Origin of the sequence: Nocardia sp. 2TAF39, assembly GCF_052114905.1 — a bacterium.
Classification (GTDB): Bacteria; Actinomycetota; Actinomycetes; order Mycobacteriales; family Mycobacteriaceae; genus Nocardia.
In genome coordinates this window covers 1-230686 of the sequence record NZ_JBFRFQ010000001.1, presented here as the reverse complement: position 1 = coordinate 230686, position 230686 = coordinate 1, and the positions used below count along the sequence as shown (strand labels likewise).

The following is a 230686-nucleotide window of genomic DNA, read 5'->3' as shown; positions in this document are numbered from 1 at the left end:
GGCCGCGGGACGCTGCACCCCCGCATCGCCGAGCACCTGACCGGAGAAGCTGTCGCCGCCCTGAATCCGGTTGGTATCGGCAGTGAATCGAATGACCGAGGCCTGGGTCTGGCCCGCGGCGATCGTGGTGCCGGTGTCACGCGCCTCGGTGCGGTAATCCCGCAGCGCGGTCTCGGCGGCGTCAGTGCGCCCCAAACCCGCTGCGAGCGCCATGAATTCAGCCTGCCAGCCGTGGTCCGCGCCGACCAGCACGGTAGGGGCGATGGTGCGCAGCGCGTCGAAACTGGCCGCGCCGGTGGGGATGTCACCCAGAATCAGGTCGGGGCGCAGATCGGCGATCCTGGCCGGATCGGGCTGGGCGGCCGATCCGACGCCGGGAATCTTCAGCACCCCGGTACCCAGATAGGCCGGCTGTGGGCTCGGCCCGTCGATGGTGACCGCGCCGACCACCCGCTCCCACAGTCCGAGCGCGCAGACTGCGTCCAGTGCGGACGTGCTGAGCACGACGATGCGCTGCGGGTCGGCGGGCACCTCCGAGACGCCCGCGGCGTGCGTGACGGTACGGGTGCTGCCGCTCGCCGGGTCCGGCGCGCTCGGAAGCGCGCACGCCCGAGTGGTGTCGCGCTCCAGCCCGACCACGCCCGCACCCGCGATGTTGGTTGTGGTGCGCACGATGGACGCGTCGTCATCGCTTTTGCCGCCGCATCCCGCCACTAGAACGGTCGCGCACACGGCCGCGACGGCGACCACCCGGTGGCCCGCCGTGGCGAGTCCGGAAAAGGCTGTGCGGTTTCGGAGGCGAACGAAGGCGCTCAGCGACATGCGGGTGAGGGTACCGTGTCCGATTTGCAGCGCCTGCGGCTGTGTTTGATTTGCAGCGCCTGCGGCACTGCGTGTTCGCGGCCCCCTCTTGGCTCGCGTCCGAGTGGGCGAGACTCGCGACTGCGTCGCATGCGCTTCGCCCACTCGGACGCGAGCCGGGCCGCGAACGGTGCTCGTAAGACTCGCACCCGACGGGGTTGGGAGTGCGTTGATAGGCGGTTCGGTATTCGGCCCATGACTCCAGCCGGGCCGCGAACACGCCGCGGCGCAGCCACGGCCAAACAACACAGGCGCTGCGAATTGAACTCAGCCGCCGATGCTGAACCGGGCGCCGGTGGGGTCGGCGATCGAGGCCATCCGGCCGTACGGGGTGTCCTGGGCTGGGGACAGCACCGAACCGCCCAGATCGACGACCCGCTCGACGGTCTTGTCCACGTCGTCGGCACCGAAGTAGATGGTCCACCCTCCGGGCGAGCCCTCGGGCAGGAACGCCGTGGCGTCCATGACGCCGCCGAGCATCGGGCTCTGTGCGTGGATCGTGGTGTAGCGGAATTCTGGAGCGTCGGAGATGGTGAAGGTGTCCGACCAGCCGAATACGTCGCGGTAGAACGCCAGCGCGGTGTGGTAGGCGCGGGTGTGCAGCTCGAACCAGGACGGCGCGCCCGCATGGTCGCGCCATTGCCCGCCGGAGACGAGGCCGATCGTCTCGAACCCGCTGAACGTGCCGGCCTGCCAGATACCGATGCCCGCGCCGCCGACGTCGCCGAGGACGGCCATGGTGCCCAGCTCACCGACCGGCATCGGAGGCACGACCACCGTTGCGCCGGCGGCGACGGCCGCGTCGGTGGTGGCCTGCGCGTCGGGGCTGGCGAGGTATACCGTCCACTGTTCCGGACTGTCGGTGTCGCCCTCCATCCGCCCCATGGCGCCCGCCACCGCGTGCCCATCTTTGCGGAAGGTGACGTACCCGCCGAATTCCGCGCCCGCGCGCTCGGCGGTCCAGCCGAACAGCTCGCGGTAGAACGCGATGCTGCGGTCGAGGTCGGAGGTGTAGAGATCGACCCAGCAGGGATCGCCGGGCTGGGTGCTGTGCGGATTGGTCATTGAGAGTCTCCTGGCCTGTGCTGAACGTTTGTCACCGGTAGAGACGGTCGTCGCGCGGAGAACTAATCGGTACGAGGACACCGCACGACGGACGCCCGCTCTCTTGGGCGTACGAGCGCCGTTCGCCGCAAAGCACTGCCGAAAGAACATGCGTGTACCGCCCAAAGCGACCGCATCAATCCCGCTTTCGCCTCCCGAAGCGACCGCATCGGCCCCACTCCCGTTTCCGAGCGCAGCGAGATCGAGCATTGCCTGTTCGCGGCCCGGCTCGCGTCCGAGTGGCCGACGCGTCCGCGACGAAGTCGCCAGCGGCGGTCGCTCGGACGCGAGCCATCGAGGGGCCGCGAACACGCCGCGGCGCAGCCGCGGCCAAACAAACACAGCCGCGGCCAACAAATACGACAGAGAGTAGGACCCGTTCGATCCGCTGTCGCGGCACGGTTTACGATTCGAAGAGCGCAAGCGAACTGTCGTCTGTTCCGGCACCGGGATGGATGCGAGCAGCGGAGCCTGCGGAGCGACCTAAAGGCACCTTTCAGGAGGATCAGTGACTGCCGTAGAGCCCCAGCCAGTCCCTCAGTTGGAAGCGACTCGGCCGTATCCGGCTCGGACCGGGCCGAAGGGCTCGTTCATCTACAAGATGGTCACCACCACGGACCCGAAGGTCCTGGGTGTCATGTACTTGACGACGTCGATGGCCTTCTTCCTCATCGGCGGTCTCATGGCCCTGATGATGCGTGGTGAGCTCGCGCGTCCCGGCCTGCAGTTCCTCTCGCCCGAGCAGTTCAACCAGCTGTTCACCATGCACGGCACGATCATGCTGCTGTTCTATGCGACCGCGATCGTGTTCGGCTTCGCCAACATCGTCCTGCCGCTGCAGATCGGCGCCCCAGATGTCGCGTTCCCGCGCCTGAACGCGTTCAGCTATTGGCTGTACGCCTTCGGTGCCACCATGGCGACCGCGGGCTTCATCACCCCGGGTGGCGCCGCGGACTTCGGCTGGACGGCGTACGTGCCGCTGACCGACATCTTGCACTCGCCGGGCGTCGGCACCGACCTGTGGATTCTCGGTCTCGCAGTCTCCGGTCTCGGCACCATCCTCGGTGGCGTCAACATGCTGACCACTGTCGTCTGCCTGCGCGCTCCGGGCATGACCATGTTCCGGATGCCGATCTTCACCTGGAATATCGCCGTCACCAGTGTGCTCGTGCTGCTCGCCTTCCCGCTGCTGACCGCGGCGCTGTTCGGCTTGGCCTACGACCGCCACCTCGGTGGCCACATCTACGACCCGGCGACCGGCGGCATTCTGCTCTACCAGCACCTGTTCTGGTTCTTCGGCCACCCAGAGGTGTACATCATCGCGCTGCCGTTCTTCGGCATCGTGTCGGAGATCTTCCCCGTCTTCTCGCGTAAGCCGATCTTCGGTTACACCACGCTGGTCTACGCGACCCTGGGTATCGCTGCCTTGTCCATCGCGGTGTGGGCACACCACATGTACGCCACCGGCGCGGTGCTGCTGCCGTACTTCTCGTTCATGACCTTCCTCATCGCGGTCCCGACCGGCGTGAAGTTCTTCAACTGGATCGGCACCATGTGGCGCGGTCAGCTGACCTTCGAGTCGCCGATGCTGTTCTCGATCGGCTTCATCGTCACGTTCCTCTTCGGTGGTCTGTCGGGTGTCATCCTGGCCAGCCCGCCGCTGGATTTCCACGTCACCGACTCGTACTTCGTCGTTGCGCACTTCCACTACGTGCTGTTCGGCACCATCGTGTTCGCGACCTACGCTGGCATCTACTTCTGGTTCCCGAAGATGACCGGACGGATGCTGGACGAGCGCCTGGCCAAGTGGCACTTCTGGACGACCTTCCTCGGCTTCCACGCGACCTTCCTGGTTCAGCACTGGCTCGGTGCCGAGGGCATGCCGCGCCGTTACGCCGACTATCTGCCCAGCGACGGCTTCACCACGCTGAACACGATCTCGACGATCGGTGCGTTCATCCTCGGCGCCTCGATGCTGCCGTTCCTGTGGAACGTCTTCAAGAGCTACCGTTACGGTGAGGTGGTCACCGTGGACGATCCGTGGGGTTACGGCAATTCGCTGGAGTGGGCTACGACCTGCCCGCCACCACGGCACAACTTCTATGAGTTGCCGCGGATTCGCTCCGAGCGTCCCGCCTTCGAGCTGCACTACCCGCACATGGTCGACCGCATGCGCGCCGAAGCCCACGTGGGTTGGGGTTCGGGCAAGCACGCCACCGAGCTCCACGAAGGCGCCGTGGCAACGAAGTAGGCGGCTGCCTCGCCTGCGCTCGGCCCGGTGCGAGGCTATGGACGGACTTCGTCCGGCTGTGCTGAAGGTGCGCCTGCGCCGTAGGATTCACCGTGGTGAGTGTGCACCTGCTGGTCACCAGCGGGTGCACACTCGTTTTGTGCAGAACGCAGTACGCACCGTGGCATTACGACAACGAGGTCCCCGCAGCGGCGGCAATACCGAACTTGGAGCGCATCAGTTGGCCGACACCACAGTCCTCGTCACCGTCACCGGGCCCGACCGGCCTGGTGTGACGTCCGTGCTGCTCGCGGCGATGTCGCGACACCAGGTGAGCCTGCTGGACGTGGAGCAGGTCGTGATCCGGGGCAGGCTGACCCTGGGCGTCCTGGTCACCTGTCCGCATGATCCCGAGGCGTTGCAGGACGAACTCGAAGAGGCCATGAACACCGTCGGCATGCACGTCGACGTCGAGGTCGGCGCCGAGATCGGCAGACATCCGATGTCCACCCACGCGGTGGTAATCCTCGGCAGCCCGGTCACCGCGCGCGCTTTCAGCGCGGTGTCGCGGCAGCTGGCCACGCTCGGCGCCAATATCGACACCATCCGCGGTATCGCGGACTATCCGGTGACCGGCATGGAGCTGCTGGTCACCGCGACCGACCCGAGCACGGACACCGACTCGCGTCTGCGCACGGCGCTGGCGGAGGTCGCGGTGGCCGAGCAGGTCGACGTCGCGGTGGAGCGCGCCGGGCTGGCCCGCCGCGGCAAGCGGCTCATCGTGTTCGACGTCGACTCGACGCTGATCCAGGGCGAGGTCATCGAGATGCTCGCCGCGCACGCGGGCGTGGAGGAGGAGGTCGCCGAGGTCACCGAAGCCGCCATGCGCGGCGAGATCGACTTCGCCGAATCGCTGCGGCAGCGGGTCGCGACGCTCGACGGCCTCGATGAGTCGGTGATCGAGGCGGTGGCCGATCGGATCGAGCTGACGCCCGGCGCCCGCACCACCATCCGCACGCTGCGCAGGATCGGGTTCCGCTGTGGTGTGGTGTCCGGCGGTTTCCGTCAGGTGATCGAGCCGCTGGCGCATGAGCTGGAGCTGGACTTCGTTCAAGCGAACACCCTGGAGATCCGGGACGGAAAGCTCACCGGACGCGTTGTCGGTGAGATCGTGGACCGGGCGGCCAAGGCGACAGCGCTGCGGAAGTTCGCGGCCGAGGCCGGAGTGCCGATGGAGCAGACCGTCGCGGTCGGCGACGGCGCCAACGACATCGACATGCTCAACGCTGCTGGGCTCGGCGTGGCATTCAACGCCAAGCCCGCGTTGCGCGAGGTCGCCGACGCCGCCCTTTCGCATCCGTACCTGGACGCGGTGCTGTTCATCCTCGGCGTCACTCGGGACGAGGTGGAGGCGGCTGACGCCAGGGACGGCCTGCTGCGCCGAGTGCCTTTGGCCTGACGGCTTTTTCGGACGAGGCGATCGGAGGGCTTGGTGAAGCAGGACGGTATGGCGGACTTCGAACCGGATTCGACGGTGCCCGTGGTGCCCGGCTCCGGCGGCAGCGCCGTGCTGACCTTCGTCGGTGCCGGGACGGGCGTCACCCAGCTGACGATGGACTACGCACGGCCGTGGGAGCCAGACATGGAGCCCGCCGAGAGGTTTTCGTCGACGATCGAGGTGGAGCGATGACGAGCATGCCGGAATGTGGTGCCGAAGTTCGCGGCAGCGGGGAGACCGCGAGGGCCGCAACGGTGTCGGACGCCGCAGGATTTCTGGCCAGGCATGCGGAGCTGGGCGCGGGCTATGGTCATGCGGGCGATCCGGACGATCCGGCCATGGTGCAGGCGATGCAGATGGTGCTGCACCTTCCCAAGATCGATCCACCACCCCGCAGCTCGCTGCTCGCGGCGGCGGCGGCCGCCGCGGTGGCGCTGTGTCTGGACGAGCGGGTATCGCCGGGCGGCGAATGGGAAGAGCGCTATCTGGCGTGGAAGCGGTCGCGGATCCGCAAGGTGGCCAGGCGTGCCCGCGGCGCTCAGTGGAGCGCGACCTGCGCGGTGGACGGCGTCACCATCGACATCGACGGCGCGCAGGCGCGGGCGCTGGTGCCTGGACCGATGAGCCAGGTCGACCCGCGGATCAAGCGCCTGCAGATCGGCGGCACTGATCTCGACCACGACGATCCCGGCCCGCCCGACCCCAAGCTGCCTGCGCTGTGGGTGAACACATCGCTCGGCATGACCCTGGGCAAGGCCGCCGCGCAGGTCGGCCACGCGAGCATGCTGCTGGCTGGTGCGCTCACCGCCGAGCACGCGTGGCGCTGGTCCGAGCGTGGATTCCATTGCTCGGTACGCGAAGCCGACGCCGAGCGGTGGAGGACCCTCGTCGGCCAGGTGGCCGACGGCACCGCGGTCGCCGTGCGAGACGCGGGGTTCACCGAGGTGGCGCCCGGCTCGATGACCGTCATCGCGGTTCCTGCCCTGGCCTGGTGAACCGGCCGCAGCGACTGTTCGGCAATCGGTGCGGGCGAGTCGGGCCGCGGCTGCGCTGCCTGTTCCGACCAGACAGGACCGCAGCTGTGCCGCGCTGATCCGACCGACCCGGCCCGGCCATCCCTCCCTGCGCTGGCAAATGCCCCCACGGGTGGTCCAAGATGGAGCGCGTGCCGCAACCGGATCCCGATCTGCTCATCGATTTCACCGACGTGACCATCCGCCGTTCGGGCCACACGCTCGTCGGGCCGGTCACCTGGCAGGTCGAGCTCGACGAACGCTGGGTCGTCCTCGGCCCCAACGGCGCGGGCAAGACCTCGTTGCTGCGGATGGCCGCCGCCGAGACGCATCCCACCTCGGGCATCGCCCATCTGCTCGGGGAGCGGATCGGCAAGGTGGACGTCGGCGAACTCCGCCCGCGCATCGGCCTGTCCTCGGCCGCGGTGGCCAGCCGGGTTCCGCTCGACGAGAAGGTCAGCGACCTGGTGGTGTCCGCCGGGTACGCGGTGCTGGGCCGGTGGCGGGAGCGCTACGACGACGTCGACACCGACCGCGCCATCGACATGCTGGAAAGCCTGGGTGCCGAACATCTTTCGGACCGCACCTACGGGACGCTGTCGGAGGGCGAGCGCAAGCGGGTGCTCATCGCTCGCGCACTGATGCCCGATCCCGAGTTGCTGCTGCTGGACGAGCCCGCGGCCGGCCTGGACCTCGGTGGTCGGGAGGAACTGGTGGAGCGGCTCGGCGATCTCGCCGCCGATCCGGACTCGCCCGCTATCGTGCTCGTCACCCACCACGTGGAGGAGATCCCGCCCGGATTCACCCACGGCCTGCTGCTCAACGAGGGTGAGGTGGTCGCGCAGGGTCTGCTCGGCGACGTGCTCACCGCGGCCAACCTGAGCGATGCGTTCCGCCAGTCGATCGCGTTGAGTCGGGTGGGCGGTCGATACTTCGCGCGGCGCGCGCGCCGCGCGGGTAAGCATCGCACCCGCTGACCAGCACGCGGTGACCGCGCCCACCAAGCGCGCGTTAGGCGTACCTCCGCCTTCGCTCCGGCCGTGCGCGGGCTGAGGACGGACTACGTCCGGCTGCGCGCGTTAGGCGTACCTCCGCTTTCGCTCCGGCCGTGCGCGGGCTGAGGACGGACTACGTCCGGCTGCGCGCGTTAGGCGTACCTCCGCTTTCGCTCCGGCCGTGCGCGGGCTGAGGACGGACTACGTCCGGCTGCGCGCGTTAGGGTGCAGAGGTGAGTGAGACAAAATCGGAGGCCGACTCTCGAGCAGGGATACCGTCGCTCAAGGACGCGTCGACGGTGATGCTGGTGCGCGACGGCGCCGACGGCCCCGAGATCTTCCTACAGCGCAGGGTCGGGGCCATGGCATTCGCCGCGGGAATGACCGTATTCCCCGGCGGCGGCGTCGACCCGTCCGACGCGACCGCGGACATCACCTGGGCCGGCCCCGAACCAGCCTGGTGGGCCGAGCGGTTCGCGACGACCGAGCCGAGGGCGAAGGCGCTGGTGTGCGCAGCGGTACGCGAGACGTTCGAGGAATGTGGCGTGCTGCTGGCCGGTCCGACCGCCGACAGCGTCGTCTCCGACACGACCCGGTATCGGGCCGCCCGCGGAAGGCTGGAGCGCAGGGAACTGTCGCTGGCGGCATTCCTCGCCGAGGAGAAGCTCGTGCTGCGCGCGGACCTGCTGCGGCCGTGGGCGAATTGGATCACCCCGGTGATCGAGCCGCGCCGCTACGACACCCGGTTCTTCGTCGCGGTGCTGCCGGAGGGGCAGCACGCCGACGGCGCCACCTCGGAGGCGGCCGAGGTGCAATGGCGCACCCCGGAGGAGGCGCTGGCACGCTGGCGGGCCGGCACCGACATCCTTTTGCCGCCGACTTGGGCGCAGCTGGTCGCGCTGGGCGAATTCGGCTCCACCGCCGACATTCTGGTCGCGTTGCCCCTGATCGATCCGATCATGCCGGTGCTCGTCGACGTCGGCGGGAAGCAGGTGCTGTCCTTCCCGGACAACCAACGCTACTTCGCCGATCTTCCGGATGCCGGTCGGCTCAGGGGATCTGTGCGCAAGTGAGTGACCGCGCGGGCACCCGGTAGCGTGGCCTCCCATGGCCGAATTCGTGACCTTGGATCAGCCCGAGGGTGATGCCGCGCGCCGCGTGGCCGTCCTCCGGATCGTCCACCCTCCGCTGAACCTGCTGAACGTTCAGCTGGCGCGCGAGCTGGCCGAGGCCACCGACACGGTTGCCGCGGACGCGGGCGTCGCGGCCGTGGTCGTGTACGGCGACGAGCGGGTGTTCTCGGCGGGTGACGACATGGCCGAGCTGTCTCGGCTGAGCGCGGACCAGGCGAGCGCCATGGTGGGCGATCTGCAGCGCGCCCTCGGCTGCCTGGCCCGGCTCCCGCAGCCTACCGTCGCGGCGATCAGTGGCTACTGCCTCGGTGGCGGGCTGGAGCTGGCGCTCGGCGCCGACCGTCGCGTCATCGGTGACAACGTCAAGCTGGGTCTGCCGCAGATCAAGGCCGGCCTGATCCCGCTCGCCGGAATCCGGCGGCTCGCGCTGCTCATCGGGCCAGGCCCGGCCAAGGACCTGGTCTACACGGGCCGGTTCGTCGAGCCGGATGAGGCGAAGGCGCTCGGCCTGGTCGACGAGGTCGTCGCGCCGGACGACGTATTCACCGCCGCGATGCGATGGGCGCGGCAGTTCGTGAACGGACCGGCACGCGCACTGGCCGCCGCGAAAGTCGTCTTCGAAGCCGGACCGCACGGCCTGGACCGCGCACGGACGGAGTGGTCGGATCTGTTCACGTCCGAAGATCGCCTGATAGGAACAGGTTCCTATCTCGCGGACGGCCCGGGGTCTGCCGAATTCGTGGGCCGATAGCGGGCGTCAACTGCGGATTTGGGTAGGCTTGCCGACCATGACGGTACGTCCCGACGACCCCGCGCCGAACCCGCACGCCACGGAGGCGGAGGTCGCAGCAGCGCTCGAGGATACGAAGCTGGCCCAGGTGCTCTACCACGACTGGGAAGCCGAGACCTACGATGACAAATGGTCCATCTCGTACGACGAGCGCTGTATCGAATACGCCCGCGGCCGGTTCGACGCCGCGGTAGGCCCGGCGCCGCTGCCCTACGGCAAGGCGCTCGAACTCGGCTGCGGTACCGGCTTTTTCCTGCTCAACCTGATGCAAGCGGGTGTGGCGAAATCCGGCTCGGTCACCGATCTGTCGCCGGGGATGGTCAAGGTCGCGCTGCGCAACGCACAGAACCTCGGGCTGGACGTGGACGGCCGGGTCGCCGACGCGGAGACCATCCCCTACGAGGACGACACCTTCGACCTGGTGGTCGGCCACGCGGTGCTGCACCACATCCCCGACGTCGAGCTGGCGCTGAAGGAGTGCCTGCGCGTGCTCAAGCCGGGTGGCCGTTTCGTCTTCGCGGGCGAGCCCACCACGGCAGGCAACTTCTACGCACGCTGGCTGGGCCGGATCACCTGGAAGGTCACCACCACGGTCACCAAGCTGCCGATCCTGAGCGGCTGGCGGCGTCCACAGGAGGAGCTGGACGAGTCCTCGCGTGCGGCGGCCCTGGAAGCGGTGGTCGATCTGCACACCTTCGATCCGCGTGACCTGGAGGCCATGGCGCGTTCGGCAGGCGCCGTCGACGTGGCCGCCACCACCGAGGAATTCGCGGCCGCGCTGTGGGGCTGGCCGGTGCGAACGTTCGAGGCCGCGGTGCCCGCCGAGAAGCTCACCTGGCGCTACCGGGTGGCGATGTACCGCGCCTGGACCGGGCTGAGCTGGGTGGACGAGAAAGTCATGCGTCGGGTGGTGCCGCGCCAATTCTTCTACAACGCCATGATCACCGGCGTGAAGTCCAGCGCTTCCGCCAAGTAGTGGGGTACGGCTTCCGCCGCGCGGACGTCGCCTTTCTCGGTAGCGCGGCGGGCGCCGCCGCGCTGGCCGAGGTGGACCGGCTGGAGCTGACCTCGGCGACGCACCTGCGCGACCTCGAGCGGGTGCGTCGCGACCACGGCGCGTGGGCGGCGGCCCTCGTCGAGACGGTGCGATTGCGCCGCAGGGCGGCCGCCAAGCTGGCCGACGCCGTGGAGTGGCTGTTCACCGACGATGCGCTGCAGCAGGCGACTCCGACGATGGTGGCACGGCAGCGGGCCGCCCGGTTGGCGGGTCGGGCCGTGCACGACGTGACGTGCTCGATCGGCGCGGAACTTGTCGAGCTGGCCCGCGTCTGCCCTTCGGTGATCGGGAGCGATCTGGACGACGTACGGCTGTCGATGGCCGCACACAATCTGTCCGGAAACCGAAACTTGTTGCTGGCCAAGGCGGACGCGCTCGTCCCGGTCAGCACGGGCACGGTCGTGATCGCCGACCCGGCTCGCCGCGCCGACGGCCGCCGCACCCATGATCCAGCGAAACTCCAACCGCCCCTTCCGGATCTGCTCGCCGCGTACGCGGGCCGCGATCTGGTCGTGAAGTGCGCTCCCGGACTGGACTTCGACCGTATGGACTGGCCCGGGGAAATCGAGGTGGTCTCGCTCGACGGCGCGGTCCGGGAGGCATGCCTGTGGTCGCCGGGTCTCGCCGAGGCGGGCATCACCCGCAGAGCGACCGTGCTGACGGCCAGCGGAACGGCCCGCACCTGTACCGGCGCTGATCCGGACGACATCCCGGAGCGGGACCCGGGCGAGTGGATCATCGACCCGGACGGCGCGGTGGTCCGCGCGGGTCTGGTCCGCCACTACGCCGCGAAACATGGTCTCTGGCAACTCGATCCGCGGATCGCCTACCTGACCGGTGACCGCGTCCCCGACGGCGTACGTGGCTTCCGCGTCATCGAACGTCTCGACTATCGGGAGAAGACGCTGCGCGCAGCCCTGCGCCGCCGTGATTGCGGTCCGCTGGAAATCCTGGCCCGTGGCATCGAGGTCGATCCGGATAGACTTCGCCGCACGCTGAAACCGTCAGGCTCCCAGCCTTATACGCTGGTGATCACCAGGATCGGCCGTACCCCCGCGGTGTTCCTGTGCGCGGCGGTTTCCGCGACTACTCCGGTTTGAAGGCGAAGATCTCGCCGATGCGGGTGGCGACCACGACCTCGCCCTTGGCGCCGACCGAGGTGCCGGTGGTGGTGCCCTGGGCGTTCGGAAGCACGTCGGAATCGACGGTGGCGCCGGTCCCGGTGTCGAACGTGATCAGGTTGAGGCCGTCGGCGATGGCCGCCGCGGTGTAGCCGATGTTGTCCGCCGTCTGTACCGGCGTGCCACGCAGCGCGATATCCTTACGCTCCCAGACGGTTTCGACGGCATCGCCCTTGTCACGCAGCGCGAGCAGGTAGCCGTCGTCGCCGGAGGGGATGATCAGTCCGGCACCCGATACCGAGATGCCGCCGCGCGGCGCCCAAGCCAGCTGCTGGACCCACTTGGTGCGCCCGTCCACGGTGTCGAGCGCGATCAAGCGGTTGCTGTTGTCGCCGACGTAGACGGTCCTGCCGTCGGCGGACAGGGCCGGGCTGGTCGCACTGCCGCGCTCCAGCAATCCGGCGCTCCATTCCCGCTGGATCGTGCCGTCCGCGTAGCGGAGGGCGACCAGCGCGGCGGTCGGCTCGCCCGGCTTCCACAGCGTCACATAGAAGCGGCCGCTCGAGGTGTCGATCGGGGAGATGTTCGCGACCGGGCACTGCGGCCCTCCGGTGGCGCAGTCGTCCAGCCCCTGGCCCGCGGCAGGCCAGGTGAGGTCGGGGTGCTCGAGGAAATCGGGCTCGCCGAGCAGTTGCACTGTCGGCACGACGCGGTCGCCGGTCTGCCGGGACAGCACGTCGACCTGGCCGGATTGGGTGACGGTCAACAGATTTCCGTCTCCGGTGAATTGCGTCGACACCGGAGTTCCCGCCACCGGAGTGCGCCAGCGCGGCTGCCCGAGATAGTTGAAGGCGTTTACGCCGCTGTCGTCGCCGACGTAGACATTGGTCATGCCGTCGACCACGGACGGCGCGGAGATCGCGCTCGGGCCGAGCGCGTTGCAGAACCGCTTGCGCCCGGTGGCCATCTGGAACGAGAAGATCGCGCAGTTCGGTAGGCGCGTGGTGACGAACAGTTGACCGTCGGGACCGAGCGTGACCGCCTCGGCGATCGGCCCGCCCACCGGACGTGTCCAGCTCAGTGCGATCTTCTTGGCGCCGGTGACGGGGCTGGTGGCACCGTTGCGGCCGTCGTGGTACGCGGCGGGCCAGCCCTTGCCCGGACCGACGGTGATGTCGTCGACATCGGTGCCGCAGCCCGCCAAGGCCAGCGCACCGACCGCGGCCAGCACGGCCGCAGCACGTATCCGGGACGGTCGCCACATGGAAGTAGCCAGTACGCCGCCGCTTCGCACCTGCCGCACTCCTGTCGTCGATGGCTCGCACGAGACTAAGGGTGTCGAACCACGGTCCCGGTTCGGTCTTTTCGCCCGCGGTTCGGGGGCGCCGTCGCCGGCGCACGAGTCACTGTACGGGAGCGCTGTGCGGGGGTGCACGAGTCCCGTCGTTGTCGTTGCGGGCACTCGTCGCCGTCCTCGCCCCGGGCGATAGGCTCTAACCGTCGCCGCCGAGGTGGGCGACAGCCCGTAGGACCACGACAGGAGAACCGTTCGTGACGAGCATGTGGGGCGCACCGTTGCGTTCGCGCTGGCGCGGATCGCGCCGTCGGGATCCGCAGCAGGCGCGCTTTCTGACGCCGGCTTCGCTGCGCTGGGTGCTCGCGAACCGGGCGTACACGCCCTGGTATCTGGTGCGTTACTACCGGCTGTTCAAGTTCCGCCTGGCGAACCCGCACATCGTGCTGCGCGGCATGGTGTTCCTCGGTCGTCGCGTCGAGATCCACGCGACGCCGGAATTGAGCCGGATGGAGATCGGCCGCTGGGTGCACATCGGTGACGGCAACGCGATCCGCTGCCACGAGGGTTCGCTGCGCATCGGCGACAAGGTGGTGTTCGGCAAGGACAACGTCGTCAACACCTACCTCGACATCGAGATCGGCGAATCGACCCTGGTCGCGGACTGGTGCTACATCTGCGACTTCGACCACAAGATGGACGACATCACGATGCCGATCAAGGATCAGGGCATCGTGAAGAGCCCGGTCCGCATCGGCCCCGACACCTGGATCGCCGCCAAGGTCACCGTGCTGCGCGAGACCCGCGTGGGCCGTGGCTGCGTGCTCGGCGCGCACGCGGTGGTCAAGGGCGAGATCCCGGACTACAGCATCGCCGTCGGCGCACCGGCCAAGGTGGTCAAGAATCGCAAGGAAGTTTGGGAGGCGGGCGCCGAGGAGCGCGCGAAATACTTTGCGGCCCTGGAGGATATCGCGCGAAAAAAGAACGGTGCCACCCAGACGGCCTAGCCGCCCCCGCGGGTCCGACCGATCTGTCGGGGCAAGCGAGTAGGTTCCCCGGCATGAACAGGTACGTCGCACTGCTGCGCGGGATCATGCCGAGCAATCCGAACATGAGCAACGCGAAATTGCGGGCGGTGTTCGAGTCGCTCGGATTCGAGGGGGTCGCGTCGGTGCTCACCAGTGGCAACATCGTGTTCCGCAGCCAGGACACCGATGTTCCCGCGCTGGAGGACCACATCCAGCAGGCGTTGAACCGGGAACTCGGGATCGGCGGCGGCACGATCATCCGCAGCTATGCAGAACTGCGCGCGCTGCTGGACACGGACCCGTTCCCCGGACTCACGCACGGGCGCGGAACATATCTGACCGCGACGTTTCTCAAAGGCACCGTCGAGGCGGCGGGAACGCTGCCCACTCAACCCGATCCGCTCACCAGGATCGTCGGCTATGACGGGGCGGCTCGCGCCTTCCTCGCGGTCATCGACAACAGCGAGCCGGGCAAGACGCCGGACTTCATGGCCTGGCTGGACAAAACCTACGGCAAGGACATCACGACCCGCACCTGGCTCACCGTCGAACGCATCGTGAAGAAGCTCGCGGCATGAGCGGTCAAGCCCGGAGGCGGCAGCGAAGCGTAACCACGGAGGGCTCCGCTCATGCGAGAGGGGATACAGCCTGAGCCGGGCGCCGATCGCGGCTGTGCACTACTTCGGATCGCGTTCCGGCAGCGGGCGGTCGACGATAGCCGGGCGGCCCAGCGGATTGCGCACCCGGCGTTTGGCCGACTGGTACACCTGGGCGGTTTCCGCGGCCACCATGTCCCATGCGAAATCGGCGGTGAGCCGTTCGCGGGCGGCGTAGGCCCGCTGCTGCGCTGCGGCGGGGTCGTCGAGGGTGGCGCGGACCGCCTCGACCAGGCCGTCGACGTCAGCCGGCGGGAAAGACGCGCCGGTCACCCCGTCGATCACGGCCTCGCCGAGGCCGCCCGCCGTCGAGGTGATCAGCGGAGTGCCCGCCGCCGCCGCCTCCAGGGCGACGATGCCGAAGGGCTCGTATCGGCTGGGCAGCACGATCGCGTCGGCGCCGTGCAGCCAGCCGAGCAACTCCTTGTGGTGGAGCTGCCCGGCGAAGATCACCGCGCGGGCGACCCGATGCACGCGGGCGCGCTCGCGCAGCCACTCGAACTGGGTGCCGACACCGGCGATGGTCAGGGTCGTACCGGGGTGGGCGCGGCGGATGCGGGGCAGCGCCGCGATCGCGTCCTGCACGCCTTTCTCGTACTCCAGCCTGCCCACATACAGCAGCCGGGGCGGACCGGTGCGCGGCGAACGCGGACGGAAGGTCCAGGCGCCCACGTCGATTCCATTGCGGATCACCGTCATCGGGATCCGCTCCGGCCCGTACAGCCGTTCCACCTCGTCCTGCATCGACGACGAGCAGGTGATCAGGGCGTCGGACTCGTTGGCGAGCCACCATTCGACCGAATGCACCTGCTTGTTGACTTTGCCCGCGACCCAGCCGCTGTGCCGTCCGGCTTCGGTGGCGTGAATGGTCGACACCAGCGGCACGTCGTAGTACTCGGCCAGCGCTATGCCGGGGTGGGCGACCAGCCAGTCGTGCGCGTGCACCACATCCGGGATCCAGCCGTCACCGATGCCGGGCTTCCCGAGGCCGACGCCCGCGCGCACCATGGCATGCCCCATGGCCAACGTCCAGGCGAGCATGTCCTCGCCGAAGTCGAACACCGGCGGATCCTCCGCGACCGCGACGACCAGCACCCCGTCGGCGATGAAGGAGTGCGTGGGGTGGGTGGAGGAGTCGGTGCCCGAAGGACGTCGAGACAGGACGACCACCTCGTGGCCCGCCGCGGCCAGTTCGGTGGCGAGGTGATGCACGTGCATGCCGAGCCCACCGACCACGACCGGTGGGTACTCCCACGACACCATCAAAATCTTCATGCATGTCCTTCTGCGGCGGAGCCGGTGGCGAGGCCCGATCCTGGCGCGGCGGTGGGCGCTGCTCCGGTGGTGCTGGGTACGGACCCCGCGGAGCCGAGTCGCCGCGCGTCCACACCGGGGAAGAGCCCGTCAGCCGCCCCCCATCCTGCCGCCAACTGCCGTGCTTTGGCGACTTGGCCCGCTCCGACGGCCGCGGCGATTTCTCGCACGGCGTGCGCGTGCTTGTACGCGCGGTCGCGTGCGTAGCCTGCGGCGGAGTCCTTGCTGACCATGAATGCCCAATCGCTGGACACGGTCAGGATCGCTTCGCGTAGCAACTGGTCGGCCACGTGATCGCGCAGGCCGGGCGCACCGCCCTGGGCCGCGCGCATCTTGTCGATCGTGTCCAGTGTCAGCCGCACGATGTCGTCGTCGAGCTCGACCAGGTCGCGCACCTGGTCGCCGGCCCACACCCGCCAGTCCTTGCCCGAGCCCCAGGACGAGTCGGCCAGCGGCACCGGTTCGCCCAGGTAGCCGCGGTCGCGCGCGTCGGCCAACGTGCCGACGGTGACGCCTGCTTCCGGCAGCGCGCGCAGCACCTGGGCCAGCCACTGCGGACCCTCGTGCCACCAGTGTCCGAACAGTTCGGTGTCGAACGCGGCGACGACCAGCGCGGGGCGTCCGATCCGGGCGGACTCGGCGATCAACCGCTCGCGCACGGTTCGCACGAAATCGTCCACGTCGCGGGCGACTGCCGCGGTGGCCAGCTCCGGGTCGTAGGGGGCCTTGTCCGGTCCGGCGACCGTCTTGCCGGTGACCCGGGCGGGCTTGAGACCCGTCGCGTGGTCGTAGTGATGGAAGTCACGGTAGGCGCCGTGGCCGGGGTAGCCGGACTTCGGTGACCAGACCCGGTAGCTCACCTGCAGGTCACGCCCGAACGCGACCACGTCGGACTCGCGCACCGGCCGTCCGAGGGTGGTATCGCCGCGTAGTGCGGGCCCGTCGACCATGAAATGCGTCACACCGGCATCGGCGTATCCGACCTCCATGCCCGGCGTGTACCCGCATTCGGGGGCCCAGATCCCGGTGGGCGTGTGGCCCCAGCGGTGCCGCGCGTCTGCCAGTCCTTCGGTGAGCTGGAACTGCCGCAGCCTCGGATCGAGCAGCGGCTGGAACGGGTGGGCGAGTGGCCCGCCGAGCAGCTCGATGGTTTCGGCGTCGACCAGTTCGCGCCAGACCGGCGCCGTGCCGTGCCGCCAGCGCTGCTCGAATTCGGCCAGTGCCGCGGCGGCCAGGCGGTGTTCGTGCCTGCCGAGCGTGACGTTGCCCGCCATCGCGGCCTCGTCGGCGCGCAGCTGCCAGTTGCCCAGCCAGTGGTGCATGCCGGCCAGGCAATGCGGGTCGTCTAGCTGGGCCGCGAGCACCGGCGTGATGCCGAGGCTGAGTAGATGCGAACGGCCCTCGGCTGCAAGGGTTCTCAGTACCTCGACGACGGGAAGATAGGACGCCGCCCAGGACTGGTAGAGCCATTCCTCGCCGACCGGCCAGCGGCCGTGATGGGCCAGCCAGGGCAGGTGGGAGTGCAGGACCAAGGTGAATTGGCCCGGTACCGGGCTTGCGGAGTGCCCACCGGGCACGGTATTGCGGTCGGTCAAGGCTTCACCGCGATGGCGACCAGGTCGAGGCTCGCGTCGATCTCCTCGGCGATGAGCACGAAGTCCTCGACCGTGACGCCCGCGACGTCCGCGGTCAGTTCCGCGGGCCACGGCTCACCGGCCAGTGCCCGTTCGATCTGTGCGTCGATGAACGATCCACCGTGCTTGGCGTCCAACATCTTCAGGCTCGGGCCGTGGTGCACGCCGACCATCTGTGCGACCTCGAATCCGGTGTCGACCAGCAGCTCGGTCAGCTCGGCGGCGTTCAGCTCCCTGGTGTGGAAGGGATTGAGCGGGGTATCGCGGCCCGGGGAGAAGGTGATCCGGTTGGGCGTGCTGATCAGGAGCTCGCCGCCGGGGCGAAGCACGCGCAGGCACTCCAGCAGGAACTGCGACTGGTCCCAGAGATGTTCGATCACTTGGAAGTTCACCACGACGTCGACCGAGGCGTCCTCCAGTGGCAGAGCGGCGAGGTTGCCATGCAGCATTTCGACGCGTGGATAGCGCGCGCGCACATGCTCGACGGCACTGGTGTCGTAGTCGAGGCCGATCACCCTGGTGGCCACGTCGGCGATCATGTCGGCGCCGTAGCCCTCGCCGGAACCGGCTTCCAGAACGGTCTTTCCCGCGCAGCGATTCAGCAGGCGGGCGTAGGCGATCTCGTGTCTGCGGAACCAGTAGTTCTCCTCGGCGATGCCGGGGACGGTGCGCTCGCCGGTCAGCGGCAGCGGTTCGGCGGCGCCGGTGGTCGTCTCGGCTTCCGCGGTAATGTCCGCCGGGTCGCTCACTGCGGCAGGGATCACAGCCTCGCTCATCACTCCGACGTTACTGGCTCTTCGGGGGAAACCCGCACCCGGTCGGGCTCGATCTGCGGACACCTCGCCTGCTGCTCGGCCCGGCGCGGGGCTGTGGGCGGACTTCGTCCGGCCGTCTGTAATAGCGGCTTCGCCATGGCTCCCATCAGGCCTCCGATCCGGCGCGTCATATCGCCCGGTATGGGGCTATGAGAGAGAAGCCACTAAGTTACCCATGGGTAACTTAACGTAGGGTAATGTCACGGCCTGAGCCACTCAGACGGACGTACGGCCATGCTCGTGCGACCACCACATCCGTGTACCTAGAACAGGAGGTCGACGAAGACCGATGCCGAACATCGTCGTACTCATCAAGCAGGTTCCCGACACCTGGTCCGAGCGCAAGCTGACCGACGGTGACTTCACCCTCGACCGCGAAGCCGCCGACGCCGTGCTCGACGAGATCAACGAGCGCGCCGTCGAAGAGGCGCTGCTGCTCAAGGAGGCCCAGGGCGGCGAGGTCACGGTGCTGGCCGCCGGCCCCGCCCGCGCCACCGAGGCCATTCGCAAGGCGCTGTCCATGGGCGCCGACAAGGCCATCCACGTCAACGACCCTGCCATCCACGGCTCCGACGCCGTGCAGACCGCCTGGGTGCTGGCAAGCGCGCTCGGCCAGGTCGAGGGTGTCGAGCTGGTCATCGCGGGCAATGAGGCGACCGACGGCCGCGCCGGTGCCGTGCCCGCGATCATCGCCGAGTACCTCGGCCTGCCGCAGCTGACGCACCTGCGCAAGTTGACCGTCGACGGCGACAAGATCACCGGCGAGCGCGAGACCGACGACGGCGTGTTCAAGCTCGAGGCCACCCTCCCCGCCATCGTGAGCGTCACCGAGAAGATCAACGAGCCACGCTTCCCGTCCTTCAAGGGCATCATGGCCGCGAAGAAGAAGGAAGTGCAGACCTTCACGCTGGCCGACCTCGGCATCGACCCGTCGACCGTGGGTGTCGCGAACGCCGGCACCGCCGTCACCGCCGCCACCCCGAAGCCCCCGCGCACCGCTGGTGAGAAGGTGGCCGATGAGGGCGACGGCGGCACCAAGGTCGCCCAGTATCTGATCGGCCAGAAGATCATCTGATCTCGGCAGTGCTAGTGCGGGTCACCGCACCCGGTCGGGCGGGGCGAGCCGCTTCGCGATCATCGCTCGTTTCGTCCTCCAGATCTGAGACTTCTTAGGAGAGAACACAAATGGCAGAAGTACTCGTGCTCGTCGAGCACGCCGACGGTGCGATCAAGAAGGTCAGCACCGAACTGCTCACCGCCGCTCGCGCCCTGGGCGAGCCGGCCGCCGTCGTGCTCGGCGCGGCGGGCACCGGCGAGAAGCTGGCCGACGCGCTGGCCGCCGCGGGCGCCGAGAAGATCTACATCGCCGAGTCCGACGATGTAGAGAACTTCCTGGTGACCCCGAAGGTCGACGTGCTGGCCGGGCTGACCGAGTCGGCCTCCCCCGCCGCGGTCATCGTCGCCGCCACCGCCGAGGGCAAGGAGGTGTCGGGTCGCCTCGCCGCCCGCATCGGCTCCGGTCTGCTGATCGACGTCATCGATGTGAGGTCGGACGGCAGCGCGGTGCATTCCATCTTCGGTGGCGCGTTCACCGTCGAAGCCAAGGCCACCGGCGATGTGCCGGTGATTTCGGTCCGCCCGGGCGCTGTCGAGGCGTCGGCGCAGGCGGGCGCGGGCGAGAAGGTGACCGTCGAGGTGCCCGCACAGGAAGAGGGCGTCGTCAAGGTGACCTCGCGCGAGCCGGTCGTCGCCGGTGACCGTCCGGAACTCACCGAGGCCACCATCGTGGTTTCCGGTGGCCGTGGCGTCGGTTCCGCCGACAACTTCGCCGTCGTCGAGGCGCTCGCCGACTCGCTCGGCGCGGCAGTCGGTGCCTCGCGTGCCGCGGTCGACTCGGGCTACTACCCCGGCCAGTTCCAGGTCGGCCAGACCGGAAAGACCGTCTCGCCGCAGCTGTACATCGCCCTCGGCATCTCCGGCGCGATCCAGCACCGCGCGGGCATGCAGACCTCGAAGACCATCGTCGCGGTCAACAAGGACGAAGAGGCCCCGATCTTCGAGATCGCGGACTACGGCATCGTTGGCGACCTGTTCAAGGTCGCCCCGCAGCTGACCGAAGCGGTCAAGGCGCACAAGGGCTGATTCCGCTCGCGTCGATCTGAGCCGGTGGCCCTGACTGGAAACGGTCCGGGCCACCGTCTTCGCTTGCCGGGTTCGGCTACAGCATGTGTCGGCGCTGGAAAAACATCGACCAGTGAGCTGTTGCCTGTCGAGCGACCCTATCTGGCCATGCGGTCAAGCCATCCGTGTTTGTCGTTGGCGCCGTGGATCCGGCAGGTACCTGCACCGATTGCTCTTCTCCCTGCTTCCTCATACAGGCCATTTCTGCGCTGACAGTAGGGGTTGCTCAAAGGTGGCGCAGTCATCACGCGGTGACGCCATAGGCGCCCTTACTCACTTATTCCCGCCATGCCTGGTGTCTCGCTCCTACGCGGAGGCAGACGACCGTTACTGAATTCCTGGCTCTAGACGGCGATCTGAGGTATGCACCACGCGAGCGGGGACGAGTAGCGTGAATGTATGACTGCCGACCTCGGCGAACGGCTGAAGTCGCTGCGCAAGCGGCGCGGCCTGACCCAACGCGAACTCGCGGACAGCGCAGGCGTCTCGCTGTCGCTGATTCGGAAGCTCGAACAGGGCGACCGTGCAGCCGCCCGCCTGGAAACGTTGCGGAAGCTCGCAATTGCCCTGCGCACACGCACGTCGACCCTGCAAGCCGGACATAGCGACGTCGAACACGCCGACGCCGGAACCACTGATATGTGGGAGCCGGTACGTCGCGCGCTTGCCGGTCAAGACGCACCGGACACGATCGACGAGCAACCGACGGTCGCAGGCGTCCACGCGGCCTATGAGGCGCTGATGCCCAAGATCGACGCCCACCGGTACACGGAAATCTCAGTAGTGCTACCCGCGCTGTTGCGCGACGCCGAGTTGCTCACCGACCACGAGGGGCGCGCAATCCGCGCCCGCCTGCTCAGCATGACCGGCTGGATGCTGACCCAGAACAGGCAATTCGACATCGCAGCAATGACGCTGGACAGGGCCGTCGACGCCGCCCCCGAACGCGGGATAGCAGTCGGTGCGGTCAATGTCGCGGTCTGGTCGCACCTCCGGCAGGGCAACCTCGACGCAGCCCGCGAACTCGCGGTCAAATGGGCCGACGATATCGAACCGCGCTTCTCTCGCGCGACCGCGTCGCAACTCGCGCTGTGGGGCCGACTGTGGCTGTACGTAGCAAACGTTGGTGTGCGCGACAACTCGCCCGGCGCGACCGAGGATGCGCTCAGCCTGGCCCGCGCCGCCGCGGTCCGAATCGGGCGCGAGGTGCTGTACGACCCGAATCCGAATCGGCTTTTCGGGCCAGTGACCGTCGCTCAGATCACCGGCGAGTGCGCCGTGATCGCGGAGCAGCCGAGCAAGACATTGGCTATCGCTGAGAGCCTGCCGACGGCGGTCCTATCGCCGACCGCGGCCGGTCGACTGCGTCACCGGCTCGACGTGGCCAACGCACACACACAGTTGCGCCAGTACGGCGAGGCGATGCACACCTTGCAACAGGTTCGCTCTATCGCGCCCGAATGGCTTGCCCAGCAACGCTATGCGCGTGACGTGCTCAGCAAAATCGTGAAAGAGCGTCGCACCCTCACCGACGAAATGCGCGAGCTGGCAACACTCATCCGGCTCGAGTACTGACCTCACTGGTCAGCCCTACCTTTGTGGCACTTTCGGCAAACCGGTTCCGGAAGTGACACGGACAATCCTCCTTGTCCGGCGCGACGCTGTCCCCTGGCCCCGACGCCGGGTTGAACTCTTCTCCGCAGCATGTTCCCCGGCGTCGGGTGCTTACCAGCCCAAAGGGACGAAGGGGATACCGATGCCGTGGTTTCAGGAGTGGTGGGCGCTGACGATTCCCGTCGCGCTCTGCATAGTCGTGGTCGCATGGGCGGTCGCAGACAATCGGCGGCTCATGTCCCCCAAACACGCTCCTGCGCCGAGTGATTCGATCCCCATCGCGGGTAGGGAATCACTTCAGAACGGACGGTTCTGCTTACCGGCCGATGCCGGACCCGGCGGGGCCACCGGACGGGGAGGTAGCGAGCGGCCGAAGCCGACAGCAGTGATCTTCCTCGACCGGCGTGCTCCGAGCCCGAGCAAAGATCCTGCCCTCGACCTGCAACATGCGCTCAACCTCGCAGATCAGGTCCGCTTTGATGTACTGCGGTGCTATGTGGCCGGTCCCATGCGTCCGCGGGCGTTCATCGAAATGATTAATTATGTTCTACACCAAAGGGTTTCGGTAGTTCTTACACCGCGCATCGAGCAGGTCCGTCTCGATGACCTCAGCACGCTGTGCAACGTGATGGCCGTGGACACAGGGATCGTCTATCCCCGGCAGATTCAGCCACCTCGACCAGTCGAGGCTCCTCGGCTGTGGGCGGGGCACGCGTGAGTTGCGCGGCCATACAGGTGTGGGGCTGGAGACATCGTGACCATCGCGCGTGCCCGTACGAAGAGCCATTGCGGGCCTTCAGCGACATCGTGCAGCGGTTCGCCTTCGATCACCGCAACTGCACACCCGGCGACGGCGATACGGAGGACTGCTGCGGCATGCTTGCTCAGCTACTGCGCATCCGCGCCGAGGAAGGCTGGGATTGGCCCGTGCCGAGGCCGGTTGATTCGGAGGCAGGTTCGTGACCCGCTGGTGGTTCGAACATGACGGCTGTACAGGACACGACTGCGTCAAAGGTCATGCCGCCTCCAGGTTCGAGAGTTCCTTGCGGCTGTTCCGCTCGGCCACACAAGCATGGGGCCTGAGACATGGCGACTGCGCGCCTGGTGATGGCGAAACGCAGGAATCGTGCAGCGCCCTGGCTCAAGTCCTATGCCTGTGTGAGGAACAGGGATGGGACTGGCCCGATGGTCTCCGACCGGGCCGCAAGCAACAAGAAGTACCTGAACAGTCACGGTTCTGCCGCCTGTCGGGGCCACGCCGGACCAGCCGCTGCCGGATGCCGGACCATTCCGGCGGGTCCGCAGGAATCCGCAAGTTCCACACAAAGCGCCAACGCTGACCCAACCTGGGCAGCACAAACATGATTGGGTGATCGAGAATGCAATCTATTGGATCCAAAATCATCACCAGCTCGCGCACCGGGAATGTGGTTATGGCGGCGCTACATCCACATTGGCCGCCGATCGTGTACGCAAGCGGCGCGCATTTCACCGTCGCCGACGGTCGTCGGTTCATTGACTTGTCTGCGCAGACGCTGAACCTCGCGCTGGGACACTGTCATCCGCGAGTAGCCGAGGCTGTTGCTACGCAGGCCAAGCAGGTATCGTTTGCCTCTTCGCGGTTCGCGAGCCTGCCGTTCATTCTGTTGGCCCGCCGCATCGCCGACCTTGCCCCCGAAGGGCTCGACGCTGTCGCGCTCAAGCTCGCTGATGGGTCCGACGCGGTCGAGACCGCGGTCAAACTGGCGATGTTGCACACCCGTCGCCAGCACATCGCCTGCCTGCCCGGCGCCTGGCACGGCGAAACCCATCTGACTCTCGGCCTGGCGAGCACCCACGCCGGGCGCCTGGTCGCCAATGACTCCGTCGCAATATGGGCCGCCGAACCCAGTATTCGCGCGTTGGTGCGGTTGGTGCGGTCCCGTCGAGACCTCGCTGCCGCCATCCTGGATCCGGCGATGGTCTCCAACGGCCTGCCGGCTGCGCCGACTGCTGGCGACCTCGTTGAGCTCAGGCAGGCTTGCGACGACACTGGCACCCTGCTGATCTTCGACGAGATCCAAACCTTCGGCTGGCTCGGGCCGGATCTGTTCACCACCGAACGCACCGGCGTGCATCCGGACATGATCTGCTTGGGCAAGGCGTTCTCCTCGGGCTTCCCGCTGGCTGCGGTACTGGCGCGCCGTGAACTTGCCTCGGTACTGCAATACAACGACGGCGAGTTCACCTACGGCGGGCACCCAGTTGTGCGGCGGCGCTGGCGGGATTGGAGGTGCTGTGCGAGCTGCGCGACCAACTCGCCGAACGAGAAGACGTCTTCGCCGCCATGCTGGGTGAGGTGTTCGACGACCGGTTCGAGGTCCGTCGTCACGGCCTCATCGCCACCGTCACCATCGCCAGCGATCGCATGCGCGAAGCGTGGGCAGCACACGCCGTACCCGCCTGCTCGGCTGCTGGACTGCTGGTACGGCCCAACGACCACGGTCGGAGACTGCTGATCAAACCGCCTCTGGTTCTGCCCGAGAGCGAGCTCCGCGCCTGCCTGGCCACCATGGCGCACTTGTGTGAGCAGGCCATCGACGAAATTGCCACCGTGCGCCCGGCCGAGTCCGCGCGTACGGGCGTCGCCTTCCCGGCGGGCACCGTGCTGCGGAAACCGTTGCAGCCGAACCCGAACGAAGGCTATGTCGCGGCCCTCCTGCGCGCGGCGCCAGTGCACTTGCGCATCGCCAGCCGTGACGCAGCGGCGCAGCAGGACCTCACCCGCAGGCTCGCCGAGATCGGCGTGCCGACCGCGGCGATCTATGCAACCCCGGACGGCGAGGCGATCGACTACGGGTTCGTACCGGGCCGTTCCTTGCGTCAGGTGCTCACCGACCCCTCGACCGACGCTGCCGCCATCAACGGCCTCGCGCTGCGCCACCACGAATTGATTTGCCGCGCACACGATAACGGCATCATCCTCGGTGACCGCTGGCCGGGCAATGCCATCGCTTCGGGTGCCGATGTGATCCTGATCGACTTCGATCTCGGATACGACGGACCCGCCCACGAACTGATGCTGTTCGAGGAAGCGTTCGCGGTACTGCAAACCCTCGTGGCCATCCCCGCCGACTACATCGGCCGCGAAGACCTCGAGGGACGGCTGGTCGATGCCGTCGCGGCACGGCACGGCACTGCACGCACTGAATCAGAGTTCGCACGCTTGGCCGAGTGGTACTTGGATCCGGCGCGCCCTGTGCATCCCAGCTCCGACCCCACCAACACCTACCGGGCCATCGTGACTCCCGCCTTGGCCAGGCTCAGTGGCATCCGCCACTAACCGATGCCGAGCTTGCGCTCGTTTCGTTCACGCCGGTCGCCGGATAGTGTGACCGCACAGCTAGGCGACCGGTACCACGACCAGGAGGACCGCCCCCCATATGTGCGGAATCGTAGGATTGACCACCCGCGACCAGGACACTGCCCGCCGAACCGCTCGTCATGTCGGCACCCTCGAATACCGCGGTTACGACTCCTGGGGCGTCGCGTGGCTGGGGGAGGCCGGCATCGGCGTAGTCAAGGACACCGGCTCGATCGGTGAAGCGTTGACCAGCGGCCGATTCGACGAGCTGCCCGCCGTGCAGGTGGCGATCGGACACACCCGATGGGCCACCCACGGCGGTGTCGAGCAGCGTAACGCGCACCCGCACCTGTCCTTCGACGGCCGCGTCGCCGTCGTACACAACGGAGTCATCGAAAACCACGCCGCGCTGCGCCGCGAACTCGAAGCAACCGGCATCGCATTCGCCTCCGACACCGATTCCGAAGTCGCCGCGCACCTGATCGCCCGCTGCCTCGAGGCCGGGGACACCATCCTGGAAGCGATCACCGCCACAACCGCTGCCCTCGACGGCGAATACGCACTCGGCGTCATCTGCCGCGACGAGCCGACCACCGTGTGGGGCGCCAAGCGCAAGAGCCCGCTGGTCGTCGCCCACAACGGACAGCACGGTGTCCTCGCCAGCGACCAGATGGCTCTCGATGGGATCACCAACACAGTCGTGTTCCTCGACGACGGCGACATCACCGCCGTTCGCCCGGACGGCATCGAGGTCTACGCCCTCGGAGCCGAGGGAGCGCACCGCGTCGACCGCACACCGGTCACGATCGACAACCGGCACATCAAGCCTGAACGTGGCGACTTCTCCCACTGGATGATCAAGGAGATCCACGACGTACCCGCGGCCGTGGCCACCGCATTGAGCGTGCCCGCCGACCGATTCACCGACATCATCCCGGTCGACGGCACGCCGATCACCCTCGTCGGTGCTGGGAGCGCCTACTACGTGGCCCAGATGGGCACCTACCTGCTCGCCGGGCTCGCACGGGTCCGTTCGGTTGCGCTGCCCTCCGACGAAGCGCCCTACGTTGCGTTCCCCCGCGCAGGTGAATCGGTGATCGCGATCTCGCAGTCCGGCGAAACGTTCGACACCCTCGAAATTTGCCGCGCCGCCGCCGAAGCCGGAGCACTGCTCACCTCGATCTGCAACGTTCCCAACTCGACCCAGGAACGGTTGGCAACCCACCGCCTGCAGCAGGGCTCAGGACCGGAAATCTGCGTGCTGTCGACCAAGAGCATCATCAGCCAGGTGACCCTGCTGGCCCGGCTGGCAATCGAAGCAGGCCGCCAGAACGGCACCCTCGACACCAACGCCTACACCGCCCACATGGATGCTTTGCAGGCATTGCCCGATACCGTCCGGGATTTCATCGCTGACTCGGCTCTCACCGTGCAGGCTCTGGCCAGCAAATACAGCCACGTGGATGATTGGTTCTTCATCGGCCGCGGCTTGTCCTACCCGGCAGCGTGCGAATCGGCCTTGAAATTCAAGGAAGTCAGCTACACACACGCCGAAGGCATGGCGGCAGGGTTCTTCAAGCACGGCACCATCTCGCTGATCCACCCGACGTTCTTCACCGTCGCGTTCGTGCCGTCCCGGAAATCCTCACCCGGCGAGTACGCCGCCACTATGGCCGCGGTCAGCGAGATCACCGCCCGCAGCGGCCCGGTCATCGGAATCGGGCCTGCCGATATCGACCACGACGACCACGCAGTATTTACCGAGTACCTGCCCCTCCCGCTGCATGGTGACCCTGCCGCAGACCTGATGTTGCACCTGATCGCAGGCCAGCTGCTGGCCTACTTCAGCGCGCTGGACCTGGGTCGTGAAATCGACAAGCCTCGGGCCCTGGCGAAGTCGGTGACAGTGCGTTAGGTCGTCGGCAGAGGGCCCCGGTCCGATGGGATGGATTCGGGGCCCGCGCACGGCCGACACCGCCGCTACTCGCGGGGTGGACTCCCGTCGGGCCGAACTGCTGGAGGTCCGCTGGGCTGTGCAGGCTTCAATGCGTGCACGAGTCGCGTGAAGGTCGGCAACAGGCTATCCAACCGGAAGCCGCTCGGAGCCACAGCGAGGAGCGCGGCGCCGCTGGCAAGGACCGGCACCGCATACTCCGACATCGCCGCGAAACCGAGCGACGACCACATTGCCACGGCGAAGACCGACAACACCACTGCCGCGGTGATTGCCGAAAGGCGCAGCGCCACACCGAGAATGAGCGTAGCAGCGAGCACGATCTCCATGACGGTCGCCAGCAAGCCGAGGGCTGGTACGAATCGGTCCACATACGCCGGCGTCAGCTGCTGGGTGTAGTCGAGGAAGTTCGAGTAGCTGCCCCACGACACCCCGGCCGCGCCGGGTTGCCCGAGCCACCCGAGCCTGTCCGCTACCGAGCCCGCGAACGTCAGGCCGAGGACGATCCGCGCCGCGGTGTTCACCGTGCGGATTCGCCCGACCGTAACAATCATCAGGGCAACGATTCCCACCGTTCCGATCGTGATGTACCCCAGCGATCCGCCGCCGACCCCGAGCCAGGCCAGTTCGATTGCGAGCGCGATCCCGGCTTGTCCGAGCGCCGGGATCCGAAACCGCGATGCTGCGTGCTCGGTCTCCATCCGCCCCACCTCCTTCAGTTAGTAAACTTCCTGACTAACTCTAGAAAGGAAGTAGTCAAATGGTCAAGCGCCTTACCAATCCTCTTGCGGATCGTCCTCCCGCCCTCGGCAGTCTGCTGACCGCCGCCTCACGCACCCTCGCCACCGAACTGGATGCGGGCCTCTCCGCGGCAGGATTCGCTGATCTCCGCGCTGCACACGCCCCCGTATTTCAGGTGATCGACCCCGAAGGAACACGCCTCACCGAGCTGGCGTCGCGTGCCGGAATGACCAAACAAGCCATGGGCGAACTGGTCCGTCACCTCGAAGCTCACGGCTACGTCGTCCTCACCCGCGATCCGGCCGATGGCAGAGCGAGGCTTGTGACGTTGACGGCACTGGGCTGGCAAGTAGTCGATGTCGGCATGGATGTGGTGGCACGGTTCGACGCACTGCTCGACGAGGCGATCGGCCGGACCGAGGTGGCACGACTACGGGACACGTTGATGAAGATCATCAGTGGTGCTGGGGCGACCTATTCGGAAAACAGCAGCGACCCGGCCACTTCCGACGCGGCTTCCGGGATGCGCCGAACCGCGCAGCGACACACCAGCTCCCGCCGTTGACACTCGTCGTCACTCCAGAAGGGCTCGCCAGCCGCCGCCCGCACCTGACCGAGCCCGGTTTCGCTACCGCCATTGTGCGTGACGGGTATGGCGGCCGGGTTGCGGTGCGGTCGGGGCCGGCCGCTACGCCGCTGAAATAGTCTTCCTGTCGGGGCACCGGACAACTTCGTCGCGCCGTTGCGAAAGATCGTCCTCAGGTGCGGTGCATCGAGCTGAGCAGTGTGGTCAGGATGGGTGAGCGCCGGGCGTCGGCGCGCAGCACCGCCGACACCGGGATGCGCAGCTTGGGTTCGGCCAGCTGCAGCACCACCAGCCCCTCGGTCATGCTTTCCGCGTAGAGGACTGTCCACGCGTCGGGTCGATTGATCAGCTCCAGTGTCGCGGTGTGGTCCGGCGGGATCGGTGGTCCGAAGGTGGGTCCGGTGGGCAGCTCGGCGAACGCGTTGCGAATCACGGTGTGCAGCAGCACCTGTTCTTGCTCCGGTGGCAGCAGCAGTGGATACGAGCTCAGATCTGCCAGCGTCACCACATCTTCGGTGGCCAGCGGGTGGGCGCTGGAGGTGGCGATCACCAGGTCCTCGACCCAGAGTTGTTCCACCACGAGACCCGGCTGGTCGACGCGGCCGCGGATCAGCGCGAGATCGCAGTCCCCGTCGGCGACCGCGGTGATGCGCTGGCGGAACGGTTTGATGACGAACTCGATCTCCGCCTCCGGATGCGCCGCACGGGCGCCCGCGATCGCCGACAGCGAGCGGGTGGCGAAGGACATGTTCGCGGCGAGCCGGATTCGTGGCCCCACCGTGCGCACCGCGGCGCGGATCGCCGACTCCAAGCTCAGCATCTGTTTCGCAAGGGGAAGTAGCCGCGCGGTGGCGTCGGTGGGCACGACCGACCGGGTGGAGCGCTCGAACAGTTGCACGCCGAGGTCGCGTTCGAGCCGCGAGATCTGGTGACTGATCGCGGACTGTGAGATGAAACACCGCGCGGCGGCGCCGCTGAAGCTGAGCTCCTCGCACACCGCCACGAAGTAGGTGAGCTGCCGAAGTTCCACAGCACCTCCTATTGATTAGGAATCGAGATAAGAGTCATCTGAAGTATGGGCCCTAACACCTGAAATATCTGCGCTTTGGATGACGGTTCGTAATGAGAGAAGGAGGCTGTCATGGAGTACGTGGACGCGGGGATCGAAACCGCGGGTGTTGTCATTGTCGGATCGGGGTTCGGTGGGCTTGCCGCCGCTAAACAGCTTGCCAAGTCGGGGGTGGATTATGTGCTGATCTCCAGCACGCCCGAGCACCTGTTCCAACCGCTGTTGTACCAGGTAGCGACCGGTGTGCTGGCATCGGAGGAGATCGCACCGCCGATCGCGGGCATCCTGCGCCGCCACCGCGAGGCCGATGTGCGCCTCGGCACGGTGGTCGCCCTCGATCCCGACAAGGCCATCGTCACCTACGAGAACGAGGGCGGGCGGCACCGGATCCGGTACGGCTCGCTGATCGCGGCCACCGGAGCCAGTCAATCCTATTTCGGCCGCGACGATTTCGCCGAGAAGACCTTCTCGCTCAAGACCATCGATGACGCGCGGCGGCTGCGCGCGCAGATCGAACGGGTCTTCGCCGAGGCCGCGAACGCCGACGAGCAGACAAGCCGCAAGCTGCTGAGCTTCGTCGTGGTCGGCGCGGGCGCCACCGGCGTCGAGGTAGCGGGCCAGCTGAAGGAACTGGCGAAACGGCATTACCACCAGCAGGTTTCGGTCACCCTCGTGGAAGGTGCGGGCGAGGTGCTGCCGCCGTTCGGCGGAGGGCTGTCGGAGTACGCGAAAAAGTCGTTGACCCGCAGCGGCGTCGACGTGCTGCTCGGCACCTTCGTCACCGACATCGAGGAGGGCAAGGTCACCGTCAAGGGCCCCGACGGCGTCGAGCAGAGCATCGCGGCCGAGACCGTGGTCTGGTCGGCGGGAGTGCAGGCGGGCGGGTTCGCGAAGATCCTGGCCGACGCCACCGGCGTCGAGACCGACCGGGCCGGGCGGCTGCTGATCAACCAGGACCTCACCGTCGGCGGTTACGCCGACATCTACGCCATCGGCGACATGACCTCGCTCAACGGTTACCCCGGCCAGTCGCCAGTGGCCATGCAGGAGGGCAGGCACGCCGCCGACATCATCCGTCGCAAGAAGCAGCCCGGCACCGCGTTCAAGTACTGGGACAAAGGCAGCATGGCGGTGATCAGCCGGTTCAGCGCGGTGACGAAACTCAACGAGCACATCACCTTCCGCGGCCTGATCGCCTGGTTCATGTGGCTCGCGGTGCACCTGTTCTACCTGGTCGGCTTCCGCAACCGCTTCGCCGCGGTCGCCTCGTGGTTGGTCGCGTTCGTCGGCACCGGGCGCCCCGGCTTCGCCGAGGAGCAGACGACCCCGACGAGGGTACGAGCTCCGGAGCAGCGCGCGGCGTGATTTGCGCGGCGAGCGCGGATTCTTTGTGGCACATGCGCTTGCGGATGGACGAACGCGTCGGAACCGTTCGGTGAACGCTTGGTGTGACCGCCGTCTCGTTCACCGAACCGGCATCGTCGCGACACTTCGAGGTTGCTCCTACGCAGTGTCGAGCTGGCTTCATCACCGATATGACTATTTCGTCCGTGTTGACAGCCCCGGCTCGACCGACGGACTCCGGCGAGGAACGGTCGCGCTATTCGCTGGTGGTGTCCTCCGACGTCGAGCATCGCGTGGCCGCGCAGCGCCTGCGTTATGGCGTGTTCGCCAACGAGCCGGGCTTCCGGATCCCGGACACCGGCACCCGGCTCGACGCAGACCGGTTCGACGAGCACTGCGACCACCTGCTCGTCCGTGACGACGTCGGCGGCGAGTTCGTCGGCTGTTATCGGATGCTGCCGCCGGACAAGGTGGCGGCAGCGGGCGGGTACTACACGGCGACGGAATTCGATCTCGCCCAGCTGGATCCGGAGGGCATGCGGATCGTGGAGATGGGCCGCGCGTGTGTGGTGCCCGACCACCGCAACGGTTCGGTGCTGACGCTCATGTGGGCGGGCATCCTGCACTACATCCAGCTCACCGGCTACGACTGGGTGATGGGCTGTGTGTCGGTACCGATGCAGGACACCCCGGCCGAACCGCCTGGCGTGAACGTGCGCGGCGTGCGCGACACGCTGCTCGGCAGACACGCCTCCGCCTCGGAGCGACGGGTGCACCCGTATCGCCCTGTGATCGTCGACGGCAAGACCCTGGACGAACTGGAACCGCGGTCGCGCCCGAACCTGCCTCCGCTGGTGCGTGGCTACCTACGTCTCGGCGCCGAGATCTGCGGTGAACCCGCGCACGATCCCGATTTCGCGGTCGCCGACTTCGTCGCGCTACTCGGCCTGGACACCATCAACACGCGCTACCTCAACCGGTTACGCGACGCCGCCGCCACCTTCGACGGGGGACGGTGAGGACCGTGGTCTTCGACGCGCCGCCCGCGCAGGCCGCCGCGCACGCGTGGATGCCGTCGAGCCCCTGCGGGCCCGGCTGCCTCGAGCCGACCGATCAGGTCGGCATCGGCCGGGTAGCCGTGAGGCTGGCCGGAGTCGCCGGACTGCTGGTCAGCTTCCCGGTCGCGCACGTCCTGACTCCGCGCGGCAAGCGCGAACTGTTGCAGCGCGGATATGCACGGATGCTACTGGGCTGCCTCGGCATGCGATTGCGAATCGTCGATAACCGGGCGGCCGGGGACGACCACGGTGTCGTCGACGAGGGCGGTGCCGCGCTGCCGCGTGAACGTTTCGGTGTGCCCGGCCGCGGTGTCCTCGTCGTCACCGGACACATCGGTTGGACCGACATTGTCGCGCTGGCGTCGGTACAGCCGCTCGGGTTCGTGGCGCGCGCGGACATGGTGGACTGGCCGCTGCTCGGCGGGCTCGCGAAGCTCATGCGGGTGGTCCCGATCGAGCGCGAACGCCTACGGGCGCTTCCCAAAGTGGTGGCCGCGATCGGCGCGCGGCTGGCCGCCGGCGAACGGATCGGCGTGTTCCCCGAGGGCACCACGTGGTGTGGCCGCGCCTACGGAACCATGCGCCCCGCGTTGTTCCAGGCGGCGGTGGACACCGGCACTGCGGTGCAACCGGTGCGATTGCGGTATCTGGACCGGCACGGCGCGCAGTGCACGGTGCCCGGGTTCGTCGGCGTCGACACCTTCGCCTCGTCCGCACGTCGGGTGTTGCGTTCGCGGGGGATGATCGCCGAGGTGGTGCTCCAGCCGACGCAGCAGTCGGGCACGGATCGGCGCGACCTCGCCCGCCGCTGCGAGGCCGCCGTGCGCGGTACGGAGCGGTCGCGGCACGACGCGCTGGACGCCGGGGTATGGATCGAGGCGGCGAACACCCGAGTACAGGACCCGTCGGTTTCGGCGGATGCGCCGGAGGTGCGCAGGCCGCGTCTTCGCCCCACGCTGCGCGGTCGTCGGACCTCGGCCGTCGGTCGATAGACGGTCGGTCGATCCAGCGGATGTGGCTCGGCGGCCGGCGTGCTGCGCGGCGGTAGCGATTCGCCATCGAATCCGAGCTCTCCGGCAGCCGGTGGGCGCTCACCGCTTCGGACACGCGGACTGATCTCACCCGGGATCTGGACCGCGTGGCCTGCGGCAGACTCTGGACGCGGCTGCACCGTCCCTGGGTGCGGTGATAGCGGGTGGCCGTAGTAGATCCGGATCAAGCACTCATCGCGCACACGGTCGAAGAAGGCTCACCCTCGCACACCGCCTTGCGGCTGCTCGCGAGCTGGGCTGAGGAGACGCGGCCGGTCGGCGGACACCGCCGAGGCCACCGATGACGCCGGCGGATCACCGCCTTCGTTGGATTTTCGGCGATTACTACTTCTGCCGCCAATTGCATCGGATGCGAACTGGCGACAGTGTGTGCACATCGACCGGTTCGCGGGTGGCGAATCCAGTCTCTACCAGAAGGATTCGGCTGTCTCGGCACCGATGAGGATATACGGCTGAAGACCCCAAAGCGGTCTGTCTGACGCAACTGCGGTCAGGAGAGCGTGGTGGCGGTGCGACCGCCGGTGACGCGGAGGAGGTCGAGTTTTCCCGCGTCGTTGCTTCCAGCGGCTGCGGTGTAGGTGACCATGCGCAGGTCCGCGCCCGGGACGATGAGGACGTCGCAGTCGAGCAGGATGTCGCCGATCTCGGGATGCTGGATTGTTTTGCGGTCGGTGGTGTGCTGGGCCGCCGTGCTAATGGTCCAGTGCCGGGCGAAGGCTTCGGATACTTGTCGGAGGTCTCGCACGAGACGATCGAGTTGGGCGTCCGCGGGGTAGCGGGAGGCAGCGTCTTTGAGATCCGCGACGATCGACGCCGCGAAGGCGTCCGGTGCGCGCTCGGAGTGGAAGGGGCGTATCGCGGCATGCGCGGCGCCGTTTCCGAACAGGGCGCGGGCGAGATTGCGCTCGGTGGCCGGAAGCACGGCGGGGTCGCCGAGCAGGGCGCTCCACATGGCGTTCCACCACACGAGGGTCCAGTCGGCGGTGAACACCCCGATCGGGACATCGCCCAGGCGTGCGGCGAGCCGTTGGATGCTCGGGGGCACGTGCGTGGCGATAGTTCCGTCTTGTGGTGGCAGGAGCCCGGCGCTTCGGTAGAGCTGGTCTCGTTCGGCCCGGGAGAGCTGCAGGGCCCTGGCGAGGGCGCTGACGACTTGCGCCGAGGGGTTCTTCGCACGTTCCTGCTCCAAGCGCAGGACGTAGTCGACCGACAGCCCGGCCAGCTGAGCGAGCTCTTCGCGGCGCAGTCCCAGGGCACGGCGGCCGGGCATCACGGTGATGCCGGCGTCTGTCGGGGAGAGGCGGTCGCGCCAGGTACGCAGGAGTGCGCCGAAGCCGGAGTGGGAGGCAGCCATGACCTTATTGTCGCCGTCCGGCAGCGGACGAGCCTGGGTACTGCTGGTCCTAGTGATGGGCACGGCACTGGTTGACGGTGGCGAGGCCGACGAACGTGGGTGGTGCGCAGCCCAAGCCGCACCGCCCGACCAGCCCGAAGGAGTTCACCATGCCGTACACCATCGTCATGACCGGCGCGAGCCGCGGGATCGGCCGTATCGCCGCCGAGCGCATCGTGCACGAGTCGCCGGACGTGCATCTGCTCGTCGTAGCTCGCGGGGCCTCCGGTGCGGGGCTGCCCGCAGAGCTCGGGAAGGGTAGGTACGCCGTCTCGCACGTCGAGGCGGACCTCGGCTCGCTCGTGAGCGTCCGGTCGGCCGCCATGGAGATCCGGGACCGGCTCAGCCGCGGTGACCTGCCGCCGCTGCGCGGCTTCGTGGGCAACGCCGGCATGCAGTACACGAACGCGCGCACCGAGGGACCCGATGGGTTCGAGTCCACGTTCACCGTCAACGTGCTCGCCAATCACCTGTTCATCCGTCTGCTCGAGGACCGCTTCGCGGCTCCTGCCCGGATCGCGATCACGGTCAGCGACACCCATTTCGGCGACTTCAAGCACAACATGGGCATGGTGCCCGGACCGGCCTGGCGCTCGCCGGACGCTCTCGCCCACACCGGCGCCTTCCCTGAGCCCGACACCACGGCCGGCGGCCGCACCGCGTACTCCACGAGCAAGCTGGCCGCCATCTACCTCGTGCACGAGTACGCGCGCCGCCTGCCTGCCGGGATCGACATCGCCGCCTACAACCCGGGATTCGTCCCCGGTACCGACCTCGCCCGCAACGCCGACCCGGTCTCCCGATTCGCGATGCGGCGAATCCTTCCGGTGCTGACCTTCACACCATTCGCAACCAGCCGCAGCGCGGCGGGACGATACCTCGCCGATCTCGTACTCGGCACGACCAAGGCGCCGACCGGCTCCTACGTCGACCGCGGCCGGGTGGCCCGGTCATCCGAGGAGTCCTACGACCCGCACCGCGAACGCGAGCTCTGGGACGCCGTCGAACGGTTCACCGCGGCCACCGTCGACCGGCCGCGGACCTGAACCCGTCCGTCACTACGCAACCGGCCGGCCGATCAATGGGCCAGCCGGTTCAGCGCGCTCCAGGGGAGCAGCCGAAGCCTGAGCCAGTAAGCAGAATCCGATCAGAAGTCGTGGCGAGTGGGCCGGCCTCGAAAACGTAGACGATCGCGCCCATGCCGAACCGCTGCCCGCCTCGGCCGTCGAACCCGGGATCGGGTGCCGGTGCGCACGGTCGATCGATCCTGGCAGCCGCTCAGAACGCGCTTCCGGTGAACGGCAGGGGGAACAACCCATTCCACCCGTTGCCGCCTCGATACCAGTTGTCGTTGTCGTTGCGTCCGCGGTTCCAGTCGTCGTTGCGTCCGCGGTGCCAGTCGTCGTGCCCGTGCCGTCCGCGGTTCCAGTCGTCCCGTCCGCGGTTCCAGTCGTCGTGACCGTGCCGACCGTGGCCAGGGCGATCATGGACCAGGTCGATCTGATCGGCGGGCTCGAGCACCACCGCGTCGGCGAGCGCGGGCACCGCGATGGCGGTGATCGGCATCAGGGCAAGCGCGGAGGTGATGGCAACGCGTGCGACCGCTCGCCGGGTACGTCCGTGGTGGTGCGTGTCTGGGCTCATCGGGAACTTCCTCACTCGATAACGTCGTCCGGTCGGTGACCGGCCGGTAGTCCGGCCCGATATCTGTTCCACTCACGCGCCGGAGGGATTCAATACGTCCGCCAGCGTACCGTTAGATAACGGCTCATTCAATAGGTAACTAAAGTCGGCTGCCGTAGCCGCTCTGGTGGATGGGCATTTCCGCACGGCCTAGGGGGTCGAACGCCGCGGTTGCGAACTCATGAGCAGGGGGGAATAACCCGCTCCCCGCGACAGCTATCCTTTACTGGTCATGAAGTCGGCTTTTTCGGGTCCGGTCAACGGTGCGGCGCCCCAGACGGTCTACCTCGATCATGCGGCGACCACACCGATGCTGCCCGCCGCCATCGAGGCGATGACGGCTGTCTTGAGCATGGCGGGTAACGCGTCCTCGCTGCACGGATCGGGGCGCGCCGCTCGACGGTTGTTGGAGGAGGCGCGCGAGTCGATCGCCGCCGACCTCGGCGCCCGTCCCTCGGAGGTCGTGTTCACCTCCGGCGGCACCGAGAGCGACAACCTGGCGATCAAGGGCATCTTCTGGGCGCGCCGCGACGCCGAGCCACGCAGGAACCGGATCATCGTCGGCTCGGTCGAGCATCACGCGGTGCTCGACGCGGTGGAGTGGCTGCAGCAGCACGAGGGCGCCGAGGTGACCTGGCTGCCGGTGGACGCCGAGGGCGTGGTGGCGCCGGGTACGCTGCGCGCCGCGCTGGCCGAGGACCCGGATGACGTCGCGCTTGTCACCGTCATGTGGGCGAACAACGAGGTCGGCACCATCCAGCCGATCGGTGAACTCGCCGCTGTGGCACAGGAATTCGGCGTGCCGATGCATAGCGACGCGGTGCAGGCCGCGGCGCAGCTGCCGATCGATTTCGGCGCCAGTGGTCTTTCCGCGGCGAGCTTCGCCGGACACAAGGTCGGGGGTCCGCACGGTATCGGCGTGCTGCTGCTCGGCAGGCAGGTGCCGTGTGTGCCACTGCTGCACGGTGGCGGACACGAGCGCGACCTGCGGTCCGGTACGGCGGACACGGCGGCCGCCGTCGGACTCGCCACCGCGCTGCACCAGACCGCGACTGAATTGCCAGCGCGCACAGCCGAATTGACCGCGCTGCGAGACGCGCTGATCGAGGGCATCCGCGCGACGGTGCCGGATCCGGTGCTCAACGGACCGGTCGGCGACCGGCGCCTGCCCGGCAACGCGCACTTCACGTTCCCTGGCTGCGAAGGCGATTCGCTGCTGATGCTGCTGGACGCGGCCGGTATCGAGTGCTCGACCGGTTCTGCGTGCACCGCAGGGGTCGCCACGCCGAGCCATGTGCTCATCGCTATGGGTGTCGAACCGCGGCAGGCGCGCGGATCACTGCGATTCTCGTTGGGGCATACCTCGACCAGTGCCGACGTGGACGCGTTACTGGAAGTGCTGCCGCAGGTGGTGGAGCGGGCCAAGGCCGCGGGCCTGGCCGGTGCGAAGGGAGGTGTTTGATGCGGGTACTCGCCGCGATGAGCGGTGGTGTGGATTCGGCCGTGGCGGCGGCACGTGCCGTCGACGCCGGTCACGAGGTGGTCGGCGTGCATCTCGCGCTGTCCGCCACACCGGGCACGCTGCGCACCGGGTCGCGCGGCTGCTGCTCGAAGGAGGACGCCGGTGACGCCAGGCGTGCCGCCGACGTGCTCGGAATCCCCTTCTATGTCTGGGATTTCGCCGACCGCTTCAAGGAAGACGTGATCGACGATTTCGTCGCCGCCTACGCGGCGGGCGAGACGCCCAACCCGTGCCTACGCTGCAACGAGAAGATCAAGTTCTCCGCGCTGGCCGATCGCGCGGTCGCGCTCGGCTTCGACGCGGTGGTCACCGGTCACTACGCGCGGCTCGCGGACGGCGTGCTGCGCCGCGCCGTCGACGCGGACAAGGACCAGTCCTACGTGCTCGCGGTGCTGACCGCGCAGCAGCTTTCACGTGCGATGTTCCCGGTGGGGGACACCCCCAAGCCGCGCATTCGCGAAGAGGCCGCCGAGCGCGGGCTCGCCGTAGCGAACAAGCCGGACAGCCACGACATCTGCTTCATTCCCTCCGGCGACACCCGCGCCTTCCTCGGCGCGAAGATCGGCATCCGGCCCGGTGCGGTCGTCGACGCCGACGGCCAGGAGCTGGCGAGGCACGACGGCGTGCACGGGTTCACCATCGGCCAGCGCAAGGGCCTCGGGTTGCCGGGTCCCGCCGCCGACGGCAAGCCCAGGTATGTGACCGCCATCGATCCCGACTCCGGCACGGTCCGCGTCGGTTCGGCCGAGGACCTGCGGGTATGGGCGGTCGAGGCGGATCGCGCGATCTGGACGTCGGATACCGCGCCGGACGGGCCGATCGAATGCGTCGCGCAGGTCCGCGCACACGGCGGCACGGCGCCCGCGGTCGCCGAAGCGGTGGGCGACGGGCTGGTGGTGCGGCTGCGCGAGCCGCTGACCGGCGTCGCGCGCGGCCAGGCCGTGGTGCTCTACCGTCCGGATCCGCAAGGTGACGAGGTGATCGGCAGCGGAACCATCGCCGGCACCGCGCGTGCGGCCGTGACGAGCGATGCGGGGTCAGAAGCGGCGCGGTAGTGGGGCCGGGCTGCCGGTGCGGGGATGAGGAATGGAATCGCCGGTGCGCCCATCTGCTCGACGCTGGGGTCCGGCAACTGAGGATCGAACGGACGGGAGTGACGGTGTTCGAGACCGGTACGGATGACGTGGCACGCGACGGCGAGACGGACGTGGTGACCGAGCCCGCGCGCATTCGGGGCGGAATCGCGACCGGGGTCGGCTCCTGGCCCGGTGTCGATCCGCGCGAGGCCGCCGCGACGATCGTCGGCGAACTCGGCGATCTGCCACACCTGGTGGAGCTACCGAATCGCGGCGCAGGCGCGGACTTGATCGGCCGTGCCTCCGCACTCCTGGTCGACTTGCGATTCGACACCACGACCAGGGGCTACCGGCTCGCGGCCCGCCCGGGAGCGGTCTCCCGGCGGGCCCACGATCTGTTGCGCACGGACCTGGACGCGCTCGAAGAAGCGTGGGAGAGCGCCGGTCTGTCCGGCAGCGGCCGGGTGATCAAGGTGCAGGCGGCGGGTCCGCTGACCTTGGCCGCGCAGGTGGAGTTGCCTGGAGGGCATCGCGTGCTCACCGATTCCGGTGCGGTGCGCGACCTTTCGGAATCCTTGGTCGAAGGGCTGGTCCAGCATGTCGCCGAGGTGCGAAAACGGCTCGGTGCGGGCGTCGTACTGCAACTGGACGAACCGTCGCTGACCGCAGTGCTGGACGGCTCGCTGCGCGGTGTGAGCGTACTGAACACCGTGCGTGCCCTGCCCGAGCCCGAGGCGCTCGCCATCCTGGACTCGGTGATCACCGGCCAGCCGGCGCCGGTGCTGGTGCACAGCTGCGCCGAGCTGCCCGCGTTGGCTCTACTGCGTCGCAGCGCCGCCGCCGCGGTCGGCTTCGATCTGGCCACGATCGGTACCCGCGAGCTCGACGAGATCGGTGAAATCCTGGAAGCGGGAAAGCAACTGGTGCTCGGCGCCGTCCCGACCGGCGCACCGGCCACGTCGGTCACCTGGCGCGACGTCGCCGAGCCGGGCGTCCGGCTGGTCGACCGGCTCGGCTTCGGCCGCAGGACGTTGGCGGAACGGGTCGTGGTCAGTCCCGCCTGCGGTTTGGCGGGTGCCGGGCTGGAGTGGAGTCGCCGAGCCCTGCGTCTGGCCGATGAGGTCGCGCGGGCGTATGCCGAAGAACCGGAAGAGCTTTCGTTCTCTTGACCTCCGACGGCCGATTCGCGGCTGGGAGTAGTGCGCAAGGACGCGGTCTGGTGGGCGGCATTCTTGCGCGTGGACGGCCGAGTGACCGGCCGCCGGGTGGCAGGGATGATGCCGGGCCGATCGAACAACAAGCCGCGTCCGCGGACGTTGCCATTCGGCACCACGTTGCGAGGCATCCGGGCTCGGTTGCCGGATGGCAGCCGCCGTGCGCCATGGGGAAACCGACTGGCCGGAATCCATGCTGTCGAGTGCGGCGACGTGCGCGAACACGGCGGTGTGCTGTCGGTGGCCTCCGCTAATGTGCGATGCGTGAGTGACAGCGACAGCGCGGCGCCCCCGGCGACGGCAGAGCAGCGGGTGGCGTGGCAGCAGCTCGCGGACGAGGTGCGCGAGCACCAGTTCCGCTACTACGTGCGTGATGCGCCGATCATCTCCGATGGCGAGTTCGACGCGTTGTTGCGGCGGTTGCAGGCCATGGAGGAGGAGCATCCCGACCTGCTCACGCCGGATTCACCGACCCAGCTCGTCGGCGGCGGGTTCGCGACCGATTTCACCGCGGTCGACCACCTCGAGCGGATGCTGTCGCTGGACAATGTTTTCGATGTCGACGAGCTGCGCGCCTGGGCGAGCCGGGTGGAGGCGGAGACCGGGCCGGACCTGCACTATCTGTGCGAGGTGAAGATCGACGGTGTCGCGCTGAACCTCGTCTACCAGAACGGGCGCCTGGTCCGCGGCGCCACCCGCGGTGACGGGCGCACCGGCGAGGACGTCACGCTCAATGCCCGCACCATCGACGACATCCCCGGCGAGCTGGCGCCCAGCGACGAGTTTCCGATCCCGGACCTGCTCGAGGTCCGCGGCGAGGTCTACTTCCGGCTGGAGGACTTCGAGACCCTCAACGCCGCCATAGTGGCCGAGGGCAAGCCGCCATACGCCAATCCGCGCAACACCGCGGCCGGTTCACTGCGGCAGAAGGACCCGTCGGTTACCGCGCGGCGCAGGCTACGAATGATCTGTCACGGCTTCGGCCGCATCGAGGGCTACACCCCCTCCTCGCAATACGAGGCGTACCGTGCGCTCGCGGCATGGGGTCTGCCGGTGTCCGAGCACACCAGGCGGGTGCAGGGCATCGACGCGGTGATCGAGCGGATCGCCTACTGGGGCGAGCACCGGCACGACATCGAGCACGAGATCGACGGTCAGGTGATCAAGGTCGATGAGACAGCGCTGCAGCGGCGCCTCGGCTCCACCTCGCGCGCGCCGCGTTGGGCGATCGCCTACAAGTACCCGCCGGAGGAGGCGACAACCAAGCTGCTGAAGATCGAGGTGAACGTCGGCCGCACCGGCCGGGTCACCCCGTTCGCGGTGATGGAGCCGGTGTCCATCGCTGGATCCACGGTCGCGATGGCGACCCTGCACAACGCCGCCGAGGTGAAGCGCAAGGGCGTGCTGATCGGCGATACGGTCACCATCCGCAAGGCGGGCGACGTGATTCCCGAGGTGCTCGGCCCCGTGGTGGACGCGCGCCCCGACGACGCGCGCGAGTTCGTCATGCCGACGCATTGCCCCGAGTGCGGCACCGAACTGCGGCCGGAGAAGGAGGGCGACGCCGACATCCGCTGCCCGAACCAGCAGTTCTGTCCGGCGCAGTTGCGTGAGCGCGTGTTCCACGTGGCCGGTCGCGGCGCCTTCGACATCGAGTCGCTCGGTTACGAAGGCGCGATCGATCTGCTGAAGTCCGGCGCGATCGCCGACGAGGGCGACCTGTTCGATCTCGACGCGGCGGCGCTGCTGACCACCTCGCTGTATGCCAACAAGAACGGCAGCCTCTCCGCCAACGGAAAACGGCTGCTGGACAACCTGGAAGCCGCGAAGGACCGGCCGCTGTGGCGAGTGCTGGTCGGGCTGTCCATCCGGCACGTCGGTCCCACCGCTGCGCGTGCGCTCGCCGCCGAGTTCGGCAGTCTGGACCGCATCCAGGGGGCGTCGGTCGAGGAGCTGGCTGCCGCCGACGGCGTTGGCCCGACCATAGCGGCCGCCGTGGCGGAATGGTTCACCGTCGACTGGCACCGCGCGGTGGTGGCGAAGTGGCGGGCTGCCGGTGTGCGGATGGAGGACGAGCGTGACGAGTCCATCGAGCGCACCCTGGAGGGCCTGTCCATCGTGGTGACCGGCTCGCTGCAGGGATTCACCCGTGACGGTGCCAAGGAAGCGATCTTGGTGCGCGGTGGCAAGGCCGCGAGTTCGGTGTCGAAGAAGACCGCGTTCGTGGTGATCGGTGATTCGCCGGGATCCAAGGCCGCCAAGGCGGAGGAACTCGGGGTGCCGATCCTCGACGAGGAAGGCTTTCGGCTGTTGTTGGCAGGCGGACCCGACGCGGTGTCGCCGGCAACCGCCGCGGAGGACGCCGACGCCGAGGAGTGAGCGCACCCGGCCGAGCATGAGCGGCGCCGTAGTGCCGCGTGTCCGCTGCCGGCGAGCGGTGCTTCGGCCGGATTCGGGTCGGCGCTCGCGCGGGCACTGGTCGGGCGGGGCTGGCGGGTGATCGGGACCGCCCGCCGCCCCGACCGGTTGGAGCGGATCGCCATCGAGCTCGGGTCGGCGTTCCTCGCGGTTCCCGGCGATGTCACCAACCCGGCCCATCGCGCACTGCTGCGCGAAACGGCGACGAGTGCCGGGGAACTCGCGCTGGTCGTGAATAACGCGAGCAGGCTCGGTCCGAGCCCGCTTCCGCGTCTCGCCGAGTATCCGCTCGACGAACTGGAGCAGGTGCTGCGCACGAATGTCGTTGCACCGCTTGCGGTCCTGCAGTTCACGCTGCCGCTGCTACGGCCCGGCGGCGCCGTCGTGAACATCAGCTCCGACGCCGCCCTCGAGCCGTATCCCGAATGGGGCGGCTACGGGTCGTCGAAGGCCGCGCTCGATCAACTCACCGCGATCCTCGCTGCGGAGCATCCGGAATTGTCGATCTACGCGTTCGATCCCGGCGACATGCGCACCGAGATGCATCAGGCGGCATTCCCCGACGCCGACATCTCCGATCGGCCCGAGCCGGGGACGGTAGTGCCCGCGCTGTTGCGGCTGCTGGTGGAGAAACCCAAGAGCGGGCGGTATGCCGCGGCGGATTTCGCGGTCGGGCGCGCGTCATGACGGTGGTGCTGGATCGGCCGTCCTTCGTCCTGCCGCCGGAGCGCAACGCTACCGCCCCACCTGAGGCGCGCGGGTTGGCGCGCGACGAGGTCCGTCTGCTCGTCGCCGAAACGGCCTCGATCCATGCGAGGTTCCGGGAGCTGCCGCGGCATGTGAATCCGGGCGATCTTGTGGTGGTGAACAATTCGGCGACGATGTCGGCAGCGGTCGACGCCGTGCTGGACGGCGAGCCGGTGGTGCTGCATTTCTCCACCTGGCTGGACGACGGCCGTTGGGTGGTGGAGGTCCGCACCACCGACCGAACACCCTGTGCGGCGGATCGGCTGGCGGCCGGGACCGTGCTCGAGCTACCTGGCGCCGCGGCCACGCTGCGCGTGCCGTGGTTGCCCGGCGGGCGACGACTCTGGATCGCCGACATCACCACCGATGTCCGTGCTCTGCTGGACGCGCACGGCCACCCGATCACGTATTCCTACGTGCCGCAATGTTGGTCCGCGTCTTACTATGCGACGGTATTCGGCCGTATCCCGGGCAGCGCGGAAATGCCCAGTGCCGCACGCCCGTTCACCGAGCATCTGGTGCTGGACCTGATCGCCGCGGGCATCGCCGTCACGCCGATCACCCTGCACACCGGGGTGTCCTCGCCGGAGGCCGGGGAGCCGCCGAGTCCGGAACGGTTCGCCGTTTCCGCCTCGACGGCGCGACTGGTGAACGACACGAAAGCGGCCGGTGGTCGCGTGGTGGCGGTGGGTACGACGGTGACGCGGGCGCTGGAGACCGCCGCGGACCCGTCCGGTCTGGTGCGCGCGGCGCACGGCTGGACCGATCTCGTGCTCGGCGCCGACCGACCGGCGCGTGTGGTGGACGGTCTGATCACCGGCTGGCACGCGCCCGGCGCGTCACACCTGGATCTCCTGATCGCAGTGGCGGGTGCGGAGACGGTTGCCGCGGCCTATTCCGCCGCGCTGGACACCGGCTATCTGTGGCACGAGTTCGGCGACAGCGCCTTGCTGTTCGGCCCCGATCGACACGGCCTCAGTTGACCGTCACGCTCGCGCTCAACTGTCCTGGGATGTCGAACCGTCCACAGCGACCGTCGCTCAGGTCGAGTTTCTGGGTCACCAGTTTGCCGCGGGAGTTCTTGTACGTCGCCTCGGCGGTCACGTCCGCGGTCGGCGTGGAGCACACCTTCGATACCGGCGCCGACGGGTCGTAGCCGACCGTCCCTCCGCCCTGGCACGTGTTCGTGCTGTTGGCGAGAAACACCCGGGCGGTGCCGTCCGGACATGGCGCGTCGGCGACCGCCTCGGGTGCCACCGCCAACGACCCGAGCGCGAGCGCGGCGACAACGGAGCTTCGGACTACCAGACGACGAACCGGCAGTTTCATCGTTACCTATCCCATCGAGCAGCTACAGCGAATCCCGCCGCGAATCCTCACGGCGTCCCGGCATGCTAACCCGCTATCACCACACTTGTCTTGGTGGTCGGTGCGGGGGCTACTCGGGAAACAGCAGATCATCCACAGCGAGCGTGGTATCGGCGTAGTGCACGTCATGATCAGGTGCTGGTGTCGAGGGACGGTTCGCGCGTCGGCGAGTCGGTGTGAGTGGTCGAAGTGCGCGCTGGAGCGGACGTCCGATCGCACGGCGGGTTCGGGTACTACGGGCTGGTGTCGCCGGGCTGTGGTGGAGACGGAAGTATGGCGGGCATGCTGCGCAGTTTTCGTGTGACCAATCACAGATCGCTGGCCGAGGGGCAGGAGCTGCGGCTGACCAAGGGAAGCGGGCCGGTGGCCGTGCCGGTAACCGCGATCCACGGCGGCGCCGCGGCGGGCAAGACGAACCTGATCGATGCGCTCTCGCAGATGCGCGATGCGGTGTTGCACTCGGTTACCGGGTGGGATCCGTATGCCGGGCCGGTGCGGGCACCTCATCTCGGATTCCCCGATCGGCCTTCGGAATTCGTGGCGGCGTTCGTCGCCGAGGGGGTGCCGTACACCTACGGGTTCCGGCTGGACAATGCCGACGTGGCGGCTGAATGGCTGCACACGCATCCGCGCTCGCGCAAGCGAATCGTGTTCGAGCGCACCGGGGAGCAGATCAAGATCGGACCGATGTTCGAGGCCGCGCGGTACGGAATCGCCGCGCTGGTGCCGCTGGTCCGTCCGAACGCCTTGCTGCTCGGCCTCGCCGGGCAGATGTACTCCGACGCGCTCGTGCCCGCGTACCGCTGGTTCCAGTCGATGCTCGAAGTACAGCGCGGGCCCGCCGACCCGGACGCCATCGCACATCGGTTGGGCAGCCACGTCTCACGCTCACCGGAGAACGCGGCACGCCTGCTGATACTGCTGCGCACCGCTGAACTGGGCATCACCGACCTGCTCATCGCCGAGAACGACCCGATGTACGCCGACTACCTGCGCGATCTGGACGCCGACATCGCGGGAATCGGCAAGCAGATCGACCTGTGCGCCACCTCGCCCGGTTACGCCGACCAGCTCCTGCAGGACAACGGCCTGACCGCCGTGCTGCTGGAGCGGGAGCTGACCAACCTGAAAGCCGCCCGCGACGCCCTGTACGCGCGGATGGTCGCCCGGCGCGGCGTCGGCCTCGGCCTGGCGCACGACGGCATCGCCAACCCGTTCGACATCCACGACGAATCCTCCGCGACGCTGTCGCTACTGCGGCTGCTGCCGACCATGCTCGACGCGCTGGACGCGGGCCGCGTGCTCGCCGTGGACGACATCGGCGCGCGTCTGCCCGCGGAGGAGACCGATCGGCTGATCCAGCTGTTCCAGAACCCGGAAACCAATTCCCGTGGCGCCCAGCTGATCTTCACCACAGACAACCGTGCACTGATCGACCGGGGCAACGGGCGGTCGCAGCGCACCCGCACCGCGGTCTGGCAGATCCGCCGCACCGGCCAGGGGACCAGCGAGCTCGCGGCGGTGTAGCGCGCCTCTAGCATGGTGGACATGCTGGAGTTCGCCTCGCTGGTGATCTTGACCGCCGTGCTGGTCTGGCTGATCGTGTTCGCCATCCGTGGCCGCCATGGTTTCCGACTGGCGAACCCGGAGAGCGGGACACTGCACGTCACCGGCGTGAGCCCACGGCCCGACGCACCGGGCGAACAGTATGTGACGATCACCGGCGACCTCACCGGTCCTTCGGTTCCCGGCACTGTCGTCTACGGCCGTTTCGCCTGCGATACGAAATCCTGGCCGGAGATCGGCGATCTCCTTTCCGTGGTCTATCCGGCGGGCAAACCCGATCGCTGGCAGATCTCCCAAGCGGGTTGACGAGTTCGCTCGGGCGCAATTGTCATAGCAATGGACGGAGCGCTTCCGACTCGGTCGAATGGCCGTGCCGCCGTGGCTGAGCGTTCCGGTGAGCGGATCGACCGGGTTGTGTGATGTAGCCGGTGTTATGGCTGATGGCATCATGCCGGGTATGGATGTGATGGACACCGGTGTAGTCGTGCGGACGGCGCGACCGGACGAGTACGACGCGGTCGGCGAATTGACCGTGGAGGTCTATGTCGGTGCGGGCTATGTACAGGCGGGCAGTTGGTATGCGGGCGAGTTGGCCGACACCGCCCGCCGCGCGGCGTCGGCCGAGATCCTCGTCGCCACCCACGACGAGCGGGTCGTCGGCTCGCTCACCGTCGCACGTCCCGGCACTCCCTACGCGGAGATCGCGCAGCAAGGTGAGTTGGAGTTCCGCATGCTGGCCGTCGCGAAGTCGGCGCGCGGTCTCGGCGCGGGAACGGCGTTGGTGCGCACCGTGATCGACCTGGCCCGCGCGGGGGGCTTCACCGCCGTCGTCCTCACTACCGCGTCCGCCATGGTCGATGCCCGCCGGATCTACGACCGCTTCGGCTTCCTTCCCGTCCCGGCCCGGGACTGGCGCACCAGCCAGGGTGAACTCCTGAACGTCCTCCGGCTACCTCTCTGAGTTCTGCTGGGCGAGCATCCGGAGTGTGGCAGCGCGGTCAGTGGCGACGAGGCCGTACACAGCGCTCGGCTAGCCGAGGACGGTCGCGACGATTCCCGCGAGATAGCCGAGCCGGGCCACTTCGGAGGGCCGGAAGTCGGGGCCGCCCGGGCGGCCGAGCAGAAGCACCTTGCCGGTGTTGCCGAGCGGCGCGGCGGCGAGTTTGGTGTCCATATCGCGCCAGATCTCCGGGACCCAGTCTGCCTCGGGGTCGAGGACGGTGGGCTTCTCCAGCGGCATCCACGGCGTCGAAGCCGCCTGTGTGTGCGGCGCACTCGGGCTTCCGACCACTCGGTACCCGCCCTGCGGCCCGATGTCGACGATCGTGCTCCAGCCGACCCGCAGCACGCGGGGAACGCCGTCGACCAGCACCTGCATCCGGTCGTCGTGGGCGCTGGCCACCTGATCGATGAGCTCGAGTTCGCGGTGGGTGTCCAGCACGCCGGAGTAGGGGCGAATGGAGTCCACGTGCACGTCGCCGATGGATTCGGCGGCGGTGATGAGAGTGTCGGGCAGTGCGCCCGAGGGCACCTCGACGACCAGATCGTCGACGGCGTAGCCGGCTTCGCGTTCCACCACATCCAGCGAGAGGATGTCGGCGCCGACGGAGCCCAGTGCGAGCGCGAGCGCACCGAGGCTTCCCGGTCGATCCGGAAGTTGCACGCGGAGCAGGTACGACACGCGCGTTCCTTTCCTTCGGCGGCCGAGGTTCTGAACGGATACCCGGGTGAGGCAATATTTACACCCCTGTGGGCGGGTTATCGAGTCGAAGCATGGCCAGTGACGCACGCCACTCCGCAAATTCACGCGGAAACGGCGTGTTGGATTAGTTCCGGGGACCGTGTCGCGGTAGCGGGGCAGATGCGAGGAGTTCGCTCGAAATGGATCGAGCCGCACGACGGACGAAGCACGGGTGCGAGGGTGGAGACGTCGTAACAGGTGGCTAGGCTAGTGCACGTCGACGCCGTCCTCCGCAAGCGGAACCGGTGTGAACTGTTGAAACCGAAGCCGAAAGGGGTCCCGCGGTGCCCGCCATCTCCCGCGACGAGGTCGCACACCTCGCCCGGCTGTCCCGGCTCGCGCTGTCCGATATCGAACTGGATCAGTTCGCAGGCCAGCTGGATTCGATCCTGAGCCACGTGCGGACCATCTCCGAGGTCGCCGCCGCCGACGTTCCGGCCACCGCGTCGCCGGACCCCGCGACCAACGTGACCCGGCCCGACGAGGTCGTGCCGGGTCTGACCCCGGACCAGGCGCTGTCCGGCGCGCCCGCGGTCGACGAGCAGCGGTTCGTGGTTCCGCAGATCCTGGGAGAGGGCGAATGAGCGCAGCATCGCGTGGCGATTCGACGGGGGACGGTGGTCGGGCGACGGGTGGAACCGACCTGACCACGCTGTCGGCGGCCGAGCTGGCCGACAAGATCCACGGTGGCGAGCTGTCCTCGGTGGAGGTCACCCAGGCGCACCTGGACCGGATCGCCGAGGTCGACGGTGAGTATCACGCCTTCCTGCACGTCGCGGGAGAGCAAGCGCTGGCGACCGCGGCCGCGGTGGACTCCGCGATCGGTTCCGGCGCGAAGCCCGCCTCGCCGCTGGCCGGAGTTCCTTTGGCGCTCAAGGACGTATTCACCACCACCGACATGCCGACCACCTGTGCGTCGAAGATCCTCGAGGGCTGGGTGTCGCCGTACGACGCGACGGTCACCGCGCGGTTGCGCGGAGCGGGCATCCCGATCCTCGGCAAGACCAACATGGACGAGTTCGCCATGGGCTCCTCCACCGAGAACTCGGCCTACGGCCCGACCCGCAACCCCTGGGACACCACCAGGATCCCGGGCGGCTCGGGTGGCGGTTCCGCGGCTGCGCTGGCCTCGCATCAGGCGCCGCTGGCCATCGGCACCGACACCGGCGGTTCGATTCGCCAGCCCGCCGCCGTCACCGCGACCGTCGGCACCAAGCCGACCTACGGGACGGTGTCCCGCTTCGGTTTGGTCGCCTGTGCGTCGTCGCTGGACCAGGGCGGTCCGTGCGGTCGTACCGTGCTGGACACCGCACTGCTGCACGAGGTGATCGCGGGATACGACCCGCGCGACTCCACCTCACGCGATGTGCCGGTGCCGCCGGTGGTAGCCGCCGCGCGCGCGGCTGCGCAGGGCGATCTGCGCGGCGTGCGAATCGGTGTGGTGAAGGAGTTGTACTCCGACAGCTACCAGACGGGCGTGCTCGCCTCCTTCGACGCCGCGGTCGCGGTGCTGAAGGAACTCGGCGCCGAGGTGATCGAAGTGTCATGTCCGCACTTCGAATACGCGCTGTCGTCCTACTACCTGGTGATGCCGTCGGAGGTGTCGTCGAATCTCGCGCGGTTCGACGCGATGCGCTACGGCCTGCGCGTCGCCGATGACGGGCAGCACAGCGCCGAGCAGGTCATGGCGGCCACGCGAGCGGCAGGGTTCGGCCCGGAAGTGAAGCGGCGCATCATGATCGGCACCTACGCGCTCTCGGCGGGCTACTACGACGCCTACTACGGCCAGGCGCTCAAGGTGCGCACGCTCATCGCACGTGACTTCGACAACGCCTACGAGCAGGTCGACGTGCTCGTCTCGCCGACAAGCCCGTTCACCCCGTGGAAGCTGGGCGAGAAGGTCGACGACCCGCTCGCCATGTACCTCTCCGACCTGTGCACCCTCCCCACCAACTTGGCCGGTCACCCGGCCATGTCGGTCCCGTCCGGCCTGAGCGAGGACGATGGCATGCCGGTCGGCCTCCAGATCATGGCCCCCGCCCTCGCCGACGACCGCCTCTACCGAGTAGGTGCCGCTTACGAGGCCGCCCGCGGCCCCATCGCCTGACCGCACCGGCGCTTCGCACACGCGCTCCTCGCGCCAGCCATCGCGTGTGCGAAGTACCGGCCGGACTTCGCCCGTTCGGCTGATAGAGGCGCGGCAGGGCCCTTTCGGGTGCGGCTGAACTGAGCGGAAGGCTTTTCCAGCCGGCGTGCGGAAAAGCGCCGGGGTCCGCGGACCTCAATGCCCGCCTGCCATGATTCGTCGCACCACGTCGAGGCTGCGGTCGGCGAGTGTGGGGCCGGATGCTCGGCCAGAGTGCGGGTTTCGTGGAATTGGGTGCGGGGTTCCTATGCGGGCCAGGTGAATTCGGGATCGGTTGTGTAGTCCTGGCGGCGCTGGTCGAGCGCGATCGCCACCATGTCATGTGCGCCTGGGCCGATGATCTTGCGGAGTGGGGGGTTCGGCATGTTCACCAGGGCGATCAGGCCTGCGGCTCCGACTTCCGGGGGCGCTTCGGTCCATTCCGGCTCGGTGTCGGTCGATGTGGCTGCGGTGGGGTCCGTATCGGTGGGAGTGGGCGTCGGGTCGGGCGAATCCGCGGTCGGGTAGTTCGGCATGCCGAGGATTGTGGTGCGCACCTGCTCGTAGGCCGGGATGTCGGTGGCGAACCGCATGCTCGACTTGGCCCAGTCGGTGTCGAAGCCGCCCATCTGGGCGAGGGTGACGGAGACACCGAAGGGACGTAGCTCGTCGGCGAGGGAGGCGCTGAAACCTTCCAGTGCCCATTTACTCGCGTTGTACATGCTGAACAGGGGGAGGCTGCCGACGGCGCCGACCGTCGAGATCTGCACGATGTGCCCGGAACCCTGTGCGCGCAGGTACGGTACAGCTGCTTGGGAAACCCAGAGGGCACCATAGAAATTGGTGTCCATCTGGTCCCGGATCTGGTCTTCGGTGAGTTCCTCGACGGCACCGACCAGTCCGTAGCCCGCGTTGTTCACGATCACCTCGATCGTGCCCATCAGCGCGAAAGCCTTGTCCACGGTGGCGATCACGCTCTCGCGTTCGCGAATATCCAACGGCAGCACGGTCAGTCGGTCGTGGGCGAGCTCCGTCATGGCTTTCGGATCCCTGGCGGTCGCAACGACGCGGTCGCCCTCGGCGAGCGCGGCCGATGTGAACGCGCGGCCGAGTCCGCGGTTGGCGCCGGTGATGAACCAGGTTCTGGTCACAAAAGGTCCTTTCGTCGCGAGACGCTCCGTCTCGTTGACGAGAATGTCAAATCAATGCCGCTGTGTCAAGACGATACGTCTCGTCTCGTGGTCTGGTATGGTCGCGGCATGGCCGACACTCCTGCCGCAACGCGGCGCAGCGAACGGGCCCGCGCGGCGATCCTCGCCGCCGCCACCGAGCTGATCCGCGAGCTCTCCTACGCGAAACTGAGCATCGAGGCGATCGCCGGCCGCGCCGGTGTCGGCAAGCAGACGATCTACCGCTGGTGGCCGTCCAAGGGGGCGGTTGTGTTCGATGCGATGCTCGAATCCGATTCCGGCCCGGCGGGTCCCGTGCTGCCGAATACCGGCGACGTCGCCGCCGACCTGCGCGAATTGCTACGCGGATCGGCCGCTGCCTTGATCGACCCCGGCTTCGAATCCTTCCTCCGTGCCATGTACATCGAGATCCAGCAGGATCCCGAGTTGGCCGCCGCCTATCGCGAACGCTTGCTGATTCCGCAGCGTGTGGCTGTCGCAGACCGCCTCGCCGCCGCCGTCTGCTCGGGCGAACTTCGCGCCGATGTGGATCTCGAACTCGCCATCGACCTGCTGCTCGGCCCGATCCAGATGCGGTGGTCGCTCGGTCTCGGCGGACTCACCGAGGCGTACGCCGACGCGGTTCTCGATGCCGCGCTGGCGTACTTGCGGGCGTGCTGATCAGGAGGCCCGTAGTGACTCGGCTTGCTTCCGGATTCCGTCGGTCATGCCTGCGAAGCCGCGGCGGAGGTTCTTGCCGAGGAGTGCGACGACCACGGGGTGCAGCCAGCCCGCGAGCTCGAAGTGCGACTCGTAGCGGGTGCGGTTGTCGGCGAGCGGCGTGACAGTGTGTGAGCGCAGGCTGTGCAGCGCGCCCGCCGGGACCGGCTTCATCGAGTAGCCGAGCTCGCGGCCGGGTGTGTGTGAACGGATCCATTCGCGCTGCTTGCGCCGGGAGCCCCCGATGTGGACGAGCATGTCGATCGGCTCGCCCGGCACCAGAGAACTGCGGCACTCCGAGACGAAGGGATTCCACTCGCCGTAGCGCGGGAAGTCGGTGATCACCTGCCATACGAGTTCGGCGGGGGCATCGATGTCGACGGCAAGGTCGATGACAAAGGCCATGGAGAATTAGAACATGTTCTATGGAGGGCTGCTCAATGGATGTGAGATGAGCTGCTCAGCACGTCCCCATGGCGGTGCCCTGGTCGGTGCCGTACCGGTGGCCGTGGCCAGGGGGAGCGTTCAGTGCGGCGAGCAGATCCGCGGTGGTCTGCACGAAGGCGACCACCGGAAGCCACTGGGGGACAGGTGCATCCACCCGAGCGCCGCTCAGGTCTGGCGCGCGCCACAGCTGGGCGGGTGACCAGTGGATCACCGGGTCGGAGCTGTTGGCCAGTACAGTCGCGCCGCCGCGGTGCGCGCTGTTCGCCGGAGGTCCGGCCCACAGGGCAGCGCACGTTCGGCGGTCCTGCTCGGCGTCGTCTGCGAAGACCGCATTACCGCCCAGTGCGCCGAGGCTCTGGCCGTAGAGGTACAGCTTCGGCTTGTTCGTCAACCCGCGCAGGTGTTTCTCCACGGCGGTGAACAGGGTGCGCGCGGCGGTCACCGCGTCGTCGCGGCCGAACACGAACGCCGCCCAGCTCGGCAGGTAGGAATACTGCAGCCCGACCAGCGCGACGTCACCGTCGAAGCGCTGATCGAAACCAGCGACGGCGTTCGCGTCGATCCACCCCGACCCGGTCGGCACCGCGACGACCAGATTCGAGCGATCGAATCCGCCGGAGCGCTCCAACTCCCGGATCGCCAACGCGACCCGGCTGTCCAGGTCCGGCGCCGACGCCACCCCGACGTACACTCGCACCGCACGCGCGGGCGCACCGCTGACGAACTTGCGCCCCTCGGCGCCCAGCGACGACCAGCTCACCGCCGATCCGGCGCTCCCCGAGCCGGCATGGGAAACCGGCTGCACCAGAGCGGGATCCAGTGCGGCGTTCGCGCTCGCGTACGCGGCCTCGCGCCAGCCGACCACCGCGGGAACGCCGCCGAGAGACAGCAGCGCCGCCGCCACAAGGGCCGATGACACCCCGCGCGCCCAGCCCAGTTTGCCGAGCGCCCAGGCGATCGAGCGAGTGATACCGGTGAACAGCCCGATGATCAATGCCGCACCGAGCGCGCAACGCACCCAATAGTCCGCTCCGATCTGCGGCTTCCCCATCGCCGCGCGCAGACGGTTCTGCCAGTGCCCTGCGTTTGCCGCCGCGCCCACCACCAACACCGACGTGGCAATCATCAGGGGAAGCCGGGCCCACCAGTGCCGCTGATCGATATCGCAACCCAGGCGGCGCAACATGAATCCGACGATTCCCGCGATGCCGAAGGTGGCGGCGGCGACCAGTCCGGTCACTACGGCTTGGGCACTCGGCGTCCGGGGAAGCAGACCAGGGGTCAACGACGCCGATATCCCGATCCCGAGTCCGAGCGTCGTGCCGATGCGTGGCGGCCGGACCGGCCGCACGGCATATCGCAGTGCGACCGTAGCTCGACGACGAAGAGCTCCGTGCGACGTGAACTTCGCAGTCACAACGCTTCCCACGAATCGGCGGGTCCGGACGTCGGCGCGCCGGTCATCGCTGAATCCCCAGCGCCTCCACGCTATTCGACAACACACCCGTGGAATCCCGCCGCCGGTTCCGCACAACGAGCACGGCGCCGAGCCCCACTACGCCGGTGCCGAGCACCCCGAGCAACTTCCGGCTCACCGCAGGTTTCGAATTCTCCGCACCGAGCAGGGATTCGACCACCGGTGCGCCGTAGGCCTGACGGCGCGAGTTCAGATCGACGGCGGTGTTCGCGATGGTCGCCATGGCATCGCAGCGTGCGCGCGAGAACGATTCGACGCGGGTGGCGCAGGCCTCGTGCATGTGCCGGTCCAGCGTCGCGTCGAGTGCCTGACGCGCCCACGGCCCGAGCGGCTGGCCGCGCCGGTCGGCGTAGCGCAGCAGGTCGTAGCCGAGGTCGTGGGCTTTGCACGCGGTGTCGAACTCGGGGGGCAAGGTCACCGGCGAGGAACAGTCACCCCGCGGATTGACCACAAGTCCGTCCAGGGTGCTCGGTCGGTAACCGAACGCGGCGGCGAAGTCCGGCGGAATAGCGGTGAGCGAGCCGGGTCCGCCCGCGGTCAGATCGGCGACGGCGGTGACGGCCTGCGCACTTTCGACCGCCGCGGACGCCGCCGCGGCATGCGGCGCGGGCGCGAGGAACACGGTGGCCGCCATGGTGGTCAGCGCTGTCGCGGCCAATGCCGCGTAGCGACGCGTGTGCGCGGCGGAAGAGGTTGTGGCGGAACGGTTTCGGGCGCCTGCGGCCGATGCGGACCGGGTCTTGGGTCCTGCGCTGGTCGGTGTGCTCATGGCGTCGACGTTAGGCAACCGGTTCGCGCGGTCGCCTCACGCCCGGGCAGGTTTCGCGCGCCATGCTGCCGGGGGAGCCGCCGCGCCGTCTCGTACCGGGGTACGGGGTGCGAAATCACCCCGGGGTATGAGGGCACGCTGAGCTGGATGTTTCTAGTGTCGTGGGCATGCAGCAGAAGAGTCGTGCCTGGCTGGGGCGGCCGGACGCGCGGACATGGTTCGACCTGTGCACGGTCCTGGTCGCCCTGATCTGCTACGCGGTGGCCTGGCCGACGTTGCACCTGACCCATGCGGTGCCCGCCGCGGCGCAGCCGTTCATCGCGGCGCTGGCCGCCTTCCCGGTGCTGCTCGTACGGATCAACCCGGCGCTGGGCTGGGCCATCTCGGCGGGCTCTGCGCTGGTGATCGCGCTGGCGATCCCGCATCAGCCGAACAACGAGCTGCCATTCGAGGTCGTGCACGTGCTGGGCCTGCTCGTGCTGCTGTTCGCGGTGGCGCTGCGCGCGCAAGGGCAGATCGTCGCGGTCGCCTGGGCTGCGACGGCGTTGCTGTTCGCGACCACCATGCCCGGTGAAGGCGATGCGTTCGCGAATGCCGCCTGGGGTTGGCCGATCGCCTTGGCGGCGCTGGTGCTGTTCGGACTGCTCATCCGATGGCTGGCGCTGTCGCAGCGGCAGTTGGTTCGCCAGGAGGAGGAGAACGAACTCGAGCGCGCCCGCCGCGCGATCCTCGAGGAGAAGGCCCGTATCGCCCGCGACCTGCACGACGTGGTGGCCCACCACATGTCCCTCGTGGTGGTGCAGGCACAGACCGCGCCCTACCGGGTGGAGGGCGTGACGCCGGCCGCGCGCGCCGAGTTCGAGTCGATCGGCGCCACAGCGCGCGAGGCGCTCAACGAGATCCGTGGCATGCTCGGCGTCCTGCGTAGCGACGGGCAGCTGCCCGAACACGCGCCGCAACCGAAGGCAGCCGATGTGATCGGACTGTTCGAGGGCGCTCAGCGCGCGGGCGTACGCATCGCATGGACGGTGGACGGCCCGCTGGACACCATCCCTGAGACCATCGGCCTCGCCCTCTACCGGATCGCTCAGGAGTCGTTGTCCAACGCCTCCCGCCACGCCCCCGACGCACCGGTCCAGGTGTGTATCGCGCGCGGCGCGGAACTGCTGCTCACCGTCACCAACGGCCCAGGAGTGACGGTCGCCCGCACAATCGGCAACGGTGGCCACGGCATCGCGGGCATGCAGGCACGGGCCTTGGCCGTCGGTGGCGACATCTCGGCCGGCCCCCGTGCCGACGGCGGCTTCGAAGTGCGCGCTAGCCTCCCGCTCGCCGCCCCGGGTAACACCGGCGTCGAGATCATCGCAGCATCCGACGCCGCGACGGACCGGTGAGGGTCGAGGCCCGACGGCAACCGGAGAGCGTTCGGCCGCTGTGTCAGGAACTGTGGACGTTCAGCACCGCTTTTGCCTCCCACCGCAACAACATCGGCCCCCCGTTGCCGACCAAGCATTGTTCGTTCGCGGCCCGGCTCGCCTCCGAGCGGTCGCCGCGTCCGCGATGAAGTCGCCAGCGGCGGTCGCTCGAACGCGAACCATAAGGGGGCCGCGAACACGCTGCGGCGCAGCCGCGGCCAAAATCACAACATGGCAATTACGGTGTTGATCGCCGACGACCAGGCGATGGTTCGACAGGGGTTCGGAGCGCTGCTCGCGGCTCAGCCGGACATCAGCGTGGTGGGCGACGCGGCGGATGGGAAGGGCGCGGTGACCGAGGCCAAGCGGCTGCGCCCGGACGTGGTGCTGATGGATGTGCGGATGCCGGAGATGAACGGGCTCGACGCGGCCCGTGCCATCCTGTCCGCCGGTTTCGACCCTCCGGTGCGGGTGCTGATGCTCACCACCTTCGACATCGACGACTACGTCTATGAGGCGCTCAGCCTCGGCGCCAGCGGGTTCCTGCTGAAGGATGCGCCCGCCGAGGAGCTGGTGCGCGCGGTGCGCGTCGTCGCCGATGGTCAGGCGTTGCTCGCGCCGACCGTCACCCGCAGGCTCATCGCCGACGTCACCCGCCGTCGTAGCGCGGCCCGCGCGAAGCCGACGCCTGCGCTCACCTCGCTGACCCCGCGCGAGCGGGAGGTGCTCGAGCTGATCGCCAAGGGCATGTCGAACACCGAGATCGCCGAAAGTCTCTTCGTGGCCGAGCAGACCGTGAAAACCCATGTGTCCAAGGTGTTCTCGAAGCTGAACCTGCGCGACCGCGCGCAGGCGGTGGTGCTGGCCTACGAATCCGGCCTGGTCGTTCCGGGCTGAGCTGGACTCACTGGGGCGTGCACGACCCGCCGTGCAGGTTGGTGACATGACGGCCGATCAGCTGCGCCAACCGGCTCAGGATCGTGGTGGCGTCCTCGAAACTTCCCGAATCGGCCTGCGCCGCGATGGCGACGGCGATCATCCCGGAGTGGACCGGCACCAGTCCGAACTGGCGGGCGGTGTAGATGCCGGTCTCATCGTCCGGCCCCCAGCCGCCTTTGAATGCTGTGCCCTGCAGCACGCCGAGCCCCCACGCCTGCTCGGGCGTGATCGATGACATCAGCTCGGTCACCTTGGACGTCTCGGGCAGGCACGGCAGCCGTGACGCGAACCGGACCTGGTTCGCCAGCGACCACTCGGTGCCGCCGAAGGACTGGTAGTCCAGCGTGGTCCGCGGTCCCGCGACGCCGGTGGTGGCGTCGCCCGCCTCGTCCAGTACGTCTTGCACCGCCTTGGCGGCCTCCAGACCGTCTCCGAGAGACTCCCACAGCATCTCCGCGGCGTAGTTGTCCGACACTGTGATGGCGGCCTGGGCCTCTTCGACGATGCCTTCCTGCGGATCGTGCCGCAGTGCCGCGATCGCGAGCGGGACCTTGATGGTCGACCACGCGATGCCGCTGACCCAGTCGCCGAAGACGGTCATCCGGCCGCCGCCGACGGGCATGATCGCCATGCCGACCTGTCCGGCCAGTTGCGGCTGCAGCTGGGTGAAGTCGGCGGCAAGCGAGTCGGGAATGGACACCGACAAGCCCGGCCGCCACGCTCCTGCGGTGTTGACGACCACGGTCGGCGCCTCGGCGGCGGACTTGTCTCTGGGAAACAAGGAGCATGAGGCGAGGGTGATCAAGACCACCAGTGCGGCCGTGCCCAGCACCGAGCGCCATGCGAAACCGGTTCCCGTCGACCTCACCACCGAGTCCTCCCCACCACCAGTGACGCATGCTCGCTGTTCGTCGGCGGTGCATAGCTCATCGTGCCCGTCCGGTCGGTGACCGGACGAGAGACATCATTGCCGCACAACGGGGACGGTGTCGCGACGAGGATGTCTCGTACATAGTTTTGCGGATCTTCCCAGAGAATTCGAAACCCCGTGGCCACGGCGTCACCCGGTAGGCTCGAGGATCTGTAGGGAGCGCCCGGACGCCCGCGTCCGGCCGTCGCGGTCATCTGAAGGGGGCGTGTTGCTCGACAGCGGTGCGGTGTTCGCCGGGTTCACCATCGAGAAGCTGCTCGGACGGGGTGGCATGGGATCGGTGTACCTGGCCCGCCACCCCAGGCTGCCCCGGCAGACGGCACTCAAGCTGCTCAACCGGGAGTTGTTCACCGACACCGAGGTCAGGGCGCGGTTCGAGCGAGAGGCGGATCTGGCCGCGCAGTTGGACCATCCGAATATCGTCGCGGTCTACGACCGCGGCACCGAGGACGAGCAGCTGTGGATCTCCATGCAGTACATCGACGGCGTCGATGCCGCGACGGTGAACCCGCAGAGCCTGCCGGCGGAGCGGTCCGTGCAGATCGTCGAGGGTGTCGCGGCGGCACTGGATTACGCGCACGGGATGGGCGTTTTGCACCGGGACGTGAAGCCCGCGAACATCATGCTGGCCCGCGCGGTGGGCGGGCACGGCGAACGCGTCTTCCTGACCGACTTCGGAATCGCCCGGCTGCGTGAGGATTCCACGCATCTGACCCAGACCGGCATGTTCACCGCGACCCTCGCCTATGCCTCACCGGAGCAGATGACCGGCGCGCACCTGGATCACCGCTCCGACCAGTATTCGCTGGCGTGCGCGCTGTATTGGTTGCTGACCGGCGTCGCCCCGTTCGATTCCCCCGCACCGGCCGAGATCATCCGCGGCCATCTCCAGCTGCCGCCGCCCTCGGTCGTGGCCAGACGCCCGGGTCTTTCACCCGCACTCGACGCGGTGATCTCGAAGGCGATGGCGAAGCGTCCAGATGAGCGGTACGCGTCCTGCGTCGAATTCGCCACAGCCGCAGGGCAGGCGCTGACCGCGCCCGCTCTGCCCGTGTCGCCGTACCCATCGCCGCCCGCCCCGACCGTGATCGCGCAGCCGGTGCAGGCGAATCCGGTGTACCCCGGGACGGTGTCGAGTCCGCCGTCCTACGTCGCCGCGGCGTCCGGCCCCGCCTACACCGCGCCGCCGCAGTACACACCGAATCCCACGGGCGGACAACAGTTCCCGGCATCCGAGGGATATCCCGCATCGACACCGAACTACCATGCGGCACAGCCTCTTCCATCGAGTGCCCCGCCGCCGAGCGGCTATCCGCCGCACCAGCCACCCGGCTATCGGCCCGAACGGCGCTCGAACACCGGCCTGATTGTGGTCATCGTGCTGACCGTCGTGGTCCTGCTCGCGGCAGCCGGGATCGCCATCGCCAAGATCGGATTGTCGAATCCCTCGTCCCCCCTCGACATCGCCACCAAGGCGCCGCAGGGACCTGCCGATCCCGGCACGCTCGCGAAGGCGTTCCCGAAGCTGTTGCCGCAGGGCGTCGACGTCAGACACAACATCGGCTCCGGCCCGGGTTACCGCGGCAAGACATGCTTCCTCGACACCGCCGACAACGGCGGCAAGGTGTCCAGCGACTCCGACGTGCCCGACTTCCTGAAATGGGCGACGGCGTGGAACTGCTGGGGCACTCCGATCAACGAGCCCGACTACGTCGTCATCGCGTTCGAGTCGCCGCAGGACGCGCAGGCAGCGGTGCATGATCTGCCGTCGAATACCGCGGGAACGGAACAGAACAACGGAAGGTCGTACTCGACCTACCGGTGGCAGCGGACATCCAGCGGGCTCCCGGACGGCTACCTCGTCATCGATTTCCACGACGACCCGGGCCGGTCGAGTTACCTGCTGTATGCCAAGGTCACGCTCACCGACAGCATGCCCAGCTCCGGATTCGGTCTGACCACCCCGAAATTCAAGGCGTGGTTCACCGGCCTGCCGCTGTAGGAGACGGGCGCTATGGTGTGCGTGGCGCCGCTCATGCCGACAGTCGCGGCGACGCGATCATCACGGTCGCCCACACGCGGCGCGGCGCGCGCTCCAGCGTGGTCGCACCCAGCGCACCGGGGGCGCGGAACCAGCGGGTGATGCCTGCCGTGGTCCGGACGATCGGACCTCTCGTCGCGCGCTACCGCGCCATGGCCTCCAACGCGCGGTGGCGGCGACGATACTGTGCGTCGAGCACCGCCCGCAGCACCGGCTGCTCGTCGGCCAGTTCGAGATACGCCTCGACCGCATCCTGGCCTTGGGCCAGCGCCTGGTCCAGTTTGGCGTCGAGATGGATGTTCCACCGGTAGCGCAGCGCGAGCAGCAGCCCCTCTTCGCCACCGAACAGTCGCTCCAGATCCGGTATCCCGGCGAACAGGTCGGGACCGGTCGGGTCGACCGCCGCTCGGCGCAGGACGGTGTGCATGATGTCGGTGCGAGCGTGCTGATCTTCCCAGGTCATGGCCATCGCCTTCCTTCGGTGGACTACAGCTCAACAGCTGACGCTACGGACGTGATGGCCGGGTTTCGTCGTGCCGGGGACCCGAATACTTCTCCGACCCCGGTAGGAGGAGCGGCCCGCTCGCGGAACGATGTACCGGGCCGGACGGGGCAGCTAGCCTTACAGAATGGGTGTGACCGGCGTCTCCGATCCGGCTGTCGGTACGCGGCCGGGGCGCGTGCGGGCCGCACTGCTGCACACCAGGCAGCGGTGTGCCGAATTCGGACGCGATCCGGTGGCCGCGTTCCGGCGCACCGTCGAGCAGTTGCCGTTCGACTACCCGCCGTCGATCATCATCAGCATCGACATCGCCGTGCTCGTCGTCGCGGTCGCGGCGGCGGTGCAGCGACACGATTACTTCCCGACGGTGCTCCCGATCGTCGCGTTACTGCTGACCTGCGCCTTCGGTCCGTTGTACGCGTTCCTCGGCGTGCTGCCGCGGCCGCTGTTGCTCGGACTGCTGGCGATGTCGGCCGCAGCCCTGTTCCTAGCCCAGCCGGTCGCCGGCGACTTCGCGCCGTTCGTGCTGGTCGCGGCCGCGGGTGAGGTCGCGGCGATAGCGCCGAAACGGGTCAGCGTCCCGGTCACGCTCGCGATGATGCTGCAACTGGTGGCGTTCGACGTGATCGGTCACATGCCCGAGGGGCTGCCGACGTATCTGGTCGGTGTGGCGTTCGGCTGGATGGCCGGGCTGATGCTGCAATATCAGCGCCGCTTCCTCTATCAGGAGCGCGGCTATCAGGATATCCGCGCCGCGCAGGCCGCCGACGAGGAGCGCCGCCGGATCGCTCGCGAGGTGCACGATGTGATCGCGCACTCGCTGAGCGTCACCCTCTTGCATCTCACCGCGGCGCGACATGCGCTGCAGACCGACCGCGACGTCGACGAGGCGGTGGAGGCGCTGACCGATGCCGAGCGGCTCGGCAGGCAGGCGATGGCAGATATCCGCCGCACCGTCGGGCTGCTCGACGCGCGGCCGGGGAAAATGGTCCCCGAGCCGGGCGTGGAGGACATCGAGGATCTGGTCGGCGATTTCGTGCGGGCCGGGCTGGATGTGCGCTACGAGTGCGACGGCGACCTCGGCGTCGTGTCGCCTGCGGTCGGACTCGCGCTGTACCGGATCGGGCAGGAGTCGTTGGCGAACGTCGTCAAACACGGTCACGGCGCGTCCGCGGCGGTGCGGCTCGCGGTGGACGCCGCCGAGGTGACGCTGACAGTGGAGAACACGCTGCCGGCCGGGCTGCCCGCGCAGCGCGGCGCGGGCATGGGAGTGACCGGTATGCGGCAGCGCGCCGAACTGCTCGGCGGCCGCATGACGGTCGGCCCGTTCGACGAGGGCTGGGCGGTGCGCGCCGGTATTCCACTGGCGCCCGGCCGGAGCGGATCATCCTGCCCGTTGCTGCCCAGCATCGTGCACGGCGGCTCGACGACAGCACGGGAGGGTTCGTGACCGTGACATCGCCCGCGACCGGTGTGGACGCCGTCGCCGTGCTCGTAGTGGACGACCAGGAGCTCGTGCGCGGCGGACTGCGCCGCATCCTGCGCCGCCGCGACGGATTCGTGGTGACCGAATGCGCCGATGGTGACGAGGTGCCCGCCGCCGTCGCAGAGTCTCGTCCCGATGTGGTGCTGATGGATCTCCGCATGAAACGGGTCGGCGGCATCGACGCCACCCAGGCGCTGCGGACACACGACTCCGCTCCGCCGGTGCTGGTGCTCACCACCTTCGACGACGACCAGCTGCTGTCCGGTGCACTGCGGGCGGGCGCGGCGGGATTCATCCTCAAGGACTCACCCGCCGAGGACCTCATCCGCGCGGTGCGGATGGTCGCGGGCGGCGGCGCCTGGCTGGATCCGTCGGTCACCGGTCGCGTGCTGTCGGCTTACCGAACGGTGCGGCCGGCGCCTACCAGGTCCGACGCTCGTCTTTCCGAACTGACCGCCCGCGAGTACGAGGTGCTCGAGCTGATCGGGCGCGGCAGGGTGAATGCCGAAATCGCCCGCGAACTCGTCATCTCGGAAGTTACCGTGAAAAGCCATGTCGGACATATATTCGGCAAGCTCGAGCTGCGGGATCGAGCCGCGGCGATCGTGTTCGCGTTTGACCACGGGGTGGTGACACCCGGAGAATCCACACTGTGACGGGCAGGCTTCGGTCGCGAATCACGTGATTCCGGTGTGCGATCCCCGCCAGGATGTGGAGGATGACGAGTGCAGGAAGCTGGGCCGAGAACCGGGACCCGGTTCGGGTCGTACGAACTGCGGTCGTTGCTGGGCAAGGGGGGTATGAGCGAGGTCTACGAGGCCTATGACACGGTGAAAGACCGGGTGGTCGCGGTCAAACTGCTGTCGGAAGAGCTCGCCAAGGATCCGATGTACCAGCTGCGTTTCCGGCGTGAGTCGCAGGCTGCCGCGCGGCTGGCCGAACCGCACGTCATCCCGATCCACGACTGGGGTGTGGTCGACGGTGTGCTGTTCATCGACATGCGGCTGGTCCACGGCGTCGACCTCCGCACCATCCTGCGCGGCCACGGGCCGCTGAGTCCCGCTCGCGCCGTCGGCATCATCGAGCAGATCGCCTCCGCGCTGGACGCCGCGCACGCGGCCAACCTGGTGCACCGCGACGTGAAGCCGGCGAACATCCTGGTCACAGACTCGGATTTCGCCTACCTCGCCGATTTCGGTATCGCGCATACCGAGGGCGACAGCGCGGTAACCCTGGTCGGCATGGCCATCGGCTCCTACATCTATATGGCCCCGGAACGTTTCGACGTCGGGCCGGTGACCGGGCGCGCGGACATCTACTCGCTGGCCTGTGTACTGCACGAATGCCTGACCGGAGCAACGCCGTTTCCGGCGGCCAGCATGAATGTGCTGATCAAGTCGCATCTTTCCGATCCCCCGCCGCGACCGAGCGCGCAGGCCAGCGGCATTCCGGCCGCGTTGGACGCGGTGATCAACCGCGGCATGGCCAAAGACCCGGACGACCGCTTTCCGACCGCGACCGCGCTGGCCAGGGCCGCTCGTTCCGCCCTCGGCGAGGCGGCACCGGCCGCGCCGACACTGGTGGTGCGCGCGCCCGCCTCGGCGCAGCGTCCCGGGGATCCGACCGTGCGTGGTGTCGTACCGCCGGAGTCGACGGGGGAGCTGTCGCTTTCGGCGGTGATCCATCCGAGTGGGCCGACGGTGGTGCGGCCAACGGAAACCCAGTTCACGCCGCTTCCGTCGCCGGACGAGCCACCGTCGACACCGTTCAGGGCACCCGCGGCGTACACGCCCGCGGTGGGACTGCCTCCGATGCGACCCTTCCCGGACGCGCACCTGTACCCGGAGACCCAGGCGTACGCGCAGCCGACGGGACACGCTCCGCTACAGGCGTATCCGGGGCAACCGACGCAGGGATATCCGGAGGTCGCACGGCAGGCTTACTCGGGGACGTATTCCGAGTCCTTGTCGCGGCCGTATTCGGAGTCTGGCTCGTCGGAGACGTATTCGGAGTCCTCGTCGGAGACGTATTCCGAGTCCTCGCCGGAGACGTATTCCGAGTCCTCGTCGCAGGCATATTCCGAGACTCCGTCGCTGGCGTATTCGCAGACATCGACCTACTCCGCGTTCTCCGAGACACCACCGCATCCTGGGGCAGAGAACTATCCGGAGACCAGGCAGTATGCGGATCGGGCACTCGCACCGAGCTCGCCCGACCCACGGGGCCCAGCCGCACCGGCCTATTCACCACCGACCGAGTACCTGACGCCGGCGACGCATCCGGTGCGGGATGGTCGTGCCACGCGCACCGACTACCCGCCGCAAGGCGATTATCCGGCGCGTACCGACTACCCGCCCCATCGCGACGATCCGGGGGACGGCTACGACGAGGACGACCAGGACCCTTACTACCCGCCGCGCAGGAGCCGCTCCATCGCGCGGCCCATCATGGTCGCCGTTCTCGCCATCGCTGTGCTCGCCATCAGCGGCGCGATCGGCTGGCAGGTGTTCGGCTCCGGCGGCTCCGTGACGACCTCCGCCGCCCGCGAATCCGAGGCGCTCGTGGTACCGACGGCGAGCACAGGCGGCCGGTCCCCGGTCAGCTCGTCCGCCGCTCCGTCCGTCACGTCCACCTCGGCCAAGCCGACGCCGGTTACGCTGCCCGCGGGCGCCAGTCCGTGCGGCCAGGGCCAGTCGGTCCCCGGTGCGTTCACCCAGTCGGCCACGGGCACCGCTGTGACCAGTTGCGCGTTCGCCGAAGAAGTGCGAAGGGCCTACGCCGAACTCGGACCAGCGCAGAATGCCGCGCGCGACGCGTCGCGCGCAGTGGTGGCGACCAGTCCGGTCACCGGCCAGAGTTACACGATGAATTGCCAGGCCAGAGGCCAGGTCGTCACGTGCAGTGGCGGCGAGAACGCGGTGGTGTACGTCTACTGACACCGCAACCGCAGCGAACACGGAATGAATTCGTGTCCATAGGAGAAAACTTACTGCATTCGATCTCTGTGCGTCCACGCTATCTCGGGGCCAGCGGATGCCGGTGGTCCCGAGCCAGCGGGTGCGGTTCTCCGGTCAGCGCTGAGAGCGCTTCGGCGATCTCGACGATGCTGGGGGCGGCGTAGGTGAACGTGGCACCGGCGCGTGCTGTGCTTCTGCTGGTGTCCGGCGTAGGCATGGGCGATGGCGACGCCGAATTCGCGCTCGATCCATGTCAGGGTGGTGTGGCGCAACCAGTGCACGCTGAACTGGGGTGCGGCGGCCCAGCTCAGGTTGGTGCGGATGCGCAGTGACAGGGATTGCACACCTTCGGCGGCGATTTCGCCGGTGGCGACGATGGCCGCTGAACCTGTGTGGAGATGGCTTCCCTCAGCTCGTCGTACCCCTTTGCCATCACCGCGGCGAGCAGTGCCTCCTTGTGGCGAAGTGTCGGTAGGGCGCCGCTGCAGACACGCCTGCTCGTCCTGCGGCGGCCCGCAGCGTCAGTCCTGCGACTCCGTCCTGTTGGACGAGTGCCCGTCCGGCGTCGATCAGGGCCCGTCGTAAGTCTCCGTGGTGATAGGCCTTGCGTTCCGCTGTTGACGTCATTTGCATTCTCTTCCATCAGATGTGGACAGTGGCAACATTCCTTCGACGAAGACAAACCTATGACCCGCCGTATCTGTGGCCTGCAGGGGTGGGTTCCGTTCTGGGGTGCGGTCCCGGTTTGCGGTCGTCGCTTCGCAACCGCAACGACGTCGGGGCATACGTCGCACGGGGAATGGCGTACGTCACATGGGGAATGATGCCACTGTCGAATAGTTGCGAACATAGTTCGCAGACGTCTATGCTGCGAGCAGCTGCGGACAATGTTCGCAATTAGAAGTAGGGCGGCTTGACGATCGTTGGCGGAGGCGGACCATGAGCGACCGGAACAAGGACCCGAGCGGCGCTGACAAGTGCAACGAAACACCCGACATCGGTTTCAGCATGGCACCGGACGGTTCCGACAGTGCCGCCCAGCCTGGCGCAGAGGGGGATGGGGGCGCTGACGACAGTCGGGACGGGGCGTCGGCGCGGCAGATCGCTGATGCGCTGGGTGAGGCCGGGCCCTCCTGGTGGCGGCAGTTGGATGCGGTGTTCGTGTTGACCACCGCCACCGGGCTGGCCGAGGTCGTCTACACCGACGGGGAACGTTCGATGCGGGCGAAGCCCCCCGCGCTGGTGCTGGAGAAGGTGCGGGAGCAGCGGGCGCTGGTTGCCGAGTTGGTTAGCGAGCCGTGGTGGCGGATGCTGGTGCGCCTGAGCGCCGAGGGGGAGTTCGAGGTCGATTACGACTTCGGTAAAGAGCCGTTCCCGGACGGGCAGTTGCTCGAGCCGGAGGCCTATCTCGCCGACCTGGAAGAGTATCCGCGTGAGACGCTGCCGGTATGGCTGGCGGCACATATCAAGCATGGCGACCGGCAGAGGCGCACTCCACAGGAGGCGGCACGGGATGCCCGGGCCGCGCGGGCCGCGAAGGTGTGGCCGGTGCTGGTGGAGAACGAATTTCCGGACTTCCCGCAGATGTGGGCCCGCTGGGCGTGCATCGCCGCCGCGTCTGCCGCAGCCAGGTCCGACCACGGTCCTTGGGTACTGCCGTCCGTAGGCTTGTTCGAGGCTTCCAGCCGCAATGGTTCGACGCTGTGTGTGCTGCCCGGCGATCGGGCGGTGCTGTCGGGTGGAGTGTGGGAGTCTCCCAACTTGGTCGCAACCTACAACGATGGTGCCGAGATGCCGAAGTTCTATGCGGGGGCGCCGGATTGGGTTTCGGACTCGGTGTTGAACCCGCGTGCGGCGACCGGGTTGATGTCGTTCGTCTACTGGTGGGAGGGTGGCCGCTGGTATCGGGGTGAGTCCCCGTCGGTGCAACAGTGTGCCACTGCCCTGCCTGGAGTGTGGACCGCGAATACCGTGGTCGGCATTGTGGCGGGTTTGGCCGCGCGGCCACCGAGTGCTGAACAGTGTGCCGCCGCAGCGGCTTTGGTGTCGGCTGCCGAGGTGGGGGTAATCACCCGGGAGACGGTGGTGAACTTGTTCGGCGACGACGGGTTCGATGTCGACGGTGCGATGTATCAGCTGACGCTGGCCGGTGTGGTGGCGTCGCTGCCGCAGCAGATGCACGAGGCGGAGGCCGTCTTCCGGGTACGCAGCTAYATCGAGGGYCGTGGTYTGGACACSACMGGKTATCCGYTGGATCARYTGGTYGSCGASCGGTTCAGYTGYGGSTGGATGGTGTATGTGCCGGTGCCGCGSGGSGAGATCGCGATCGGYCGSGCCATTTTCTAYATCGCSGATGACGGKGTGYTGGARCAYTCSTCKTCSTCGATCGCRCCGACCACGTTCGTCGAGAGCTTCGAGCGGCGCTTTCAAGGGCGTCATGGAGCATGGGTATAAAGATGCATATTACAGCGCAGAGAAAGACGAGGATCCGTAATGCCACGAAACGTTGACATTGATTGCGACGACGGTAGCCTGCACTGCGCGGCCAGTTTGCTCGATGAGCTCCACCGCGATTTCGTTCAGATATCCAACAGCACGACGGACATCATGGCGCAGATGACCAAGGCATGTGGCGATGATCACTTCGGCCATAAATTCACCGACGGTGAAAAGGGATTTCGGACGAACTGCGAATCGGCTGAACACGGCACGGGTGCCATATCCGAGTCATTCCGGCAATACGCCGAAAAAATCGGGGGTGAGACCGGCGTCAAAGCACTGTTCAACAGGACCGAGCAGGCATCGGCCGAGAACATCCGTCGAACTGTCTGAATTTATGTCTGCGCAATATTCCGACGCGGCAGCGTCGGCGATAGAGAGTTACCAGCGGCAGATGCAACTTGTCGCTTGGCTGCAACAGCAGCGCGCCCGGTTGACCGGGACCGCATCGGTGCGAGACAAGAAGGTCACCGTGACCGTGAACGCCAACGGTGTGGTCATTGCGACGGTATTCGCCGATGATGTCGACGAACTGAGCTACCGGGAGATCGCAGCGGCGGTGACCGAGGCCGCGCAGAAAGCGTCCGAAGAAGTCGCCTGCCGCGCAGCGGAGTTGGCGCAACCGCTCCTGGCCGAGCGGGCCGATCGGCCGAAACTGTCGGAGGTGCTCGAGGGCGTACCGGAATTCCGGATGCCGGCGGAACCGGAAGTGCCCACCGCTGCACCGGGTTCGGTCGAACGCGCGGCTTTCGACGCGGAGGTGGACGAGTCGGTGATGAAGTTCAGTGACGTCGAGGATGTCGACCACCATCGGGGTTCCCGGGTTACCGAATCCGGGTGGTGACCTTTGCGATCGAGTGCCACGGTCGGTGAACAGTCGTCGAACAGGGAAAACCCGGTTCGACGACACGGGCGTGGTGCGGCACCGGAAAACGTTTGAGCTGACGTGGCTATTCCGTTTCCACCTGCAGATCTCGCCTGGGTGCTCGGCTATGTGGCCGGCTCGGAGATTCCTATCGGCAACGAGGATTTTGCCGATGTGATGAAGACCGGATTCCAAGACCTGCAGAAGCAGATCATGGAACAGGAGCAGCCGAAGATCGCCGCTGTGATCCACAAGGTCGAGACTTCCTATAAAGAAGGCGTCGGCCGTGACGCGATTATCAAGGGTTTGAAGGATCTTCGGGCACAGGCCGAGGAGCTGGCCGAGGGTTACGGTAATCTGGCGGACGGGATTCACAGTTTCGGCGGCCAGATTGTGTCCGCCAAACTGAATGGGGCCATCAGTTTGGCCTGGTTGGCGGGGGAATTGGCGTGGGCTGTGTTGATGGGGCCGGTCGGTCCCAGTATCGAAATCGCGGCGATTTCCTATGCGCAGATGCAGTTCCGGATCATCGCCAGTCGGTTGACATCAGCGATCGAATCGCTGTTGAGCCGAGTGATCGCCAATGCGGTAGTGCGCAATATCACCGCCAAGGTCGTCTACGAGATGATCCAAGAAGGGCTCGTCGAAATCTTCCAGGGCACCACCCAGGAAGCCGTGGTGCAGTTGGCGCTGCAGAAGATGGACTACCAAGACGGCTGGAACTTGGGTGCCCTCTGGCAGAATGCCTGGATCTCTGGGGTCGCCGGAGCGGTGGGTGGTGGCGCCGGGCACGGGCTGCACCACGCGGTGCGGGGGCTGCCGTGGCAACCCAACCGATGGGGTGGGCTGGGCCGCGGTGCGATCGTCGGTGCGGGCGCTGGTTTGGCGGGTGCGCTTGCGGCCTGGGGGGCGACCGGATTGAGCACGGGGAACTGGGAGCTGGACCCGCGCTCGCTCACCGGTGGGATCCTCGGTGGTATCGGGCCCAGCATGTACTACGGCTGGCACGGCGGCGGGGACTACTCCGGTGCACCGATGACCCAGCGAGACTACTTCCTGGTCGGCCGGCAGGGGCCCGAGCCTGAGGCCGGTGACGGCACCGCCCCGGGACCCGGGCCGAGTGCACCGGGGAGCGGTAGCGGGAACGGGACTGCTCCCGGAACCGGAAATGGGGACGGGACGACTGCAGCGACCGCTACAAACGGTGCGGCTGGCACCGCCGATGCCTCGGGAACTGGCAACGGTACAGCGAGGAACCAGGGTTCCGGCGGGGCGCAGGGTGCGGGAAGCGTTGATGCGATGGTGGGGGCCGCGCCGGACGGTCGAGCTGGCGGTTCCGCGGACGCCGGTGCTTCGAACGCTGCCGGAGTCGGTTCCACTACGGCAGGTGCGGGTTCCAGCGACGCGACGTCCACGATGAGCCCGGCTGGGGCGCCCGTGGCGAGCCCCGGCGTGTCCGATGCCCCGGGGGCGTCGACGGCGTCCCCAGGATCAGTCACGCCCGGGACAGCCGCTTCCGGTGTGGCGAGCGACACCGCTTCCGACACATCCCACGCCGGTGCAGCAGGCGGGACAAACGCGACCGCCACCGTCTCGCCGTCGACCGGTAATGCGGCACAGGATAATTCGGGCTGGACCAGTCCGGCAATCCCCGATTCCAGCCCCGCGAGACCTGGCGGGGCGACCCCGGCGGCCGATGGTGCCGGTCCGGCGGGACGACCCAGCGGTGCCTCGAGTGCCCGTGGCACCACCTCGTCACCGGCCCAAGGGCAACGCCACACCGCCGCGAGGTCACCGCACAGCAGGGAAGACCCCCAGACAGCCGGAGTTGCACCGGCTGCCGCGTTGGGCGACGGTGTTGTCGCCGCTTCCGCGGACGCCGAAGCAGAGCGCACAGGCGCCGGGGCGCAGCGTATGGAGATCCCGAACGCGGACAGTGCTGCCGACACGCAACAGGTTGCCGCACCGCAGGATGAAGACGGCCCGGCCCGGTCGCCGATGTCGCCGCAGGCGGACAGCGCCGATCCCACACAGCCGCAGCAGACGCCGGAATCGACTGCACAGGACGGAACCGACGCTCCCGATGCGGCGTCGGCCGACCGGGAGCCTACGCCGCGGCGGGCGGATCACGCCGACACGGACACATCCCGGAACCGAACCACGCTGGATGAGGAAACCGAAACGAACTTCGATGGTGTCCGCAACACCGGAAGCACTCGTTCCGGTGTGGACGATCCGGAAATGCCTGATTCGCAAGCCGATTCGGATATAGCCACGGACGACGACACGCGGTCGAATACGGATGCCGACAACGACCTGGCCGTCGTCGCGGATTCCGACGATGAGCCCGAAACCCTGGAGCCGCAGGGGGGTTCGGACGGTAACGTCGACGAGTTCGACATGACCAACCAGTGCGTTCCGCAGCTGGTGGCCAAGGTCAAAGCTCGGCACCCGGGTGCGAATGTCACCCCGATGGGGCATGTGGGCTTGAGCGGCACTTCCACCCAAGACCTGGAGAACCATATGGGTGGCCACTTGGTGGAGTCCGGTAGCAGGCGGGGGGTTACGCCGCGGCAGGAGTCGATGCGGTTGCGGCTGGAGGCCGACAGGGAGCACGAGCGGCTGTCGGGCATGGGCCACGGGATTGTGAGCGCGGTACGTAAGCGCGCCGAGAAACGCATCGAACGAATGAACAAAGTCCGGCAACGGCTCACGGGACAGGAGCAGCTGCTGTCGCAGCAGGTGCAGGCCACGGATGCGGACCTGTCCGATCTACGGCAGCGACAGGAGGATATGCAGGACCGGTTGCGTTCGCAGCTGTTGGACGTGGAATCGCAACGGCACATGCCGCAGAACCCGCCGTCGCACGCCGATCCGGAAACGCAGACTCCGGTCACTTCGGAGCCGGACGCGGATGCCTTGCGGACATTGGATCAGCGTGAGCAGCAACTGCGGGCGGATGCGGAGCAGCGCGATCTGCAGCTGCAGCAGGATATCGACGGCCTGGCAAATCTGCAGCGGCAGCGGCGAATTCGACTGGGAGATCTACATGAGCGACTCGCCCGGTTGGATCGGGCGGAAAACGAGCGGTTGCAGCGGGAGCAGGAGGTCGCCGCCGAGCACGCGGAGCAGCTGGCCGAGCGGGCGGATTCCGAGCGGGAGCGGTTGCGGGCCTTGGCCGCCACCCGTAGGCAGCAGGAAAAGTCGCAGTGGCGGCAGGTCTCGCCCGAGGAGCATCTCGCCGAACAGGTCGAGGAGCTGGGCGAAGGCGGCACGATGATCACGGTTTACGCCTTTGCCGAAGCGGACGAGCATGGGGTGATCGGCCACGGAGTCGTGTTGTACATGGACAACGGCGTGGTGATGGTCGACGACCCGGCCCAGGAAGGGCCGGAAGTCTTCGATCCCACCAATCCTCCGAACGGCCTGCGACGCAAGAAAAACAGATGGCTCCTGAAGATTCGTCCCGACGGTTCCATGGTGGATCCGCTGGCCGCCGGATCGGGCGCCGACAACGACGACGACGAAGAGAAGAAGCGGGCGCAGCGTTTCCTCGACGACCTGCTGACGCGTGATTTCGAGGCGCAGCGGAGGCGGCCGCTGGACGTGCTGCGCGCCGAACGCATCCGTGCGCTCGACGAATTGGCCGACGCGGCGGATGCGGCACTTCTGACACCGCCGCAGCTCGACGCTCTGCGAGACCCTGCCCGGTTCGCGAACACACTGGGCAACCTGGGCGGGGTGACCGTCGCCGATGACACGTCCGGGGCGGACATACAGCAGATCCTCGACGCCCGGGACCGGTTGCGTGCGGTGGTGCCGCACTACCACGAACTCGACAGCGCATTACAGACATTCGCCGCGCTGCAGCAGGGCGGCTCATCGCAGCAGCAAATGCTGCGCCACGCGCACGCCACCAGGGTGCAGGCGTGGGTCTCGTCGTTGCGGGACCTGGAGACTTTCGCCAGGCAGATCCCGCAGGCACGGTCGCATCAGCTGCTGTCGACGGATTTCGAAGCCGAGCTGACCCGATTGCGCAGCGAGGGTGTGCCCGCTGCACAGCTGCGGCAGCTGGAAGCTGCGGTCAAACGGCACCACGTGCTGACCGAGCGGATGCGGGCAGCCGAGAAACGGGTGTCCCGTATCTCGGATTCGTTCATGCAGTCGACGCGGGACCAGGACGCCGCGCAGATCCGTGCGGAGGCACGCGGATTGACCGAGATGGTGTCCCAGTTGACCGCGCAGCTGCACTCCGCACGCCAGGACATGGAAGCCTTGGGTGTCGACGACGCTACTCGCCCGGCGCTGTCCATGCCGGATTTCGAAGCGGCGCAGCTGCAGGCGGGGCTGGCCAACTTGGTCACCTATCACGCTGCGCGCCGGGCCATGACAGACGTGGCCGGGCGAGTCCGGGACGCTCGTCAGCTGGACGAGGAGAGCTACGAAGACGGCTTGGCGGAGCGCCCCGAAGACGATGGGCCAGGTCCGCGGGAACGGCTGATTCGGAGGGCAGCCCGGTCGGCGGTTGCCCGCTACCGGGCGGCGGAGCGGCGAGTCGGCGCATTCGTTGATCTGTTGGGTGCGGATACGCCGGACGGGATTTCCCCGCAGCAGCGGCAACGGCTGCTGGACTATGGCGCCGCGGTGGCGCAGTGGCAGGCCACCCACGACACCATGCAGACGGCCGTAGATGTGGGCAGCGAGGCAGATGGGGCCGCGTCGACTCAGCGCTTGGACGAAGCCACGCAGCGTCTGCATGTGGCCGTGCTGCGGCTGGCCGGCGATGCTGCGCTCCGCCCGGTCGCCGAGCTGGACGGCGGGTGGGGCCCCATCTCCCTGCCCGAAGACACCATGACCGCCGGCGATTCCACCGATCCGGTCGACCATTTCGACACCGACCTGGGATCGATCTTCGGAGTCAGCGACAAGGGCGCGAACGCGAACAAACAGCACAACCGGGACTGGATGGACTCGGAGGTGGTCGACACCGCGGAGGGCCCGATCCGGATCTCGGTGGTGTGTGACGGGGTGTCGAGGTCGACGGACGGTCATCGTGCCGCGCGGATTGCCGCCCAGACCGTCCGTGCCCACCTGGCCTTTTTCGTGTTCCAAGAGCAGGGGGGTTTCACCGAGGAACAGGCAGATCGGGCAATGCGGCGGGCGATCGACGCCGCGCAGGCCGAAGTGGCGGCGCTGGCTGAAAACGCGGACCACCCCACCCCACCCCAGACCACGATCGCCGCGGTCATGGTCAAGCCCGGACGTGATGGCCGGCCCGGTCAGTACACGGCGGGCTGGGTCGGCGACACCCGGGTCCAGGTGCTGCGGGCCGAGGGTGAGTCCGTGGCGGTGAGCGAAGACCATACGCGGGTGGCGTATCAGATGATGGTCGACGGGATTTCCCAGCGTGAGGCGCTGCGGGACTCCGAAACCCGCGGCGTCCTGCATGCGCTCGGCAAGGGTGTCGGTCCGCCGGAGCCTGACGATGCCGTGAATCCGCGGTATACAAAATCCGGTGAGGTGCTGCCGAGCGACATCGTGTTGGTCAGCACGGACGGGCTGTGGGGTAGCAACCCGGAGCCCGGCGAGATGGATATCGTCCTGGATGGAGGTCACAACAGCGACCTGCGGGATATGGGCACCCGGTTGCTGAACCGGGCACTGCTCAATGGCGGGGACGACAACATCACGCTGGCCCTGGTGTCGTGCGCTGTCTCCGAATCGATGCCACATAGGCGACCGCCGGCCCCACGTACTCAGGTGGGGCTCCAGAGGCTCTACCGTGTTCTGGCCGCCGAGTACGAGCGCGCCCGGGCTGACCTGTGGCGGATGGCCGTGTACTCGGGGGCGAACCCTGAACATCTGGCGGTGCCCGACCGGTTTGCCGCCGAGATGGAGCGTCTCGGTGACGAGCTCCCCGCGGATTTGGAATCCCGGTTGAATGTCGCGTCGCGCTATTTCCATGCGCTCACTGAGCAGCTGAGCGGGTTCTGGTCATGGCTCGATACGGTCGGTAACCGGTCGCCGGCGCAGTGGACCGATTACGACGCGGATTATCTTGCCGCACTGTCGAATTGGTCGGCTTCGCTGCGGGAGGCGACGCAGTCCGGCGTGGACGACGTGTCGCTGGAGCAGCGTTACGAGAAGTTGGCGCTGCTGTTGGATATGCCTCGCACACATGTGATCGAATTCGACCGCAACGGCGACCCGGTGCATCCGATCGCCACCGATCTGGAAGCCACCGACGCAGCGTTGCCGCCCGAGGAACACCGGCTCGGCGATGTCGATATCACCGGCACACCACACGCTTCACCAGACCCTGAAACACCTGATGATGCCGAAGCGATTCAGCCGCCCCGCAATGAGCACGGTGCCGACTGGGAGACTGGTATTCGTCGTGTGCTCGGTGACCGGGTTGCCGACGAGTGTGTGGTGCTCGGGTCCACCGCCGTCGACGCCGCATTCGGCCGCGTCCCCGCGTCCCCGCGTACCGCACTCGACATTTCGGTACCCGAAGCCGCCTACCGGTCCCTGCGTGAGCAGCCGGGGTGGTCGGAGCAGCAGTCGGCGGATGGTGTCGTCCGGTTGGTCAACGGCAACCATTCGCTGGTGATGGGAGTGGCGGAAGGATCGTCGCACCACGAGGTTCTCGGCCGCGCCTGGCGTACACCCGGCGGGTTGCATGTGGCTGGGTTGCCGGATATCTACGCTCAGTTGCAAGAGCGTGATACCGAGCAGGATCGGGTCGATGCTGCCGCGATCCGGCGCCGCCTGCTCGATCCCGACGAACCCCCGCTGTCTGCGGATGTCCTGGTTCACCAGATCGAGGCTGTTGTTCGAAGCGTGTCATCGAGCGTGGCAGTCGATGATTCCGACGTGCAGATCGCGATTCGGTTGGCGGCCAATGGTTTGCACATCGTGTCCACCTTGTACGGCGATGCGAGGATCGGGCGGGCCAACCAGATCATCGGAGATCGCGAGCTAGCCGAATACCGTGTGCCCGCGACCTATCACAACGGGTTCGACCTGCTGCACGATGTCGACCTGCTGCTGACGCATCTGGCCGCCATCGACGCCAGTCCGCAGGAATGTGCGGATGCGGTGGTCGCCGAGACCTACAGCGACTCCGTCTACGGCAACGGCCGCGGTACCGACGAAGCACGCTCGGCCGCACTGGCGCGTGCCCACGGGTTGGCCCTCGGCTGTGACCCGGTCAGGGCCGACCGTATTCACGCCATGATCATCGGCACGACATTCGATGAACAAACCAAAGGCCAACGCGGCGAACGAGATTCGGATCCGCTTGTCCAGGCGATCGCCGGCGTCGATCTGCAGACGCTCGCAAGTCCAGCCTATCTGCTGGACCTTATAGCCCTCGCCCTCGAAGACCTCACATCCGAGCGATACCCTGCGGACCGAGTGCTCGGCAGGGCTCTGGCCGACTCCGACCACAATCTGCGTATTCGTTCTGTTGAAGAGGGCGTTGCGATTATCGATCGGCTGGCCGATTACCGGCCGATGATCGATGGTGAGCCGTCGGAGCATACAGTGATGCAGGCATTTGCTCGAAGGCTTATCGAGAATGCGAAATTCTGCGACCCTGCCCAGGGGCACCAGTATCCCCCGGCATGGACACTCGACAATCCCGAACTCCGCGCCAAAAACGCCGAAATGGCCCGTGAACTCGGCCAGAAACTGCTCAGGCGAGAACGAGAAACAACGGCAACCCAAGCTTACGAGGAAGCCAAAAGCTACGCCGCCGCCACCCGCCAGGTGTTGCTGGGTCGACCATCTGAAGGTGATCCCGTCGGGAATACATGGGCGGAGCTGGTGGTGTGTGCGGAGGGCGGTGCGCGCGGCCGGGACGAGGCAGCCGCGCGTGCGTGGGATTGGCTCAGCGGACAGTTGTCGGATTGGCCCGCGAAGCGAGTCGACGACGCGGGTTTGGTGCTTGTCGAGGTGGTCGGGCATGCACTGATGCAAGGCCGCCAGGTTCGGGTGGCGGTGGATATATCGGGTGCTCGGCACGACCGGGTGCTGCGGGTGACCGTGGAGGGCGCCGACGGTGCGCCTTTGCCCGAGGGTGTGTTCGACGATCCGGTGGTGACAGCGTCCGGTGTCGACCTGGTGGAAGACGGCCCGGACCGGGTGGTCTGGTTCGGGATTCGGGAATTGCCGCAGCTCCCGCGGCAGCTCGGCGCCGCGATCGCTCCGGTGCCCCATGTCCGGTTGTTGACGCCGGACGGGGAGTTGACGATCGCGGTGGAAGCCCGTCGGATCCTCCCGATGGTCGAGGCCCTCGCCCCGTTCAACCACCTTGGTACGCCCGAGGACGTGGCGATCGAAACCATCGGTTGGAGTGTGCGCTACCACGAGCGTGTGAACGGGACACGCCTGCGTGATGGCCAAATCAATGTCGAGGCGGCGTCGCACCAATTCCGGTCCGATGACACGGTCGTGGAACTGGATATCTATCCGTTCTCCGACCGGGACTTCCGCGGCGGAATACGACGGCTGGGCTTGGCCGGGCAAACCGACATCGTCGTTCCCATAGACGAGTTCATCGCCGCGGTTGCCGAAGCGCGACAACAGCGACGAGCCGCCGCCGCGGCGGCGGCTCCACCGCCGGAGGCCGACGCCCCTGCCCCGGCCACGCCGAACGTGCCGCCGGACGCTGGACAGCATGGCCTGACGGCTTCGACGCCCCCGCAACCGCCGTCGCCCGATGCCGCCGGCACCGTCTCCGGTGGTGGTGGCGACAATTCGTCGCCGGGTCGGCAGGTTGGCAACATCGGATTGCGGCCGGCGTTGCCGCAGGCGCCCACTCCTGCGGAACGTGCGCTGGCGCAGGTTCTGTGGGAATTGGCGGGTGAGTTCGGTAGTGTCGCTGAATTTTTCGACGCATTGAACGCCGACCAGCGTTGGGTTCTGGTTCGGGGTGGCCTGGTGGAGGGCGCACCCGATATCGCCGTCCTGCCGGCGCGGTGGCGTAACCGGATCAACCGCAAGGAACTCGCCTGGCGGCGGGTGCAGGGTCGCGACGTCGAGTACGAGCTGAGCTTGGTGGAGGCCGCGGAGCGGCAGGCGGCCCGGTTGCCGGGTCGTCCGCCGGTGCAGCTGTTGCGGCTTGGCGAGCCGGTGATCGCGGTGGGGGATGTCGACATCGCTGATGCGGTCGTGGTGCGTAGCCGGGATCGGCGGTGTTCGGGCGCGGAGGCGGTGGTGCTGCTCGCGCAGGAATTCAGGCACGAGCTGGTCGACGGCGAGGCGGACCAGCCTGCGTTCGTGTTGTTGACTGAGCCTGACGAGTCTGGACAGATGGTGGCCGATGAAACCGGCCGGTGGGCGCAGGTCCGTGAGCGTTACGGGCTCGATCCGGTCCGGCCGGAACTGCCACCTGTGGCCGATCGGAGCGAGGTTCGGGGGCCGTCGACGAGTGTCGCAGATCCGGTTCCGGTCGATGTGGACGGGTTGACGGATTATCGGGGGCCGTACCGGTCTCGGGTGTTGCCGCTGATCGAGCACGCGCTGGAGGGTGAGGCCGCGGACTGCGCCGAGAACGCTCTGCTGGATGCGGGGGTGGATCCGAGCTCGATCCGTAACTCCGTGCTGCCGGGCCTGAGCAGCGACGAACTCAGTTCCGGGTTGCGTGGTATCTGGTTCGAGGGTGGGTTCGATTCGGTGGATCAGGTCGCGACCCGGCTGACCGGGATGCCGGTCGGCACCAAGGCGACGGTGGTCGAGGAGTACGCCGGTCGCGGCGAGGATCCGGATGTGGTGGGTTCGCACCTTTACGAGTTGGAGTACCGAGGTAAAGACGAGTTCGGTCGGCATATCGTCGTTGAGCGTAGTTGGCGTCGTCGTATGGCCGGGGCCGACGCGGTCGACCGGTCGGAGCCGGAGAAGGTCCAGACCCGTTACCGGTGGGGTGTGGAAAAACCCGACGTGTACCGGGAATTCGCGATGTTCCGGGATGTCGACGGTAACCCGATCCGGCCTCGGGGCCCGAAAATGGGGGAGCCGATCGAATACTCCGAAGGGAATGGTGTTGCCGGGGTCGACAAGCCGTTCACCCGGATCGGTCGACAGCGCCCGGAGCGCGGCGAGGGGGCTGCTGACGAACTACCCGCCGCTGCGCGAGGACAAAACCTCATCGATGAGCTCGATTACCCAGCGCTGCTGGATAGTCCCTCCGGGGCGTTCACGGCGATCAAGAACGTCCAAGGCTTCAACGTGCCGCCCGCGGTTTTAAGGAGGGCCGGTTATGAGGATGTCGCCGATGGTCGTGCGGAGTTCTCCCTCGCCGTCCCGAGCTTGGAGCATGCGCACGATTTCCTGTTCGGTACCGCTCATGCCTTTGGGCAAAGCGAACGGGGAACGCGTGGGAGCGGCATACCCGTCGCGAGTGCGGAACAGACGGCGCTGGCGCGCGCGAATCTCAATCCTGAAAACGTCATACGCATGGTGCTGCAGCCTGATGCGCATACGGTCGGTTCTGCCGAGCTGGACGAAGTGCAGGGCAGGGTGCTGGAAGATCTCGATCGCAAAATCGAGGAATTGTCGAACACGATCGACCGGATTGTCGTCCACTCCGACCGATCTTCTGCTCGCGCGGACGGACTGCGGGCAGAAGTCGACGGTCTGCGTAAGAAGCGCGCCGTGCTGGAGGATCCGGGCTGCTTGGCCGCGGCGGCGGGCTACGACGCGTACGGGTGCGTCGTTGATGGTGTCGAGGACATGGTCATTGTCAATCCGTCCGCGGTGGTGGCGCGGGGTGAACCTTCTCCGGCGATAATGGCCTTCTACCACATGCTCACCGCGTTCATCGCGAACGACTACACGGCACGCGATGATGCCTCGGGCGAGTTCGTCACCTGGTGGGGCCGACTGACCAGCGACGAAATCCAGGGTCTGGTGACAGCGGTACCTCGAGTCGTCGCCCTACATCCAAGTGTTCCGGCGCGGTGGCGTTATCTGGCCCGTGAATGGCTCAGGCGGGAATATGCGAGACTCAAGTGGGAAATCGAGAAACTGGTTTTTGCTGCGCGCGACAGCACGTTGACAGCTTCCGATCGCAATCGGTTGCAGCGCTTGCGGGCGGACTACGCGGTCGTATCCGAAAAGCGAGGCACGGTCGAGCATGTAGAGCTTGACGCCGGTGGTGCACAACAGCCTCTGGAAGAAATGCGCGACGGTCAGCCACCTTTGCCCGGTGCCGGTTCCGGCAAATACACTCCCTTGAGCCGCGTCTTCTGGTTCCTGGACAAATTCGATTCTGGCATATTAGTTCCAGCCTTCATGAAGGCGGCGAAAATTGTCCTCACACAGGTTGGTAGGCTCGTTGATCCAGAGCTCTTTGCGCGGCTCGAGATCGGGGAGCTCGAGGAGGGCGAGCTCGATGGGATGCGGCTGCTCATGGTCAAGTCACCCTATGAGCGCAATGAAACAATACCTGGTGGCTTTGTCGACTTCGAGCCCAAAGAAGAAGCACCCGCAGACGCGGCGGGACGAGAGGCTTCGGAAGAGCTCGGTGCCCGGGTAGACCTTGTTTTCATGGCCGTCAGGAACATGAAATCGCCAGAACCGAAAAAGGGCCGTCTGGAGGAAATCGAAGACATCGTCTATCTCGGATTACTGCCCGAAGATGCGGAGCTCGAGCCCGATCCGCAGGAGATCGAGAAGGTCGACGAATACACCGTAGCGGACGCGATTCCTCTTCTCGGTGACAAACGTGCCGATGTCGAGGCCGCGGTCAGGGCGCTGGAGCGCGGAAAAACGCTCTATGTCGTCGACGGCAACACTGTGGCGGAAGCGCCTCTTCAGCGCCCGGATCAGTGGGAGCTGCCGGACGAGTGCGGTTGGTATGGTGCGGCAACGCGCGCAGTACTGTGTGAACTCACCGAAAATGCCGGCAACTCGGGCGCCACCTTTCCTCATCCCGACTTGGGGAAGGGGCTGAACTTCAACCGGCTCGCTGCTCCGTCGAGCGGCGAGGTATTCCAACAGACTTGCAGCGCTCGCGGATCCGGTGAGCCTGCGGCGTTGGTGAACGTCGATCAATTCGCGGAGATCGAGGCCGCTGGCGGACGCATCTTCTACGGAGTCGCTGCGACTGCCGTGCGTGCAGGACAAACTCCGGACATGGAGATCGGTATCGCCGAAACGCCGAGGAGCGGCAGGGATATCGAGAACGGAACCGTGCTGTGGGAGTCCCGGGACGAGGCGTTGCGGCAGGCGGGTGGCCGGCCCGAGCGGATCGTCAAGGTCGCGCTGCCCGCGCGCGCTGCCGAGACCGTTCTCTCCGGAGACGTGCTCGGGGCGAGGCAGAACATCATTCTGGCGGCGTTGCGTGAACGCATCGACACATTGTCGGGCCTGAAGCGCACGCTCGTGTTGGATGAGTTGATTCAGCACCTGAAGCGAGCCGAGCGCGTCCTGGGTGACCTCGACCTTTTTGTTGCCGCAGCCGGATACCCCGCCTCCCCGGCCGGTGATGGGTCCGTCCGGGTTGCGGATCCCGGCAAGTTCGTCGTCGAAGACGAGAACGCCGACCCGACAGCCTCACCAGATCTTCCGACGGACCGCGACGTCGTGGAGCTGCCGGGGCAACACCCCCGCGCCGCTGACTTGGACTTCCAGGTCGGCCGGAGTGTGCACGGGCCGGAGCGGGCGGCGTCGTTAGCTGGTGCGTTGTTCGCCCGGGATGACCTGGGCGACTTCAATAGCCGCGACCGGGACAACCAGAGCGAGCTGCGCGGGCAGCATCCGGGTATTTTCCCGCTTACCCCGCGGCATGCGGAGATCGTCGCGGTGGACCTGTTGTGGCAGCAGGCGCAGGATGCCGGTACCGATCTCGGACCGGTCAGATTGCTGGACTTCGACCGGGCCGGTTGTGAGGGCGACCGGGGGCGGGTTGTGGTCGGATTCGGTGATATCGCACGAGCGGACACCGTGCTCGGCATCGTGGTCGATACCCAGGTCGAACTCACCCGATTGCAGGAACAACCGGAGCTGATCGCCTGGCTGATCGCCGAACGAGGTGGCGATGGTTCGGTGGCGGCAATGGTGATGTTCCGCTTCGACGATGACGAACTTCCCTATGGGCGGGCCGCGCATGACTTGGATTTGGTGGGTGCGGACGCGAATGCCCTGGCCGGTGAGTTGATCCGGGTGTTCCAGGGGCGGAGCACGAGGCGTCAACCGGAGTTCGAACTCATCGGCCTCGGGGACGGTGCCGCCGTGGCCGCTGCCGCGCATGAGCAGCTGGTCGGTGTCGGTATCGCCGCCGTGGCACGGGAACCGGCCGCCGAAGCGGTGGATCGCGATGAGTTCGTGCTCGACCCGGAACTGAGCGCGCGAGCAGCGGAATTGGCCGCACAACTGCGCGGCTTCGAGGACCGGTTCGAGTCTTTGCCGTGGTGGCACAGCCTGGAACCGAACGATAAACGACTGGTCACCGAGCAAGCGCCCGAATTGGTGGCCGACCTCGACGTGCTGGAAATCGCGCGTTCCGAGGCGCTGGTGCACCAGCTGAAGGCATTGCTCGCCGCGCAGCGGCCAGGGGTGGAAGCGGCCCGGCTGAGCGCATTGGCCGAGGCGCCGCGCCGGGCACAGCGCCGCCTGGAAGGCGCCGAAGAATTCGCTGAAACAGTTCCGTTTGGCTATTACGTGTGGCCGGAGGTTCGGCCATTGGGGTTGCCGCTGCAACCGGGTTTCCATGGTCGATCGTTCGTACTTGTGGGTGGTGAACCCGATACCCGCGAGATCACCGTATTCGTCACCAAGACAACGGCGACCCCGGAGGCCTTGCGCGCCGGATTGCACCGAGCGCATGGACATCTCCTCGCGGATCTGCGCGAACAGACCGGGCGGGGTGTTTATCTCCCGCATACCGAAGTGGTGTGGCAGGGCATGGACCGAGACCGATTCATCGGCGACCTGGCGGCTGTGGCGGATCACTACCCGGAGGCGAAGATCCGGTTTGTCGTCGACGGTGACGAGAGCGCCGAGCTGGTAGCCGAGGGTTTGGCCCAGGACCGGTTCGCCGGATATGAGCAGCAGTTCGATGATGGCGGTCCGGCACCGCGGGCACGGGTGCTACCGGAACCGGTGCTCGACTTCGACGTGGTTTCGCGTGCCAAGGCGCTGTGGCGCAGCCTGTTCGGTGACCGAACGGAAATCCAGTCGCAGGAGCTGGCACAGGCATGGGCGGGGCTGAGCCGAGCGCAGCGTTGGTTGTTGGCACAGGGGGTGCCTGAGCGCATCGCGGGAAAGGCCGGCATTCCGGCGCGGTGGCGTAACCGAGCCAACCGGATGATCCTGGCGGTGGACCTGGCCAGCAACGAACAGCTGGCAGCATCGGGGGCTGACAGTGTGGCCGTCGGGCGGGTGAAACTGCTGAAAAAGCAGAAGGCCGATCTCGAGGCTGCCGAGCGGATGGCCGCGAAGTTGCCCGGCCATCCCCCGGTGCATGTGCTCAAACGTGGGCTGGGGCCGAGGTACGGGGCGGATGTCGATCTGATCGATGACGCGGGTCGGGACCACAGCACCGGGGACATGGTTATCGCCTTCGGTGATATCGATCTCGCGCGGCGGACCAAGCTCACCGTCGCCGGCCGGGTCGAGCATACTGACGAAAGCCAACTTATCGACGGATTAACCTATGCCAAAAGCATTTTCGTCGCCGGCGAAGCTTCGATCGTATATCTGACCTCGGTCGACCCGAGCCGGTTCGATTCGAACCAGCAGTCGGCCGATGAACTGATCAGCGCTATCCACGCGATGCTGGAAGTGCCGGGCGGCCATCATGACCTCGAGATCGAAGTGCATGCCCGGCCTGCCGGTCAGGAGATCTACGATGCCGCGCAAAGCAGCAGCGCACAAGCGTATTTGGCGCCGCTCGGTATCACCGTGCATTGGGGAGCGCAGGCCCCGATTGGTTCGGAAGACGGCACCGGCGCCCACCGGCAGCCGGATACCGAAGATTTCGCGCTGTGGGAGCAGGAACTCGAGGGCGGCTCCGCCGACTGCTCCACTTTCGTCATCGGCGATCAGCAGGCGGCCTGGCCGGAACAGGAGCTGGCTGATCCCGAGCCCGCCGGACTTGGAGGCCGGCGGGACGATCAGCTCGCCGGCGCGCTGCAGGCCGGCTTCGACCGGAATGCCTACGGTCCGGAACTGGATGGGCAGGGGTATTCCGCGCATAGTCGGATCGCCGGGCGACTGGACGTCATGGGCCCAGGCGCCTGCGCCGTGATCGTCGACAAGAAACGCCATTTCGACCCGGCCAACCCGGAAGCGATCGGCGCCCACACCTACCTGATGTACGTCGACGACGAGCACAATGTGCGCATCCGCGAGTGGATCCCGGACGACTTCGCCGACAGCGCCGCCCTCGAACCCGCCGCAGCCAGGGTAAACGACGAGCTCTATACTCCGGAAGTCGCTGCCCGCCTGCGCGAAGGCACCCTGGAAACCGCCGTCATCTTCCGCAAGCGCACCGGCGTACCGCAGCGACGGCTCACTGAGGAAACCGCGCACGCCCCGAGCGTCGATGTCACCCGGATGCCGAATATCGGCCGACAGCAGCCGGACTCACCGGTTCCACCACCCCTGGCCGGACTGGGCGCCGTGGGTCCGGCTGCGGAAATCGCGCAGGCACGCGATGTCTCGGGCGAGGGTGCGGCGGAGTATCAGCGGTCGGCCGATCGAAATTCTCCAGCCATGCTCGCGGATATCGCCACCCGAGCCGGGGTCGGCCTTTTGGTGGCCCAGCACATCCTCGCCGAGGACGAACCGGCGGCGGAATACGACATTGTGACCGTGGGACGGGTGCGGGTGGCAGCTCACCACCTCGGCTACCGGCAGAGACCCGAACGCCCGGTCACCTTGAAGCAGGTGGCGGCGCAGGCCGGGGTGTCCTACGCCACCGCCTATAAAGCGACCAACCCGGAGTACGCGGTAAAAGTGCGGCCAGAAAACCGGGAAAGGGTGCGGAAGGCAATCGAGGAACTCGGCTATCAACCGTTGCGTGGTGATGGCGGCAAGCTGAACCGCACCACTCAGCAGGATATCGCCGAACGATCCGGCCACAGCATCACCAATGTGGAAAATGTGCTGCACAACAGATATGTCGCGGAGAAAACCTGGTATCGAGTTGCCCTCGCGGCTCTGGACCTCGGTTTCCCATTCGGCGAACACCTGCGCCCGCAGCAGGCCGCCGAGCGGGTGGATCTGCCGGAAAATATGGCCGAGACAGTGCAGAACCTCCGGGAGCTGCGCCGCTACCTGGCTGCGCTGCAGCAGCGGGAGAGTGCCGATTCCGACCCCTCGGAATTCGATCACCGGAATCCGAATCATCGCAATGACTGTGTTCCGGTGGCGTTCGCCCGGTTGGAGTTGTTGGGGCGCAATCAGTTCGTGGACTGGGCGAAGCTCGGCCCGGTGAGCATTGCCGGGGTGTATGGCGATCAGATTGTCAAGGCGCTGAACGGGGCGACCCCGGAGGCGTTCCAGGGGATGTCCGGTGTGGCCCGGGCGTTGGCGCAGCAGGGGCCGGGAGCTCGGGCAGCGGTGTTCCTGGAGCACAGGGCAGCGATGGGCCATGCGGCGGTGCTGGAGTATCAGGCCGATGGGAAGTTCATCCTGTACGACGGAGCGGACAAAAAGGAGTTCGTGCCCGGTACCAGTACCGAACCGGTGCTGTGGGCGGCGGTGGTTGTGGACGGGGAGGTCGTATCCGGTCTCGGGAATCGGAAGCTGCGGCAGTTCCCGTTGCGCAAGCGGTTCGGGCGCAGTCCGGACGCGGGGGTACCTGGGCAGCCCGATGCGGTTGCGGATCAAGGGAATTTGCCGCCCGGGGGCGGTGGCGGACCGTCGCCGAGTATCGGCGAGCACGTCGGGGGGGTCGTCCGCGCGCAGCTCGGGGAAGATCCCGCTCCTCAGCCGAACGCCGAACCGGTGCCGTCGGACATCGCCGAGATGATGGCGGAACTGCGCGATTTGGGCATCGACTATCCCGATCTACCCATGCCCAAGTCCGATGAACTGTCCGGTCAAGCCTGGCTGGACAGCCCCGAGCACCGTGCCTTCGAACGTGCCTGGCTGGCCCAGCGGAGCGGGCGGCTGTCCGCGCTCGCCGCGCTCACGTGTGCCACGTTGGAAGCCAATGGGCACTCGGGCTCGTCGCTGTTCGTGCATGAGCGGCCCCGGTTGCCCCTGTTGCCCGGTGAGCCCAAGCGCGTCTGGAAATTCCCGACGCTGCCCGATGGGACGCGGGAACAATCCAGCGGCCCCGATATCGCCTTGCTGGCCGGGGTGATCGGCGAGATCTCCCGCGAGCTGTCCCTCGACGAGCTGCCGCAATACGCGACCCATTCGCTGGTGGAGGCGCGACCAATCCTGAGTCTCGATGTCAAAAAGACCAGAGCGGTATTGCGGCCCGAGGAAGTGGCGGACTTCGACTCGATCGTCCGGGACGGGGTGTACGGACTGAACTATCCGGGCTGCCGGAGGCTGGTGAACGGAACACTGGAATACCTGCGCGCGCGGGTGGTCGGCGACCGCCTCCTGCGCCGGATCACCAGTCGAACGGTTGACGAGCACTACCTGAACAACATCGTCGAGCCGTATCAACTCGAACAGGCCCGGGCACTGCGGGACAAATACCGCAGCGACATTACCGTGGAAGGGCGGATCGGCTACTGGTTCGCCTCGATCGTGGTCGACCTGCTGGAAGCGCCATCCGATGCCGCCCCGGACATACTGCACCAAGCTCTGCACTTACCACAGCAGGACCCGGCAGTGCAGGAATTCGTGTCCACAGTGCGGGATCTGCTGGGCGGCCATTATGACTTCGGCGACTACCTGCACAGCCGAGACTTCCCGGAAACGCGGCAATTCGTCCAGGACCTCGGTGATGTAGTACGCGAACGTCACCCAGGTGACACGGTCGCCGAGGTCCCCTTCATCGCGAATATCTTGCGTGTTGAAACCGAAGGGAATACCCGGGCGGAGCTGGTGGTGTGTGCGGAGGGCGCTGCGCAGGCCGAGCACGTGGGCAAGGGCGAGTCCCCGGGCCGGGTCGGCCACGACATGCCGGGCGTTCCGGTCGCCGGGAATCCGGAGCCGGATGATCCCGGGATGTCGGCTGCCCGCCGAGAATTGCTGCAGGCACATGGTGGCGGGCTCTCGGAGCAGGCGACGATCCGGTCGGTCGAGGATTTGACGCTGGCCCCCGCTCAACAAGCGGAACTGGTTGCAGCGGTGCGAGAGGCCGACGATCGTATTGCCAAATGCATTCGGGGGCTGGGGGATCTATGCGCCACGCTGTCACCGCTGATAGATGAGGACGGAAATCTCAACCTCAATCCGGCTTGGGCGGCTCGCGACCGTGTCGAGCAGTTCCTGGACGACCACGTCATGGCCTACCGCGCTACTCGTGAGTCCGAGTTCGACCAGCGGCTGGGTGACATTCGCGCGTTGGTGCGCCGAGAGTATTTGAGTCCCGGTGAGGTGCGGCAGCTCGCCGCACTGTTCCGGAATGAACCGCCGCAAGCCCGAAGTATCGTGCCTGGACGTTCGGAATCGGATGCCGACTACATCGAGCGGCTTCGCGGGGTGGGGAAATGGTATCTCGGGATATGGGACCCCCCTCGTTCATCAGAGACATCCGAGTATGCAGAAAATATCATGCGCAATTTAGGGGAGTGTCTTCGGAAAAATCTACGCCAGGGAGTTGTCGAGCTCCGTCGCGATGTTAGTGTGATGCCGCGCGGGGCTGAGGAACTGAACATGATTATTCGTGAAACGATAGAAAGTGTCGCAAATGATACGATAGCGGAGTGGTTACCCTTCCATTCTTATCTCGGGATGGATACCGATAGAATCAAACACCTGATCAAACAATTGATACGGGGAAGGCGTACCAAGGACGAGATAATCGAGGACCTTGCCGGATATCGGGATCCGGTGAATATCTTGGAGGCAGTGCGCAGTGCCGAGCAGGTGACCACCAGGGTATTCCTGGATGCTGTTGCCGAACCATCGGCGCGGGGTCTTGTCAGCGTCGATGCTCGACGCCGGCAAGCCGAGGAATACCGGTCCGCCATCGTGACTCTGCAATCCACGATGGGAGATGAATACTGGAAGGCTGACCGGGGAGCCGGGATTCGGTCACACAACAAAATATGTGCTGCTATCGATTCCGTTGCCGATCGATTCGCGGCCGGTATACGTCCCGCCGGCACGTTACTTTGGTATCCCACCGATTCGCTGAGGGAGATAATCGCCGCCGAAGGGCTGGTTGCGGAGCCGGACCGAGGTACTACCTTTATCGAACCCGGTGGCTGGGCGGACCTGGACCTGGTGTTGTCCTACTTCGCGGACACCGGGGATACCCGGGTCTCCGGAACCCGCACCCCGGTACCCGATGAGCTCGGCGCATTTGTTGTGCTGCCGATCGCTGATGTGGTCGCGGTGGCGCCGGAGCGTCGGCGAACGGCCGGCGATGCGAGGGCGGCACGGTACCGCTCCCAGGATCCGTCCGCGGTCGTTCGCCACGATCTCGATGTCGCATATATCGTGCCCTTCTTCAGCGGGGGCCAGGTGCTGCCGAACGAGTCGGCGAGCATCGACCCGGTATCCGGGGATTCGATCGAAATCTCGGCTGCCGAGCTGATCAAAGACGCCTTGGCCGGGGCCGGATACAGCCGACAATGGATTGAAAACCATGTGATCGCGCCGGACACACCTTTCGTCTACGACCGTCACGCCGCCGACGGACCTGGGGTTCAGGAGTACCTGCGTGGTGCTCAGGAAATAATCGAAGCCCGCATTGCCGAACGGGGTGGTTACGCGGAGCGGTCGACCATCCCGCTCACCGCAATGCGCGATGATGGGGGCGTCACCACCGAATATCTGATAACTACAGCTGGGAGCCCGGGGCTCCCGGGCCATGACGACCATCGGGCCCGGGTGTCCATTCAGTCGGACCGCCCGATGGTCGCACCGGAGCAACTGCCGCGCACTTCCGAGGATGAAGAAGCCCTGATTGACATACAGGGCATCGATCGGAATGTCGAAGCATTGGCTCGAGAACTGACCCGACTGGGACGAACCCTGTCCTTGCACGATTATTCCAAAGCGGATGACACTGTAGCGATGCGCGGAGCGCTGGAGCCGTTGCGCGGAGAGTTCAACAGGATATTCCAAAGCCATTGGGACCGGTATATGTCCGAAAGTGCAGCCTTGCCTTTATATATGCGCCCCTCCGCAGGTGAGGCTGATTCGATTCAAGGGAGAATATATGATCTGGGAAATAGGCGGAAACTTGAGCCCGAGGAAGTGCGAGAACTCAGCGAACTGATCGGTCTCAAAAGGGAAGGGAATTTTCTTGGTATAAGCTTTTCGGATACGGAAAGGCGGTTGAAATTTTCTCGTCGTCGTTCTGAATCCGAAGCGGAATTCGGGGAGCGGTTGCTGTCTTTTGCCAAATCTATTTCCGCTCCCGGCGGGTACAATAATCAAAACAGAATCTCAGGCGCTGCGCGTGTGATCAAGCGGCTACGGGTTTCGGGGGATCATCATCTCCAGGCCGATCGTCACTGGACCGCCGGTCGATTGAACGAAGAACTGGAAGCGTTTTTCAACGATATCCGACGGGCAACGTTGGACTCATGGCGGCAGGTCGACCACGATTCCTGGACGAAATTGGTCGCGGTGCATCTTCGCCGCTTGCAGTCGATGGAACAATCGTTCGAGGATGTTCAGACATCGTCGCCCCCGCTGAAAATCGATCGCGTACTGGAGGATTCGATATCCGCGACCAACCGCGAGCTGGCGCGGTGCATTGCGGAATCGTCGATCTCCGGACTGCGCAATCCCGATTGGTGGAAGAAGCACATCGCGCCCTACTCGCAGTCCCTCACCGCGCTGCGACGGAAGCTGGGCTATGACCTCGACACCAGTATCGACGATGTCGAGCGGTTACATGCAGAGATAGAGTCCGCTGTCGAAGCCAGGCAAGGTCCCGTCGCCGGGACCGACGAGGTCGCTGACGCTGAGGGTGCCGATAACGGTGTGGCGGGCTATCGGCGCCCTGGCACCGATCATCCGCCGAAGCGACTGTGCGGCGCGAAGGTGCAGGGCGTAGTCGTGGCTGCGGTGGGTCCGGAACGCGCGGTCGGGATGAGTCCGGCGTCGGTCGAGGACAAGACCGTTGCGGAGCAGGGCTTGTCCGGCAAGAAGTTCGCGAAAGGTCTGGCCGCGAATTGGCATCCTGTGCCATTCGGGCAAGGGCGCGTCGGATTGGACGAGCTGGTCTGGCAGGTACGCGATCCCGAGGCCAACGTGGCATTGATCGCCGCTGCGTTGGAAGGCAGCAAGGATTTCGCGCACGCCATCGCCGTAGTCGAAGTGAACCCGGCATTGGTCGAGGAGTTCTCGCAGCTGCAGAACTTCCTTGGCGAGGTGGTGGTGTTCGACGGCGCCTATCCGGGCGCCGATGAAGACGGCTGGATCGTCGGCGATGATGCGGTGAACGAGTGGGTGGATCAGTCGAGCGCGGGACTGGCCGACGTGCACGGCATCGTGTTCGACAAGGGCCTGCGCGCGGCGTCGGTGCTCACCGAGGGTGAGGAGCCGGCGCCGGGCGGCCCGGTGCTGCCGTTGGGTGCGCGGGAAGGTGACGGGCCATCGATCGGATCCGTCGAGTTCCGGGCCGGCGACGATTTGCATGACGTGCTGCGGCGCACCAACGAGTTGGTCGACCGGCTGGCGTCCGGCTGGCCGCCGGGCACGGCGGTGATGGGCGAGCTGTTCGCACGATGGGTGGTCGGTCTCACCCGTGGAGTCGGCACGATTGAGCAGGGGCGAGTGTCGGTGCGGTTGGTCGACCGGGCCGGCCCGTTGTTCGAGGTCGAGCTATGGGACAGTAATTTCCGGCTGGCGCGGTGCATCGGGGAGTCTCTTCGCGAATTCGAGCTGGATGTGGGACGGTTCGCCCATCGACACGGCGAGCTGCGCTCGCTGGTTGGCGACACGCTGGGGAGTGGGCTGGATCACGACCAACGGGCGGTGGTCGCGTCGGTGCTGGAAGCGCTGGCCGCTCGAGTCGACTCGTCCCGCGCTGGCCCTTTGCAGATCATGTTTTCCCGGGGCATCGGCGGCGATGACGAGCTGTCGGCTCGGCTGGGTAGGCGTGGAGCGGAAACGGACTGGACCGACGAGCTGACACTGGAATTATCCGAGGGCGGCGGGTTGGCCGATGCGGCGCTGACCATCGTGCTGGCTATCGATCCGGAGCAGGCTCTGGACACCGTGGTCACTCACGTGCGGGCGGTGGTTCGGGAGCTGGCGGTCGGGTGGCCGACAGGCCAGAGCGATAACGCGATAGATGCGGCCGAGCGTTTGCTGCGGGCCGCGGGCGCTCGGCACGACGGCGCGCCCACGATCCGCGAGATGGAGATCGTGGTTCGCGGGAAGCCGGGTGCCCAGGGCGGCGGGATCGGGCTTGTGAGAGTTGATATTTGCGCGGCGCCGGGGAGGCTGCCTGCCGAGCCTGCACTGGCCGAGGACCATTCGCCCATGCAGGGTGACGGCACGACCGGGTACCAAGTTTCGGGCACCCGACCAGGAGAAATTGCGGCCCCGAATCAATCGATTCCGGCCGGCGACATACTCGAACTTCCCCAGGCCCCCGCCGATCAAACGATAAGCGCGAACAGCATCGGTGACGGTGCCACGGGCTATGTCGCCCCGACACGCGAAGCCGCGAGTGGTGACGCCGTGCCGCCCGGACCCCCGGCAGGGGAGTCGGTCACCACCAACGACCCACCGCCCACGAAACAGCCACGCCGGGGCGGGGGCCTGGCGGGGTCACCGGACGTGCCGGTCGGCTTCGTACCGAGCGTGTATCCGATGGCGATACCACTCCGCGGTATGCGCCGGGATTCTTGCGGGACGCAGCCCGAACCGCGGATCGCGTTCGCCGACACCCCGGGTGGAGAGGGATCGTCATCAGCGTGGTCCGACCGGCCGCGCGCCGACGACGACTTCGCAGTCGGCGTCACCGGGGACCCGGTCGACGACGGGGTCCGGCGGGACGCGGTGCGGCAGGACGGGGCGCGGGAGGTACTGAGCGCGACGTTCTACAAGAACCCGATCGGGGCGCAGGATGCCGATGCGCAACTGGTCGCGTTCGAGCCTGCGGCAATGTCGGATGTGCCCGGCATCATCGAAGTCTGCAGGACGGCGGCGGCGGCGACCTATCGGGAGGCGGGCGCCGATCCGGCCGCGCTGGACGCCTTTTTCGCCGCCGTCGCGGAGATGGACCGGGAAACCGAGCAGTGGAAATCCACGGTTCGTGATCACCGGGACGGTGGGTGCTGGATCGCGCGCGACAACCGCCGGGTCGTCGCTGTCGCCCGGACGCGATACGACGACGACCTGGACATGCTGATCGTCGAGCATCTGTACGTCGATCCCGAATATCAGGGCCGGGGAATCGGTTCCCGTTTGCTCGACGACTTGGTGCACCATCAGGGCGCGGCGGCTATTCGAGCCGAGGTACCATCCAATACCCGAGCCGTGCAGTTCTTCGTGAATCACGGCTTTGTGCCCGCCGGAGCGACGACCACGCTGAACCGGTTGCAAGAGCACGGCATTCACCTCGACCAGGACGTTCTGCTCCGCCGCACGCCACCCCGGAACCCAGAAGCCGACCCGGACCGGTCCCAGCCACCCCCCGCGGTCCCGCGGCATGTCCCCAACGCCGAGATGGGCACAGACGACGTCGGGCCGCGGTCGGGAGTCGGAGCTCCGCCGCTGAACAGTCCACCGGAGGTGACGGGTTCGTTTGTCGTGCAGGAGCTGGACGGGGCTACGGTCGACCGCCAGGCCGACCAGGCCCCGGCGGACACGCCACCTCCGTCGCCCGCAGAAATTCAAGTGGCCGCCTTCGATCCGGGCGACTCCGTTTCGGTCGTGGCGAATCCGCTTCGGGCCACTGATCCGTTGGCCCCGACCAAGACCCAGTTCACGCACGGACGAGACCTGATCGACGACTTCGACTACAGCGTGCTGCTCACTGCCCTGAACAGCAGCAAGCCCGGTGATCAGGCGCTGGCCGAAATCTACCGGCGGCAGGGGTTCGACGGACGTCCGACTTTGGCCGAACCCGACGAGATCGATGCGGTCCTTGCCGCGGGCGGCAATGAATTCTTCCGAGGGGTGTCCGATCCCGAACACGCAGAGCAGTTCAAGACCGGTCAATTTCATTTTCCGGGCGAGGGAACTTCTCTGCAAGTCAACGGCACCTGGGTGACGACATCCAGGTCCGGTGCGGTGTTCTGGTCGGGTAACGACGACCCGCACTGCGTGATCCGCATGGCCCTGCGACCCGGCGCGCGGTGGCTCAACATGGCTGATTTCGATCGAGATCCCGAATATGCAGAATTCCACAAGGAACAAGACGACAGGATCAGCCGCGCGGACCGCGAGTATCGGCAATTGCACGATTCCGGTGATACCTCGCGGTCTGCGGAGGCCCGTAAAAGTGTGCTTTCGGGCCAGAGTTCGGTGTGGGAAAACATCGGGCGATTCGCAGCTATCAAGGGCTATGACGCCATCAAGATCTCCAACTACAGCATGGATGAACGTGACCCAGGTGGGCATTGGGTCATACTGAACCGCGGAGTGCTGGTCGTCGAGCGGACGGTCGCATCGAAAGGCATGGAACTCAACCGTTCCGCAGACATACCCGTGCCGGGCGCGCCGAAGGGCAGCATGGGCGGTTATCCGCACCCGGAGGGGGACTTGGACTTCCGAGTCGGCCGGAGTGTGCCGGGTTCGGATGGGTCTGCGCAGGCGGCGAGCAGAGCGACGATCACAGCCGGGCCCGACCGCGCCGGCGGTGACGAGTTGGGTCGGCGGTTGTTCGCGCGGTACCGCAACGTGGTCTTGGGGCAGGTGGGGCCACGCGCTCGGGGAGACCGTGACCTGTTGAGAGACGTTGTTCAGCAGGCATTTTTGCGGTTGCGAGATGAGGCGGCCGAACTTCCCGAGGACGCGGACCTGAGTGGTCGGGCGGTGGCGTTGGCGTTGGAGGCGTTGGAGTTTCAGCAGCTCCGGCGTAAGTTTCCCGAATTCCGTCGCCGGCTTGTCAAAGCAGCAACGAACGAAGCGGCTGCCACGGCGTTGTCGCTGGCCGGTTTAGAGCAGATCTGGGATGCTCTGGTGTCTCTGACCGCGGCAGAGAAACAGACGTTGTTGCTGCGCTACCTGGCAGGTATGCCGGAGGCTGCGGTTGTCGAGGTGATGGGTGTCGAGTCGTCGGTCGCGGCTTCTCTGCGGCGCAACGGTCTTCGACAAGTAATGGCGAAGATACTGGCCGCGCGGTCGGAGCAGCCGTCGGAGGTGGTGCCGGCGGAAGAGATTCCAGCCGAACCGGTGGTCACGTTGGAAGACATCGCCCGAATTGCCGGGGTGAGTGTCACTACCGCGCAACGGGCCATCTACGACCGTCGGGTGGGATTGGCCGATGAAACCCGGATCCGGGTACGCAGGATTGCCGCGGAAGAGGGTTACCCACTGGCAGATCAACAAATTTCGCGTCCGGACGATGTCCCTCGGCGGCGTACGCTGACCGACCTGTCGGAAAGATCCGGTCTGGGCCTGCGGGATGTCAGCGACATTCTTTCGGGCAAACAGCTACCAAGGGCAGCAACCCTGCGCCGACTACGGCAGGCGGCCGAGGAGATCGGCTTCGATTTGGAAGGCTCGGTCGACAGGCCGCGTGCCACCTTGGCAGATGTGGCCCGGCGAGCGGATGTGAGTGTGGGGCAGGCCGGCCGGGTCATCCGGAACGAGCCAGTGGCTCTGGGACTGGTCGAACGGGTGATGTGGGCCGTGGCAGAACTCGACTACCAGGCCCCCAGCACGTATGTCCGCCGTTCCTCGGCCGCCTCGGTTGGACTTTCCTCGGACGCCCCGAGCAGCACAGTGCGAGCATCCGGTGCCGCCGCCGCGGCATCTGGTTCTCCCGATGGAGTGGCCCAACCGCAATCATGGGAGCACCTGCGGCGTACCACCATTGAGCAACCTCAGAGCCACACTGACGGCCATGCCACTATGAACCATCCTCAGATGGTCGAAGACGAGCGGCAGGATGCTCTCCATCCGGATGTCGAAGCCCGGATTGCCGAACGGCCGACAGCTTTAGGAGTAGAGACGCAGGCCGGGCGCCTGCTCGAGGCCGGGTTGTTCATCCCAGATATCTTTTTGTATTCCGCAATCGTTGCCGGCCATCCGTCGCCGGAACGGATGTTCGGGGACGTTGAATGGCTGCTCTATCTGGTAGCCAGGGACTACTCTCGGCAATACGGAAACCAGCCGTTGACCGTCGGTTTCATCGTGGGCCTGCACCGGATTGTGGCGTCGAATACACGATTCGCCGGCGACTTCACTCTGGGCGTGGTCGCCGGGTTGTCGTCGCCGTTGACGGAATCGCAATTGTCCGCCGTTGCAGAAAATCCAATAGTGGAATTTTCGCAACCGACGTTCGAGGATAAGTTCGGACTATTGAACTATCCTTATCGTCTGTCGACGAATGACGTCTTGGAAAAGCTTGAGTCGCTGTGCCGTTGGTTCAATGAGATTGCGCTCGATCCTGAGGTCGGTGACGTCCAACTCGCTGCGACGTTGCAGCGTGAATTCATAAGCTATCACCCCTTTCATGACAAAAACGGAACCGTATCCAGGTTCTTGATGAATTGGGTGCTGGAAAATCGTGGACAACGCAATGGAAAACTAGGACTGCCGAGCGCCCACTCGAATCACCACGGGCTCCTGATGGGACTCCAGGAATGGGAGCGTGAAATCAGGTTGGGCCGTGAGCGTTATCGCGAGCGAAAATCCCGTTACGAAGAAATCGGAGATTCGATCAGTGCGGTCGAGCTCTACGGGGTCGAGGAAATGCGTCAGCGTTTCTTGCAAATCGGTGGAACGCGTTCCCATCTCCCATCCGAGGCGAAACGAAATCGTCGATACTACCAGACATTGCACAAACGATTGACTCAGCCTGAACGGCACCGGACCACTCGCAAGGCCGGGCCGACTCCTGCGGCGCCGAAAACTCGATCCGGAGACGGTGGGCTTTTGCCGATCTCGGTATCCCGAGTCCATCTGGATGACGCAAGCGAAAAGTTCCTGGTTCCATTCGGTGAGGTCATGGAGACCGCGATGCTGCTGCTGGAGGTGGATGGCGAACTCGTGCGATTGCCGCTCGAAGCAGACAGTTACGGGTGGTGGCGCGTCGCGCCCGACGGATCGGTTGGCATTCGCGAACGGCTGGCGAACCATTTCCGGGATCTGCTGACGGAAAGTTTTGAAGAATTGGTGCAGTTCATTGCGTCCGAACTGCCGACGCCGCCTGTTGTACCAGGGTTTCGCCGCGATCTATCTCAACTATTGGCAATAGCGCAAGCTTCGCCCGGTGGTGCCAGAATGATTTACGGCATCGGTCACGGCAGCTCGTTTCCTGAGGGTCGTCGACGGCCCGGGGACGTGCTCGTCCACAAGCACGGGCTTCTTCTGCCGGATATTCAAGCAGATGTGCGAGACCTCGGGGTAATTCCGGATGAGGTATTCGACGAGATCTTGGCCAGCTACGTCGAAATAGATTTCCTTACGGAACAGTTTTCTCGCACGGCCTCCGAGATCTGCCGAGTATTGAAGCCTGGCGGCAGAGTTCTTATACAGACTTGGGGGGTTCGGCTCGATGACGTGATACTGCAACAGAATATCGAAGGAAACCTGGAAGACGCCGGATTCATACATCGAGAATTCGACCCTCCGCGCTGCGAAATCAGGGCAATCAAGCCCATAGACACCTACGACGACACCATCGGAGTTCGGATCGAGGTCGCTGACGATGGCACGTCTGTATTGCCGTCCGCGATAATTCGAGCGCCACATGCGTCGTCGACTCGCGGGTCCCGCGACGGCGACAGCAACGGGGATCCCGATGAGCGCGGCCAACCATGCGATGAAGGACACAACGCCACAGATAAGCCCGCACCACCGCTGCAGCCTCGAGATATCGCCGACACCGGACAGGCGGAACCGGACGCGGCCGCGACCGAGGAGCAAGTAGCGGCGCCAGCAGAACAGCTCCCCGCCGCACCTCGACGGGCTGCGCGGTTCGCAGCTCCAATCGGGATCGCGGATGTGCCCAACCCGGAACGGCGCTGGGACGGTGACAACGGCAAAGCCTGGGATCGCGGTCCCAAGCCTGCACGGGGACAAAGCTCGGTTGAAAGGCTCTCGCAGCTCAACGCAGACGGCGGTGGTGGTGGACGCCTCCCCAGGGCCGAGCGATCGCCCACCCGCGAGAGCGCGGCGACCAACGAGGAGCAGACGTCGGACGAGGCACGTGTGCAGAACGCGCCGCCCGTGGACGGGGAGGCCTCGACTCCGCGGGTTTTCGGCCTCGCGCCGAGCGAGCCGGTCGCCATCGACTTGGAGCGGGCCGGCATCGCCGTGCTACAGCAACAGATGGCTGATGGCCAGTTCACGTCGGTCGAGTTGGTTGAGGCGTACCAGCACCGGATCCAGATGGTCGACAAACAGGGCCCGCGCCTGAATGCGGTCCGGTGGCTGAACCCAGACGCGGTGAGGGATGCAAGGCGGCTGGACGAGGAGCGTCGACGCGGCTACGTACGCGGGCCGCTGCATGGGATCCCGGTGATGCTCAAAGACGTCTGCGACATAACCGGCGCGCCTACCACAGCCGGCGCCGTGGCGCTGCGCTACTCGGTTCCTGTTCGTGACGCGTTTCTGGTGCAAAAACTGCGGGAGGCAGGTGCGGTAATCCTGGGAAAGACCAACCTGTCCGAGCTTGGAAACTACATCGCGAGCGAGTTGCCGGACGGCCACAGCGGGCTTGGTGGGCCGGTGCACAACGCCTACGGCAAGGACCTCGAACCTGGCGGTTCCAGCACCGGATCTGCGGTAGCGGTCGCCGCGGGGCTGGTCGTGGTGGCAATCGGTGCCGAGACCTCGGGCTCGATTATCAACCCGGCGCAGGAGAACTCGGTGGTTGGAGTGAAGCCGACGCCTGGTTTGGTCAGCCGGACCGGGATCCTGATTCTTTCGCGTACCCAGGACACCGCTGGCCCGATCGCCCGAACGGTGTATGACGCGGCCGTACTGCTCACCGTACTGACCGGGGTGGACCCGGAAGACCCTGCCACCGCGGCCCGTGCTGCCGTGGTCGGCACCGACTACACAGCGGGGCTGTCTACCGACGCACTGCGTGGCAAACGAATCGGAGTAGTCGTCCCAAGGAAGGCCAGTCACAATCTGCGGACTGCATTCACCGAGGCGCAGGCGGTGCTCAGTACACAGGGAGCGACTGTGGTCCCGGTCACGGCGACCTACACGGGTATGCCGCCGCACATCATCGGATACGAGTTCCACAAGGCCTTCAAGGAGTACGCGTCCAGGCTGCCCGCGGATGCACCGATGAAGACGCTCGGAGACTTGGTCCAGTTCAACAAGGCACACCCCAGTGCGATCAAGTATGGACAGACACGGCTCATCGAGTCCAACGACAAAGACCTGGAAGATCCAGAGGAGAAGGCGAAGTATCAGACCAACCGTGACACCGGTATCGCGATGGCTCGGGACCGGATCGACTCCGTGCTCGCAACGAACCAGCTGGACGCTCTGGTGTTCGTCGAGGACGACGGATACCAGCTCAGTGCCCGTGCGCTGTATCCCGCCGTTTCGGTGCCAATCGGGTACGACCCGGACAGCGGCCAACCGTTCGGAATGACCTTGGTCGGCCGCCAGTTCACCGAGGCTTTGCTGCTGGCTTTCGCTTATGCCTACGAGCAGGCAGCACAGGTGTGGCGCCCGCCTTCCGAGATGAACCCGGCACTGTACGCGGGGCCTGTGGGTGCGGTGCCCGGGGATCCGATTGATTGGGCGGCGATCGCGGATCGTCCGGCGCGGACGGTACGCGACCTCGCGGATCCGGCGATAGCGGTTCCCTTCGGGTGGCGAGGCGATCCGGGGATGGAATTCGCATCCGATCCGAATCGACCCGAGACAGGGGCATTCGGAAACCTGGCCGGCCGTGCAACCGACCCCGACACAGCCGCGAACACCGACGCCCCGCCCTTGACCGTAAGCAGCAGTAATAACGATGGCGCCAGGCCAGATTCGGCACCGCATGCCGACGGCGGTTTTCCGGGGCTGGACGTGTCCGCCGATGCGACGCCCCGTAAAAAGCCGAATGTAACCTCCGGCACGCCGGCGCCGTCCGCGCCAGGATCCCGATCTGCAGACCGAACCATCGCCGGCAAAACCTCTGACTTGGGCAATGTGCCTGCTGGGCTGCGGCAGTTGTTCTTCGACGGCGGCCAAGGTCAGGATTCGAGCGGTGCACCCAACGGCGCCGCTGGAAATCCGAGGTCTTCGGTGGAGCAGCGGTTTGTCGAGTGGTGCCGCGCCCGGCTCGAGGATGGGCCCAGGGTACCGAGGCTGGGGTTGACGGAGTACACCGAGATGCATCGACTGGAGACGGGGCAGGTCGGGCGATGGCTGGCGCGCGCGGGGCTCGATGCGAGCGATCTCGCCGTAGTGCCGACCGGAGAGTTCCCCCGGCCGGATGACGGTGGTACCACGGCGTGGTTGGTGGCGGTGCGTCGTTTTTTGGGGGTGTTGCCAAGTCGGATGGACGAGTTGGTGGGCGCGTTGCCGGGAACGTGGTTTGCGGCCGAGCATGGAGAGGTGGAGTTGGACTCGGTACATGTCCGCGCGTTGTTGCGCCGGGTACGGGGCGCACGCGAAGCATATATGGATGTGGCACGCATATACCCGGCGCTATTGACTCCGGAGGGTTTGGCGGCGTATCCGGAAGGTTATTCTCATATCGGCGGATATCTCCGATTTCGTCGCGAATCCAAACAGTTGAGCCAATATTCTTTGGCAACTATCCTCGGAAAGCCTAATACCACGATCTTGAGATGGGAGTCGGGCGCGAAGAGGCCTCCGGATAAGAGCGTAGAGGAACTGGCTGGAGTCACACTTTTCGATGACGGTGTGACGTATGACGAGCTGGCGGAGAAATTCACCTACCTCCCGACGCGATCGCTGATATTTCCGCCGCTTCGTGCTACCGAGTCGTTCGACGAGTACTTGCGATACCTCAGGCGGATGAACAATCTCACAGTCGCGGATGCGGCACGCATCTTCAGGGTCAAAGAGCTTACAATTACGAAACACGAGAGCGGTGGATTTCGACTGCGTGATGACCTCGGCATGTTGAAGGTATGGGATCTGGTTCTGAACCGTGCAGGTTCATGGAACGACCTGGCCGAGGAATGGGGATACAGTTATCGCATGAATACGATCGGGGAAACGATCCCCGACCCGCCGGGCTATAAAACGGTGCACGATTGGTTACGGGCGTTACGACTGTACTATCGGATGACGCAGTCCGAGTTTGGTTCGTGCACTGATATATCGAGGTCGCGGATCAATAATGTCGAGAACGATCGAAAGCCCGGGATCGATTATCTCCGAAAGATATGGCAGACTTTAGCTCTGCCTGCTGAGCCGTTGATTTCGGCATTGCGGTGCTTCTACCCTGAAATCGACATCCGAGCGGGTAGGGGGCGGGGTACCCGGCAGGTCGAGTCGCTTCGTCAGATCGTGGGGAGAAAGACGGACGGGCAGATCGCGGCTTGGGGAATTCCGGAGTCTCTGGAGGAGCAGCGGTTTGTCGAGTGGTGCCGGGCGCGGCTCGAGGACGGGCCCAGGGTACCGAGGCTGGGGTTGACGGAGTACACCGAGATGCATCGACTGGAGACGGGGCAGGTGGGGCGGTGGCTGGCGCGCGCGGGGCTCGATGAGAGCGATCTCGACGTCGCGCCGACCGGACAGTTCCCGAGGCCGGGTGATGGCGGTGCCATGGCTTGGTTGGCGGAGGTGCGTAGTTTTTTGGGGATGCTACCGAGGCGGATGGACGAGTTGGTGGACTCGTTGCCGGGAACATGGTTTGTGGCCGAGCTCGGAGAGGCGGAGTTGGGCCTGGTACATCTCCGTGCATTGTTGCGCCGGGTACCGGGCGCACGCGAAGCGTACATGGATGTGGCGCGCATATACCCGGGGTTGCTGACACCGGACGGGATACCGGCATACCCCGAAGGATATCGCGAAATCGGCAGATACTATTTGTTCAAGCGCGAATCCGAGCATTTAAGCTCACGAGGGCTGGCTGATTCACTCAATAAGAGTGAGGTCGCAATCGTCAGATGGGAAAGAGGAGTTAGTCAGCCTACGAAAGAAAATGTCGAGGCCTTGAACAAGGCGTTGTCTTCGCGCTATATCGTGACTTCCGATGAGATAGTCGAAAACTTTCCCTTCCTGCGCAGGGAATCGACCTCCGATCCGGCCGAACCTAAATATCGCTCGATGGGCCACTGGCTCCAGTGCGAGCGACAGCGGCGTGGATGGACTCAACAGGAATTTGCGGATAATGCCGGCGTGAGCATGCACACAGTGCACCATGTGGAGAGTGGTGGTTACCGTGTGACTCACGGTGTTCTGCGTGCCCTGTGTGGTGCATTGGGTTTTTCTGGTGATATTGTGCGGGCGGCTGTGCTGCGCTTCGAGCCTCGGCTTGTGGACTATTTCAGTGAATCGGTCCCGGACCCGATGGACTTGAAATTCCAGTCGATGGGCGACTGGATCAGAGCTGCGCGGCAGCGGCACGGATGGACTCAACAGCAACTCGCAGATGACGCCGACGTGAGCCATGAAACAGTGCGCCGTGTGGAGAATGACAATCGCCGTGTGACCTATAGCGTCCTGCGTGCTCTGTGTGGTGCATTGGGTTTTTCTGACGGTATTGTGCGGGCGGCTGTGCTGCGCTTCGAGCCTCGGCTTGTGGACTATTTCAGTGAATCTATCCCCGACCCGATGGACTCGAGATTCCAGTCGATGGGCGACTGGATCAGAGCCGACCGACAGCGGCACGGATGGACTCAACAGGAACTCGCCGATAATTCCGGTGTGAACGTCTTCACGGTGCACCGTGTAGAGAGTGGCGATGGTAGTGTGACTCACGGTGTCCTGCGTGCTCTGTGTGATGCTCTGGGTATTCCTGCCGATATTGTGCGGACGGCTGTGCTGCGCTTCGAGCCTCGGCGTGTGGACGATTTCCCTGAACCGATCCCCGACCCGATGGACCCGAGATTCCACTCGATGGGCGACTGGATCAGAGCTGCGCGGCAGCAGCACGGATGGACTCAACAGCAACTCGCAGATGACGCCGACGTGAGCCATGAAACAGTGCGCCGTGTGGAGAATGACAATTGCCGTGTGACCTATAGCGTCCTGCGTGCTCTGTGTGGTGCATTGGGTTTTTCTGGTGATATTGTGCGGGCGGCTGTGCTGCGCTTCGAGCCTCGGCTTGTGGACTATTTCAGTGAATCTATCCCCGACCCGATCGACTCGAGATTCCAGTCGATGGGCGACTGGATCAGAGCCGCCCGGCAGCGGCACGGATGGACTCAACAGGAATTTGCGGATAATTCCGGTCTGAACGTCTTCATGGTGCACCGTGTGGAGATTGGTGCGGTTAGCGTGTCTCACGGTGTCCTCCGTGCTCTGGGTGATGCGTTGGGTTTTTCTGGTGATATTGTGCGGGCGGCTGTGCTGCGCTTCGAGCCTCGGCTTGTGAACTACTTCAGCGAATTGGTGTGCGATCCGATGGAATCAAGATATGAGTCGATGGGCGACTGGATCGAAGGCGACCGGCAGCGGCGTGGATGGACTCAACAGGAACTTGCGGATAATTCTGGTGTGAACGTCTCCATGGTGCACCGTGTGGAGAACGGTGATGTCGGTGTGTCTCACGGTGTCCTGCGTGCTCTGTGTGATGCGTTGGCTATTCCTGACGGTATTGTGCGGGTGGCTGTGCTGCGCTTCGAGCCTCGGCTTGTGGACTATTTCAGTGAATCGGCCCCGGACCCGATGGACTCGAGATTCCAGTCGATGGGCGACTGGATCAGAGCCGCCCGGCAGCAACGCGGATGGGGTCAACGGGAACTGGCAGATCATGCCGGCATGAGTAGGGGAACTGTGCAGACTGTGGAGAGTGGTCGTTACCATGTGACTCATGGTGTCCTGCGTGCTCTGTGTGATGCGTTGGCTATTCCTGACGGTATTGTGCGGGTGGCTGTGCTGCGCTTCGAGCCTCGGCTTGTGGACTATTTCAGTGAATCGGTCCCGGACCCGATGGACTCGAGATTCCAGTCGATGGGCGACTGGGTCAGGGCCCTCCGGCGGTACTATGGACTTACCCAACTGCAACTGGCCGCTCGCATGAACAGAAATGACGAGATGGTTTGGAAAGTGGAGAAAGGCGGCACTGTAAAGTTCGATTTCCTACGGAGAATGCGCCGCGCTCTCGATTTGCCCAGCGGATTCGTGCGCTCGGCTGCGGAGCGCTTCCTCCGGACCAGAAACTCGCCCGGCGACCGGCTGGCTGAAGACATGTTCTGGGATCTCTTCGAGAGCGAACCGGGATCACCGGAAGAGACAGCGATCGTAAACCTAATCTGGTTGGAGTATGACTGGATTGCACACGCAGCCGCACGACGCTGGCATGATCGCTCCGAATCCAGTGACGACCTCACCCAGCGCTTCCGCGAAGCGATTAGGGTGGCGATAATGAACCATCTCCCGTGGGCTCCATTCACCGCCCATGCTTGGCGGGCGTGTCGAGGCACAATGCGGAAATCGTACTTCGAATCGAAATTCTTGAACGATTTGGACGATTCGACGCTGCGTGTAGTGACCAGGGTTTATACCTACATCGAAAACGTAACCGGGATGCCCGACGCAGATGAAATTGCCGAGGCCCTCGGTCTGTCGCCATCCGAAGTCGTCTTTGCGCAACAAATCATCAGTGGCGAGATTGTGAGTATAGATGAAGACGAGGTTGCGGACAAGCCCTCTCCGGCTCCCATTCGCACGAAGTTGCCGAAAGCGATGCAAAAGAAGATTTATGAGGCTCTATTGGATATTCCCGATCGGGAATTGGCGGAAAAAGTGGTTCTGTTTCATTTCGTCAATGGTATTCCGGTGGATGAAGTGAGCACGCTTCTACGGATAACACCAGAAAAAGTCCGACAGCTGGCTGTCGAGGCCAAAGAACGGCTTCAAGCGGTGTTGCCTCGACCGCAATAGGAGAGGAAGTTATTCAGCTCTCAACGGTGAAAGAATTTGGAAATTGCGGCCACATGGCAACCTGCGGTTCAACCTGAGTTGCACAATTGATCGGACATTGGATGACCTGCTTGTAATTGCTGCTGGTCGCGGAGTTACTGGTGGTCGATGTGGGTCACTAATCGGTCGGTAGGATTGCCGGTTGTGGCGTTCATTCGCAAGGTGAAGACCGCGTCCGGGGCGACGGCGGTGCAGATCGCGGAGAAGGACGGGCGCCGCAACAAGATCATCGAGCACGTGGGGTCCGCCCATGCCGATTCCGAGCTGGCCGCATTACTGGAGACCGCCCGCAGCAGACTGCTGGCCGGGCAGCAGATGCTGGATCTCGGTCTGGATGGCGCCGCGCCCGGGCCGGCGCGGATCACCGGCAAACGTGCCCGGTGGCTGATCGAGACCATCACCACCGGCTGGCGGAATCTCGGTTTCGGTGTGATCGCCGATGAGGCGTTCTTCCAGCTGGTACTGGCGCGGCTGGTGCAGCCGACCTCGATGAGTGATACCGTCCGCGTCGTCGGCGAGCTCGGGATGACACCGGCACACCGCAACACCTACGCCAACGCGCTAACCCGTTGCGCCACAAGCGATTACCGCGACCAGATAGCAACAGCATGTTTCGCCCACGCCGCGAGTATCGGCGGGCTCGCGTTGGTTCTCTACGATGTCATGATCGCGGCGAGCCCGCGACGTCGAGTACTGCCACACCGCCCGCCACGCTTTTGGCTGCGTCTGCGGATCCCACACCGGCTCAGCGCGATTGCGTCGGTCGTTGACCTGGGATTTAGCATGCCGTGGGGTGACCGTGTCGATGATCTGCCCGTCGGTGAACACCTCGCCGTGCCAGTGGAAGTGCGACGCCAGATCGGCTGGTGCTTTCACCGTGCGGGAACCGACGATGAACGACAGCCCTGCCGCGTCGAGCTCGGTCAGGTTCGACGCCGAGAGCATCCCGGTGGCCGCGGCGACGACCATGCGGGTGGCCTCGAGGCCATGCCGTTTCTGGAACTGGGCGATGATCGGCACGATCGTGGTGGTCTCGGCGGTGTTGCCTTCGAAACAGCCGATCTCCAAAGGGAACCCGGTGCGGTCGACCAACATCCCGACCAGGATCTGCGGGTCCACCCGCCGTTCCTTCGAGGACCCGACCTTGCGCAGGCCGTCTTCTTACTCGGCCTCGAAATACTGTGTTGTCACGTCGTAGAGCACCAGGCTCAAGCCCCCGGTGGCGGCGGCGTGGGCGAAGCACCTGCCCGCGATCAGGTCCCGAAACTTACCGGGACCGATCTGGGCAAGGTGGCGTTGAATCGTCTTGTACGACACCCGATCCGCGCCAAGGTCGGTTAGGGCGCGGACCGCGTCGGCCTTCGACGTCGGCTCCACTATCGGGGCGATCACCAGATCCCGGAACACCGGATCGGCAACGACGCCGAACCCGAGCTGGTCGTAGACACCAGCCAGGACGTCGTAGAGCAGCCGCGAGCTGGTGCCCAAAGTCCGGGCCGCAGAATCGAACATCGCCGGCCGTGATTCGGGTGGCAGCAACACGGGGCACGGAAGTCGGCTACATCGGAGATCCGCTCGACCGGATCCGGGACATCGAGGTCGAGCACACCCTGATCCCCGCCGACGATCCGCCGCGCCCGCTCCAACAGAATTCCCAGCTCAGCATCGGTGTGAGCGGACCCGACATGCTCAACGATCCGCACCCGGCCGCGGTCTTTACTCGCGACCTGCACCGCCACCGCTCCAGACGCGGTGGTACGCCACACGCCGGACTTTACCCGGTTAGTACCCCAAACACCCCTCCCGGAGCAACAAAACTCCAGGTCAAACGAGCATATGTCCGACTTCGCGGCGAAGGTGTCCCGAGTCAGGTCGCAACGGGGTACAGTTCGCTACGCGGATGTGCCGAAATGCGTCTACTGACGCAGCAACCGCGGCGAACTCGCGATGACTAGTCGGACACACCCTCGTCGAACACATCGACACCGTCCTGGGCGGCACGGCCCACCGACTCTGTCCCACTCTGCCCAACGTCGGCGGCGAGTTCGAGAAGCTTCTGGTGGGCTTTCGCTATTCCCGATGGTGTGTAGTGTGCGATCACCACACCGTCGTCGTTCTCGCGGTTGTCGACGTGGGCGCGCAGGTAATTGTAGGTTTCGGGCAGAAACAGGGTTGGTGTGCCCAGCGTGTGGACCGCGTAGTTCAGCGCGGATTGGTCCTCGATCGGGAGGGGGCGTTCGCGGTCGCGCCACTGCTTCGCGGCGAAGGTGAATACCGGCTCGTGCGCGCGGCGGTTCACGATGAACATGCCGGCGTTGAAGTACGTGGCTCGGGGTAGGTCGGCGTCGTACTCGGGATAGAGTCCGATGAACTGATCACGCACGCAGATGAATTCATCGTGATCGGCCAGCGCGGCAGCCGACCAGGGGCGCAGTACGACAGCATCGGAATCCAGATAGAGGATGGTGTCCGCTGCCGCGAGTTCGAACAGTCAGAGTTTGACGAAACCGGGGAACGCGTCGCGGGGAAACCCCGCCGGAGCGTGCTCGATGACGTGGAATTCCAGACCAGTCATGCGTTCGGCGCGTGCCGCGCTCAATCGCGCGGTCTCCCGATAGCCGCCGAGTCCTAGCATTACTCCGATCATCGGTTCAAAGATAATGCGCTGCAACGCCACAGCGGTGCGGTTGGCCTCATGAGCGAACGAAATGAGCGAACCGTGTCTTGGTGCGCTTCGCAGATGGCCGAGCCCAGCGGAGGAAAGGCGCGGTCATGAGCGAACTCCTGCGCTTTCGCGCCGGCGAGGACGGCGTGATCGTGGTCGAGGCGGACCCGTCCGACGCCGGCGTGCAACGGGTCGGCCGCGGTGGGGTAGTCGATGTGAAGCGGCGCTTCGAAGACGCTCTGACCGATATCCAGCATGCCGCCGCGGCGGCATTGGCGGTGTTCCGTGACGGCGATCTGAAACCGGACGGCGTCGAGTTGGAGTTCGGTATCAAGCTGAACGCCGAGGCCGGGGCGGTGATTGCCAAAACCTCGCTGGAAGGACACTTGACGGTCAAGCTGTCGTGGAATCCGGGAAAACGATCTCCGGTGAGTTGTCGGCCGTGCGCGCCTCATCGTTCGCACAGCGTCAGGATGTGCACGGCACCGGCCGCCTCACCACACGCGACACCACCGTCCGGCAGCGCCGTGACGGTGGTGATCCGGCCGTCGCCGCTGAAACAGGCCACTTCGGTCGCCGATTCCACATCGTGAACGGTCAGGCGGTCACCGACCCCGATCGCGACGCGTTGGTCACCGCGCAGTGCGGTTATCGTGCGCACCGGTTCACCCAGTTCTGCGATAACACCGAGCGACTCACCGTCGGATACCCGCCATGACCGGACGGTGCCATCGCCACCGCAGGTCACTACCCGCTCCCCGACAACGAGAATGCCGGTCAGCAGCGAGTCGTGCGCTCGGTGCTCCCAGACGGGTTCGGGCGAGCCGAGACACCACGCCGACAGCACTCCCGACACACAGCCGGACAAGATCCGGTGCTCGGCGACGGCGAGGCTGATGATCGGGCCGCCGGTACCGCGATAGCACTGAATCTGCAGCCCGGCCGTCACATCCCAGACACCGATCTCACCCTGTACGCCACCGACGACGACGTGGTGGTCCTCGAAGCCGGGCACCAGCATGCGTGGGGGCTCCGAGAGTTCGATCTCGATCGCCGGCCCGGTCAGGCTCGACCTCGCGGCGATTGCGCCCGTGAACCGCAGTCCGGTGGTTGTGGCCATGGCCAAACGGCCGGCACGGGCAACGACCCCACACAACTCTCCCCGTGCGACTTCCGTGCCGGTGTCGTGCCATGACTCGGTCTCGTTGGTTTCGTTGTCCGGCAAGGGAATGGACGTAGCGTCACCGCCTCGACCGAACACCCGCCAACCCAGTCCGGGTACTTCGACCACAGCTACGGCCGGTTGTGTGGTGATCCAGCGGGCCGTCCGTCGGCCGGTTCGCAGATTCCACGTGGACATCGATCCGTCGTCCGCGGTCACTACGATTGTTCGAGGGTCGACAACCGTGATCGATGCGATCCAGGCCGCATGCATCGAATCACTCTGCTGTGCTGCCGCTGTCACGTCCCAGACTCGCAGAGTCGACTCTTGCGCCGCGGACACGACGCGAGTTCCGTCGGCACTGAATGCGGCAGAGGCGATCCATCCGGTGTGGCCGCGGTAGGCCCGTGTCGGTGATTCGCCCGCGAACCGCTCGCGCAATCGCAAGATGCCGTCGTCGGCACCGGACAGCACCTGACGTCCGTCGGGCGACAACGCCACCATCTCGACCCATCCGGTATGCCGTCCGAGTTCCACGGTGGTCAGTCCGGATTCGATATTCAGAAGCTCCACCGCGCCCGAGGCGCTGCCGAGGACAGCGGTGGACCCGTCCGGCGTCACCTCGAGTGACCACACCTGGCCCTGGGCGGGGTCGCGGTCGGCGCCGAGGAAGGTTCCGTCGGTGTGATCCCAGCAATGGACGACGCCGTTGTCCGCGGCGAACAGGACGTGACGATCGGTCAGTGCCATGGCGCGTGACTGCACGCCGTATTGGCCGGTGTCGAAGCACCACTTCGGGGCGAGGTCGTGAATATCCCAGACTCTCAGCGTGCCGTCTTCGGATTTCGACGCCAGCGTGCGTCCGTCGTGCGCGGCGCGCACCGTGTACACACTTCCGCGATGGCCCTCGAGCACCCCTCTCTCCGCCTCTGTCGGCCAATCCCACACGCGCACAGTGCCGTCCATTGATGCCGAGGCGAGCAGCGTGCTGTCCGGTATCAGCGTGATCGACCAGGCCGCGCCGTTGTGCCCCCGCAGGATGCCGCGGACACTGCCATCCGCCAGATCCCATACCGGATCGTGCCGTCGGCGGATCCCGACAAGACCCAGCGCCCGTCAGGCGATACCGCGAGACTCCAGATTCCCCCCTCGTGGCCCCGCAGGTGGTACCGTTCCCGGCCATCGTCGGTCAGATCCCAGACCCGGATACTGCCATCTCAGCCTCCGGACACCGCGTATCGATCGTCCGGCGTGAGTACCACGTCGCGAACAGAACTAGTGTGCCCGACCAGCGTGAACAGCAGCGGGCCGCCCGGAGCCGTCAGGCTGGCCGACCGCGGACGCAGCCATCGCTCGCCCTCCCGATTCCGCGCGGCAGCGATGAGATCCTTGATCTGCGGCCACGCCGAATCGCCGAGACGACCGATGAGCTGGGCCGGCAGCTGCGCCCGGCTGCGCGTGAGGGCATGACTACTCAGGCGCAGGGCATCGCCGACAGCGGTGACCGGATCGGCCCGCGGCAGTAGCCGATACGCGGCGAGCAGTTCCGTCGCATCGGCCGCCCACAGCACAGTCTGCAGCCAGTCCAGCTGCGACAGCAGATCCCGCAACTGCGCAACCTCTCCCGCGGCGACGAGATGGTGTGGAAGTGCCCGATAAAAATATCCATCATCCGGACCGTATTGCCACCCGGCCGGAGCCTGTGCGCGATACGCCGCCACTAGCAGTTGGTGCAACCCGGGAAGGTCGATGGACTGCCGATGCAGATAGTCCATCTGCAGATCGTGGAGGCCGAATCTGCCATCGATCCCGAGATGGATCAGCGACCGGTCCGCGAGTCGGTCGAGTAGCTCCGCCACATCCAGATCGTCCAGCCCGGCGTGCGCCCACAGTGCCTGTGCCGCACCGACAGTAGGCTCGCGATCCGCGAACACGGCCAGTTCGAGGTAGCGCTCGCGGTCGTCCGGTTCCAGGGCGTCCACGCCGACGCTGATCGCGCGGAGCAGATTCGGATAAGGGTAGTTGCCGAACTGCTGGGCGATCTTGCCGAGATCGGCCTCTCGCAGTCGTCGTAGCACCCCGCGCCAGCGCTTCGGCCTGCCCGCTACCATGGCACCGGCCATCGCCATGGCCAGCGCGAGATGTCCGCATTCGACGGCGACCTCCAGCGCTTCTCGGGGCAGCGCCTCCACTGCGGTGCGTGCCCATTTGGCCAGCAGAGTCAGCGACTGGCGCAGAGGCAACTCTCGCACCTCGTGGCACGAGGCCCCGACGCCTCTGGCGATGGCGGCGTCGCGCGTGGTGAACAGCAGTCGACCGGGTTCCTCGACGATGTCGAGATCACCGAGATCCGATGCGGACCAGACATTGTCGATGACGAGCAGATATCGGCGCCCTGCCAGCAGTTGGGTCAGCAGCGCTTTGCCCTGCTGGGCGTCGACGAAGACCATGCCGGTTCGGCCGAATGCGGCGGCCACCTGTGCCTGCCTGGTCGGCAGGACGGGTTCGGGCCGAGTTCGACCCAGACGACGCCATCCGGGAACGCCGCTCGTACTCGGTCATCGCGGCACACCTCCGCCGCGAGAACAGATTTCCCTGCCCCACCCGTCCCGACAAGCGCGACCCTGGCACCCTCGAGCCCAGCCACCCGTAAAGTCGAACTCACCGCGTCGACCTCGGCTCGGGTGACGAACTGGGATGGCAGTACTGGAACATTCGACAGCGCGCCGACCGCGCTGACCGACTGGCCGACCTCGACACCCACCCCGCCCAGCGTGCGGGCAAGAAGCGAGGTCGGGAGCATGAACCCGATCTTGCGGGTGACGGCACGATCACGCGCGACCACCATGCCGACAACCCGATCGACTGCCTCGTCGTATACGGCGCCACCGCTGAACCCGGTCTCGATGGCGGAACCAGGCACCTTGACGTCTTCGAGCTGATACCAGCCGCCGCCCACCCGGTCCCGAATCACCCCACCGGCCCACAAACCTGCGTCGTGACCATCAGGAAACCCGTACACCCGAAACGGGTGGTCGCGAACGGTCTCGGAGTCGAGTAGCCGGATCGGCTCGATCGGCGGCGGTACGGGCAGCTGCAGTACCGCGATATCGCCGCCATCCGGATCACCCACGGGTGACCAGCCCACGACCGTTGCTGACATCGATGCGATACCGGGGGCCTGAGTGAATTCGACCGACACCTCCGCTACCGGCGCCGCCGCCGCGGCGGCATCCGCTCCGGTGGCGTCGCCGACGACATGCGCACAGGTGAGCACGAAGCGTTGGGCGACAAGGAATCCCGCGCCGACTGTGACCCCGTCGATGGTGCGCACCGCGACCAGCGCCCGCCGCCAGTCAGCTGCGCACATTCCAGCGCTCCTCGTTCAAGTCACACCGTCCGTGCCGCAGATCTCCGTCCACCGTGCGGATGAACAGATCCAGCCGACCGGCGTACGGCGAGCATACGGCAGGTCTGCCGACCGAACCGGTTCCATCGGTGATGACCTGCATGCGCGTTGACGACGCACCTGCGTCCATGATGCGGGTCGTCGCCCAGCCGACCGTTCCCTCCGATACTCCGAAGAATACGTCGATGCGGGACGGAATCGCCGATACCGCCAGCGGATCGGAGACCGTCGTGGCCGCGGTCAGCACCTTGTCGCCGCGCCCGGTCCGCCACAGCTGTTCTGCTCCGGGCTCGAACTGGACCAGTCCATCATGATGCCGCGCGAAGGCGACAAGTCGATTCCGGACGGATCCGACGCCCCGGCACCACACCAGTATCGGATCTCCGGTGCAGTGCAACGATTCTCCCGTCGACCCCGCCATGCCAGGACCGACATCGAAGGTGGCGCGGCCGGGCAACATAGGTGTCGCGTGGGTACGTTCATTCGGAACGTGGTACTGACGGCGCAGCACGCCGTCCTTCCCGCGTGCGACGACCTCCACCCCGTATAGACTCGTGACCACCGCTGCGGGCTGTCCGACGACCCGCCCGGCCAGGCTCTCGGGCCCCATGAGGCCGATCGGATGTTGATACCAGTAGTGTTCGATCACCTCGACGGCGCCGGTGGCGATCAGATCGAACCGACCGCGACTCCAACTGACGGCGCACATGTCCGACACCGCGCCTTCGGCTCGCGCGAGCCGCCACGGTCCCCAACGGCTGGTGTATTCACAGTGCCACAGCCGCGTTTCGCCGTCCCGAATGAACAGATCTAGTCGGTCGGCACCCCAGGTGACCAGCGCGGGCCGACCCACTGGCGCAGCGGGCAACTCCAAGCGCGCGGTATCGACGATCGTGGTGCCGTCCAAGACCAGATGTAGCAAGCGGTCCTCGTGAACGAGAACGACCACGTCCACACACCGGGACCGCCGCACCACGGCCACCGGGTCGGTAGTGATACCTTGCGCGAGCACCGAAAACGGTGAAACCTGCACCATTGGAGTGTCGTTCACAGCGCCAATGATGCTACTGCGGTGCGGTCACCATCAGTTGTCGACGCATGTGTTCGAGCGAGCGGAAACCATGCGCGGGTTGCTCAACGGCGCGCCGTCCTCCAGCGACGCGATCGCCGCCATCGCCTCGTGCGTCGGGATCGCTCTCGTCGGGTACCTGTGGGCGCGTTCCATGTTCAAGAACCGAGCGTGACCGCGACCAGCTGACTCCAGCTCGTCTCCGTGCCTTCCCGAGCCGCCTCGGCGAACCCCGCGTCGCCGAGGCGGCTCCGCGCGGACTGCTCGATCCGGGCCGCATCCGGTTGGGAACGGTCCGACAGGCCGCGCACGCCGACGCTCGCCGCCAGCAGCCGCGCGGCCTGCTCGTACTGTTGATCACGCAGCGCCAGGTCCGCGACCCCGACGAGCGCCTGCGCGATCAGGGGTGCATGCCCCGCCTCGGACGCCGCCTGGAAGGCGGCGATGCGGTGTTCCCGGGCCTCGTCGAGATCCTCGGCAAGGTAGCCGAGCAGATCTTGTATCACCGCGCGGACGATTGCCAGCTCGGCGTCATCGCCCAGCATCGCTGTCGCGACGTCGAGTTGCCGGTGTGCCTGCTCGGCGTCGCCGCTCCAGCGCGCGAGCTCCGCCTTCGACAGCGCCAGCTCGGCAAGCATATTCGGCCGGGCGATTCGTTCCGCGGACCGTTGTGCCTCGGCCATGGCAGCCGCGCTCGACTCCTCATCGCCCAACAGCCAGTACAACTGGGCCTGCCGCGACCGCATCGGCACGACATCCTCAATGGCACCGACCTCGATGACGACCGCGATCGCCTGTTCGTAGTGTTCGCACGCACCGGCGAACTCGCCACGCATGGCGATTCGATTCGCCAGCTCGGTCAGGGCGAACGAAATCCCCCACCGGTCGCCGATTGCGCGGAATTCGGTGAGCGCGAGCTCGAGATAGGCGTCCGCATCCCGGCCGCCCTGGCCGAGTTGGATCCGCATCTTGCCGAGGTGCAGCCGGGCCAGTGCGCGTACCCAGGGGTCCTTGTCGTCCAGCAATGATTCCCACGCGGGCAAGAACGCGTCCGGCGCCCGCAGCATGCGCTCCAGTGGGGCGACGAACGCCAGCGCCGGGTGACGGCCCTCAATACGCCGGCTGATTTCGTAAGCCTTGTGGATCCACTCCTGCGCCTGGTACTGGTCACCCTGTCGCCCGGAGGCCACGAACTGTACGACGAATGCGTACACCACGGCCCGGATCTCGTCGGCCACCTCGCCGGGCATGGCAGTGGCCGCCATGATCAGCTCAATGCCCTCGGCCTTGTGCCCGCCGAGCCACCAGTACCAGCCGGCGGCAGCGGCGAGCCGCATCGCCCCGTCTGCCTCGCCGGCCGCGAGCGCACCGCGCATCGCGGCAGCGATGTTGTCGTGCTCGGCCTCGAGCGTGGCGAGCCATTCCAATTGCTCGGCGCGGCGAAGATGGGGCTCCGCGATTTCGGCGAGTTCGGTGAAATACGCGAGATGCGCACGACGCGTCAGATCCGATTCCCCCGCCTCCGCGAGACGCTGCTCGGCGTACTCCTTGATCGTGCCGAGCATCCGGTAGCGCGGAGCCCGGTCGCCCTCGGCGAGCACCAGCGATTTCTCGGTCAGCGCGGTCAGCAACTCGAGCACCTGACCCGTCTCGACCGCCACGTTCTTCCCGCCCCCCTGCCCTTCGGACCCGCCCTCCGTGCCCGCGCAGACCCGCTCGGCCGCTTCCAGGCTCGCCCCGCTCGAGAACACCGAGAGTCTGCACAGGACCATCCGTTCGGCGTCGGTGAGCAGCTCCCAGCTCCAGTCGACCACCGCACGCAGCGTCCGGTGCCGCGGCAACGCCGTACGGCTGCCGCCGGTCAGTAGGCGGAACCGGTCGTCGAGCCCGTGGGCGAGCTGATCGAGGGACATGGTGCGCAACCTGGCCGCGGCCAGTTCGATCGCCAGCGGCATCCCGTCCAGCGCCCGGCAGACCCGCGCCAGCGTCGACAATGTGTGGGTGTCGGTCGCGAGGTCCTTGCGCACCGCGCCGGCTCGGTCCCGCAGCAACTGGACGGCCGGAGCGGACTCGATCTCGCCGGGGTCGGCGTCCCCCTTCGGCAAGGCCAGCGGCACGACCGGCCATAGCGCCTCGCCGGTGATGCCGAGGGATTCCCTGCTCGTCGCGAGGATCCGCAGCCGCCGGCACTCTCCGAGCACTCGATGGGCGAATGTCGCCGCGGACTCGATCACGTGCTCGCAGTTGTCCAGAATCAGCAGCGCCTCCCGCTCCCGGACCGCGGCGACGACCCGGTCCGTCGGCTCCGCGTCCGGTGCCTCACCGAGCAGAGCATCCCGCAGGCGGAGCGCGGCGAGCGTCGCTTGCGCCACGTCACCATCGGCGCCGATGGCCGCGAGTTCGACCAGCCAGGCCCCGTCCGGCAGGTCGTCGAGCAGCGTGCGCGCGGTTTCCGTGGCCAGTCTGGTCTTTCCCGAGCCGCCCGGCCCGATCAGGGTGGTGAGCCGATGTTCGGCGATGAGTTCGCGGACCGCGGCGACATCAGCGTTCTTGCCGACGAAGCTGGTCAGCTCGGCACGCAGGTTGGTCTTCCGGTTTTCCTCCCGCCGTCCCAACTCACCCCGCAGCAGCGCGACGTGCAATGCGGACAACTCCGGTGCGGGGTCGACGCCCAGCTCGGCGGCCAGGGTTTCTCTCGTGCGCTCGTACACCCGCAGCGCTTCGGTGTCGCGACCGGTCGCAGCGAGGGCACGCATCAACGCGGCGACAAGCCGTTCTCGCACCGGATGCGCGGCCACCAAGTCGGTCAGTTCGGTGACCAGCTCCACACCGTGGCCGAGGCTGATCTCCGCATCGAACCGATCCTCAATGGCTGTCAGGCGTAACCCCTCGAGCCGGGTGACCGCCGCGTCGAACGCCGCACTCTCCTGCAAACCGATGTCCTGCATGGCCGCACCACGCCACAACGCGAGGGCCTCGCGCAGCCACCCTAGCCGCCGTGGATCCTCGGCATTGCGGCCCTGGGCGACGAGGCGTTCGAAGCGCACCGCGTCGACGGCGTCGGGTTCCACCCTCAACCGGTAGCCGTCCCCCTGCCCCTCGACCAACCCTTCCGGCAGCGCCTTGCGCAGCCGGGAAACCAAGCGGTGCAAGGCATTCGCCGCGTCGGAGGGTGGGCGCTCACCCCAGATCCAGTCGATGAGCGTCGCCTTCGGGACCGCGTGACCTGGTTCGAGTGCGAGGGCGATCAACAGCCCGCGCAGCCGGGCGCCCGACACGTCGGCGAAAACGCCGTCGTCCGTGCGAATCTCGAATGGTCCAAGTATCCCGATCTGCACCTGGCTGATCTTGCCATGGGTGATTGGCAGGCCTCCGACCGCTGATACGGCGCAGATAGTTGCCGAGGTATCGGTTCCTGGGCTGGTACCAGCAGGTCGTCGTCAATCGTCCGGGAAGCTGGCCGATTGTTCGGCTTGTCTGCCGGGCGCCGTCGAACTTCGCATTGTCCCTGGACGGTTTCGGCGGCGGTTGTCCGATAGCGGTCGGTTCGTCGTCGCGCGGGGCCAGCCGACCATGTCTCCGGCATGGTCGATGTCAGAGCCGTGTCAGTCCTATGTCAGGTACGTCGGCGAGTGTGGTCGCAACAACCGCCACGAAAGGAAATCCGATGCGTCGAACGGCTCCCATCCCGCACGGCCTGCCCATGGAGCGCAATGCGGGCCCCTTCGACCCGCCCCGCGAGATCACCCGGCTGCGCGAGGCCCGCCCGGTCAGTCCCATGGTCTTCCCCGACGGTCACGAGGGCTGGCTCGTCACCGGCTACGACGCGGTCCGCCAGCTCATGGCCGACAACCGGTTCAGCTCCCGCCAGGACATCGGCATTCTCCATGTGCCGTACGAGATCCCCGGCATGCCCGTCGCGACCGAACCGTCCCCGCAGATTCCGGGCTTGTTCATCGCCATGGACCCACCGGACCACACCCGGCTGCGGCGCATGCTCACCGGCGCCTTCACCGTCAAACGGATGAAGCAGCTCGAAGAGCACATCATCGACATCGCCGAGCGGCAACTGGACGAGATGGTGGGCCTGACCCCGCCGGTCGACCTGGTCAAGGAGTTCGCGCTGCCGGTGCCCTCGCTGGTGATCTGCGAACTGCTCGGTGTCCCCTACGCCGACCGGGAAACCTTCCAAGTCAACTCCGCCAAATTCTTGGTCAAGGACCAGGCGCTCGACGAGAAGATGGCCGCGTACGGCGCAATGACCACATACCTCGCCGAACTGGTCACGTGCAAACGCGCCGAGCCCGGCGACGACATACTGTCCGACCTGGCCCGCAATGACGACCTCACCATCGAGGAGCTGACCGGCATCGCCTTCCTGTTGCTGCTCGCGGGCCACGAGACCACCGCCAACATGCTGGCACTGGGCACTTTCGCACTCTTGGAGCACCCTGAGCAGCTGGCCGAACTGCGCGCCGACCCGGATCTGCTGCCCGATGCCGTCGAGGAACTCCTGCGCTACCTGTCCGTTGCCGATATCTTCTATCGCTACGCCACCGATGACATCGAACTCGGCGGCGAAACAATCGGCAAGGGATCCACCGTCGTTGTCTCACTGCTGGCCGCCAACCACGACCCTCAGCGCTTCGACAACCCCGACACCCTCGACATCCGCCGCGAGGCCCGCGGTCGCCTGGCCTTCGGCCACGGCATCCACACATGTCTCGGCCAGCAACTCGCCCGCATCGAGATGCGCGCCGGTTTCGAGGGACTGCTGCGTCGCTTCCCGACCCTCGAGCTCGCCATCCCCGCCGGCGAGGTGAAACTCAGGACCGACATGAATATCTACGGCGTCCACGAACTGCCGGTCACCTGGACGGAAACGGCCCGGTAAAACATATTCGATCTACCCGTTGGTCACGAAAGGAGATAACGAGGTGCGAATCTCTGCGGATCGGGAGCGCTGTATCGGCTCGGGCATGTGCGCCCTTATCGCGCCGGAGATCTTCGATCAGGACGAGGACGACGGCCGGGTGCGGTTGCTCGACCCAAGACCGCTGCGCAGTCACTCAGCGGTGCGGGAGGCCTTGGATGCGTGCCCGTCCGGGGCGCTCGAAATCGACGCGTCCTGGGACTAGAGGTGGACTAGAGGCCGATCAACTCAACTGAGGACGGTCACTCGGGTTCTCGTGTGCTGGCGGACTGTCGTAGGAGAGCCGCAGCCCTTCCTGCGACGATGTCGGAATGCCTGCTCCATGTCGTCGAAATAGAATTCGTGCGTCGTCATATGCGAGGGGTCGAGTCGCTGGATATTCAATATCCGGAGCAGGCGTTCCATGCGGAGCCTGCCGCCCGGGCAGAGCCCGGTCGCAATTGTGTTACGCCCGCGCCTGTCGCCTCGGCTTCGATCGCCTGAACACCCTGGGATCCCCGCACACCTCGTTCGAACTCGTCTGCCACGCCGAAATATACTGCGGCACAACGTTACAAGCGAACGATCGCAGATAACGAACGACAACTGTCGCGACAAGCTCGGCTTCCATTCGCGATCTCGGCGATGACATCGAACATGGCAACATCGGATGATAGCTATGAAATTGCCAAATACTTGGGCGGGAACGTCTCGGCACTGTTTCCGCGTCGTGTGCTACTCGGTTGCCTGGGGCGGTTCAGGGTCGTCGGGTTGCGGCTTCCTGGCTCGGCTCAGGGGGGCGGTTGGCGCGGCGAGAACCACGTGTCGGTAGTCCTCTCTCCTGTGTATACGGATTATCTGCGGTGGTCACGGACTTCGTTGGTCTTTCGGGTCTCGATCGCGCATCCTGTCGACGAGCCTGCGCAGGCTTGGATGGCGGTGGCGGCCCATGCGGCTGCGGGCGCGGTGAGTGTCGGTGCCGGATCGGGGATTCGGTATGTTTCGCGGTCGTTTCCGAAAGTTGCGCAAAAGTTGCTGACATTCGCTGGTTGGTCGGTAACAATGGGTTCGGTCAAACGACGCTGTCCACTCAACCAACTTTGGAGGGAAGCTCAATGGCACAAGACACGATGAGCGATGCGAAGCGCGGCGACGTCCAGGACATCCCCCGGGACATCGATATGCTGCGGCTCGGTGTCGACGAGGCGCGGCAGGAAGCGCAGAGCGCTCGTCAGTACGCCCAGCAGGCGCAGCACCTGGCCCGGCAGGCGCAGAACCAGACACGTCAGGTTCAGCACCAGGCGCAGATCGCGCAGCACGAGGCCAACCAGGCCAACCAGCAGGCCCAGCAGGCCCGCCAACAAGCCATCCAGGCGGGGAACCAGGCCCAACAGGCCCAGGGCGAGGCCGACCGGGCGCAGAACCAGGCCCAGCAGGCACAGGGCGAGGCCAACCAGTCCAACCAGCGGGCTCAGTCGGCGCAGGATCAGGCCGACCAGGCCAGCCAGTTGGCCCAGCAGGCCGAGGATCAGGCCACCCGTTCCCAGGACCGGGCCATGCAGTGGGAAATGCAGCTGCACAACCTTCGCCAGCAGGCACGTCAGATGCAGTCGCGCTAACCAATCTGCCGTCACTGAATGATGTGTCGGCGAAAGGGGCCGCCGCCCGACTGGGTGCGCTCCTTTCGTCGACCATGAAAGGCGGTCGCGGATGAGCGAACCGACTCCAACCCCGACCAACGTCGAGGTGATCGTGCCGGAGGCAATGAGCGTCGGCGCCTACGCCAACGGGTTCACCTGCTGGTACAACCGCACCGACTTCACGCTCGACTTCCTCGTATACCTGCCGACCGATCAGGGTGTCGACGACGCCGGTCGGCCTGTGCTGCGCCAACCGACTCAGGTGGTGTCGAGGGTGAAGTTCCCCCCGGCGATGATCTTCCGCCTGATGCAGATCTTGAACGACAGCATGAGCAACTATGAACACCAGTTCGGCGCGATCGTCCATCTCGGGGAATAACCGAACAGGAGAAATGCGATGCTCGTATCCAGCCCCATCGCAATCCTCGCAAGCCCGCAGGACTGGGCCGTCGTGACCGACCCCGCCATCCGCTACCGGCCCGACAAGATCGACGGCCGACGCTACCGCCTCACCGCCATTACGCCGCGACCTTCGGACACAGCGGCAACCCAATGAGTACGCCGCGATTCGATGGGGCCGCTGCGTCGTAGCGCGCGGGCTCGTCGTGGCCATACTCCTTCTCCGCGTCGGCGCTGTCTGTCAGCGTCGACGCGGAGAACTCCTTGCTCGGACTCCGCGAAGCCGCGACTCGGCGGCGGCCCACGGCACGATAGAGTGCGGAGCCGTCGACGAGGAGTAGGCCATGGGCACAGAGTCCGGGATCGGTTCGCCGATCGGTGTGGTGGGTGGTGGGGAAACGGTTCGGGCCGCTGTCGTGGTCGGCGCGCTCGGCGTGGTGTTCGGAGACATCGGGACCAGCCCGATTTACACCATTCAAACGGTTTTCAACCCGGCTGATCCGCACCCGGTGCCGATCACCACGGACAACGTCTACGGCGTGGTGTCGCTGATCTTCTGGTCGGTGATGATCATCGTCACGCTGACTTACGTCTCCCTGGTGATGCGCGCCGACAATGATGGCGAAGGCGGGATCATGGCGCTGATCACGCTGCTGCGGCGGCTCGGTGGGGGACGAGGTGGTCGGGTCGCCGCGGTGCTGGCCGGACTCGGCCTCTTCGGCGCCGCGCTGTTCTTCGGCGACAGCATGATCACTCCCGCTATTTCGGTGCTGTCCGCGGTGGAGGGCCTGAAGGTCGTCGAGCCGGGGTTCGAAGGCGTGATCGTACCGATCACGGCGGTGATCATCGTCGGGCTGTTCTCGGTTCAGCGCCACGGCACGGCGGCGGTCGGTCGGCTGTTCGGGCCGGTGATGATCATCTGGTTCACGTCGATCGGCGCCTTCGGTGTCGCCGGTATCAGCCGGCACCCGGAAATACTGAAGGCGTTATCGCCGATCTATGCGCTGACCTTTATGTTCGGGCACTTCGGCATCGCCTTTTTCGCGCTGGCCGCGGTCGTGCTCGCGGTCACCGGTGCCGAGGCGCTGTATGCCGACATGGGCCACTTCGGTCGGCGGGCGATCACCCGCGGCTGGCTGGGGCTCGTGCTGCCCGCGTGCGTGCTGAGCTATTTCGGCCAGGGTGCGCTACTTCTCGGTGACCAGGGCGCAGCGAGCAGCCCGTTCTTTCTGCTCGCCCCTGGCTGGGCGCGCCTGCCGCTGGTGCTGCTGGCAACCGCTGCGACGGTGATCGCCTCGCAGGCGGTGATCACCGGCGCCTATTCGGTGGCGTCGCAGGCCGCCCAGTTGGGTTACCTGCCGAGGTTGCGGGTCGCGCACACCTCGGAGTCGACGATCGGACAGATTTACGTTCCGTGGATCAACTGGGTGCTGATGGTGGCCGTGCTCACGCTGGTGTTCGCTTTCCGCAGCTCGGCGGCGCTGGCGTACGCGTTCGGCATGGCGGTGACCGCGACGATCACCATCACGACGCTGCTGTTCTTCTACGTCGCCCGTGCCAAGTGGGGCACTCCGCTGTGGCTGATCCTGCTCGGCGCCATCCCCCTGCTGGTGGTCGACCTGTTGTTCCTGTCGGCGAACATGACCAAGTTGGTGCACGGGGCATGGTTGCCGCTGCTGATCGGGCTCACTGCGTTCACTGTGATGACAACCTGGCAGCGTGGTCGCGAAATCGTCACCCGTGCGCGTGAGCAGGCGGAGGGGTCGCTGCGTGTGTTTGTCGATCAACTGCAGGATTACCGGCCGCAGCTCCTGCGGATTCCGGGCACCGCGGTGTTTCTCAACCGCGGTAAACAGACCGCGCCGCTGGCGATGCGGGCCAACGTCGAGCACAATCGCGTGCTGCACGAACACGTGGTGATCATGTCGATCGACACGCTGCCTGTGCCGCGCATACCGGACGCGGAACGCACGGAGATCGACGCGCTCGGCTACGCCGAAGACGGAATCATCCACGTGACCGCGCATTTCGGATACATGGAAACGCCGAACATCCCCGACGCGCTGCGGCTGCTCGACCCCGCGCACACCGAAGGCCAGATAGCGATCGATGACGCCTCGTACTTCTTGTCGAAGATCGAGTTGAAGAAGGGCGCGGCACGGACGATGGCACCCTGGCGCAAGCGCCTGTTCATCGCCACGTCCTACATCACCGCCGACGCTGCCGAGTTCTTCGGCCTGCCGGGCGAGCGGACTGTGATCATGGGTTCGCGAGTCGAGGTGTAGTAGTCGGCTGCTGCGACCGGATACCTCGTGCGGTCACAGCCGCTGCTTCCGACCCGGTGGTCTGTTCTGGGGAGCCCTCGACTGGGTTGCGACGTAGCATCGTGCGATGCCATCTCTTCCACCGTTGCCCTCGTTTCGTCATTCTGGGCGGGTGGGGAGGTCTTCGCCGCATATCCGTGTTCCAACTGCTCGTGCGATTGTCGATTGCGCGGTGTACGTCGACGGGTGTCGATTGCCGGGCCGTTTCACGCATGCGGCCGCGTTGGCGAAGGTGCGTGAGCGTGGTGCGGGTTTCGTGTGGGTCGGGTTGCATGATCCCGACGAGGAGCAGATGGCCGATATCGCGCAGACGTTCGGGCTCCACGCATTGGCCGTCGAGGATGCGGTCAAGGCGAATCAGCGGCCGAAACTCGAACGCTACGACGACACGCTGGTGCTGGTGATGCGCACGGTCGCCTACGTAGAGCACGAATTACACAGTGTCAGCGAGATCGTCGAGACCGGCGAAATACTGATCTTCTCCGCGCCCGACTTCGTAGTCGCGGTACGACACGGCGAACATTCGGGGCTGTCCACCGTGCGTAAGCAGTTGGAGGCCGACTCGGATCGGCTGCGCCTCGGGCCCGGCGCGGTGTTGCATGCGATCGCGGATTACGTGGTGGATTCGTATATCGAGGTCACTCAGTCGGTCGAGCTCGATGTCGATGCGATGGAGGAGGAGATCTTCACACCGCGCAGCAAGGTAGCCATCGAGTCGATCTACCAGCTCAAGCGTGAGGTCGTCGAGTTACGGCGATCGGTGAACCCGCTCGCGGTTCCGCTCGAGACGCTCGGACGCGGCATCGAGTTGCCGTTGCCGAAGGAGGTCCGGCGATATATGCGAGATGTCGCCGACCATCACACGACCGTGGCTGATCGGATCAACGATTTCGACGAGTCGCTCAGCGCACTGATCGGAGCCGCGTTGGCCAAGACCGCGGTGCAGCAGAATACCGACATGCGCAAAATTACGGCGTATATCTCGATCGGTGCCGTGCCGACGATGGTCGCCGGGATCTACGGTATGAATTTCGAGCACATGCCGGAATTACACCAGGTATGGGGTTATCCGCTGGTTCTCGTCGTGATCGTGACGATCTGCACGGCCTTGTACATCAATCTGCGCCGCAACAATTGGTTGTAGCGACTGACGATTCGGTGCAGCCCGCGGCGGCGACACCGACGGCTGTGTCGGCCAACTCGTGACGGATACCGCGGGACCTCAGGTCACGATGCGCAGTGGGTGTTCCAGAAGGTCCTTCAGCTGCCGGAGGAAGGTAGCTGCGGTGGCTCCGTCGATGGCGCGGTGATCGGCGGAAAGGGTGACGCGGAGGATCTTGCGGGTGACGACCGCACCGTCGACGAGGTGCAGCTGGTCGGTGGCGGCACCGATGGCGAGGATGGCGGCTTCGGGTGGGTTGATGACGGCGGCGAATTGCTCGATGCCGAACATCCCGAGATTGGAGATGGTGAAGGTGCCGCCGGTCATTTCGTCCGCGCGCAGTTTGCGGGCGCGGGCACGCTCGGCCTTCTCACGGCTCTCGGCGGCGATCTCGGAGATGCTCTTTCGGTCGGCGTCGCGGATGACCGGCACGACGAGACCGGCTGGGATCGCGACGGCGACGCCGAGATGAATACCGCGGTGCCGCAACAGCTTGTCCCCGTCGAAGGAGACGTTCACCGCCGGGTCGGCGCGCAGGGTGACGGCGACGGCCTTGACGATGAGGTCGTTGATGCTCACCTTTCCGGTGCCTGCCGACTGCAGTGTCTTGTTGACGTCGGTACGGAAGGCCAGCAGGTCGGTGACGTCGATCGCGCTCGTCAGGTAGATGTGCGGGGCCTGCTGCTTGCTCTCGGTCAGGCGTTTGGCCGCTACCTGCTGGACGGTGGTCAGCGGCACCTCCTCGTAGTCGCCGGAGGCAGCGGCCACCGGGGCGGCCGAGGGTGTGGCGACCGGGGGTTCGGTCGCGGGCTGGGCGGATTCCACGTCGTGGCGGGTGATCCGCCCGCCGGGCCCGGTGCCCGTCACGCTGTTGAGGTCGATGCCCAGCTCACGTGCGATCTTACGGGCCAGGGGAGAGGACTTCCGGCGGTCGTCCGGTGCCGCTCCTGCGGCGGCCGTCGTGGTCCGGGGCGACGGCGGGATCGACGTCGATTCGGTAGAGGTGGCCGGGACAGTGACGGCTGGGGCGGGTTTCATCGCTATGCCGCTGCCGTCGCCGAGCATCGCGATCGGGCTGCCGATCGGCACTCGCGTTCCGGGTTCGGCGAGGATCTGGTCGAGCACGCCGTCGTCGTAGGCTTCCAACTCCATCAGCGCCTTGTCGGTCTCGATTTCGGCGAGAATCTCGCCCCGAGTGACCTTGTCACCGACCTGTTTGAGCCAGGCGACGACGACGCCGTCTTCCATCGTGTCGGAGAGCCGGGGCATGATGATCTCTGGCATGGCATTGTCCTCGGGTTCTCAGCGGCGCCGGCCCACGGCCGCCAGCGTTTCCAACGCGGCGGTGTGCAGGGAGTCGGCGGACGGAAGGGCGATCTGTTCGAGTGTTTTGGCGTAAGGCAGCGGAACTTCCGCCGCGGCGACCCGCCGTACCGGCGCGTCCAGGTAGTCGAACGCTCCGTCGGATATGGTGGCGGCGACCTCGGCGCCGATCCCGTAGGTCAGCCAATCGTCTTCTGCCACCACCGCGCAGCCGGTCTTACGTACCGAGGCCACGATGGTGTCCCGATCCAAGGGCCGCAGGCTGCGCAGATCGATGACCTCGGCCGAGATGCCGGATTCGGCGTGCAGTCTCTCGGCGACCTGGGTGGCGATGGTCGCCATCCGAGAGTAGCCGATGAGCGTGATATCGGTGCCTTCCCTGGTGACGGCGGCCTTGCCGATCTCGGCAGGCGGAAGAACGTCGGGCACTTCGCCTTTGGTGTTGTAGAGGGCGAGATTTTCCAGAAACAGCACGGGGTCGTCGTCCTCGATCGCGGCGCGCAGCAGAGCTCGGGCGTCGGCGGGGGTGCTCGGCGCGACCACCTTGAGGCCGGGCACGAAGGCGTAGTAGAGCTCGATGTTCTGCGAGTGGGTCGCGCCGAGTTGCTGGCCGCCGCCGCCGGGGGTGCGGATGACCAGCGGCACGCTGGTCTGGCCGCCGAACATGCCGTAGATCTTGGCGGCGTGGTTGACGATCTGGTCCAGCGCGAGCAGCGAGAAGTTGATCGTCATGAGTTCGACGACCGGGCGCAGCCCGAGCATCGCGGCGCCGACGGCGGCGCCGACGAAACCCTCTTCGGCGATCGGGGTGTCGCGCACGCGCTGCTCGCCGAATTCGGCGAGCAGCCCCGCGGTGATCTTGTAGGAGCCTTCGAAGACGCCGATCTCTTCCCCGATCAGGAAGACATCCTCGTCACGCCGCATTTCCTCGCGCAAGGTTTCGCGAAGCGCTTCGCGATAGGTGATGACAGGCACGGTTGTCCTTAGCAGTCTGAAACTACAGCGGTCAGAAGAGCGGATCGGCGGGCAGCCTGCGGGATTCGCCCGCGACCGGGGTGGCGTAGGTGTAGTCGAACAGGCTCGACGGGTCCGGATGCGGGCTGGCGTCCGCGAAGGCCACCGCAGCGTCGACCTCTTCCTCGACGGACCGTTCGATCTCCGCGGCGTCGGTTTCGTCCAGGACACCGGACTCGATGAGGTCCGCGCGCCACCGTGCGACCGGATCGGATTCCCGTGCGGTGGCGACATCTTCGGCGCTGCGGTACTTCGCCGGGTCGACGACGGAATGGCCCTTGAGCCGATAGCTGATGGTTTCCAGCAGCGCCGGTTTGCCCTCGCGTCGCGCTGTTTCCACCAGTTCGCGGGCGATATCGCGCACGGCGAGCACATCGGCGCCGTCGACCTGTTCGCCGCGCATCCGGTATCCGGCGGCACGCTTGTACAGGTCCGGTTCGGCGGAGGAATTCTCGACTCTGGTGCCCATGCCGAGCTGGTTGTTGATCACGACGAACACGACCGGCAGGTTCCACAGCGCCGCGAGGTTGAGCGACTCGTGAAAGGCGCCGATATTCGTCGTGCCGTCGCCCATCTGACACACCACCACGTCGTCGTCGCCGCGGTAGTCGATGGCCAGGGCGGCGCCGACGGCGAGCGGAAGCTGGCCACCCACGATGCCGTAACCGCCGAGCAGCCGGGAGGCGGTGTCGAACATATGCATCGAACCGCCCCAGCCCTTCGAGGTGCCGGTGGAGCGTCCGTACAGTTCGGCCATGACACGGCCGGGCTCGATGCCTTTGGCGATGGCGTAGCCGTGTTCGCGGTAGTTGGTGAACAGGTAGTCGGTGGGCCGCATCGCCGCGGCGAGTCCGACCACGGTGGCCTCCTCGCCGAGGTTGAGGTGGCAGTAGCCGCCGATCTTGGCCTGGGTGTAGCCCTGGGCGGCGCGCTCCTCGAACCGCCGGACGAACATCATGTCGCGGAAGTAGCCGCGCAGGGTGGCGGGGTCTTCTGCGGTCGGAGTGATGGGAGTGTGCTCGATTGTTTCGGTCACGATGCTCCTCCTCAGCGCTTGCGGGGCGCGACGTGCACAGGCAGGCCGAGCGCGGAAAGCGCGGCCTCCATGCCGATCTCGCCGAGGGTGGGGTGGGCGTGGATGGTTTCGGCGAGTTCGTCGAGGGTGGCCTCGAGTGTGATCGCCAAGGTGCCTTCGGTGATCAGGTCGCTGGCGGATGGGCCGATGATGTGCACACCGAGTACCTCGCCGTGGCGCTGTCCGGCAACTATTTTGACGAACCCCTCGGTGTCACCGAAGGTCTTGGCCCGGCCCAGCGCCGCGAACGGGAACCGAGCGGTGATCACCTGGTGGCCGGCCGAGCGGGCAGCAGCCTCGGTCAGGCCGACGCTCGCGATCTCCGGATGGGTGAAGGTGGCCGCGGGAATCGCGGTGTAGTCGATCCGGTTGTCCTGTCCGGCAATGACATCCGCGGCCGTCAGACCCTGATGCGAAGCGACGTGTGCGAGCAGCGCTCGGCCGGTGACATCGCCGATCGCGTAGACGTGGTCGACGCCGGTGCGCAACTGCTCGTCGACCGGGATGAAGCCGCGCTCGTCCGTGGCGACTCCGGCGAGATCCAGTCCGAGGTCGGCGGTGTTGGGACGACGGCCGACACCGACGAGCACCACATCGGCCTCGAGCACGCGAGCGTGCGGGCCCTCGACGGTGACCCGCAGCGCCTCGTCGTGGGCGATCGAGGCGACGGTCGATCCGGTCAGCACGGTGATGCCGCGTTTGGCGAAGGACCGGCCGAGGGCCGCGCCGATGTCGCTGTCCTCGGCAGGTACCAGGCGATCCTGCATTTCGACGATGGTGACCTCGCTGCCGAAAGTGCCGAACAGGCTCGCCCATTCGGCGCCGACCGCGCTGCCTCCGACGATCACCAGCCGGTCCGGGACCGTGGTCAGCCCGAATGCGCCGTCGGAGGTGATCACGCCGGGCAGGTCGGCTCCCGGGACGGGCAGGCGGGCAGGTACGGATCCGGTCGCGATGACGACGTCGCGCGCGGTGACTTGCCGGATGGGTGTTGTGGGTGCGGCGGCATAGCGCGGGCCGTCGGGCCCGACCGGAGACGGACCCACTTCGTGAACGTCGACGGTCGTGGGGCCGGTGAAGCGGGCATGACCCTCGATCACGGTGACGCCATTGGCCGCGAGCAGACCGGCGACGCCATCGGTGAGTTCCTTGACGATGCCGTCTTTGCGCTGGCGCACGGCGGAGAAATCGAACCGGATATTGTCTGCGTATACGCCGTAATCGGCTGCGGCGCTGACGGTGTGGAACACTTCCGCGGAGCGCAGCATCGCCTTCGTCGGGATACAGCCCCAGTTCAGGCAGACTCCGCCAGGCCGCTCCTTCTCCACCAGGGCCACCGACAGGCCACGTTGCGCCGCTCGGATGGCCGCGACGTACCCGCCCGGGCCGCCCCCGACGACCAAGAGATCGAATTCCGGCACTCGTGGTGCTCCTCAGTCTCGAACGAATCCGGCCACGCCGAGGTTGTGGCGTGGGCATTGCGAACGAGTCTCGTCGGCGCGGAATGCACAAACAATGTCCCGAAAGCCCAGGAATAGCGGCGCGAGAATGGGCGCTGCGCCCAATCAGACCGTGCGGTCGGGGAGTTTCAGGGCCGACAGCGCGAGCGAGAGTTCGAGGTAGGCCCGCTGCCCGTCCAGCGGACGACCGACCAGGCCGGAGATACGCTGCAGCCGGTTGAGCACAGTGTTGCGATGGCAGTGCAGGTGCAGCGCGGCGTTGGCCGCCGAGCAGTTCTCCGCCAACCAGGCCGTGAGAGTCTGAATCAGGACGTCGCGGTCCTTGGGAGGTAACTCCAGGACCGGGCCGAGGCTGCGGGCCAGCAGTAGCCGGGTCAGGTCGGGGGACCGAACCAGCAGGGCCTCGGGGTAGCGCTCGTCCAGTGACACCAGACCGGTCGAGCCGGTAGGCAGCGTGTCCAGCGCGATCAAGGCGAGCGAATGACCCGCGCCCACCTCGGCGAGCCCCGGAACAGCGGAGGAGCACGCCGCCCTGCCGCGAGTCAGTGGGCGCAGATGACGCAGCACCGCGGAGGTGTCGCGCTGCTCCAGCGACACCAGTCCGATCATGGTGTCCACGCGGGTGTGCCAGACCGACCGGATCTGCAGCGCTGCCAGCACGGTTTCCGGCCCGGCGAGTGCCGATCTCCCATCGGGGAGAGTGTCCGCGACCACCACCAGGTAAGCGCCGTGGGCCGGTAGGTTCAACTCACGCGCCGCCCGCGCGCCGAACGTCGCGTCGTGGGCTCGCCCGGCGAGAAGGTCCTCGATCAGTGCGTGCCTGCGTCGCTCGTCGCGGCGTACCTGTTCGAGTTCGGTGTTGCGGTAGGACGTGGACAGCGCCGAGGACAATCCGTCGATCACCATCCACATCGCGGTACCGGCCTCGCGGATCTCGTGCGGTTCGATATCGACGGTTTCGGCGTTGTCCAGCAACGCTTCCCACACGATTCGACCGCCCAGCCGGAACGTGCGCAGCATGGCCTCGAGCGGCACTCCCTGTTCGGCCCGGTGCCTGCCGATCGACGCCGCGACGTCGTCGGACTCCGGATCTGTCGCCGCACCGCTCAGCAAATCGAGAATCCGGGTGAGATAACGCCGGCAACCGTCGCGCAAATCCGCGCGGGGGACCGACGTGTAGTCCGTCCATTCCGGATTGTCGGTGAAGATCGCCGCCATCAGCCGCTTGGTGAGCACCGCGACATTCGCGCGGCACATTTCGGCCAGCTTCCGTGTGCCCGCTGTGGAGAAAGGGGATCGCGGCGCTCCCATGCCGCTCGACGCTACTCCCCGCAACCGACCCGGCACGAGTAGCGGGTCCGCCACGCTGCCCTTGCGGACCGGGCCGCCGGGTTCTCTCTCCCCCACAAAGTGGGCAGGAGGCAAGAAGGCCAAGTACGGTGTCGAAACGCCATATGAGATAGAGAGTGCAACGAGGTCGCTGCGAAAATGGGCCAATATATATTCACTGATCGATTCCGCAAGGCTCGAAAAGTATTGAGCTGCGCGGCGCTTGTCGCATTTCTCGTGTCGGGGTGCGGAACCGACCGCGCCGATGATCCGGTGTCGAGCGCGCCGACCATCACAGAAGCCGCCGCGCGCACCGATCAAAAGGGGCTGTCCGTCACCGTGCCCGGCTCGCTTGCCGCGGATTTCGCCGAGCTCGCGGCCGGTGTGCGTGGACATATCGGGATGGCGGTCATGCCGGTCGGCGGCGATCGGCTGATTTCCTTCGGCGACTGGGCCAGCGGTCCCGCGTGGTCGACGATGAAGGTGCCATTGACCATCGCCGCGCTGCGGCGCAATCCGGGTGCCTCGACCTACGCCGCGTCGGCGGCGATCACCGCCTCCGACAACGCCGCCGCCGACGTGCTGTGGCAGTCGCTCGGCACCGGACAGGAGGCGGCCGAGGCGGTGCAGGCCGTGCTGCGGGAAGGCGGTGACACCAAGACCACCGTGCCCGCCACCCGTGCCCGTCCCGAGAATTCGGCCTTCGGCCAGGCCGAGTGGTCGCTGGCCGACCAGGTGCGGTTCGCCTCGCGGCTGCCCTGTCTGCCGCAGTCCGCGCGAGTGACCAGCCTGATGGGGCAGATCGTCACCAGCCAGCGCTGGGGTCTCGGTGAGTTGAGCGGCGCCGAGTTCAAGGGCGGCTGGGGGCCGGACACCTCGGGCGCCTACCTGGTGCGGCAGTTCGGGATCATCACCGCCCCGTCGGGGCACATCGCGATCGCGTTGGCGGTGCAGCCGGATTCGGGAGCGTTCAGCGACGGCATGAACGCTCTGGACAAGCTGGCCACGGTCGTCTCCCAGCACCTCGACGAGCTGTCCGGCGGCGACTGCACGGCCTGAGCCCGGGCTGTCGCGCCCGGAAACGCGAAGGCGGCAATCTGCTGGGCATCGGACCAGGCCAGTGTTACTCGGCGTTCATGGGGGCGAGGCTGCTTGGATCGGACATAGGGGGCAAGATAGCGGCCATGCGCATCGGAGTCTTGACCGGAGGCGGAGACTGCCCAGGACTGAACGCGGTCATCCGCGCCGTCGTTCGCACCGCGAACGGCCGCTACGGAGACGCCATCGTAGGCTTCGAGGACGGCTGGCGCGGCCTACTGGAAGACCGAAAGATCCAGATCCACAACGATGACCGCACCGACCGTCTGCTGACCAAGGGCGGCACCATCCTCGGCACCGCCCGCACCAACCCCGACGTGCTGTTGGCGGGCCTCGGCCGGATCAAACAGACCCTGGACGACAACGGCATCGAAGCACTGATCCCGATCGGCGGCGAGGGCACCCTCACCGCCGCGAGCTGGTTGTCCGACGAGGGAGTCCCGGTGGTGGGTGTCCCGAAGACCATCGACAACGACATCGACTGCACCGACGTCACTTTCGGCCACGACACCGCGCTGAGCATCGCCAGCGAGGCGATCGACCGGCTGCACACCACGGCGGAATCGCACCAGCGTGTGATGCTCGTCGAGGTGATGGGCCGCCACGCGGGGTGGATCGCGATCAACGCGGGCATGGCGGCGGGTGCGCACCTGACCCTGGTGCCCGAGGTCCCGTTCGACGTGGACGAGGTGTGCGGCATGATCAAGCGGCGGTTCCAGCGCGGCGACAAGCACTTCATCTGCGTCGTCGCCGAGGGCTCGCACCCGGCGCCGGATTCCGGATTCACGTTGCGCGAGGGTGGTATCGACGAATTCGGTCACGAGCGTTTCACCGGCGTCGCCCAGCAGCTCGGCGTCGAGATCGAACGGCGCATCGGCAAGGAAGTTCGCACCACCGTGCTCGGTCATGTGCAGCGCGGCGGCAGCCCGACCCCCTATGACCGGGTCCTGGCCACCCGTTTCGGTCTGCACGCCGCCGAGGCGGTGCACGCAGGCCACTTCGGCCAGATGGTCGCGCTGCACGGCACCACCATCGATCTCGTCCCGCTGTCGGAAGCCACCAAACAGCTCAAGCGGGTACCCACGGAACGCTATGGCGAGGCAGAGGCGTTCTTCGGTTGACGACGTCCGGGGCTGTGCGGAGGAAGCGAGCCCCCGAGCATGCATAGCTCCTAATAGCACCGCTTGCTATCATCGTCTCGTGACCAGGACCATCAGCCAAGCCGAACTGCGCAATGGAAGTGCCGGCGTTATGGATGCGCTCGAGGCGGGCGAAGACTTCATCATCACGCGCAATGGTCGTCCTGTGGGCGAGCTGCGGCCGCTGGTGCCGACGCGTGGGATTACCACCGCCGAGCTGAAGCGACGGCTCGCTCGCTTTGCCCGTGCAGGCTCCAGCGCCGACGAACGCGCACAGGTGGACGCAGTCTTCGGGGAAGACCGGCTCGATGATCAGTGAGCGAATGGATTCAGGCCTCCTCGACACGTGCGTGCTGATCGATTTCGAGGAGATACCGGACGATCATCTTCCGGTTGTACCGAAGGTCAGCACCGTGACACTCGCCGAACTCGGGCTGGGGGTGGCTGCGGCGCCCGACGCTACCGTTCGGTTGTTACGCACCGAACGTCTCCAGGAGTTCGAAAGCTCCTTTGAGGCATTGCCCTTCACTGCGGAGGCCGCCCGACGGTTCACAGTGATGGCCAGTTTGATCACGGTCGGCGGCCGAAGCCCGAAGCCACGCAAACTCGATCTGATGATCGGCGCGATTGCTTCGATAAACGGCCTGCCGCTGTATACCCGCAATTCTAAAGACTTCCTTGGGCTCGAGCAGGTGCTGACCGTCGTCCCGGTGTGACCGCTTCGCCGAGTGTCACATCATGACGGTCCCCGTTTTACGCGAGGTGCCACTCGCTTGGCGCCAGTTCGGCGGGCGGTCGTCGGATGATCGGTACGGTGGCAGCATGCGCACTGGGCGACTGATCGCGTTGGCTCTGTTCGTGATTGCGGCCCTGGTGGCCGGGTGCTCGGGTTCGGAGCCGAATCCACCCGAGCCGACCACCGGCGACTGGCACGGCGCCATCGAGACCCCCGGTCAACCGCTCGAAATCGGGGTGACCTTCACCGACAAGGGCACCGCGAGCATCGACATCCCGGTGCAGGGGGTGACGGCCGCGCGGCTCAAAGACGTCACCTCCGATCGGAACTCGGTGACATTCGCCATCGCCGACTTCCCGGGCGACCCGGTGTTCCGCGGGAAGTACGACTCGGCATCCGACAAGATCAGCGGTGACTTCACCCAGTTCGGCAAGAGTTTCGACCTCGTGTTGCAACGCGGCAAGGTTGCCGCACCCGCACGTCCGCAGGAGCCGAAGCCCCCGTTCCCGTACAAGTCGGAGGACGTCACCTATCGAAGTGATGACATCTCCATCGCGGGCACGCTGACCGAGCCCCAGGGCAACGGCCCGTTTCCCGCCATCCTGATGATCACCGGAAGCGGTCCGCAGGACCGCAACGAGGAAATCCTGGGCCACAAGCCGTTCCTGCTGCTGGCCGACACGTTCACTCGCGCGGGCTACGCCGTGCTGCGCACCGACGACCGCGGCGTCGGCGGCACCGGCGGCAAGCTGGAGGACGCGAACTACACCGACCTGTCCGACGATGCCGCCGCGGGCGTGAGCTACCTGCGCTCCCGCCCGGACATCGACCCGGCCCGCGTCGGACTCCTCGGCCACAGCGAGGGCGGCTACCTCGCGCCACTTGTCGCCTCGCGTCCGGACAGCGGCGTCGCGTTCGTCGTCCTCATGGCCGGTCCTGGCGTGCCCGGCTCGGATGTGCTCGTCGAACAGACCCGCCTGCTCGCCGTGGCGAACGGCAAGCCCGCCGACCAGGTCGACACCCAGGTGCGCCAGACCGGCGAGCTGGCCGCGCTGCTGAAGGAGGGCGACCTCGCCGGCGCCAAAGAGCTGGCTCGCAAGCAAAACGAGTCCCTACCCGCCGACCAGCGCGTGCCGGACGAGCAGGCAGGCGCACAGATCACGCCGTATCTGGCGGCCCTCATCGCCTACGATCCCGCTCCCGCCCTCGCCGCCCTGCGCGTCCCCGTGCTCGCATTCTTCGGCGGCAAAGACCTGCAGGTGCCCGCCGCTCAAAGCGAGCAGCCGATGCGCGACCACCTCGCCGCCGACCCGGACGCGACCGTCCATGTCTTCCCAGGGCTCAACCACCTGATGCAGCCCGCCGAAACCGGCCGACCCAGCGAGTACAGCTCGATCGAAACCACCATCTCCCCTGAAGTGTCGACCTACGTCACCGGTTGGCTCCACCAGCGGGTTCCGACGAAGTAGTGCCCCGCTCCCGGACGCCGAGAGCCGCTGCGAAACAGCGGGAGCGCTTACCTAGACTGATGGCCATGAGCGCACCCACGGTCGACCTGATGGATTACTCGGATGTTCTCGCCCGGTTCGAGCCGGTGCTCGGCATGGAGGTCCACGTCGAGCTGTCCACCGCGACGAAGATGTTCTGCGGTTGCCCGACCGAGTTCGGCGCCCAGCCGAACACCCAGGTGTGCCCCGTGTGCCTCGGCCTGCCGGGCTCGCTGCCGGTGGTGAACGAGAAGGCCGTCGAGTCGGCGATCCGGATCGGCCTCGCGCTGAACTGCTCGATCACCCCGTGGGGCCGTTTCGCGCGCAAGAACTACTTCTACCCGGATCAGCCGAAGAACTACCAGATCAGCCAGTACGACGAACCGATAGCCACGAACGGGCACCTGGACGTGGTACTCGACGACGGAAGCACGTTCCGCGTGGAGATCGAGCGCGCGCACATGGAGGAAGACACCGGCAAGTCGGTGCACGTCGGTGGCGCGACCGGCCGCATCCACGGCGCCAGCCACTCACTGCTGGACTACAACCGGGCAGGCGTTCCGTTGATCGAGATCGTCACCAAGCCGATCACAGGTGCGGGGGAGCGCGCTCCCGAGGTGGCGCGGGCGTACGTGACCGCCTTGCGTGATCTGCTGAAGGCGCTCGGTGTGTCCGACGTCAAGATGGAGCAGGGCTCGCTGCGCTGCGATGCGAACGTTTCGCTGATGCCGGTCGGCGCAACGGAATTCGGCACCCGTACCGAGACCAAGAACGTCAACTCGCTCAGGAGCGTCGAGGTGGCGGTGCGTTTCGAAATGCGCAGACAGGCGGCGATTCTCGCAGGCGGCGGCACAATCGTTCAGGAGACCCGGCACTTCCACGAGGCCGACGGCACCACCTCGCCCGGCCGTCGCAAGGAGACCGCCGAGGACTACCGCTACTTCCCGGAGCCCGATTTGGAGCCGGTCGCGCCCGCGGCGGACTTGGTGGAACAGCTGCGCGGCACCATCCCGGAGTACCCGTGGCTGCGCCGCGCCCGCATCCAGTCCGAGTGGGGCCTGTCCGACGAGGTGATGCGCGACCTGGTCAACGCGGGCGCCCTCGACCTCATCATCGCGACCGTCGACGCGGGCGCTCCGGCCAACGAGGCGCGCTCCTGGTGGGTCGCCTACCTCACCGAGAAGGCCAAGGAACGCGACGTCGCGCTGGAGGACCTGCCGATCACCCCGGCTCAGGTCGCCGAGGTGATCAAGCTGGTCGAGGCGAAGACGGTCAACAACAAGGTCGCCAAGCAGGTCGTCGACCACGTGCTGGCCGGAGAGGGCGACCCGGCGCAGATCGTCGAGGCCAAAGGTCTCGGCATGGTCAGCGACGACAGCGCCCTGCAGGCCGAGGTCGAAAAGGCCCTCGCCGCCAACCCTGACATCGCAGACAAGATCCGCTCCGGCAAGGTGCAGGCCGCGGGCAAGATCGTCGGCGACGTCATGAAGGCGACCCGGGGCCGAGCCGACGCGGCCCGAGTCCGCGAGCTCGTCCTCGCTGCCTGCAACTAGGGGCCCCTTCATCGTGGTCGATCGACCGCGACGGAGGTGTAGGGCGTGGTCGACATGGGCGGCGTGGTGTAGCGGGCGTTCGGCAGGTACAGGTGTTCGCCGAAGGCGGCGACGGTCGTCGGTACGTCGAAGCGCGGGTCGGTGACGCGCCGTTCCACCGTGCCTGCCGTGCCCGCGGGATCGAGCGCGACGACGGCGATCGCGTTGGACCGGTTCTGGACGACGAACAATGTGCTGCCGCGCAAGAGCAGTCCGTCGCCGCCGGGCAGCGCCTCGGCGCCGAGGTCGATCTGCCGCGTCACGCCGGTAGCCGGGTCGACGCGGAACAGTCGGCCGGTCACCGACTGCATGATGATCAGTCCGGTGCCGTCCGGCGTGTGCACGATCCCGTTGGCGTTGATCGCTCCGGGCTCGTATCCGATGTCGCCGGTCAGCCGGCGTCGCACCACCGCCGTGGGCGGCGGCAGAGCCTCGTCGTCACCGAAGGGCAGGTGGTAGAGCATCGGCGCCCGGGAGTCGGTGAACCACGCGCCCGTAGGCGTGAGCACCACGTCGTTGACGAACGTGTCCGGCGGAGTTCCGAGCCGGTAGGTAGCCAGCACCGCGCCCGTGCCAGTGTCCACGACGCGGGCGTCTCCTTCGGTGCCCCCGGCGACGAACAGCCGGCCGCGGTGGTCGATGCGGAGCCCGAGCGCCGGCGTACCCGGCCCGGGGCTCAGCATGTCGCCGCGCCCGGTTACCAGGTCGGCGCGGTAGATGGAGCCGTCGGCTCGCGAGCCGAAGTAGGCCACCGGCTGCGACCCGATCGCGATACCCTCCGGCTGGAACCCGGCGGGCAGGTCGATCGTGGTAACAACCGGACGATGTGCCGCCGTCCGGTCGGTGGATACCAGCGCGGTAGCGCCGAGGCAGGCGAGCGCGGCCGAAATCGCGAGGACTCGCTTCATCTCATCGTTCCCTCTATGGTCCTGGTGGTCGGCGGATCATCCGATTCCGGATGACGTGCGGCAGTCCGGAGCGGGTTCGCGCTCAGTAGCCGACAGTGAAATGCCTGCTTTCCTGTGGATTCTCGAGCTCGTCCAGGACGGCAACGGCGAGATCTTCCGCCGAGATCCGCGACGCGCCGTCGGCGCCCGTGACGAGTGTGGTGGTGCCGCGTCGATACATTCCGGTGCGCTGTCCGGGTTCGAGAAGGGCGGGTGGGCTGAGATAGACCCAGTCGGCCGGATGCGCCCGACAGGTTTCCCATTGCGTGACGCTGGCGGCGGCGATGGTGCGGATTGCTTGCGGTACGTATTCCGGACTGTCGAGAACGAGCCGATCGGGGTGCCCCGGAATCCGGAGAGGGGCGGCGCCGCCGACGACGAGTATGCGCGTCCGGGTAGTCGTGGCCGCGTCCAGCAGCGCAATCGTAGTCGCCGTGACGGTGTGTTCCTGCCCGAGAGCCGGCCGGGTGGCGGCCACGATCGCGTCCGCGCCATGGAACAGTCCACTCATTCGGACGGAATCGTTCGCGTCGCCTTCGACTGCGGTCACCCCGGGAGGCAGGGCGGTCGACGGCTTTTTCCGGAAGATGGAGACGATCTCATGGCCGCGGTTTACGGCTTCGTCGACGACGCGTGAGCCGACCATGCCGTTGGCTCCGACGACGGCGATCTTCATTTCAGTATTCCTTCGGGTGTCGAAACAACGTTGGCTGAGCGACTGGGCACGGGAAGCTGTCCCGCGACGATCGCGGCGAGCGCGAGCCCGAAACCGACGAGTTGGGTCGGGCCGAGCGTCTGACCGAGCAGGATGGCACCGAGAACCGCCGCGACCAGCGGCGAGAGCAGGACGAGAACCGTGACCGAGGTGACAGGCAACGTACCGATGCCGCAGAACCAGAGGACATAGGCGATCAGACCGCCGACCAGTCCTAGCCAGAGGTAGCCGAGGGCAGCAGGCGGATCGATCGCGGGAGGCGGGCCCTCGACCAGAAACGTGAGGGGCAGCATGAACAGGCCTCCCGCGGTGAGTTGCCAGCCGGCGAATACGGTGGGGCCGGCCTCGGCGGGCCGTCCCCACTTTTTCGTGAGCGTCAGACCGAGCGCCATCGAGGCCGCGGCGGCAATACCCGCCACGATCCCGGCGAGGTCGAATGTCGCGTCCGGCACGATCACCACCAAGGCGACGCCGACGAGCCCGATCGCGCCCCAGACGAGGCGCCACGCGGAGGGGCTCTCGTCCAGGACGGCCACGGCCAGGGCGGCTACGACGAGCGGTTGTGCCGCCGCCAAGGTCGCGGCCACACCGCCCGGTAGGCGTTCGGCGGCGAGGAACAACAGCGGGAAGAGCAGCCCGATGTTGAGTACGCCCAGCACCGCGGCTTTGCCCCACCAGAGTCCCCGCGGCAGCGTTCGCGTGAGCGCCATGGCGATCAACCCTGCGGGCAACGCGCGCAGGAGTCCTGCGAAGAGCGGGTGTCCCGCTGGAAGAAGCTCGGTGGTGACGACGTATGTCGTGCCCCATGACGCGGGAGCGAGCGCCGTCAGGACGGTGCGAGGCAGATTTCCGAGGGGTGCGTCGCTGCCGGCTCCGCCGGAAACCATCTGTATTGCTGGACTTTTCACATTCGAAGTCTCGCCCGTCGGCGATCAATGAGTCCAACACATGTTTGTCACTTCATCGATCGTGATACACGATTGATCCATGGAGCTTCAGCAGATGCGCTACGTCGTCGCCGTCGCCGAGACGAACAGCTTCACTCGGGCCGCCGAGCGATGCCTGGTGGTCCAGTCCGCGCTGAGTCACCAGATCGCGCGCTTGGAACGGGAACTGGGCGCGAGACTCTTCGAGCGCACCAGCCGCCGGGTCCGCCTGACACCTGCCGGTGCGGCTTTCCTCCCGGCCGCCCGCCAGTGCCTGGACGCCGCCGAGCGCGCGGCGGCAGAGGTCGCCGCGGCGGTCGGAGAGGTACGTGGGCGGCTCGCCGTGGGACTGATCCCCACCGTCGCCGCGGTCGACATCCCGGATGCACTGCGTGACTTCCGCCGGCGGTACCCGCACGTGCGCATCAGCCTGCGGGTGGGCGCGAGCGAAGACCTCGTCGAGCGAGTCGAGCAAGGAGCCATCGACGTGGCTTTCCTCGGATTGCCGACCACGGCTCGACCACGAGGTGTGGTCGCCCACGAACTCGCTCGTGACCGGCTCGTCGCCGTGGTCGCACCGGACCATTCCCTCGCCGGTGCGGCGACGGTCCACCTTCGCAGGCTTTCCTCCGAGGTCTTCGTGGACCTTCCGGCCGGGACCGCCGGACGTCTCCAATCCGACCAAGCGTTCGCGGCCGCCGGTCTCGACCGCGACGTGGCCTTCGAAGTGACCAGCGCGGACTACATCGCTCGACTCGTCCGCCCCGGCCTCGCCGTAGCCATGCTTCCCTCCGCCTACGCGCCTCAGCTCGAGGGCGTAGTCACCATAGAGGTCATCGACGCACCGGCTCGTGTCGAATACGTCATCTGGAGCCGCAGCCGCCCGCCCGCAGCAACCGCTTTCCTCACCGTTCTCGGCATCGCAGCGCAGGATTCGGGCGACTCCTGAAGCGTCCCGCGGCACGCTGCCTCATGCGAGGTCGTCGACGAAATCGGGCTGGCTTTTCGTGAGAGAGCGAGACCGAGCAATCCCCGTTCGCGGCCCGGCTCGCTTCCGAGTGGCCGCCGCGTCCGCGACGAAGTCGCCAGCGGCGGTCGCTCGGACGCGAGCCATAAGGGGGCCGCGAACACGCCGCGCCCGCGCGGCCGAAGACTCAGTCCGGTCCGCCGCCACCGGCCTGCGGCGGTGGGATGCGGACGACGCGGTCGTCGAAGGGGCCCGGCTGTCCGTCGGTCTTGTTGACCGTGGTCACCCAGACGGTGCCATCGGCGCCGGCCGCCGCGCCGCCGAGCTGCCCGTACTTGTCCTGCGCCAGCAAGGTCGGCGCTGCGGTGACCGCGTGGGTATTCGGGTCGGCGGCCGCGATGGCGAGGGCCTTCGCGTGGGTCAGCGAGATCGCGACACCGTCGACGGCCGCCGCGCAGCCGGCGACACCGGGCCGGTCGGGCCAGGTCCACGCGGTGGTGACCGCGCCTGCGCCGTCTACCCGCTGCAGCCGGTCCTCGGTGGGGGTGCGGTCGGTGATCCAGATGCTGTCCGCGCCGGCGTGGCAGACGTCCCCGACGATCCCGATGCCCGAGACGGCGATCTCGGGAGCCGGTGTACGGCCCGCCGCCGGAGAGTTCACGCGCAGCAGTTTGCCCGCGAGCGAGGATGTGGAGGCCGCGGCGCCTGGGTCGCCCGCGTTCCCGGTCAGCACGAGCATCTGGTCGGGCGAGGCGAACTCGATCGCGCCACGATTTCCGCTGGAGCCCTTCGGGATTCCGGTCAGAATGTCCTTGGGCGGGCCGCCCTCCGCGATGCGGACCACCCGGTTGTCGCTGGCAGTGGTGATGTAGGCATACATCAACCCGTCTTCGCGATAGGTGGGGGAGAGCGCGATGTCGCTGAGCCCGCCGTCGGTCGAACCGTCCACGTCCAGCTCGGCGATCTCCACCGGTTGCTGGTCCGGGGCCACCTTGAGGATGCGTCCGGTCCGTCGCTCGGCGACCAGGGCACCGTCGCCGAGAATGACCAGACCACCCGTGGTGTCCAGGCAGGTCGCCACCACCGCCGGGTCCGGATCGATGCACGGCCCACTCGGCCGGGTGGTCGAGGTAGGTGGCTGGCTCGGCTTCTTGGGGTTGATTTCGGCCCCGTGCAGTGTCGGTTCCGGGGTGAACGGGCTGGACGCCGAATCGTCGAACCGGGCGCAACCGGTCAGCAGGGCGGAGGCGAGCGCCAAGCTCGCCGCGACGCGGCCCACGACAACGAAACTCATAGCTCAGACGTTACGGAAATACCGTCACGCGCGCCCCCGCCGGGTGGCTGTTGCCCGCGCACTGACACGCCGTGCCGTACACACGCCCCACGGTAGCGCGCCGCGACATAGGGTATTGGCCGTGACCGACAAGCCGAAAGACACACCCGAACCTTCGCGGGCCGAGGGCGCCACACCGTCCACGTCCGAGCAGTCGGCGGTGTCGTCCACCGGTGGCGGAGTGGGCAGCCCGTTCGATTCGCCGACCGGGCAGTTCCCTCGGGTGGATCCGTCCAAGGGTCCTTTGCTCACCAAGGATGTCCCGCGCACCGACGACGAACTCGGGCTCGACCCGGAGGTCCCGGCACCGGGCGAAAGCGCCAAAGCGCCCGCGTCCTACGGGTACGCGAGCATCCCGCCCGCCGCGAAGCCACCGAACGACACCGGCAGGCTGCGTCGGCGCACCAGCGAGAACCGCCGTGGCACACTCGATCTGGGCTTGTTTCTGCTGCGGTTGGTCGTCGGTGGCACCTTCCTCTATCACGGGCTGCAGAAGCTCGCCGGCTGGTTCCACGGCCCCGGCCTGGACGGCACCCGCGACATGATGGAGCGGGGCGGGTGGGACCATCCGACGGTGTCGACGATCCTGCTCACGGCCGGTGAAGTCGGCGGCGGTGCCCTGCTCGTCCTCGGCCTGGTGACGCCGCTGGCCGCGGGCGCGGTTCTCGCGGTGATTCTGGACGCATGGGCCTGGAAGCAGGGCATGGCTCCCGGATTCCAGTACAAGGAGGGCCCCGGCTCGGTCGAACTGGAGAGCATCCTCGCGGGCATCTCCGCCGTCATCATTCTGACCGGCCCCGGCCGCTTGTCCTTCGACCGCAACCGCGGCTGGGCCACCCGTCCCTCCGCGGGCTCCTTCGTCGTCCTCCTGCTCGCCATCGCCGCCGCAGCAGGCACCTACTGGTACCTCCACGGCGGCAACCCCCTAATCGGCATAGAACCCTTCGACTAAGCGTCGGAGAACCGAAGGACGCTCCCGCCTCTCCATGTCTTCAGGCCCTACCACTCAGGTTGCGGAGGCTTCGCGTTCAGGTCCCGCACTTCAGTGCCACTTCGGATCCGAACCCGGATTCCGGGCTACTCGACTGGTACGGCACGCCACGCAACTACTGATTTCGCAAGAACATGGGTAACTCGTCGGGCACGCCCAGAACTTGCTTGGCACCCAACGCAGGACCTGAACGCAAATCCGATGTCACTGACCAGTACGGTCTGAAGACCCGGAGAGGCGGGGGAGCACTTGGCGGACGGCGCCCTTGTCGGCCGAGGTCGCCAATGCGGCGTAGGCGCGGAGGGCGGTGGTAACCGGACGGTCGCGGTTGACCGGCTGCCAGGGACGTTCCGAGGCATCCATTTTTGCGCGGCGCTCGGCGAGGACGGCGTCGTCGACAAGGACCTCGAGCGTGCGCGTGGTGACGTCGATGCGGATCTGGTCGCCGTTCTCGACCAGGCCGATGGCGCCGCCGCTCGCCGCCTCGGGGGAGATGTGGCCGATCGACAGGCCGGAGGTGCCGCCGGAGAAACGGCCGTCGGTGATCAGCGCGCACTGCTTGCCGAGCCCCGCGCCCTTCAGGAAAGCGGTGGGGTGCAACATCTCCTGCATGCCGGGGCCACCCGAGGGGCCCTCGTAGCGGACGACGATCACGTCGCCCGGCTCGATCTTCTTGCCGAGGATGACCGATACGGCCTCTTCCTGCGACTCCACGACAACCGCGGGGCCCTGGAAGGAGAACAGCTCCTCATCGATGCCCGCGGTCTTGAGCACCGCACCGTCGGGAGCGATATTGCCGCGCAACACGACAAGGCCGCCCTCCTTCGTGTAGGCGTGCTCCAAGTCGCGGATGCAGCCGCCTTCGGCATCGGTGTCCAGTGACGACCAGCGGTTCTCGGTGGAGAAAGGCTCGGTGGTGCGCACACCGCCCGGCGCGGCGTGGAACAGCTCGAGGGCTTCCTCGGAGGCCTTGCCGGAGCGGATGTCCCAGGTGTCGAGCCACTCGTCGAAGCTCGTGGTGTGCACCGTGGTGACGTCGGTTTCCAGCAGACCGGCGCGCCGCAGCTCGCCCAGGATGGCGGGGATGCCGCCGGCCCGGTGCACGTCCTCCATGTGGTAGTCGGAGTTGGGCGACACCTTCGACAGGGTGGGCACCCGGCGGCTGGTCTCCTCGATGGTGTGCAGATCGAAGTCGATCTCACCTTCCTGCGCGGCGGCCAGCGTGTGCAGCACGGTGTTGGTCGAGCCGCCCATCGCGACGTCCAACGCCATCGCGTTTCGGAAAGCCTTGGCATCGGCCACGTTTCGCGGCAGCACCGAGGCATCGTCCGCGCGGTACCAGCGATTGGCGATGTCCACCACCACGGTGCCCGCCTTCTCGAACAGCGCCCGGCGTGCGGCGTGCGTCGCCAGCGTGGAGCCGTTGCCGGGCAGCGCGAGACCCAATGCTTCGGTGAGGCAGTTCATGGAGTTCGCGGTGAACATGCCCGAACACGAGCCACAGGTCGGGCACGCGGAACGCTCGACCTCGCTCAAACCCTCTTCGGACACCGCCTGATTCGCGCTCGCGGAGATCGCGGTGATCAGGTCGGTCGGCGCCTGCGCGACACCGCCCACGACCACGGCTTTGCCTGCCTCCATCGGCCCGCCGGAGACGAACACCGTCGGAATGTTCAGACGCATCGCGGCATTCAACATGCCCGGCGTGATCTTGTCGCAGTTCGAGATGCACACCAGCGCGTCGGCGGTGTGCGCGTTCACCATGTATTCCACCGAGTCGGCGATGATCTCGCGCGAGGGTAGCGAGTAGAGCATGCCGCCGTGGCCCATGGCGATGCCGTCGTCGACGGCGATGGTGTGGAACTCGCGCGGTACCCCACCGGCGGCGCGCACCGAGTCGGCCACGATCTCGCCGACGTTCTTCAGGTGCACGTGGCCGGGCACGAACTGGGTGTAGGAGTTCGCGATCGCGACGATCGGCTTGCCGAAGTCGGAGTCGGTCATACCGGTGGCCCGCCAAAGCGCGCGGGCGCCCGCGGCATTGCGGCCGATGGTCGTGGTTCGGGAACGAAGCGGTGGCATTTCGATGGTCCTCGGGTCGCGGGGGGCTCTTGTGCGGTGGCCGGACGTTCGTCCGTCCAAGCGCTCTTTGCGGTGGCCGGAAAACGTTCGTCCGTCCAAGCGCTCTTTGCGACTGCGCAGAGTTTGCTCGGCGGCGCTCCCACGCTACTCCCGCGGGTGGGTACGTCTACATGCCGGTCGCTTCACCCGTGCGGCAGCCGTGGGTAGGTCTCTCGGTGTCAGCCCGTGATTATTGAGTCGCCGCCGGGGGTGTGGTCGGCGTCGACGGTTTTACCGGAGGTGCCGGACCGTCGAGGGGCGATGGGTGAGAACGAGGATCGATGCTTCCAACGAGATCATCCCATCACCTGACCGCAACACTCTACCGTCGGAAGATGTTCCGCTGCTGACGGTCGCGGTGTTTCGCGGCCCCTGTGGTCCGTGCGGGCCTATGAGTGGTTACCGTCGCCCGTGGTATCGGCGTTCTCGGTTTCGAAAGTCTTCGCGACCCCATTGGTTCTCGGTTCGTTCTCTGCGGGCACGGCCGTGCTCGCGCTGGGCTCGGCCGCTTCATCGGCTGTGGGCTCGGCGGTGGAACCGGCCCCGATGACTTCCTCCGGCCCCGCGAACGGGTTCGGGATCCGCCCGTTGGACGCCGCCGCCAGATCGCGCAACCGGTCGTAACCCACCGCGGGCAACTTCACCTCGGTGCCATCGGTCAGATCGGCGAGCACGTATCCACGTTTCGGGATCCGCACGCCTTTCACCTGTGCCCAATCCAGATGGCGGGATCCCAACAGCGTCCGCAGGTCCAGTCCCGCGTCCGATACGGAGGTCTGCGTCCGCAACACCCATACGAGCACGACGACGGGGATCAGCAACAGCCACCAGAGCCCGGCCGGCCAGCCGACGAACGGGAAGAATGCGCACATCAGCAGGATGAATACGCCGAGGAAGGCCAGTCGTGGGATGCGGATCACACGGGTGGTCGAGGCGCTACCCGTCTCCGCTCCCGTGGCGGGCGTATGGGACGATTCAGAAGGTGGCACGGACTGATGCGGTGATGACACACCACCATCCTCGCATCCTGGTGAACGGACACAAGCAACCACACTGTCCCACATAATGGGACGCCATAGGTCATCTGTTTGACTCTTCGGTTCACGCCCGCTTAACGTCGTGCGCGTGAATCGAAACGAGTTGCTCGTAATCGGCCGGCGCGTCCAGCGTTGAGCCTGACACTCTGAGTCGAATACGTCAGCTCGCGTTGCGACGCGCCACCCTCGTTCAGCCCTGTGCTGACGGGGGCTTTTTTATGTTCGGAGAATTGTTCGACATGGCGAGGCGCAAGACACCGCGTTTGCGGTGGCCGGGCGGCTGTCCAGGTGCTCTTTGCGAGGGCCGGATGTCGTCCGTCCCAGCGCCGCGAGGCACAAAATCCGGGGTCAGAACGACTACCAGTAAGGAACGAAGACGGTGAGCGCACCTACCGCACGGCCCGGGCCTTCGGCCCGCAGGCCAGCGCCTTCGGCGAATCAGCAGGCATCGCCCGCTGCCAACACGACATCCGCGGCCAACCGCCGCCAGGCCCCGCCCGAGCGGGTCACCGGTGCGCAGTCGGTCGTACGGTCGCTCGAGGAGCTCGGCGTCGACACTGTATTCGGCATTCCAGGCGGCGCGATCCTTCCTCTATACGACCCGTTGTTCGACTCCAAAGTGCGGCATGTCCTCGTCCGGCACGAGCAGGGCGCCGGCCACGCGGCTACCGGCTACGCGCAGGCCACCGGCAAGGTCGGTGTGTGCATGGCCACATCAGGCCCCGGCGCGACCAACCTGGTTACCCCGATCGCCGACGCGCAGATGGACTCGGTCCCGATCGTGGCCATCACCGGCCAGGTCGGCCGCAGCCTGATCGGCACCGACGCGTTCCAGGAAGCCGACATCTCCGGCATCACCATGCCGATCACCAAGCACAACTTCCTGATCACCGAGGGTATCGACATCCCGAGGATCATCGCCGAGGCGTTCTATCTGGCCGCGTCCGGCCGCCCCGGCGCCGTGCTCGTCGACATCCCCAAAGACGTGCTGCAGGCGCAGACCACCTTCAGCTGGCCCCCGGAGATGCGGCTACCCGGCTACCGGCCGGTCACCAAGCCGCACGGCAAGCAGGTGCGCGAAGCCGCGCGGATGATCATGGAGTCCAAGGCACCGGTGCTCTACGTCGGCGGCGGCGTGATCAAGGCCGACGCATCGCCGGAGCTGCTGCAGCTGGCCGAGCTGACCGGCATCCCGGTGGTCACCACGCTGATGGCGCGCGGTGCCTTCCCGGACAGCCACCGGCTGAACATGGGCATGCCCGGAATGCACGGCACTGTGGGCGCGGTTGGGGCACTGCAGAAGTCGGACCTGCTGATCACCCTCGGCGCCCGCTTCGACGACCGCGTCACCGGCCAGCTGGACTCCTTCGCGCCCGGCGCCAAGGTCATCCACGCCGATATCGACCCGGCCGAGATCGGCAAGAACCGGCACGCCGACGTCCCGATCGTCGGCGACTGCCGCGAGGTGATCGTTGAGCTGATCGAGACGCTGAAAGCCGATCCGGCGGCGGGCGACGCGCCGCTGCTGTCGCTGGACGAGTGGTGGACCTACCTCGACGGCATCCGCGACGCGTACCCGCTGGGCTGGACCCCACCGGCGGACGGGTCGCTGTCGCCGGAGTTCGTCATCGAGGCGCTGGGTCGCCTGGCCGGTCCCGACGCGATCTACTGCGCGGGCGTCGGCCAGCATCAGATGTGGGCAGCCCAGTTCATCAAGTACGAGAAGCCGCGCACCTGGCTGAACTCCGGCGGTCTCGGCACCATGGGCTACGCCGTCCCGGCCGCCATGGGCGCCAAGATGGGCAAGCCGGACACCGAGGTGTGGGCGGTCGACGGTGACGGCTGTTTCCAGATGACCAACCAGGAGTTGGCCACCTGCGCGGTCGAAGGCGTTCCGATCAAGGTCGCCCTGATCAACAACGGCAACCTCGGCATGGTCCGACAATGGCAGACGCTGTTCTACCAGGAGCGCTACTCCAACACCGACCTGCGCACGCACTCCCTGCGCATCCCCGACTTCGTGAAGCTCGCGGAAGCCCTCGGCTGCCACGGCATCCGCGTCGAGCGGGAAGAGGACGTGGAGCCCGCCATCCGGGAGGCCCAGTCGATCACCGACCGACCGGTGGTGATCGACTTCATCGTCGGCAAGGACGCCCAGGTGTGGCCGATGGTCCCCGCGGGCACCAGCAACGATGAAATCATGGCCGCTCGCGGCATCCGCCCGCTGTTCGACGAGGACGAGCAGGCCGTCGAGCCCGCCATCATCGATGAGGCGATGTCGCACGAGAAGAACAGGTGAACGTAAGGATGAGTACCACCCACACCCTCAGCGTTCTCGTCGAGGACAAACCGGGCGTGCTGGCGCGGGTCGCGGCCCTGTTCTCCCGCCGCGGCTTCAATATCGAGTCGCTGGCGGTCGGCGGCACCGAGCTGCCCGAGGTCTCGCGCATGACCATCGTCGTCACCGTCGAGGACTTGCCGCTCGAACAGGTCACCAAGCAGCTCAACAAGCTGGTGAACGTCATCAAGATCGTGGAGCAGGACGCCGACAGCTCCGTGGCCCGCGAACTGATCCTGGTGAAGGTGCGCGCCGACGCCAGCGTGCGGACGCAGGTCATCGAGGCTGTCGGGCTGTTCCGCGCCAAGGTGATCGACGTGTCCCCGGACGCGCTCACCGTCGAGGCGACCGGAACCCGGTCCAAGCTCGACGCGCTGCTGCGCATGCTCGAACCGTATGGCGTGCGGGAGATCGTGCAGTCCGGCGTGGTGGCCGTCGGCCGCGGTCCGAAGTCGATCACGGCGACGCGCTAGTCTGGCTTCGATCTACGGTCGGCGTACGGCGCTCCCCGCGCAGACGCGGGGGATCCGATTGATCCGAAACAGTACAAACCCATCACCTGCGTCAAGCACGGTGTGCCCCGCTTCGGCGGGGACGATCCTCCAGAAGGGAAACCAACCACAGTGGCAGTCGAGATGTTCTATGACGACGACGCCGACCTGTCGATCATCCAGGGCCGCAAGGTCGCTGTCATCGGCTACGGCAGCCAAGGCCACGCGCACTCGCTGAGCCTGCGTGACTCCGGCGTCGAGGTTCGGGTCGGCCTCGCGGAGGGTTCCAAGTCGCGTCCGAAGGCCGAGGAGGCGGGCCTGACCGTCGGCACTCCGGCCGAGGTCTCCGAGTGGGCCGACGTCATCATGGTGCTCGCGCCAGACACCGCGCAGGCGTCGATCTTCGCAGGCGACATCGAACCGAACCTGAAGGACGGCGACGCGCTGTTCTTCGGCCACGGCCTCAACATCCACTTCGGCCTGATCAAGCCGCCGGCCAACGTCACCATCGGCATGGTCGCGCCGAAGGGCCCCGGCCACCTGGTGCGCCGCCAGTTCGTCGACGGCAAGGGTGTTCCCGCCCTGATCGCCATCGACCAGGACCCGAAGGGTGAGGGCCAGGCGCTGGCGCTGTCCTACGCCAAGGGCATCGGCGGCACCCGCGCGGGCGTCATCAAGACCACCTTCAAGGAAGAGACCGAGACCGACCTGTTCGGTGAGCAGGCCGTGCTCTGCGGTGGTACCGAGGAACTGGTCAAGACCGGTTTCGAGGTCATGGTCGAGGCCGGGTACGCGCCGGAGATGGCCTACTTCGAGGTGCTGCACGAGCTCAAGCTGATCGTCGACCTGATGTACGAGGGCGGCATCGCGCGCATGAACTACTCGGTGTCCGACACCGCCGAGTTCGGCGGTTACCTGTCGGGGCCGCGGGTCATCGACGCCGACACCAAGAAGCGCATGCAGGACATCCTCAAGGACATCCAGGACGGCAGCTTCGTCAAGCGCCTCGTCGCCAATGTCGAGGGCGGTAACAAGGAGCTCGAGGCGCTGCGCAAGCAGAACGCCGAGCACCCGATCGAGGTTACCGGCGCCAAGCTGCGCAGCCTGATGAGCTGGGTGGATCGCCCGATCACCGAAACCGCCTGAGGTTTCACCGTTGCGCTTGCCGCGCACACGAATCTGGAAGGCCCGTTCCTCGGGAAGGAACGGGCCTTCTGGCATTGCCGCGGCCACGGTTTAAGGCGGTAGGCTGGTGTCGTGTCGGAAGAAACGCCAGGTCAGCGGTTGCGCCTCGCATTCGAGATGTATGAGTTCGGCGTGCGCATGCAGCGTATGCGAATCCGCAGAGAGCATGCTGACGCGACCGAGGCCAAAATCGAGGAAGCCGTTCATGACTGGCTTCTCTCGCGCCCAGGTGCACCGCTTGGCGACGCGGTGGGGCAGCCCTCGCCACGGTTCGCATGAACGAACTCGAAGCCGCGCTCCGACGCGCGACGGCGGATCTCGGCCGCCTCGGCTATGGTTGCGCGCTCGTAGGGGGATTCCGGTTTCGGTGCGATCCGCACCGCGGTTCACCCACGATATCGATCTGGCGGTGGCCGTCGAAGATGACCGCGCTGCCGAGGATTTGGTTCGCCGGCTTATCTCCGAGGGCTATGGCTTCGATGCATCGGTAGAGCATGACAACGGCAGGCTGGCCACCATCCGACTCAAACGGAACATGGATGGCATACCGGTCTTGGTCGATCTCTTGTTCGCCAGTTCAGGAATTGAGCCGGAGATCGTGCGTGCAGCTGAGAACCTGGCCGCACGGTGGCCCGCTCCGGAATCGGAGTGTTCCGGGGGTGTCAGACGGCTACAGCCCGGTACCTAGGTACCGGGCTGTAGCCGTGCTTCTAGCTACTGCCGAACAGGCCGGGTGGCCGGTTCTGGCGGAACTGGTCGAACAGGCCGCCGCCCCAACCGGGGAACGGTCCGTTGTTGCAGTTCCAGTCCTGGAATGGTCCGAAGTCGCAGTCGCGATCGTGCCAATGGCGGTTGTGCCTGACCTCGGAAACGCCCGGTGCCCCGGGGTCGGCGGAGGCGGGGATGGCCAAGGCGGTCAACGGAACTACGGCGATTGCACCGGCGACGGCTACCCTGGCCAGGGTCCGGCGCGCAGCGCTGGTTGTCGAGAACAACGTGGATCCTTTCACTCTGCGGTGAGCTATCTGCTCACCATCCCCCGTTGCCGGTCTGTCCGCTGTGTACCGCAGACAGGTCGGGATAGAGTGTGTCGCCGCTGCTTCCAGGGCAGGTCTACCGGCGGGGCAGCGACTGCACGCCTTCACTCTTGCGCACATCTCGCGAAAGATCACGGGGGTTGGCTCCCCTGGGGAGAAAATCAAACCGCAGAACTAGGGGCACCCCCTTAGGGGATCAGTCGAAAATCGGCAGCACGGTGTCGACGACCGTCGCCGGGACGGGTAGTGAGGCGAGCACGCCAGCCGGACTGAGGTGGCGTTGCAACGCGCGCTGGTGCGCCGCACCCACCAGCAGAAGCGCTGCCGCGCGAAGGTTTACGGTGTCGGACGCGTTCGGGCGTGCCGCGCGGAGTCTCGCTTCCAAGGCGTCGACCGCGCGGTGCGGACCGATGTCCGCCTCTTGGACACGGTCGAGGTATTTCGCGCGGAGTTCGGCGTCGGACTGGATCGCGGCGGCGACCGGAATCGTCGCGACAAAGAAATTCTCCAGTGCTTCCATCAGCGCGACGAGATACGCGCGGAGCTCACCGTGCCCATCGACCTCGCCGAGCACGTCCTTGAACGGACGCAGGTGCTGCTGAACCACTGCTTGCAACAACCCGATGCGGTCACCGAAGTGATAGAAGATGCTCGACTCGGCGACACCCGCGCGCTTCGCGACTTCCTTGGTGGACAACCTGGCGACACCCGCCTCCGTGAGGATCTGTTGCGCGGCGGCGATCACCGCTTCCCGTACCCCGGTCGGCGGGCGCCCGCGGGTGCGTCCTGCCGTGCGACCGGATGTCTGCACCATCTCCTCCTGATGTCTCGTCGCTGAACCCTTGCAGTATGCCCGATGCCGTCGTATTTTCTGAGTATAGACTCAGTAAATAACGGAGGTGTACCCCGTGTCCCATCCAACTTCGACAAGGCCGTCCCAATCCCGCACGCAACGCACGGGCGATGCGCTCGTCCGTTTGCTGCTCCGATCTCCGCTGCACCGGGTGGTCAGCGGAAAGTTGCTGTTGGTGACCGTGATCGGGCGCAAGTCCGGTCGCGAATACACCAATCCCGTCGGGTATGCCGAGCACGACGGACAAGTGTTGGTCGGCACGAGCGCGGGGTGGCGGCGGAATCTGCGTGACGGAGAATCCGTCCGTGTTCGTCTGCGCGGCAGAGATATTCGTGCTCGAGCCGAAGTGATTGCCGACGAAGACCGGCTGGCGGCTCTGGTTCCGGTGGTCGTCTCCGCGAATCCGATCCACGGGCGATTCGCGGGTATCGAGTTGGCACCGGACGGCGGGGTGAATCCCATCGATCTGCGGCGGGCGGTCGCCAACGGATATGTGATCGTTTGCCTACGGCCGGTGTGAGTTCCGCTGGACTCGTGGTCCGGGTGGGCGTGGTTCCGGCAATCTCCTGAGTGGGCGGGGGCATGAGTAGGCGCAGGCTGCTCGCGTTCTTCGGGGGTGAATTAATAGGGTGGTTGAACGGGTCGGCTGAAAATGTGAATTGTCGATGAACCGTCGATTTCATCTCGAAGGCGCAGTCGGGTGCCTGCGCCGTTCTGGCGCATCGTCACTGGGGCAGGGGCGCTCGGAGGCAGTCGCAGATCAGCGCGGCGACGCGCTGGGGGTCGGGAATGCCTGTGCGGTGGACGGCGACCGCGGCGATAGCCACCGCCTGCACCTCGTCGACGTCGACATCGGTTCGCACCGCCCCCGCTTGCTGAGCGCGATGCAGCAGATCGGCGAAAACGGTCCGTAACTCGGCGGCGACTTGTCGGGTCTGTGCGCTCATGGCGATCTCGGCTCGGGCGAGCGCCTCGGCGAGATCCTGCTTCGTCTTGGCCTGCCCCACCATTCCCAGTAGGAACTCGAAGAAGGCCGGCTCGACGTCGTCGGACTGTAGAGCGCGTGTCGCGTCGTCGATCAACTGCCGCAGGTGGTCGACGAGCACAGCTTCGAACAGCGACTCCTTGGTCGGAAAATGCCGGTGTACCGTCCCCGCGCCAACCCCTGCCCGCCGCGCGATCTCATCCAGCGAGATCCCGCTGCCCGCACTGCTGAACCCCGCGCGCGCAGCTGCCAGGATCTGCTCCCGGTTGCGTCGCGCATCGGCTCGCAGTGGACGCTCACCACCCATCTCTCACCGTCCCTGATCCGGCGCTCGACAACCGGGGCGCGTGCCCCGTATATTAACCGGGGGGATCGCCCCGGTTAGTTTCTGAGCAGGAGTATGCCATGTCTGTCACCCCTCGTGAAACCATCGAACGCCTGCTGGCCGTGACCGCTGGGGGCCCGGTGCCGGAGATGGCCGATGTCTATGCGGTCGACGCCGTGTTCGAACTGCCGTATCTGCCGCCTGGCGCTGAGCATCCAGAGGTCGGCAGAGAGGCGTTCCGAGCTCATTTGGTCGAGGGCGCACGGATTCAGCGATTCGACTCCATCGACGACGTTCGCATTCACGAGACCGCCGACCCCGAAGTCATCATCACCGAATACCGGATCAACGGCACCGTGCTGTCCACCGGCACACAGTTCGCCTTCCCGATCATCAAGGTGGCCCGTGTGCGGGATGGGTTGATCGTCTGGTCACGCAGTTACTCCAATCCGCTTGCCGGCGCTATCGCTTTCGGACAAGCCGAGGCGCTGCTCGGCGGCATCATCGCCGAGCGATCAGGGGTCCGGCCTTCGTGATCGAGCTCGAGTGCCGAATAGCACCTGCGCCAAAGCCGGCGCCCAGGTCCGGCGCAATGGGGGTTGCTGCGCCGACAGGAGCTAAAGGTCGACCGGGATGGCCTGGCCACTGGAGTGCTCGCGGGTCCAAAGCCGTTCGGGGTGCACGGTAAGCAGGTCGGCGACCTGGCAGATCGTGGCAGGTCGTTTGTCGACGTGCTCGAGGTCGGGGGTGATGACCAGGACGCTAGGCTTCGGCCGGCCTTTCGCCGCCGCGGCGGCGTGCAGGCAGTCGATGGCATCCAGCAGGCGCCCGATCGGCCGGTCCATGCGAGGCCCGATCACGACGGTGCGCACCAACTGGAAGCCGTGCTTGTGGGCCACGGATCGGATGCGTTGTTCGGCGTGGTGTTGCCGCGCGGGGGCGGCGTGGGCCAGCATGTATCCGACCGCGATCCGACGCGTCACCGCTCACCCCGACCATGCACAGCCAAGTCGATGCGGGCGCAGGTGGTACACCAGCCGACGACGCCTCCGAGCAGCACGCCCAAGGTGAACACGAGCAACAGGTCCAGCACGGCCACGCTCCCTCCGTCGACGGGTGGCGACCCGGGGCTGTGCTTTCGCCGGACTTGTCGCATCCGCGCTTGTGGACGCGACACTGTACCCGTAGACGCAACGGGTCCGGGGTGCCTGCTCGGACTGTACGAGGCAACCTGACCCGAGGCCAGCCGAGTGCGTGAAAGTGCGCGGACCGGTGACATCGGCCTATGCTCCCGCCACGATGAGAGGAGTATCCATGCACACAACGCGCTACAAGGGAGCCCTCATCATGCAGGTTCGATTCCTCGGCGGCCCGTCCGGCGGGCAAGGCTCACCGCGGCTATATGCCACCGACCGCGACACCTTCGCCGTCCAAGGGTGGAAGACCGACCGCAGCGATCAGGTCGAGATCCCGCACCGGCTGCTGGTCCACACCGAGCCGGGCACGGCCGTGGCCGGGCTCGTCGACACTGGGCACGGCACGTTTTTGCTCACCGGCGCGCCGGTCATCGACCCGGAAGCGCTCGCGATGATGAAGATCCCCGGGCATGAGGCGGCGGTGGAAGTGCCGATCGCGCCAGAGGTGACCCCCGATGATCCGCGTCGAGCCGGGTGAGCGCTTCGACCAGCTGCTCGGCCGCGCCGAGCAGCTGGCGTTCCATCTCGAAACCGCCGACGACTACGACGCGGAGACCGAGGCCGAGTCATTCGCCGCCTGGCGAGACAACGAAGCCCGCGACCCCGGCGGCGACTGGTTCGCTCCCTGGACGCAGCAGGTGCGGGCGATGACCGGGCGTGGCGTCGCGGTGCGGCGGGCCCGCATCGTCACCGTCCCGCACACCACCTACACCCGCTACTTGCTTGCCCTCGGCCGCTACAACGTCGAGGCTGGTGAGGACTTGCGCTACCTCACGCGCGCCGGGGCCCACCCGGAAGACGCTGTCGCCGAAGACTTCTGGCTGCTGGATACCCACACTGTCGCCTACAGCCTGTTCGATGAGCGCGGCCGCTGGATCGGCGCGGCCACCACTAGCGAGCCACGCCAGCTGCGCGCCGCGATCGCCATTCGTGACCGCGTGTGGGCGGCAGCAATCCCATACGAGGACTACCTCGGCAGGTTCCCATGACCGCGACCAGGGTTGATCACGCCCGCCAAGCCCTCGGCGCGCGACTGCGCGAACTGCGCCGCTCCAAAGGCCTGGACGGACGCGAATTCTCCACCGCCGCCGGATGGCACTGGTCGAAAACGTCCCGCGTCGAACTCGGCAAGCAGCGGCCCAGCGTCGACGATCTCGCGGTGTGGTGCCGACTGTGCGACGCGGAACTCGCGCTCCCGGATCTTGTCGCGGCCCTGCAGAACGTCGATGCCCAATGGCAGGAATGGCGGCGGGTCACCGCCGGCGGACACGCACGCCGTCAACGTCGCGGCGCCGACCTCGAGGGGCGCGCCCGCTCGCTGCGTACCTACAGCACGGTGCTCATCCCCGGTCTGCTGCAAACCGAGCCTTACGCGAGAACCGTTCTCACCCAGTGCATCCGGTTTCTGGGCACCCACGACGACCTCGACGACGCCGTAGCCGCACGCCTGGCCCGCCAGCGCGTGCTGCACCGAGGCGATCACCGACTCGTGCAGCTCATAGACCAGTCGGCCCTACACACACACGTCGGCGACAGCACCGTCATGACCGACCAACTCCAGCACCTGCTCGACACCGGATTCGGCAACCCGCGCCTCATCCTCGGCGTCGTCCCGGCCGGCACCGGATTCATCTACACCACCACCTCATTCGATCTGCTCGACCGCCGCACCGCTCTCGTCGAAACGATCAGCGCCGAACTCACCATCACCACCCCCTCCGAACTCGCACTCTATGAAAAAGCCTGGACCGGACTCTACGAACACGCCGTCTTCGGCGACCAGGCCCGAGCCCTCATCACCACCGCGCAGCAGCAGATCAGGCAGGGGATTTGATTCCGGACCACGCTGATAGCGTGAATTGCGATTTGTTCGAACAGATGTGCTCTATCGCAACCCCGATCGTCGTGTCTTACAGCATCTTCCGGTGGAGGGTAGCGGCGGGGACCGGCATATCACGGCCGTACCGGCCGGCAAGTGCTCGGTGATTACGACGAAGGCGTTACGGTGGCGAGGCGGGCGAACCACTGGCTCGCGAGGGTAGGCGCGTTCGACATCGGTGAAGATCACGCGGTCACGGCAGCACCTCGACTCGAGATCAGGGTGTGCCGATCGACTCGTCTTGGATAGTGGCCGCCGCGAATGTGGCCGCACAGTAGGCCGCGGTGGGCATTTGCTCGTTACTCGCTCGTAGTGGCGCGGGCGCCTAACATTCTCCGGGACAACGGGGTCGGATATCAGAAGATTCTCTGCCCGAACGGATTGTGAACCTTGCCCAACTCGACGAATCTCGACCCCACCGCGACCGTCCCGAGTCCGGCCTCGGCTGGTCGGCGCCCCGAGGCGATTCACCGTTTTCTCGTCAAACCCGACGACGCCGGCATCGTGGGATCGGTCGACGGCGGCAAACTCCTCGAATGGATCGACAAGGTCGCCTACGCGGCGGCGGCCCAGTGGAGCGGCCGCTATTGCGTCACGGCCTATGTCGGCAATATCCATCTCGACCGGCCGATCGCGGTCGGTGAGCTGGTCGAATTGCATGCGAATCTCGTCCACACCGGGCGCACCAGCATGCATATCCTCGTCACCGTCTATTCCACCGATCCCACGCGGGTGAAGCCGGTGCAGTCGGCCCAATGTCTGACGATCTTCGTCGCCGTCGACGACGACCGGCGCACTGTCGAAGTGCCGCAATGGAATCCGACAACACTCCTCGAGCTGCAGCGGCATCGGCAGGCGCGGGCGAGGATCTCGGTGCGCAAACACATCGAGGAGGCGATGGCTGCGCAGCGGTATACGGCTGCCGGCACCGCGCCGAGTGCCACGCTGCGGTTTCTGGCAGCGCCCTCGGACATCAACTGGGGTGGCAAGGTTCATGGTGGCCGGACGATGCGGTGGATCGACGAGGCCGCCTACGTGTGCGGCGCCGACTGGGCCGGACAGCACGTCATCACGTCCTACTTCGGCGGTATCCGCTTCTACCGGCCGATCGTCATCGGCCACGTCGTCGAGGTCACCGCACGCCTGATCCATACCGGCCCGCGCAGCATGCACATGAGTGTGCACGTGACGTCCACCGACACCCATTCTGACGAACCCGCACTGGCCGCGCATGGTCTCGCCGTGGTTGTCGCGGTGGACGACGACGGAAAAGCGCGGGCTGCGCGGCAATGGGCGCCGGTCTCCGAGGAAGACCAAGCGCTTGACGCACACGCCCGGCATCTCGTCGAACTACGTGCGCTGGTGGAGCCGTTCACCCCGGCGAGTGCCGTGCCGGCCGATGCCGAACCCAGTCATTTCCGGGTACCGGCGCATCGGTGAACGCATGCCGCGAACGTGGAACCTCGATGGAGGTGTAGGTCGCGCTCAGCTGCGGGATCATCGGCGACATCGGCAAGACCGACAAGAGATGAGGTCGATCAGGACGCTTACGACCGTCACAACAAGGAGCTGGCACTGCGGTGCGATGATTTCTACGCATGCGCGCGTGCCGACCTCGAAGTTCGTAGCGGTGCCGTTCCGGCCAGCTACCGTGATTGGCTTCCCTCGGTGATGGCGGCAAACGAATCCGGGGATTCATGATCAAGCCCAGAGCTGTTGGCGATGGTGGCTCAGCGATTGATCCGAGCTTGTCGCCGGTAGGCGGGCCTGCCTACCGGCGAAGCGGAGTCATCAGCGGATTTCGGCTATCTTGACCGGCCGTGCTTCCCGGCGCGATATTTCGCAAGCCTCGGCGATATAGAACGCCTCGAGGGCGTCGCTGGGGCTACAAGGATTGTCTAGATCGCCGGTCACCACGGAGGCGAAGGCGGCCAATTCTTCGGTGTAGGCGCGTCGGAAGCGGTCGATGAAGCCGGGGTAGGCGGGGTGGGGGGAGGGAGTGTAGCCGGGTTCGACCGACGATAACGGTGAGCGGTCGTCCAGGCCGACTATGGCGTTTCCCTTGGATCCCAACGCTTCCAGTCGGACGTCGTATCCCGCCGCGTTGTACCGGGTGAGGGAGACGGTGGCGAGGGCGCCGTCGTCGAGACGCAGCACGACGGCGGCGGTGTCGACGTCGCCCGCGTCGGCGAAGAAGGGCTCTCCGCGGTTGGCGCCGACCGCGTAGACCTCGGTGACTTCCCGTCCCGTCACCCACCGAATGATGTCGAAATCATGCACCCCGCAGTCCCGGAACAACCCACCCGACCGTGCAACGTATTCGGCAGGTGGTGGCGCCGGATCGAGAGTGGTGGCACGCAGCGTGTGCAGCCACCCGAGGTTGCCGGACCGGATGGCTGCACGCGCCGCGCGGTAGCCGGCGTCGAAACGGCGTTGGAACCCGATCTGGACCGGGACGGCGGAGTGCTGAATGCGTTCGATGACGGTGCGGGTGCCTTCGATGTCGGCGGCTACCGGCTTCTCGCAGAAGACGGGGATGCCGGCGTCGACAGCGCGGATGATGAGGGCGGGGTGGGAGTCGGTGGCGGTGGCGATGACGAGGCCGTCGAGGTCGGCGGCGAAGAGAGTGTCGAGGTCGGGGGCGAATTCGACGCCGAGTTCGGCGGCGGTGGCGCGGGCCCGGTCGGTGTCGGCGTCGGCGACGACGACCTTGGTGACGTTCGCGATATTCGTGAGGGTTTCGGTGTGTAAGGTTCCGATTCGGCCGGTTCCGGCCAGGCCCAAGGTGATGGCTTTGTGGGATGACATCGGCACTCCTTCAGGTGAAATCTCGATGTGCGGTCGGCGATCGGCCGCTCGCGAGGCGGTTCAGTGGCCAGGGGCGCTCGTGGTCGAGCGGATGACGAGAGAAGGCTGTAGACGACGCCGGACCGGGGCGGTACGTCCGTCGCGGAGGCGTTCGGCGAGTGCCTCGATGGCAAGGCGGCCCATTTGGACGCGTGGCTGGTCGATGGTGGTCAAGGCGACGTGGCGCAGCGCGGCCAGCGACGTATTGTCGTAGCCTACGATCGAAACATCTTCTGGCACACGCAATCCCGCTTCCTCGAGTGCGGACATCGCTCCGACGGCGTTGAAGTCGTTGCCGCAGACCAGCGCGGTGGGAAAGTTGTCGTGGGAGAACAGGTTCAACAGCTTCCGCACCGCGGTCATGCCTGCGGAGTCGGTGTGCTCGCTGGGAATGACCATCGGCTCCAGGCCGTGGCGCGTCATGGCGGCACGGTAGCCCTTGCGGCGCGGCGCAGAGGTGAAGGCGCCGCCGCCGTCGAGGTGCACGATGCGCCGATGACCCAGGGACACCAGGTGATCCACGGCGAGGCCCGCGCCGATCTCGCCGTCGTCGTTGACCGTGTCGATGTCGGCGACCGTGGAGCTGCGGGAGACCAGCACCAGCGGTGCCTGCTGTGCCGCTGCGCGAATCGCGGCGGCGGGCAGGATGGGGGAGAGCAGGATGACGCCGCCGGGGCGGAAGGACAGCAGGCTCTGCAGAGCGGTGTGCTCGCGGGCGGCGCTGCGGCGGCCGGTGTTGAGGATCAGCTCGAGGCCGGACTCCTGCGCCGCGGCGTCCATGCCCTCGACGACGTCGGCGAAGAAGGCGTTGCGCAGGTCGGAGACCATGACACCCACGATGTTGGAGGTTCGGCTGGCCAGCGAGCGCGCCAAGATGTGCGGCTGGTATCCGAGGTCTTTCGCGGCTTCCAGCACGGCCCGTCGGCGGTGCTCGCTGACTTTGGGGGAGTCGCGCATGACGAGTGAAACGAGGGCACGGGAGACGCCGGCGCGCTCGGCGACGTCTTCCATGGTTGGTCGCGCCATGTCGCCTCCGTTCCGCGTTCGGTGAACCGTGCCGGGTCGGACGATACAAGATCGGCCAGTCCTGTTCAATAGAGCGCTCTAACAAGAGTTGCCACGCCGAGTATTCTCGCAAGCTCTGCATGTATTGCGGCATATTACCTGGTAGTAGCGCTAGAATCGGGCCAGGAAGAACTCTTGACACACTATGACCCACGTTACATAGTTGGAGCGCTCCAAACGCTTCAACTCGACACCGAAGGTCGGAGAAGTGCCGATGACGGAATCGCTCTACCCGCTGCGTATCGCGGGCGCTCCGATCTCCTGGGGAGTCTGCGAGGTTCCCGGCTGGGGTCACATGCTCGACGCGCGCACCGTCCTGTCGGAAATGGCCGCGCTCGGCCTGTCCGCTACCGAACTCGGCCCACCCGGCTATTTCCCGCGCGACCCGGCCCAGCTGCGGATGCTGCTCGGGACCTTCGGGATCGCCTCGGTCGGCGGGTTCCTGGCCCTCGTGCTGCACCGGAACCCGGGCGAGGCGATCACACAGGCAAAGGACACCGCCGCACTGCTGTCCGCCACCGGCGCCGAGGTCCTCGTACTCGCCGCCGCGACGGGACTCTGCGGATACGATTCGCGCCCGCAGCTCGCCGACGCCGAATGGCACATGTTGGTGGAAACAGCCGCCGCCATCCGTGACGTCGCTGCCGAACGTGGCCTGCGCACGGTGCTGCATCCGCACGTCGGCACGCACGTGGAGAGTGCGGCCGAGGTCGAGCGTTTCCTCGCCGACTCCGACCTCGACCTCTGCCTCGACACGGGGCATCTGGTGATCGGCGGCACCGACCCCGTGCGGCTCGTGCGGCGACATGCCGAACGGATCGGGCACATCCACCTCAAGGACGTCCGCAGCGCACTGGCCGACCAGGTGCGCGGCGGAAAGCTGGAGTACAGCGAGGCGGTGCGTCGCGGGCTGTATGTTCCACTCGGCGAAGGCGACGTCGACATCGAGGCGCTGGTGCGCGGTGTCCGCGCCGCCGGCTACCGGGGCTGGTATGTGATGGAGCAGGACACCGCGCTGCTGCCGACCGGCTCGGCGGAGCTGCCGCGCCGCGACACCGAACGGAGTCTGCGCCACCTCGCGGACATCGCACCTGCCGCGGCACGAATCTAGTTGGGACGTGATGACAACGATGTTTTCGATACCACAGCGCGGTGCGGCCGCGTGGCGGCGGCGCCAACGCCGCCTGCTGCCATGGGTTGCCACGGCCGCCCTCCTCGCCGCGTGCAGCGGACCCGGCACCGACGCGCCCGCGCCGTCACAGACACCGGTCGCCGCGGGCCGACTGGAGTCGGTAGCGGTGGTGACGCACGGCAGCCCGGGCGACGCGTTCTGGAACGTTGTCAAGAACGGGGCGGAGGCCGCGGGCAAGGATCTCGGCGTCCGCGTGGAGTACAACGCCTCGGGTGATCCCGGCCAGCAGGCGAAACTGATCGACAATGCGGTGGCGCAGGGCGTCGACGGCCTCGTCGTCTCGATGGCCAACCCCGAGGCGTTGCGGTCATCCCTCGAAAAGGCCGTCGCCGCGGGCATCCCGGTGGTGACGATCAATTCCGGTGCGGCCGAGAGCACGAAGTTCGGTGCGTTCGCCCATGTGGGCCAGAGCGAATCGCTCGCGGGCCAGGCCGCGGGCAAACGGCTTGCGGACACCGGGCGCGGCAGGATGCTCTGCGTGATCCACGAGGCGGGCAATATCGGCGCCAGCGAACGCTGCGGTGGCGCGACGAAGGCCTTCGGCAACGCGACCACGCTCCAGGTGGACATCAACAACCCGACCGATGTGCAGTCTCGGATCAAGGGCGCGCTGGAGGCCGACCGTTCCATCGACGCGGTCTTGACGCTGACTTCCCAGATCGCCGCGCGGGCGGTGGACGCGGTACAAGAGGCGAGGTCGGCGGCCACGGTCGCGACGTTCGACTTGAATTCCGATGTGGTGGAGGCGATCCGGGCAGGAAAGTTGCTGTTCGCGGTCGACCAGCAGCAGTACGAGCAGGGCTACCTGCCGATCGTGCTGCTTCAGCTCTACCGGTCGAATCTGAACACCGTCGGAGGCGGCGCGCCGGTGCAGACCGGCCCTGGCTTCGTCGACAAGAGCAACGTCGACGCCGTGGCCGCGCTGGTCGCGCAAGGCACGCGGTGAGGTGGACGACATGACCGTTGTGACAAAGACTTCCGACGCGACGCAGGAACGGACCGCGGGCCCCTCGCCGCTGCAGCGCCTGTTCCTGCGGCCGGAAATCGGGGCCGCGCTCGGCGCGCTGCTCGTGTTCGTGTTCTTCTCGATCATCACCGATAGGTTCCTCAGCCCGCTCGGCGTGGCGACGTGGCTGGACGATTCGTCCACGCTGGGCATCATGGCAGTGGCCGTGGCTCTGCTGATGATCGGCGGCGAGTTCGACCTGTCGGCGGGTGTGATGACCGCCTCCACCGCGCTCGTCACCGCATTGCTCGCGGTACACGCCGGGTGGAACGTGTGGTTCGCGCTGTTGGCCTCGCTGGTGTTCGCCTTCGCCGTCGGCGCGTTCAACGGCTGGGTGGTGATGCGCACGGGCCTGCCGAGCTTCATCGTCACTCTCGGTACGTTCCTCGCGTTGCAGGGCTTGAATCTCGGTGTGACGCGGCTGGTTACCGACACAGTTCAGGTGTCGGGTGTGCGTGGCGCGGACGGCTACCAGTCGGCGGGCTGGGTGTTCGCCTCGACGCTGAATATCGGCGACGCCCGCATCCAGGCCTCGGTGGTGTGGTGGATCGTGCTGACCGCCCTCGCCGCGATCGTCTTGGTGCGCACCAGGTTCGGCAACTGGATCTTCGCGGTGGGCGGTGAGTTGCCCAGCGCCCGTGCGGTCGGCGTGCCCGCAGATCGCACGAAGATCCTGCTGTTCATAGGCACCGCGTTCGCGGGCTGGGTGGTCGGCTCCTGCAATATCCTCCGCTTCGCGAGCGTACAGGCCAACCAGGGCGTCGGGCTCGAGCTGCACTACATCATCGCTGCCGTGGTAGGCGGGTGCCTGTTGACCGGCGGCTTCGGCTCGGCGGTCGGCGCCGCGATCGGCGCGCTGATCTTCGGCATGGCGCGCCAAGGGATCGTGTTCGCCCGCTGGGACAGCGACTGGTTCATGCTGTTCCTCGGCGTGCTGTTGCTGGCGGCGGTGTTGGTCAACAACAGATTCCAGAAGCGAGCCGAAAGGGTACGCCGATGACCTCCCTCATCGAAGCCGTCGACCTCGGCAAGAGCTATGGCGGTGTCGTCGCGTTGCGCGAGGTGTCCACCGTGGTGAACGCGGGCGAGGTGACCTGCGTGCTCGGCGACAACGGCGCGGGCAAGTCCACGCTGATCAAGATCCTGGCCGGGGTGCACCAGCACGACCGCGGCGAGCTGCGGGTGGAGGGCGAATCTGTCCGGTTTTCCTCGCCGCGTGCGGCATTGGATCGCGGCATCGCCACGGTATATCAGGACTTGGCGGTGGTGCCGCTGATGAGCGTGTGGCGCAACTTCGTGCTCGGCTCCGAACCCACCGTCGGATTCGGCCCGATCCGGTTGCTGGATCGCACAAAGGGCCTGGAGATCGCACGAACGGCATTGGCGGACATGGGGATCGACATTCGCGACCTCGAACAGCCGGTCGGCACGCTGTCGGGCGGCCAACGACAGTGCGTCGCTATTGCGCGCGCCGTGCACTACGGCGCAAAGGTGCTCATTCTCGACGAGCCGACCGCGGCGCTGGGCGTGAAACAGGCCGGGGTGGTGCTGAAGTATGTCGTGCAGGCGCGCGATCGCGGCCTGGGCGTCGTGCTCATCACGCACAACCCGCATCACGCCTATCCGGTCGGCGACCGATTCCTGTTGCTGAAGCGGGGCGCCGTGCTCGGCTCGTACGAGAAACCGGAGATCGACGTGCAGGAGTTGACCCGCCAGATGGCGGGCGGTGCGGAGCTGGAGGCCCTGCAGCACGAGCTGCGACGCGTGGTGACGCCGTGAATCCGGGCAGACAGGAGGCGAGCCCGTGACGGATCTGGAGGCGCTGACCATCGGCCGGGTCGGGGTGGACCTGTATCCCGAGCAGAGCGGCGTCGGGCTGGCGCAAGTGCGGAGCTTCGCGAAGTTCCTGGGCGGCACGGCAACCAATGTCGCGGTGGCCGCAGCCCGGCTCGGCAGGCGGTCGGCGGTGCTGACCAAGGTGGGGCCCGACGGTTTCGGCGATTTCGTGCGCTCGGCGCTCGACGATTTCGGCGTCTCGTCCCGCTACGTGACCACGGCACCGAATCTGCTGACGCCTGTGGTCTTCTGCGAGCTGGCGCCGCCCGCCGACCCGCCGCTGCTGTTCTATCGGGCGCCGATCGCGCCGGATCTCACCATCACCGAGGCCGAGGTCCCGTGGGACGTGGTGGATTCGGTGCCCCTGCTCTGGGTCACCGGCACCGGCGTGAGCGCCGAGCCGGGGCGCGGTACACAGTGCGAGATCCTGCGGCGGCGCGCGCGACGCGGGCACACCGTGCTCGACCTGGACTACCGGCCGATGTTCTGGCCAGACGTGGACACCGCGCGAGCCGAGATCGCCTGGATGCTCGACCACGTGAACGTGGTGGTCGGCAACCGCACCGAGGTTCAGGTGGTGGTGGGCACCGCGGACCCCGACGGGGCGGCGGACCGGCTGTTGGCGCGCGGCGTGCGCCTCGCGGTGATCAAGCGGGGCGCCGACGGCGTGCTCGTGGCCACCGACTCCGAACGATGGACGGTACCGCCGTGCCCCGTGGAGGTGGTGTGTGGGCTCGGCGCCGGCGACGGATTCGGCGGTGCGCTGATCCACGGTCTGCTGTCGAACTGGGACCCGCGGCGGATCGCCACCTACGCCAACGCCGCGGGCGCGCTGGTGGCAGCGCGCCTTGCCTGCGCCGACGCGATGCCCACCGGGGCGGAGATCGAGGAATTGCTGTGCGGCTGAGCCGGAGCCGAACCGCGGAACGGAGGAAGCAGTGCACGTGACCGACGATCGCTGGCGTGAGCTGCTGCGCGTCCGCGCGACCGACCCCGCGGGGATCGAACGGGCGTATGCGAAACGGGTGCGTCGCCCCAATCTGCTGGCGGGCAAGCAGACCCTGTTCCTGGTCGCCGCGGATCACCCGGCCCGCGGCGCCCTCGGTGTCGGCGCGGACCGCACGGCCATGGCCGACCGGCGCACCCTGCTGGAACGGCTGCTGATCGCGTTGGAGAACCCGGACGTCGACGGCGTGCTCGGTTCACCGGACGTGGTGGAGGAGTTGCTGCTGTTGGACGCGCTCGACGACAAGGTTGTGATCGGCTCGATGAACCGCGGCGGACTGGCCGGTGCGGAATGGGAGATCGACGACCGCTTCACCGGTTACGACGCCGAATCCCTTGCCCGCTTTCGCCTCGAGGGCGGCAAGATGCTGCTGCGCTTGGTCGATTCCGACGCGGGAACGGTGCCGACCCTGCAAGCCTGCGCGCAGGCGGTCTCCGAATTGGCGGCGCACGGGCTGATGGCGATGGTCGAGCCGTTGCCCTACCACCGGGACGATTCCGGTGCGCTGGTGATGAGCAAGGACGCGCCATCGCTGTCCAGGGCGATCACGGTGGCCTCCGGCCTCGGCGTCACTTCCGCCTACACCTGGCTGAAAATTCCGGCACCACAGGATATTTCGGTGCTGGACGCGACAACCCTCCCGGTTGTCGTGCTCGGCGGCGCGCCTTCCGGTGACCCGGCGGCGGATCTCGCGTTCTGGCACGGCGCGCTCGGCCACGACGTGGTCCGCGGCCTGGTGGTCGGACGCACCCTGCTGTATCCACCGGACGGCGACGTCGCCAAGGCGGTGGAGGGCGCCGCCCGCCTTCTGAAGGAAGCCCGATGAGTCGCCGCCGTGCCCTCGGGGCGGACTGGCCGTCGACGCGGTCCAGGGCGGCCGAACCACGATGGAGGCGTGATGGGACACCACCGTGCAGCGTCCAGTGGCGCCGACCGGGTGCGGAGGAGGTGCGATGACGCTGCATCGGCCTGAGGGAACGCTGCGCCGCGGCGACGACCCGATCCTGCTGACCCCCGAGGACGCCGGATGGACCTACACCGGACTGCGGGTGCTGCGGATCGGCGCGGGAACATCGCGGACCGTGCGGACCGGGAAGTTCGAGGCGTTCGTCCTCCCGCTGGCCGGCGGATGCACAGTGCGCGTCGACGGAACGACCTTCGCGCTGACGGGACGGGAATCGGTCTTCTCCCGGGTGACGGATTTCGCCTACGTTCCGCGCGACGCCGTGGTGGATATCGTGGCGGAGGGCGATCTGGAGGTGGCGCTGCCGATGGCGCGCTGCACCCGTCGATTGACACCGAAATATGGCCCGGCGGAACAGATTCCGGTAGAAATCCGCGGCGCGGGCGTGGCAACCCGGCAGGTCGCCAACTTCGGCGTACCCGGCGTCTGGGAGCACGCCGACAAGCTCAACGCCTGCGAGCTGATCACCCCGGACGGCAACTGGTCGTCCTACCCGCCGCACAAGCACGACGAGGAGAGCGACTGCGAGGTCGTCAACGAGGAGATCTACTACTTCCGCATCGCCGGACGTGACGGGATCACACCAGCACGCGAGGGGTTCGGCCTGCACAGGACCTACACCGTCGACGGAGCGCTGGACGAGACCGTCGCAGTGCGGGACGGTGACGTCTTCCTGGTCCCGCGCGGCTACCACGGCCCGTGCGTCGCAGCGCCCGGCTACTCGATGTACTACCTCAACGTGCTGGCGGGTCCGGCGCAGGATCGGTCGATGGCGTTCTGCGATGACCCGGTGCACCACTGGGTGCGCGCGCGGTGGAACACCGAGCCGACCGACCCGCGCTGTCCGGTGACCACTCACGAAGGACGGGTCGGATGAAACTGACCACGGCGCAGGCGCTGGTGGCTTGGCTGGTCGCGCAGCGCTCCGAGACCCTCGACGGCCGCGAAGTGCCGTTGTTCCCGGCGGTGTTCGGGATCTTCGGGCACGGCAACGTGCTCGGCCTCGGCACCGCGCTGTACGAGCGGCGTGCGGAGATCCCGGTCTGGCGCGGGCACACCGAAGAGGGGATGGCACTCGCGGCCGTCGGCTACGCCAAGGCCACGCACCGCCGCCAGGTCGGCGTCGCGACCTCCTCGATCGGTCCCGGCGCGTTGAACATGGTGACGGCGGCCGGTGTCGCGCACGCGAATCGCCTTCCGCTGCTGCTGCTTCCGGGGGACACCTTCACCGGGAGGGCAGCGGACCCGGTACTGCAACAGGTCGAGCACTTCGGTGACCCGACCGTCACGGTGAACGACGCGTTCCGTGCGGTGAGCCGGTATTTCGACCGCATCACCCGCCCGGAGCAGCTGATTTCCACACTGCCCCAGGCTGTTCGGGTGCTCACCGATTCCGCGGAAGCCGGACCGGTGGTCCTCGCGCTCCCGCAGGACGTCCAGGCCGAGACCTACGATTTCCCCGACGCGCTGTTCGCTCCCGTCGTGCACCGCGTCGCGCGGCCACGCCCCGATCAGCGGGCACTCGCCGAAGCCGCCGCCGCGCTGTGCGCCGCGCGGCGTCCGCTGCTGGTTCTCGGCGGTGGCGTCCGGTATTCGGGCGCGGGTCGCACCACCGTGGAATTCGCCGAGCATGGCGGTGTTCCGATCACGGAGACCACCGCGGGCCGCACCTTGGTGCCGCACGACCATCCGCTGTACGCGGGTCCGCTCGGTATCACGGGCTCGGCGTCGGCGAACGCGATGGCGGCCGAGGCCGACCTGGTCCTCGCGGTCGGAACCCGGTTGCAGGATTTCACCACGGCGTCCTGGACCGTCTTCGCGCCGGACGTGCGCCTGGTGACGGTCAACGCGGCACGGTTCGATGCCGTCAAGCACGGCGCCCTCGCCGTGGTCGGCGACGCCGAGGCCACGGTGCGCGAGCTGGCCGGGCAGATGGGGCGGTGGCGTGCGGATCCGGCGTGGACCGCCCGCGCCGCGGTTCTGCGCAGCTCTTGGGACTCGCATATCGACAAGTTGCGCGCGCCGACACCGGGCACGCCGAGCTACGCCCAGGTTGTCGGGGTGGTGAATGAGCTGAGCGGGCCGAGCGACTACATCATGACGGCGTCCGGTGGTTTGCCCGGTGAGCTCGTCGGTGGCTGGCGCGCGTCGGGCGGCGGACCCACGATGGACGTCGAGTACGGCTTCTCCTGCATGGGCTACGAGCTCGCCGGCGCGTGGGGTGCGGCCATGGCGCACCGGGACGGCGTGGTGACAACGTTGCTCGGGGACGGCTCCTACCTGATGTTGAACTCGGAATTGTTCTCGGCCGCCTTCGCCGGGCATCCATTCGTCGCGGTGGTGTGCGACAACGACGGCTACGCCGTGATCGCACGTCTGCAGGAGGGCCAGGGTGGCGCCGCGTTCAACAACTTCTACGCCGACTGCCGTACCAACCACGAACAGCCGCCCCGCGTCGACTTCGCCACCCATGCCGCCGCGCTGGGATGCGCCGTCTTCACCGCATCCGACCTGCACGAATTTCGCGACGCCTACGCGCGGGCGCGGGCGGCGGCGACCGGCACATCCGGGCCTGCCGTGCTCGTGGTGCGCACTCAGCCCTCTGTGTGGACCGAGGCGGGCGCCTGGTGGGAGGTCGGGGTGCCGGAGTATCTGTCGGGCCGGGCCACCTATGACGAGTCGAAGCCGAACCAGGTGCGCTATCTGCGGCCGTGAACAGAACTCAGCACCGGTACGCAGCGCCGCCCAGGCACTGGGGGCTGAAGCGTCGGAGTTCGCGTGCGGTAAGCTGTATCACATTGGGGTGCAAGGAAACTGGTAGCAGAAGCCTATCGGTGACGAACCGCGTCGAAGAAGGAGTTCGTGATGCCCGGCGCGGTAGCCCATGCGATCGGGGTGCGCTCGTCGAGGACGACGGCGGGCACACCCGGCGAGAAGTGCGGGTGCCCGAGTGACTTTTCCGGTGCGTTTCGTCCGGATCGGGACCCGACCGAGCGTGGGAGGTGACAGACGCAGCCCGTTGGTGAGCGTTGGATAGCTCACAGTTTATTGGGCTGAAGGTGGAGTAATTCGTCGGATCATGGCATCGTTGATCTACGAGACCAGGGCATATCGATTTCAACACCTGGCTCGTCTACAGAAAGTATGAAATGGCTCAAGGCATTGTGAAGTGGTTCAACAGCGAGAAGGGCTTCGGCTTCATCGCGCAGGACGGCGGAGGACCCGACGTCTTTGTGCACTACTCGGCTGTTAGCGGCGCGGGTTTCCGGTCCCTCGATGAGGGGCAGCGTGTGGAGTTCGAGATCGGTCAGGGGCAGAAGGGGCCACAGGCCCAGGATGTCCGCGTTCTCTGATCGCGACTTAGCTTTCTAAAGGCCCCCACCACTGGTGTGGGGCCTTTTCCCTGTTCAGAGGACTTTTAGGCCTCGGTGCCGGTACAGGTCGCAGGGCAGCGTGCGATCGAGGTGACCTCGTAGTCCGGCAGTGCGCCGAACTCGTCGTACCGGCGCTCGCCCGCGCCGAGCAGGATCGGCAGCACGGCGAGGTGCAGCTGGTCGACCAATCCGGCCGGAGGAACCGGCGCGCGGTGGACGCGCCGCCGCCCAGGGGCACGTCCTTGCCGTCCGTGGCGTGGAACGCGCGACGCAGCGCCTCCTGCGGGGTCTCGACCATGAAGTGAAATGTGGTGCCGCCCGTCACCGGGAATGAGTACGCGCAGTTCAGGCGTCGTTCGCTTTGTTAATAATTGCAGTTTGCAACTGGTTGCGCACGGCGCAGGCCGGGCAGGCTGTGTGGCAATCAGTAGTTGTCGACGAGGGGCGCGGGATGCGTGACGACGGACGTTCGGGGTGGCCGATCAACGCGACGATCGAGGTGATCGGCGATCAATTCTCGAATAAGAGGTATTTCCATGATCCCCGTTGTCATCGACACCGGTAGCGCTGCCGTGAACGGTCTTTCAATACGCTCGGTGCTGCTCTGCACGGTTCTCGTCGACACCTTGTGGACGGGTTCCTTCGGCGGCCGCTGACCGACGTGACGATCTACTGGATCGATCGGGTTTCGCGCCGACCGAAGGTGTGACCGAGCGGGCCCCCGCACCGAGGTACGGCGGCCCGCCGCTGTGCGCGGTCGTCACGTCATCGATTCCGGCCGTGCGCGCTCCCTCGTTGTCCTGTACCCGGTTCCACGCCACGAAGCCGGGTCGTGCACGAGGTTGAACAGAATCGCACCGGTGCGTGGCCCTCCTCGTTTGCGAAGTCAGCGTTCCGCCGCGACGATGTCGACTGACATCCGGGCCAGCTCGGCCGCCACGCGCGCCGGATGGGTCAGCTGCGGGTAGTGGCCGGTGCCCTCGATCGAGATCGAGTCCCAAGGTGTCGCGACGGTGAGCGGATCGGCGGAACCGGCGACGATCCGCACTGGTACCTCGATCTTGTCGAGTAGCGCACGCAACTCGTCGCTCCTGGCAGGCATGCTTGCGCGGCGCAGGGCAGCGATGGTGCGTGCGGCGACACCGGGCCTGCGCAGGTTTCCCGCGGCGCTCACGAGGGCAGCGCTCTGCGGCACGCCGAGCTGTTTCGCCAAGGCGGCGTCCGACATCCGGCGCAGCGCCGCTGCCGCCAGCGGTGAGCGCAGCAGCGGGCCGGACCGCGGTTGCAGGAAAGCGGGCGAGACCAGCAGCACGCCGGAGATCCGCTCCGGATGCGCGGCCGCATACCGCAGCACCGGGCCGCAGCCGAGCGAATGACCTACCAGCACAGGGCGAGTGCGCACCGAGAGCAATCCCGGTAGTACCGCATCGATGTCGCCGGGCGCCGACCGCCCGAGCCCGGGTAGGTCGAGAACCAGGCTCGGCGCATCCAGTTCGGCGCGGACCTCGTTCCAGGACTCGCCGTCCAGCGGAAGGCCGTGCACCAGCACGTAGGCCGGATCTTCGCGTTCACCGGAAACCCAGACGCCGTCGGTGAGCCCAGCGGACGGATCGGCCTGCACCGCCCCGAATCGGCTGGCTACGAGATGGTCGGCCCATGCGAGCACGGTCGCCTCCGTCGGCGGCATGGTGAGCCCGAGCCGCCGCGCGACCTCGTCCGCGGCGGACGTGTCGTAGCGGTCGTCGGCGATGAACGTCAGCGATTCCGGATCGGCGCCGGTCAGCGCGCGCGGGAGTTTCGCGACCACGCCGACCGGAACCGAGAAGCGCGGTGCACGGACCCCCAGATGCGTGGCGATCAGGCGAATCAGCTTCGGCAACACTGGAGTTCGGGGGTCGAGTACGGTGTACGACCGGCCTGCGGTGTCCGGCAGGGTGGGTAGACCGATCAGGAACTCGGTGAAGTAGCCGAGATCGACGATCGGTACGAAGGTGTCCCGACCGCCGGGAATCGCCGTGAGCCGGCCGTGCCACAGCTCCTCGACCACGCTCGCGAGCCCGACGTATTGGCCGGGACCGATCACGCTGCTCGGGTTCGCGATGGTCAGCGCGACCCCCAAGTCGGCGGCACGCCTCCGCAGGAGCGGATCCGATTCGAACTTGGACGCGCCGTAGGCCCCCCGCTCGTAATGCTGTTCGTCGGATTCCTCGACGGTGATCCGGTATCCGGTGATGTGCACGACGCGCCGCAGGTCGGGCAGTGCCGCGGCCCAGTCGAGGACGTGCAGCGCCCCGGTGACGTTGACCGCGTACGCATCCTCGGGTGCGAGTCCGAAGGCGAAGCGGGCCGCGCAGTTGTAGACGTCGCGGATGCCGGAGGGATCGAACCCGGCGGGCAGGCCGAGGTCGGCTGCGGTGACATCGCACGCCACCACCTCGAGTTCGTCGGGGTCCACGCCGCGTCTCCGCAGCCATCCGATGAGTCGCTCCTCGCTGCCCCGCCGTAGTGCGGCGGTGACGGAGTGGCCTTGCTCCAGCAGGCGGGCGACCGCGGCGCGGCCGAGGAACCCGGCGGCGCCGAACACGATGCTGTCGGACATGACATTCTCCTGACTAGACCGGTCTACATATTATTTCGACACAAAAGTACTGTTGCGAAATCGCGTCATCCGGGCTTCAGATCAGGGCGCGGATGGTGCGCTCTACCCGTTCCAGCGGCTCGCGGCTGCGCTGTGCGCGGGCCAAGAGCAGGGCGCCTTCGACCATGGCGAGCAGCGCGGCCGCCAGATCGTCGGCATCGGCGCGGCCGTCGGCACGGAGCCGAATCCGCAGCGCCTGCTCCCAGGCCGCATAGGCGGCTGCGCACTCGAGCTGGATCGGGTCGTTCGCCGCCGCGATATCCAAGGCGACTGTGGCGACCGGACAACCCTGCTGCCAGCCGGACGCCTCCAGACGGTCGCCGAACATCGCGAGCAGTCTGGTCGCGGCGGCGGCGGTATCACCGGGCTCGATCGTGTCGATCAGCGTCGCGATCTCCTTACCGGACTGGGCGATCGCTTCTGCTACGAGCTCGTCTTTGCCGCCGGGGAAATGGAAGTACAGCGAGCCGCGCGGTGCGCCGCTGGTCGCCAGGATCTGGTTGAGTCCCGCGCCGTAGTACCCGTGCCGCTCCACCAGTGTGCGCGTCGCGTCGACCAGCTTGCCGCGTGTCTCGGTTCCCTTGGCGCCCATACGGACACTGTAGACCGGTCTTCATATTTTCGCGAGTCACATGACTGACGACGGCCGCCCACCAGGTGGGTAGGACGGACCCGGATCGCGCGGACTAAGCTGGTCGGCGGTAAATGCCGACCCCTTTCCCTCAGGAGTACCCCACAGTGAGCCAAGCAGGCCGTCCTGTAGTTCTGATCGCCGACAAGCTCGCCAAGTCGACCGTCGACGCGCTCGGTGACGGTGTCGAGGTTCGGTGGGTCGACGGCCCCGACCGCCCGGCCTTGCTCGCCGCTGTGCCCGAAGCCGACGCCCTGCTCGTGCGCTCGGCGACCACGGTCGACGCCGAGGTCTTGGAGGCCGGAAAGAACCTGAAGATCGTCGCCCGCGCGGGCGTCGGCCTGGACAACGTCGACGTGTCCGCCGCCACCGGGCGTGGCGTCATGGTCGTCAACGCGCCTACCTCGAACATCCACACCGCCGCCGAGCACGCGGTCACCCTGCTGCTGGCCGCCGCGCGTCAGATCCCGGCCGCGGACGCCACCCTGCGCGAGCACACCTGGCAGCGCAGCAAGTTCAACGGCGTCGAGATCTTCGACAAGACCGTCGGTGTCGTCGGCCTCGGCCGCATCGGCCAGCTGTTCGCCGCGCGCCTCGCCGCCTTCGAGACCAAGATCGTCGCCTACGATCCGTACGTGTCGCCTGCGCGCGCCGCGCAGCTCGGCATCGAGTTGCTGAGCCTCGACGAACTGCTCGAGCGCGCCGATCTGATCTCGATCCATCTGCCGAAGACTCCGGAGACCAAGGGCATCATCGGCAAGGAGGCCATCGCCAAGACCAAGCCGGGTGTGATCATCGTCAACGCCGCCCGCGGTGGCCTGGTCGACGAGGCCGCGCTGGCGGAGGCGATCAAGTCCGGTCACGTGCGCGCCGCGGGCCTGGACGTGTTCGAAACCGAGCCGAGCACCGACAGCCCGCTGTTCGACCTGCCGCAGGTCGTCGTGACCCCGCACCTGGGCGCCTCCACCTCCGAGGCGCAGGACCGCGCTGGCACCGACGTCGCGAAGTCGGTGCTGCTGGCCCTGGCCGGTGAGTTCGTACCCGGCGCGGTGAACGTCACCGGCGGCACCGTCGGCGAAGAGGTCGCGCCATGGCTGGACATCGTGCGCAAACAAGGCGCGCTGCTCGGTGCGCTGTCCAACGAGCTGCCGGTCAGCGTCGAGGTCCAGGTGCGTGGCGAGCTGGCCGCGCAGGACGTCGCGGTGCTGGAGCTGTCCGCGCTGCGTGGCGTCTTCTCCGCGCTGGTCGAGGACCAGGTCACCTTCGTCAACGCACCTGCCCTCGCCAAGGACCGCGGCATCACCGCCGAGGTCACCACGGCGTCGGAGAGCCCGAGCCATCGCAGCGTCGTCGACCTGCGCGCCGTGTTCGGCGACGGTCGCACCCTGAATGTCGCGGGCACGCTGACCGAGCCGCAGCAGGTGCAGAAGATCGTCAACATCAACGGCCGCAACTACGACATGCGCGCCGAGGGCCTGAACCTGGCCGTGCTGAACTACGAGGACAGGCCGGGCGCGCTGGGCAAGATCGGCACCAAGCTCGGCGAGGCCGAGATCGACATCCTCGCCGCGCAGCTGAGCCAGGACGTGGACAAGGAAGGCGCGACCGTGGTGCTGCGGGTCGCCCGCGAGGTGCCCACCGATGTACAGGCCGCGATCGCCGAGTCGGTCGGCGCGGCCAAGGTCGTCCTGGTCGATCTGTTCTGATCGGATCGGGGTCTGGCGTCCCGGTACCGGTCTGCCGAAGCGCGATCGGCGCGGTGCCGTGCCGATCTGCTCGCGAGAGGCGTGCGTGCTGGGTTCGCCGCAGTGCCCGGCGCTCGACTGCCCGGCCCCACCAAGTACCGTGACGGTGCTGCGGTCACCCGGCCGAAAAGTCGGTGCCTCACCCCGACGGCCTTACCCGTGCCGCGCGCTGTGGTGGCCGCGGTCGGCAAAATCGAACGGAGCATTGTTGTCATGAAGCTTGCTGTCATCCCGGGCGACGGTATCGGGCCCGAGGTCATCGCCGAGGCGCTCAAGGTGCTCGACATGGTCGTGCCCGGTGTCGAGAAGACCGAATACGACCTCGGTGCTCGGCGCTACCACGCGACCGGCGAGATCCTGCCGGACTCGGTGCTGCCCGAGCTGAAACAGCACGACGCGATCCTACTCGGCGCGATCGGTGATCCATCGGTGCCCAGCGGCGTGCTCGAGCGCGGCCTGCTGCTGCGCACCCGGTTCGCGCTGGATCATCATGTGAACCTGCGACCGTCCAAGCTGTTCCCCGGTGTGACCAGCCCGCTGGCCGGCAGCCCCGAGATCGACTTCGTCGTGGTGCGCGAGGGCACCGAGGGTCCCTACACGGGCACGGGCGGCGCGATCCGTGTCGACACCCCGCACGAGGTGGCGACCGAAGTCAGCACCAACACCCGCTTCGGCATCGAGCGCGTGGTGCGCTACGCCTTCGCCAAGGCGCAGGCTCGGCGCAAGCACCTCACGCTCGTGCACAAGAACAACGTGCTCACCTTCGCCGGTTCGCTCTGGCAGCGCACCGTGGACGAGGTCGCGGCCGAGTTTCCTGATGTCACAACGGCTTACCAGCACATCGACGCCGCGACGATCCACCTGGTGAACGACCCGGGCCGGTTCGACGTGATCGTCACCGACAACCTGTTCGGCGACATCATCACCGACCTCGCCGCCGCGGTGAGCGGCGGCATCGGCCTGGCCGCGAGCGGCAACATCGATGCCTCCGGGACGAACCCGAGCATGTTCGAGCCGGTGCACGGCAGTGCCCCCGATATCGCGGGCCAGGCCAAGGCCGACCCGACGGCGGCGATCCTCTCGGTCTCCTTGCTGCTCAACCATCTCGGCGACACCGAGGCGGCAGCCCGCATCGAGTCGGCCGTCGCCAAGGACCTCGAGTCGCGCTCCGGCGCCGCCTCGACCGTGCAGATCGGCGACCGCATCGCTGCCACCGTCTGACCCACCGCACCCGGCGAAGGTCCCGTCCCCGATCCGGGGAGCGGGACCTTCGTTCAGTTGACGTGCGGCCCAAGGGGTTCGGCCGACCAGCGCGGTTGCACCTCTCGGTTCCAATTCAGCAGCGCACGACCCGAAACTACTCGGCAGACCGGGCCTAGCTCGTCATAGTCCGTGCGCGGAACCAAGAGTGGACGCGGCGCGGCTTCTTCGACGTTTCGGCGAAGGGGCTCGTGATGACGACACCGACCATCGGCAGCGGGGCCTCGGTGAGGGGGGACCCGGCGGCGATCCCGACGACTGGAGCAGCGAATCGGGTCGGAGCGCGGCTGGACTGGAGGACGTCGATCCTGTGGTAGTTCCAGCTAATCGGGGTCGCCGGGTACCAGGAAAATTGCCGCTACTGCCGCGGCGGCCGCGAGCAGGAACGCGGCGGGAAAGCCGCTTGCCGTGATGAGGGCGCCGAATACCGGGGGGACGGCGGCCATCGCGAGGTTCTGGCCGGTGTTCTGGATACCGAGGCCGCGTCCGCTCCAGTGCGGTCCTGCGATTTCGGCGACCGCGGTAAACGCTAATCCGTTGTCGGAGACGGTAATTACCGACGCGGCGACCAGTAGCGGGATGGCGGCCAACCACCAGTGCGTCCACGCGGTCATGGCCAAGGCGGCCATCGAGATGACGGCGGCGACGGCGACAGTACGCAGTGGGCCCATCCGGCTGCCGACGCGATCCGACCACGCCCCCGCGCCGATCCGACCCAGCGCGCCCAGGAGTTGGGTGCCGGTCACCAGCACGCCTGCTGCGGCCAGCGACCAGCCGACATCGCGGTGCAGCCACAGCAGCGCGAACGTCCAGACGGTGCCCTGTGGGACAACCAGCAGCACCGAGACCAGATGGATCCGCCACAGTGTGGCGTCGTCGCGATAAGGGTTGGCGCGCAAGGCCGAATCAGCGGCGGAGCCCTCGGGCCTTGGCGGGTCGACGATGCCGATCCGACAGCCGACGGCGGCCACGCCCGCCATGATCGCAGGTACCAGAATGGCCGCGGGCACGCCGTACGTCCCGGCCACGGCCGGAATCGCCAAGGCGCCTACTCCGACGCCGAGTGGCTGCGCGGTCTGCCGAATGCCCATGGCCAGCCCACGCCGCCGCGGCGGGAACCAGCCGACGATCACCCGGCCGCTGGCGCCGTTGGTACTCGCCGCCCCGATGCCGCCGAGAAACAACAGCGCGCCCAGGGTGATGTCATCGGTCGTGGCCGCCGCCGCGCAACCCGCCGCCAGCATCAGCAGCGGACCGCCGACCAGAACCTTGCGCTCGCCGACCCGGTCGACCACGTATCCCCATGCGATCAATGTGCACACCAGCGCGACGGTCGGCATGGCTACCAGCAGACCGGCCGTGGCCAGTGGCATGCCGCGGTCGGTCAGCGCGGGCAGCAGGAAGGGGACACCGTGGATGAAGACCGCGCTGGATCCCTGTGCGAAAACCCCGAGTCCGAGCATGGACCACCGGCGAACGTCGTGGATCTGCGTCACGGTAGTCATCGGCCTCACCCCGGAATCTCAATATTTAGGACAACGTTCCCACCTTATGAAAAGGTCTGCTTACCGTACACCGCTGACCGAGCCGATTCGCCGAACAGCGGCTGTCGCACTGCTCACAGCTGATCCGGCAGGCGCGGACCGGACCGGCCGCTCCGTGGCTCCATACCACTCGGTCGGGCGCGTTCGAGCAGGTGGAGGCAGGTCGATAGACTGCCGGGCATGCGTCTAGGTCGAGTTGCCAGTCCCGATGGGGTCGCCTTCGTCAGCATCGAAGGCGATGGAAGCGAGATCGCGGGAGGGAGTAGGGCGGGATCGGAGATTGCCAAGGAGATCGCGGAGCACCCGTTCGGCACGCCGACATTCACCGGCCGGAGCTGGCCGCTGGCCGATGTGCGACTGCTCGCGCCGATCCTCGCGAGCAAGGTGGTCTGCATCGGCAAAAACTATGCCGCGCACGCGGCCGAGATGGGCGGTACCGCGCCCACCGACCCGGTGATCTTCCTCAAGCCGAACACCTCGATCATCGGGCCGAACGCCCCGATCATCCTGCCGCCCAGCTCCGCTCAGGTCGATTACGAGGGCGAGCTGGCCATCGTCATCGGCCGTCCGTGCAAGGACGTGCCCGCCTCTCGCGCGCTGGACGTCGTGCTCGGTTACACCGTCGCCAACGACGTGACCGCCCGCGACCAGCAGCGCCACGACGGGCAGTGGACCAGAGGTAAGGGCTACGACACGTTCTGCCCGCTCGGACCGTGGATCGAAACCTCTTTGGATCCCTCGGATCTGGAGATCGTCACCGAACTCGACGGTGCGGTCCGTCAGCGCAGCCGCACTTCTCTTCTGCTGCACGATATTCCGAAGCTCATCGAGTGGATCACCACCGTGATGACGCTGCTTCCCGGTGACGTCATCCTCACCGGCACCCCCGAGGGCGTCGGCCCGCTACAGGACGGGCAGCAGGTGTCCGTGACTGTGGAGGGCATCGGAACCCTCACCAATCCCGTTGCCGCCAAACGCTGATCGAAAGAGAGCCATGACTGAAGTACGGGTCCGATTCTGCCCGTCTCCGACGGGAACACCACACGTCGGCCTGGTCCGGACGGCGCTGTTCAACTGGGCGTACGCCCGCCATCACGGCGGAACCTTCGTCTTCCGCATCGAAGATACCGATGCCGCACGCGATTCCGAGGAGTCCTACCGGGCGATCATCGACGCGTTGCGCTGGCTCGGCCTCACCTGGGATGAGGGGCCGGAGGTCGGCGGGCCCTACGCACCGTACCGCCAGTCGCAGCGAAGGGATCTGCATCTGGACGTGGTTCGGCGTTTGCTGGAGGCGGGGGAGGCCTACGAATCCTTCTCCACGCCTGAGGAAGTCGAGGCCCGCCATCGCGCGGCTGGACGCGATCCGAAGCTCGGCTACGACAACTACGACCGTGACCTCACTCCCCAGCGGATCGCGGAGCATCGTGAGGCCGGGCGCCCCGCCGTGATTCGGCTCCGGATGCCCGACGCGGATCTGTCCTGGCACGATCTCGTGCGCGGCGAGACCATCTTCAAGGCGGGGACGGTGCCGGATTTCGCGCTCACCCGCGGCAACGGAGATCCGCTGTACACGCTGGTCAACCCGGTCGACGACGCGCTGATGCGGATCACCCACGTCCTGCGCGGCGAGGACCTGCTCTCCTCGACCCCGCGTCAGCTCGCGCTCTACGCGGCATTGCGCCGGATCGGGGTCACCGACTTCACTCCTGAGTTCGGACATCTGCCCTTCGTCATGGGGCAGGGCAACAAGAAGTTGTCCAAGCGTGATCCAGAGTCGAATCTGTTCGCTCACCGCGACCGAGGATTCGTCCCAGAGGGTTTGCTGAATTACCTCGCACTACTCGGTTGGGGCCTCGCGGAGGATCGTGATGTGTTCACTATGACGGAGATGGTCGAAGCTTTCGACATATCGAAAGTAAATTCGAATCCGGCCAGATTCGACCAGAAGAAGGCGGACGCGATCAACGCCGAGCACATCCGATTGCTGGAGCACGGTGATTTCGCACACCGACTTCGGGATTACCTCACCCAACACGGCCACATCGGCGCGGAAATCGACGAGAAGGCGTTCACCGCGGCAGCCGAACTCGTGCAGACCAGGATCGTGGTGTTGTCGGACGCTTGGGAACTGTTGCGTTTCTTGTTCGCGCCAGCGGATCAGTTCACGATCGACCCCGTCGCGGGCGCCAAGAATCTCGGCGCAGACGCTGCCGCGATATTGCAGGCTGCTATTGCCGCGGTGGAGCCGCTGACGGAATGGACGGCATCGGCGCTCGAAGACGCCCTGAAAACGGCGCTGATCGATGATCTGGGGCTCAAACCGCGCAAAGCCTTCGCGCCGGTGCGGGTCGCGGTGACCGGCTCGCACATCAGCCCGCCGCTGTACGAGTCGCTGGAACTGCTCGGCCGCGCGGTCACCGTGGACCGGCTGCGCGCGGCGCTGGCCTGGACCGCGCCGGCCTGAACGCGCGCAACACGCGGAAAATGTGGCTTTGACCAGGCGATTTGTAATATACCGGTAGCCGTTTGGTACTCTTCTTCTCGGCTCGGAACGCGGTCTCTAGTCACCCAGACGCGAGACCGAAAGACCTGGTCATTGGGGTATGGTGTAATTGGCAACACAGCTGATTCTGGTTCAGCCATTCTAGGTTCGAGTCCTGGTACCCCAGCGGAGAGTGTTGTTCGACTTCGGTTCGCGGCCGAAATGAGTACAGCATCCGGCGATTTGGTCGCCGGGCTTCGGCCGGTTAAGCTAGCCGAGCCTCCTGATCGAAAGATCACCACGGCGCTCCTCGCGGAAGCGGGAAGCAGTCCTGGCCCCGTCGTCTAGCGGCCTAGGACGCCGCCCTCTCAAGGCGGTAGCGCGGGTTCGAATCCCGTCGGGGCTACACGAGTGGAAGGCCCATGCCCATGGGGCATGGGCCTTTCTCGTTTCGCAATGTTTTGTGGGGGTGCAACCCCCACGCCCCGCCCGGCGGGCTGCGCCCCCGGACCCCCTGGCGTTGGCTTCGCCTCGCCTCGCCTCGCCTTGTCGCCGGAGGGCTACCAGGTGGTGCAGGGTGTCGCGGGCTGTGCCGGTGTGCTGGGTGCGTGGGGATGTGCTGTGTCGGGTGTTGGGATGTGCTGCCGGAGCGAGGGAGCCGCGTGTGGCTGGAGCTATTCGTGGTGCGGCCCGAACTCATCGCTGCGTGGCATGCCGAAACCCATGAGGTGGCGATGGTGCCCGGCGGTGACTTGTTCTCGTAGCAGAGGCTGTTCGGCGGGGAGTTGTGGCGGCATGGCTTCTTGGCTGAACCGTTTGGGCTGGTCAGGTCGACATCGAGTTGTGTCGTCGTCGGCCGAGTGCCTGTGGGGCTGCTTCGTTTGGTCGAGTCGGGGGATGGTGTGCATGTGGGCCGGGCGTCCATCGGGGCAGTGGCGGGACTGCCTTGGCTGCATCTAGTGGGGCAGCGGCGGATTGCGTCGGCTGGGTGTTGAGTCCGGCGGTGGCGGATTGCATTGGCTGGGTGTCGGTGGAGCCGGTGGTGGCGGATTGCGTTGGCTGGGCGTCGGTGGAGCCGGCGGTGGGACCGAGTCGTCTGGCCGGGGCGCTGGCCAGGGGTGCGTCGGCCGAGTCGAGATGGTTTGCCGAAAATTTGCGGGAGGGGATGTGATGGGTGCGTCCGCTGTGGTCTCGCGGTGTGACTGCACTGGTCGTGCGGTGGTCTATGTCGGTCGAGTTGTTCGGTGTCGAGTCAGTGGCCGGAAAGTTCTGGGTAGGTCAATCAGGCTGATTCGCCTGGTCGGGCCGCCGTGTCGGGTCGATCGGCTGGGCGCTCACGCCTGACTTGCTCTGGCTGACCGGCCATCGCGTACGTGGCGCATAACGGAAGGCCCCCCTGCCATTCGGCTGGAGGGCCTTGCTCGTCTCGCGGACTAACCGCTCTTGCGGCGGAATTCCCGCTTGTGGCTGGCGGCGGTGTGCGCCGCCGAAGCCTTGGACCGGCCGTCGAGGTGGTCGGCCGCACGGGCGTGCTGCTGGTTCTTGCGCTCGAGTGCCTCACGGAACTTGCGCTTCACCTCGTCGGCGCTGCCATTGGAACTATCCGAATCCGCCATCGCCTGCTCCTCGTCGTCGCGGCCGTGCACCGCATCCCCTCGGGCGGTGGTGCCCGGCCGATTCGTGTCGAACGCCTCGACGCTATCGGGTTCGAGGCGGTTGTGTCAGTGGGAATTCGAGCGCGTCGCTCGCCCGGTTCGTGCTCGACTCAGGCCAGCCACTGCGCGGTGGTGCCGCCGAGCGGTAGCTGCGGAAGGCCGAGTTTGCGGTGATCCCAGCTGCGTACGCGCTCGGAAACGACGCGGACGGCAACCCGCTTGTGCAGCATGGACTCCACCATCGGGCGCGTCTGTTCGCTGTAGGGCCCGGTGTAGCGTTCCCAGACGCTCACGCCGACCGCGAACAGTTTCTCGGCGTCCTCGACGATTTCGGCACGACCCTCGATCGACACACCGCGCAGCTGGTCGTAGGTCTGGCCCGCCTCGACCATGCAGGTGACCCGTGGATCGCGGCGGAGGTTCACCGCCTTTTGCGACTTGGCCTTGGTCTCGAACCAGATCTCGCCGTCGATGAGGGCGTACCACATCGCGGTCAGGTGTGGCGTGCCCTTCGGGCTGATGGTCGCCAGTGTCGCGATCCGGCTGCGCTCCAGGAATTCGGTGATCTCGGTCTCGGACATCACGATCTGTGCCCGTTGGTTGACTCCCATGGGCCAACCATAGAGAGTCCGAACCGAAACGTGTTACAGGCGCTTGTGCAAAGCCTCCGCCGCCGCGACCAGGTCCGCGGCCCAGCGGGCGCCCGGCCTGCGGCCCATCCGGTCGATCGGGCCCGACACCGATACGGCGGCGACGATGGTGCCCGCTGCGTCGCGCACCGGCGCGGAGACGCTGGCCACACCCGCCGCGCGCTCGGCAGCGCTCTGTGCCCAGCCGCGCTTGCGTACCTCGGCCAGCGCGCGCTCGCCGAACACCGCCTCGGGCAGGATAGTGCGCTGCAGCTCCGGATCGGACCAGGCGAGCAGCACCTTGGCCGCCGAGCCCGCGGTGAGCGGAAGGCGCGCTCCGATCGGGACGGTATCGCGCAGTCCGACGGGGGGTTCCAGCGCCGCGACGCAGACGCGTGCATTGCCGTCGCGGCAGTAGAGCTGAACGCTCTCCCCGGTGATCTCGCGCAGCCGGGGCAGAATGGCCGACGCGGCCTCGAGCAGCGGGTCGTTGGCGCCGATCGCGAGCTCGGCGAGGGCCGGTCCCGGGCGCCACATCCCGTTGTTGTCGCGGGCGAGCAAGCGGTGCACCTCGAGGCCCACGGCAAGGCGGTGCGCGGTTGCGCGGGGCAGTCCGGTGCGTGCGCACAGCTCGGTGAGACCGCAGGGATGCTCGGCTACGGCGTACAGGACCGCCACTGCTTTGTCGAGGACGCCGACACCGCTATGCTGTCTCATAGAACGATACTAGCGTCTCGGATGTTGAGAAATCCATCGGCGAAAAGGCACCTTCGCGGATTCCGGTCTCCATGGTCCGACCAGGCGCAGCTATCCCAACAGGTGCAACCGTCGCCGCGCCACAGCCCGGATCGCGGAACGGCTGCTCGTCCGAAAGGTGATCGACAATGGCCGAACCGCGCACGCTGGCCGAGAAAGTATGGGACCAGCATGTCGTTGCTCGCGGTGCAGGTGAGGGTGCCTCGCGCGAGCCCGACCTGATCTATATCGACCTGCACCTCGTCCACGAGGTGACCAGTCCGCAGGCCTTCGACGGGTTGCGCGCCGCGGGCCGGGCGGTGCGGCGGCCGGATCTCACCATCGCGACCGAGGACCACAACGTCCCGACGATCGATATCGACAAGCCGATCGCCGACCCGATTTCGCGCACTCAGGTGGAGACGCTGCGGCGCAATTGCGCGGAATTCGGTATCCGGTTGCATCCGATGGGCGACCTGGACCAGGGGATCGTCCACGTGGTCGGGCCGCAGCTCGGCCTGACCCAGCCGGGGACGACGGTGGTGTGCGGCGACAGCCACACCTCGACCCACGGCGCGTTCGGCGCTCTGGCGATGGGTATCGGCACCTCCGAAGTCGAGCATGTGCTTGCCACCCAGACGCTCTCGCTACGTCCGTTCAAGACCATGGCGATCACCGTGGACGGCACGCTGCCGGCGGGCGTGACGAGCAAGGACCTGATCCTGGCCGTCATCGCGAAGATCGGCACCGGCGGCGGCCAAGGGTACGTCCTGGAGTATCGGGGCGAGGCCATCCGCGCCATGTCGATGGAGGCCCGAATGACCATCTGCAACATGTCCATCGAGGCTGGCGCGCGGGCGGGCATGATCGCGCCGGACGCCACGACCTATGAATTCTTGAAAGGGCGGCCGCACGCCCCGCAGGGAACCGACTGGGACGCGGCCGTGACCGCCTGGGAGGCGCTGAAGACCGACGAGGGCGCGGTTTTCGACGCCGAGGTGCACATCGACGCCGCCGAGCTGACCCCGTTCGTCACCTGGGGCACCAACCCGGGGCAGGGCGCCCCGCTCGGTGCGGCGGTGCCCGACCCCGCCGGGATTGCCGACGAGGTAGCCCGCGAATCGGCGGAGAAGGCACTGCGGTACATGGATTTGGAGCCCGGAACTCCGCTTCGGGAAGTGTCTGTCGACACCGTATTCGTCGGTTCGTGCACCAACGGGCGCATTGAGGATTTGCGTGCGGTGGCCGGGATTTTGAAGGGACGCCATGTCGCCGACGGAGTGCGAATGCTGGTTGTACCGGGCTCGATGCGGGTTCGCGCACAGGCGGAAAAAGAAGGACTGGGCGAGATTTTCACCGCGGCAGGCGCTGAATGGCGGCAGGCGGGCTGCTCAATGTGTCTGGGAATGAATCCGGACCAGCTCGCGCCTGGCCAGCGTTGCGCTTCGACTTCGAACCGAAACTTCGAAGGCAGGCAGGGCAAAGGCGGCCGCACCCACCTGGTTTCCCCCCTCGTAGCGGCCGCGACGGCGCTCCGTGGAACTCTGTCCTCGCCTGCGGATCTGGACTGACCGGCCCCGCTACACCCAATCGAACCCAGGAGATTCGTTATGGAAGCCTTCACCGTGCACAAGGGCATCGGGGTGCCGCTGCGCCGCTCGAATGTCGATACCGATCAGATCATCCCCGCCGTCTACCTGAAGCGGGTAACCCGCACCGGATTCGAGGACGGGTTGTTCGCGGCATGGCGAACGGATCCCGACTTCATTCTGAACATCGAGCCCTACAACAGGGGTAGTGTGCTGGTCGCGGGTCCGGATTTCGGTACAGGATCCTCACGTGAGCACGCCGTTTGGGCGCTGTCGGACTACGGCTTTCGGGTGGTCATCTCGTCGCGGTTCGCCGACATCTTCCGTGGCAATGCGGGTAAAGGCGGTCTGGTGGCGGCTCAGATGTCACAGAACGATGTCGAAATGCTCTGGAAGTTGCTAGAGGAACAGCCGGGCCTGGAATTGGTTGTGGACCTCCAGGCGCGCACCGTGGCGGCCGGAACCGTCGTGTTGCCGTTCGATATTGATGACTACACCCGGTGGCGTCTGCTCGAAGGATTGGACGACATCGGACTGACTCTGCGCCGGAGTGACACCATCGCCGAGTTCGAAAGGGCAAGGCCAGCATGGAAACCCACCACCCTGCCGGCACATATTTCGCATACGTAATCACCCCCGCGCGTTAGCTGCGCGGCCTGAGTAACGGTAGCTGGACGTGTGCTAAACCACATGAATTTTGGCGTGGCACATAGACTCTTGCCCAAAGTGGGTTTACCGTGGTACCTAGTCGGTCCGACGACGGGCCATTAGTCTGCGGAGGATTCAATGAACAAGGCGGAACTGATCGACGTTCTGACCGAAAAGTTGGGTACGGACAGGCGCACGGCCACCGCGGCAGTCGAGCATGTGGTCGACACCATCGTGCGCGCGGTGCACAAGGGTCAGAGCGTCACTATCACCGGATTCGGTGTGTTCGAACAGCGTAAGCGTGCGGCTCGCGTAGCACGGAACCCGCGCACCGGCGAAACCGTGAAGGTGAAGCCCACTTCGGTGCCCGCGTTCCGTCCCGGCGCGCAATTCAAGGCGGTCATCGCGGGTAAGCAGAAGCTGGCCGCGAGCGGTCCCGCCGTCAAGCGCGGCGTGAATGCGCCGGTGGCCGCAAAGAAGGCCGCCGCGAAGAAGACGGCGGCCAAGAAGGCCGCCGCAAAGAAGGCGACCGCGACCAAGGCGCCTGCCAAGACGACAGCCCGTAAGGCCGCCGCCAAGGCGCCGGCAAAGACCACCGCCCGCAAGACGACTGCGACCAAGACTGCCGCCAAGAAGGCGCCCGCGAAGAAGGCGACGGCGGCCAAGAAGGCTCCGGCAAAGAAGACAGCCACGAAGGCTACCGCGGCCAAGAAGACCGCCGCCAAGAAGACCGTCGCCAAGAAGGCGCCTGCGAAGAAGGCCGCGGCCAAGAAGGCTCCGGCTCGCCGCGCCCGCTGATATCACCCCCACCGTCGTATCGGCGCCGGACGGCCCGCCCGAAGGCTGGGCCATTCGCCTCACCGATTGAAACGGCCCCGGGATGCACCCCCCGGGGCCGTTTTTCTGCGGTGCGTGGGCCCGCGGCCGTGCCGAGATGTGGCTCCGACGCGACAAGGTCGCCGCGGCGCTGAGCCGTCAGGGCTTCACGACGCCGGTCGAGAGCGACCGATTCAGATGGTCGGCGGCCACCAACCGCCCCTCCGCGAACGACAGCACCCACACGCTGCCCTTACGATTGCGCGCCGACGGCAGCATGACGCCGTCGCGGTCGGCCCACCACCGCAGCAGATCCGGAATCACCTTGCCCTGGCTGCAGACAACGCGAACGGCCTTGTCGGTCACCAGAGCTCGGATTCGCGCGCGGGCCGCGTCGGGCGCCGCGGCGTAACCGGCCTCGGAAAGCAATGGCTCCTCGGTGATTTCGACGCCGATCTTCTCGGCCAGCGGCGCCACTGTCTGCACGCAGCGCAGCGGATCGGCGGAGAAGATCTCGGATGCCCCGAACGCCAGCAGGTTCGGCACCAGAGCCCGCGCCTGAGCGTCGCCCTGCCGATCCAGCGGGCGCTGCTCGTCCGGCCCGTTGAACCGATCTCTGCGGCCCGCTTTCGCATGCCGCACGAGCAGCAGCGTGCTGGTACGGGCGGGCAGGCGGGCGAAGGCGCGCAGCACCTGCCGGTCCATCGGATACGACAGCTGGTCCATCACCCGATCCAACGGGTGCCAGCTGAGTTCGTCCACCTCGGAATTGGCGGCGAACTGGCCGTTTACCACTTCGGCCGCCCAATAGTCGACCCGCTTCAGTTTGCGATGGCCCGGGATCGGGTACGTCACGTGCCCGAGGTAGCGGCCGAGCCTGCATTCCAGCCCGGTCTCCTCGGCGACCTCGCGGATCGCGGCGAGCACCGGTGTCTCACCGGCGTCCAGCTTGCCCTTCGGCAACGACCAGTCCTGGTACTTGGGGCGGTGGACGATCGCGATCTCGACCGCTCCCTTCGCTGTCCTGCGCCACGGCACCGCGCCCGCGGCGTGGATATTGGCGGTGACGCGGGGATCCCAGAACGGACCCCCGTCCATCTCGTATCCGGTGCTGCCGCTCACTGCTGTTCGGGCCTCCGCAGCCGCATGAGGAACTCCTGATGGTCTCGGATCTTGTCGCCGTCGGTGGTCCGCTCCGGCCAGGCACGCCAGGTGCCGTCCGCCTGGAGTACCCAGCAGCGCGTCGTCGCAGACAGCGCCGAGTCGAATACCTCGCCGAGCTGCTCGGTCAGCCGCGGATCCTTCACCTGCGCCATGACCTCGACCCTGCGGTCGAGGTTGCGATGCATCATGTCGGCACTGCCGATCCAGTACTCGTCCTGCGCCTGGAAGTGCATGATGCGCGAGTGTTCCAGGAACCGACCCAGGATCGAGCGGACCTCGATGTTCTCGCTCATGCCAGGAACGCCGGGGCGCAGCCCGCAGATGCCGCGCACCACGATGCGCACCGGTACGCCCGCCTGCGAGGCCCGGTACAGCGCGTCGATGACCTCCTCGTCGACGATCGCGTTGGCCTTCAACCGGATTCGGGCGTCGCGCCCCTCGGACGCCAACTCGGTCTCGCGCTGGATTCGCTCGATGATGCCCGCGCGTACGCCGTGCGGTGCGACAAGTAGGTTGCGGTAGTTCTCTTTTCGCGAGTAACCGGTCAGCGAATTGAACAGGTCGGTCAGATCGGCACCGATTTCCGGTGCGGCGGTGAGTAATCCGACGTCCTCGTACAGACGCGCGGTCTTCGGGTTGTAGTTCCCGGTTCCGATGTGGCAGTAGCGGCGGATGGTCGCGCCCTCGCGGCGCACCACAAGGCAGGTCTTGCAGTGGGTCTTGAGTCCGATGAGGCCGTAGACCACGTGCACGCCCGCCTGCTCCAGCGCGCGGGCCCACTTGATGTTGGCCTGCTCGTCGAAGCGCGCCTTGATCTCGACCAGCGCGACCACCTGTTTGCCCGCTTCGGCGGCGTCGATGAGCGCGTTGACGATCGGGGAGTCGCCGGAGGTGCGGTAGAGCGTCTGCTTGATCGCGAGCACCTGCGGGTCGGCGGCGGCCTGTTCGATGAACCGCTGCACGCTGGTGGAGAACGAGTCGTAGGGATGGTGCACGAGCACGTCGCCCTCGCGTAGCGCCGCGAACACGTTGCGCGGCGTCTCCCGCTCGCCGAACGCGGGCGGCGTCGCGGGGACATACGGGGTGTCCTTCAGATTCGGCCGGTCGACCCCGTACACCTGCCAGAGGCAGGACAGGTCGAGCAGACCGGGCACCTGGATCACGTCGCCGGGGTCGACGTCCAGCTCGCGCAGTAGGAGATCGAGCATGTGCTCGGTCATGTCGTCGGAGACCTCGAGCCGCACCGGCGAACCGAACCTGCGCCGGGCCAGTTCGCGTTCCAGCGCCTGCAGCAAGTCCTCGTCGCGGTCCTCGTCGACCTCGAAGTCGGCATTACGGGTGATCCGGAACGAGTGGTGCTCGGCCACCTCCATGCCCGGGAACAGCAGTTCCAGATGCGCCGCGATGAGCGCTTCCATCGGCAGGAAAGCCGCGATGGGGGAGCCGGATTCGGTGCGGCGCACGCGGACGAAGCGGTCGACGTTGTCGGGTACCTTGACGCGGGCGAAGTGCTCGCCGCCGTTGGAGTAATCCTTCACCGTCACCGCGAGGTTGAGGCTCAGCCCGCTGATGTAGGGGAACGGATGCGCCGGGTCGACCGCGAGCGGGGTGAGGACCGGGAACACCTGATCCTGGAAGTAGCCCGAGAGGCGCTGGCGCTCATCGTCGTCCAGGTCGGTCCAGTCGATGATCGCGATGCCCTCGTCGGTCAGCGCGGGCAGCACGTCGTCGAGGAAGACCCGGGCATGCCGCACCGCAATTTCCTGGGCATGCGCCGCGATCAACTCCAATTGCTCGCCAGGCGAGCGACCGTCGGCCGACCGCACGAGCAGACCGGTCTCGGCGCGCCGTTTCAGGCCCGCCACCCGCACCATGTAGAACTCGTCGAGATTCGACGCGAAGATAGCGAGGAACTTCGCCCGCTCCAGCAAGGGAAGCGATGCGTCCTCGGCGAGGGCGAGTACCCGGGCGTTGAAGTCGAGCCAGCTCACTTCGCGATTGAGGTAGCGATCACGGGGCAACCGCTGTGCCGTCGAGTCGGCCGACCGTGGTGTAGCCGCCGGGAGAGGCGTGGGAAGCAACGGTTGCTGCTTGACGATTTCCGTATCGCTCACGTCACCGATCATCCCCTACCGACGGTGCCGTGTGCAGTCCTCGGTCGGGATTGCCGTCTATGGCGACCGTCTAGCATACGTGCCGGACGTGCTCGTGAACGCGACCTGGCCAGCCGATGTCGTGCAGCACGGCGCGCGTCGCGTTCCCGGCCCCGAGTGCCACCGCACGGTCCAAGTCGTCGGCGGTATCGACGTCCAAGCGCAGGCCCGGCCAGTCGCCGGTCAGATCGACCGCACCCGCGGCGACATGGCGGAGTGCCGAGCCAGGACCGAAACGTGGATCGAGCGCGGCGACCGGGTCTCGGACCAGGAGCGCAGCGGTGCCGCTGCCCGCGTGGTCGACCACGATCGACCGCACGCCGGGCGGGGCGGTGGCGAGCATGTCGGACAACTCCTCCGGGCGCAGCGCGGGCAGGTCCGCCTGGAGGGCGAGCAGATCGATCGGGCCGTGCGCGCCGCGCAACGCGGCGGCGGTGCTGGCCAAGGCGGTGTTGAGTCCGTCGGAGTCGGCGCCGAGCGGCTCAGGATGGACGTCGGCGCCCAGGGTGCGGGCCAGATCGGCGACGGCGGGATCCGGGGTGACCACCGTGACCGACACGACATCGGGCACCGCCGCGGTGGCGGTCACGGTGTCGGCGAGCATTGCCAGCACCAGCCGCGCCCGGTGCTCCGGGCGCAGCCGGTCGGCCAGTCGGCTCTTGGCCCGATCGAGGCTCTTGACCGCGATCACGGCATGCACGGCGTGCGGGCGCATGCGACCAATCCTTCCATGGCATATTGGGCTGATGACGAGGGCGGCGGTACTTGGCGCGGGATCGTGGGGGACGGCGTTCGCGAAGGTGTTGGCGGACGCGGGAACCGACGTCACGATCTGGGCCCGGCGACCCGAGGTGGCCGCGACGTTGGCCTCCGAACATCGCAATCCGGATTACCTGTCGGATATTCCGCTGCCGCCGATCGCGGCCACCCACGACCCCGCCGTGGCGCTCGACGGCGCGGACATCGTGGTACTCGCGGTGCCGTCGCAGTCCTTGCGCGTGAATCTCGCGGAGTGGAAGGGGCTCATCGGGCCGGATGCCTCGCTGCTGAGCCTGGCGAAGGGAATCGAGACCGGAACGCTGCTGCGGATGAGTGAGGTGATCAAGGAGGTCACCGGCGCCGACCAGAGCCGGATCGCGGTGCTGTCCGGGCCGAATCTGGCGCGGGAGATCGCCGTCGGTCAGCCGGCTGCGACCGTGATCGCCTGCACCGACACCGACCGCGCGGTCGCGCTGCAGCATGCCAGCGCGACCGGATACTTTCGGCCGTACACCAACATCGACGTGATCGGCTGCGAAATCGGCGGCGCGTGCAAGAACGTCATCGCACTCGCCTGCGGCATCGCCTCGGGAATGGGATTGGGCGACAACTCGATCGCCAGCCTGATCACCCGCGGTCTGGCCGAGATCATCCGGCTCGGGGTGGCGCTCGGCGCGGAGCCGGTGACCTTGGCGGGTCTGGCCGGGGTCGGCGACCTGGTAGCCACCTGCACCTCGCCGCTGTCGCGCAACCGGTCCTTCGGCCGCGTGCTCGGCGCGGGCGGCTCCATGGATGCCGCGCAGTCGGCGACTCATGGCCAGGTCGCGGAGGGTGTGAAGTCCTGCACGTCCATTCGAGCGCTCGCCGAGCTGCACGAGGTGGAGATGCCGCTGACGACCGGGGTGCACCAGGTGTGTCACGAAGGTCTCGCCGTGCGCGAAGCCGTCGGCAACTTGCTCGGACGGCGGATCAAACCGGAGTGATCCGAACCCGCCCCGCGCGCCGTCGATATCGCCGTGGCCGGGACAGTCAGCGGTTAGGCCGGTCGTGGAAACGGGTACGGTTCGGGGCATGACGAACCGGATCAGGGTGGCCGTGGTGTTCGGCGGCCGCAGCAACGAACACGCCGTGTCCTGCGTGTCGGCCGGCAGCGTGCTGCGGAACCTGGATCCGGAGAAGTACGAGGTGGTGCCGATCGGCATCACCACGGAGGGCCGGTGGGTACTCGGCGGTTCCGACGTCGCCGCGCTCGGCATCCACGACCGTGCCCTGCCGTCGGTGGACGCCACCGGCACGGCGCTGACGTTGGCCGCCGACCCGAGCCGCTCGGGGGCGCTGATCGCGCTCGACGATCCGAGCGCCGCGCTCGGCTCGGTCGACGTGGTGTTCCCGATCCTGCACGGACCGTTCGGTGAGGACGGGACCTTGCAGGGGATGCTCGAGCTCGCCGGGATCCCGTACGTCGGTCCGGGTGTGCTGGCCAGCGCGGCGGGCATGGACAAGGAATTCACCAAGAAACTGCTCGCGGCCGAGGGACTCCCGATCGGCACCCAGGTGGTGCTGCGGCCCGGCACTGCGACAGTCGCCGAGGCGGACCGGGCGCGTCTGGGACTCCCGGTGTTCGTCAAGCCCGCGCGCGGTGGATCATCGATCGGCATCACCAAAGTGACCGACTGGAGCGAGCTGGACACGGCGATCGCGGTGGCGCGCGCGCACGACCCCAAGGTGATCGTGGAGGCGGGCATCGTCGGACGCGAAGTGGAGTGTGGTGTGTTGGAATTCCCGGACAGGCGGCTCTCGGCGAGCGTGGTCGCGGAGATCCGGATGCCGGAAGAGGACAGCACCCCGGGCAGCCCCGAGTTCTACGACTTCGATACCAAATACCTCGATGACGTCTGCGAATTCGATGTTCCGGCCAAGCTGGACGACGACGTGTCCGATCGGATCAGGGAACTCGCCGTGCGCGCCTTCCAGGCGCTCGACTGCCAGGGCCTCGCACGTGTCGACTTCTTCGTCACCGAGCAGGGGCCGGTGATCAACGAGATCAACACCATGCCGGGCTTCACTGCGATCTCCATGTATCCGCGCATGTGGGAGGCCACCGGCATCGACTACGCCGTGCTGGTCTCCACCCTCGTCGAAACCGCACTCGCCCGCGGCACCGGCCTGCGCTAGGCCGAGATCACCGGATAGCGGCGTCGTACCAGGGGCCGTGCGGTCAGTTGGGGAGCGGGCCCGGGTCGATCGGCTGAGCGGGAAGGGCGGCGGTGATCGTGTCGGAGACCTCCTGCAGCGGCGTCGGGCCGGAACCGTCGGGGACGGTCAGGGCGAGATAGGTCTCGCGGTCGACGGCGAACCAGGTGCTCGCCTTCGCGGCCTGGTCGCGGGCCTCGAACCACTGGACGCCATTCACGATCTGCAGGGGTGAGGCGCGGTTGAACTCCAACGGGCGGTCCAGGCCGCAGCGCAGGACGATCGGGTCGCCGCCATCGGCGCGCTGCCACGCTCGAGTGGCGGGCGGGGCGGGCTCGACGAGGGTCGACTTCGTGAATTCACCCAGGTCCGCGGGCAAGGCGGGCAGCAGCGCGGTGCAGGCGGGACCAGCGGCGGCAGGAGCGGGAACGGGACCGAGCACCAACGGTTCACGGTCGACCGGCGCCCGACGCGCCAGCACGGCGGCCACGAGCACAGCGACGACCAGGACGACCGGAAGGGCAACGGCGGTGGCGATCATGGCCGGGGAGTACGGGTGTGTCGGGACTGCCGCAGGCGAGGTGTCTTCGGCCGCAGCGGGTTCGGTCGCCCCGTCGGGTTCGGTCGCGTCGTCGGCAGGTTCGGTGGTCGCTGCGTCAATGTCGGCGGTCTGCGCGCTCCGGGCTGGGACTTCTTCCTCAGGCGCTGGGGTCTCCGCGTCTGCCGCGGTGGCTTCGGTGTCCGCCCCGGCGGCCTGGGCGGGTGAGTCCGCACTGTTGCTACCCGACGCTTCGACGTCGGGTTCGGTGTCGTGGTTCGAGTCCGCGGCGTCGGTGGTGCTCCCCGCCGAAGTGTTTGTCGCCTCGGAATCCCGAGCGTCGGCGACGGGTCCCGTGGCTACGGTTTGCTTGTCCTCGGCCGAGTCCCGGTCCGGCGAATCCGCCGCCATGCTCACCGATCCTTCCTGCTCGCGCTGAACGGTGCCGGTCGTCGGCGCCGCGGGAGCGCGGCGGCGCGGTGGACCGGCCCGGTGGTACCCGATTGCCCTGGAAAGGGTACCGTCGGGCCGATTCCAGCAAGCGGCGTGCCTGAAAGGATCGGTCATCAGCGAGAGCGCGGGCCCGAGGACGGTGCGTGAACTGGGGGAGTTCGCGCTGATCGACCGTATCAATGCCGGCCGGGTGCAGGCGCGAGGCGTGCTGCTCGGTCCCGGCGACGACGCGGCGATGGTGGCCGCGCCGGACGGCCGATTCGTGGTCACCACCGACATGCTCGTGCAGGATCGGCATTTCCGGTTGGACTGGTCGAGTCCCGAGGACATCGGTCGCAAGGCCATCGCCCAGAACGCCGCCGATGTCGTCGCCATGGGAGCGGTGCCGAGCGCGTTCGTCGTCGCGATCGGCTGCCCGGCCGACACCCCGCTCGATATGGTCGACGGCCTCGCGGACGGCATGTGGGCCGAGGCCGCCGGGGTGGGCGGGTCGATCGCGGGCGGCGATCTGGTTCGCAGCCGCGACCTGATCATCTCCGTCACCGCTTTCGGCGACCTTCGTGGTGGGGCGCCGATCACCAGAGCCGGTGCGCGCGTGGGCGACACGGTCGCGGTCGCGGGCCGCCTCGGTTGGTCGGCCGCGGGCCTCGCCGCGCTCACCGCTGGAGTGGCCACCGCCGATTTCGCCGAAGCGCTTGCCGCCCACCGCATTCCGCGGCCGCCGTATGCGGCGGTACTGGACGTGCTACACGGCGATGCTGCTGCGGATGCCCAGGCGGCAGTGGACAATTCGGAGCCGAACCCGGATGATCCGGAGCGGATCGGTCCGTCGGGGGCCGGGTTACACGCGCTGACTGATGTATCCGACGGGTTGCTCGCCGATGTGGGGCATGTCGCGGCGGCCTCCGGCGTCGCCATCGATCTGGATTCGGCGGCACTGCGTGACCCGGCACTCGAACAGATCGCCGCGCGATTGGATGCGGATGCGGCGCAATGGATCCTGACCGGCGGCGAGGATCACGCCTTTGTCGGCGCGTGGACGCCCGGGCGTGTGCCCCCCGCTGGATGGGTCGCGATCGGGCGGGTTGTCGCCGGTCGAGGGGTCACCGTCGACGGCGTGGCGCACGCCGGTGACGGTGGGTGGGAATCGTTCCATGGGGCGGACTCGGCATCCGAGGGCGAACCACGATAGGTTGTGCGGTCATGGGCGCAAAACCACTGTCGGAAGTGATGGATCCGGGATGGGCGAAGGCACTCGAGCCGGTGACGGATCGGATCGGTGCGATGGGAGATTTCCTGCGTGCCGAGAACTCGGCGGGCCGTGGCTACCTACCGTCCGGTGACAATGTCTTGCGCGCCTTCCAGCGCCCGTTCGATGCGGTGCGCGTGCTCGTCGTCGGCCAGGACCCCTACCCGACGCCCGGCCACCCGATGGGCCTCAGTTTCTCTGTGGCGCCCGATGTTTCACCGATTCCGCGCAGCCTGGCCAACATCTTCGCGGAGTACAGCAAGGACCTCGGCCACCCGACGCCGTCGTGCGGTGACCTGAGCCCGTGGTCGGACCAGGGTGTGCTGATGCTGAACCGAGTGCTCACAGTGTCGCCGGGTAAGCCGGCCTCGCATCGTGGCAAGGGCTGGGAGGCGGTCACCGAACAGGCGATTCGCGCCTTGGTCGCCAGGGACGAGCCGCTGGTGGCGATCCTGTGGGGCAAAGACGCGTCGACGCTGAAGCCGCTGTTGGCCGAGGCCGAGATCCCCTACATCGAGTCCGCGCATCCGTCGCCGTTGTCCGCGTCGCGCGGTTTCTTCGGTTCCCGCCCCTTCTCGCGAGTGAACGAATTGCTCGACGAATTGGGGGCCGAACCGGTTGACTGGCGCCTGCCATGAGGGCGCCTGTATGTGATCGACCAGAGAGATATCGAGTGAGGAGCTTTTCCATGCACAACACCACTGTCCGTGGCGCGCTGCGCGGCACGACCGCGACCCTGGCCGTGTGCGCCGCGCTCACCGCCGGCGCCGCTGTCGCCGGTGCGGCCCCGCTGCGGCTCGAGCCCGCCACGGAAAACACCTCGGCGCCGGTCGCCGAGGAGTTCACCTCCAGCGGCTCATCCACCATCTCCGCGTCGGTGAACGCGAAGGTCGCGTGCCTGTTCTTGGTGGGCAACCTCGGCTGCTGAGGTCCTGATCGAGAGGTTGCCGCGCGCCGGCACCGGCAGTGTGCGATCCTCAGATCGTGAGTAGTGCGAACAATCTTCTCGAACCGTCCCGGCTCCGGCTGCGCGGTTCGGGGGGAATCGAGCTGGCCGCCGATCAGTTCGGTCCGGTCGACGGCCCGCTCGTCGTCTTTCTGCACGGGGGCGGTCAGACGCGCCACTCGTGGAAGCAGACCGGCGCGCGCCTCGGTGCGTCGGGAATGCGCGTGGTCACGCTGGACGCGCGCGGGCACGGCGACAGTCAGTGGGCGCCCGACCGCGACTATCGATACGACACCATGGTGCGGGACCTGCTGCTCGTGCTCGAGCAGCTCGGCGCTCCCGCTGTCGTGGTCGGCGCCAGCATGGGCGGGGTCACCGGTCTGCTCGCCGCCGCCGTGCCCGGCGGGGAGGCGATCACGGCGCTGGTGCTGGTCGACATCGTGACCCGGCCGGAGCCGGAGGGGGTCGCCAGGGTGATCGACTTCCTCGGCAAGCACCGCGACGGCTTCGACAGCCTCGACCAGGCGGCTGACGCGGTCGCCGAGTACATGCCGCATCGCCCGCGGCCGAAGAGCACCGACGGCCTGCTGCGGAATCTGCGCGAGCGTGACGGTCGCTGGTACTGGCACTGGGATCCGGGCATGCTCGGCGATCGGGCCGAGGACGCGGTAGCGATGACCGAGCAGATGGAGCACGCGGCGCAGGTGCTGTCCATTCCGGTCCTGCTGGTGCGCGGTATGCGCTCGGACGTGGTGAGTGCCGAAGGAGCCGAAGCATTCCAGCGGCTGGTGCCGCACGCACAACTGGTGGAGATCGGCGACGCAGCACACACCGCGGCCGGTGACGACAACGACTCGTTCACCGATGCGGTGGCGAAATTCGTGCTGGAGACGCGGGACTGACCCAGCGTCAGACGAGTCCGGTGTAGTCGGGCTTGCGCTTCTCGGCGAACGCATTCACGCCCTCACGTCCCGCAGGGGAGTTCGCGGCCGCGGCGATCGCGTCGCGTTCGCGGTCGAGCTGGTCGCTGAGCGTCGCCGAATCCGACTGCCGCAGTAGCGACTTGATGCTCGCGTGGGTGGAACGCGGGCCGGCGGCGAAGGTACGCGCGAGCCGCAGCGTCTCCTCGGCGATTTTCTCGTCGGCGACGAGCTTGCCGAGGATGCCGAGTCGCAGTGCCTCGTCGGCGTCCAGAACGGCGTCGGTGAGCAGGATGTCGCGGGCCCGGCTCGCGCCGACGAGGCGCGGCAGCGTCCAGGACATGCCGCCGTCGGGGCTCAGGGCGATGCCGGGGTAGGCGGGCCGCAGCTTGGTGCTTGGGCCGCCCACCGCGATGTCGGCGAGACAGACCAGGCTCATCCCGGCACCCGCCGCCCAGCCCTGGACCGCGGCCAGCACCGGAACCGTGGTCGCGTCCACTGTGCGCACGAACTCGTGCAGGTCGGTGGCCAGACCGTGGACATGCGCCGAACGGTCCTGCGCGGCGGCGAAGCCGCGCACGTCGCCACCCGCGCAGAAGTTCGCGCCGGTGCCCCGCAGCAGCACCGCGCCCACCTCGGGACCGAGCGAGCGCAGCGCGGCGGTGCCCGCGTTGATTCCCGCGAAGTCCATGGACGTGCCGTGGGCGGCGGTGGCGACGGTGATCAGCAGAACGCCGTCGACGATTGTCACGTAGTCGGCTTGCTGCGTGGATGTCATGATCTGCACCCTAGCGCGTGTCCGGTGGGGCCTCGGTGGGCGCGGAGTCGCCGTGCGGCACCGGATCGCGCACCATGCGCACCTCGATCGCGGAGGTGAGCGGCTCCGCCTGTCGCGCACCGTCGAGCGCGAAACCATGTCTGCGGTAGAAGGCCTGCGCGCGTGGGTTCTGCTCGAACACCCAGAGCGAGCACGGCGTCGCCGGATCGAGCGCGACGCGGATCAGATCGTCCGCGACGCCGGTGCCGTACCACCCGGAGCGTACGTAGAGCGCGTGGAGTTCGAGCGGGGTCACGGCCTGCGCGTCACGGGGCGGACCCGCGCTGGCGAATCCGATGACGGCGTCATCGACGACCGCGACATGCGTGTGGTCGGGATACCGGACCCGGTTGCGCTCCCACTGCTCGGCCCGGCGCTCGACGTCGAACGCGTCCAGCACGTGGGCGGGCACCAGGTCTCGATGGGCCTCGCGCCAGCACGCGATGTGGCACTCGGCGAGACTGTGCGTGTGCTCGGCGGTCAAGGGCAGGATGCGCCACGGAGGCTTGGTCATGGCGCGCGCTACGCAACCGCGGTCATGACTACGCCCCGGACCACCCGATGAGGGTGCCAGGGCGTGTGTCGGTAGTACTGGTCAGCCGGGCGGATCAGCCGCGGACGACCTTGCCGGCCTTCAGGCAGGAGGTGCACACGTTCATGCGGCGGGTGTTGCCCGGCGCGACCTGGGCGCGAACGGTCTGGATGTTCGGGTTCCAGCGACGGTTGGTGCGCCGGTGCGAGTGCGAGACCGACTTCCCGAAGCCGGGGCCCTTGGCGCAGACGTCGCAGACGGCAGCCATAGTCGCGAACTCCTTCATGTCATGGTGGGGACCGCCGCATTCGTACTGCGGCATGTCCGGAAACAATGTCGTGATGTGCCTTGCCGACGGTGTCGGCCAGCGCGGACCGGCGACGGCCGCGCGAGGCAACCCTGCAAGGGTAGCTGTGCGAGTCTCGATCCACCAAACCGGTCCCGGGAAACGAAAGCCGGAATGTCAGCTGAGCATCCGCCAGTGTAGTGGCCCGGTATCTCGCGCTCACTGTCGGTCTCGCCCGCTAACCTGGCGGACGGTGATGGTGCCCAGGTGGCGGACGGGAGAGAGGTGGCGGTGCCCGGAGTGCGGGACGTGATGGACGGCACGGCATTGCTGCGCTGGGGCCGAGCCTGCCTCGAGGGTCTGGAGCATCGGCGCGAAGAGATCAACGCACTCAATGTCTTCCCCATCCCGGATGCCGACACCGGGACCAACCTGCTGGCCACCATGCGCGCCGCGGTCGGGGCCGCCGAAGTGGCCTTGTTCGCCGAAAGCGCCGAAACCGGTGCGGCGTCGGCCCATACCGTCGCAGCGGCCATGGCACACGGTGCGACGGTCGGTGCCCGCGGCAACTCCGGCATCATCCTCTCCCAGGTGTTGCGCGGCATCGCCGACGCCGTACGCGGCGGGTCCCTGACGGCGGACACCCTGCGTGCCGCGCTCGCCCGAGCCTCGGCGCTGGTGCGCGCGGGATTGAGTGTGCCGATCGAGGGCACCATCCTCACCGTGTTGGACTACGCATCCGCGTGCGCCGCGGCCTGTTCGGATGTATCGATCGCGGGCGTGGCGCTGGCGGCCGCCGACGGCGCTGCGAAAGCGCTCGGGGACACTCCTTCCCAGCTCAACGTGCTGCGCGACGCCGGGGTGGTCGATGCAGGCGCTCGCGGGCTGGTCGTGCTGCTGGACAGCTTGGTCTCGGTAACTCTCGGCGAGGTGCCCGCGCGACCGGAGTATGCCCGGCGCCGGGCGGTCGCGGTTCCACCGGCGTCGGAGATCGCGGCCGAGTCCGGTGCCGAGCAGCGGTATGAGGTGATGTATCTGCTCGCCGACACCGACGAGTCGAGGGTCGCGACGCTGCGGGTGCGCCTGGGTGAGCTCGGCGATTCGGTGGTGGTCGTCGGCGACTGCGACCGCTTCTGGTCCGCCCATGTGCACTGCGCCGACGCGGGTGCCGCGGTGGAGGCGGGGATCGCGGCGGGCACGCTCAGCCGAATCCGTATCGAGGGCTTCGCGTTCTCCGAATACCTCGACCACGGGCCGGAGCGCAGCGAGGTTCCGCGGCAGGACCGTGCCTGCCCAGCCGACGCCGCGCAGATCGACGCCGCAAGGTCCACCATCGCCGCGGCATCCGATTCCCCACGGGCCGTACCTGGTTCCGCCGATGTGGTGGCGTGCAACCCGGCCGCGCACGATGTCGCGACCACGGCGACCCCGGAGGTGCCGGCCGACCGGAGGGTTCTCGCGGTCGCATCGGGAGAAGGCGCCGCGACGCTGTTCGAAGACGCGGGGGCTGTGGTGCTCGGCGGCGACGAGCCGGTCACCGCGCGAGCGCTGCTCGCCGCGATCCGGCGGATGCCGAACCGGGAGGTCCTGGTACTGCCGAACGGCGCGCTGCCCGCGCACGAGCTGGTCGCGGTCGGCGTCGCGGCGCGCGACGCCCACCGGGACGTGCTTCTGCTGCCGAGCGCGTCCATGGTCCAGGGGCTCGCCGCGTTGGCCGTGCACGACCGCGGCCGGATCGCGGTCGACGACGCCTTCGCCATGTCGGAGGCCGCCGCCACCACGCGCTGGGGATCGCTGCGCGCCGCCACGCAGCGCGCGCTCACCATGGTCGGCACCTGCGCACTGGGCGACGGGCTGGGTCTGGTCGGCCACGACGTGGTGGTGATCGATCGCGATGTGCGCACGGCCGGCCGGACGTTGCTCGATCGGATGCTCGCCTTCGGCGGCGAGCTGGTCACCCTGCTGATGGGGGCGACGGTGCCGGACGGGCTCGGCGACGAACTTGCCGCGCACATCGCACAGGGCTTTCCCGGTGTCGAGGTCATCGTGTATCCGGGTGGGCAGCGCGGCGACCTGGTGCAGATCGGAGTGGAGTAGGGCATGGCAACACTGAGCGATCGGCTCGACCACATCCTCGGCGTGAAGGCGGCAGCCTCGCTGGTGGATGCCTTCGACATGCATACCGTCGAGGACCTGCTGCGGCACTACCCGGTGCGCTACGCGACGCAAGGGCAGCCACTCACCGAGGAAGCCCCCGAGGACGGTTCGCACATCACCGTCATCGGGCGGATCACGAAAGCTGAACTGCGTCCGATGCGCAACCGCCGCGGTTCACTGCTGAAGGTGGTCCTCGACACCGGTTCGGGGCGCGGCGTCGACGTCACGTTCTTCAACGGCGACAAGGTGAAATACGTTGTCCGCGAGGGTCTGCGGGCGATGATGTCGGGCACCGTGAACTATTGGCGGCCCGGTCAGTGGAACCTCAGCCATCCCGGCTACCTGATCCTGCCCGAGGCCGACGACGATGAATCGGTCGGCGCGCTGACGAAGGTGCGCGGCGGCGGCGACCTGCGTGGGCTCGCCCAGAGCGCGAAAGGTGCCGGCGGGGTGGATACTTCGTTCATGGAACGGGAGTTCATCCCGGTCTACCCGGCGACCGCGAAGGTGCAGAGCTGGGACGTGCTCGCCTGCGTCCGCCAAGTGCTCGACCAGCTCGACCCGATCGAGGACCCGCTGCCGGAGCCGGTCAGAGCCGAACGCGCGCTGCTGCAGGTATCCGACGCGCTGCGCTTGATCCATCTGCCCGACCACAAGTCCGACATCGATCAGGCCAGGGAGCGGCTGCGTTTCGATGAGGCGCTGGCATTGCAACTGGTGCTGGCCGAGCGGCGGCACGAGGTGTCCGGCCGGATGGCGCCGGCGTGCACGCCGCACGCCGACGGCATCGCCGCCGCATTCGACCGGCAGCTGCCGTTCGAGCTCACCGCCGGACAGCAGCAGGTGGTCGGCGAGATCTCGGCCGATCTGGCCCGCACGCAGCCGATGCACCGGCTGCTGCAAGGCGAGGTCGGCTCCGGCAAGACGATCGTCGCCCTGCACGCCATGCTGCAGGTGGTCGACGCGGGGTCGCAGTGCGCACTGCTCGCGCCGACGGAAGTGCTTGCCGCACAGCACTACCGGTCGTTGCGCGGCATGCTCGGCGAGCTGGGCGCCGCGGGCGAACTCGGCGCGGCCGAGCACGCGACCCGCATCGTGCTGGTCACCGGGTCGATGTCGGCCGCGGCCAAGAAAGCCGCCCTGTTGGAGGCGGTGACCGGCGAGGCGGGCATCGTGATCGGCACGCACGCGCTGATCCAGGACAACGTCGAATTCTTCGATCTCGGCATGGTGGTGGTCGACGAGCAGCACCGCTTCGGCGTGGAGCAGCGAGACGCGTTGCGCGCCAAAGCGAAGGCGGGTAGCAGCCCGCATCTGCTCGTGATGACCGCGACGCCGATCCCGCGCACCATCGCGATGACCACACTCGGTGATCTGGAGACCTCCACCCTGACCGAATTGCCGAGGGGACGTTCGCCGATCACCTCGAAGGTCGTGCCGCGCAGGCAACATCCGAACTGGGTGGACCGCGCCTGGGAGCGGATCGTGGAGGAGGTCGGCGCCGGTCGCCAGGCCTATGTGGTGTGCTCGCGGATCGGCGACGACGAGGAGGGCTCCGGCAAGTCCCGCAACGGGCGATCGAAGTCCAGCGACATCGAGAAGGAAGGCCCGACCACCCAGGCGGTGCTCGACGTGTTCGAGATGCTGCGCAGCGGCCCGCTTTCCGGCGTTCGGGTCGGTCTGTTGCACGGCAGGCTGCCCGCTGACGAAAAAGATCAGGTGATGCGCGCGTTCAACGAGGGATCGGTGGATGTGCTTGTCTGCACCACGGTGGTCGAGGTCGGCGTCGATGTGCCGAATGCGACGGTGATGGTGATTGTCGACGCGGACCGGTTCGGCGTCAGCCAGCTGCACCAGCTGCGCGGCCGCATCGGTCGGGGCGAGCACCCGGGCCTGTGCTTGCTGGTCACCGACGCGGCGCCCGGCGGTTCGGCGATGGCACGGTTGGATGCTGTAGCCGCCACGACTGATGGTTTCGAACTCTCGGTGCTCGACCTGCGGACCCGCCGCGAGGGCGACGTGCTGGGTGCCGCGCAGTCCGGCACTGCCCGGTCGCTGCGCCTGCTGTCGCTGCTCGATGACCTCGAGGTCATCACCGCCGCACAGGAATTCGCTCGCAAGGTGGTGGAATCCGATCCCGGTTTACAGCGACACCCCGGCCTGGCGGGCATGATGCACGCCGCCGTCGACTCCGAACGCCTGGAGTTCCTGGCCAAATCCTGAAGGTCGGGGTCGGCCGCGGCGCCGTGCCGCGTCCGGTGCGGTACTCCGAGTCCGCGCGGAGCCGTTCGAGGGCCCGCGGGCGGATGTGGTTGGGCGCATACGATTCCCGGCCCGACGTCAGGGACCGACTCAGACGGCAACGGTTTCGTCGCCGGTCCGGCCGTCGACCAAAATCTATCAAACGCTATTCAATGACCCGTTGGATAGCGGTACATTACCCAGGTGGACGAAACAGTAGCGGAACCCGTCGGTGCATCGTCACCTGTTCGAGGGTCGGCTGGGTTTACCGCTCCGGCCGAGCCAGCGGCCGTTTCGACTGGACGAACGGCGTGGACGATCGAGCGAAACGGGCTCGAATGGATTGCCGACCATGAGCGGCGAGGCAAGCCACGTGTGTTGTTCTGGCCGTGGGCCGCTCCGAATATCAATGTGATCATTGTGGCGTTCGGTATGTATGTGGCAGCGCTCGGTCTGGGCTGGCTGTCGGCGACGCTTGCGGCAGCGGTCGGTGCTGTGTTGTCGTTTCTCCTCGTCGGTCTGGCATCCTTGGCGGGGCAGCAGGGTGGGGCTCCGACCATGGTCGCCAGCCGCGCGGCGTTCGGATTTCACGGCAACAAAATTCCCGCTCTGCTGAGCTACCTGGCGCTGGTCGGCTGGGAGACCGTGGGAGCGGTCTTATCCACTCTCGCTGCCAAGACCGTGGCGCTGCGCCTGAATCCTGATGTGAACACGACACCAGTCATGGTTGTCGCCTTCGCGACAGTGATCGTTGCCTCGACGGTGGTGGGGATCTATGGCTTGCATGTGATCTTGCGAGTCCAGAAATGGCTCACTCTGGCGTTCGCCGCCCTCACCGGGGTGTATCTGGTGTTGACTCTGCCCCGGATCTCGTTCACGGCGACCGGTCACTTCAGTTGGGGCGCTTTCGCCGGCGGTGTGGCATTCACCGCGACAGTGTTCGGTCTGGGGTGGGTCAACTGCGCCGCCGACTATTCCCGATACCTACCGCGGGCGGCGACCCGGCGCGGGGTGGTCGGCTGGACCACGTTCGGCGGCAGTGCACCACCTGTCATTCTGTTGATGTTCGGGATTCTTCTGGCCGCCGGTGACCCAGCGGTCGCGAACGCGGCAACCACCGATCCGGTCGGTGCGCTTGCCGCACACCTGCCGACGTGGTTCCTCGTTCCCTACGTCTCCTTCGCCGTGCTCTCGTTCGTGTCCGCCTCGATCATGGACCTCTACTCATCGGGGCTGGTGTTGCTGACGATGGGTGCGCGGCTTCCTCGTCAGGCCGCGGTGCTTATCGATGCCGGCCTGGTGACGCTTGCCGGTGGATACGTTGTCTTCGCCGCACCGAGCTTTTTTGCCCCGTTCCAGGCATTCCTGACGGTTATCGGTGTGCCGATGGCCGCATGGACCGGGATTTTCCTGATCGATCTGTGGCAGCGCCGCCGAAACGGCTACGACCGGGCCGCCCTTTACAGCCCGGTCGGCGCCTACGGTCGGATCAACTGGTCCGGGGTGGGGAGTCTGACCGTGGCTACCGCTGTTGGGCTCGGCTTGGTCACCTCTGAGGATCCGCATATCGGTCGCCTGTTGGGCTACCTGTTCACCCCCGCCGCCCGCGACGGCAGCCTCGGCACCAGCAATGTGGGCGTCTTCGTAGCGCTCGGGCTTGCCGCACTCACATACGCGGCTTCGCACCGGGCGGGCCCTCGACCGCAGGAGGCCGAGGATATTCCGTCAGCTGTCGCGCAGGAAAACGAGCCGACCGCCGAGGTTCGGGCTGGGGTGGATTCCGCACGATGAATCAGGACCGACATCGGGCATGGGCGTTTGCTGCGCCGCTGGGTAAACATCGTTGCAATCGCGCCCGCTGTAAGGCGGCAGATATCGGTTCACAACATCCGGAGAACCAATGGTGAACTCGTTTTCGTTGAAGCCGGACGACCAGACCCTGCACGGCTTCTTCTCCTGCGAACTGCCTCCGGTGCTCACTGTCGAACCCGGCGATTCCGTGCGGCTGCAAACGCTCGATGCCTGGTGGTCAAGTGGCCCATATGTCAATGGCGCAGTGAGCGAACGGCCTCGGGTACCGCAGTATCGCGACGGTTATGGCCACGCTCTCATCGGTCCGATCGCGGTTCGGGGCGCGCGGCCGGGAATGGTTCTCAGCGTACGCGTGAATGCGGTTGTTCCCGGTTCATGGGGCACGTCGGCAGAGCCCCTGAGCGGGCTCAACGCCCGATATGGCATTGCCGATCCCGGCGTTGTGCATGCCTGGCAACTGGACACGGTAGCGATGACAGGACGCAACCAACACGGACACACGGTTCGGTTACGCCCGTTTCTCGGCGTGATGGGCATGCCGCCGGCCGAGCCGGGCCTGCATCCCACCTTTCCGCCTCGGTGGCACGGCGGGAACCTCGACTGCAAGGAACTCGTAGCAGGAAGCACGCTCTATTTGCCCGTCTCAGTAGACGGAGCCCTCTTCTCGGTGGGAGACGGTCACGCGGCACAGGGCGACGGAGAGATCAGCGGTACCGCGATCGAGTGCCCAATGGAGCAGGTGGACCTGACTTTGGATCTACGGGACGACTGGACACTCGACAGCCCTGTGGCGCGGACGCCTGCGGGCTGGGTGACTATGGGCCTGGGAGACGACCTCGACGAAGCGACATTCCGAGCGCTCGATTCCATGTTTGCGCTGCTCGGCAGGTTGCACAATGTCTCTCGACCCGACGCGATCCTGCTGGCGAGCGTCGCCGTCGACGTTCGGGTGACCCAGATCGTGAACGGCGTGGTCGGCGTGCACGCAGTTCTTCCGTGGGGGGCGATTCGCTGATCATTCAGCCTCGTTCCACGACGGGATCGGTACCCGTTGGCCGGGTATGCGTTCGCGCGGCTGCAGTTCAAGGGCCGTGACACTGTATTCGTCCTGTACCTGGCCACGTTGATGGTGCCGCTGACGGTCACCGTCATCCCGCAGTTCATTCTCATGCGGACCTTCGGATGGATGGACACCCCGTGGGCGATGATCGTGCCAGGATTGTTCGGCAGCGCGTTCGGCACCTCTCTCATGCGGCAGTTCTTCCGCGCCCTGCCCAAGGATCTCGAGGAAGCAGCCGTCATCGACGGCTGCTCACCCTGGCAGATCTACTGGCGGATCCTGCTGCCCAACGCCAAGCCCGCCGTCATGGTGCTCGCGGTACTCACCTGGGTCAACGTGTGGAACGACTTCCTGTGGCCGCTGGTGATGGTCCAGCAGAAGAGCATCGGCACACTCACTCTCGGCCTGGTCTGGAGGCAAGGTCAATACGTTTCCAAGTGGCCGGTGCTGATGGCAGCGTCGCTGCTCATCCTGCTACCACTGGTCATCGTCTACGCCGTCGCCCAACGAGCATTTCTCCGTGGAATCGCCAGGACAGGACTCGGCGTACGGTAATCCATCGCGATCTCGAGAGCGGACTTCGAGACTGCACGGAACTGTTCGAGGGCTCCGTGCGGCCGGTGTGGTCGGGCAAACACGACTCCCGGCTCTGAATGCCGCCGTCGACGCCGACCGTCCGAAGTACCTGGACAAATCATGACTGGGGCTTCTCAGGGGGCGAGCGCCGTACGGCTTCGTGGTCGGTCGACAGATCGTGCGGAACCGATGCTGTGCCCCACACGGCTCGGCAGCGGGGGCCGGGGCGCTCTCGTTCCCGGCCGCACCTGCCCGTGATCGCCTAGTCGGCAAGAGTTTCCGATGCCGATCCAGCTGACCGGTCGTTTTCCCCTCGCGCGTTCACCGTGCGCAACCCGAGGATCGCGGCGACCACTCCGATGACTCCGCCGACGAACAACGCCCGCCCGAACCCGGCGTTCATCGCCTCGAGTGGCGCATGCCCCGCCGCCAGCTGAGCGTTGGTGTGCGAGGTCGCGACGGCGGTGAGCACCGCCAGCCCCAGCGCGCCGCCGAGCTGCTGCCCGGTGTTCAGCAGCGCGGCGGCCAGACCGGCCTGATCGGTGGGCACGCCCGCGTTCGCCGCCGTGGTGTTCGCGACGAACACCGCGCCGGCTCCGACCGACATCACCAGCATCCCGGGCAGCAGATCAGTGAGGTAGGACCCGTCGGTCGACATCCGTGACAGCAGAAGCACACCGAGCCCGCACAGCAGCGAACCGACCACGGTGAACACTCGGGTGCCGGTTCTGGCGAAAAACTTTGTCGCCACTCCGGCGGCGGCGCCGATGGTGAGGCTCACGGGAAGATAGGCGACGCCCGCCTCGAATTCCCGATAGCCCAGCACCGTCTGCATGTACAGCGTGACGAAGAAGAACATAGACATCATGCCCGCGGCGATGACCAGATGTGTCAGATTGGCGGCGGCCAGCCCGCGGATGCCGAAGATCGACAGCGGGACCAGTGGGTCAGCGGTGACGCGCTCGTTCACCACGAACCCGACCAGCAACGCGGCGGCGATCGCGAGCCCACCGAGTGTGCGCGCGTCGTCCCACCCGTATTCGGGCGCCTTCACCAAGCCGTAGACAAGCGTCATCAGTCCCGACGTCGCCAGGACCGTGCCGAGCACATCGAAGCCGCGTCGGACTTCGTTGCGCTGATCGTTCGGAATCAGCAGTGGAACAGCCGCGAGCACGAGCAGGCAGACCGGGGTGTTGACGTAGAACACCCAGCGCCAGCCCGGTCCCTCAGTGATCACACCACCGAGGAATACGCCCGTCGCCGACGCGAGACCGGCGGTGCCGCCCCAGATCCCGACCGCAGTGTGCCGATCGGAGCCCTCCCGAAAGCTGGTGGTCAGGATTGACAATGCGGCGGGCAGCATCAGCGCCGCCCCGACACCCTGCGCGAGCCGGGCGCCGATCAGCAGCCCGCTGTTGTCGGCCAGCCCGCCGAACGCGGACGACAGGCCGATGACGACCGTCCCGGCAATCAAGATTCTGCGCCGCCCGAGCAGGTCCGCCAGCCTCCCGCCGAGCAGTAGAAGCCCGCCGTAAGTCAGTAGGTACCCGCTGGTGACCCATTGCAGCGTCGGCACCGGCATACCGAACTCGCGCTGGATGGTCGGCAGTGCGACGTTGACGATGGAGCCGTCGACGAAGTCGAGGAAGGCGACCGTGCACAGCAGCGCCAGCGTGAGCTTGCCGCGGCGGGTCGCCAGGAATGATGGTGTTTCGGTGCGTGCAGTCACTCCGATGTCCTCTCTCGGTCCGGACGCGTTGTCATCCGTTGCGAACCGAGAGCCCTAGTTGCGGGGCGAACGTGACATCGCGGCGCAGTGCTGAGAGATAGATCACAATTCGGCCACCGGCGTCACGTATTGCGGTTCCGTCTCGCTCCTGTTTGTGAGACCGAGGGAGGGCCGATGACCGAGACCGTCGACGAGCACGCGACGCGGGTGTTCGCCGACCACCGGGAGCTGCTGTTCTCGGTGGTCTACAACATGCTCGGCAGCGTGGCCGACACCGAGGATGTGCTCCAGGAGACCTGGCTGTCCTGGGTCGCGCGCCACCGGAGCGACACCGACGAGATCGAACACTCCAGGGCATATCTGGTGCGCATCGCAGTGAACCAGGCCCTCGCCCGGCGCGCGGTGATCAACCGCAGGCGCGAAACCTACGTCGGCACATGGCTGCCCGAGCCGCTGGTCACCGACCCGCCGATCGGGCACGGCGGCGAGGATGCCGCGGCGCCCGCGCTGCGCGCCGAGTCGGTGTCCATGGCCATGCTCGTCGTGCTGGAGACGCTCACCCCGCTCGAGCGTGCGGTGTTCGTGTTGCACGAGGTCTTCGGCTATCCGCACACCGACATCGCCGAGATCCTCGGCCGCAGCGCCACCGCGACCCGCCAGCTCGCGCACCGGGCCAGGGGGCATGTGCACGCTCGGCGGCCGCGCTGCCAGGTCGACCCTCGTGTGCAGCGGCAGTTGACCGAGGAGTTCCTCACCGCCCAGACGGACGGCGATCTGGCGGGGTTGCTGGCGCTGCTCGCGCCGGACGTGACGTTCTGGTCCGACGGCGGCGGCAAGCAGCGCGCGGCGCTGCGGCCGGTCCAGGGCCGAGACAAGGTCGCGCGCCTGATCACGAGCCAGGTGGTGCTGAGCCACGTGCCCGACGTCGGTGTCGGCTACCGGTTCGTCAACGGCGACCCGGCCGCGCTGATCCTCTCGGCGGGCGCGCCGTTCGCCGTCCTCGTGCTCGATATCGATCCGTCGACCGAGCGGATCAAGGGAATCTATGCGGTCGCCAATCCGGACAAACTCACCAGGATTGATATCGATCAGCGGCCCACACGCGGATAGGGCAGGTCGGTGCTGGTGTTCTCGGTGACCGCGAGCGGGCTGCCGATGTGCGGGAAGGCGCGCTGTGCGCAGGCGGGGCGTTCGCAGACCTTGCAGCCCGCGCCGATCGGCACCGCCGCGGCCGGGTCGTCCAGCAGCAGTCCCGCCGAATAGACCAGGCGCTCGGCGAATTCGATGTCGCAGCCGATGCCGATCGCGAAGTTCTTCGTCGCGGTGCCGAACCCGTGAGGCGCAGTCGTGGCGGTGCGGGCGATCCACAGATAGCGCCGTCCGTCGGGCATCTCGGCCACCTGGGTGAGGATGCGGCCGGGGTGCGCGAACGCCTCGTGCACCACCCACAGCGGGCAGCTGCCGCCCACGCGGGAGAAGTGGAACGCGGTGGCGGACTGACGCTTCGAGATGTTCCCAGCGCGGTCGGTGCGGACGAAGAAGAACGGGACGCCACGCTGCCCTTGCCGCTGCAGGGTGCTGAGGCGATGGCAGATGGTCTCGCAGCCGACCTCGAAACGCAGTCCGAGCAGGTCGATGTCGTAGTGCAGTTCCTCGGCCGACCGGAGGAACCGCCCGTAAGGCAGCACGAGCGCGCCGGCGAAGTAGTTCGCCAGCCCGATGCGGGCCAGAGTGCGGGATTCGCCGTTGAGCGAGGGGGTTTCGGCGAGTACCCCGTCCAGCTCGGCCCCATACAACAGGAAGGCGAGGGTGGTGGCGATCTGGAAGGCGCGCTGGCCGGGACGCAACCGCCTGGCCAGGGTCAGCGTGCGGGTCTCCGGGTCGTAGTGCCGCTTCGGGATGGTCCGGTCCGCGCCGTCGCCGCGGACGAGGACCGTGACTCCGGCGCGCTCCTCGGCGATCCGGGCGAGCTGGCGGTCGAGCGAGCCGATGGTGAGACCGGAGTTCTCGAAAAGCTGCTCGGCGGCGATGTCGAGCTGCGGAATGTGGTTGTGGTGATCGTAGAAGAAGTCGCGTACGTCCTCGTAGGGCATGGGCACACCCGGTGCGCCCGCAGGCGCGGACACCCGTGCCGAGAGCAGATCGAGTTGGTCGGTGGCGGCGCGTAGCCGCCGGTGCATCGCCACCACGATCCTGGCGACCTCTGGCTGCCGGGTCGCCAGTTCCTCCACCTCGGTCAGTGGCGACGTGTGTCCGCTCGCGGCTTCCACCAACACGTCGTGCAGGTCGGACACCAGGCGCGCGTCCGAATCGGCGGCGAAGAACTGGACGTCGAGGTCGAAGGTGGAGTTGAGTTTCAGCAGCACGGGGATAGTGAGCGGCCGTTGGTCGCGCTCGAGCTGATTGAGGTAGCTGGGCGATAGATCCAGCGATTTCGCCAGGGCCGCCTGGGTCATCCTCCGTTCTTCGCGCAACCGCCGAAGCCGGGCGCCCGCATACATCTTGCGCACGTGCACGATGGTAGCTGCGATGATTCGCAATCATCGCAAAATGCGGGGTTATTTCCCGCAAAAATACGCCTTTGCAAGGCATTTTTTGATCGATCCGAGCTGTGTAGTGTGCGAAGAGATGCGGTTTCACATTGCTCAGCAGTGGCGGGTGCATGAAGACACACATCGTGCGGGTCCGGGCCGCCGCCGAGGAGTTTCCATGCTCGGAACATCTCGCCGCGAAGATTGCCGAGTTCCGCGCTCTCGCCGCTGGGGTACTCGACAAGGCGAGCGGGAGCGCTTCCTCGACGCGACCCAGCGGACGTCGGAACTGGTTGCCGGAGAACTGGATCTGTTGAACTTCACCGTGTCCGACGACGTGCTCCGTCAGGCGCCGCGGACGCCCCAGGGTCTGCCTCCCGGTGCCGTGATGAGGGCGGAACTGGCATTGCCCGAATCCGGACTGACCACGCCGAGTGACGTCGCCGCGCGCGGGCAAGCAGATCGCGAGGGTCACCGACCTTCCCGTGCTGATCCACGCCGACGCCGGCTTCGAGGGCCGATGAACGCAGCGCGCACCGTGACCCTGCTGGAGGACGCGGGTCCGGCGGGCTGCTACCTCGGTGAACAGCCTGGCCGCCAATGGGTTGAACGCCCGGGTAGTGGCTGGATGCGGCCAGAGGTCATGCCCGCCAGGAAGGCCGATCGCTTCTGCGCCGCACTCGTCCCGGCCGCAAGCAAGCCCGCCACCACGCGCCGTCCTACCCTGATGAAATGACCGACGACCAGCCCTTGCGCTACCGATTGATCACCGGCGTCGACGACGCGCGATTCTGCGAACGGGTCAGCGCCCTGCTCGGGCAGGGTTACCGGCTGCACGGCTCCCCCGCGGTTGCCTTCGACGGCACGTACGTGATCGCGGCCCAGGCCCTGATCCTGGACGGCGAGTAGCGCGGTCATCAGAAAATCCGTTGCGTGATGAACGCACCGACACCCTGCGCGGCGCGGGACGTGTCACGCCGCTGCCGGTCATGGGATTTTTCGAGGTCACCGATGGCGCGATCAGCACCTGGCGCGACTACTTCGACATGGCCGCCATCAACCGCGCCTTCGGCGGATAAGGCAGATCAGTCGAACAGCTCGTTTCGGAGTCGGCTGTCGCGGCTCCACGCGTCCCCGACTCGAGGAGAATCAGCTGGGCCCCACCGACATTCGATGCATCGCAATAGTCGGGTGAAAGGAGTGGGAACCGAATCGGGGGTGTGCGCGTCGAAGTAGGTGAGTGGGGAAAGAGAAGTCTTTGATGACCTGCGAGGAGGGGTGCGCATGGAGCGCTGTTCCGGATGCCATACGGCGTGGCGGAGGGGGATGCGGGCGAGGGCGCGGGTCCTGCCGGTGACGCGGTGGGAGGAGCCGTGCGAGCGGTATACCTCGCGGCGGCGGCAGAGCCCGAAGCCGGAGCCGGAAATCGAGTGAAGTCTCGGCGGATTCGGCCCGGTCCGCAATGTCGGGCGGTGCGGGTGTTCGCGGCCGATCAGTCGACGGCGTTGGTACGCGGCTCGACTCGAGGTGGTGCCGCGGTGTGTTCGTGTCGGTGATCCGCAGTGCCGTGGCGGCAGACACGTCCATCACCAGGCCGCGGGGAGTACCGGCGCCCCTCCGAAATCCGAAGGGGCGCCGATCATCGGTCAGCCGGACTCAGCGCACGGCAGCCGCGGCGGCGACCATGTTGCGCAGTGCGGCCTCCACTTCGGCGGGCCCTCGGGTCTTCAACCCGCAGTCCGGATTCACCCAGAGTCGTTCGCTGGGAACCGCTTTCAGCGCGGCGCGCAGCGATGTGGTTATCTCCTCCACGCTGGGCACCCGCGGTGAGTGGATGTCGTACACACCCGGCCCGACGCCGAGGTCGAAGCCCGCGGCGTTGAGGTCGTCGAGCACCTCCATGCGTGAGCGCGCCGCCTCGATCGACGTGACATCGGCGTCCAGTCCGGCGATCGCATCGATTACCTCGCCGAACTCCGAATAGCACAGATGGGTGTGGATCTGCGTGGCGTCCGACACCCCAGAGGTCGCGAGCCGGAACGATTGCACCGACCACTCCAGGTACGCGGGTTGATCAGCCGTGCGCAGCGGAAGCAGTTCGCGCAGCGCCGGTTCGTCGACCTGGACGATCCGGATGCCTGCCGTCTGCAGATCCACCGTCTCGTCCCGGATCGCCAGCGCCACCTGCCGCGCAGAATCACCCAGTGGCTGGTCGTCGCGCACGAACGACCACGCGAGGATGGTCACCGGACCGGTCAGCATGCCCTTGACCGGCTTGTCGGTGAGCGACTGCGCGTAGCCGATCCACTCGACGGTCATCGGCTCCCGCCGCGTCACGTCGCCGAACAGGATCGGCGGGCGCACGCAGCGGGTGCCGTAGGACTGCACCCAGCCCTGTTCGGTGGCCGCGAACCCGTCGAGTTGCTCGGCGAAGTACTGCACCATGTCATTGCGCTCCGGTTCACCGTGCACCAGCACGTCCAGTCCCAGCTTCTCCTGCAGCGCAACGACATCCGCGATCTCGGCGCGCATCCGGCGCACGTACTCGGCCTGGTCGATCTCGCCCTCGCGCAGCGCGGCCCGCGCCAACCGGATCGCGGAAGTCTGCGGGTACGAACCGATCGTCGTGGTCGGCAGCGCGGGCAGCCGCAAGCGTTCTCGCTGCAGCTCGCGCCGCTGCTCGGCGGGCGCGCGCCGGACGGCGTCCGGTCCGAGCGCGGCCAGCCTGGCCCGCACCCGCGGATCGTTCAGCCGGGGATCCGACCGTCGAGATTCGAGCGCCGAACGAGTTGTCGCCAATTCGGTGCCGATCGCCTCGGCGCCCTCGCTCAGCCCGGTCGCGAGCAGACGCACCTCGGCCACCTTCTCCGCGCCGAAGGCGAGCCAGGACCGCAGCCGATCGTCCAGCCGCGTCTCCGTGGCCAGCGTGTACGGCACGTGCAGCAGCGAGCACGAACTCGAAACCGCCACGTGCGCGGCGGATCCCAGCAAAGTCCCGAGGGTCGCCAGGCCGTGGTCGAGATCGGTGCGCCATACATTCCGACCGTCCACGATGCCCGCCACCACCAGCTTGCGGGCCAGAGCCGGCACCGCTGCCACCTCCGAAACCTCGGTGCCGGAGGTGAAGTCGATGGCGACACCCTCGATTTCGGTGCCGGCCAGTACGGCGAGCGCGGCATCCGGGTATCCGAAATAGGTCGCGACGAGGATCGCGGGACGGTCGATCGCGGCGGACAGCTCCTCGTAGGTGACGCGCACCAGATCGATCTCGTCCGCGGTGAGGTCGGTAACAAGCGCCGGCTCATCGATCTGCACCCACTCCGCTCCCGCGGCGACCAGCCGCCGCAGCAGCTCGCGATACAGCGGAACCAGCTCGCTCAGCCGACCCAGCGGCGCACTGCCCGTCGCTTTCGCCAACCTCGAGAAGGTGACCGGGCCGATCACCACCGGTCGCGCGGGGACGCCCAGCGCGACCGCCTCCCGCAGTTCCTCCAGCAGTTTCTCCGGGTGCAGCGAGAACTGGGTTTCCGGGCCGATTTCCGGCACCAAGTAGTGGTAGTTGGTGTCGAACCACTTGGTCATCTCCAGTGGCTCGACCGTGTCGGTGCCGCGCGCGGCGGCGAAGTAGCGGTCCAGGGGATCGGCGATCCCGGTGACCCGCGGTGGCAGCGCGCCGAGCAGGACAGCCGTATCGAGCATCTGGTCGTAGTAGGAGAAGGTGCCGATCGGGATCGAGTCGAGGCCTGCGGCCTGCAATTCGGTGAGCTGGGCCTGCCGGAGGTCGCGCGCGACGGCGTGCAACTCTTCGGCCTCGATCCGGCCCGCCCAGTATGCTTCGGTCGCCCGCTTGAGCTCGCGCCGCGGTCCCATCCGAGGTAGCCCGAGAACCGTTGCGGTGAACGGCTTCTGATGTGAAACAGTCACGATGTTTCTCCATTGCTGAGGTCGAAAAGCCATCGCCATACGGGTAGCCGGAGAACCAGTGACATGCCGGAGATGTTCCCGGCTGAGGGAGCCCGACACGTCCGCGCTGGTGGTCCGCACGCCCAAATCCACGAGGCGGTGGCCGCCGGGTACGGCGTACCCGGCACGGCTGGCAGGTCTTCGGACTCGCGGGCACCGGCCGGGCGGGCCCGGCCGGTGCCGGGTCTCGCCTGATGGCCGACCTACTGGCCGTCGCTTCCCAAGTCGCGGAGCCTTCCGGCTCGGTGAACTCAGTGCGTGGTGACGGCGGTCGTTCCTGCATACCGCTGCGGGACAGTCCCGGATTCCCACCGGGTTCCCTCTCGCCCCTCGTGGCGTCTCCGCACGAGTGGGCTCGACCCATTGCGCGACGTCGGGGCTCCATCTCGTCGTGCGCCGGTGAACCAGCTGCACTCCCAGCATAGGACGCGCGGCGTCGCGGCTGCCCGACCGGCTCGGAAACCAGCGCAAACCCTTGCCGATTGAAACTCCGGCGTTCCACTTTTGGGTGCGGTATAGAGGTTGGCCTCGGCTGCTCAGGGTGGCATTCGTTCGAGATGGACGTGGATGGTAGGAGAGTCGTGATGCCCGAACGTTCGCTCGCAATATCGAAGCGCGCCACGCCGCGGGCGAGGTGCTGGTTGGTTCTCTGGCGGTCAACCCGGTGCTGATCTGCGCCGCGGAGCCGGAAGAGTTTCGGTCGCTTGTTGCGGGAGTCGGTAAATGATCGGTTTGGGGCTGGAGATGTATCGCCCCGATGAACGCAACTTCGCAACGATGCCAGCCGTCGTTGTGAAGAGTCCCGCGAAGGGGACTTCCGTGTCGGTGCGCTAGGCGGTGCCGGGTACCTTAAGCCAATGTTCTCGAAAGTCTTGGTTGCAAACCGTGGCGAGATCGCCATCCGGGCCTTCCGTGCGGCTTACGAACTCGGCATCGGGACGGTGGCCGTGTTTCCTTACGAGGACCGTAATTCGGTGCACCGGCTGAAGGCGGCGGAGTCGTATCAGATCGGTGAGGCAGGCCATCCGGTGCGGGCCTACCTTTCCATCGACGCGATCATCGAGGCGGCCAAGTCGGCGGGTGCGGATGCGGTCTATCCAGGGTATGGCTTCCTTTCGGAGAACCCGGACCTGGCGGCAGCCTGCGCCCGCGAAGGCATCACCTTCATCGGTCCCTCCGCCGAGGTGCTCGAACTCGCGGGCAACAAGGCGCGCGCGATCGAAGCCGCCAAGGCGGCGGGTCTGCCGGTGTTGCGCTCCAGCGCACCGTCGGCGGATGTGGACGAGCTGGTCGCCGCGTCTCGGCAGCTGGAGTACCCGATTTTCGTCAAGGCCGTCGCGGGCGGCGGTGGTCGCGGAATGCGGCGGGTCGCCGACGCCGCGCACCTACGCGAATCGATCGAGGCGGCCTCGCGTGAGGCGGAGTCGGCGTTCGGCGATCCCACCGTGTTCCTGGAGCAGGCGGTGGTGAACCCGCGCCACATCGAGGTGCAGATCCTGGCCGACCAGCACGGCAACGTGATGCACCTGTTCGAGCGGGACTGTTCGGTGCAGCGCCGCCACCAGAAGGTGATCGAGCTCGCGCCCGCCCCGAACCTGGATCCCGCACTGCGGATGCGTATCTGTGCCGACGCGGTGGCTTTCGCGCGACAGATCGGCTACAGCTGCGCGGGCACCGTCGAGTTCCTGCTCGATGAGCGCGGCAATCACGTGTTCATCGAGATGAACCCGCGAATCCAGGTCGAGCACACGGTCACCGAGGAGATCACCGACGTCGACCTGGTGCAGTCGCAACTGAGGATCGCCGCAGGCGAGACACTGGAGCAGCTGGGCCTGAGCCAGGACTCGGTCACGGTCCGCGGCGCCGCGCTGCAGTGCCGGATCACCACCGAGGACCCGGCCAACGGATTCCGCCCCGACACCGGGCGCATCACCGCCTACCGCACGCCGGGTGGCGCGGGCATCCGGCTCGACGGCGGTGCGAACCTGGGCGCGGAGATCGGCGCCTACTTCGACTCGATGCTGGTCAAGCTCACCTGCCGCGGCCGCGACTTCGGCGCGGCGGTGGCGCGGGCGCGTCGCGCGCTGGCCGAGTTCCGCATCCGCGGCGTGGCCACCAACATCCCGTTCCTGCTCGCGGTACTCGACGATCCGGACTTCAAGGGTGGCCGGGTCACCACCTCGTTCATCGATGAGCGTCCGCAGCTGCTCACCCTGCGCGGCTCCGCCGACCGCGGCACCAAGATCCTCACCTACCTGGCCGACATCACCGTCAACAAGCCGCACGGTGATCGGCCGACTACGGTGTACCCGCACGACAAGCTGCCACCGATCGATCTGAGCGTGCCGCCGCCCGACGGTTCCCGGCAGCGGCTGCTGCGGCTCGGGCCCGACGGCTTCGCGCAGGCACTGCGTGAGCAGAAGGCGGTCGGCGTCACCGACACCACCTTCCGCGACGCGCACCAGTCGCTGCTGGCCACCCGGGTCCGCACCAACGGCCTGCTCGGCGTGGCCGGTCACGTCGCGCGGCTGACGCCGGAGCTGCTGTCCATCGAGGCATGGGGCGGCGCGACCTACGACGTGGCGCTGCGGTTCCTCTACGAGGACCCGTGGGAGCGGCTGGCCGCGCTGCGCGAGGCGGTACCGAATATCTGCCTGCAGATGCTGCTGCGCGGGCGCAACACCGTCGGTTACACGCCGTACCCGCAGCAGGTGACCCGCGCGTTCGTTCAGGAAGCCACCGGTACCGGTATTGATATCTTTCGTATCTTCGACGCCCTCAACAACGTCGACCAGATGCGCCCGGCGATCGACGCGGTCCGCGAAACCGGGACGGCTGTCGCCGAAGTCGCGATGAGCTACACCGGTGACTTGGCGAATCCGAACGAGACCCTCTACACGCTCGACTACTACCTCAAACTTGCCGAACAGATCGCCGATGCGGGCGCGCATGTGCTGGCCATCAAGGACATGGCAGGCCTGTTGCGCGCCCCGGCCGCCGCCACACTGGTCACCGCGCTGCGCAGCAATTTCGATCTGCCGGTGCACGTGCACACCCACGACACCCCCGGTGGTCAGCTGGCCACCTACCTGGCTGCGTGGCAAGCCGGCGCCGACGCGGTGGACGGCGCCAGCGCCGCGATGGCCGGAACTACCAGCCAACCCGCGCTGTCCGCGATCGTGGCGGCCGCAGCGCACAGCGAGTACGACACCGGCCTGAACCTGCAGAACGTCTGCGATCTGGAGCCGTACTGGGAAGCGCTGCGAAAGGTGTACGCGCCCTTCGAATCCGGGCTGCCCGCGCCCACCGGCCGGGTGTATACCCATGAGATCCCGGGCGGGCAGCTGTCGAACCTGCGTCAGCAGGCCATCGCGCTCGGCCTCGGTGACCGGTTCGAGGAGGTGGAGGCGAAATACGCCGCGGCGGACCGGCTTCTCGGCCGGTTGGTGAAGGTCACACCGTCCTCGAAGGTCGTCGGCGACTTGGCGCTGGCGCTGGTCGGCACCGGTGTCGACATCGAGGACTTCGCCGCCGACCCGGGCCGCTACGACATCCCCGATTCCGTCATCGGTTTCCTGCGTGGCGAACTCGGCACACCCGCGGGCGGCTGGCCCGAGCCGTTCCGCAGCAAGGCCCTGGCCGGGCGCGGACCCGCGAAACCGGAGACCGCGCTGACTCCCGAGGACGAGGCGGGGCTCGCCGGTACGTCCGAGGAACGGCGCGGGACGCTGAACCGGCTGCTCTTCCCGGGGCCCACGGCCGAATTCCTCGGACACCGGGAGAAGTACGGCGACACCTCCGGGCTGTCGGCCAACCAGTTCCTCTACGGTTTGCGCCGCGGCGAGGAACACCGGGTGCAGTTGGAAAAGGGCGTCACCCTGCTCATCGGCTTGGAGGCCATCTCGGAGCCGGACGAGCGCGGCATGCGCACCGTCATGTGCATCCTGAACGGGCAGCTGCGTCCGGTCGCCGTGCGGGACCGGTCCATCGCCAGCGACATCCCGGCCGCGGAGAAGGCCGACAAGGGCAATGCGGGCCACATCGCCGCCCCCTTCGCCGGAGTCGTGACCCTCGCTGTCTCCGAAGGTGATCCGGTCGCCGCAGGCGACACCATCGGCACCATCGAAGCCATGAAAATGGAAGCAGCCATCACCGCGCCCCGCTCGGGTGTCGTCGGTCGCGTCGCGATCGGTCCCGTACAGCAGGTCGAGGGCGGTGACCTACTCATCGAGCTGGCTGTACGCGAGTCCTCCGCCGAATGACGCGGATCGTCGCCGGGTCGGCGGGCGGGCGGCGCCTTCGGGTACCGGCGTCGGGCACCCGTCCGACTTCCGACCGGGTGCGGGAGGCGCTGTTCAGCGCATTGGACGCCCGGCTGGATTTCGCGGGTGCGCGTGTGCTCGACCTGTACGCGGGCTCCGGCGCGCTCGGATTGGAGGCGCTCTCGCGTGGCGCAGAGCACGCGCTGCTCGTCGAATCCGACCGCAAGGCGGCCGCTGTCGTGCGCGGTAATATCGCCGACCTCGGTCTGCCCGGTGCGCAGCTGCGGGTCGCGGCGGTGGCGAGCACGCTGGAACTGGGCGGGGCGGGCGCCTTCGACCTGGTCTTCTCCGATCCGCCCTACGCGGTGGAGAACGCGGCGGTGCTGGCCGACTTGCAAGCGCTGGTCGAGCGCGGTTGGCTGCGTCCCGGCGCTCTGGTCGTGCTGGAGCGGTCGGCGCGTTCACCCGAAATCGACTGGCCCGCAGGCTTCATTCCGGCCAAGTCTCGCCGGTACGGCGAGACCCGCATCGATCTCGCGGAGTTCGAGTCGGCTGCCGGACGGGGTCCGGCCACCGCTGCCGCACCGCCGCGGTCCTGCTAGCGTCGGGCCATGGCAGGAGCACTGTGCCCCGGGTCTTTCGACCCCGTGACCTATGGACACCTCGACGTCTTCAATCGGGCCGCCGCCCAGTTCGACGAGGTCGTCATCACCGTCATGATCAACAAGAGCAAGCAGGGCATGTTCAGCGTCGAGGAGCGCATGGAGATGCTGCGGGAGTCGACCGCGCACCTGGCCAACGTGCGGGTGGAGTCGTGGTACGGCCTGCTCGTGGACTTCGCGCGGGAGCAGGGCATCACCGCCATCGTGAAGGGCCTGCGCGACGCGGGCGATTTCGGCTACGAGCTGCAGATGGCGCAGATGAACAAGAAGCTTTCCGGCGTGGACACATTCTTCATCGCCACCAACCCGTCCTTCAGCTTCCTGTCCAGCTCGCTGGTCAAAGAGGTCGCGACATTCGGCGGCGACGTCACCGACATGCTGCCCCCTTCGGTCCACAAGCGCCTCCTGGAGCGCCTCGCCGAACGCAAACGCTGACGGCTCCCCGACCCTGGACCGTCGCGCTGCGTAACGACTACTCGCAACGCAACTCTTGAACTCTCACGCAACAACTGATCTCAGAAGCACATGGGTAACTCGCCGGGGACGGCCGGAACTGGAGCGGCACCAAACGCAGGACCTGAGCGCAAATCCGGTATCGCCTGACTAGTACGGCCTGAGAACCGGAGAGGCGGCGGAGCACATGGGTAACTCACCGGGAACGCCCAAAACCCAACCAGCACCCCACGCAGGACCTGAACGCAAATCCTGCCTCACCCAACTAGTACGGCCTGAAGACTCGGAGAGGCGGGAGAGCGGGGGAGCTAGAAGACCAAGCCTCGCAGGGCCAGGAAGCGCATGCCGCCCACCACAGCGGTGATGGCCAGGATCGCGACGGCTTGGGTGGCGTCCCCGAGGCCGGGCGCCCACACGCCGAGGGCGGCCAGCGCCGCGGTCGTGATGGCGAGGCCGAGCAACGCCAGCCCGCCGCCCTCCCATTGGGCGGTGAACCAGCCGACCCGAGCCGTGGCGTGGAACGTGAGCTGGCGGTGCAATTCGTTGGCGATCATGGTGCTGACGATCGAGCCGACGACGTTGGCGAACAGTGGCCCGGTGCGGTGCATGGCGAAGAACAGCAGTACGTAGGTGACGTTGCTCGACCCTCCGACCAGCGCGAAGCGAATCAGCTGGGCGAAGGCGCGATCACCGCGCAGGTAGTGCGTCAACTGCTCGAACTTGGCCGCGACCGGGGTGATCGGCAACGCGGGGTACAGGCCGCCCGACGGCACGAAGAAGCTGGTGGCGTTCACTCCTGCCGGTCGCGGCAGTTCCAGAACAGTCATCGTCTTTCCGATCGAACACGAGCTTTCAGCAGGACAACAGCGATGTCAGCACCTGTCAACATTCGCGGACGTTGTCCATCCCTTCGGCTTCCTCAATCCGCGGCCCCGGGTGGGCCGCGGTCCGTGCTGAAGATCGTGGTTCGCGACCTTCCAGACGAATGTAACACGAAGCGGAGAGGTAGTCTCCACTTGTTTCTGTGGCGTGGAAGACACCGGCACGACACACCGGAGGTTGACTCGGCACGAGCCGTGACGAGGGGCACACTGGGCCTCGGCGGAGAGTTTTCGCCGTGAGTCCGCAGGAGGGTAGTGAGCATGTATCGCGTATTCGAAGCACTCGACGAGCTGGTCGCCATCGTCGAAGAGGCGCGCGGCATCCCGCCGACCCGCAGCTGCATTGTGCCGAGAGGTGACGTGCTCGAACTGCTCGACGACGTCCGTGATGCGCTGCCCGGCGAACTGGACGACGCGCAGGACGTGCTCGACCATCGGGACAAGATCGTCTCCGATGCCAGGGCCTCGGCCGAGACCACGGTGAGTGGCGCCAACGAACAGGCGGAGCATGCCATCGGCTCGGCCCGCGCGGAGGCCGACCGTATCCTCGCCGACGCCAAGGCGCACGCCGACCGGATGGTCGCCGAGGCGAGCGCGCACGCCGACCACCTGGTCGCTACCGCGCAGCTGGAAGCCGATCGCGTGGTGGCCGACGGTAACGCCGAATTCGAGGCGGTGACCGGTCGGGCGCGCGCCGAATCGGAGCGGATGATCGAGGCGGGCAAGGCCTCCTACGAGCGCGCGGTCGCCGACGGCCTCGCCGAGCAGGAGCGGCTGGTCTCGCAAACCGAGGTGGTGCGCGCCGCCCACGCGGAATCGGCCAAGGTGATCGACGCCGCGCATGCGGAAGCCGACCGGCTGCGTGAGGAGTGTGACCACTACGTGGACGGCCGACTGGCCGAATTCGAGGAGACGCTCAGCAGCGCGCTGCGCACGGTAGGGCGGGGGCGCCACCAGCTGCGTACCGGTGCGGGTGCGCCGGACTACGCGACCGAATATCGCAGGTGAGCGGAATGTCTGGTTTGAGCCGTTGGCGTGTGCTCGCGTATTGTTGAGTGGTTGCCCATTTCCCCTCGATCGTGAGTGAGTTCGTGATGCCCGCCGGTTCCGGTTCCACGTCGCGTTCCCGTTCGGCTCAGCGCCGTACGCCGGACGCGGCTTTCGTGCTGGACACCCGCAGCCTCGGCCGCCGGCCGGGGACCATGCGGGAACTGCGCCGCACCCTCACCACGAATGAGCGAATCGGGCTCGATCTGATCGCCATCCCAGCGGGCGCACAGGTGGAGCTCGACCTGCAGTTGCAGGCCGTATCCGAAGGTGTCCTGGTCACCGGGACGGTGTCCGCACCGACCGAGGGTGAGTGCTCGCGCTGTCTGGAGCCGTTCACCGGCGACGTGAGCCTGTACATCACCGAGCTGTTCGCCTACCCGGACAGCACCACCGAGCAGACCACCGAGGACGACGAGGTCTACCGGATGGTCGACGACACCATCGACCTGGAGCCGGTTGTGGTCGACGCGGTCGGCCTCGAGCTGCCGCTGCAGCCGCTGTGCACGCCGGACTGTGCCGGATTGTGCCCGGAATGCGGTGTACGGATGGCGATTGCGGGATCCGACCACGGGCATGAGATACTTGACCCTCGCTGGGCCGGACTGGCTGAGTTCGCCACCGGATCGCCCGGCAGCGGCAGCCCCGACGAGGGTGCGGCCGACCAAGACCGCTGAGCAACACCGATCAGCCCAATGGCGAGCAAATAGGACAGAGGAGAAGTAGTCGTGGCCGTTCCCAAGCGCCGGATGTCCCGTTCCAACACCAGGTCGCGGCGCAGCCAGTGGAAGGCCACCGCGCCGACCCTGATCACCTGCCCGAACCGCGCCTGCGGCGAGAAGACCCTGCCGCACATCGCCTGCCCGTCCTGCGGCACCTACAAGGGCCGCCAGGTCACCGCGGCAGTCTGATCGTTCGATCTGTCGTATCGACGTGACCGACGAACCCGGCTCGTCCGGTGAACATGCGAGCCTGCTCGCGGCGCTAGGCGTCGACGTGCGGCCGGATCTGCTGCGCCTCGCGCTGACACATCGGTCGTACGCGTACGAGAACGGTGGTCTGCCGACCAACGAGCGCCTCGAGTTCCTCGGCGATTCCGTGCTCGGGCTGAGCATCACCGAGCGGCTGTATCACGAGCACCCCTCGAAGTCCGAGGGTGAGCTGGCCAAGCTGCGCGCGAGCGTGGTGAACATGCGCGCGCTCGCCGAGGTGGCCCGTGGTCTCGGCAATGGCGGTCTCGGCGAGCACCTGTTGCTCGGCAAGGGCGAGGAGCTCACCGGCGGCCGTGACAAGGAGAGCATCCTCGCCGACGGCATGGAGTCGCTGCTCGGTGCCGTGCATCTGCAGCACGGCATCGAGGTGGCCCGCTCCGTGGTGCTGCGACTGTTTGCCGAACTACTCGAGCGAGGGCCCCGGATGGGCGCAGGCCTGGACTGGAAGACCAGCCTGCAGGAATTGACCGCTGAGCGTGGTCTCGGCGTGCCCAGCTACGAGATCACCTCGACCGGGCCCGACCACGACAAGGAATTCACCGCGACCACCGTTGTCGGCGGCCGGGCCTACGGGCAGGGCGTCGGCCGGTCCAAGAAGGAAGCCGAGCAGAAGGCCGCGGGCGCCGCCTACGAGGCGCTGACGGCCGGTGTCTAACTTGCAGCGCGTGCGGCGCTGCGTGTTCGCGGCCCCCTTGTGGCTCGCGTCCGAGCGGCCGCGACTCGCGACTTCGTCGCATGCGCTGCGGCTCGGACGCGAGCCGGGCCCCGAACGGCGCTCGTAAGACTCCCGCCTGGGTGGGTGGTTGGCAGTGCGACGGATGATCTACCCATCCCTGGACGACCATAGGAGTGCTCGTGCCCGAACTTCCCGAGGTCGAGGTGGTTCGGCGTGGCCTCGCCGAGCATGTGGTGGGTCGTGTCGTCGAATCGGTGGCGATCACGCATCCTCGTTCGGTGCGCCGTCATCTCGAAGGTGCCGCCGATCTCGCCGCACGGCTGACCGGCCTGAAGGTCGAGTCGGCCGAACGGCGCGGCAAGTTCCTGTGGCTGACCTTCGACGACCCAGAGGCCGCCTTGGTGGTGCATCTCGGGATGAGCGGCCAGATGCTGGTCCAGCCCGCCGACGCGCCGCTGGAGAAGCACGCGCACATCCGCGCCACCCTCGGCGACGGCACCCAGCTGCGTTTCGTCGACCAGCGCACCTTCGGCGGTTGGGCGCTCGCGCCGCTGGTCGAGGTGGACGGCACCCTGGTGCCCGAACCGGTGGCCCACGTCGCCCGCGATCCGCTCGACCCGCGTTTCGACGTCGAATCCGTGGTCGCGGCAGTCCGTGGCAAGCAGAGCGAGATCAAGCGCGTGCTGCTCGACCAGGGTGTGGTCTCGGGCATCGGCAATATCTACGCCGACGAGTCGCTGTGGCGTGCCGAGATCCACGGCAGCCGTACCGCTTCGGGACTTTCCCGGCCCGCGGTGCGYGGCCTGCTCGCCGCGGTGCGCGAGGTGATGAGTGCGGCGCTCGCAGCCGGCGGCACCTCCTTCGACGCGCTCTACGTGAACGTCAACGGCCAGTCCGGCTACTTCGAGCGCTCGCTTGCCGTCTACGGCCGCGAGAACGAGCCGTGCCGCCGCTGCGGCGCGCCGATCACCCGGGAGCGGTTCATGAACCGCTCTTCCTACTACTGTCCACGCTGCCAGCCGAAGCCTCGCCGCCACTAGCGTGCGCGAGCTACCGTTTCCTCGGGGGCGGTTCGGATGTCAGCCGGCCATGAGGAAGGAAGCATGCGAAAGCTCACCTATTATGTCGCCTCGACCATTGACGGATTCATCGCCACCGAGGAAGGCTCGGTCGACTTCTTCCCGGTCGGCGGGGATCACGGGCCTGCGATCACCGCGCAATACCCGGAAACCCTGCCGACCAAGGTGCGGGAGGCGATCGGGGTCGACCAGCACAATCGCTATTTCGATACGGTGCTGATGGGACGCAAGACGCACGACTTCGGGGTGCGCACCGGTACTTCCAGCCCCTACGCGCATCTGAAGCAGTACGTGGTGTCGACCACCCTGCCCGAGAGCCCCGATCCGGCGGTGGAGCTGATCGCCGAGGACCCGGTCGGGAAGGTCCGCGAGCTCAAGCGAGAGACCGGGCTCGGCATCTGGCTGTGCGGGGGCGGTGAACTGGCGCAGGTGCTGCTCCCGGAGATCGATCAGATCTTCCTCAAGCTGTATCCGATCGTGCTCGGCCGCGGGCGAGCGCTGTTCGGCAACGGGCCGCGGCTGCCGGAGGCGGCCAAGTTCCGGGTGATCACCAGCAGGGTGTTCGAGGACGGGGTGGCCTTCATGAAGTACAGCCGGATCCGCTAGCCCGGTGGCAGGGCACGTTCCGAGCGGGGAGCCGAACCCGGGCGCGACGCCGGGTCCGGTCGAGGCGTTGCGGGAGATCGGCTTCTGGCTGGAACGTTCCCGTGCGGAGACCCATCGGGTCAAGGCGTACCGGCGCGCTGCCGACATCGTCGCCGAGCTGACGGGCGACGAGCGTGCGACGCACCGGAGAGCGCGCAGCTGGCGTGAGATCGCGGGCATCGGGCCCAAGACCGCCGCCGTCATCGAGCAGGCGTACGACGGTGCGGTGCCACGATATCTGGCCGAGCTGAGGGGAGCGGCGCAGCCGATCGGCGTGCCGGGCAAGCCACTGCGTGCGCGGCTGCGCGGCGATCTGCACACCCACTCGAACTGGTCCGACGGCGGCAGTCCGATCGAGGAGATGATGCGCGTCGCGGCCGCCCTCGGGCACGAATACTGTGCTCTGACCGATCATTCGCCGCGACTGACCGTCGCCAACGGACTGTCCGCCGAACGGCTGCGCAAGCAGCTGGACGTGGTCGCCGAACTCAACGAGCGGATGGCGCCGTTTCGCATCCTCACCGGCATCGAGGTGGACATCCTCGACAGCGGCGCCCTCGACCAGGCGGCCGACCTGCTCGCGGAGCTGGATGTCGTGGTGGCGAGCGTGCATTCGCACCTGCGCGACGACAGTACGACGATGACCGAGCGCATGGTGCGCGCGGTCGCCGACCCCAACGTCGACGTGCTCGGCCACTGCACCGGCCGCCTGGTGGAAGGCAACCGCGGCACCCGACCGGAGTCGACGTTCGACGCCGGGGTGGTGTTCGAGGCGTGCCGTGACTACGGCACCGCCGTCGAGATCAACAGCAGGCCCGAACGACGCGATCCGCCTGCACGATTGCTGCGGTTGGCTGTCGAGCTGGGCTGTCACTTCGCCATCGACACCGACGCGCACGCCCCCGGCCAGCTCGACTGGCAAGGCTACGGCTGCGAGCGCGCGGTCGCGAACGGCGTTGCGCCCGAACGGGTGATCAACACCTGGCCGCTGGAGAACCTGCTGGCCTGGACGTGCAGCCACGGAGCGTGACCGTTGGGTTAACTGTTGCCGAACAGTTGGGTCCACGATGTGCTGGACGTCGATCGCCCTCGAGAATGGGGGGCTACACAAATTTCTCGGGGAGTGGGATCAACTGGTGGGCGATCTTTCGCTCGAAATCGTTCTGGCGCTGATCGGTATCGCCGTCCCGATCGCCGCTTTTCTGTGGGAGTTCGTCTTCGCGGGCCGCAGGCGGCTCGGGTACCGGGTGCAGATGGATACGCCGGTCACCGGCGAGATCGCCTCGGTGTTCCCCGGCGTGCTTCCACAGTTGCGTCCCTCGCTCGACGGCGCGAGCCCGGACTTGAAGGACATCTCCGTCGTCCTGGTGCGCATCGAGAACAGCGGCGTGACGACGATCGACTCCCAGGACTACAAGGCGCCGGAAGCGGCCAGGGTCGGGCTGCACCTACGTTTCCCACAGCGCAGGGTGATCGGCATGGCGGTGACCGAGCTGAGCGATCCTTCGCTCGCCGACAACCTGGACATGGACTCCGGCATCGCGGTGCGCGAGGACGTCGGCGGGCACGTCGGCGTGATCGATCTGCCCAAAGTGCCGCTGGGCCCGGCCGAGCACTACAAGATCCTGGCCATTCTGCAACGCTCCGAAGGATCGGGGGAGTATGTGCCGCCGGTGCTGCGCGGGGGAGTCAAGGGTGGTCGCGTCATCGAAACTCGCAGCCGCACCGGCATTTCCCGGATGATGTTGGTGCTCACGGTGTTTCTGGTGACGGTGATTATCGTCCAATTCGTGGTGGCGGCGCTGGAGCCGTCGCCGACGCCGTTGGAGTGTGCCTCGGGGAAACTGGCTGTGGTCGGGTCCTCGGCGTTCGGCCCGGTGGTCCGGGAGGCCGCCGACCAGTACCGGAAGCGGTGCACCGGTGCGGAATTCACGTTCGCCTTCGAGGGGACCGAGCGCGGTCTGGACCGGCTCGTCGAGGAAGGCGCGGGCAACCCGGGGCTGCTCGCGATCAGCGACGGGTCGAAGGGCAACGGGTATCCGACGCTGGTGTACCGTCCGCTCGCACTGTCGCCGTTCACCATGATCGTCCACCCTGGCGTCGGCGTCCGCAGCCTCACGGTCGCCCAGATCCAGGATCTCTATCTGGGCAAGATCGGCAACTGGCGCGAGGTGGGCGGCCCGGACCTGTCGGTCGTGCTGGTCGATCGCATTCCGGGGTCGGGTTCGCGAAATACTTTCGAGCGCAGGTTGCTCGACGGTAGGCAGCTCGATCGCCCGCACGTGAGCTGCATGGCGCTCGAGGGCACGGCCACAACCGGGCCCGCACACTGCGATGTGCGAGTGACCGCGGACATGCGCAAGGCGGTGGCTGAGATCCCGGGCGCCATCGGCTATTCGGAGTTCTCCGAGGCGATCGACGCGGGCCTGCCCACCGTCGCGATCGACGCCGTCGGCGCCGGTCGCGACGCCGTCATCCGGCGCACGTACCCGTTCTGGGGCGTCGAGTATGCCTACAGCAATGGTGAACTGCCCGGCGATTCGCTGGCCGCGAGCTTCTTGCACTTCCTGATCGATCAGGTCGGCAAGGATGTGCTGCGGGCACACGGCAACGCGCCGTGCTCCGATCTGCCCGACCCGGGACGCTGTCTGCCCGACTCGTGAATCTCGCGGTCGCCTACGTGGAGCGGTTGACGAAGCTCGGTGCGCATGGCGTCGCCGACGCGGTGCGGGCCCAGGTCGGGAAGCGCTGCCACGAGGGCGCCCATGCCGGTCTGGTCGTGGTCACCGGGATGGTCAACCTCTGCAACCGCATCGGAGTTCTGCCGCGGATTCGGCCCGGCGTGGATCGAGCGCCACGCGGTCGGCCGGTGATCGGTCCGGCCGCCGATCTGTCGGTGGTCTCGGCCAGGATGGGCGCATGACGGAACTATCGCTGCGCGAGCTGAATCGGACGCTGCTGGTCCGCCAAAAACTGGTGGAGCGGGTCGCGCTGACCCCGTTCGAGCTCGTCCGGCACCTGGTCGCCGTGCAGGGCCAAGAGCCCAACTGGCCCTACGTCGGCCTGTGGACCAGGCTCGCGCAATTCCGGCACGACGACCTGGCCGCACTGCTGCGCGACCGTAAGCTGGTTCGCTCCACCATGCTCCGCCGCACCGTGCACTTGGCGGACGGCGCGGACTTCCGATGGTTGCGTCCGACGGTGCAACCGGTCGTCGACGCCGCGCTGAAGGCGCCCTACTACCGTGACGAGATCGACGGCGTCGACTTGGACGAGCTCGTGGCGGCGGGGCGCGAGCTGCTGGCCGGACAGCGCCTCAGCCGCAGCGATCTGGGCAAGTTGCTCGCCGAGCGTTTCCCGGACCGCCATACGCGCAGGCTGGCCGAAACGGTGGAGCTGCTGGTCCCGATGGCGCACGGCCCGGACACGGGTGCCTGGGGGCGATGGCGTAATCGGTCTGTGACGGTTGGTCTGGCGGAGGAATGGCTCGCGGCGCCGATGGCTGCCGAGCCGCGGCCGGAGACGCTGGTGCTGCGCTATCTGGCCGCGTTCGGCCCCGCCACGGTCGCCGACATGCAGGCGTGGGCGGGCATCACCCGGCTGGCCGAGGTCGTCGACGAGATGCGTACGCGGCTGCGGGTGTTCACCGACGATCAGCATCGTGTGCTGTTCGACCTACCGGATGCCCCCTTGGCGGAGTCGGATCTGCCGGTGCCCGTGCGCTTCCTGCCCGCCTTCGACAACGCGCTGCTCGGCCACAAGGACCGCCGCAGGATCATCAGCGAGGAAGACCGCCGACGCATCGCCAAGGAGGCATCCGCAGGCGTGCCGATGTATCTGGTCGACGGCTTCGTGCACGGACGTTGGTCGATCGATGACGCCACCCTGCGCGTCATCCCGTGGCACCCGCTGTCCGCGTGCGACGAGGCGGCGCTGCGCGCCGAAGCGGAGGATCTGCTGTCGTTCGTCGCCGGGGGCCGGGACGGCATGGTCGTCATCGAGGGCTGAAGTGTCCGATCCGGTGAACTGGTCGATTGGCCGACTTGCAAGTAGCTGGAAGCGTGCTGACGATCGGATCTTTTCGCAAGAAATGTGGTTTGAACGAAATTGATTGAGGTACCTCCCTGTCGGCCCCCCTGATCGCGTCAGTGGTCGTGACCAGGCCAACCATGCCCCATGGACGGCGGTGTAGCTCCGGTCTTCACCCCCGCCGCGGCGGCCACTTAGTTCAGTTCGGCGCCCGGTACTCCGAGTGCTGGGTGGATGCGAGTGCTAACTGGTTGTCCCTGGAAGGAGGGTCATGAGCGCGTTTTCCGCGCCGGTTTCGGCGAAGAAGGCACCGTCCGATGTGCAGATGGCAGCGCCTGAGCTGCTCTCGATAGATCATGTCGGCACCCCGTTCCGCATTGCGATGGTGGTTCCTCCGTACTTCGACGTACCGCCCAAGGCGTACGGCGGCGTGGAGGCCGTGGTCGCCGATCTGGTCGACGCATTGGTGGCCCGCGGCCACGACATCACTCTGTTCGGCGCGGGCGAGCCGGGCACCAAGGCCAAGTTCGTGCCGGTCTGGGATCGGGCGCAGCCCGAGCGCCTCGGCGACCCGTTCCCGGAGGTCGTGCACGCGCTGCGGGTACGCCGAGCGATCGAAAAGCTCGCGGCGACATCGGGTGTGGACCTGGTGCACGACCACACCTTCGCGGGGCCGCTCAACGCCCCCGCCTTCCATCGCCTCGGACTGCCGACGGTGCTGACGGTGCACGGGCCGGTGGAGGACGACTCATACCGGTACTACCGGGAACTGGGCGACGAGGTATCGCTGGTGGCGATCAGCGACCGGCAGCGCGAGCTCGCACCGGACCTGAACTGGGCTGGGCGCGTGCACAATGCGCTGCATGTGGACGAGTGGCCGTTCCGCGTCGAGAAGGACGACTACGCGCTGTTTCTCGGCCGGTTCAATACCTGCAAGGCCCCGCACCTGGCGCTGGAGGCCGCGCACGCGGCAGGCATCCCGCTGGTGCTGGCGGGCAAATGCAGCGAACGGGCCGAGCAGGCATATTTCGAGGAGAAGGTCCGCCCGCTGCTTACCGAAAACGACCACGTATTCGGCCTCGCCGACGCGGCCGCCAAGCGTAAGCTGCTGGCCAATGCGCGTTGCCTGTTGTTCCCGATTCGCTGGGAGGAACCGTTCGGCATGGTGATGATCGAATCCATGGTCTGTGGCACGCCGGTGGTCGCGCTGCGCGGTGGCGCGGTCTCCGAGGTGGTCGTCGACGGCGTGACCGGCCGAATCTGTGACGACCCCGCCGAGCTGCCCGCGGCCATCGCGGAAGTTCGGACGATGGACCCGGTTGCCTGCCGGCTCCACGTGCAGGCGAAGTTCGGTGCCGACACCCTTGGTAGGGGCTACGAGCAGGTGTACCGCAAGCTGCTGTGGTCCAGGAAACGGTTCGGAGCCAGGCCGTTCGAGCCGACGGTCGCCCCGTCGGTCAGGATCCCGGCGAGTGGATTCGCGTGACGGGAACGGCACCATTGAGCCCGGCCCCCCTGAATTCCGGTGAGCCCACCGGATTCGGGGGGTGTGGCTCTGTCACCTTGGTAGAAGGCGGCACCTTCTGCCTGTCGAACCGGCTCGGCGATGTCGAGCTGGGCAAGCCGCACGGCCTGTTCTTCCGGGACGCACGCGTGCTGTCCCGGTGGGAGCTGCTGGTGAACGGCAAACCCGCAGAGCCGCTGTCGGTGCTGAGTCCTGAGGCGTTCGCCGCCAGGTTCGTGCTGCGCAGGCCGCCGCAGGCGGGCCTGGCCGACAGCACGTTGCTGGTGGTGCGCGAGCGGATCGTGGCCGACGGCATGCACGAGTTGCTGACGTTGGAGAACATGGGCCGTGAGCCGACGGCGGTCTTGCTGGAACTGCACGTCGACGCCGATTTCGTCGACCTGTTCGCGGTCAAGGAAGGCCGCGCCGGGCACGCAAGGGCCGACGTGACGGTGGCCGACGGCGAGCTGGTGCTGCACGACCATAGCGACCGGATGCGGGGCATCTCCGTCTCCGCGACGGTCGAACCCGAGGTGATGCCCGGCACCCTGGTGTGGCGGGTGATCGTCCCGGTCGGTGAGTGCTGGCAGACCGAAATCATCGCCCAGCCGACGTTGGGCAACCAGCGGTTTCAAGCGGTCGCCCCCGGCGAGCACTTCGGCGTCAGCGCGCCGGGACGCAAGATCGAGGCCTGGCGGGATACCGCCACCGACATCATCGCATCGGATCCGGTGCTCACCCGGGTGCTGCGCCGTACCGAAAGCGACCTGGGCGCATTGCAGATCCACGACGACACCGGCGCCGGCCGACCGTTCGTCGCCGCGGGGGCGCCGTGGTTCATGACCCTGTTCGGCCGCGACAGTCTGCTCACCGCGTGGATGGCGCTGCCGCTGGAGGTCGACCTGGCGCTCGGCACGCTGCAGCAGCTGGCGGAACTGCAAGGGCAGGAGGTCAATCCGCTCACCGAGGAGGAGCCGGGGCGCATCATGCACGAGATGCGTCGCGGTCCGGCGGGCGGTCAGGTACTCGGCGGCAATATCTACTACGGAACCGCCGACGCGACACCGCTGTTCGTGATGCTCATGGCCGAATGCCATCGCTGGGGAGCGGATCCGGAGGCGATCAGGGAGTTGCTGCCCGCCGCCGACGCAGCGCTGCACTGGATCACCGAGTACGGCGACCGCGACGGCGATGGTTTCGTCGAATATCGCCGCGCGACCGACCGCGGGCTGATCAACCAGGGCTGGAAGGACAGCTTCGACGGCATCAACCATGCCACCGGGAATATCGCCGAGGGGCCGATCGCGCTGTGCGAGGTACAGGGATACGTGCACGCGGCGATGGTCGCCAGGGCCTACTTGGCCGATGCATTCGACGACGCGCGGCTGGCCGGGCAGCTGCGGGAGCGTGCCGCGGAGCTGCGCGGCAAGTTCGCCGAGCAGTTCTGGCTGCCCGAGCGGGGCTGGTATGCCGTCGCGCTGGACGGTGGCAAGCGTCAGGTCGACTCGCTGACCAGCAATGTGGCGCACTGCCTCTGGTCGGGGATCGCCAGTGACGAGCACGCGGCCGAACTGGTGATGCGGATGTCGGGCCCGGAGATGGACACCGGCTTCGGATTGCGCACCTTGGCGTCGAACATGGGCGCCTACAACCCGATGAGCTACCACTGCGGCTCGGTCTGGCCGCACGACACGGCGATCGCGGTGGCCGGTCTGCTGCGCTATCGGCATCTGCCCGGCGCTGTCGAGCTGGCGACCCAGTTGGCCTCCGGATTGCTCGACGCGGCAGCGGTTTTCGACGGTCGGCTACCCGAGCTGTTCTGTGGCTTTCCGCGGGCGCGATTCGCCAGCCCGGTTCCGTATCCGACATCCTGCTCGCCGCAAGCGTGGGCGAGCGCCGCACCGCTGCTGCTGGTGCGTGCGTTTCTCGGCTTGGAGCCGGATGTGCCGACCCGCACCCTGACGGTGCGTCCGCAGCTGCCGCTGACGTGGGGCAGAGTCTCGCTCCGTGCGTTGCGCCTCGGCGCGATCACCGTCGACCTGGAAGCGGAGGGCGGCCAGATTATCGCGGCACGGCTGCCCGACGACTGGCGGTTGGTCACCCGATGACGCGGGCAGGTTGCAGACCGAGGCGAACGGGTATGCCCCCGGGATAAAGACATTGGCAAGCCTCTCGTACAGACACCCACGCGGGCCTGGAGGTGCACGATGCAGACATCGCTGGATACGCGGGACCTGTGGAGCAGTCGGTACCGGGACTGCACCGCAGAGCCCACCACGGATCTCGACATGGACCGTGCGCTGTTCATCCGGAGTGTTCACGCAGGCCACGGTCCGGAATGCCGCCAATACCTCGCGGCGGCGGCCTACTGCCTCGAGCATATGGACGACACCTGACAGAGAGGATGTAGGTGAGCACCTCCCGCCGGGGTCTGACCCACCACCTGACTGACTCGGGGTCTTCAACGGGATCTGTCGGCCTGGGCGGGAGGTGCTCGTGTGCACTCACTGGGTGTGGCGTTGTGACTTCATAGGAGCC

Annotated in this window: 182 protein-coding genes, 2 tRNA genes, 7 pseudogenes and 1 riboswitch (1 of these 192 cut by a window edge); of the genes and pseudogenes, 122 read left to right on the top strand and 69 right to left on the bottom strand. The window is 67.0% G+C overall.

The window, feature by feature from the left end:
* Both AB4Z47_RS00955 and AB4Z47_RS00950 read right to left on the bottom strand, forming a co-directional pair.
* Window positions 1-822 carry the 5' portion of an ABC transporter substrate-binding protein gene (locus tag AB4Z47_RS00955; protein WP_441947226.1) on the bottom strand. The gene continues 267 nt to the left of window position 1, outside the view, so only the first 822 of its 1089 coding nucleotides appear in the window; the start codon lies at window positions 820-822; its stop codon lies off the left edge, out of view.
* 306 nt (window positions 823-1128) lie between these two features.
* A complete protein-coding gene (locus AB4Z47_RS00950) occupies window positions 1129-1926 on the bottom strand; it encodes a VOC family protein (protein ID WP_441947225.1) in 798 nt (265 codons plus the stop codon).
* 547 nt (window positions 1927-2473) lie between these two features.
* Here AB4Z47_RS00950 and ctaD point away from each other — a divergent pair.
* The 9 genes from ctaD to AB4Z47_RS00905 all read left to right on the top strand — a co-directional run bounded on the left by ctaD (window position 2474) and on the right by AB4Z47_RS00905 (window position 11781).
* Window positions 2474-4216 carry an aa3-type cytochrome oxidase subunit I gene (gene ctaD, locus AB4Z47_RS00945; protein ID WP_441947224.1) on the top strand — a complete coding sequence of 581 codons (1743 nt, stop codon included), beginning with the start codon at window positions 2474-2476 and terminating at the stop codon, window positions 4214-4216.
* A gap of 220 nt (window positions 4217-4436) precedes the next feature.
* Window positions 4437-5654: a phosphoserine phosphatase SerB gene (gene serB, locus AB4Z47_RS00940; RefSeq protein ID WP_441947333.1), complete on the top strand. Its 1218-nt coding sequence runs from the start codon at window positions 4437-4439 to the stop codon at window positions 5652-5654.
* Window positions 5655-5687: 33 nt separating this feature from the next.
* Complete coding sequence (locus AB4Z47_RS00935; protein WP_441947223.1) at window positions 5688-5885, top strand: protease inhibitor I42 family protein; 198 nt, start codon at window positions 5688-5690, stop codon at window positions 5883-5885.
* On the top strand, window positions 5882-6688 hold the full coding sequence (locus tag AB4Z47_RS00930; protein WP_441947222.1) for an aminoacyl-tRNA hydrolase: 807 nt from the start codon (window positions 5882-5884) through the stop codon (window positions 6686-6688). Before AB4Z47_RS00935 ends, AB4Z47_RS00930 begins: the two co-directional genes overlap by 4 nt.
* Window positions 6689-6849: 161 nt before the next feature.
* Window positions 6850-7683 (top strand): ABC transporter ATP-binding protein, encoded by an 834-nt coding sequence (locus AB4Z47_RS00925; RefSeq protein ID WP_441947221.1) that lies wholly within the window; start codon window positions 6850-6852, stop codon window positions 7681-7683.
* Window positions 7684-8003: 320 nt separating this feature from the next.
* Complete coding sequence (locus tag AB4Z47_RS00920; protein WP_441947332.1) at window positions 8004-8774, top strand: NUDIX hydrolase; 771 nt, start codon at window positions 8004-8006, stop codon at window positions 8772-8774.
* A gap of 34 nt (window positions 8775-8808) precedes the next feature.
* Complete coding sequence (locus tag AB4Z47_RS00915; protein WP_441947220.1) at window positions 8809-9585, top strand: enoyl-CoA hydratase-related protein; 777 nt, start codon at window positions 8809-8811, stop codon at window positions 9583-9585.
* A 37-nt stretch (window positions 9586-9622) separates the two neighbouring features.
* Window positions 9623-10600, top strand: a complete 978-nt coding sequence (locus tag AB4Z47_RS00910) for a class I SAM-dependent methyltransferase (protein ID WP_441947219.1) — start codon at window positions 9623-9625, stop codon at window positions 10598-10600.
* Window positions 10600-11781 carry a THUMP-like domain-containing protein gene (locus AB4Z47_RS00905; protein ID WP_441947218.1) on the top strand — a complete coding sequence of 394 codons (1182 nt, stop codon included), beginning with the start codon at window positions 10600-10602 and terminating at the stop codon, window positions 11779-11781. The genes AB4Z47_RS00910 and AB4Z47_RS00905 overlap by 1 nt, the downstream gene beginning before the upstream one ends.
* On the opposite strand, the gene AB4Z47_RS00900 is transcribed toward AB4Z47_RS00905, so the two are convergent.
* Entirely contained in the window at window positions 11768-13066 is a 1299-nt protein-coding gene (locus tag AB4Z47_RS00900) for an outer membrane protein assembly factor BamB family protein (RefSeq protein ID WP_441947217.1), read from the bottom strand. The genes AB4Z47_RS00905 and AB4Z47_RS00900 overlap by 14 nt on opposite strands.
* 287 nt (window positions 13067-13353) lie before the next feature.
* On the opposite strand from AB4Z47_RS00900, the gene AB4Z47_RS00895 reads away from it, so the two are divergent.
* On the top strand, window positions 13354-14103 hold the full coding sequence (locus AB4Z47_RS00895) for an acyltransferase (protein WP_441947216.1): 750 nt from the start codon (window positions 13354-13356) through the stop codon (window positions 14101-14103).
* 53 nt (window positions 14104-14156) lie between these two features.
* Window positions 14157-14702, top strand: a complete 546-nt coding sequence (locus AB4Z47_RS00890; protein WP_441947215.1) for a DUF1697 domain-containing protein — start codon at window positions 14157-14159, stop codon at window positions 14700-14702.
* 99 nt (window positions 14703-14801) lie between these two features.
* On the opposite strand, the gene AB4Z47_RS00885 is transcribed toward AB4Z47_RS00890, so the two are convergent.
* From AB4Z47_RS00885 to AB4Z47_RS00875, 3 genes are read right to left on the bottom strand one after another with little or no spacing between them, the layout of a single operon-like run.
* Window positions 14802-16055 (bottom strand): glycosyltransferase family 4 protein, encoded by a 1254-nt coding sequence (locus tag AB4Z47_RS00885; RefSeq protein WP_441947214.1) that lies wholly within the window; start codon window positions 16053-16055, stop codon window positions 14802-14804.
* Complete coding sequence (locus tag AB4Z47_RS00880) at window positions 16052-17689, bottom strand: 1,4-alpha-glucan branching protein domain-containing protein (RefSeq protein WP_441947213.1); 1638 nt, start codon at window positions 17687-17689, stop codon at window positions 16052-16054. The genes AB4Z47_RS00885 and AB4Z47_RS00880 overlap by 4 nt, the downstream gene beginning before the upstream one ends.
* Complete coding sequence (locus AB4Z47_RS00875; protein ID WP_441947212.1) at window positions 17686-18504, bottom strand: class I SAM-dependent methyltransferase; 819 nt, start codon at window positions 18502-18504, stop codon at window positions 17686-17688. Before AB4Z47_RS00875 ends, AB4Z47_RS00880 begins: the two co-directional genes overlap by 4 nt.
* Before the next feature lie 328 nt (window positions 18505-18832).
* Between AB4Z47_RS00875 and AB4Z47_RS00870 the strand changes: the two genes are divergently transcribed.
* The 7 genes and pseudogenes from AB4Z47_RS00870 to glmS all read left to right on the top strand — a co-directional run bounded on the left by AB4Z47_RS00870 (window position 18833) and on the right by glmS (window position 27596).
* Entirely contained in the window at window positions 18833-19618 is a 786-nt protein-coding gene (locus tag AB4Z47_RS00870; protein WP_441947211.1) for an electron transfer flavoprotein subunit beta/FixA family protein, read from the top strand.
* 110 nt (window positions 19619-19728) lie between these two features.
* Window positions 19729-20685, top strand: a complete 957-nt coding sequence (locus AB4Z47_RS00865; RefSeq protein WP_441947210.1) for an electron transfer flavoprotein subunit alpha/FixB family protein — start codon at window positions 19729-19731, stop codon at window positions 20683-20685.
* 438 nt (window positions 20686-21123) lie between these two features.
* Window positions 21124-22299 (top strand): helix-turn-helix domain-containing protein, encoded by a 1176-nt coding sequence (locus tag AB4Z47_RS00860; protein WP_441947209.1) that lies wholly within the window; start codon window positions 21124-21126, stop codon window positions 22297-22299.
* Between the two features lie 825 nt (window positions 22300-23124).
* A complete protein-coding gene (locus tag AB4Z47_RS00855; RefSeq protein ID WP_441947208.1) occupies window positions 23125-23301 on the top strand; it encodes a hypothetical protein in 177 nt (58 codons plus the stop codon).
* A 416-nt stretch (window positions 23302-23717) separates the two neighbouring features.
* Window positions 23718-24524: pseudogene (locus AB4Z47_RS00850) on the top strand (aminotransferase class III-fold pyridoxal phosphate-dependent enzyme); the annotation flags it as partial.
* Between the two features lie 86 nt (window positions 24525-24610).
* Window positions 24611-25660, top strand: a complete 1050-nt coding sequence (locus tag AB4Z47_RS00845) for a hypothetical protein (RefSeq protein ID WP_441947344.1) — start codon at window positions 24611-24613, stop codon at window positions 25658-25660.
* Window positions 25661-25760: 100 nt separating this feature from the next.
* Window positions 25761-27596, top strand: a complete 1836-nt coding sequence (glmS, locus tag AB4Z47_RS00840; RefSeq protein WP_441947207.1) for a glutamine--fructose-6-phosphate transaminase (isomerizing) — start codon at window positions 25761-25763, stop codon at window positions 27594-27596.
* A gap of 65 nt (window positions 27597-27661) precedes the next feature.
* On the opposite strand, the gene AB4Z47_RS00835 is transcribed toward glmS, so the two are convergent.
* Entirely contained in the window at window positions 27662-28336 is a 675-nt protein-coding gene (locus AB4Z47_RS00835; RefSeq protein ID WP_441947206.1) for a hypothetical protein, read from the bottom strand.
* 59 nt (window positions 28337-28395) lie between these two features.
* Between AB4Z47_RS00835 and AB4Z47_RS00830 the strand changes: the two genes are divergently transcribed.
* Window positions 28396-28941: a MarR family winged helix-turn-helix transcriptional regulator gene (locus tag AB4Z47_RS00830; protein WP_441947205.1), complete on the top strand. Its 546-nt coding sequence runs from the start codon at window positions 28396-28398 to the stop codon at window positions 28939-28941.
* A 193-nt stretch (window positions 28942-29134) separates the two neighbouring features.
* Here AB4Z47_RS00830 and AB4Z47_RS00825 read toward each other — a convergent pair whose 3' ends face one another.
* Window positions 29135-29992 carry a LysR family transcriptional regulator gene (locus tag AB4Z47_RS00825; RefSeq protein ID WP_441947204.1) on the bottom strand — a complete coding sequence of 286 codons (858 nt, stop codon included), beginning with the start codon at window positions 29990-29992 and terminating at the stop codon, window positions 29135-29137.
* 111 nt (window positions 29993-30103) lie between these two features.
* Here AB4Z47_RS00825 and AB4Z47_RS00820 point away from each other — a divergent pair, with 111 nt between their 5' ends.
* From AB4Z47_RS00820 to AB4Z47_RS00810, 3 genes are all read left to right on the top strand, one after another.
* A complete protein-coding gene (locus AB4Z47_RS00820) occupies window positions 30104-31396 on the top strand; it encodes an NAD(P)/FAD-dependent oxidoreductase (RefSeq protein WP_441947203.1) in 1293 nt (430 codons plus the stop codon).
* A 170-nt stretch (window positions 31397-31566) separates the two neighbouring features.
* Window positions 31567-32394, top strand: a complete 828-nt coding sequence (locus AB4Z47_RS00815) for a GNAT family N-acetyltransferase (RefSeq protein ID WP_441947202.1) — start codon at window positions 31567-31569, stop codon at window positions 32392-32394.
* Window positions 32391-33425, top strand: coding sequence for a lysophospholipid acyltransferase family protein (locus AB4Z47_RS00810; RefSeq protein WP_441947200.1), 1035 nt, complete (start codon window positions 32391-32393; stop codon window positions 33423-33425). Before AB4Z47_RS00815 ends, AB4Z47_RS00810 begins: the two co-directional genes overlap by 4 nt.
* 550 nt (window positions 33426-33975) lie before the next feature.
* Here AB4Z47_RS00810 and AB4Z47_RS00805 read toward each other — a convergent pair.
* The gene (locus AB4Z47_RS00805) at window positions 33976-34839 is read right to left on the bottom strand and encodes a helix-turn-helix transcriptional regulator (RefSeq protein WP_441947199.1); all 864 of its coding nucleotides are present in this window, start codon (window positions 34837-34839) and stop codon (window positions 33976-33978) included.
* Window positions 34840-34988: 149 nt separating this feature from the next.
* Between AB4Z47_RS00805 and AB4Z47_RS00800 the strand changes: the two genes are divergently transcribed.
* Window positions 34989-35924 (top strand): SDR family NAD(P)-dependent oxidoreductase, encoded by a 936-nt coding sequence (locus AB4Z47_RS00800; RefSeq protein ID WP_441947198.1) that lies wholly within the window; start codon window positions 34989-34991, stop codon window positions 35922-35924.
* Between the two features lie 232 nt (window positions 35925-36156).
* Here AB4Z47_RS00800 and AB4Z47_RS00795 read toward each other — a convergent pair whose 3' ends face one another.
* Window positions 36157-36522, bottom strand: a complete 366-nt coding sequence (locus AB4Z47_RS00795; RefSeq protein ID WP_441947197.1) for a hypothetical protein — start codon at window positions 36520-36522, stop codon at window positions 36157-36159.
* Between the two features lie 271 nt (window positions 36523-36793).
* Between AB4Z47_RS00795 and AB4Z47_RS00790 the strand changes: the two genes are divergently transcribed.
* The 6 genes from AB4Z47_RS00790 (at window position 36794) to AB4Z47_RS00765 (ending at window position 44521) form a co-directional block, all read left to right on the top strand.
* Window positions 36794-38023 carry a cysteine desulfurase family protein gene (locus AB4Z47_RS00790; RefSeq protein WP_441947196.1) on the top strand — a complete coding sequence of 410 codons (1230 nt, stop codon included), beginning with the start codon at window positions 36794-36796 and terminating at the stop codon, window positions 38021-38023.
* Complete coding sequence (gene mnmA, locus AB4Z47_RS00785) at window positions 38023-39138, top strand: tRNA 2-thiouridine(34) synthase MnmA (protein WP_441947195.1); 1116 nt, start codon at window positions 38023-38025, stop codon at window positions 39136-39138. Before AB4Z47_RS00790 ends, mnmA begins: the two co-directional genes overlap by 1 nt.
* Before the next feature lie 155 nt (window positions 39139-39293).
* Window positions 39294-40328: a methionine synthase gene (locus tag AB4Z47_RS00780; protein ID WP_441947331.1), complete on the top strand. Its 1035-nt coding sequence runs from the start codon at window positions 39294-39296 to the stop codon at window positions 40326-40328.
* Between the two features lie 309 nt (window positions 40329-40637).
* Entirely contained in the window at window positions 40638-42752 is a 2115-nt protein-coding gene (gene ligA / locus AB4Z47_RS00775; RefSeq protein WP_441947194.1) for an NAD-dependent DNA ligase LigA, read from the top strand.
* 45 nt (window positions 42753-42797) lie between these two features.
* Entirely contained in the window at window positions 42798-43478 is a 681-nt protein-coding gene (locus AB4Z47_RS00770) for an SDR family oxidoreductase (RefSeq protein ID WP_441947330.1), read from the top strand.
* Complete coding sequence (locus AB4Z47_RS00765; RefSeq protein WP_441947192.1) at window positions 43475-44521, top strand: S-adenosylmethionine:tRNA ribosyltransferase-isomerase; 1047 nt, start codon at window positions 43475-43477, stop codon at window positions 44519-44521. Before AB4Z47_RS00770 ends, AB4Z47_RS00765 begins: the two co-directional genes overlap by 4 nt.
* Here the strand turns inward: AB4Z47_RS00765 and AB4Z47_RS00760 are convergent.
* Window positions 44514-44867 (bottom strand): hypothetical protein, encoded by a 354-nt coding sequence (locus AB4Z47_RS00760; protein WP_441947191.1) that lies wholly within the window; start codon window positions 44865-44867, stop codon window positions 44514-44516. The genes AB4Z47_RS00765 and AB4Z47_RS00760 overlap by 8 nt on opposite strands.
* Before the next feature lie 321 nt (window positions 44868-45188).
* Between AB4Z47_RS00760 and AB4Z47_RS00755 the strand changes: the two genes are divergently transcribed.
* From AB4Z47_RS00755 to AB4Z47_RS00745, 3 genes are all read left to right on the top strand, one after another.
* The gene (locus tag AB4Z47_RS00755; RefSeq protein WP_441947329.1) at window positions 45189-46433 is read left to right on the top strand and encodes an AAA family ATPase; all 1245 of its coding nucleotides are present in this window, start codon (window positions 45189-45191) and stop codon (window positions 46431-46433) included.
* Between the two features lie 21 nt (window positions 46434-46454).
* The gene (locus AB4Z47_RS00750; RefSeq protein ID WP_441947190.1) at window positions 46455-46778 is read left to right on the top strand and encodes a hypothetical protein; all 324 of its coding nucleotides are present in this window, start codon (window positions 46455-46457) and stop codon (window positions 46776-46778) included.
* 160 nt (window positions 46779-46938) lie between these two features.
* Entirely contained in the window at window positions 46939-47433 is a 495-nt protein-coding gene (locus tag AB4Z47_RS00745) for a GNAT family N-acetyltransferase (RefSeq protein ID WP_441947328.1), read from the top strand.
* A gap of 69 nt (window positions 47434-47502) precedes the next feature.
* Here the strand turns inward: AB4Z47_RS00745 and AB4Z47_RS00740 are convergent, their stop codons facing one another.
* Window positions 47503-48153: an amino acid-binding protein gene (locus AB4Z47_RS00740; RefSeq protein ID WP_441947189.1), complete on the bottom strand. Its 651-nt coding sequence runs from the start codon at window positions 48151-48153 to the stop codon at window positions 47503-47505.
* A gap of 344 nt (window positions 48154-48497) precedes the next feature.
* Here AB4Z47_RS00740 and gatC point away from each other — a divergent pair, with 344 nt between their 5' ends.
* Window positions 48498-48797, top strand: a complete 300-nt coding sequence (gatC, locus tag AB4Z47_RS00735; RefSeq protein WP_441947188.1) for an Asp-tRNA(Asn)/Glu-tRNA(Gln) amidotransferase subunit GatC — start codon at window positions 48498-48500, stop codon at window positions 48795-48797.
* Window positions 48794-50320, top strand: a complete 1527-nt coding sequence (gene gatA, locus AB4Z47_RS00730; RefSeq protein WP_441947187.1) for an Asp-tRNA(Asn)/Glu-tRNA(Gln) amidotransferase subunit GatA — start codon at window positions 48794-48796, stop codon at window positions 50318-50320. The genes gatC and gatA overlap by 4 nt, the downstream gene beginning before the upstream one ends.
* A gap of 284 nt (window positions 50321-50604) precedes the next feature.
* Here gatA and AB4Z47_RS00725 read toward each other — a convergent pair whose 3' ends face one another.
* Complete coding sequence (locus AB4Z47_RS00725; protein WP_441947186.1) at window positions 50605-51489, bottom strand: SDR family NAD(P)-dependent oxidoreductase; 885 nt, start codon at window positions 51487-51489, stop codon at window positions 50605-50607.
* 108 nt (window positions 51490-51597) lie between these two features.
* Between AB4Z47_RS00725 and AB4Z47_RS00720 the strand changes: the two genes are divergently transcribed.
* Window positions 51598-52188, top strand: coding sequence for a TetR/AcrR family transcriptional regulator (locus AB4Z47_RS00720; RefSeq protein WP_441947185.1), 591 nt, complete (start codon window positions 51598-51600; stop codon window positions 52186-52188).
* Here AB4Z47_RS00720 and AB4Z47_RS00715 read toward each other — a convergent pair whose 3' ends face one another.
* From AB4Z47_RS00715 to AB4Z47_RS00705, 3 genes are read right to left on the bottom strand one after another with little or no spacing between them, the layout of a single operon-like run.
* Window positions 52189-52632, bottom strand: coding sequence for an SRPBCC family protein (locus AB4Z47_RS00715; RefSeq protein ID WP_441947184.1), 444 nt, complete (start codon window positions 52630-52632; stop codon window positions 52189-52191).
* Window positions 52633-52687: 55 nt separating this feature from the next.
* Window positions 52688-54091, bottom strand: coding sequence for an alpha/beta-hydrolase family protein (locus AB4Z47_RS00710; protein ID WP_441947183.1), 1404 nt, complete (start codon window positions 54089-54091; stop codon window positions 52688-52690).
* Between the two features lie 43 nt (window positions 54092-54134).
* The gene (locus tag AB4Z47_RS00705; protein ID WP_441947181.1) at window positions 54135-54920 is read right to left on the bottom strand and encodes a hypothetical protein; all 786 of its coding nucleotides are present in this window, start codon (window positions 54918-54920) and stop codon (window positions 54135-54137) included.
* Window positions 54921-55087: 167 nt separating this feature from the next.
* On the opposite strand from AB4Z47_RS00705, the gene AB4Z47_RS00700 reads away from it, so the two are divergent.
* Window positions 55088-56314, top strand: coding sequence for a sensor histidine kinase (locus AB4Z47_RS00700; RefSeq protein ID WP_441947180.1), 1227 nt, complete (start codon window positions 55088-55090; stop codon window positions 56312-56314).
* Window positions 56315-56566: 252 nt separating this feature from the next.
* Entirely contained in the window at window positions 56567-57232 is a 666-nt protein-coding gene (locus AB4Z47_RS00695; RefSeq protein ID WP_441947178.1) for a response regulator, read from the top strand.
* Window positions 57233-57239: 7 nt separating this feature from the next.
* Here AB4Z47_RS00695 and AB4Z47_RS00690 read toward each other — a convergent pair whose 3' ends face one another.
* A complete protein-coding gene (locus tag AB4Z47_RS00690; protein WP_441947177.1) occupies window positions 57240-58145 on the bottom strand; it encodes a hypothetical protein in 906 nt (301 codons plus the stop codon).
* Between the two features lie 265 nt (window positions 58146-58410).
* Between AB4Z47_RS00690 and AB4Z47_RS00685 the strand changes: the two genes are divergently transcribed.
* A complete protein-coding gene (locus tag AB4Z47_RS00685; protein WP_441947175.1) occupies window positions 58411-60207 on the top strand; it encodes a protein kinase domain-containing protein in 1797 nt (598 codons plus the stop codon).
* Window positions 60208-60388: 181 nt separating this feature from the next.
* Here the strand turns inward: AB4Z47_RS00685 and AB4Z47_RS00680 are convergent, their stop codons facing one another.
* Window positions 60389-60709, bottom strand: coding sequence for a hypothetical protein (locus AB4Z47_RS00680; protein WP_441947174.1), 321 nt, complete (start codon window positions 60707-60709; stop codon window positions 60389-60391).
* A gap of 166 nt (window positions 60710-60875) precedes the next feature.
* Here AB4Z47_RS00680 and AB4Z47_RS00675 point away from each other — a divergent pair, with 166 nt between their 5' ends.
* From AB4Z47_RS00675 to AB4Z47_RS00665, 3 genes are all read left to right on the top strand, one after another.
* The gene (locus AB4Z47_RS00675) at window positions 60876-62198 is read left to right on the top strand and encodes a sensor histidine kinase (RefSeq protein WP_441947172.1); all 1323 of its coding nucleotides are present in this window, start codon (window positions 60876-60878) and stop codon (window positions 62196-62198) included.
* A 38-nt stretch (window positions 62199-62236) separates the two neighbouring features.
* Window positions 62237-62890: a response regulator gene (locus AB4Z47_RS00670; protein WP_441947327.1), complete on the top strand. Its 654-nt coding sequence runs from the start codon at window positions 62237-62239 to the stop codon at window positions 62888-62890.
* A gap of 69 nt (window positions 62891-62959) precedes the next feature.
* Window positions 62960-65170 carry a protein kinase domain-containing protein gene (locus AB4Z47_RS00665; protein ID WP_441947171.1) on the top strand — a complete coding sequence of 737 codons (2211 nt, stop codon included), beginning with the start codon at window positions 62960-62962 and terminating at the stop codon, window positions 65168-65170.
* A 453-nt stretch (window positions 65171-65623) separates the two neighbouring features.
* Here AB4Z47_RS00665 and AB4Z47_RS00660 read toward each other — a convergent pair whose 3' ends face one another.
* Window positions 65624-65818 (bottom strand): TetR family transcriptional regulator, encoded by a 195-nt coding sequence (locus AB4Z47_RS00660; protein WP_441947170.1) that lies wholly within the window; start codon window positions 65816-65818, stop codon window positions 65624-65626.
* A gap of 312 nt (window positions 65819-66130) precedes the next feature.
* On the opposite strand from AB4Z47_RS00660, the gene AB4Z47_RS00655 reads away from it, so the two are divergent.
* The 3 genes from AB4Z47_RS00655 to AB4Z47_RS00645 are packed head-to-tail and all read left to right on the top strand — an operon-like array spanning window position 66131 to window position 68534.
* Window positions 66131-67645, top strand: coding sequence for a hypothetical protein (locus AB4Z47_RS00655; RefSeq protein ID WP_441947168.1), 1515 nt, complete (start codon window positions 66131-66133; stop codon window positions 67643-67645).
* Between the two features lie 39 nt (window positions 67646-67684).
* Window positions 67685-68023 (top strand): hypothetical protein, encoded by a 339-nt coding sequence (locus AB4Z47_RS00650; protein WP_441947167.1) that lies wholly within the window; start codon window positions 67685-67687, stop codon window positions 68021-68023.
* Between the two features lie 4 nt (window positions 68024-68027).
* Window positions 68028-68534: a YbaB/EbfC family nucleoid-associated protein gene (locus tag AB4Z47_RS00645; protein WP_441947166.1), complete on the top strand. Its 507-nt coding sequence runs from the start codon at window positions 68028-68030 to the stop codon at window positions 68532-68534.
* A 567-nt stretch (window positions 68535-69101) separates the two neighbouring features.
* Here AB4Z47_RS00645 and AB4Z47_RS00640 read toward each other — a convergent pair.
* Window positions 69102-69347, bottom strand: a complete 246-nt coding sequence (locus AB4Z47_RS00640) for a hypothetical protein (RefSeq protein ID WP_441947343.1) — start codon at window positions 69345-69347, stop codon at window positions 69102-69104.
* Window positions 69348-71600: 2253 nt separating this feature from the next.
* A complete protein-coding gene (locus AB4Z47_RS00635; protein WP_441947342.1) occupies window positions 71601-72380 on the bottom strand; it encodes a hypothetical protein in 780 nt (259 codons plus the stop codon).
* A 69-nt stretch (window positions 72381-72449) separates the two neighbouring features.
* Here AB4Z47_RS00635 and AB4Z47_RS00630 point away from each other — a divergent pair.
* A pseudogene (locus tag AB4Z47_RS00630) lies at window positions 72450-74057 on the top strand (protein phosphatase 2C domain-containing protein); the annotation flags it as partial.
* An 807-nt stretch (window positions 74058-74864) separates the two neighbouring features.
* On the opposite strand, the gene AB4Z47_RS00625 reads toward AB4Z47_RS00630, so the two are convergent.
* Complete coding sequence (locus tag AB4Z47_RS00625) at window positions 74865-75374, bottom strand: hypothetical protein (RefSeq protein ID WP_441947341.1); 510 nt, start codon at window positions 75372-75374, stop codon at window positions 74865-74867.
* Between the two features lie 162 nt (window positions 75375-75536).
* Entirely contained in the window at window positions 75537-77804 is a 2268-nt protein-coding gene (locus AB4Z47_RS00620; protein WP_441947340.1) for a hypothetical protein, read from the bottom strand.
* Window positions 77805-77873: 69 nt separating this feature from the next.
* Between AB4Z47_RS00620 and AB4Z47_RS00615 the strand changes: the two genes are divergently transcribed.
* Window positions 77874-103814: a GNAT family N-acetyltransferase gene (locus AB4Z47_RS00615; protein ID WP_441947326.1), complete on the top strand. Its 25941-nt coding sequence runs from the start codon at window positions 77874-77876 to the stop codon at window positions 103812-103814.
* A 312-nt stretch (window positions 103815-104126) separates the two neighbouring features.
* On the opposite strand, the gene AB4Z47_RS00610 is transcribed toward AB4Z47_RS00615, so the two are convergent.
* From AB4Z47_RS00610 to AB4Z47_RS00595, 4 genes and pseudogenes are all read right to left on the bottom strand, one after another.
* Window positions 104127-104393, bottom strand: coding sequence for a hypothetical protein (locus tag AB4Z47_RS00610; protein ID WP_441947165.1), 267 nt, complete (start codon window positions 104391-104393; stop codon window positions 104127-104129).
* 72 nt (window positions 104394-104465) lie between these two features.
* A pseudogene (locus tag AB4Z47_RS00605) lies at window positions 104466-105619 on the bottom strand (IS1634 family transposase); the annotation flags it as partial.
* A gap of 185 nt (window positions 105620-105804) precedes the next feature.
* Window positions 105805-106344: a glycosyltransferase gene (locus AB4Z47_RS00600; protein ID WP_441947325.1), complete on the bottom strand. Its 540-nt coding sequence runs from the start codon at window positions 106342-106344 to the stop codon at window positions 105805-105807.
* Window positions 106345-106500: a hypothetical protein gene (locus AB4Z47_RS00595; RefSeq protein WP_441947164.1), complete on the bottom strand. Its 156-nt coding sequence runs from the start codon at window positions 106498-106500 to the stop codon at window positions 106345-106347.
* A 125-nt stretch (window positions 106501-106625) separates the two neighbouring features.
* Here AB4Z47_RS00595 and AB4Z47_RS00590 point away from each other — a divergent pair.
* Window positions 106626-106865 (top strand): annotated as a pseudogene (locus AB4Z47_RS00590) (CU044_2847 family protein); the annotation flags it as partial.
* Between the two features lie 104 nt (window positions 106866-106969).
* Here AB4Z47_RS00590 and AB4Z47_RS00585 read toward each other — a convergent pair.
* The 6 genes and pseudogenes from AB4Z47_RS00585 to AB4Z47_RS00560 form a co-directional block, all read right to left on the bottom strand.
* The gene (locus AB4Z47_RS00585; protein WP_441947163.1) at window positions 106970-108595 is read right to left on the bottom strand and encodes a WD40 repeat domain-containing protein; all 1626 of its coding nucleotides are present in this window, start codon (window positions 108593-108595) and stop codon (window positions 106970-106972) included.
* A 36-nt stretch (window positions 108596-108631) separates the two neighbouring features.
* Window positions 108632-108718: pseudogene (locus AB4Z47_RS00580) on the bottom strand (WD40 repeat domain-containing protein); the annotation flags it as partial.
* A complete protein-coding gene (locus AB4Z47_RS00575) occupies window positions 108679-108843 on the bottom strand; it encodes a WD40 repeat domain-containing protein (RefSeq protein WP_441947324.1) in 165 nt (54 codons plus the stop codon). The gene AB4Z47_RS00575 and the pseudogene AB4Z47_RS00580, both read right to left, overlap by 40 nt.
* A gap of 54 nt (window positions 108844-108897) precedes the next feature.
* On the bottom strand, window positions 108898-110157 hold the full coding sequence (locus AB4Z47_RS00570; RefSeq protein ID WP_441947161.1) for an NB-ARC domain-containing protein: 1260 nt from the start codon (window positions 110155-110157) through the stop codon (window positions 108898-108900).
* Window positions 110091-111050 carry a trypsin-like peptidase domain-containing protein gene (locus AB4Z47_RS00565; RefSeq protein WP_441947159.1) on the bottom strand — a complete coding sequence of 320 codons (960 nt, stop codon included), beginning with the start codon at window positions 111048-111050 and terminating at the stop codon, window positions 110091-110093. Before AB4Z47_RS00565 ends, AB4Z47_RS00570 begins: the two co-directional genes overlap by 67 nt.
* Window positions 111037-112140, bottom strand: coding sequence for a hypothetical protein (locus tag AB4Z47_RS00560; protein WP_441947158.1), 1104 nt, complete (start codon window positions 112138-112140; stop codon window positions 111037-111039). Before AB4Z47_RS00560 ends, AB4Z47_RS00565 begins: the two co-directional genes overlap by 14 nt.
* Before the next feature lie 37 nt (window positions 112141-112177).
* Between AB4Z47_RS00560 and AB4Z47_RS00555 the strand changes: the two genes are divergently transcribed.
* Window positions 112178-112333 (top strand): hypothetical protein, encoded by a 156-nt coding sequence (locus AB4Z47_RS00555; protein ID WP_441947157.1) that lies wholly within the window; start codon window positions 112178-112180, stop codon window positions 112331-112333.
* On the opposite strand, the gene AB4Z47_RS00550 is transcribed toward AB4Z47_RS00555, so the two are convergent.
* The gene (locus AB4Z47_RS00550) at window positions 112317-115496 is read right to left on the bottom strand and encodes a BTAD domain-containing putative transcriptional regulator (protein ID WP_441947156.1); all 3180 of its coding nucleotides are present in this window, start codon (window positions 115494-115496) and stop codon (window positions 112317-112319) included. The genes AB4Z47_RS00555 and AB4Z47_RS00550 overlap by 17 nt on opposite strands.
* 329 nt (window positions 115497-115825) lie before the next feature.
* On the opposite strand from AB4Z47_RS00550, the gene AB4Z47_RS00545 reads away from it, so the two are divergent.
* The 7 genes from AB4Z47_RS00545 to AB4Z47_RS00515 all read left to right on the top strand — a co-directional run bounded on the left by AB4Z47_RS00545 (window position 115826) and on the right by AB4Z47_RS00515 (window position 122577).
* A complete protein-coding gene (locus tag AB4Z47_RS00545; protein ID WP_441947155.1) occupies window positions 115826-117052 on the top strand; it encodes a cytochrome P450 in 1227 nt (408 codons plus the stop codon).
* Window positions 117053-117095: 43 nt separating this feature from the next.
* Complete coding sequence (locus AB4Z47_RS00540; protein ID WP_441947153.1) at window positions 117096-117296, top strand: ferredoxin; 201 nt, start codon at window positions 117096-117098, stop codon at window positions 117294-117296.
* 889 nt (window positions 117297-118185) lie between these two features.
* A complete protein-coding gene (locus tag AB4Z47_RS00535; RefSeq protein ID WP_441947152.1) occupies window positions 118186-118689 on the top strand; it encodes a hypothetical protein in 504 nt (167 codons plus the stop codon).
* Window positions 118690-118780: 91 nt separating this feature from the next.
* Complete coding sequence (locus AB4Z47_RS00530; protein WP_441947150.1) at window positions 118781-119089, top strand: DUF3467 domain-containing protein; 309 nt, start codon at window positions 118781-118783, stop codon at window positions 119087-119089.
* Window positions 119090-119107: 18 nt separating this feature from the next.
* On the top strand, window positions 119108-119266 hold the full coding sequence (locus tag AB4Z47_RS00525) for a hypothetical protein (protein ID WP_441947149.1): 159 nt from the start codon (window positions 119108-119110) through the stop codon (window positions 119264-119266).
* Window positions 119267-119453: 187 nt separating this feature from the next.
* Entirely contained in the window at window positions 119454-121394 is a 1941-nt protein-coding gene (locus tag AB4Z47_RS00520) for a potassium transporter Kup (protein WP_441947148.1), read from the top strand.
* A 106-nt stretch (window positions 121395-121500) separates the two neighbouring features.
* Window positions 121501-122577 (top strand): magnesium and cobalt transport protein CorA, encoded by a 1077-nt coding sequence (locus AB4Z47_RS00515; RefSeq protein WP_441947147.1) that lies wholly within the window; start codon window positions 121501-121503, stop codon window positions 122575-122577.
* A 78-nt stretch (window positions 122578-122655) separates the two neighbouring features.
* On the opposite strand, the gene AB4Z47_RS00510 is transcribed toward AB4Z47_RS00515, so the two are convergent.
* The 5 genes from AB4Z47_RS00510 to AB4Z47_RS00490 all read right to left on the bottom strand — a co-directional run bounded on the left by AB4Z47_RS00510 (window position 122656) and on the right by AB4Z47_RS00490 (window position 128778).
* The gene (locus tag AB4Z47_RS00510) at window positions 122656-123879 is read right to left on the bottom strand and encodes a dihydrolipoamide acetyltransferase family protein (protein ID WP_441947146.1); all 1224 of its coding nucleotides are present in this window, start codon (window positions 123877-123879) and stop codon (window positions 122656-122658) included.
* Window positions 123880-123897: 18 nt separating this feature from the next.
* Window positions 123898-124884, bottom strand: coding sequence for an alpha-ketoacid dehydrogenase subunit beta (locus tag AB4Z47_RS00505; RefSeq protein WP_441947323.1), 987 nt, complete (start codon window positions 124882-124884; stop codon window positions 123898-123900).
* 40 nt (window positions 124885-124924) lie between these two features.
* Window positions 124925-125968, bottom strand: coding sequence for a pyruvate dehydrogenase (acetyl-transferring) E1 component subunit alpha (pdhA, locus tag AB4Z47_RS00500; protein WP_441947145.1), 1044 nt, complete (start codon window positions 125966-125968; stop codon window positions 124925-124927).
* A gap of 11 nt (window positions 125969-125979) precedes the next feature.
* Entirely contained in the window at window positions 125980-127428 is a 1449-nt protein-coding gene (lpdA, locus tag AB4Z47_RS00495) for a dihydrolipoyl dehydrogenase (protein ID WP_441947144.1), read from the bottom strand.
* A gap of 144 nt (window positions 127429-127572) precedes the next feature.
* A complete protein-coding gene (locus AB4Z47_RS00490) occupies window positions 127573-128778 on the bottom strand; it encodes a helix-turn-helix domain-containing protein (protein ID WP_441947143.1) in 1206 nt (401 codons plus the stop codon).
* A 291-nt stretch (window positions 128779-129069) separates the two neighbouring features.
* Between AB4Z47_RS00490 and AB4Z47_RS00485 the strand changes: the two genes are divergently transcribed.
* The 6 genes from AB4Z47_RS00485 to gatB all read left to right on the top strand — a co-directional run bounded on the left by AB4Z47_RS00485 (window position 129070) and on the right by gatB (window position 134809).
* On the top strand, window positions 129070-129855 hold the full coding sequence (locus AB4Z47_RS00485) for a hypothetical protein (RefSeq protein WP_441947142.1): 786 nt from the start codon (window positions 129070-129072) through the stop codon (window positions 129853-129855).
* A 125-nt stretch (window positions 129856-129980) separates the two neighbouring features.
* Window positions 129981-131015, top strand: coding sequence for an ATP-dependent 6-phosphofructokinase (locus tag AB4Z47_RS00480; protein WP_441947141.1), 1035 nt, complete (start codon window positions 129981-129983; stop codon window positions 131013-131015).
* A 79-nt stretch (window positions 131016-131094) separates the two neighbouring features.
* On the top strand, window positions 131095-131352 hold the full coding sequence (locus AB4Z47_RS00475; RefSeq protein ID WP_441947140.1) for a type II toxin-antitoxin system Phd/YefM family antitoxin: 258 nt from the start codon (window positions 131095-131097) through the stop codon (window positions 131350-131352).
* Complete coding sequence (locus AB4Z47_RS00470; protein ID WP_441947138.1) at window positions 131342-131749, top strand: type II toxin-antitoxin system VapC family toxin; 408 nt, start codon at window positions 131342-131344, stop codon at window positions 131747-131749. The genes AB4Z47_RS00475 and AB4Z47_RS00470 overlap by 11 nt, the downstream gene beginning before the upstream one ends.
* Window positions 131750-131855: 106 nt before the next feature.
* Window positions 131856-133238 carry an alpha/beta hydrolase family protein gene (locus AB4Z47_RS00465; RefSeq protein WP_441947137.1) on the top strand — a complete coding sequence of 461 codons (1383 nt, stop codon included), beginning with the start codon at window positions 131856-131858 and terminating at the stop codon, window positions 133236-133238.
* Between the two features lie 65 nt (window positions 133239-133303).
* On the top strand, window positions 133304-134809 hold the full coding sequence (gene gatB, locus AB4Z47_RS00460) for an Asp-tRNA(Asn)/Glu-tRNA(Gln) amidotransferase subunit GatB (protein WP_441947136.1): 1506 nt from the start codon (window positions 133304-133306) through the stop codon (window positions 134807-134809).
* A gap of 8 nt (window positions 134810-134817) precedes the next feature.
* On the opposite strand, the gene AB4Z47_RS00455 is transcribed toward gatB, so the two are convergent.
* The 3 genes from AB4Z47_RS00455 to AB4Z47_RS00445 all read right to left on the bottom strand — a co-directional run bounded on the left by AB4Z47_RS00455 (window position 134818) and on the right by AB4Z47_RS00445 (window position 137418).
* Complete coding sequence (locus AB4Z47_RS00455) at window positions 134818-135756, bottom strand: SMP-30/gluconolactonase/LRE family protein (RefSeq protein ID WP_441947135.1); 939 nt, start codon at window positions 135754-135756, stop codon at window positions 134818-134820.
* A gap of 82 nt (window positions 135757-135838) precedes the next feature.
* Window positions 135839-136471, bottom strand: coding sequence for an NAD(P)-dependent oxidoreductase (locus tag AB4Z47_RS00450; protein ID WP_441947134.1), 633 nt, complete (start codon window positions 136469-136471; stop codon window positions 135839-135841).
* Window positions 136468-137418 (bottom strand): EamA family transporter, encoded by a 951-nt coding sequence (locus tag AB4Z47_RS00445; RefSeq protein ID WP_441947133.1) that lies wholly within the window; start codon window positions 137416-137418, stop codon window positions 136468-136470. Before AB4Z47_RS00445 ends, AB4Z47_RS00450 begins: the two co-directional genes overlap by 4 nt.
* 79 nt (window positions 137419-137497) lie before the next feature.
* Here AB4Z47_RS00445 and AB4Z47_RS00440 point away from each other — a divergent pair, with 79 nt between their 5' ends.
* Window positions 137498-138385, top strand: a complete 888-nt coding sequence (locus AB4Z47_RS00440; protein WP_441947132.1) for a LysR family transcriptional regulator — start codon at window positions 137498-137500, stop codon at window positions 138383-138385.
* 205 nt (window positions 138386-138590) lie between these two features.
* On the opposite strand, the gene AB4Z47_RS00435 is transcribed toward AB4Z47_RS00440, so the two are convergent.
* Complete coding sequence (locus AB4Z47_RS00435) at window positions 138591-139697, bottom strand: PQQ-dependent sugar dehydrogenase (protein ID WP_441947131.1); 1107 nt, start codon at window positions 139695-139697, stop codon at window positions 138591-138593.
* 121 nt (window positions 139698-139818) lie between these two features.
* On the opposite strand from AB4Z47_RS00435, the gene AB4Z47_RS00430 reads away from it, so the two are divergent.
* Window positions 139819-140688, top strand: coding sequence for a DoxX family protein (locus AB4Z47_RS00430; RefSeq protein WP_441947130.1), 870 nt, complete (start codon window positions 139819-139821; stop codon window positions 140686-140688).
* Between the two features lie 243 nt (window positions 140689-140931).
* On the opposite strand, the gene ilvD is transcribed toward AB4Z47_RS00430, so the two are convergent.
* Both ilvD and AB4Z47_RS00420 read right to left on the bottom strand, forming a co-directional pair.
* Entirely contained in the window at window positions 140932-142809 is a 1878-nt protein-coding gene (gene ilvD / locus AB4Z47_RS00425) for a dihydroxy-acid dehydratase (RefSeq protein ID WP_441947129.1), read from the bottom strand.
* Window positions 142810-143237: 428 nt separating this feature from the next.
* A complete protein-coding gene (locus AB4Z47_RS00420; RefSeq protein WP_441947128.1) occupies window positions 143238-143858 on the bottom strand; it encodes a PH domain-containing protein in 621 nt (206 codons plus the stop codon).
* 406 nt (window positions 143859-144264) lie between these two features.
* Between AB4Z47_RS00420 and AB4Z47_RS00415 the strand changes: the two genes are divergently transcribed.
* From AB4Z47_RS00415 to AB4Z47_RS00400, 4 genes are all read left to right on the top strand, one after another.
* The gene (locus AB4Z47_RS00415) at window positions 144265-146184 is read left to right on the top strand and encodes an acetolactate synthase large subunit (protein WP_441947127.1); all 1920 of its coding nucleotides are present in this window, start codon (window positions 144265-144267) and stop codon (window positions 146182-146184) included.
* 8 nt (window positions 146185-146192) lie between these two features.
* Entirely contained in the window at window positions 146193-146696 is a 504-nt protein-coding gene (gene ilvN / locus AB4Z47_RS00410) for an acetolactate synthase small subunit (RefSeq protein WP_441947126.1), read from the top strand.
* A 162-nt stretch (window positions 146697-146858) separates the two neighbouring features.
* On the top strand, window positions 146859-147860 hold the full coding sequence (gene ilvC / locus AB4Z47_RS00405) for a ketol-acid reductoisomerase (RefSeq protein ID WP_441947322.1): 1002 nt from the start codon (window positions 146859-146861) through the stop codon (window positions 147858-147860).
* A 111-nt stretch (window positions 147861-147971) separates the two neighbouring features.
* Entirely contained in the window at window positions 147972-148178 is a 207-nt protein-coding gene (locus AB4Z47_RS00400; protein ID WP_441947125.1) for a hypothetical protein, read from the top strand.
* A gap of 431 nt (window positions 148179-148609) precedes the next feature.
* On the opposite strand, the gene AB4Z47_RS00395 is transcribed toward AB4Z47_RS00400, so the two are convergent.
* Both AB4Z47_RS00395 and AB4Z47_RS00390 read right to left on the bottom strand, forming a co-directional pair.
* Window positions 148610-148894 carry a hypothetical protein gene (locus AB4Z47_RS00395; protein ID WP_441947124.1) on the bottom strand — a complete coding sequence of 95 codons (285 nt, stop codon included), beginning with the start codon at window positions 148892-148894 and terminating at the stop codon, window positions 148610-148612.
* Window positions 148895-149132: 238 nt separating this feature from the next.
* Window positions 149133-149747 (bottom strand): TetR/AcrR family transcriptional regulator, encoded by a 615-nt coding sequence (locus AB4Z47_RS00390; RefSeq protein ID WP_441947123.1) that lies wholly within the window; start codon window positions 149745-149747, stop codon window positions 149133-149135.
* Between the two features lie 97 nt (window positions 149748-149844).
* Between AB4Z47_RS00390 and AB4Z47_RS00385 the strand changes: the two genes are divergently transcribed.
* Window positions 149845-150309: a nitroreductase family deazaflavin-dependent oxidoreductase gene (locus AB4Z47_RS00385; protein WP_441947122.1), complete on the top strand. Its 465-nt coding sequence runs from the start codon at window positions 149845-149847 to the stop codon at window positions 150307-150309.
* A gap of 205 nt (window positions 150310-150514) precedes the next feature.
* On the opposite strand, the gene AB4Z47_RS00380 is transcribed toward AB4Z47_RS00385, so the two are convergent.
* Window positions 150515-151081, bottom strand: coding sequence for a TetR/AcrR family transcriptional regulator (locus AB4Z47_RS00380; RefSeq protein ID WP_441947121.1), 567 nt, complete (start codon window positions 151079-151081; stop codon window positions 150515-150517).
* Between the two features lie 98 nt (window positions 151082-151179).
* On the opposite strand from AB4Z47_RS00380, the gene AB4Z47_RS00375 reads away from it, so the two are divergent.
* On the top strand, window positions 151180-151635 hold the full coding sequence (locus tag AB4Z47_RS00375; RefSeq protein ID WP_441947120.1) for a nuclear transport factor 2 family protein: 456 nt from the start codon (window positions 151180-151182) through the stop codon (window positions 151633-151635).
* Window positions 151636-151716: 81 nt separating this feature from the next.
* On the opposite strand, the gene AB4Z47_RS00370 is transcribed toward AB4Z47_RS00375, so the two are convergent.
* A complete protein-coding gene (locus AB4Z47_RS00370) occupies window positions 151717-152082 on the bottom strand; it encodes a hypothetical protein (protein WP_441947119.1) in 366 nt (121 codons plus the stop codon).
* A 331-nt stretch (window positions 152083-152413) separates the two neighbouring features.
* Here AB4Z47_RS00370 and AB4Z47_RS00365 point away from each other — a divergent pair, with 331 nt between their 5' ends.
* The 4 genes from AB4Z47_RS00365 (at window position 152414) to AB4Z47_RS00350 (ending at window position 155614) form a co-directional block, all read left to right on the top strand.
* Window positions 152414-152773: a hypothetical protein gene (locus AB4Z47_RS00365; protein ID WP_441947118.1), complete on the top strand. Its 360-nt coding sequence runs from the start codon at window positions 152414-152416 to the stop codon at window positions 152771-152773.
* Complete coding sequence (locus AB4Z47_RS00360) at window positions 152751-153284, top strand: DUF6879 family protein (protein ID WP_441947117.1); 534 nt, start codon at window positions 152751-152753, stop codon at window positions 153282-153284. The genes AB4Z47_RS00365 and AB4Z47_RS00360 overlap by 23 nt, the downstream gene beginning before the upstream one ends.
* The gene (locus AB4Z47_RS00355; protein ID WP_441947116.1) at window positions 153281-154129 is read left to right on the top strand and encodes a helix-turn-helix domain-containing protein; all 849 of its coding nucleotides are present in this window, start codon (window positions 153281-153283) and stop codon (window positions 154127-154129) included. Before AB4Z47_RS00360 ends, AB4Z47_RS00355 begins: the two co-directional genes overlap by 4 nt.
* A gap of 435 nt (window positions 154130-154564) precedes the next feature.
* Window positions 154565-155614: an acyl-CoA thioesterase gene (locus tag AB4Z47_RS00350; RefSeq protein WP_441947115.1), complete on the top strand. Its 1050-nt coding sequence runs from the start codon at window positions 154565-154567 to the stop codon at window positions 155612-155614.
* A 351-nt stretch (window positions 155615-155965) separates the two neighbouring features.
* Here the strand turns inward: AB4Z47_RS00350 and AB4Z47_RS00345 are convergent, their stop codons facing one another.
* Window positions 155966-156982, bottom strand: a complete 1017-nt coding sequence (locus AB4Z47_RS00345; RefSeq protein WP_441947114.1) for a Gfo/Idh/MocA family protein — start codon at window positions 156980-156982, stop codon at window positions 155966-155968.
* Window positions 156983-157042: 60 nt separating this feature from the next.
* Entirely contained in the window at window positions 157043-158047 is a 1005-nt protein-coding gene (locus AB4Z47_RS00340) for a LacI family DNA-binding transcriptional regulator (protein WP_441947112.1), read from the bottom strand.
* 253 nt (window positions 158048-158300) lie between these two features.
* Here AB4Z47_RS00340 and AB4Z47_RS00335 point away from each other — a divergent pair, with 253 nt between their 5' ends.
* The 9 genes from AB4Z47_RS00335 to AB4Z47_RS00295 all read left to right on the top strand — a co-directional run bounded on the left by AB4Z47_RS00335 (window position 158301) and on the right by AB4Z47_RS00295 (window position 167443).
* Window positions 158301-159197 carry a TIM barrel protein gene (locus AB4Z47_RS00335; protein ID WP_441947111.1) on the top strand — a complete coding sequence of 299 codons (897 nt, stop codon included), beginning with the start codon at window positions 158301-158303 and terminating at the stop codon, window positions 159195-159197.
* Window positions 159198-159216: 19 nt separating this feature from the next.
* Entirely contained in the window at window positions 159217-160224 is a 1008-nt protein-coding gene (locus AB4Z47_RS00330; RefSeq protein ID WP_441947110.1) for a sugar ABC transporter substrate-binding protein, read from the top strand.
* 10 nt (window positions 160225-160234) lie between these two features.
* Window positions 160235-161284 (top strand): ABC transporter permease, encoded by a 1050-nt coding sequence (locus AB4Z47_RS00325; protein WP_441947109.1) that lies wholly within the window; start codon window positions 160235-160237, stop codon window positions 161282-161284.
* Window positions 161281-162063 carry an ATP-binding cassette domain-containing protein gene (locus tag AB4Z47_RS00320; protein ID WP_441947108.1) on the top strand — a complete coding sequence of 261 codons (783 nt, stop codon included), beginning with the start codon at window positions 161281-161283 and terminating at the stop codon, window positions 162061-162063. Before AB4Z47_RS00325 ends, AB4Z47_RS00320 begins: the two co-directional genes overlap by 4 nt.
* A gap of 25 nt (window positions 162064-162088) precedes the next feature.
* Entirely contained in the window at window positions 162089-163027 is a 939-nt protein-coding gene (gene iolC, locus AB4Z47_RS00315; RefSeq protein ID WP_441947106.1) for a 5-dehydro-2-deoxygluconokinase, read from the top strand.
* A gap of 31 nt (window positions 163028-163058) precedes the next feature.
* Window positions 163059-163952, top strand: a complete 894-nt coding sequence (locus tag AB4Z47_RS00310) for a Cgl0159 family (beta/alpha)8-fold protein (RefSeq protein ID WP_441947104.1) — start codon at window positions 163059-163061, stop codon at window positions 163950-163952.
* Between the two features lie 127 nt (window positions 163953-164079).
* On the top strand, window positions 164080-164967 hold the full coding sequence (gene iolB, locus AB4Z47_RS00305; RefSeq protein WP_441947102.1) for a 5-deoxy-glucuronate isomerase: 888 nt from the start codon (window positions 164080-164082) through the stop codon (window positions 164965-164967).
* The gene (iolD, locus tag AB4Z47_RS00300) at window positions 164964-166805 is read left to right on the top strand and encodes a 3D-(3,5/4)-trihydroxycyclohexane-1,2-dione acylhydrolase (decyclizing) (protein ID WP_441947101.1); all 1842 of its coding nucleotides are present in this window, start codon (window positions 164964-164966) and stop codon (window positions 166803-166805) included. Before iolB ends, iolD begins: the two co-directional genes overlap by 4 nt.
* Window positions 166806-167239: 434 nt before the next feature.
* Complete coding sequence (locus tag AB4Z47_RS00295) at window positions 167240-167443, top strand: cold-shock protein (protein WP_054814460.1); 204 nt, start codon at window positions 167240-167242, stop codon at window positions 167441-167443.
* A gap of 65 nt (window positions 167444-167508) precedes the next feature.
* Here AB4Z47_RS00295 and AB4Z47_RS00290 read toward each other — a convergent pair whose 3' ends face one another.
* The 3 genes from AB4Z47_RS00290 to AB4Z47_RS00280 all read right to left on the bottom strand — a co-directional run bounded on the left by AB4Z47_RS00290 (window position 167509) and on the right by AB4Z47_RS00280 (window position 170694).
* Window positions 167509-167652, bottom strand: coding sequence for a hypothetical protein (locus tag AB4Z47_RS00290; protein ID WP_441947099.1), 144 nt, complete (start codon window positions 167650-167652; stop codon window positions 167509-167511).
* A gap of 698 nt (window positions 167653-168350) precedes the next feature.
* Window positions 168351-170063 (bottom strand): alpha/beta fold hydrolase, encoded by a 1713-nt coding sequence (locus AB4Z47_RS00285; RefSeq protein WP_441947097.1) that lies wholly within the window; start codon window positions 170061-170063, stop codon window positions 168351-168353.
* Between the two features lie 76 nt (window positions 170064-170139).
* Window positions 170140-170694 carry a TetR/AcrR family transcriptional regulator gene (locus AB4Z47_RS00280; protein ID WP_441947096.1) on the bottom strand — a complete coding sequence of 185 codons (555 nt, stop codon included), beginning with the start codon at window positions 170692-170694 and terminating at the stop codon, window positions 170140-170142.
* A gap of 146 nt (window positions 170695-170840) precedes the next feature.
* Here AB4Z47_RS00280 and serA point away from each other — a divergent pair, with 146 nt between their 5' ends.
* On the top strand, window positions 170841-172439 hold the full coding sequence (gene serA / locus AB4Z47_RS00275) for a phosphoglycerate dehydrogenase (protein WP_441947094.1): 1599 nt from the start codon (window positions 170841-170843) through the stop codon (window positions 172437-172439).
* Between the two features lie 252 nt (window positions 172440-172691).
* Window positions 172692-173699, top strand: coding sequence for a 3-isopropylmalate dehydrogenase (locus AB4Z47_RS00270; protein ID WP_441947092.1), 1008 nt, complete (start codon window positions 172692-172694; stop codon window positions 173697-173699).
* Window positions 173700-174061: 362 nt separating this feature from the next.
* On the opposite strand, the gene AB4Z47_RS00265 is transcribed toward AB4Z47_RS00270, so the two are convergent.
* A complete protein-coding gene (locus tag AB4Z47_RS00265; RefSeq protein WP_441947091.1) occupies window positions 174062-175243 on the bottom strand; it encodes an MFS transporter in 1182 nt (393 codons plus the stop codon).
* A gap of 219 nt (window positions 175244-175462) precedes the next feature.
* Between AB4Z47_RS00265 and AB4Z47_RS00260 the strand changes: the two genes are divergently transcribed.
* The 4 genes from AB4Z47_RS00260 (at window position 175463) to AB4Z47_RS00245 (ending at window position 178173) form a co-directional block, all read left to right on the top strand.
* Window positions 175463-176263 (top strand): fumarylacetoacetate hydrolase family protein, encoded by an 801-nt coding sequence (locus tag AB4Z47_RS00260; protein WP_441947090.1) that lies wholly within the window; start codon window positions 175463-175465, stop codon window positions 176261-176263.
* Window positions 176264-176276: 13 nt separating this feature from the next.
* Window positions 176277-177749 carry a glutamate--tRNA ligase gene (gltX, locus tag AB4Z47_RS00255; RefSeq protein WP_441947089.1) on the top strand — a complete coding sequence of 491 codons (1473 nt, stop codon included), beginning with the start codon at window positions 176277-176279 and terminating at the stop codon, window positions 177747-177749.
* Between the two features lie 133 nt (window positions 177750-177882).
* Window positions 177883-177954: transfer RNA gene (locus AB4Z47_RS00250), tRNA-Gln, on the top strand.
* Window positions 177955-178100: 146 nt separating this feature from the next.
* Window positions 178101-178173 (top strand) — tRNA-Glu (locus AB4Z47_RS00245).
* A gap of 1027 nt (window positions 178174-179200) precedes the next feature.
* Here the strand turns inward: AB4Z47_RS00245 and AB4Z47_RS00240 are convergent.
* The 3 genes from AB4Z47_RS00240 to AB4Z47_RS00230 form a co-directional block, all read right to left on the bottom strand.
* Entirely contained in the window at window positions 179201-179383 is a 183-nt protein-coding gene (locus AB4Z47_RS00240) for a DUF5302 domain-containing protein (RefSeq protein WP_441947088.1), read from the bottom strand.
* Between the two features lie 149 nt (window positions 179384-179532).
* Complete coding sequence (locus tag AB4Z47_RS00235) at window positions 179533-180033, bottom strand: pyridoxamine 5'-phosphate oxidase family protein (protein WP_441947087.1); 501 nt, start codon at window positions 180031-180033, stop codon at window positions 179533-179535.
* Between the two features lie 33 nt (window positions 180034-180066).
* Entirely contained in the window at window positions 180067-180768 is a 702-nt protein-coding gene (locus tag AB4Z47_RS00230) for an IclR family transcriptional regulator (RefSeq protein ID WP_441947086.1), read from the bottom strand.
* 167 nt (window positions 180769-180935) lie between these two features.
* On the opposite strand from AB4Z47_RS00230, the gene leuC reads away from it, so the two are divergent.
* From leuC to AB4Z47_RS00215, 3 genes are all read left to right on the top strand, one after another.
* Window positions 180936-182357 carry a 3-isopropylmalate dehydratase large subunit gene (gene leuC / locus AB4Z47_RS00225; protein ID WP_441947085.1) on the top strand — a complete coding sequence of 474 codons (1422 nt, stop codon included), beginning with the start codon at window positions 180936-180938 and terminating at the stop codon, window positions 182355-182357.
* Window positions 182358-182396: 39 nt separating this feature from the next.
* Complete coding sequence (leuD, locus tag AB4Z47_RS00220) at window positions 182397-183005, top strand: 3-isopropylmalate dehydratase small subunit (RefSeq protein ID WP_441947084.1); 609 nt, start codon at window positions 182397-182399, stop codon at window positions 183003-183005.
* Window positions 183006-183161: 156 nt separating this feature from the next.
* Window positions 183162-183821, top strand: a complete 660-nt coding sequence (locus tag AB4Z47_RS00215) for an HU family DNA-binding protein (RefSeq protein ID WP_441947082.1) — start codon at window positions 183162-183164, stop codon at window positions 183819-183821.
* Window positions 183822-183998: 177 nt separating this feature from the next.
* Here AB4Z47_RS00215 and AB4Z47_RS00210 read toward each other — a convergent pair whose 3' ends face one another.
* Genes AB4Z47_RS00210 through cofC form a run of 3 tightly spaced genes read right to left on the bottom strand, consistent with a single transcriptional unit; the run spans window position 183999 to window position 187871 of the window.
* Complete coding sequence (locus AB4Z47_RS00210) at window positions 183999-184937, bottom strand: NUDIX hydrolase (protein ID WP_441947321.1); 939 nt, start codon at window positions 184935-184937, stop codon at window positions 183999-184001.
* 20 nt (window positions 184938-184957) lie between these two features.
* Window positions 184958-187129: an RNA degradosome polyphosphate kinase gene (locus AB4Z47_RS00205; RefSeq protein ID WP_441947081.1), complete on the bottom strand. Its 2172-nt coding sequence runs from the start codon at window positions 187127-187129 to the stop codon at window positions 184958-184960.
* Between the two features lie 58 nt (window positions 187130-187187).
* Window positions 187188-187871: a 2-phospho-L-lactate guanylyltransferase gene (gene cofC / locus AB4Z47_RS00200; protein ID WP_441947080.1), complete on the bottom strand. Its 684-nt coding sequence runs from the start codon at window positions 187869-187871 to the stop codon at window positions 187188-187190.
* Window positions 187872-187902: 31 nt separating this feature from the next.
* On the opposite strand from cofC, the gene AB4Z47_RS00195 reads away from it, so the two are divergent.
* A complete protein-coding gene (locus AB4Z47_RS00195; protein WP_441947079.1) occupies window positions 187903-188898 on the top strand; it encodes an NAD(P)H-dependent glycerol-3-phosphate dehydrogenase in 996 nt (331 codons plus the stop codon).
* A gap of 88 nt (window positions 188899-188986) precedes the next feature.
* Window positions 188987-190090 carry a D-alanine--D-alanine ligase family protein gene (locus AB4Z47_RS00190; protein WP_441947078.1) on the top strand — a complete coding sequence of 368 codons (1104 nt, stop codon included), beginning with the start codon at window positions 188987-188989 and terminating at the stop codon, window positions 190088-190090.
* A gap of 43 nt (window positions 190091-190133) precedes the next feature.
* Here the strand turns inward: AB4Z47_RS00190 and AB4Z47_RS00185 are convergent, their stop codons facing one another.
* On the bottom strand, window positions 190134-190769 hold the full coding sequence (locus AB4Z47_RS00185; protein ID WP_441947320.1) for a DUF3515 domain-containing protein: 636 nt from the start codon (window positions 190767-190769) through the stop codon (window positions 190134-190136).
* 469 nt (window positions 190770-191238) lie between these two features.
* Between AB4Z47_RS00185 and thiL the strand changes: the two genes are divergently transcribed.
* From thiL to AB4Z47_RS00165, 4 genes are read left to right on the top strand one after another with little or no spacing between them, the layout of a single operon-like run.
* The gene (gene thiL, locus AB4Z47_RS00180; RefSeq protein WP_441947077.1) at window positions 191239-192291 is read left to right on the top strand and encodes a thiamine-phosphate kinase; all 1053 of its coding nucleotides are present in this window, start codon (window positions 191239-191241) and stop codon (window positions 192289-192291) included.
* An 11-nt stretch (window positions 192292-192302) separates the two neighbouring features.
* The gene (locus AB4Z47_RS00175) at window positions 192303-192986 is read left to right on the top strand and encodes a uracil-DNA glycosylase (RefSeq protein ID WP_441947076.1); all 684 of its coding nucleotides are present in this window, start codon (window positions 192303-192305) and stop codon (window positions 192984-192986) included.
* 50 nt (window positions 192987-193036) lie between these two features.
* Complete coding sequence (locus tag AB4Z47_RS00170) at window positions 193037-193276, top strand: hypothetical protein (RefSeq protein ID WP_441947075.1); 240 nt, start codon at window positions 193037-193039, stop codon at window positions 193274-193276.
* Between the two features lie 56 nt (window positions 193277-193332).
* Complete coding sequence (locus tag AB4Z47_RS00165) at window positions 193333-194196, top strand: alpha/beta fold hydrolase (RefSeq protein WP_441947074.1); 864 nt, start codon at window positions 193333-193335, stop codon at window positions 194194-194196.
* A 7-nt stretch (window positions 194197-194203) separates the two neighbouring features.
* Here AB4Z47_RS00165 and AB4Z47_RS00160 read toward each other — a convergent pair whose 3' ends face one another.
* The 3 genes from AB4Z47_RS00160 to rpmB all read right to left on the bottom strand — a co-directional run bounded on the left by AB4Z47_RS00160 (window position 194204) and on the right by rpmB (window position 195831).
* Entirely contained in the window at window positions 194204-194992 is a 789-nt protein-coding gene (locus AB4Z47_RS00160; RefSeq protein WP_441947073.1) for an enoyl-CoA hydratase/isomerase family protein, read from the bottom strand.
* A 10-nt stretch (window positions 194993-195002) separates the two neighbouring features.
* Window positions 195003-195545, bottom strand: a complete 543-nt coding sequence (locus AB4Z47_RS00155; protein ID WP_441947072.1) for a GNAT family N-acetyltransferase — start codon at window positions 195543-195545, stop codon at window positions 195003-195005.
* 94 nt (window positions 195546-195639) lie between these two features.
* Window positions 195640-195831: a 50S ribosomal protein L28 gene (gene rpmB / locus AB4Z47_RS00150; protein WP_011210730.1), complete on the bottom strand. Its 192-nt coding sequence runs from the start codon at window positions 195829-195831 to the stop codon at window positions 195640-195642.
* Window positions 195832-196161: 330 nt separating this feature from the next.
* On the opposite strand from rpmB, the gene AB4Z47_RS00145 reads away from it, so the two are divergent.
* The 5 genes and pseudogenes from AB4Z47_RS00145 to AB4Z47_RS00125 all read left to right on the top strand — a co-directional run.
* Window positions 196162-197946, top strand: coding sequence for a DAK2 domain-containing protein (locus AB4Z47_RS00145; RefSeq protein ID WP_441947319.1), 1785 nt, complete (start codon window positions 196162-196164; stop codon window positions 197944-197946).
* A 3-nt stretch (window positions 197947-197949) separates the two neighbouring features.
* Window positions 197950-200229 (top strand): ATP-dependent DNA helicase RecG, encoded by a 2280-nt coding sequence (gene recG / locus AB4Z47_RS00140; RefSeq protein WP_441947071.1) that lies wholly within the window; start codon window positions 197950-197952, stop codon window positions 200227-200229.
* Window positions 200230-200451: 222 nt separating this feature from the next.
* Window positions 200452-202038, top strand: a complete 1587-nt coding sequence (locus AB4Z47_RS00135) for a purine-cytosine permease family protein (protein WP_441947070.1) — start codon at window positions 200452-200454, stop codon at window positions 202036-202038.
* A 109-nt stretch (window positions 202039-202147) separates the two neighbouring features.
* The gene (locus tag AB4Z47_RS00130) at window positions 202148-203074 is read left to right on the top strand and encodes an acetamidase/formamidase family protein (RefSeq protein WP_441947069.1); all 927 of its coding nucleotides are present in this window, start codon (window positions 202148-202150) and stop codon (window positions 203072-203074) included.
* Between the two features lie 36 nt (window positions 203075-203110).
* A pseudogene (locus AB4Z47_RS00125) lies at window positions 203111-203674 on the top strand (carbohydrate ABC transporter permease); the annotation flags it as partial.
* A gap of 283 nt (window positions 203675-203957) precedes the next feature.
* On the opposite strand, the gene AB4Z47_RS00120 reads toward AB4Z47_RS00125, so the two are convergent.
* Window positions 203958-205424, bottom strand: a complete 1467-nt coding sequence (locus AB4Z47_RS00120) for an MFS transporter (protein ID WP_441947068.1) — start codon at window positions 205422-205424, stop codon at window positions 203958-203960.
* Window positions 205425-205598: 174 nt separating this feature from the next.
* On the opposite strand from AB4Z47_RS00120, the gene sigJ reads away from it, so the two are divergent.
* Window positions 205599-206534, top strand: a complete 936-nt coding sequence (sigJ, locus tag AB4Z47_RS00115) for an RNA polymerase sigma factor SigJ (protein ID WP_441947067.1) — start codon at window positions 205599-205601, stop codon at window positions 206532-206534.
* Here sigJ and AB4Z47_RS00110 read toward each other — a convergent pair.
* Complete coding sequence (locus tag AB4Z47_RS00110) at window positions 206513-207934, bottom strand: short-chain fatty acyl-CoA regulator family protein (RefSeq protein WP_441947066.1); 1422 nt, start codon at window positions 207932-207934, stop codon at window positions 206513-206515. The two genes, sigJ and AB4Z47_RS00110, sit on opposite strands and share 22 nt — an antisense overlap.
* Before the next feature lie 400 nt (window positions 207935-208334).
* Between AB4Z47_RS00110 and AB4Z47_RS00105 the strand changes: the two are divergent.
* From AB4Z47_RS00105 to AB4Z47_RS00095, 3 genes and pseudogenes are all read left to right on the top strand, one after another.
* Window positions 208335-208544, top strand: a pseudogene (locus tag AB4Z47_RS00105) (methylisocitrate lyase); the annotation flags it as partial.
* A 143-nt stretch (window positions 208545-208687) separates the two neighbouring features.
* Complete coding sequence (locus tag AB4Z47_RS00100; protein ID WP_441947065.1) at window positions 208688-208864, top strand: DUF1737 domain-containing protein; 177 nt, start codon at window positions 208688-208690, stop codon at window positions 208862-208864.
* A gap of 20 nt (window positions 208865-208884) precedes the next feature.
* Entirely contained in the window at window positions 208885-209034 is a 150-nt protein-coding gene (locus tag AB4Z47_RS00095; protein ID WP_441947063.1) for a limonene-1,2-epoxide hydrolase family protein, read from the top strand.
* 577 nt (window positions 209035-209611) lie between these two features.
* On the opposite strand, the gene metE is transcribed toward AB4Z47_RS00095, so the two are convergent.
* On the bottom strand, window positions 209612-211912 hold the full coding sequence (gene metE, locus AB4Z47_RS00090; protein WP_441947062.1) for a 5-methyltetrahydropteroyltriglutamate--homocysteine S-methyltransferase: 2301 nt from the start codon (window positions 211910-211912) through the stop codon (window positions 209612-209614).
* A gap of 141 nt (window positions 211913-212053) precedes the next feature.
* A riboswitch (cobalamin riboswitch) is annotated at window positions 212054-212240 on the bottom strand.
* A 535-nt stretch (window positions 212241-212775) separates the two neighbouring features.
* On the opposite strand from metE, the gene AB4Z47_RS00085 reads away from it, so the two are divergent.
* Genes AB4Z47_RS00085 through coaD form a run of 3 tightly spaced genes read left to right on the top strand, consistent with a single transcriptional unit; the run spans window position 212776 to window position 217277 of the window.
* Entirely contained in the window at window positions 212776-216180 is a 3405-nt protein-coding gene (locus AB4Z47_RS00085; RefSeq protein ID WP_441947061.1) for a pyruvate carboxylase, read from the top strand.
* Window positions 216177-216782, top strand: coding sequence for a 16S rRNA (guanine(966)-N(2))-methyltransferase RsmD (gene rsmD, locus AB4Z47_RS00080; RefSeq protein WP_441947060.1), 606 nt, complete (start codon window positions 216177-216179; stop codon window positions 216780-216782). The genes AB4Z47_RS00085 and rsmD overlap by 4 nt, the downstream gene beginning before the upstream one ends.
* A gap of 9 nt (window positions 216783-216791) precedes the next feature.
* Entirely contained in the window at window positions 216792-217277 is a 486-nt protein-coding gene (gene coaD, locus AB4Z47_RS00075) for a pantetheine-phosphate adenylyltransferase (protein WP_441947059.1), read from the top strand.
* Window positions 217278-217603: 326 nt separating this feature from the next.
* On the opposite strand, the gene AB4Z47_RS00070 is transcribed toward coaD, so the two are convergent.
* A complete protein-coding gene (locus tag AB4Z47_RS00070; protein WP_441947058.1) occupies window positions 217604-218122 on the bottom strand; it encodes a GtrA family protein in 519 nt (172 codons plus the stop codon).
* Between the two features lie 315 nt (window positions 218123-218437).
* Between AB4Z47_RS00070 and AB4Z47_RS00065 the strand changes: the two genes are divergently transcribed.
* The 13 genes from AB4Z47_RS00065 (at window position 218438) to AB4Z47_RS00005 (ending at window position 230544) form a co-directional block, all read left to right on the top strand.
* Window positions 218438-219184, top strand: a complete 747-nt coding sequence (locus AB4Z47_RS00065) for a DivIVA domain-containing protein (RefSeq protein ID WP_441947318.1) — start codon at window positions 218438-218440, stop codon at window positions 219182-219184.
* 86 nt (window positions 219185-219270) lie between these two features.
* On the top strand, window positions 219271-219900 hold the full coding sequence (locus tag AB4Z47_RS00060; protein ID WP_441947317.1) for a YceD family protein: 630 nt from the start codon (window positions 219271-219273) through the stop codon (window positions 219898-219900).
* A gap of 51 nt (window positions 219901-219951) precedes the next feature.
* Complete coding sequence (gene rpmF / locus AB4Z47_RS00055) at window positions 219952-220134, top strand: 50S ribosomal protein L32 (RefSeq protein WP_014987105.1); 183 nt, start codon at window positions 219952-219954, stop codon at window positions 220132-220134.
* A 22-nt stretch (window positions 220135-220156) separates the two neighbouring features.
* Window positions 220157-220870 carry a ribonuclease III gene (gene rnc / locus AB4Z47_RS00050; protein ID WP_441947057.1) on the top strand — a complete coding sequence of 238 codons (714 nt, stop codon included), beginning with the start codon at window positions 220157-220159 and terminating at the stop codon, window positions 220868-220870.
* Between the two features lie 200 nt (window positions 220871-221070).
* A complete protein-coding gene (gene mutM, locus AB4Z47_RS00045) occupies window positions 221071-221931 on the top strand; it encodes a bifunctional DNA-formamidopyrimidine glycosylase/DNA-(apurinic or apyrimidinic site) lyase (protein ID WP_441947056.1) in 861 nt (286 codons plus the stop codon).
* A gap of 63 nt (window positions 221932-221994) precedes the next feature.
* On the top strand, window positions 221995-222576 hold the full coding sequence (locus AB4Z47_RS00040; RefSeq protein ID WP_441947055.1) for a dihydrofolate reductase family protein: 582 nt from the start codon (window positions 221995-221997) through the stop codon (window positions 222574-222576).
* Between the two features lie 4 nt (window positions 222577-222580).
* Complete coding sequence (locus AB4Z47_RS00035; protein ID WP_441947054.1) at window positions 222581-223645, top strand: PHP domain-containing protein; 1065 nt, start codon at window positions 222581-222583, stop codon at window positions 223643-223645.
* Between the two features lie 106 nt (window positions 223646-223751).
* Complete coding sequence (locus AB4Z47_RS00030) at window positions 223752-225278, top strand: PstS family phosphate ABC transporter substrate-binding protein (protein ID WP_441947053.1); 1527 nt, start codon at window positions 223752-223754, stop codon at window positions 225276-225278.
* Window positions 225275-225538, top strand: a complete 264-nt coding sequence (locus AB4Z47_RS00025) for a hypothetical protein (protein WP_441947052.1) — start codon at window positions 225275-225277, stop codon at window positions 225536-225538. The genes AB4Z47_RS00030 and AB4Z47_RS00025 overlap by 4 nt, the downstream gene beginning before the upstream one ends.
* Window positions 225535-226623 (top strand): winged helix DNA-binding domain-containing protein, encoded by a 1089-nt coding sequence (locus tag AB4Z47_RS00020; protein WP_441947051.1) that lies wholly within the window; start codon window positions 225535-225537, stop codon window positions 226621-226623. The genes AB4Z47_RS00025 and AB4Z47_RS00020 overlap by 4 nt, the downstream gene beginning before the upstream one ends.
* A 346-nt stretch (window positions 226624-226969) precedes the next feature.
* Window positions 226970-228130: a glycosyltransferase family 4 protein gene (locus tag AB4Z47_RS00015; RefSeq protein WP_441947316.1), complete on the top strand. Its 1161-nt coding sequence runs from the start codon at window positions 226970-226972 to the stop codon at window positions 228128-228130.
* Entirely contained in the window at window positions 228127-230256 is a 2130-nt protein-coding gene (locus AB4Z47_RS00010) for an amylo-alpha-1,6-glucosidase (protein WP_441947050.1), read from the top strand. Before AB4Z47_RS00015 ends, AB4Z47_RS00010 begins: the two co-directional genes overlap by 4 nt.
* Window positions 230257-230355: 99 nt before the next feature.
* Window positions 230356-230544 carry a hypothetical protein gene (locus tag AB4Z47_RS00005; RefSeq protein ID WP_441947048.1) on the top strand — a complete coding sequence of 63 codons (189 nt, stop codon included), beginning with the start codon at window positions 230356-230358 and terminating at the stop codon, window positions 230542-230544.
* Window positions 230545-230686: the final 142 nt, after the last annotated feature.

What these genes read in the sequence shown, in the direction of transcription:
- AB4Z47_RS00950 (WP_441947225.1), bottom strand. Translation starts at nt 1,926, where the DNA reads ATGACCAATCCGCACAGCACCCAGCCCGGCGATCCCTGCTGGGTCGAT.
- AB4Z47_RS00930 (WP_441947222.1), top strand. Translation starts at nt 5,882, where the DNA reads ATGACGAGCATGCCGGAATGTGGTGCCGAAGTTCGCGGCAGCGGGGAG.
- AB4Z47_RS00925 (WP_441947221.1), top strand. Translation starts at nt 6,850, where the DNA reads ATGGAGCGCGTGCCGCAACCGGATCCCGATCTGCTCATCGATTTCACC.
- AB4Z47_RS00920 (WP_441947332.1), top strand. Translation starts at nt 8,004, where the DNA reads ATGCTGGTGCGCGACGGCGCCGACGGCCCCGAGATCTTCCTACAGCGC.
- AB4Z47_RS00915 (WP_441947220.1), top strand. Translation starts at nt 8,809, where the DNA reads ATGGCCGAATTCGTGACCTTGGATCAGCCCGAGGGTGATGCCGCGCGC.
- AB4Z47_RS00910 (WP_441947219.1), top strand. Translation starts at nt 9,623, where the DNA reads ATGACGGTACGTCCCGACGACCCCGCGCCGAACCCGCACGCCACGGAG.
- AB4Z47_RS00900 (WP_441947217.1), bottom strand. Translation starts at nt 13,066, where the DNA reads ATGTGGCGACCGTCCCGGATACGTGCTGCGGCCGTGCTGGCCGCGGTC.
- AB4Z47_RS00890 (WP_441947215.1), top strand. Translation starts at nt 14,157, where the DNA reads ATGAACAGGTACGTCGCACTGCTGCGCGGGATCATGCCGAGCAATCCG.
- AB4Z47_RS00885 (WP_441947214.1), bottom strand. Translation starts at nt 16,055, where the DNA reads ATGAAGATTTTGATGGTGTCGTGGGAGTACCCACCGGTCGTGGTCGGT.
- AB4Z47_RS00875 (WP_441947212.1), bottom strand. Translation starts at nt 18,504, where the DNA reads ATGAGCGAGGCTGTGATCCCTGCCGCAGTGAGCGACCCGGCGGACATT.
- AB4Z47_RS00870 (WP_441947211.1), top strand. Translation starts at nt 18,833, where the DNA reads ATGCCGAACATCGTCGTACTCATCAAGCAGGTTCCCGACACCTGGTCC.
- AB4Z47_RS00865 (WP_441947210.1), top strand. Translation starts at nt 19,729, where the DNA reads ATGGCAGAAGTACTCGTGCTCGTCGAGCACGCCGACGGTGCGATCAAG.
- AB4Z47_RS00860 (WP_441947209.1), top strand. Translation starts at nt 21,124, where the DNA reads ATGACTGCCGACCTCGGCGAACGGCTGAAGTCGCTGCGCAAGCGGCGC.
- glmS (WP_441947207.1), top strand. Translation starts at nt 25,761, where the DNA reads ATGTGCGGAATCGTAGGATTGACCACCCGCGACCAGGACACTGCCCGC.
- AB4Z47_RS00835 (WP_441947206.1), bottom strand. Translation starts at nt 28,336, where the DNA reads ATGGAGACCGAGCACGCAGCATCGCGGTTTCGGATCCCGGCGCTCGGA.
- AB4Z47_RS00830 (WP_441947205.1), top strand. Translation starts at nt 28,396, where the DNA reads ATGGTCAAGCGCCTTACCAATCCTCTTGCGGATCGTCCTCCCGCCCTC.
- AB4Z47_RS00820 (WP_441947203.1), top strand. Translation starts at nt 30,104, where the DNA reads ATGGAGTACGTGGACGCGGGGATCGAAACCGCGGGTGTTGTCATTGTC.
- AB4Z47_RS00815 (WP_441947202.1), top strand. Translation starts at nt 31,567, where the DNA reads ATGACTATTTCGTCCGTGTTGACAGCCCCGGCTCGACCGACGGACTCC.
- AB4Z47_RS00805 (WP_441947199.1), bottom strand. Translation starts at nt 34,839, where the DNA reads ATGGCTGCCTCCCACTCCGGCTTCGGCGCACTCCTGCGTACCTGGCGC.
- AB4Z47_RS00800 (WP_441947198.1), top strand. Translation starts at nt 34,989, where the DNA reads ATGCCGTACACCATCGTCATGACCGGCGCGAGCCGCGGGATCGGCCGT.
- AB4Z47_RS00795 (WP_441947197.1), bottom strand. Translation starts at nt 36,522, where the DNA reads ATGAGCCCAGACACGCACCACCACGGACGTACCCGGCGAGCGGTCGCA.
- AB4Z47_RS00790 (WP_441947196.1), top strand. Translation starts at nt 36,794, where the DNA reads ATGAAGTCGGCTTTTTCGGGTCCGGTCAACGGTGCGGCGCCCCAGACG.
- mnmA (WP_441947195.1), top strand. Translation starts at nt 38,023, where the DNA reads ATGCGGGTACTCGCCGCGATGAGCGGTGGTGTGGATTCGGCCGTGGCG.
- AB4Z47_RS00765 (WP_441947192.1), top strand. Translation starts at nt 43,475, where the DNA reads ATGACGGTGGTGCTGGATCGGCCGTCCTTCGTCCTGCCGCCGGAGCGC.
- AB4Z47_RS00760 (WP_441947191.1), bottom strand. Translation starts at nt 44,867, where the DNA reads ATGAAACTGCCGGTTCGTCGTCTGGTAGTCCGAAGCTCCGTTGTCGCC.
- AB4Z47_RS00755 (WP_441947329.1), top strand. Translation starts at nt 45,189, where the DNA reads ATGCTGCGCAGTTTTCGTGTGACCAATCACAGATCGCTGGCCGAGGGG.
- AB4Z47_RS00750 (WP_441947190.1), top strand. Translation starts at nt 46,455, where the DNA reads ATGCTGGAGTTCGCCTCGCTGGTGATCTTGACCGCCGTGCTGGTCTGG.
- AB4Z47_RS00745 (WP_441947328.1), top strand. Translation starts at nt 46,939, where the DNA reads ATGGACACCGGTGTAGTCGTGCGGACGGCGCGACCGGACGAGTACGAC.
- gatA (WP_441947187.1), top strand. Translation starts at nt 48,794, where the DNA reads ATGAGCGCAGCATCGCGTGGCGATTCGACGGGGGACGGTGGTCGGGCG.
- AB4Z47_RS00720 (WP_441947185.1), top strand. Translation starts at nt 51,598, where the DNA reads ATGGCCGACACTCCTGCCGCAACGCGGCGCAGCGAACGGGCCCGCGCG.
- AB4Z47_RS00715 (WP_441947184.1), bottom strand. Translation starts at nt 52,632, where the DNA reads ATGGCCTTTGTCATCGACCTTGCCGTCGACATCGATGCCCCCGCCGAA.
- AB4Z47_RS00705 (WP_441947181.1), bottom strand. Translation starts at nt 54,920, where the DNA reads ATGAGCACACCGACCAGCGCAGGACCCAAGACCCGGTCCGCATCGGCC.
- AB4Z47_RS00700 (WP_441947180.1), top strand. Translation starts at nt 55,088, where the DNA reads ATGCAGCAGAAGAGTCGTGCCTGGCTGGGGCGGCCGGACGCGCGGACA.
- AB4Z47_RS00695 (WP_441947178.1), top strand. Translation starts at nt 56,567, where the DNA reads ATGGCAATTACGGTGTTGATCGCCGACGACCAGGCGATGGTTCGACAG.
- AB4Z47_RS00680 (WP_441947174.1), bottom strand. Translation starts at nt 60,709, where the DNA reads ATGACCTGGGAAGATCAGCACGCTCGCACCGACATCATGCACACCGTC.
- AB4Z47_RS00675 (WP_441947172.1), top strand. Translation starts at nt 60,876, where the DNA reads ATGGGTGTGACCGGCGTCTCCGATCCGGCTGTCGGTACGCGGCCGGGG.
- AB4Z47_RS00660 (WP_441947170.1), bottom strand. Translation starts at nt 65,818, where the DNA reads ATGACGTCAACAGCGGAACGCAAGGCCTATCACCACGGAGACTTACGA.
- AB4Z47_RS00650 (WP_441947167.1), top strand. Translation starts at nt 67,685, where the DNA reads ATGCCACGAAACGTTGACATTGATTGCGACGACGGTAGCCTGCACTGC.
- AB4Z47_RS00645 (WP_441947166.1), top strand. Translation starts at nt 68,028, where the DNA reads ATGTCTGCGCAATATTCCGACGCGGCAGCGTCGGCGATAGAGAGTTAC.
- AB4Z47_RS00615 (WP_441947326.1), top strand. Translation starts at nt 77,874, where the DNA reads ATGGTGGCCGATGAAACCGGCCGGTGGGCGCAGGTCCGTGAGCGTTAC.
- AB4Z47_RS00595 (WP_441947164.1), bottom strand. Translation starts at nt 106,500, where the DNA reads ATGATCGGAGTAATGCTAGGACTCGGCGGCTATCGGGAGACCGCGCGA.
- AB4Z47_RS00565 (WP_441947159.1), bottom strand. Translation starts at nt 111,050, where the DNA reads ATGTGCGCAGCTGACTGGCGGCGGGCGCTGGTCGCGGTGCGCACCATC.
- AB4Z47_RS00545 (WP_441947155.1), top strand. Translation starts at nt 115,826, where the DNA reads ATGCGTCGAACGGCTCCCATCCCGCACGGCCTGCCCATGGAGCGCAAT.
- AB4Z47_RS00535 (WP_441947152.1), top strand. Translation starts at nt 118,186, where the DNA reads ATGGCACAAGACACGATGAGCGATGCGAAGCGCGGCGACGTCCAGGAC.
- AB4Z47_RS00530 (WP_441947150.1), top strand. Translation starts at nt 118,781, where the DNA reads ATGAGCGAACCGACTCCAACCCCGACCAACGTCGAGGTGATCGTGCCG.
- AB4Z47_RS00525 (WP_441947149.1), top strand. Translation starts at nt 119,108, where the DNA reads ATGCTCGTATCCAGCCCCATCGCAATCCTCGCAAGCCCGCAGGACTGG.
- AB4Z47_RS00520 (WP_441947148.1), top strand. Translation starts at nt 119,454, where the DNA reads ATGGGCACAGAGTCCGGGATCGGTTCGCCGATCGGTGTGGTGGGTGGT.
- AB4Z47_RS00515 (WP_441947147.1), top strand. Translation starts at nt 121,501, where the DNA reads ATGCCATCTCTTCCACCGTTGCCCTCGTTTCGTCATTCTGGGCGGGTG.
- AB4Z47_RS00510 (WP_441947146.1), bottom strand. Translation starts at nt 123,879, where the DNA reads ATGCCAGAGATCATCATGCCCCGGCTCTCCGACACGATGGAAGACGGC.
- AB4Z47_RS00490 (WP_441947143.1), bottom strand. Translation starts at nt 128,778, where the DNA reads ATGGGAGCGCCGCGATCCCCTTTCTCCACAGCGGGCACACGGAAGCTG.
- AB4Z47_RS00480 (WP_441947141.1), top strand. Translation starts at nt 129,981, where the DNA reads ATGCGCATCGGAGTCTTGACCGGAGGCGGAGACTGCCCAGGACTGAAC.
- AB4Z47_RS00470 (WP_441947138.1), top strand. Translation starts at nt 131,342, where the DNA reads ATGATCAGTGAGCGAATGGATTCAGGCCTCCTCGACACGTGCGTGCTG.
- AB4Z47_RS00465 (WP_441947137.1), top strand. Translation starts at nt 131,856, where the DNA reads ATGCGCACTGGGCGACTGATCGCGTTGGCTCTGTTCGTGATTGCGGCC.
- gatB (WP_441947136.1), top strand. Translation starts at nt 133,304, where the DNA reads ATGAGCGCACCCACGGTCGACCTGATGGATTACTCGGATGTTCTCGCC.
- AB4Z47_RS00455 (WP_441947135.1), bottom strand. Translation starts at nt 135,756, where the DNA reads ATGAAGCGAGTCCTCGCGATTTCGGCCGCGCTCGCCTGCCTCGGCGCT.
- AB4Z47_RS00450 (WP_441947134.1), bottom strand. Translation starts at nt 136,471, where the DNA reads ATGAAGATCGCCGTCGTCGGAGCCAACGGCATGGTCGGCTCACGCGTC.
- AB4Z47_RS00440 (WP_441947132.1), top strand. Translation starts at nt 137,498, where the DNA reads ATGGAGCTTCAGCAGATGCGCTACGTCGTCGCCGTCGCCGAGACGAAC.
- AB4Z47_RS00435 (WP_441947131.1), bottom strand. Translation starts at nt 139,697, where the DNA reads ATGAGTTTCGTTGTCGTGGGCCGCGTCGCGGCGAGCTTGGCGCTCGCC.
- ilvD (WP_441947129.1), bottom strand. Translation starts at nt 142,809, where the DNA reads ATGCCACCGCTTCGTTCCCGAACCACGACCATCGGCCGCAATGCCGCG.
- ilvN (WP_441947126.1), top strand. Translation starts at nt 146,193, where the DNA reads ATGAGTACCACCCACACCCTCAGCGTTCTCGTCGAGGACAAACCGGGC.
- ilvC (WP_441947322.1), top strand. Translation starts at nt 146,859, where the DNA reads ATGTTCTATGACGACGACGCCGACCTGTCGATCATCCAGGGCCGCAAG.
- AB4Z47_RS00380 (WP_441947121.1), bottom strand. Translation starts at nt 151,081, where the DNA reads ATGGGTGGTGAGCGTCCACTGCGAGCCGATGCGCGACGCAACCGGGAG.
- AB4Z47_RS00375 (WP_441947120.1), top strand. Translation starts at nt 151,180, where the DNA reads ATGTCTGTCACCCCTCGTGAAACCATCGAACGCCTGCTGGCCGTGACC.
- AB4Z47_RS00365 (WP_441947118.1), top strand. Translation starts at nt 152,414, where the DNA reads ATGCACACAACGCGCTACAAGGGAGCCCTCATCATGCAGGTTCGATTC.
- AB4Z47_RS00360 (WP_441947117.1), top strand. Translation starts at nt 152,751, where the DNA reads ATGATCCGCGTCGAGCCGGGTGAGCGCTTCGACCAGCTGCTCGGCCGC.
- AB4Z47_RS00355 (WP_441947116.1), top strand. Translation starts at nt 153,281, where the DNA reads ATGACCGCGACCAGGGTTGATCACGCCCGCCAAGCCCTCGGCGCGCGA.
- AB4Z47_RS00345 (WP_441947114.1), bottom strand. Translation starts at nt 156,982, where the DNA reads ATGTCATCCCACAAAGCCATCACCTTGGGCCTGGCCGGAACCGGCCGA.
- AB4Z47_RS00340 (WP_441947112.1), bottom strand. Translation starts at nt 158,047, where the DNA reads ATGGCGCGACCAACCATGGAAGACGTCGCCGAGCGCGCCGGCGTCTCC.
- AB4Z47_RS00335 (WP_441947111.1), top strand. Translation starts at nt 158,301, where the DNA reads ATGACGGAATCGCTCTACCCGCTGCGTATCGCGGGCGCTCCGATCTCC.
- AB4Z47_RS00330 (WP_441947110.1), top strand. Translation starts at nt 159,217, where the DNA reads ATGTTTTCGATACCACAGCGCGGTGCGGCCGCGTGGCGGCGGCGCCAA.
- AB4Z47_RS00325 (WP_441947109.1), top strand. Translation starts at nt 160,235, where the DNA reads ATGACCGTTGTGACAAAGACTTCCGACGCGACGCAGGAACGGACCGCG.
- AB4Z47_RS00320 (WP_441947108.1), top strand. Translation starts at nt 161,281, where the DNA reads ATGACCTCCCTCATCGAAGCCGTCGACCTCGGCAAGAGCTATGGCGGT.
- iolB (WP_441947102.1), top strand. Translation starts at nt 164,080, where the DNA reads ATGACGCTGCATCGGCCTGAGGGAACGCTGCGCCGCGGCGACGACCCG.
- iolD (WP_441947101.1), top strand. Translation starts at nt 164,964, where the DNA reads ATGAAACTGACCACGGCGCAGGCGCTGGTGGCTTGGCTGGTCGCGCAG.
- AB4Z47_RS00295 (WP_054814460.1), top strand. Translation starts at nt 167,240, where the DNA reads ATGGCTCAAGGCATTGTGAAGTGGTTCAACAGCGAGAAGGGCTTCGGC.
- AB4Z47_RS00285 (WP_441947097.1), bottom strand. Translation starts at nt 170,063, where the DNA reads ATGTCCGACAGCATCGTGTTCGGCGCCGCCGGGTTCCTCGGCCGCGCC.
- AB4Z47_RS00280 (WP_441947096.1), bottom strand. Translation starts at nt 170,694, where the DNA reads ATGGGCGCCAAGGGAACCGAGACACGCGGCAAGCTGGTCGACGCGACG.
- AB4Z47_RS00270 (WP_441947092.1), top strand. Translation starts at nt 172,692, where the DNA reads ATGAAGCTTGCTGTCATCCCGGGCGACGGTATCGGGCCCGAGGTCATC.
- AB4Z47_RS00265 (WP_441947091.1), bottom strand. Translation starts at nt 175,243, where the DNA reads ATGACTACCGTGACGCAGATCCACGACGTTCGCCGGTGGTCCATGCTC.
- AB4Z47_RS00260 (WP_441947090.1), top strand. Translation starts at nt 175,463, where the DNA reads ATGCGTCTAGGTCGAGTTGCCAGTCCCGATGGGGTCGCCTTCGTCAGC.
- gltX (WP_441947089.1), top strand. Translation starts at nt 176,277, where the DNA reads ATGACTGAAGTACGGGTCCGATTCTGCCCGTCTCCGACGGGAACACCA.
- AB4Z47_RS00240 (WP_441947088.1), bottom strand. Translation starts at nt 179,383, where the DNA reads ATGGCGGATTCGGATAGTTCCAATGGCAGCGCCGACGAGGTGAAGCGC.
- AB4Z47_RS00235 (WP_441947087.1), bottom strand. Translation starts at nt 180,033, where the DNA reads ATGGGAGTCAACCAACGGGCACAGATCGTGATGTCCGAGACCGAGATC.
- AB4Z47_RS00230 (WP_441947086.1), bottom strand. Translation starts at nt 180,768, where the DNA reads ATGAGACAGCATAGCGGTGTCGGCGTCCTCGACAAAGCAGTGGCGGTC.
- leuC (WP_441947085.1), top strand. Translation starts at nt 180,936, where the DNA reads ATGGCCGAACCGCGCACGCTGGCCGAGAAAGTATGGGACCAGCATGTC.
- leuD (WP_441947084.1), top strand. Translation starts at nt 182,397, where the DNA reads ATGGAAGCCTTCACCGTGCACAAGGGCATCGGGGTGCCGCTGCGCCGC.
- AB4Z47_RS00215 (WP_441947082.1), top strand. Translation starts at nt 183,162, where the DNA reads ATGAACAAGGCGGAACTGATCGACGTTCTGACCGAAAAGTTGGGTACG.
- AB4Z47_RS00210 (WP_441947321.1), bottom strand. Translation starts at nt 184,937, where the DNA reads ATGGACGGGGGTCCGTTCTGGGATCCCCGCGTCACCGCCAATATCCAC.
- AB4Z47_RS00205 (WP_441947081.1), bottom strand. Translation starts at nt 187,129, where the DNA reads ATGATCGGTGACGTGAGCGATACGGAAATCGTCAAGCAGCAACCGTTG.
- cofC (WP_441947080.1), bottom strand. Translation starts at nt 187,871, where the DNA reads ATGCGCCCGCACGCCGTGCATGCCGTGATCGCGGTCAAGAGCCTCGAT.
- AB4Z47_RS00195 (WP_441947079.1), top strand. Translation starts at nt 187,903, where the DNA reads ATGACGAGGGCGGCGGTACTTGGCGCGGGATCGTGGGGGACGGCGTTC.
- AB4Z47_RS00190 (WP_441947078.1), top strand. Translation starts at nt 188,987, where the DNA reads ATGACGAACCGGATCAGGGTGGCCGTGGTGTTCGGCGGCCGCAGCAAC.
- AB4Z47_RS00175 (WP_441947076.1), top strand. Translation starts at nt 192,303, where the DNA reads ATGGGCGCAAAACCACTGTCGGAAGTGATGGATCCGGGATGGGCGAAG.
- AB4Z47_RS00170 (WP_441947075.1), top strand. Translation starts at nt 193,037, where the DNA reads ATGCACAACACCACTGTCCGTGGCGCGCTGCGCGGCACGACCGCGACC.
- AB4Z47_RS00160 (WP_441947073.1), bottom strand. Translation starts at nt 194,992, where the DNA reads ATGACATCCACGCAGCAAGCCGACTACGTGACAATCGTCGACGGCGTT.
- AB4Z47_RS00155 (WP_441947072.1), bottom strand. Translation starts at nt 195,545, where the DNA reads ATGACCAAGCCTCCGTGGCGCATCCTGCCCTTGACCGCCGAGCACACG.
- rpmB (WP_011210730.1), bottom strand. Translation starts at nt 195,831, where the DNA reads ATGGCTGCCGTCTGCGACGTCTGCGCCAAGGGCCCCGGCTTCGGGAAG.
- AB4Z47_RS00145 (WP_441947319.1), top strand. Translation starts at nt 196,162, where the DNA reads ATGGACGGCACGGCATTGCTGCGCTGGGGCCGAGCCTGCCTCGAGGGT.
- recG (WP_441947071.1), top strand. Translation starts at nt 197,950, where the DNA reads ATGGCAACACTGAGCGATCGGCTCGACCACATCCTCGGCGTGAAGGCG.
- AB4Z47_RS00130 (WP_441947069.1), top strand. Translation starts at nt 202,148, where the DNA reads ATGGTGAACTCGTTTTCGTTGAAGCCGGACGACCAGACCCTGCACGGC.
- sigJ (WP_441947067.1), top strand. Translation starts at nt 205,599, where the DNA reads ATGACCGAGACCGTCGACGAGCACGCGACGCGGGTGTTCGCCGACCAC.
- AB4Z47_RS00100 (WP_441947065.1), top strand. Translation starts at nt 208,688, where the DNA reads ATGACCGACGACCAGCCCTTGCGCTACCGATTGATCACCGGCGTCGAC.
- metE (WP_441947062.1), bottom strand. Translation starts at nt 211,912, where the DNA reads ATGGCTTTTCGACCTCAGCAATGGAGAAACATCGTGACTGTTTCACAT.
- AB4Z47_RS00085 (WP_441947061.1), top strand. Translation starts at nt 212,776, where the DNA reads ATGTTCTCGAAAGTCTTGGTTGCAAACCGTGGCGAGATCGCCATCCGG.
- rsmD (WP_441947060.1), top strand. Translation starts at nt 216,177, where the DNA reads ATGACGCGGATCGTCGCCGGGTCGGCGGGCGGGCGGCGCCTTCGGGTA.
- coaD (WP_441947059.1), top strand. Translation starts at nt 216,792, where the DNA reads ATGGCAGGAGCACTGTGCCCCGGGTCTTTCGACCCCGTGACCTATGGA.
- AB4Z47_RS00070 (WP_441947058.1), bottom strand. Translation starts at nt 218,122, where the DNA reads ATGACTGTTCTGGAACTGCCGCGACCGGCAGGAGTGAACGCCACCAGC.
- AB4Z47_RS00065 (WP_441947318.1), top strand. Translation starts at nt 218,438, where the DNA reads ATGTATCGCGTATTCGAAGCACTCGACGAGCTGGTCGCCATCGTCGAA.
- AB4Z47_RS00060 (WP_441947317.1), top strand. Translation starts at nt 219,271, where the DNA reads ATGCCCGCCGGTTCCGGTTCCACGTCGCGTTCCCGTTCGGCTCAGCGC.
- AB4Z47_RS00040 (WP_441947055.1), top strand. Translation starts at nt 221,995, where the DNA reads ATGCGAAAGCTCACCTATTATGTCGCCTCGACCATTGACGGATTCATC.
- AB4Z47_RS00020 (WP_441947051.1), top strand. Translation starts at nt 225,535, where the DNA reads ATGACGGAACTATCGCTGCGCGAGCTGAATCGGACGCTGCTGGTCCGC.
- AB4Z47_RS00015 (WP_441947316.1), top strand. Translation starts at nt 226,970, where the DNA reads ATGGCAGCGCCTGAGCTGCTCTCGATAGATCATGTCGGCACCCCGTTC.
- AB4Z47_RS00005 (WP_441947048.1), top strand. Translation starts at nt 230,356, where the DNA reads ATGCAGACATCGCTGGATACGCGGGACCTGTGGAGCAGTCGGTACCGG.